The organism is Mesorhizobium sp. M0678 (assembly GCF_040320505.1).
GTDB lineage: Bacteria > Pseudomonadota > Alphaproteobacteria > Rhizobiales > Rhizobiaceae > Mesorhizobium.
Genome location: NZ_JAMYPT010000002.1, coordinates 53422 through 277959, shown reverse-complemented (window position 1 = coordinate 277959; position 224538 = coordinate 53422). Strand labels below are relative to the sequence as shown.

Here is a 224538-nt window from a genome sequence, read left to right as displayed (position 1 = left end):
ACCGCGTGGCTCGGAACACCGAGCGCGTGGCTGACCATGTGCTGGATTTCGCTCGGGTGCTGGGTCGAGGAATAGATGGTGACGTCGTGGTCCTCGCCAGGGATGGCCAAGGCGATATGGCCTTCGAGATAGAAATGCTCCTGGCCGCCTATGCGCATCTTTCCCTTCAGCCGGCGCGGCGCCGCCTTGATCGCAGCCGCTGCATCACCGCGCTTCAGCGTCAGCGGCGGCGTGACCAGCTTATCCATCCGTGGATCGAGCTCACCGACATCGGCGACGAACGGCAATTCCTTGTATTCGACCTTGGCCAGCCTCGTTGCACGGCGCGCCTGCTCGCGGGTTTCGGCAATGACGCAGAAGATCGGCTGGCCAAAGAATTGCACCTTGCCGTCGGCCAGCACCGGCTCGTCGTGACGGCCGGTCGGCGAAATGTCGTTCTCGCCTGGCACGTCGCTCGCCGTCAGCACGTCGATGACGCCGGGTGCGGCGCGCACCGCCGAAAGGTCCATGCTGGTGATGGTGGCATGCGTCGCCGTCGAAAGCCCAAGGCAGCCATGCAGCGTGCCGGCCGGTTCCGGCATGTCGTCGATATAGACGGCCGTGCCACTGACATGCTTGTGCGCGGAATCATGGCGCTGGTCGGTGGCGACGCCGCCGGCGATTTTTTTTGCCTTCAGGTTTGGCGTGGCGTGCTTGTTCATCATGCCGCCTCGTGCCGTGATACCTGGATCGGCGCCCGGGTGCCGGTGGTTTCGGCAAAGAAGCGCAGCAGCAGGTTGCGCGCCGCCAGCGCCCGGTATTCGGCGCTTGCCCGCATGTCGGTCAGCGGCGTGAAATCGCCGGCGTACGCGGCCATCGCCGCCTCGACCGTCGCTTCCGTCCACGGCTTGCCAAGCAATGCCTTTTCCACGCCAAAGGCTCGCTTCGGCGTTGCCGCCATGCCGCCGTAGGCGATGCGCACATCCGCCACCGTGTCATCCGCGGCGAGCTTCAGGGTAAACGCCCCTAGCGCTGCTGTGATGTCTTCGTCGCGGCGCTTGGTGATCTTGTAGACGGCAAATTTCGTCTCGCTACCTGGCACCGGGACATGCACGGCCTCGACGAATTCGCCGGGCTGCCGGTCCTGTCGGCCATAGGCGATGAAAAACTCCTCGAGCGGGATCGTCCGCCGCTTGTCGCCGCGGCGCAGCGTCAGGCGGGCACCGAGTGCGATCAGCGGCGGCGGCGTGTCGCCGATCGGCGAACCGTTGGCGATATTGCCGCCGATGGTGCCCATGTTGCGCACCTGATCGCCGCCGATGCGATCGAACAGCGGGCCGAGCGCCGGGATGCGTTTCGCCAGCATCGAGAAGGCTTCGCTATAGGTGACACCGGCGCCGATCGAGATGACGCCCTTGTTCTCGGAAATCCCGCACAGACCATCGAGATTGCCGATGAAAATCGCCGGCGCAATATCGCGCATGTGCTTGGTCACCCAAAGGCCGACATCGGTCGAACCCGCGACGATAGTGGCTGCCGGCTCCTTGACCAGCACGCTGGCCAGATCGTCGGCATTGGCCGGCACGATCAGCCGCATGCTGCCGGAGCCGATCTCGATGCGCGAACCGTCCTTCATCGCTTCGAGCTTGGCCGTGACTGACTTGCGCTCCGCCGCCAGCGGATCCTTTGCCGCCGGGCCGTAGCTGGAGATGGCACGTGCGGCGCGCATGATCGCCTCGTAGCCGGTGCAGCGGCAGAGATTGCCTTGCAGCGCCTTTTCGATGGCGGCGTCCGACGGCTCCGGCGTCCGCATCCACAGAGCATAAAGCGACATGACGAAACCCGGTGTGCAGAAGCCGCATTGCGAGCCGTGGAAATCGACCATCGCCTGCTGCACGGGATGCAGTTTTCCTGCGTCGCCGCGCAGATGCTCGACGGTCACTACATGCGTGCCGTCTAGCGAGCCAAGGAAGCGGATGCAGGCATTGACGCTTTCATAGACCAGTGTTCCACCGGAGAGCCTGCCGACCAGCACCGTGCAGGCGCCACAGTCGCCCTCGGCGCAACCTTCCTTGGTGCCGCGCAGCGAGCGGTCGAGCCGCAGCCAGTCGAGCAGTGTCTGGTCGGGCGCGACCGTGCCGAGCGCGACGTCCTCGCCATTGAGGATGAAGCGGATTTCGTTGCGTGTCTTGATCCCGGCCATCTCAGCTTCCCCGGTAAGTCGAATAGCCGTAAGGCGACATGAGCAGCGGCACATGATAGTGCATCGGCTCGGCCATACCGAAGCGGATCGGCACATGGTCGAGGAAGGCCGGTTCCGGCAGTTTTGTCCCTTGCCGGCGCAGATAATCGCCAGCCGCAAAGACCAGCTCGTATTCGCCGGTACGGAATTCCGCGCCGGCAAGCAGCGGAGCATCGCAACGGCCGTCATCATTGGTGACGACCGTTTTCAGATGCGTCCGGGCCTGACCGTCAAGATGATAGAGCTCGATCGACAGACCGGCCGCCGGTTTACCGGCCGCAGTGTCGAGGACGTGGGTCGTCAGGCGCCCGCCTTCGGCTTTCGACGTTTCCGCCACTGGCTGCTCCATTCCCTGCACAGTCGAACACTATTCATGAATTGTGCGCCAATTAAAGGCGATGCATAAGTCCCGGTCGAGCGGACCGCGACAAAAACACTTTCAAAAATTTCGGGGGAATGCGCAGGCACTCCTTTCGACTATCCTGATCACAATTTCCGGCAGGAGCGAGAATGCGTTACGAACGAGACATGCGCGGCTACGGAGCCAATCCGCCGGATCCGAAATGGCCCGGCGGGGCGCATGTCGCGGTGCAGTTCGTCGTCAATTACGAAGAGGGCGGCGAGAATTGCGTCCTGCACGGCGACAAGGCTTCGGAGGCTTTCCTGTCGGAGATCGTCGGCGCCGCGCCCTGGCCCGGCCAGCGCCACTGGAACATGGAATCGATCTACGAATACGGCGCCCGAGCGGGCTTCTGGCGATTGCTGCGCCTATTCAGCGCGGCGCAAGTGCCGGTCACCTGCTATGGCGTCGCCACGGCCCTGGCGCGTTCGCCCGACCAGGTTGCGGCGATGCAGGAGGCCGGCTGGGAGATCGCTTCGCACGGGCTGAAATGGATCGACTACCGCGACCATGCGCCAGAAGACGAGCGCCGCGACATGGAGGCGGCGATCCGGCTGCATTATGAGGTGACAGGGGCGCGGCCGACCGGCTGGTACACCGGCCGCACCTCGATCAACACGGTGCGGCTGGCGGCGGAAGAGGGCGGCTTCGATTATGTGTCGGACACCTATGACGACGAACTGCCCTACTGGTTCGAGCATGCGGCACCGGACGGGTCGGCGAAGCCGCAGCTGGTCATCCCCTATACGCTCGACGCCAACGACATGCGCTTTGCCACGCCGCAAGGCTTCAACTCGGGCGACCAATTCTTTGCCTATCTCAAGGATAGTTTCGATACGCTCTATGCCGAGGGCAAGGCAGGACGGCCGCGCATGATGAACATCGGCCTGCACTGCCGCCTCGTCGGCCGGCCGGGCCGGGTCGCGGCACTGAAGCGCTTCATCGACTACGTCAAATCACACGACAAGGTCTGGCTGGCACGGCGCATCGACATCGCAAAACATTGGCAGGAGACGCATCCGTTCCGGTTGCCGGCGCTGCGCCCGTCGAAAATGGAATTCGAGGCCTTCGTCCATACATTTGGCGGCGTGTTCGAGCATTCGCCGTGGATTGCCGAGCGCGCTTATGAGCTGGAGCTCGGCCCGGCGCATGACAGTGCCGGCGGCCTGCACAATGCGCTCTGCCGCGTCTTTCGCGCGGCAAGCGAGGCCGAGCGGCTTTCCGTGCTCAATGCCCACCCCGACCTTGCCGGAAAACTGGCGCAGGCCAAGCGGCTGACGGCGGAATCCTCGAGGGAACAGGCTTCGGCCGGCCTCGACGCGCTGACCGACAAGGAGCGCGAGCTGTTCGCAAAACTCAATGCCGCCTACGTCACCAGTTTCGGTTTCCCCTTCATTATTGCGGTGAAAGGCAAGACCAAGGGGGAGATCCTGGCCGAGTTCGAGGCGCGTATTGGCAACAGCCACGATGTCGAATTCGAAACCGCCTGCAGACAGGTCGAGCGCATCGCGCTGCTTCGTCTCAAGGACATGCTTCCGCAATAGGCTTTGGCTGCCGCGATAGGCCCTGGCTTCCGCAACAGGCTTGAATTTATGGATATGATGAAAATGGCCGAGCGAACCTATTATGCGCCGCAGGGCGGACATCCCGGCCAGAGCGAATTGCTGACCGGCCGCGCTGTGTTCACACAGGCCTATGCCGTCATCCCCAAGGGCGTGATGCAGGACATCGTCACCAGCGCCTTGCCGTTCTGGGATGGGACACGCGTCTGGGTGCTGTCGCGGCCGCTGTCGGGTTTTGCCGAGACGTTTTCGCAATATATCGTCGAGCTCGCGCCTGGCGGCGGCAGCGACCACCCTGAGCTTGACGCCGCCGCCGAAGGTGCGCTGTTCGTGGTCGAAGGCGAGCTAAGCGTTTCGCTTGCCGGCAAGAAACATAGCTTAATGCCGGGCGGCTTTGCCTTCCTGCCGCCGGCGAGTGGGTGGACGGTGCACAATGAAAGCGGCGCCGCCGTCCGCTTCCACTGGATCCGCAAGACTTATGATGCAGTCGACGGCATCGAGCCGCCGCAAGCGTTCTTCGTCAACGAACAGGAAATCGCGCCGACGCCGATGCCGGGTACCGAAGGCCGATGGGCGACCACGCGCTTCGTCGATCCGGCCGACATGCGTCACGACATGCATGTCACCATCGTCACGCTCGAGCCGGGCGCGGTCATTCCTTTCGCCGAGACGCATGTCATGGAGCACGGGCTCTATGTGCTGGAGGGCAAGGCGGTCTATCGTCTCAACCAGGATTGGGTCGAGGTCGAGGCTGGCGACTATATGTGGCTGCGCGCCTTCTGCCCGCAGGCTTGTTATGCCGGCGGGCCAGGCAAATTCCGCTATCTCCTCTACAAGGACGTCAACCGCCACGCCAAGCTTGGCAGCGCCGGCGTCGCGAGACCTACACCATGACCCGCATCGTCGCGCGGCCGCTGACCCGCGAGAATTTCGCCGAATTCGGCGACGTCATCGATATGGGCGGCGACAACCACTATCCGATCAATGGCGGCAAGGCCGAGCGCTACCATGACCTCGCCACCGCGGAAGCACGAGGGCCGAATGCGCGCGTGCTGATCTCGATGGTGCGTGGCACGCCCTATGAGCTGCCGTTGAAGCTTACCATGGTGGAGCGCCATCCGTTTGGCAGCCAGGCCTTCATCCCGCTGTCACCACGGCCGTTCCTGGTCGTCGTCTGCCATGACGGCGAGGAGGGCCCGGGCGAGCCGCATGCCTTCATCACCGCGCCCGGGCAAGGCATCAACTATCCGCGCAATTTGTGGCACGGCGTGCTGACGCCGATCGGCGAGCCGCAGGACTTCCTGGTCGTCGACCGTGGCGGCGACGACTCCAATCTCGAAGAGTGCCATTTCTCGCACGCCTACGAGATACATCTTCCCGATGGGAGCCGGTGATGACCGACATTTCGCTGATCGACCGCCTGCTCGATGTCATAGAGCACGACATCGTGCCGAAGACGGCCGAGGGCGTCGCGCATGGCAACAAGTTGTTCGGCGCGGCGATCCTGCGCAAGGACGACCGCTCGCTGGTGCTTGCCGAAACCAATAACGAGACCGAAAACCCGCTCTGGCACGGCGAGGTGCACTGCCTGAAGCGCTTCTACGAACTGCCGAAAGCCGAGCGCGTCGACACCAGGGAGGCTATCTTCCTCGCCACCCACGAGCCCTGCTCGCTCTGTCTGTCGGCGATCACCTGGACCGGCTTCGACAATTTCTTCTATCTGTTCAGCCACGAGGACTCGCGCGACAGCTTCGACATCCCGCACGATTTGAAGATCCTGAAAGAGGTCTTCACCCTCGATCCCGGCGGCTACAATGCCGAGAATGCCTATTGGAAGAGCTTTTCGATCCGCAAATTGGTGCGCTCGCTGCCGGACCCCGAGCGCGGTCGGCTGGAAGCGCGCATCCACACAATATCAACGCGCTATGACGAATTGTCCGGCGCCTATCAGGCCGGCAAGGACGAAAACGACATTCCGCTGAATTGACGCGGATTGACCAGCCGAATTCGTTGACTGGCCCATGACGCGCTCTCACGGGCTCCATCATCTGGCGCTCCTGGAGTTCGCCCGCATGAAAATCGTCACTGAATTCCCCCGAAAGATCGTCGAATTTCCGGATATGGGGATCATCATGCCGGACGGCTGCCGGCTGTCGGCGCGGGTGTGGATGCCGGCCGATGCTGCCGACGACCCAGTGCCGGCAATCCTCGAACACCTGCCCTATCGCAAGCGCGACGGCACGATCTATCGTGATCAGCTGACGCATCCCTATTTTGCCGGCCACGGCTACGCCTCGATCCGCGTCGACATGCGCGGCAATGGCGATTCCGAAGGGCTGATGGACGACGAATATTCCGAGCAGGAATTGCAGGACGCTTGCGACGTCATCGCCTGGGCGGCGGACCAGCCCTGGTGCAACGGCAATGTCGGCATGATGGGCATTTCGTGGGGCGGCTTCAACTGCCTGCAGGTGGCGTCTAAGCAGCCGCCGGCGCTGAAGGCGGCCATCAGTCTCTGTTCGACGGTCGACCGCTATGCCGACGACATCCACTACAAGGGCGGCTGCCTGCTGATCGAGAATTTCGGCTGGGCCTCGACCATGCTGTCCTATTCGTCAAGGCCGCCGGATCCGTTGCTGGCCGGCGACAACAGATGGCGCGACCTGTGGCTGACCAGGCTGGAGAACCAGCCATTCCTGGCACCGCTGTGGCTGAAGCACCAGCATCGCGACGCCTATTGGAGGCGCGGCTCGATCTGCGAGGACTATTCCGCCATCCATGCCGCGGTGCTGTCGATCGGCGGCTGGCATGATGGCTATCGCAATACGATTTCCCATCTCGCCGTCAATATCGAGGCGCCGGTCAAGGGCATCGTCGGCCCGTGGATCCACAAATACCCGCATTACGCCGCGCCCGAACCGCGCATCGGCTTCCTGCAGGAGGCCTTGCGCTGGTGGGACCGCTGGCTGAAGGACATCGACACCGGCGTCGAGGCCGACCCCGCCTACCGCGCCTATGTCATGGACAGCGTGCGTCCGGCACGCTGGCATCCCGAGCGGCCGGGCCGCTGGGTCGCTGAATCGGAATGGCCGTCACCCAACATCAAGACGCAAGAGGTTGAGCTTATCGCTGAAGGCAACCACGCTATCGTCGCTTCGCCGCAAAGCTGCGGCCTCGCCGGCGGCGAATATTTCCCCTTCACCTTCGGCCCGGAACTGCCGGGTGACCAGCGCCCCGACGATGCGCTGTCGGTGTGCTTCGACCAGCCGGTGCTGACCGAAACGGTCGACATTGTCGGTGCTCCCGAAGTTGTGGTCAGCGTCTCGTCGGACCGGCGCCAGGCGAACATCGCGGTTCGGCTGTGCGACGTCCATCCGGACGGGGCATCGGAGCTGATCTCGTACGGCGTGCTCAACCTGACGCATCGCAACTCGCACGAATTTCCCGAAGCGCTGGTGCCCGGCGAAACCGTCAGCGCCCGGGTGGTGCTCGACCAATGCGCCTATCGCGTGCCGGCCGGCCATCGCTTGCGCGTTGCCGTTTCGAACGCCTACTGGCCGATGATCTGGCCGTCGCCGGAGCCGGTCCGGCTCGAATTGTCGGCCGCGACATTGATGCTGCCGGTACGCCCGCCGGCGACAGGCGACGAGGTCACCTTCCCCGCTCCCGAAGGTGCTGCGCCCTGGGCAACGGAGACGCTTCGGCCCGCCAATTCCGAGCGTCATGTCGATCGCGACGAAAAGACCGGAATGATTACGCTTTCCATCGTCGACGATTTCGGTGAGGTGCGCGACCTGGAGCATGGCCTCGCCAATGGCAGCATCGCCAGAGAGACATGGGCGATCCATCCCGACAATCCGCTGTCAGCCTCGGGCAAGACGCATTGGACCCAGACGCTGTCGCGAAATGGATGGTCGGTGCGCACCGAAACCTTCGCCGAAATGCGGTCCGACGCGCAAAGCTTCGTGGTTAGCGCCAGAATCGAAGCCTACGAAGGCGAAAAACTGGTCTTCGAGCGCAACTTCGAGGAGAAAATCCCGCGCGCACTGCTTTGAGCGCTTATAGCGATTGGTCCAATTGCGACGCACGATTTACGCCACGGCATGTCGCATTCGGTCTTGCTTACCGCTTTCCCTTACGGTCATTATTCTCCCGATAGAAATGAGAAAAACGACCATAAGGTCGGACCAGCAGAGTGAGGAACTCAACATGTCGAACGAACTGGAATATCTGAGCCGGCGCGTTGCGTCCGGCAAGCTGAGCCGTCGCGATTTTCTCGGCCGGGCAGCAGCGCTTGGCGTCACCGCAACCATCGCCAATTCGCTGCTATCCAGCGCTTCCCGCGCGGCGGGTCCGGTCAAGGGCGGCACGCTCAAGGCCGGCCTGGTCGGTGGCGAGTCCACCAACAGCCTCGATCCGGCGCTGTTTATGACGCAGGTGCCGTTCGCCTTCGGCAAGATGTGGGGCGAACTGATCGTCGAACTGTCTCCCGAAGGCAAGCTCGAGAACCGCATCGCCGAGGAGATCGGCTCGTCGGACGACGCCAAGACCTGGACGCTGAAGATCCGCGATGGCGTCGAGTTCCACAACGGCAAGAAGGTGACCGCAGAGGACGTGGCCGCCACCCTCGAACGCCATTCGGACGAGAAGTCAAAGTCCGGTGCGCTCGGTTATATGAAAGGCATCGAGAGCATCAAGGCCAGCGGCAAGGAAGTGGTGCTGACGCTGAAGGAGCCGAATGCCGACCTGCCCTACCTGCTTAGCGACTATCACCTGATCATTCAGCCGAATGGCGGCAAGGACAAGGCCGATGCCGGCATCTCGGCGGGTCCTTACAAGGTCACCACCAACGAGCCCGGCGTGCGCCATGGCGGCGAGCGCTTCGCCAATTATTGGCAGGGCGACAAGATGGGCCATGCCGACCAGATAGAGATCATCGTCATCAACGACGCCACGGCGCGCACGGCCGCCCTGCAGGGCGGCCAGGTCCACATGATCAACCGCGTCGAGCCGAAGATCGTCGATCTGATCAAGCGCGTGCCCGGCGTCACCATCCGCAACCATTCGGGACCCGGCCACTACGTCTTCATCATGCACTGCAACACCGCGCCGTTCGACAACAACGATTTGCGGATGGCGTTGAAGCTGGCGATCGACCGCGAGGAGATGCTGAACAAGGTGCTGCGTGGCTATGGCTCGCTCGGCAACGACTTCCCGATCAATGCATCGTACCCGCTATTCACCGAAATCGAGCAGCGCAAATACGATCCCGACAAGGCCAAGTTCCACTACAAGAAGTCGGGCCATGACGGTGCCGTCCTGCTCCGGACGTCGGACGTCGCCTTCCCCGGTGCCGTCGATGCTGCACAGCTGTTCCAGCAGAGTGCTGCCAAGGCCGGCATCACGCTGGAGATCAAGCGCGAGCCGGGCGACGGCTATTGGTCGGAAGTCTGGAACAAGCAGCCCTTCTGCGCCTCCTACTGGGGCGGCCGGTCGACGCAGGACCAGATGTACTCGACTGCCTATCTGTCGACGGCCGACTGGAACGACACACGGTTCAAGCGTCCGGATTTCGACAAGATGGTGCTGGCGGCTCGCGCCGAGCTCGACGAGGCCAAGCGCAAGGCAATGTACCACGACATGGCTGTGATGGTGCGCGACGAGGGCGGCCTGATCCTGCCGATGTTCAATCAGTTTATCGACGCGACGGGCGCCAAGGTTGCCGGGTGGGTGGATGATCCGCATCAGGAGTTGATGAACGGATATGCTCTGGCGAAGTGCTGGCTCGAAGCCTGAGCCCGGCCTTGCGGATATGTCCTCACCCATCGTGAAACTGGTGGCCCAGCGCATTGCGCTGGGCATTCTGCTGCTGTTGGCCGTTTCGGTCCTGATCTTCGCCGGCACCCAGATCCTGCCCGGCGACGTCGCGCAAGCCATCCTAGGACAGTCGGCGACACCGGAGTCGCTCGCCAATCTGCGCGAGCAGCTCGGCCTCCATGATCCCGCTTACATCCGTTATTTTCGCTGGCTCGGCGGCATTCTGACCGGTGATCTCGGCACGGCGATGTCGAGCGGTCAGGATATCGCAACCTCTATCAAGGGAAGGCTGTGGAACACGCTGTTCCTCGCCTTCTGGGCGGCGGTCGTCGCGGTGCCGCTGGCGATCATCCTCGGGCTGATCGCGGTGCGCTACCGCAATGGCTGGGTCGACAAGCTGATCTCGGGACTGGCGCTGGCCTCGACGTCCTTCCCGGAATTCTTCGTCGGCTATGTGCTCGTCTTTTTCTTCGCGGTGCAACATCAATGGTTTCCCGCCATTTCCACTGTCTATGACGGGATGCCTTTCGGCGAACGCATTCAGGCCATCGCACTGCCGGCGGCGGCGCTGACCCTGGTGGTGCTAGCCCATATGATGCGCATGACGCGCGCCGCGATCCTCAATGTCATGCAGTCGGCCTATGTCGAAACCGCCGAACTCAAGGGGCTTTCGGCCTTCGCGGTCATCCGCAGGCATGCCTTCCCCAATGCCATTGCGCCGATCATCAACGTCGTGATGCTCAATCTCGCTTACCTGATCGTCGGCGTCGTCGTGGTCGAAGTTATCTTTGTCTATCCAGGCATGGGCCAATACCTCGTCGACCACGTCACCAAGCGTGACGTGCCGGTGGTGCAGGCGGTCGGGCTGATCTTCGCCGCCGTCTACATCAGCCTGAACATCATCGCGGACATAGCGGCGATCATCGCCAATCCGCGCCTCAGACATCCGAAATGAGGGGGGCGGGTATGCTCGTCATCAAACGCATCCCCATCCCGGCATTGGTCGGCATCGTGCTGACGGCGCTGTTCGTGCTGGCAGCAATTTTTGCGCCGTGGATCGCGCCGCATGGCAATGCCGAGATCGTCAGCGACGTCCCTTGGGAACCGATGTCGGCGGCGCATTGGCTGGGCACCGACAATCTCGGCCGCGATCTGATGTCGCGCATGATCTACGGCGCCCGAATCACCCTGTTCATCGCGGTGCTGGCGACCGCGCTGTCGTTCTCGCTCGGTGCCATCCTCGGCTTCTCGGCCGCGGTGTTCGGCGGCTGGTTCGACACGCTTCTGTCGCGTCTCGTCGATCTCCTGATGTCGATCCCGACATTGATCATGGCCCTTGTCGTGCTGTCGGTGCTGCCATCCAATCTGGTGACGCTGATCCTGGTCATGGGCGTTCTGGATTCGACCCGCGTCTACCGCCTGTCGAGGGCGGTCGCCGTCGACATCAACGTCATGGATTATGTCGAGGCGGCCAAATTGCGCGGCGAAGGCAGCGGCTGGATCATCTTCCGCGAGATCCTGCCCAATGCGCTGTCGCCGCTGGTTTCGGAACTCGGCCTGCGCTTCATCTATGCCGTACTGTTCCTGTCGACGCTGTCCTTCCTCGGCCTTGGCGTGCAGCCGCCTAGCGCCGATTGGGGCGGCATGGTCAAGGAAAACAAGGACGGCATCGTCTTCGGCATAGGCGCCGCCCTCATTCCGGCGGCGGCGATCGCAGCGCTGGCGATTTCCGTCAATCTCGTCGCCGACTGGGTGCTCAACCGCACGACAAGCCTGAAGGGAGGACGCGGGTAATGGCTGACAAGCAACCGAAGCCCGGGCAACCGAAGCCCGGGCAACCGAAGTCCGGCGTGCTGCTCGACATTCGCAATCTGCGCATCGAGGCCACGGTATACCCGCCGGGTGAGGCGCCGAAGAACATCGTGCTGGTGCACGATGTCTCGCTGACGCTGGAGAAGGGCAAGGTGCTTGGCCTGATCGGCGAGTCCGGCGCCGGCAAATCGACCATCGGCCTGTCGTCGATGGGCTACGGCCGCGGCGGCGTGCGCATCACCGGCGGCGAGGTCATCCTCAATGGCCGCGACATCCTGAAGGGCGGCAACGAAGGATTTCGCAAATTGCGCGGCCGCGAGGTCTGCTATGTCGCGCAATCGGCGGCAGCCGCCTTCAATCCGGCGCACAGGCTGATGGACCAGGTGGTCGAGGCAGCACTCCTGCACGGCACGGCGACGCGGGCCGAAGCCGAAAAGCGCGCCGTGGCGCTGTTCAAGAAGCTCAGCCTGCCGAACCCCGAAAGCATCGGCGAGCGCTTCCCCCACCAGGTCTCGGGCGGTCAGCTGCAGCGCGTGATGACGGCAATGGCGCTGTGCTCGGAACCCGACCTGATCGTCTTCGACGAGCCGACCACGGCGCTCGACGTGACGACGCAGATCGACGTCTTGGCGGCGATCAAGGATGCCATCCGCGACACGCATGTCGCGGCGCTCTACATCACTCACGACCTTGCCGTCGTCGCCCAGGTCTCGGACGAGATCATGGTGCTGCGCCACGGCCGGCTGGTCGAATGGGGCGGCACCCGCCAGATCATCAAGGAGCCGCGCCAGGAATACACCAACGCGCTGGTTTCGGTGCATGAGATCGAACACCAGGAGCAGAAGCCTGGCACGAGCCCGTTCCTGTCGGTCAAGAACATCACCGCCGCCTATGGCCGCAGTCACATCAAGGTGCTGAAGAACGTCTCGATCGATATTTTCCCCGGCCAGACGCTGGCGGTGGTCGGCGAGTCCGGCTCCGGCAAATCGACACTGGCGCGCGCCATCACCGGCCTCTTGCCGCCCGAACAAGGCACCGTCACCTTCGACGGACGGCCGCTCGCCAACCGGCTTGCCGACCGGCCGAAAGAGGATCTTCGCCAACTGCAGATGATCTACCAGATGGCCGACGTGGCGATGAACCCGCGCCAGACGGTCGGCACCATCATCGGCCGGCCGCTGGAATTCTATTTCGGTCTGCGCGGAAGGCAACGTGACGCCCGTGTCGCGGAACTGCTCGACAAGATCGAAATGGGCAAAGGCTATGTCGACCGCTATCCGGCCGAGCTTTCGGGCGGCCAGAAGCAGCGCGTCTGCATCGCCCGCTCGCTCGCCGCAAAGCCGAAGCTGATCATCTGCGACGAGGTGACCTCGGCGCTCGATCCGCTGGTCGCCCACGGCATACTGGAGCTGCTCCTCGGGCTGCAGAAAGAGGAAAACGTCGCCTATCTGTTCATCACCCACGACCTGGCCACGGTCAAGTCGATCGCCGATTCAATCGCCGTGATGTATCGCGGCGAAGTGGTGCGCTACGGCGCCAAGAGCACCGTGCTGACGCCACCCTTCGATGCCTACACCGATCTTTTGCTATCGTCGGTGCCAGAAATGGAGATCGGCTGGCTAGAGAAAGCGATCAAGGGACGGCGCATGGCCAGCGCGGGGAACTAGCGGGCCGCCCTTTGCGCCCGACGATCCTGTCCGGGCGTGGATTGAACGGCAGGCCCGCCCTGACTTTTCCGATTAAGCCGCATGGAGGCGCCCTTGGCGCTCAACACAAAACTATTGCTCATCATCCTCGACGGCGTGCCTTACCGGAACTGGCGACGGCTGATGGGCAATCTCGAAGGCTGGGTGCAATCAGGCGAAGCCCGCGTGTGGAAGATGCGCTCCGTGCTGCCGTCGACCTCGGCATCCTGCTATGCCTCGATCCACACCGGCGTGCCGCCTCAAGTGCACGGCATCCTGTCGAACGAGAACCGGTTTCGCGTCGAACAGCCGGACATCTTTTCCGAAGTCAGCAGGGCCGGCGGCAAGACCGGTGCGGTCACCCACTCCTACTGGTCCGAATTCTTTCGGGCCTATCCGTTCGACCTGGTCGAGGACATGGAGTTCGACCAGCCGGGCAGGCCGATCAGCCATGGCCGGTTCCACACCATGACCGGCTACAATGCCAGGAACCAGATGACGCCGAGCGACGTCGACCTGTTCGCGACGTTGACCATGCTGACCAGGCGCTACGGCATCGACTACGGCATCCTGCACAGCTGCACGCTGGACTCGATGGGCCACCGCTTCGGCCATGACTGCCACGAGATGGATCATGCCGTCTATGCAATGGACGCCATGCTCGCCGGCTTTCTGCCGCGCTGGCGGGAAGCCGGCTACGAGGTGATCGTCACCGCCGATCATGGCCAGACCGATCGCGGCCATCATGGCGGCCACGACGAGGAGATGCAGGATTTCGCACTTTACTACTTCGGATCCGGCGAGGGTCCGGAAGCCAATACGCTGCTCGATCAGCTGCAGCTCGCGCCGACGGTGCTTGTGCGCCTCGGCGTGCCGGTGCCGGCGACGATGAAGGCCGAGCCGTTCCTGAGTTGAGCGCGCCCTCTTCTCCCTCTGGCAACGCTCCCGCTCTTCAGTTAGCCTCCGCAAATATACGGGCGGATGCGGTGAACCTTTTTGGGCCGATCAGCGACAGAGCAGGCAGGAGCCAGGCGGCTCGACCGGCGATGACGGCCGCGGAGACCGATCGCGCGCTTGTCGAGCGGGTCGCGAAAGGTGACCGTGCCGCCGTGCGGCTCCTGTTCATGCGCCACCACGCGCGGGTCTACCGCTTCGTGGCACGCCAGACGGGATCGGAACTGATGGCCGACGATATCGCGAACGAGGTGTTCCTCGAACTCTGGCGGCAGGCACCGGCCTTCGAGGGGCGCTCGGAGGTCTCGACATGGCTGCTCGGCATTGCCCGCTTCAAGGCGCTGTCCCTGCTGCGCAAGAAGAAGGAAGACTGGATCGACGACGATGACGCGGCCCAGGTCGCCGACGGCGCCGACACGCCGGAAGTCGTGACGATGAAGGAAGACAAGGCCGCCGCCTTGCGACGCTTTATCGATGCCATGCCGGAAGAGCACCGCACGGTGATCGACCTTGCCTATTATCACGGGCAATCGGTGAGCGAGATCGGCGAGGTACTCGGCATCCCGGTCGCAACGGTCAAGACCAGGATGTTCTACGCCCGCAAGAAACTCGGCGAAGCCCTCAAGGCCGCCGGTTACGACAGGGGGTGGCCATGAGCGCCGCTGAAAAAATGTCACGCCGCGACGAAATGGAAATGCTGCTGCCGTTTTATCTGAACGGCTCGCTGGAGGGCACCGAGCTCGAAGCCATCGAGGAATGGCTGGCGAGCGATCCGGCGGCCATGGCCGCACTAGGCGAGGCCGAGGCCGAATTCTCCGGCACCGCTGCCGCAAACGAGGCAATCCGCCCGCCGGCCGATGCGCTCAGCCGCTTTGCCAAGGCGCTCGACGCCGAGGCCGGCCCGTCCCGCGCGCCTGCGGCATCGTCCTGGCTGGCGCAAGCCTGGAGCCGCTTCATGGCGGTGCCGGTCGGCGTCGCCTGGGCCGCGGCCGCGGTGCTGCTGGCCCTGGTCGTCGCGCAATCCTTTGTGCAGACCGGCAACAGAGGTGGCGATTTCGAGATTGCCGGATCGGAGGACGATCTGGCCAAAATGCCGTTTGCCCTTGTGAAGTTCAAACCGGATGCGAAGCTGTCCGACATCATCGCTTTTCTCGATCAGAACCAGTTGAAGATCGCCGGCGGGCCGACCGCCGACGGCGTCTTCCGCCTCGGCGTTCCGGCCAAGACCGCCGCCGACTATCAGAAGCTGCTTGGCCTTATTGCCGCCCAGCCTTTCACCGAAGCTGCGCTGGAGGGAAGGAAACCGGCTGATGGCGGCTAAGGCGGTCATTCGATTGACGGCAGCGATGACAATCTTCGCCGCGTCCGCAATGGCGCAGACCAATGACCCGAACCTCACCCAGGCTGAGATCGACTGCCTGAACCGGGGAAATGCTGCCAACGCCGACTGCGCCAAGGATGGCGGCGCCGTGAAGGATGGCGGCAAAGCGCTGGCTCCTGGAATAACGGGCGCGGTGTTTCTTCCGGACTTGATTGTCGACCTGTTCCCCAATCCTGCCGTAGTCACCGAGGCGCCTATACCTCCTGGCAATACTGCAACCCCACCCGCCGTCGCGCCGGCAATACAGGCTGCCGCGCCGGGCGGTCCGGTCGTAGCACCCACCGATCTTGTGGCAACCGAGCCGCCGCGCGCCGTGATCGGCGATTTCGTGCCCGACGAGGTGCTGGTCACGGTCAATGGCGATGCCGGCGCGGTCCAGCAGATCGCGGCCTCGTTCGGCCTCGAGATACGCTCGCAGCGGCAGTCGCGGCTGCTCGGCAACACACTGGTGCGCTTCGGTATTCCCGATGGCCGCCCGGTCGACGTCGTGCTGGCGCAGCTTGCCGCCGACGGCCGTACTTTGCGGCGTGAGGCCAACCATGTCTACTCGCTGCAGCAGGCGGCCAGCATCGTCAATTATGCGTTCGAGCGCATCGCGCTCGATGCCGACAAAGCCAGCGGCGAGAATGTGCGCGTCGGCGTCATCGACACCGGCATCGATGACGGCAATCCGGCGCTCTCCGGCGTCATTGCCGGGCAGTTCGATGCCATGCCCGATGTGCCGATCACGGCGCGCGACCACGGCACCTCGGTCGACGGATTGATCGCCGGTAACGGCGCGTTCAAAGGTATGGCGCCGGGCGCCAGGATCTATCATGCCCGCGCCTTCGAGGGCGGCAAGTCGACCATGGACGTCATCCTTTCGGCGCTCGACTGGGCGGCGGAGCAGGATGTCCGCATCATCAATATGAGCTTCGTCGGCCCGAAGAACGACCTGCTCGGCATCGCCTGCCGCAATGCGCGCGCGCTTGGCATCGTGCTGGTTGCGGCCGCGGGCAATAATGGGCCGAAGGCGCCCTACGGTTATCCGGCCGCCTTCGTCGGCGTGATCGCGGTGACGGCCACCGATGCCAAGGACGGGCTGATGCCGCAGGCCAATCGCGGCGCCTACGTCTTCATCTCCGCTCCCGGCGTCGAGATGGTAGCGCCAAGCGGCGCCGGCTCGGACGTGGTGACGGGGACTTCGTTTGCAGCGGCGATCGTGACCGGCGCCGTCGCCAACCTGTTCCATGCCGCACCCGACCGTTCGGCCGACTGGGTCGAGAAAGCACTTGCCGCCACCGCCAGGGATCTCGGCCCCAAGGGGCGGGACAATGATTTCGGCTTTGGCCTGCTGGACACCAAGGCGGCCGAAGCGGCGAAGGAATAGCCCGCTCAGGTCGCGTTTTGCTGAGGACGTAGGAGAAAATAGAATGCGGCGATGTGCGTTATCATCAGCAGCGGTACGTAGATGATCGGGATCGCGTAGGTGGCGCCCAGTTCGCCTGCGCGTGCAGGAAGGCCGATCTGAATGGCGTGGTAATAGTCGACGATGAGGTCGGCCGTCCCCGCGACATTGAAGGCGACGACCAACGGCCAGAAGAGCGGGCGTATCCTCACCGTGAGCAGCGCCAGCATGGCCAGCACGCCAGTCGCGAAATCGCCGTAGGCGGCGAATACGGCGAAGTCGGTGGGCAGATTGGGGCTTACGACACCTGGAACCAGGAAGACGAGCCCGAAGAAGCGGAAGCTGTGCAGCGTGGCGATGGCGCGTTGCGCCGCGACCCGGTCCATCGACCTGAGCCACGGCAAACCGTACGCGCCGAAGCAAAGCAGCCACGCGACGTAGCCGAGAACAAGGTGGGTTTGGAATACCATTTCCGTGGACATTTGGCTTCCTCAACAGTTGATTCACGCGGCTTTAAGCCCGCTACCGCAATTCGACTATCCGGTGTAATCACAACAACCTATGAAGCAGAACTACACAGTCCGACATGGTGCGCTGGAGGGCGTCGAGGCGTTCCTGGCCGTCGCCAGGCGCCTCAGCTTCCGCCGTGCCGCCGCCGATCTCGGCGTGACGCCATCCGCCGTGAGCCAAGCGGTGCGCGCGCTGGAAGCCCGTCTGGGCACGGCGCTGTTCGTCCGCACGACGCGGAGCGTTGGTTTAACCGAGCCTGGCCAGCGATTCCTCGACCGTGCCGGCCCGGCATTCGAAGAGCTTGTCGCGGCCGGCGAGGCCGCCCGCGATATCGGCCAGCGGCCGACCGGTCTGCTGCGCCTGTCTGTGCCCCGCGCTATCGTGCCGCTGATGCTGGAGCCGCTGATCGCGTCGTTCTGCCAAGCCTATCCTGAGATCGAACTGGAGATCGCCGTGAGCGACCAGATGGTCGATCTCGCGACCGGCGGGTTCGATGCCGGCATCCGCCTCGGCCAGCTCATCGCCGCCGACATGGTCGCGGTGCGGCTGACAGCGCCGTTCTCGTTCGTGGTCGTCGGCAGCCCTGACTATCTTGAGCGCCACGGCCGTCCCGAGCGTGTCGACGACTTGCGCCACCACGCCTGCTTACGCTTGCGCCGCTCGAATGGCAGCATCGCGCCCTGGTCGTTCATCGACGGCAACGGCGCGATCGAAGCGGTCGTCTCAGGCCCGCTGATCGCGCACGACTATTCGACGTTGGTCGGGGCTGCGTTGCGGGGCGTCGGGCTGGCGCAGACACCGCGACCACTCGCCGAAGGTCTGATAGCCGAAGGAAAACTCAAGTCGGTACTGGACAGCATCGCCACGACGACGCCGGGTGTCTTCCTCTATCATCCCGGCAAGCGCCAAGTCCTGCCGAAGCTGCGCGCCTTCATCGATCACCTCAAATCCGCGGCCTGAGACCAGGACGCACCCGCTGGTGCTGGCCAACAGCCGCCAAGAGTCGACCTTGGTCGTTCAGAGTGATTGAGTTATGCCCCTAGGCAGGTGCGCCGGCGACCGATCCCCTGACCACGAGATCGACCGGCCAGACCTCGCCGCGAGCGCCCTCCTCCAGGCCGGAAATCCGCGCCGCCAGCCGTTCGGCGACGCGTGCGCCGGCCAGGCGGATCGACGAACGTGTCGTCGACAGCGGCACCGAAAAATTTTCCGGCTTCAGCCACGGAAAGACGTCGTCATGGGCGATCAGCGACAGGTCGCCCGGAATAGTCAGGCCGAGATCGCGTACCGCGCGCACCACGCCGAGCGCCATGATCAGGCTGGAGCAGGCGATCGCCGTCGGCGCGTCGCTTTGTTCCAGCAAGCGCCTGGCAGCGCGATAGCCGTTCTCCTCGGTCATGGTCAGCGAACAGACATGCTGATCACGAAGCACCAGGCCGCTCGCCGCAAGCGCGCGGCGCACGCCGCGCTCGCGATGAATGGCGAAGGTCTCGCGATCGTCGCCATTGATCAGCGCCAGACGCCTGTGACCGAGCTGAACGAGTAGCCGCGCCGCCTCGTGGAAGGCGCCCTCATTGTCGATGTCGGTGAAGGGATAGTCGAAATCGAAGCCTTCGCTGCGGCCATGGACGATGAAGGGAATGCCGAGCGTATTGACGAGTGCCACCCGCCGGTCGGCCGGCCTCGGCGAGGAGATATAGACCGCGTCGACCTGCCGGTTGGCGACAATGCGGCGGTACGTCGTCTCCTGGTCGTCGACATCGGCCGGTGACAGCACCAGGTCGAGCTCGTGCGAACGCGCATAGTCGCCGAGGCCGGACAGGAACTCGACGAAATGCGGGTCGATGTCGACCGTCGTCCCCGTCGGCAGCACATAGCCGATCATGCCCGTCTTGCCGGTCGCCAGCCGGCGGGCGCTCGGATTGGGGCGATAGCCGTGACGCTTGGCGGCATCGACCACCCGCCGGCGCGTTTCCTCGTTGACTTCCGGGTACCCGTTCAATGCGCGGCTCACCGTAGTCTGCGAAAGCGCCAGCATGTGGGAGAGCTGCTTGAGGTTCACCGGAGGCCTCCAAACCTCAAAGCGCTTTTAATCTGAATCGAGCTGGCCGCTATGAATCGCCTTGCCGAGCGCGATGACCATACGCACGGTTCGGACCGGTTTGAAGCCGAATTTGCTGCTGCACCGCCAGAAAACTGTGCTGCAGCGCACTTTCGCCGGCACTCGACCGCAGAAATTAAGTCGATTAATTTGGCTTTCTCTTGACTCCGGATCAATTCAGTGGCGAGATCGAAATCACCAAAGCGCTTTGGAAGACTCTACGAAAGGTTGCAGTTCCTTTCCGACTGAGTCACAGTCCTGCAGCGCCGGCGGACGGAATGGAGGTTTCGTTCGGTGTTTGTCACCACTGGGAGGGAATACCGATGAAGAAAATGCTTCTGCTGGGCGCTGCGTTTGCCACGCTTGCGCTCGCCATGCCGGCGCAAGCCGAACTGAAGTTCAAGCCGGGCGAAGATCCCCGTTTCAACTGGGCCAACTACGAGGAGCTCAAGAAGGTCGACCTCAAGGGCGAGACGCTGACGATCTTCGGGCCGTGGCGCGGCGAGGACGAAGGGCTTATCCGCACCGTCCTCGATTACTTCTCCGAAGCCACCGGCGCCGAGATCAAGTACTCCTCGTCGGAGAATTACGAACAGCAGATCGTCATCGACACGCAGGCCGGCAGCCCGCCCAACATTGCCGTGCTGCCGCAGCCGGGCCTGATCCAGGATCTGGCATCGAAGGGCCTTTTGACGCCGCTCGGCGACGACACGGCCAACTGGGTCAAGGACAATTACGGCGCCGGCCAATCCTGGGTCGACCTCGGCACGTTCAAGGACAAGGACGGCAAGCCCGGCTTCTTCGCCTTTCCGTATAAGGCCGACGTGAAGTCGCTGGTCTGGTACTCGCCGGACAATTTCGAGGAAGCGGGCTACAAGGTGCCGAAGACGCAGGAAGAGCTTGCCGAGCTCGAAAAGAAGATCATCGCCGACGGCGGCACGCCATGGTGCATCGGGCTTGGTTCGGGCGGCGCCACCGGCTGGCCGGCGACCGACTGGGTCGAAGACATCATGCTGCGCACCCAGACGCCCGAGACCTACGACAAATGGGTGAAGAACGAAATTCCGTTCAACGATCCGGCAGTGGTCAACGCCATCGACATTTTCGGCAAGATCGCGACCGACGACAAGATGGTCGAGGGCGGCGCCAAGGCGGTTGCGGCGACCGATTTCCGTGACAGCCCGAAGGGCCTCTTCTCGGTGCCGCCGAAATGCTATCTGCACCACCAGGCATCGTTCATCCCGACCTTCTTCCCGCAAGGCACCAAGATCGGCGAGGATGCCGACTTCTTCTATTACCCGCCCTACGCCTCCAAGCCCGAGCTCGGCACTCCGGTGCTCGGCGCCGGCACGCTGGCCATGATCACTAAAGATAGCAAGAGTGCCCGCGCGTTCATCGAATTCCTGAAGCTGCCGCTCGCTCATGAGATCTGGATGGCACAGGGCGGCTTCGTGACGCCGTTCAAGTCGGTCAACAAGGACGCCTATGCTAGCGACGCGCTGAAGAAGCAGGGCGAGATCCTGGCCAACGCCTCGACCTTCCGCTTCGACGGGTCCGACCTGATGCCGGGCAAGATCGGCGCCGGTGCGTTCTGGACCGGCATGATCGACCTGGTCGGCGGCAAGTCCGCCCAGGACGTCGCCACTGACATCCAGAAAAGCTGGGACGCGATCAAGTAAGCGGCCGGCTTGAGTTCCCAATGTGATGTGGTCCGGGCCTCAAACGGCCCGGACCTTATCCGGTGCTTGGCGTCGCGTCGATTGTCGTGAGTACAACGCATTCCGGCATGACGCGCGCCCAGTGACCTGCTTTCCGGCTGGTCGCGCTCCAGACAACTGAATCGGCGCATGATCCCGTCGCCAAAGCCATTCTCGACTGGCGGATCCGTGCGCAGGGGGAGGGACCCATGGCGGCTCAGATTTTTTCGGCGATATTCGTCATCATCATCGGCGTGGGCGGCTGCGTCGCCTATTTCTGGGGCGCCAACAAGGCACTCGACACGATCTTTCCGGCACGCGGCGTTTCCGGCAAGGCGGCGATTAACAATCTGCGCCGGCAGGGGGTGATCCGACCCTGGCTCTTCGTCGGCCCGGCGATGATCATCCTCACCATCTACCTGATCTACCCGGTGGTGGAGACGCTGAGGCTGTCGTTCCTCGATCGCGGCGGCGCCCATTTCGTCGGCTTGGCCAACTATCAATGGGCGTTCGGCGACCGCGAGTTCCGCAACTCGATCCTCAACAACATCATCTGGCTGGCGGTGGTGCCGGCCGCCTGCACCTTCCTCGGGCTGATCATCGCCGTGCTCACCGACAAGATCTGGTGGGGCACCATCGCCAAGAGCCTGATCTTCCTGCCGCTCGCCATCTCGTTCGTTGGCGCCAGCGTCATCTGGAAATTCATCTACGAATATCGCGGCGACGGGCAGACGCAGATCGGTCTGCTCAACGCCATCATCCAGTATTTCGGCGGCCAGCCGCAGGTCTGGATCTCGCTGCCGTTCTGGAACAACTTCTTCCTGATGGTCATCCTGATCTGGATCCAGACCGGCTTTGCCATGGTAATCCTGTCGTCGGCCTTGCGCGGCATTCCGGAAGAGACGCTGGAAGCCGCCGTCATCGACGGCGCCAACCCTTTCCAGATCTTCTGGAAGATCATGGTGCCGCAGATCTGGGGCACCATCGCCGTGGTCTGGACCACCATCACCATCCTGGTGCTGAAGGTTTTCGACATCGTGCTGACCATGACCAACGGCCAGTGGAACAGCCAGGTGTTGGCCAATCTGATGTTCGACTGGATGTTCCGCGGCGGCGGCGATTTCGGCCGCGGCGCCACCATCGCCATCATCATCATGATAGCGGTCATTCCGATCATGGTCTGGAACATCCGCCAGGCGAACAAAGAGACGGAAGGACATTGAGATGGCCGCGTCGACCGGAAAGTCCTTTGTCAGCCGTTTCGGCGTCCATATCGCCGTCTTCATCTTCGTTGCGATCTGGACGATTCCGACGCTCGGCATTCTGGTCTCGTCGCTGCGCGACAAGGATCAGATCATCGCTTCGGGCTGGTGGAACTCGTTCACCAGTTCCAGCCAGACGGAAGCCGGACGGCTGCCGCCCGCCTCGGCGCAAGTCGAGAAGGACGGCAAGTTCGTTCTGCAAGGCAATGTCTTCGGCGACGGTCCGGCCCGCAACATCAGCGCCTTCGGCGTCAAGTCGGCAGCGCCGACGCAATATCCCGCCGGCACGACAGCCGATCTCGGCGACGGCGTCACCCTGCAGCTCAATGCCGACGGCAGTTTCGTCATGACCTCGCCGAAGGCTTTCGAAAGCGAACGCGGCCAGCGCGTCTATTACGCCTCGTCGGCGCCGCCGAAATTCACCACCGACAATTACGACACGGTGCTGTTTTCGGAAGGCATCGGCCGCTCCTTCATGAACTCGCTGACCGTCACCATTCCGGCGACCGTCATCCCGATCCTGATCGCCGCGTTCGCCGCCTACGCGCTGGCCTGGATGCGCTTTCCCGGCCGGGCGCTGCTCATCGCCGTCATCATCGGCCTCCTGGTCGTGCCGCTGCAGATGTCGCTGATCCCGCTGTTGAAGCTCTATAACGGCGTCGGCAGCTTCTTCGGCGTGCCGTCGAAGACCTATCTCGGCATCTGGCTGGCGCATACCGGCTTCGGCCTGCCTTTCGCCATCTATCTTCTGAGGAGCTATATTGCCGGCCTGCCACGCGAGATCATGGAGTCGGCGCGTATCGACGGCGCCAGCGATTTCGAGATCTTCGTCAAGATCGTGCTGCCATTGTCGTTCCCGGTGCTGGCCTCGTTCGCCATCTTCCAGTTTCTCTGGGTGTGGAACGATCTGCTGGTGGCGATGGTTTTCCTTGGTACCGAGGGCGACCAGATCGTGCTGACCGCCAAGCTTAATGCGTTGCTCGGCTCGCGCGGCGGCGACTGGGAGATCCTGACGACATCGGCCTTCGTCACCATCATCGTGCCGCTGATCGTGTTCTTCTCGCTGCAGCGCTATTTCGTCCGCGGGCTGCTTGCCGGCTCGGTGAAAGGAGGTTGAGATCATGCAATCCGCTTTGAAGGCCACCCCGAAGCCAGATCTCGCTATAGATCGCGACTGGTGGCGAGGTGCCGTGATCTACCAGATCTACCCGCGCAGCTATCAGGATTCGAACGGCGACGGCATCGGCGACCTCAGGGGCATGATCGGCCGGCTGGCCTACATCGCCTCGCTCGGTGTCGACGCCATCTGGATCTCGCCATTCTTCAAATCGCCGATGAAGGATTTTGGCTACGATGTGTCGGATTATTGCGATGTCGATCCGATGTTCGGCACGCTGGCCGACTTCGACGCGCTGACCGCAGAGGCGCATCGGCTTGGCCTCAAGGTGATGATCGACGAGGTGCTCTCGCACACCGCCGACATCCATCCCTGGTTCAAGGAGAGCCGCTCGAGCCGGAGCAATCCAAAAGCCGACTGGTATGTCTGGGCGGATGCCAAGCCGGACGGCACGCCACCCAATAACTGGCTGTCGATCTTCGGCGGCTCGGCCTGGCAGTGGGACACCAGCCGCCAGCAATATTATCTGCATAATTTCCTGGCCGAGCAGCCCGACCTCAATTTCCACAGCCGCGCGGTCCAGGACGCGCTGCTCGACGTCACCCGCTTCTGGCTGGAGCGTGGCGTCGACGGCTTCCGCCTCGATACCATCAATTTCTATTTCCACAGCCAAGGCCTGGAAGACAATCCGCCGCTGCCGCCCGAGCAGCGCAACGACCAGACGGCGCCGGCCGTCAACCCCTACAACTACCAGGACCATCTCTACGACAAGAGCCGGCCTGAAAACCTCGGCTTCCTCGAACGCTTCCGCGCCTTGCTCGACGAATACCCGGCGACGGCCGCGGTTGGCGAGGTCGGCGATTCGCAGCGTGGGCTGGAAGTGGTGGCGGCCTATACGGCCGGCGGCAAGCGCGTGCATATGTGTTACTCCTTCGACTTCCTGGCGCCGGAGAAGATCAGCGCGGCAAAGGTACGCTCGGTGCTGGAAACCTTCGGCAAGGTGGCCAGCGACGGCTGGTCGTGCTGGGCCTTCTCCAACCATGACGTGATGCGTCCCGCCTCGCGCTGGGCAGCCGGCGAGCCCGACCCGACCGCCTACCTCAAGGTCATCTCGGCGCTGCTGATGTCGTTGCGCGGCTCGGTCTGTATCTATCAGGGCGAGGAGCTCGGGCTCAGCGAGGCCGAGCTCAGCTTCGAGGATCTGCAGGACCCATACGGCATCCGCTTCTGGCCTGAATTCAAGGGACGCGACGGCTGCCGTACGCCGATGGTTTGGGACGGCGCTGCCCGCAATGGCGGCTTCTCGACGGCAAAGCCCTGGCTGCCCGTGCCCAGCAAGCACCTTGCGCAAGCCGTCAATGTGCAGCAAGGCGACGACGGCTCGCTGCTCGAGCACTACCGGCGCTTCCTGGCTTTCCGCCGCGCCCATCCGGCACTGGCCAAGGGTGATATCGAGTTCATCGAAAGCGAGGGCGACACCGTCGCCTTCACCCGCCGTGAAGGCAACGAGCAGATCGTCTGCGCCTTCAATCTCGGAGCAAAGCCGGCCGAAGTCGATCTTGGCGGCCGCTCATTGCAGCCCTTGCCGGGAAACGGGTTTTCGGGACAGACTGGCGCCGGCACTATCCGCTTCGGCGGCTACGGCGCCTGGTTCGGGCGTATCGACTGAATTCAAGGAAGAACTGGAGGGTACCATGGCCGATGTCACGCTACGGCAAGTGAAGAAATCATACGGCAATCTCAACATTCTGCACGGCGTCGACCTCGATATAAAGTCGGGCGAATTCATCGTCTTCGTCGGTCCCTCTGGTTGCGGCAAGTCGACCTTGCTGCGCTGCATCGCCGGGCTGGAGGAGATCACCTCGGGCGAGCTCAAGATCGATGGCGAGATCGTCAACGACGTGCCGCCGTCGAAGCGCGGCATCGCCATGGTGTTCCAGTCCTATGCGCTCTATCCGCACATGACCGTCTACGACAACATGGCCTTCTCGATGAAGATCGGTAAGGAAAGCAAGGCCGAGATCGACAAGCGGGTGCGCCAGGCGGCCGAGATCCTGCAGCTGACCAAATATCTCGACCGCCTGCCCAAGGCGATGTCGGGCGGCCAGCGCCAGCGCGTCGCCATCGGTCGCGCCATCGTGCGCAATCCCAAGGTTTTTCTGTTCGACGAACCGCTATCCAACCTCGACGCGGCGCTGCGCGTCGCCACCCGCATCGAGATCGCCAAGCTCAAGGAGTCGATGCCGGCCACAACGATGATCTACGTCACCCACGACCAGGTCGAGGCGATGACGCTGGCCGACCGCATCGTGGTGCTGAAGGAAGGCCATATCGAACAGGTCGGCACGCCGATGGAGCTCTACAAGCGGCCCGGCAATCTGTTCGTCGCCCAGTTCATCGGCTCGCCGGCGATGAACATCCTGCCGGCGACGATCGACAAGACCGGCAACCCGACGGTCGTCAGCCATGTCGGCGGCCGCAAGGCGACGGTGCCGATCGCAACGCCTGCCTCGGCGAAAGGCGCTGCGGTGAGCTTCGGGGTGCGGCCGGAGGATCTGATGATTGCCACCGGCGCCGACTATTTGTTCGAAGGGACGGTCGATTACGTCGAGCAGCTCGGCGAGGTCCAGCTCGTCTATGTCGACATCGGCCGCGCCGACCTGCCGCTGGTGACCAAGCTGCCGGGCAATGTCGAGGTCAAGCGCGGAGCGACGCTGCGGCTGACGGCGGACGCCGGCGACCTGCATATTTTCGACGCGGACGGGCGCTCTTTCGCGCTCCATGAAGCAGAAGCAAAGGCGGCTTGAAGCAGGCGTTCTTCCGCCATGCAAAAAACAAGAGCGGCGGGCATGGCCCGCCGCTCTTGTCTGGAATTCCAGTTCGGCCGTTAGAGCGGTTCATCGTTTCACGGAACGCCGAACCGCTCTATCTCTTTGTTTTGACGCAATTCCCAAGGGAAAGCGCTACGCGCTTTTCCCGGGAAAACCGTTTCACACTTTTCCTGGAATTGCTCTAGTTGTTGCCGAAGAGGTTGCGGTCGGCGCCCTGAGGCGCGGACTTGGGCACATCGCCAGACGAATTCAGCAGCTTGTAGATCGGCGAATTGCTGTCACGTACCGAATACGTCTGCGTCTTGTCGACGTTGACGGTCGACTGCTTGTTGATGTCGGTCCCGCCAACATTGTCGTTGCGGGCATAAGCGCTGCCGGCGGCAATCAAGAGAGCGGCGGCAGTAAGAACAATCTTTTTCATTTTGGGTACTCCTGGATTTTCGAAATCAAGCGGCGGGCATGCCGCAGCCTTGATGGTGGGATCGGCTGTTAGTTGTTGCCGAAGAGGTTACGGTCGGTGCCTTGGACAACCGGCTGCTTTTCAGCCTGGTCCGACGTCTTGACGGAAGCCGTGTAGGAGCTGTCGACCGAGACAGCGGGCTGGTTGGCTCCGTTGGAACCAAAGTTGTCGCTGCCCGCGAAGGCGCTGCCGGTGATGGCCAAAACGGCGGCGGCAGCAAGAACGATCTTTTTCATCTTAATACTCCTGAATTTTTCAGATCCCCGGACGGCGGATATGCCCGCCGCCCTGATGCTGGGATCGGCTGTTAGTTGTTGCCGAAGAGGTTTCGGTCGGCGCCCTGGACAGGCTGCTGGTCAGCATGAGCCGGCTTCTGAATGGAAGCCGTATACGAGCTGTCGACCGAAGCGGCAGGCTGGTTCGCACCCTTGGAACCAAAGTTGTCGCTGCCAGAGAAGGCGCTGCCGGTGATGGCCAAAACGGCGACGGCGGCAAGAGCGATCTTTTTCATTTTAGTACTCCAGTATCTCAGTTTTTCCGTCCGTCCAGCGGCGTGTCTTGGGAGGAATTCGCGTCGTTCGGACAGCCCCGATGTGGGAAAGGCGATGGCCAGTTTCCAATCACGAAGTTGTTTGGTGTGGACCAAGAATCTACACCTTGAAATTGTGCCAGAGATTCCCTTCGCCACAATTTTATTGCTAAATATCAAGTAGATAGCCCATAGTATCGGTCTGGCTGCAAGGTGACTTGGGGAGGCAGCGTTCACAGCGTCCTGCACGCATTGTCAACAGAAACGAACCGTTCGGTTCGATTTTTTAAACCGATAAAAGTCGCAGCCGAGGCTCTTTGTCGAATCGTTAACCATTTCGGCCAAACGCGGCGTCGGCGTTGCGGCTGCTTTTGGCCTGCTTTATGCCGCCCAACAAAGGCAGCAACCGGGCAAGCAGAACCGGTCAGACCCCGTAGCGTTCGGTGCGGATGAGTGCCGCAGGCACCCCGGCATCGATCAGTGCCTCGGCGGCGGCCGTCACGAATGCGTTCGAGCCGCAGACAAAGGCGAGCTTCGGCGGCGCGGGCAGCCTCGTCATGGCTTGCACCATCATCGCGGCGTCGACCCGCCGCGCATGATCTGCCGGACGGCGGGCCGGCTCGCGCGTCAGCGTCAGCACCAGGTCGAAGCCATCCCGGCGCTCGGCGAGGTCGATCAACTCGTCGCGAAAGATCACCTCGTCCCAGACCCGCGCCGAAAACACCAAGGTGGCGGCGACCAGCGATCCCCGCATCGCCCGGTGACGGACCATCGACATCAGCGGCACCACGCCCGACCCGCCGCCGACGAGCAGGAGCGGTCCGCCATCGCCGTCGGACCAGACGAAATGGCCGCCGAGCGGCCCGCGCAATTCGACCTCGTCGCCCACCGCCGCGATCTCGTGAAAGAACGGCGAGACCTCGCCGTCCTCGAGTTTTTCAATCGCCAGTTCGATGGTCTCGCCGGTCTCCGGCGCCGAGGCGATGGAGTAGGAGCGGCGCGCCTGATAGCCGTCCGGCGCTGTCAACCTGACATCGACATGCTGTCCGGCATGGTAGACGAAGGGCCGCGACGGCTGCAGGAAAAAGCTGGTGACGCGCGGCGTGCGCTTTTGGATGCGGGTGATGGTGACCGTCTGCCAGGGCGACTGCGCCGCCGGTGCGTCGCTCATGGATCGTTCGTGTAGCGCTGCTCGCGCCACGGATCGCCGTAGATATGATAACCTCGCAATTCCCAGAAACCCGGCTCGTCACGCTCGGTGAACTGCAACCCGTTCAGCCATTTGGCCGATTTCCAGAAATAGAGGTGCGGAACGAGCAGCCGGGCCGGGCCGCCATGATCGGGGGTGATCGGCTTGCCCTCGTAAAGCAGTGCCACCATCGCCTTGCCGCCGGTGAGATCCTTCGTTGGCACATTGGTGGAATAGCCGTCGAAACCCAGCGCCAGCGTGAAGGCGGTGGGCGGCTCGATGCCGGCGTCGGCAAGGATGTCGTCGACCAGCACGCCCTGCCACGCGGTGTCGAACTTGGTCCATGCGGTGACGCAATGGATGTCGCGCGTCATCTTGGTCAAGGGCAGCGCGTTGAACTCGGCCCAGTTCCACTTCTTGATCGGCCGCGGCCCGTGCTTAAGCGTAAACGACCAATCCTCGGTGCGGACATGCGGCGTCGGGCCGGCCGACAGGACCGGGAAACCTTGCTCGAGATATTGCCCCGGCGGGATACGTGCATCCGTATCCGTCGGCGGCTTTCGTCCGGAAGAGAAGCCTCGGGTAACCATCGAGAATATCCGTTTGCGCAAGGTCCAATCGACCTTTGTCAGTTTTCTCGAAGACGCGTGCGCGGGCAACCGAAATCTTGGCTCCGGCCTGGCGGCAATGCTCTACATCGATCTTGGCAGCGCGGCGCCCGCTTCAGCCACTGGCGAAGGGGACGGCGACGAACATCTGGGCGTCGCCACGCTCGACAAGCAGCAGCACCGATTTCTTGCCAGATTTGGCAGCCTGCACAATCGCCTGGTTAGCCTGCCTGGCGTTCCTCACCGGATGCTGGTCGACGGCGACGATGATGTCGCCGGGCTGGATGCCGGAAGCCGATGCCGCCTTGTTCGGGTCGACGCGCTCGACCAGCGCGCCGTGCTGGTTGCCTGCCAGGTTCATTGCCTGGCGCACATCCGGGGTGACGTCCATCAGGCCGAGACCGAGCGCCGGTGCGCGAAGGCCCTGCTCCGTCGACGGCTGACGCCGATCGCCGGTCACCGATCCCGTTGCCATGTCGTCTTCGTTGCGCCCGACCTCGACGGAGATCTGCAGGCTTTGCCCCTGGCGCCAGACATTGAGGGTTTCCCTCGTGCCGGGCGCAACGTCGGCGACGGTGCGCGACAGATCCCTTGGATCCTTTATGTCGCGGCCGGCGAAACTGGTAATGACGTCGCCGGTCTCGATGCCGGCCTTGGCGGCCGGCGATCCGTCGCTGACCTGCGCGACCAGCACGCCGGCTGCGTGATCGAGGCCGATGGCGCTCGCCATGTTAGGCGTCACCGGCTGGATCTGGACGCCGAGATAACCGTACTGGATGGAGCCGCCCTTCATCAGCTTGGCGACGACCTTTTGCGCCTGGTCCGAGGGGATGGCGAAGCCGACGCCGACGCTGCCGCCATTCGGCGAAAAGATCGCCGTGTTGATGCCGACGACATTGCCGTTCACATCCGTTAGCGGGCCGCCGGAATTGCCCCGGTTGATCGGTGCGTCGATCTGGATGAAGTCGTCAAACGGCCCGCTATGCAGGTCGCGGCCGCGCGCCGAGACGATGCCGGCCGTGACCGTAGTGCCAAGGCCGAAAGGATTGCCGAACGCGAGCACCTGGTCGCCCGGCATGAGCTTGTCGGAATCGCCCCATTTGATGATCGGCAAGGGCTTGCCGGCTTTGACCATGAGCACGGCAAGATCGTTCTTGGCGTCATGACCGATCAATTTGGCGGGAAGCTCGGTGCCGTCGTCGAGCGTCACCTTGATCGACTGGGCGCCGTCGACGACGTGATTGTTGGTGACGATGGTGCCGTCGGCGCCGACGATGAAGCCTGAGCCGAGGGCCTCGGTGCGCGGCGCCTGTTCCGGCGGTGTCTTGGGGGCGGGCTGTCCCTGGTCATCGAAGAAATGGCGGAAATAGTCGTCGAAAGGCGAGGTTCCGCCAAAGGGAGAGGCGTCGCTCATGGTGTCCGGCTGTTGTACTTTCATGACCGTCGCGATGGTCACCACTGCCGGTTTGTCGGCCGCCACGACCGGAGCGAACGAACCGCTGGGCGCCGTCATTCCGGTGACAGGTGGGGTCACTGTTGCCGCCAGGACATCATTCAGCCTGGGAGCGAGGGGCAGGGCGAAGGGGCTGACGATCAGCGCGGCGCCCAGCAGAGCGGCGACGCGATGTCTGCGAAGGGTCTGGATTGGTGACATGGCCGTTGTCCGGGCGAGAGATTGATCGGGCGCCGCAGCGTTCCGTCACCGGAATGCTCTATCGGCGTGTCGGCCTTGCCTGTCTCGCCTGGCACGGCGGCCGACCGGATCGACAGCCCCGCATCTAGGGCGCCGATCGTGGTTTCCAGATAATATTACGAAGATTTAATTTCCGGCTGGCAGCCGCCTTGCCGGGCTGGCGCCGAAACCCGAAACAAAAACCCGCCTTGCGGCGGGTCATTGGGGCGAATCAGCACCATACCTAGATTACTAGCATAGCTGCCGGCACAAAGCAAGAACAAAATAGCTGCGCAAGACAAATCGCTTCAGATTTGCGCCGCCTCAGCCGAGGCCTCCTATTCGCCTTTCCAGTCGGTCCGGCTGAGATAGGTGGTGGCGATCTCGCGCATCCGCCTGCCGTCGAAGCTCGGTCCATGGCCGCCATGGCCGATGCGGATCGGCAGCTCGAGCAGGCGCTGCATCGTGCGGCGATAGGCGGCACGATCCGAATCCGGCAGGTCGTCGATCAGCATGGCGTCGTAGATGGCGTCGCCGGCGAAGAACAGGCCGTCAGCCTCGTCGAACAGCGCGATCGAATCCGGAGAGTGGCCAGGCAGATGCAGGACGCGGAATTGGCGGTCGCCGAGGTCGATCCTATCGCCCTCGTCCAGGGTCCGGGCCAGAGGCGCGGGCTGAATCCTGTAATCGGCCGCCTTCCAGCCCTTTGCCGGCAGCCTGGAGACGGCGCCTTCCAGATCATGGAACATGTAGGCGTAGGTCACCGCTTCATCCATGCTGTCGAACTGTGCGGCGCTGTGGCGCGGCCCTGCCCGCAACGGAAACTCGTGCAGCGAGCCGACATGATCGAGATGGATATGCGTGGCGACGACGAGCAGCGGCTTGCCGGACGGCGTGTCGATCTGCGGCGCCAGCGGGCAGATCCCCATGCCGGTGTCGACCAGCAGGTCGACATCGCGGCCGCGCAGATGCCAGATGTTGGCGCGCACGAATTCGTGCACGAAGGGCTCGGTCAGCATCGTCGTCTTGGCGTCGACGATGGTTTTGCTGAACCAGCTGTCCATCAGATCAAGGCCGGCATCAGACGAACGGCTTGCCGACCTTGTACTTTTGCGGGACCAGCCGCTTCAGATAGGCCATCCCCGCATCGGACAGCCGGTTGACATCCGGCAGCATGAAATCATCCGGCATATGGCGCGTCTTGCCGGCGACGTTCTTCAGCGGCACCTTCTTCAGCACGGTTTTCTTGCCGTCATATTGCAGCGCCACCGAACCGCCCCCCTCGTCGGCCACCGTGACCGCGAAGGCACCGGCATCGAAGGCCTCCTGCGCGTCCACCGCGCTGATGGCGCCGACATAGCCGCGCGGCATATAGCCGAGCGCATCGACGCGCGCCCGCTTGCCCGGCAATCCTTCGGCGAGCGCGCGCTCCAAGGCTGCCGGCAGGTCGCTGCCCGACAGCTTGACGTTGCCGTGCTGGTCGCGCTCCAGCCTTTCCGGCGGCACCAGGCTTTCGACCAGCGCTTTGCCGTCGGCGGTGCTGACGCCTTCGGAGACGGCAACGATGCAGCGCTTGTGGCGGTCGAGCGTTGCACGAACGTCGTCGATGAAGCCCACCGCGGAGAATGGCCGCTCCGGCACGTAGACGAGATGCGGGCCGCTGTCCTGATCGAGCTGCCAGGCCGCGGACGCGGCCGTCAGGAAACCGGCATGCCGCCCCATGACGATGCCGACATAGATGCCCGGCAGAGCGCGGAAATCGAGATCGACCGAAAGGAATGCTCCAGCGACGAACTCGGCCGCCGACATGAAGCCGGGCGTGTGATCGTTCTCCTCGAGATCGTTGTCGATGGTTTTCGGCGCGTGGACGAAGGCGATCTTGCCGCCGGCGGCGTCGGTGAGGATCTGCTGCGTGCCCGAGGTGTCGTTGCCGCCGATATAGATGAAGGCATCGGCGCCGGCGTTCTTCAAGCCGTTGAGGATGAGGTCGCAATAGGCGGCATCCGGCTTGTCGCGCGTCGAACCAAGCGCGGCGCTCGGTGTCGCCGCGATCAGCCGCAGGCGGTCCTCGGGGATGGCGGAAAGATCGACGTAATTGCCGTCACGAATTCCGCGCACGCCGTGGATGGAACCAAGCACCTTGGCGCCGGGATGCCGCTTGCGGATTTCGAGCGTGGCGCCCACCACGGTCTGGTTGATGACGGCGGTCGGGCCGCCGCCTTGCGCGATGACAAAAGTTCCGGCCATTGTTCACGTCTCCCGGGCGGTGAAAATCGCAGGCACATTCGCCTGTCTTGCGGCATCGCGCAACGGCAGAGGCAGTGGGTCAGTTTGAAATCGGGCCACTCTTCGCCTGCAGCGCGATAGGATCCGTTTCGATGAGCCGAAGTGACCTGACCATACTCGCCGTCCGCGCCTTGTATTTGAGAAAGTGCGGCGTGGTCAGGTGGGCCTCATAGGCCGCCTGATCGGCGTAGCATTCGATCACGCGCACCTTTTCAGGCGTGCCTTTTACTGCCACCGCATGAAGGAAAAGCACGCCCGGCTCGACGCGTACAGAAGCCTCAATCTCTTCAGCAAGCAGGGCCTTGTAGCTGCCGATCTGCTTAGGATCGATTTCCAGTTCGGCTATCCTGACAAGCGGCATCAATTGCTTTCTTGCTTCTTGCAAGGGACCACGCATGGTCGGCTTCTCCGCTTCGCTCGCCTCGATCAGCGCAACGATGTCGCGATCTCCCAAAACTTGTCAGTCACGCGAGCGGACGTGGCTGGGCAAGGCGAAGCGTCGCATGAATTCGCACAAAATTGTAGTACATGGGTGTGCAGCGCTAGCCGGCAGAGTAATCGCTCGAGCCTTGGCCGCCGGTCAGACGACGACGACCGGATTCTTCTTGGAGACGCGGCTGTAGAGATCGATGATGTCCTGGTTGATCAGGCGCACGCAGCCCGACGACATCGCCTGGCCGATGCTCCACCATTCGGGCGAGCCGTGGATGCGATAGCCGGTGTCGCTGCCGTTCTGATAGATGTAGAGGGCACGCGCGCCGAGCGGATTGTCGAGGCCGCCCGGCTGTCCGCTTTGCCATTTCACCAGTTCCGGCCTGCGGGCGATCATCTCGGGCGGTGGGGTCCAGACCGGCCATTCCTTGCCGTACTGGATGTTGGCGCGGCCGGACCAGCGGAACCCGTCCTTGCCGATGCCGACGCCGTAACGGATCGCATCGCCGCCGGACTGCACCAGATAGAGCAGCCGTTCCTGCGAGTGAACGACGATGGTGCCGGGTTGCTCGCCGGTCGGATCGACGACGATCTGGCGGCGGAACTCCGGCTTGACCTTGAGATAGGGCACTTCCGGCACATTGAAGCCACCGTCGGTGAGCGAAGCGTACATCACGTCGGGGCTGGTGATGTTCTTGTCGACGCTGATACTCGGACGCATCGGCCGGATCGAGCCGGTGGTGACGTCGTCGAGCTGCAGCGACGGCAGATCCAGCGTCTGGCTGCAGCCGGCGACGCCGAGCAGCGCCAGCGCACCGGCGCCGGACAGCACCGTGCGGCGGGAAAGCTGTATTTCGGTTTCGATTGCGTCGCCGTTGTGCGGCAGCGACAGACCTTGCGGCAACTCACGCATTTACCCAAACCCTACGCTGTCGGCGGGAAACACGATCCGGCCGGATAGCAGGCATTTTCACCAATCATGGTTGAAAAAGCGTGAAGGCCGGCCGCCTGGCGTTAACGAGGGGCTTTTTCGATTTTTGCCTCTTTACATCTGCGCGGGACCAAGGATTTATCCTCTTCTTTGAGCTCAAGGAGAAGAAAATGTCCTTCGAAAACTGGGCCGCCTTTGCCGCCGCCTCGGCAGTCCTTCTGGTCATTCCAGGTCCGACCATCCTGCTGGTGGTGTCCTATGCGCTCGGCCAGGGCTGGCGCACCGCGCTGCCGATGGCAGTCGGCGTGGCGCTCGGCGACTTCACCGCGATGACATTGTCGATGCTGGGCATCGGCGCGCTGCTGGCGGCGTCCGCCACCGTATTCACCGTGCTGAAGGTGATCGGCGCCGGCTATCTGATCTATCTCGGCATCAAGCTGTTTCGCGCCGGCGGCGCGCTCCGGGCCGAACCGCGCACCGATGCGGTGTCGTCGGCGAAAATGATGGCGCATGCCTGGCTGGTTACCGCGCTCAATCCGAAAAGCATCACCTTTTTTGTCGCCTTCCTGCCGCAGTTCCTCGACCGGCATGCGGATTTCTGGACACAGATGCTGATCTTCGAGACGACCTTCCTGGCGCTCGCCTTCGCCAATGCCTTCGGTTATGCGCTGATCGCCGCAAGGGCGCGCAACGTGGTGCGCAACCCAAAGGCGATCCGCATCTTCAACCGCACCGGCGGCACGCTGCTGGTCGGCGCCGGCATCGCGACAGTGGCGATGCGCTCGGGCAACTGAGGACAGACCATGGCGGTGAGCGATGCATTCGGCCTGACACTGTCTGGCGCGACGGAGGCCGGGCTCTCGTCCTACAGCCGGGCTGTTCGCGAATTGCAGTGCTTCATCGGCGATCCGGTCGGTTCCATTGACCGGGCAATCGCCGAAGATCCCGGCTTCGTCATGGCGCATGTGTTCAAGGGTTATCTCTTTGGCCTTGCCACCGAGCGCGAAGCGACGGCGGTGGCCAAGGCATGTCACGAGGCGGCGCTGCCGCTTGCCGCGACGACGCGCGAGCAGGCGCATGTCGCCGCCCTTGGCTACCTTGCGGATGGACGCTGGCACGAGGCCGCCCGCGTGCTGGAGGATATCGCCATCGAGTTTCCGCTCGATGCGCTGGCGCTGCAGACCGGCCACCAGATCGACTTCTTCACCGGCAATGCGCGCATGCTGCGCGACCGCATCGGCCGCGCGCTGCCGTCCTGGCAGAGCGGCATGCCGGGCTATCACGCCATACTCGGGATGCAGGCCTTCGGGCTGGAAGAAATGGGCGACTACGCGCGCGCCGAAAAACTTGGCCGCACGGCGGTGGATCTCGAGCCGCGCGACGGCTGGGCCCAGCATGCGGTGGCCCATGTCATGGAGATGCAGAGCCGGCAGAAGGACGGCATTCTGTGGATGCGCGCCAATCCCGAAGCGTGGACGCGGGAAAGCTTCCTGCAGGTGCATAATTGGTGGCATCTGGCGCTGTTCCATTATGATCTCGGCGAGACCGACGAGGTGCTGGCGCTCTACGACGGGCCGATCTATGGCGAGCGCTCGAAGCTGGCGCTCAACATGGTCGATGCCTCGGCGATCCTGTGGCGGCTGCATCTCGGCGGCGTCGATGTCGGCGAGCGCTGGACGGCACTCGCCGCCAACTGGTTGCCCAAGGCGAGCGCCGGCCATTATGCCTTCAACGACGCCCACGCGATGATGGCGTTTGTCGGCGCCGGCCTCGAAGCGCCGGCCCGCGGCTTGCTCGAGGCGCAGCGCGAGGCGATCCGCGGCAAGGACGACAACGCTGCTTTCACCAGGGATGTCGGCCAGCCCCTGACGCTCGCCATCAAGGCATTCGGCGAGGGCAATTATGCCGGGACGATACGCCTGATCCGGCCGATCCGGGCAATCGCCCATCGCTTCGGCGGCAGCCACGCCCAACGCGACGTCATCGACCTGACGCTGATCGAGGCGGCATTGCGTTCCGGTGATGGCGCGCTGGCGAGGGCGCTTGCGGCGGAACGCGCGCTGGCACGGCCGGACAGCCCGTTGTCGGCACTGTTTTCACGGCGTGCAACCGCTCTCGCGGCGAATTGACCAAGGCCACATCTTGCCTTAAAAACTGCCCCGGCCAGATTTTTTCGAGCGTCGAAAAAATCTTCGCGTGTTGACCGGGGTGCGTTTCCGGCGGCACGATTGCCGGGATATCTTCGCCGCCCGTGTCACAGGACTGGGCAGGGAAGCAAGAAAGACCGTCGCCGCCAGGCATGACGGACATGGGAGGAAACATGTATCTCGGCCTCGATCTCGGCACGTCGGGCGTCAAGGCGCTGCTGATCGATGCAAGGCAGAGCATCGTCGGTTCCGGCCATGCACCGCTCGACGTGTCGCGCCCGCATCCCGGCTGGTCCGAGCAGAACCCGGCCGACTGGATCCGCGCCTGCGAAGCGGCGGTCGGCGAGCTGCGGTCAATGCATGCGAAGGAACTCGCGGCGGTCAAAGGCATCGGCCTTTCCGGCCATATGCATGGCGCCACTCTGCTCGATGCCGCCGATCAGGTGCTGCGCCCCTGCATCCTATGGAACGATACACGCAGCCACGCCGAGGCGGCCGCGCTCGACGCCGACCCGCGCTTTCGCAAGCTAACCGGCAACATCGTCTTTCCCGGTTTCACCGCGCCAAAGCTGGCCTGGGTCAAGAACAACGAACCGGCTGTTTTCGCCAAGGTGGCAAAGGTCCTGCTGCCGAAGGACTTTTTGCGGCTCTGGCTCGCCGGCGAGCATATTTCGGAAATGTCGGATTCGGCTGGCACGTCGTGGCTCGATGTCGGCAAACGAGCCTGGTCCGCCGAACTGCTCGCCGCCACATCGCTCGACGAAAGCCAGATGCCGTCGCTGGTCGAAGGCACGGCCAAGGCCGGTGCCTTGCGCGCCGAACTGGCCGCGAAATGGGGCATGCAGGCGGGCATCCCGATCGCCGGCGGTGCCGGCGACAATGCGGCTTCGGCCTGCGGCATGGGCACGGTCGGCGCCGGGCAGGCGTTCGTCTCGCTCGGCACGTCCGGCGTGCTTTTCGCCGCCAACGCGTCGTATCTGCCCAACCCGGAAAGCGCCGTGCACACATTCTGCCACGCACTGCCCGGCACCTGGCACCAGATGGGCGTCATCCTGTCGGCAACCGATTCGCTCAACTGGCTGTCGGGGATCGCTGGAAAAAGCGCCGGCGAGTTGACCGCCGAACTCGGCGATGCGCTGCAGGCGCCGGCCGGTGTCTCCTTCCTGCCGTACCTGTCAGGCGAGCGGACGCCTCACAATGATTCCGTCATTCGGGGCGCGTTTACCGGGCTTGCCCACGAATCCGGCCGCGCGGCGCTGACCCAGGCCGTGCTCGAAGGCGTCGCTTTCGCTTTCCGCGACAGCCTCGAAGCTCTGGCCAAAGCCGGCACGACGCTGACCCGGGTGACGGCGATCGGCGGCGGCTCGCGCTCGCGCTATTGGCTGAAGGCCATCGCCACAGCGCTTGGCCTGCCAGTCGATATTCCAGCCGACGGCGATTTCGGCGCTGCCTTTGGCGCGGCCCGACTTGGCCTGATCGCGGCGACCGGTGCCGATCCGCGCGCCGTCTGCGCGGCGCCGGCGACCGACGCCACGGTCGAGCCGGTCGCCGCCCTCGGTGACGCCTATGCGCAAGCCTATCAGCGCTATCGCCAGCTTTATCCGGCGATCAGAGGCGCCACGGCGTGAACGGTTTCCCGCCCACGCCGCGGCCTGCCGAGAAGGCCTCATTGTGCCGGCACTTTGTCGAGAAAGCCGGTGACGCTTTTCAGCCGGCCATTTTCGATGACGCCGATATCCGTGCCTTCGATGACGGATTCGATGCCGTCCGGCCCAAGATTCCACGAAAAGCGGATGGTATCGGCGAAGCCGTCCGGCTTGCCTTTCAGCGAGAACCTAAAGCCGGCAAAGCGCTGCTGCACGCCGTCGATCAGCGCCGCGATGCCGTCATGGCCGTCGCCCCGCATGATCGGATCGCGATAGCCGACGTCCTCGGTGAAGGTTGCCTCGAGCAAGGCTTTTCTGCGCGCGTCGTCGCTCTCGTTCCAGGCGGCGATGTAGTTTTCGGCAATGGTGTTGAGGTCGGTCATGGTCTGTCTCCTTCGTTGGGTGGCTTTGACATGAGCCTTTTCGACCAGCTTCAGCGCGAAACCAATTACGCCTGAGGTAATCAGGCCGAACCATGCGAGAGGAAAAGAACATGAGCAGCGGTTTTTTCGGCGACATCCAACAGATCAAATACGAGGGACCGGATTCGACCAATCCGCTGGCCTACCGGTTCTACAATCCCGACGAGATCGTCGCCGGCAAGCGGCTGGAAGACCATCTGCGCTTTGCCGTCGCTTATTGGCATTCCTTCGCCTGGCCGGGCGGCGATCCGTTCGGCGGCCAGACGTTCGACCGGCCATGGTTCCCCAAGGCCGGCGGCACCGACACCATGGAGCTGGCCAAACTCAAGGCCGACGTCGCCTTCGAGATGTTTTCGCTGCTGGGCGCGCCTTATTTCTGCTTCCACGATGCCGACGTGCGGCCGGAGGGCCGGGACTTTTCCGAAAGTGCGGCGCGGCTCGACGAGATCGCCGATTACTTCTCGGGAAAGATGAAGCAGACCGGCGTCAAGCTGCTGTGGGGCACGGCCAACCTGTTCTCCAACCGCCGCTTCATGTCAGGCGCCGCCACCAATCCCGATCCGGACGTCTTTGCCTATTCGGCGGCGACGGTGAAACACTGCATCGACGTCACCAAGCGGCTGAACGGCGAGAACTACGTGCTGTGGGGCGGCCGCGAGGGCTATGAGACGCTGCTCAACACCGACCTTGCCCGCGAACAGGAACAGGCCGGCCGTTTCCTCAACCTGGTGGTCGATTACAAGCACAGGATCGGCTTCGAAGGCACCATCCTGATCGAGCCGAAGCCGCAGGAGCCGACCAAGCACCAGTATGATTACGACGTCGCCACCGTCTATGGCTTCCTCAAGCGTTTCGGACTGGAGAACGAGGTCAAGCTCAACATCGAGCAGGGCCACGCCATCCTGGCCGGCCATTCGTTCGAGCATGAACTGGCGCTGGCCAACGCGCTCGGCATTTTCGGTTCGATCGACATGAACCGCAACGACTACCAGTCGGGCTGGGACACCGACCAGTTCCCCAATAATGTGCCGGAGATGGCTCTGGCCTACTACCAGGTGCTGCAGGCCGGCGGCTTCAAGACCGGCGGCACCAATTTCGACGCCAAGCTCAGGCGCCAGTCGCTCGATCCGCAGGATCTGCTGATCGGCCATATCGGCGGCATGGATTGTTGCGCCCGCGGCCTCAAGGCGGCAGCGCGCATGGTCGAGGACAAGGCGCTGTCCGCCCCGCTCGCCGAGCGCTATGCCGGCTGGGATTCGGCCGAGGCCAAGGCGATGCTTGCCGGCAAGCGTACGCTGGAGGAGGTCGCTGAGCGCGTCGTCAAGGAGAAGATCGAGCCGCAGCCCAGATCCGGCCGCCAGGAGCTACTCGAGAACATCGTCAACCGGTACGTCTGAGGCGTACCCGGTTCGCGGCCGCATTGTTCGAACGGCCGCGGATAAAGGCGGCTTTCCGCGGGGCTGAAACCAACAAGGTTTGCCCCGTGTGAAACTCGCGTGGCCTGTTCGCTGACTGGGTCTGGCGCGTCTTAGCCGTGATCGAGGCCTCTCAGGTAGGCGCAAAACATGTCGGCCATGGCGTTGGCGTAGACTTCAATCTCCTTGGGCGTTCGAGGCGTCTCCGAGAACTGCTTCCCCACCGTGCTAAGCGTCGTCATGACCAGGTCGCCGGCCAATTCGCGAGTCACTTGCGCGGCGTTTGGCAACGCCTCCTGCATGAAGAGCTGGATGGTGCGGTCTCCGGACGCCCTTGCCGTGTGCGCCTCGGGCGCGTCGCGGTAAAGCGGTGCGGCGTCGTCGAGCGCCACACGCACCGCGGCCTCGTCACACTCCGAGCGGAGGAAGGCGTGGACCAGGTCGCGCAGCCGTTCAAGTGGCGGTTTCCTGACGTCCTCGAGGATGTCGCGCAGCAAATCGGTCGTCTGCCGCCATTCGTCGCTCTGGAGCCGGAACAGGATCGCCGCCTTGTTCGGAAAATACTGATACAGCGATCCGACGCTGACGCCGGCCTTCTCGGCCACCCGTGCCGTGGTGAAGCGCTGCGCGCCTTCCCTCGCCAAAACCTGAACAGCAGCCTGCAAAATCGCAGCGACGAGCTCCGCCGAGCGGGCTTGCTTGGGCTGTTTTCGCGAGGAAATCCGGGAGCTTCGGTGATCGCTCATTGAGGGGCGCGCCAATGCGATTAGTGAACGCGAATGATTGGTCGTATTTTGAATGCCGCACAAGAACGCATTCCATTCCGACTGGAGACCGATATGACCACACTGACGACAACGCCGCTCGCGCCCCTGCTGGACCGCCTGTTCGAGGAAGCCGCTGCCGCAACGAGCCCTGCAGTGGCGGAACTCTCCGCCGAGGAGCGGATGCGCCTCGTTCGAAGCAAGACCGAATACCTCGATTTCTATGGGCGGCTAAGGGATCTCTGGCTTCCCGTTTCGCGAGAGACCGGCACGCTGCTCTACATGCTGGCACGAGGCAGCGGCGCACAGACGATCGTTGAATTTGGAACCTCGTTCGGCATCTCGACCCTGCACCTTGCCGCAGCCTTGCGGGACAATGGCGGCGGCCGCCTGATCACCAGCGAGTTCGAGCCATCCAAGGTCGCGCGCGAGAGGCGTAATCTGACAGCAGGCGGTCTCATCGACATGGTGGAAATCCGACAGGGAGACGCGCTGCAAACATTAAGCGTCGATCTTCCCGAAAGCGTCGACCTGCTTCTGCTCGACGGCGCCAAAGCGCTCTATCCCGAGATCTTGAGTCTGGTTGAAAGCCGCCTCAGGCCGGGCGCCTTCGTCATTGCCGACAACGCCGATCTTTGCCCCGAATACCTCGAGCGGGTGCGCTCGACCGGGAGTGGCTACATGTCCACGCCGTTCGGCGAGGATGTTGAACTGATGCGGCTTGGCTGAAGCACTGCCTGACCTGCCGGAACGATCGTGCCCAAGATGGGCGGCGGCGGACAAAACTTTGCCCGGCATCGCCCATCAATCGCCTCGCTCTTGCCTTCAAACAGCCGTCACGAACCTCCTATAGTGTGGTTCGTGGCGGGATTCAGAAAGAAGGAGGCGAAACGATATGCAGCACGAACGCGAAATCGACGCCCTGCTCTCATCTGGCGAGGCTGGATCGATCATCGACCGGCTGATGGCGCTGCCGCACCCGAAACAAGGTGCGCTGAGTGCAAACGAATGGGATCGCGCGGTCGCCAGCCGCTTCGAGACCCATCTTGCGAGACAGATGCGCTCGCAGATCGACGGCAGCAGCGACCGCCAGGACGCTGCCTGATCTACCTTTGTCTATGCATGTCGTTATCCCAAAACCGCTCCGCACCCTCGGGTCAAGCCCGTGGCCAAGCTTTTGGGCGACATGCATTATCCCCGACGCAGCCTGACCGGCGCTTCGCCGAACGCTCTTGAAAACGCTCTGGAAAATGCCGCGGCGGACGAAAACCCCGTTCGCCCGGCAATGTCCGCCATGGCGATGCGCGTGTCGACCACCAGCCGGCGCGCGGCGCCGAGGCGCAGCCTGAGGTAATAAGCGCCCGGCGTTTCGCCGATCGACTTGCGAAAGATGCTTTCCAGCGTCCGTGCCGTCACCCCGGCGCGCTTTGCCACGGCGGCGATAGTCAGCGGCTGGTCGACATGCGCTTCCATCAGCCGAATGGCTTGCGCCAGCCTGGGATCGTAGCCGTCGAGACGGCCGAGCGAGACCAGCGGTTGCGCGTCCGTCGCGGCGCGCGCCTGGTCGTAGATGAAGACGCTCGCGACATCTAGCGCCACGGCCATGCCGAGCCGCGTGCGGATCAGATGCAGCATCAGGTCGAAGGTCGGCGAGGCGCCGCCGGTGGTGAACACCGGGCCATCGATGACGTAGCGGTCGGGGCGCACGTCGACGCCGGGAAAGGCCGACGAGAAATCCTCCATGTCCTCCCAGTGGGTGGTGGCGCTGCGCCCCTCCAGCAGACCCGCGCGGGCAACCAGCCAGGTGCCGGCCTCGACGCCGCCGCAGGCGCGTGCCGCGCGCGCCGCCCGGCGCAGTCCGGACAGCAGGGCCGATGTGGCGTAGTTCTGCGTGCCGAAGCCGGCGACGACGACCAGCATATCGGTTGTGTCAGCCGCATCGAAGCGGCCGCTGACCACCACCGGCAGGCCGCATGTGGTGACCGGCGCCTCGCCTGTCACCGAGACCAGCCTGAAATCGAACAGCGTCTCACCGGCAATGCGGTTGGCGGCGCGCAACGGATCGACGGCCGACGCGACGCACATGATCGACGAGCCGGAGAATACCAGCAGCGTTACCTTGAGCGGCAAACGCTCGGCCCGAAAGATCGTCGGTTTTTCGTTTTTGGTCACACGATCTTCGTAAAACGCAAAACAGTTTCCGGCAAGTCAGGCATTCTTGCCCTACGTTCTATTGGGAGAGAGTCCGATGCCGTTAGCGATGAACCGTGAGGTTTTCATTACCTGTGCCGTGACCGGGTCCGGCGGTTCGCAGGACCGCAGCCCGCATGTGCCGCGCTCGCCCAGAGAGATCGCCGATTCGGCCATCGAGGCGGCAAAGGCAGGTGCTGCAATCGTGCACTGCCATGTGCGCGATCCCGAGACCGGCAAGCCTAGGCGCGACGTGCATCTCTATCGCGAAGTAACCGAGCGCATCCGCGCGGCAGACGTCGACGTGGTGCTGAACCTGACCGCCGGCATGGGGGGTGACATGGTATTCGGCCCGCCGGAGAAGCCGCTGCCGCTGAACGAAAAAGGCACGGACATGGGCGGCGCGAGCAACCGCATGGAACATGTGCGCCAGTGCCTGCCGGAAATCTGCACGCTCGATTGCGGCACGATGAATTTCGCCGAGGCCGATTATGTCATGACCAATACGCCCGGCATGCTGCGTGCCATGGGCGGCATGATGACGGCGCTCGGCGTCAAGCCGGAGATCGAGGCCTTCGACACCGGGCATCTGTGGTTCGCCAAGCAATTGGTCGAGGAAGAAGTGCTGAAGCCGGACGCGCTGGTGCAATTGTGCATGGGCGTGCCGTGGGGCGCGCCGGACGACCTCAACACCTTCATGGCCATGGTCAACAATGTACCGTCGACCTGGAACTGGTCGGCCTTTGCCATTGGCCGCAACCAGATGGCCTATGTCGCGGCCGCGGTGCTGGCCGGCGGCAATGTCCGCGTCGGACTGGAGGATAATCTCTGGCTCGACAAGGGCGTGCTGGCGACCAATGCGCAGCTGGTCGAGCGGGCGGTCAGCATCGTGTCGAATATGGGCGCCAGGGTCATCGGCCCGGACGAAGTCCGCAAGAAGCTGAACCTGACGAAGCGCGCACCGCTTTGAAAAGCCGGTAGCCGGTTGGGAGGAGCCGCCGATGAAGACCGTGAAATTCACCGCCATGAAGGACGGCGACCGCGAGGACTATGCGTTCCTCACCGAGCACGAGATCGACTATGCGGTAAAGACCGGCGAGCGGCTGCTCGACGCGCTCGTCCAGCTTGATGCGGGCCTCTCGGGCTACAAGATCACCCGGCTCGGCCATTCACTGCAAGCGGCAACACGGGCCTGGCGCGACGGCGCCGACACCGACTGGATTGCCTGCGCCTTGCTGCACGATATCGGCGACATCTACGCGCCCTATAACCACGACGAGTATGCGGCGTCGATCCTGAAGCCTTTTGTGCGCGAGCAATGCACCTGGGTGGTGGAGAAGCACGGCGATTTCCAGCGCCTCTATTACGCCCACCACCTCGGCGGTAATCCACACGCCCGCGACCGTTTCGCCGGGCACATCTACTTCGACGATTGCGATGAGTTTTGCGAACGCTGGGATCAGTCGAGCTTCGATCCCGACTACGAGACATTGCCGATCGATTTCTTCCGGCCCTTCGTGCTCGAAGTGTTCGCGCGCAAGGCCTATGACGCATCCGTGATCCGTGCCGGCGAGCGTGTCGCCCTCACCGACCCCGCAACAGCCCGCACAAGAACCGGAGCTTCCGCATGAGCATCATCAACAAGGCGGCCGCCATCGGCGGCGGCGTCATTGGCGCCGGCTGGGTGGCGCGGCTGCTGCTCAACGGCATCGACGTGTCGATCTTCGATCCCGACCCCGAGGCGTCACGCAAGGTCGGCGAGGTGATGAAGGGAGCGCGACGCGCCTACAAGCAGATGCTGCCCGGCGGCCTGCCGAAGGAGGGCAAGCTTACCTTCGCCAAGACGATCGCCGAGGCGGTGGCCGACGCCGACTTCATCCAGGAAAGCGTGCCGGAGCGGCTCGACCTGAAGCACCGCGTGCTGGCCGAGATCGACCTTTATGCGCCGGCCAACGCCATTGTCGGATCCTCCACCTCCGGCATCAAACCGACCGACATGCAGGTGGCGATGAAGAAGCACCCGGAGCGGCTGGTCGTCGGCCATCCGTTCAACCCCGTCTATCTGCTGCCGCTGGTCGAAATCGTCGGCGGCGAACAGACCTTTCCCGAGGCGATCGAAGTCGCCAAGGAGATGTATGCCTCGATCGGCATGAAGCCGGTGGTGATCCGCAAGGAGATCGAAGCGTTCGTCGGCGACCGGCTGCTCGAAGCGGCCTGGCGCGAGGCGCTGTGGCTGGTCAAGGACGGCATCTGCACGGTCGAGGAGCTCGACGACATCATGCGCTACGGCTTCGGCCTGCGCTGGGCGCAGATGGGCATGTTCCAGGTCTATCGCGTCGCCGGCGGCGAGGCCGGCATGCGCCACTTCATGGCGCAGTTCGGCCCGTGCCTGAAATGGCCGTGGACCAAGCTGATGGACGTGCCGGAGTTCAACGATGAGCTGGTCGAGCTGATCGCCACGCAGTCGGACGACCAGGCGCACGGTCTGTCGATCCGCGAGCTCGAAAAGATCCGCGACGACAATCTGGTCGCCATCATGGAGGCACTGTCGAAGCAGAACAAAGGCAAAGGCTGGGGTGCCGGCGCCCTGCATAAGGACTACACCAGGCAGCTGGCCAAGCTCGCGGCCAAGAAGCCCACCGCCTCCAAGGCGGCCGAAAAGGCAAAGGCTGAAAAGCCGAAGAAAAGGAAGAAAGGCTGAGACCATGGATTTTGGTCTTTCGGAGGAGCAGAAGCTCATCGTCGAGACGACGCGGGCCTTCGTCGAGAACGAGCTTTACCCACATGAGCGCGAAGTGGAGCGTACCGGCGTGCTGCGCCGCGACCTGATCGAGGAGATCAAGGCCAAGGCGATCGAAGCCGGCCTCTATGCCGCCAACATGCCGGCCGATGTCGGCGGCGCCGGGCTCGATACGGTGACCTGGCTGCTCTATGAAAAGGAACTCGGCCGCGCCAATTACGCGCTGCATTGGACCTGCGTGGCGCGGCCTTCGAACATCCTTCTCGCCGGCACGCCGGAGCAGCGCGAAAAATATCTGTTTCCCTGCATTCGCGGCGAGAAATGGGATTGCCTGGCAATGACCGAGCCGGGCGCCGGCTCCGATCTGCGCGGCATGAAGGCAACCGCCGTGCAAGACGGCGACGACTGGGTGCTGAACGGCACCAAGCATTTCATCAGCCATGCGGACCTCGCCGATTTCGCCATCGTCTTCATGGCCTCGGGTGAGGAAGGGTCTTCGCGTGGAAAACGCAAGAAGATCACCGCCTTCTTTGTCGATAAGGGCACCAAGGGTTTTACGGTGCGCGACGGCTACCGCAACGTCTCGCATCGCGGCTACACCAATGCCATCCTCGAATTCGACGATTGCCGGTTGCCGGCGAGTCAGGTTCTGGGCGAGGTCCACAAAGGCTTCGACGTCGCCAATTCGTGGCTTGGCGCAACGCGCCTGCAGGTCGGCGCCACCTGCCTCGGCCGCGCCGAGCGGGCGCTTGGCCACGCCGTCGAATACGCCGCGCAGCGCCAGCAGTTCGGCCAGCCGATCGGCAAGTTCCAGGGCGTGTCGTTCAAGCTCGCCGACATGGCGACCGAGCTGAAGGCCGCCGACCTGATGGTGTTCGAAGCCGGCTGGAAGTACGATCAGGGTACCGTCACCGACCAGGACATGGCCATGGCCAAACTGAAGGCCACCGAGATGCTCGCCTTTGTCGCCGACGAGGCGATCCAGATCCATGGCGGCATGGGGCTGATGGACGATTTGCCGCTCGAGCGCATCTGGCGCGACGCCCGCGTCGAGCGCATCTGGGAAGGCACCTCGGAAATCCAGCGCCACATCATCTCGCGGGCGCTGCTGCGCCCGTTCGGGGGCTGAACAGCGCAATGTTTGCATTCCTTCGCGCCCCCCTCTGTCCTATCGGACATCTCCCCCTCAAGGGGGGAGATCGGCCGCCATTCCTGATTTCGCCAGTTATTGCCGTTGCATGCCTGGGGCCGGCGGCCCAACTGCCAATCTCCCCCCTTGAGGGGGAGATGCCAAGTTTTGGCAAAGAGGGCAGGGCAGAGGAGGGTGTTCATGCACAAACTTGAGCGCCTTTTGCGCCCGCGGACAATCGCGGTCTTCGGTGGCGCGCAGGCTGCCGCCGTCGTCGCGCAATCGATCAAGATGGGCTTTGCCGGCGAGATCTGGCCGGTGCATCCGAGCAAGGCCGAGGTCGCCGGCCGCAAGGCCTATCGCTCGGTGGCCGAATTGCCCGGTGCGCCGGATGCCGCTTTCGTCGGCGTCAACCGGCACTTGACCATCGAAGTGGTCAAGGCACTGGCCGAGCGCGGCGCCGGCGGTGCGGTCTGCTTCGCCGCCGGCTTCCTCGAAACCGAGGCCTATGACGAGGACGGCGAGCGGCTGCAGGCCGAGCTGGTCGCGGCGGCGGGCCAAATGCCAATCATCGGGCCGAACTGCTACGGGCTCATCAACTATGCCGACGGCGCGCTTTTGTGGCCCGACCAGCATGGCGGCATCAGGCTGCCAGAAGGCGGTCGCGGCGTTGCCATCATCACCCAGTCGTCGAACATCGCCATCAATATGACGATGCAGAAGCGCGGCCTGCCGATCGCCTTTCTGATGACCGCCGGCAACCAGGCGCAGACCGGGCTTTCCGAAATGGCGCTCGGCCTGATCGAGGACGACCGTGTCACCGCGCTCGGCTTGCATATCGAGGCTTTCGATTCGGTAGCCGGCTTCGAAAGGCTGGCGGCACGGGCGCGCGAGCTGAAAAAGCCTGTCATCGCCATGAAGGTCGGCCGCTCCGAGCAGGCGCGGCAGGCGACCGTTTCCCATACCGCGTCGCTGGCCGGCTCGGACGCAGCGTCCGGCGCCTTCCTGAAGCGGCTCGGCATCGCCCGCATCGATTCGATCCCGGCCTTCATCGAGGCGCTCAAGCTGCTGCACGTCACCGGCCCCCTGCCCGGCTACCGGCTGTCGTCGATGAGCTGTTCGGGCGGCGAGGCGTCGGTGATGGCCGACAGCGCCGAAGGCCGCTGGGTGACGTTTCCGCCACTCACCCCCGAGCACCGCGCGCATGTCAAATCGACGCTCGGGCCGCTGGTCGCGGTGGCCAACCCGCTCGACTACCACACCTTCATCTGGAACAACGAGCCGGCGATGACCGCCACCTTCACCGCGATGGTGTCGGGCGGCTTCGACCTCAACATGCTGGCGCTCGATTTCCCGCGCCCCGACCGCTGCTCGGACACCGACTGGTGGGCGACGCTGCGCGCCTTCGAAGTGGCGCTGAAGACCAACAGCGCGCAAGGCGCGATCGTCTCCTCGCTGCCGGAGAACCTGCCCGAGGAATACACTGCCGGCCTGATGGCGCGGGGCATGGTGCCGCTGTTCGGCATCTCCGAAGCCATGGACGCCGCCCAGGCGGCGGCCTTCATCGGCTGGGCCTGGCGCGAGCCGCAGGCGCAGCCGATCGACACTTCGGCGTCCGGCGCGCCGGTCGGCGACCATGTCACGCCGGACGAGGCCGAGGCGAAGGCGCGGCTCATCGAGGCCGGGCTCCCCGTGCCGAAGGGCGAGCGCGCCGGCAACGCGGTCGAAGCTGTCATCTCCTCGATGGCGCTCGGCTTCCCGGTGGCGCTGAAGGCCCTTGGTGTCATCCACAAGTCCGAGCTCGACGCGGTCCGGCTCAATTTGAGGGATGCCGAATCCGTCAGCACCGCCGCCCACGATCTCGGCCCGCTCGGCACGGGCCTTTATGTCGAGCGCATGGTGCGCGACGGCGTCGCCGAGCTGCTCGTCGGCTTCACCCGCGACCCGATGTTCGGCGCCGTGATGACGCTCGGCACCGGCGGCGTGCTGGTCGAGCTGTTGCGCGACAGCGTCACGCTGATGCTGCCGGCGACCCGCGACGATATCGAGGCCGCTTTGCGCGGGCTGAAACTGTTCCCGCTGCTCGACGGCTATCGCGGTCGGCCGAAGGCCGATGTCGCAGCGGCAATCGATGCGATATCGGGCATTGCCGCTTTCGTGCAGCAAAACGCCGGCGAGATCGAGGAACTCGACATCAATCCGCTGATCGTCTGCACCGAAGGCAAGGGCGCCTGGATCGCCGATGCGCTGCTGGTGCTTGGAGACAAGAAGAATGTCTGAAATCATTTCGACCCGCCGCGAAGGCGCTGTCCTCGAAGTCACGCTCGACCGGCCCAAGGCCAATGCCATCGACCTGAAGACGTCGCGGCTGATGGGCGAGATTTTCAAGGCGTTTCGCGACGATCCCGACTTGCGCGTCGCCATCGTCAAGACCGCCGGTGACAAGTTCTTCTGCGCCGGCTGGGACCTGAAGGCCGCAGCCAGCGGCGACGCGGTCGACGGCGACTATGGCGTCGGCGGCTTCGGCGGGCTGCAGGAACTGCGCGACCTCAACAAGCCGGTGATCGCCTGCGTCAATGGCATGGCGGTCGGCGGCGGCTTCGAACTGGCGCTATCCTGCGACCTCATCTATGCATCGGATCACTCCTCCTTCGCCCTGCCCGAAATCCGTGCCGGCACGCTGGCCGATGCGGCGACGATCAAGCTGCCTAAGCGCATCCCCTACCATGTCGCCATGGACCTTCTGCTCACCGGCCGCTGGATGGATGTCGCCGAGGCGCATCGATGGGGCCTGGTCAACGAGGTGCTGCCCAAGGAAAGACTGGAGGACCGCGTCTGGGAAATCGCACGGCTGCTTGCCAGCGGCCCGCCGCTGGTCTTCGCCGCGATCAAGGAAACGGCCAGGGTCGCAGAATCGCTGACGTTCCAGGACGCCATGAACCGGGTGACGCGCCGGCAACTGTCGACGGTTGACGCACTCTACGGCTCGGAGGACAATCTCGAGGGCTTTCGCGCCTTTGCCGAAAAGCGCGATCCGGTGTGGAAGGGGAAGTAGTGGTATTGCAGGAATGATGGCGCTCACCCCCCTCTGTCCTGCCGGACATCTCCCCCTCAAGGGGGGAGATTGGATGTCATCATCGCTTTCGCCAATTGTCGACGCCGGAGAAAAGGCGGTTTCGCCGAAGCTGCCGATCTCCCCACTTGAGGGGGAGATGGCCGGCAGGCCAGAGGGGGGTGTTCACGCGGATTCATTGCGATCCATTCAGCGCCCATGACCGACTACAAAACCCTCATCGACGCCGAGACCTGGGCCTTCATCGAGCGGACTAACTCCTATTATCCGCCCGATACGATCGACTACACCGTCGCCGAGCAGCGCCAGATCTATAACCGGATGTGCCGCGAGTTCTTTGCCGGCTATCCCCAAGGCGTCACGGCGGAAACCACCGCCATTGCCACACCTTGGCACATTCCGATCCGCGTCTACCGCGCCCCGGCGCCGGAAGCGGCGGCGATGGTGCTTTATTTCCATGGCGGCGGTTTTATCCTCGGCGGGCTCGACAGCCATGACGACCTCTGCGCCGAGCTTTGCAGCCGCACTGGCTACGAAGTGGTTTCGGTCGACTACCGGCTGGCACCTGAACACCTTCATCCGGCCGCCTTCGACGATGCCATCAGCGCCTTCGAATGGGCGGCGGCGACTTACGAGCGTCCTGTCCTGCTCTGCGGCGACAGTGCCGGCGGCAATCTCGCCGCCGCTGTCAGTCACGCAACGCGCGGCCATGCGCGCAAGCCGATCGGCCAGATTCTGGTCTATCCCGGCCTTGGCGGCGACAGCTCCGCCGGTTCCTACGTCACCCACGCGGAAGCGCCGATGCTTACCGCGCGCGACCTCGTTTTCTACAGGGACATCAGGACCGGTGGCGAGGATCGCACCGGCGATCTCACTCTGTGGCCGCTCGCCGACGCCGAGTTCGCCAATCTGCCGCCCACCGTCGTGATCACCGCCGAATGCGACCCGCTGTCGTCGGACGGCGAAGCCTATCGCGACCGCATCGTTGCCGCGGGCGGGCGCGCCTGGTGGCTCGAGGAGCCGGGGTTGGTGCATGGCTATTTGCGCGCCAGGCACACGGCCGGCCGCGCCCGCTCGAGCTTTACCCGGATTGTCGATGCGGTAGCGGTTTTGGGAAGGGGCGAGTGGATATGGTGAGGGATGTCTTCCCGACCAGAACGGGCCTTTGTCGGCCGGTACAGCTCTATTTGCGGCGGCGTCGCCGGCCGGAAACCTGCTTCAGCCAAGGTCCTAAATGAAAGCCGCTCATCAGCAGGTACATCGGGACCATGCCGCCCAGCGGTGACGCCTCTTGCCCGGTCGAGCACATCATGTCCGGCGCGCCGCCGAGAAGCGTCAGCAGCGCCATGGTTGCGAAGGTCGGCGCGGCCGCAAAGGACAGCCAATCGGCTGCACTATGGCCGGCCGGGGTCGCATCGCCGGTGGATCCGCCTGCATGAATCTCGCTCATGTCCGTAGTCCTACATAGCGAGCGGGATGCGGTCGAACCGTGCATCCCGCTCCATCCATTTGCCCTAGCCGCATTTCCGCGACGCCAAAGACGTTCTATTCGGTGCGGTTCCGGAACGCGGCCTCTCCGGCGTCCGACACCTCGACCCACTTTTTGTCGGGAACGGCTTCGGCGCCGTAATTGTCGTGCCAGTTCCACCACTTGTACGTCGGCGTCTGCGGATAGCCCTCGGGCGAATCCTCCCAAACCTCCTGGCGGCCGAGCGGCGACAGGTCGAGATAGCTCCATACGGTCCCCATCGCCTCGTCGCCGCGGTTGTTGATGAAGTAGGTACGGAACACGCGATCGCCATCGCGGATGAACACGTTATGGCCGTGCCATTCGTCAACGCCGAAGTCGGCATCGAAGCTGTCGGTGATGGTGTACCAGGGCATCTTCCAGTCCATCCGCGCCTTCAGCCGCGCAATGTCGGCCTGCGGTGCGCGCGAGGCGTAGGCAAGCGTGGTGTCGCGGGCGTTCAGATGGGCAAGATTGCCGACCTGGTCCGCCCCCAGCGAGCAGCCGCGGCAAGCGTGGTCGGGCCAGCCGAATACGCCGGGCTCGAAGAAAGCGCGGTAGACGATCAGTTGACGGCGGCCCTCGAACAGGTCGAGCAGGCTCACCTTTCCGTCAGGCCCTTCGAACGTATAGGTCTTCTCCACCGCCATCCACGGCATCCGCCGGCGCTCGGCGGCCAGTGCGTCGCGAGCCCGGGTCACGGTCTTCTCCTTCACGAGCAACTGCTGGCGCGCGGCCTCCCACGCGTCAGGCGAAACGACCGGTGGTGTCTTCATCGCGAGCCGCGTCGTCTGCTCGCCTGTGCCATTCTGATGTGCCGTCATTGTGCATCTCCCTTGCTGGTTTGTCGCCGCAGGCGCGACGGGTTGGGTCGTGAGCCAGGATAGGGGCGATAGCGGATTGGCGAGAGTGACAAGTGTGACGCGATTCCGACGGGTCCGCTGATCACGGCCAATTTCGCCGCCGGCGACGCCCCTGCGCTCATTCGTGCCCGGACTGCTGAATGGGCCGAGCGCCGGCCAGATAGCGGTCATTGTCAAACGGCTCGGCCTGGTTGCTATCCGGACTCCACAGCTGCCGGTGGGTTCGGGTAAGATCGCCGAGGTAGACATGCAGCGCACCCGATCGCGCACCGCTCGTATTCGCAACCGCATGAACGGTATTTGACGCCATGTGCACCACGGCAGGCGCTGCGATGTCCTGCCTTTCGGGAACATCGAGTTCGCTGCCGGCAACGGGATAGATGAAGTTCGTCTCGCTGCCCTTGTAGATGCCGATCAAGGCATCCATCAGGTGGTTGTGAGGCGGGTACTGCAGGCCGGGCGACAGAGTGATGTGATAGATCGTCAGGTTCGGACTCGCATGCAGAAGCACCTCGTCGTCGTCTTCTTCGTGAGCGAGTGTTCCCGATGCGTGAAAGCGGTTGGTGTAGTCGCCCAGGACCGTCCTTACCGCTTCGAGGGGATCTGGCCCTTTCGCTGCATTGACGATATCATCGGCAACGGCGTAGAGGGGCGAGTTGGCGGGTAAAGGCATATCAGTTATCCTCCCTGAGATGCTCAGATTATCAATCTGAGATGCTCACGCTAGCGAATGCTGATGCCAGCGTCAACGGGACAGCCAGACGGACAGAATATGAAAACGACGAAGTTGACCGCCGAACCGGCGAGGCCGGCCACGGTCGAGGCGACAGCACTGTCAGCCGCCGACGTCCTTCGCAGGGAACAGGCATATGAGCAGCTGAGGAACGACATCATTGCCTGCGTGTTGCGCCCCGGCGAAGCGCTGACGGAGAAACAGATCGGTGATCGATACCAGATCAAAAAGGCGACCATCCGCGCGGCCTTGGCCCGCCTGATGCAGGAAGGACTGGTCAGGAGCGAGCCGCGCCGCGGCTACGTCGTTGCAACGCTCAGCCTGCGGGATGTCAACGAGATCTTCGATGTCCGCAGCTTGATCGAGCCGGAAGTGTTCAGGGTGGCGGCATCGAACATGACCGAGCGCGGGCTCGAGGATGTCAGGCTGGCAGCGCAAAAAGTGCTGAAGCCGGAGACGTTGCGCAGTCACGTCGCATTCCTTGCGGCCGACCGTGCCTTTCGTCTGGCCCTTGCGGAGCTCTCGGGAAATTTACGACTGGCGCATCTCCTGGACCAGATACTCGACCAGTCGGCGCGGGTTCTCCACCTCGGCTTCAAGTCCCGCGACTTCACCCAGTTGATCATCGGCCAGCAAAAGGAGCTGGTCCTTGCCTGCGAGGCAGGCGAGGTTTCCGCCATCGTCAAACTTGCCCGTTCGCAGTGCCTGTCTCTCAAGAAGCAGGTGCTCGAGGCTTTGCTTGCCGGTTCCAAGCTTCAAGACGTCAATTTGCAGCCCTTCGCCTAGAGCGGTTCCGGTTCTCCTGGAACCGGCAACCCGCTCTAACCATCTGTCTTGCCGCATTTATGCGGACGCCAAATGATTCCATTTGGCTGCAAAATGCTCTAAGGGAAGTTGGCCATTCGGTGCAATCGCCACCTTGGCGCAACGGCTGTCCCCGGCCTTGTTTTATGCCACAATCCGCGCGGCCGCCCGTCCGGCACTGCGGCCGGAAAAGATGCAGCCGCCAAGAAACGTGCCTTCGAGCGCTGCATAGCCGTGCATGCCGCCGCCGCCGAAACCGGCGGCCTCGCCCGCTGCGTACAGCCCCTCGACTGGTTGGCCGCCGGCGCCCAGCACGCGGCTGTCGAGGTCAGTCTCCAGCCCACCGAGCGTCTTGCGGGTCAGGATGCTGAGCCTGACGGCAATCAGCGGGCCATTGGCGGGATCGAGCAGCTTGTGCGGTCTTGCGGTGCGGATCAGCCGGTCGCCGAGATAGGCTCGCGCGCCGCGCAACGCAGTAATCTGCATGTCCTTGGAGAACGGATTGTCGAGCTGCCGGTCGCGGGCGCGGATTTCGCGCTCAACCTGCGCCAGTTCGAGCAGCGGCTCGCCGCCGGCCACTGCGTTCATGCGGGCGACCAGCGCCGGCAAATCAGGCTCGACGATGAAATCCTCGCCCTTCTCCATGAACGCCTTGACCGGCGCGGGCACGCCGCTGGTGGCGCGGCCGAGCACCTGGCGCCAGCTCTTCCCCGTCAGATCGGGGTTCTGCTCGGAGCCCGACAGCGCGAACTCCTTCTGGATGATCTTTTTGGTCAGGATGAACCAGGAATGATCGAAGCCGGTGCTCATGATGTGGCTGAGCGTGGCCAACGTGTCGAAGCCGGGATAGAGCGGGACCGGCAGGCGCTTGCCGCGCGCATCGAGCCACAGCGATGACGGGCCGGGCAGGATGCGGATCGCATGATCGGTCCAGATCGGTGCCCAGTTCCTGACGCCCTCGACATAGTGCCACATGCGGTCGCGGTTGATCAGCCGGCCGCCGGCGGCTTCGGCGATCGCCAGCATGCGGCCGTCGACATGATCGGGAACGCCAGTGATCATGCGTTTCGGCGGCGCGCCCATCCGCTTCGGCCAATTCTCCCGGACCAGCTGGTGATTGGCACCGATGCCGCCGGAGGCGACGATGACGGCCTGCGCCTTCAGCTCGAAATCGCCGGTGATCTCGCGCGAGCTCTTGCGGCCGCGCTCGGCATCGCTCGCCGCCAATAGGTCGCCGCGCACGCCGTCGACGACGCCGCCCGTCCGCGTCAATTCGTTGACCCGGTGACGGAATTTGAAGCGGATCAGCCCGCGTTTCTCGGCCTCGCGCACGCGCTGCACGAACGGCTCGAGCACGCCAGGGCCGGTGCCCCAGGTGATGTGGAAGCGCGGCACCGAATTGCCGTGGCCGACGGCATTGCCGCCGCCGCGCTCGGCCCAGCCGACCACCGGAAAGAATTTCAAGCCGCGCTGCATGAGCCAGGAGCGCTTCTCGCCGGCGGCGAAGCCGAGATAGGCCTCGGCCCAGCGGCGCGGCCAGAGATCTTCCGTGCGGTCGAAGGCTGCGGTGCCCAGCCAGTCCTCGAGCGCCAGCTCATACGAATCGCGGATGCGCATGCGCCGTTGTTCGGGCGAATCGACGAGGAAGATGCCGCCGAGCGACCAGAATGCCTGGCCGCCAAGCGACTGCTCCGGCTCCTGCTCGACAATGATGGCCTTCTTGCCGGCCGCAGACAGTTCGGCCGCCGCGACAAGGCCGGCAAGGCCGGCGCCGACAATGATCACATCCGCATCGTCGGACATCTATTTGGCCATGATCTCGTCCAAAAACCGGTCCCGTTGTGGGATCATGGCCGGCCTAGACTGTTTCCCAGCCTTCCTTCTCGCCGGCGCGGAAGATGGCATCGATGACCTTCTGGTTGAGCACCGATTCTTCCAGAGTGAAGACGCGGTCCTTGCCGCCCTGCGCAGCCCGCGCGAAGGCCTCGACTTCCAGCCGGTATTGCTGCGTGCCGGGAAAGCGGAACACCTGCGCCTCGCTGTGGTTCTGGTTGTGCAGCTCGACGCGGTGATGGTCGTAGAGCCCGGCGTTGAACGGTGAGAACACCTCGATGAAGCCCTTCTCGCCGTGGAAGACCATCACCTGGCGTGCCGCCATCTGCGTCGACAGGTAAAACGACAGCTCGAAGTCGCCGAAATCGGCGCGGATCGAGGAATAGATGTCGGTGCCGAACGTCTTGTCGCGCTCGATCGTCGCCTGGACGCGCAGCGGCTCCTTGCCGGTCGAAAAGCGTGTCGACACTGTCGGGTAGACACCGATGTCGGGCAGCGCGCCGCCGCCGAGATCGAGCTTGTTGCGCATGTTGTTGGGGTCGACATTGTAATAGGAGAACGCGCCCTGGACATGGCGCAGCCGGCCGATGGCGCCGTTGGCGATCAGCTCGCGCACCTTGATCCATTGCGGATGGTAGACGACCATGAAGGCTTCGCAGACCAGCACCTTCCTGGCATCGCGCAGCTTGATCAGCGGCGGAATGTCCTTGGCATCGAGCGCCAGCGGTTTTTCGACCAGAACATGCTTGCCGGCCTCGATCGCCTTGGCCGTCCATTCGACATGCTGCGAGGTCGGCAGCGGAATGTAGACGCCGTCGATGTCGCTGGAGGCGAGCAGCTCCTCATAGGAGCCGAACGCGTGGCGCGCACCGAAGCGTTCGCCCAGCGCCCGCGCTTTCGACAGATCGCGGCTGGCAATCGCGGACAGCACGCCGTTCTCCGCCTCGACGATTGCCGGCAAAAGCTGCTCGCGGCCGATCTTGGCCGTCGACAAAACACCCCATCGGAACATCAGATTTCTCCTCTCGATTGCAGGCCTGGAGGTTTGCCTGAAATCGGCGGAAAAGCCAATGCGGGAGCATGGCGGCGAACAGGGCGATCATCTGCGGCTTGTCCGGATGCCGGCGCTGCCCTTGCGGAACCCCGGTCCTGCAAAGACTATCCCCGCTTGCCGGTCAGCGTCATGTCGAAGTCGACGACGTTGGAATAAATCGGCGTGCCGACATCCATGCCGTAGCGCGACCGCAGCACCTTGCCGGTGACGTGGAATTTTATCGTGCCCGCCTTGAGGCCGCCGAGATCGGCGGTGAATTTTTCCTGAAAGGTCTTGCCGCGCGCCGTCAGCCTGCCGGTAACCAGGGCTGACGTGTCGCCGGTCCGTTTGACGCTGGTCGAACGGAACTGGATCTCCGGATTGTCGGCCGCGTCGAACACCGCGTCCGAGCGAAGAAAGGCATCGATGCGGCTTTGGCCGGTACCGACGCTTTCGGGGAAGATGGTGAAATTGACCTGGGACCGGCCGACATCGCTGTTGTCGATCAGGATACTGCCCTTGAAGCGGGCGAAGGCGCCGTCGAGCCCGCCGCCGCCGAGCTTGCCGATGGAGAAGTGGATGCTGGAACTCCCCGGGCGGATGATGTAGCTGCCGGCCGCGTCGCCGAGGGCAACGGCGGCGAAAACAGGCATGGCAAAACAAGCGGCGGCGGCCGCAAATCCGAAGATGCGCGCGTACATGGAAATGGTCCTCTTGGCAGGCAACGCTTTCTTGCGTCCTCGCCCCATCAACGAATGAGCCGTCCGCTCTATTCCCTGTCGTGATGTGACGAAGCCGTGATCATGCGCGTCAGCACGGTATCCCTCAGCCAGAAATGATGGCGCAGCGCTGCGGCGAGATGCAAAGCGACAAGTCCGATGCCGGCATAGGCGAGATACCAGTGCGTCGCTGCCCAGAAGCTTTCTGCCGTGTCCGATTCACCGAGCGGCAGATTGGGCATGACGAACAGATTGAACGGCACGCTCGGGATCTCCAGCACCGAGACCGAGACCAGCGCCCAGCCGGACAACGGCAGAGCGAGCTGAAACGCATAAAGCGCGAGATGGACCAGCGGCGCCGCACGGCGCTCGAAAGGCCCGACCGAGCGCGGCAGCGGCGGGGCCGGTCTGCCTAGGCGCCAGGCGATGCGCAGGATGACCAGTCCAAGCAGCAGGAAGCCGAAGGATTTATGCAGCTGGATCAGCTCGAAGGCGGTGCGCTGGCTGGACAGCCGCACCATGACGAAGCCGAGCACGAACTGGCCGATAAAGAGCGCCGCGATCAGCCAGTGAAGGATGATCGCCGTCCAGCCGTAGCCGGCCGTCTGGTTTTTGGGCAGTGCTGACATGGTCGGGGAACGAATGCCAGGTCGGCTTTCTTCCACCTCTCCCTTGTGGGGAGGGTTGGCTTACTCGCCGACCTTGAAAAAATCGACAAAGGCCCTGAGCGCCGGCCGCATCTGGCGGCGGCTGGGGTAATAGACGAAGAAGCCGTCGAAGCGCGGGCACCAGTCCTCCAGCACGCGAACGAGCTTGCCGGCGGCGAGCGCGTCGCGGACATAGTCCTCGAACACGAAGGCGAGCCCGGCGCCGTCGACTGCGGCGTTGGCAATCAGATGGTCCTCGTCGAGGATCAGCGGCCCTTGCACCGGTATCTCGATCTCCTCGCCGTTTTGCTCGAATTCCCAGCGGTAGAGAATGCCGCTGGAGAAGCGGAAGCGGATGCAGCGGTGAGCGGCGAGATCGCGCGGATGCTGCGGCTTGGGCATGGTCTCGAAATAGGCTGGCGCGCCGACCACCGCGCCGCGAAGGTCTGGTCCGATACGCACCGCGATCATGTCGCGCTGCAGGCTCTCGCCCAGTCGCACACCGGCATCGAAGCCGCCCTCGACCACATCGGTGAAGCGGTCCTCGATGACGATCTCCAGCACGATGTCGGGATAGGCAGCAGCAAAGGCGCTGAGCCTTGGCGTCAGCGCCAGATGGGCGGCGGTTCGCGGCACCGTCAGCCTGAGATTGCCCGCCGGCCGGTCGCGCGCCTCAATCGCCGATTCCAGCGCCAGGTCGATTTCCGACAGCGCCGGCCTGAGGCGCTCGAGCAGTTGCGCGCCCTCCTCGGTCGGAGCGACGCTGCGCGTGCTGCGCGCCAGAAGGCGCACGCCGAGGCGCGCTTCGAGGCTGGACACCGCGTGGCTGACCGCCGATGGCGCGATTGCCAGTTCCTTGGCGGCGCCGCGAAAACTGCCGCATTGGGCGACCATTGCCAGTACCGCGAGCTGTGAAAGATGGGTTCGCTTCATTGATCTATTTCTTGGAACAGCCCGTGCAAATGAGAGCCGATTATCGAACTCGGCGCAAGACGCTATCTCTGCGGCATCACAACCATCACAACAAGGAGACACGTGATGCAAACCCGCAAGCTTGGCAATAAACTTGACGTCTACCCGGTCGGCCTCGGCTGCATGGGGATGAGCTTTGCCTATGGTGGCCAGCCGGAGGCGGAGGCGATTGCCACGCTGCGCCATGCCGTCGAGATCGGGGTCAATTTCTTCGACACGGCCGAGGTCTATGGCCCTTACGAGAACGAGATCCTGGTCGGCAAGGCGCTGAAGCCGGTGCGCGACAAGGTGACGATCGCAACCAAATTCGGCTTCAAGATCCTCGAAGAAGGGAGCGGCATGGAGCGCATGGCCGGTGTCGATAGCCGCCCGGAGCATGTCAAGGCCGTGGCCGAAGCGTCATTGAAGCGGTTGGATACGGAGGTGATCGATCTCTATTACCAGCACCGCGTCGACCCCAACGTGCCGATCGAGGATACGGTCGGCGCCATGGCCGAGCTGGTGCGCGAGGGCAAGGTGCGGGCGCTCGGCCTGTCGGAGGCGAGTGCGGCGACCATCCGCCGGGCGCATGCCGTGCACCCGATCGCCGCCGTGCAGAGCGAGTATTCACTGTGGAGCCGCGATCCGGAGGGGGAAGTGTTTGCCGTCTGCCGCGAGCTCGGCATCGGCTTTGTCCCGTATAGCCCGCTCGGCCGCGGCCTGCTCACCGGCACGATCGCCAAGCCCGATGTTCTCGGCGCCGACGACTGGCGCCGCGGGTTGCCGCGCTTCCAGGCCGACGCCATGGCGGCCAATGCGGCGGTCGTCGCCGTGCTGGAAAAGATGGCCGCCGGGAAGGGCGTGACGCCGGCGCAGCTGGCGCTCGCCTGGGTGCTGCATCAGGGCGACTTCATTGTCCCGATCCCCGGTGCGCGAAAAATGCGCCATCTGGAGCAGAATACGGCGGCAGCCGATATCGTGCTGAGCCAGGCCGAGGTGGCATCAATCGGCGACGCCCTGTCGCCGGAAAAGGTGGTCGGCAAGCGCTATACCGAGGAGCTGCTGGCGCTGGTTAACGGGTGAACGGCAATCGACGGCGTAATCGAAACGGGGCGTTTCGGCACCCCTTTTTGACTAATACGGTGCGATGCAAAGCGTTGTGAGACCTCGGCGCGAGGCACCCCCCTCTGTCCTGCCGGACATCTCCCCCTCAAGGGGGGAGATTGGCAGTTCCCGCGCCCTGCCCGCCCTTCCGGCGCCGGTGATTGGCGAAAGCCGAGGCGACATCCGATCTCCCCCCTTGAGGGGGAGATGCCCGGCAGGGCAGAGGGGGGTGCCTCGCGCCGACATTTCCTACCAAGGCACGACACTGATCTCCGGCCAGTTCTCCCTGGCACGCGCGCCCTTCATCTCGTGCGTCTGCCGATTATCCAGTGCACGGTTCGTGGTAACGCGAAACGAGAAGATGTCGTCGAGCCCGAACGGCGCCACGAGCGCGAGTTGCCCATCGGTGCCGAATCTAACGCCGACCGCATGGGTTTTCGAAGCGAAATAGGACAGCGCCTCGGCGGACGACGACAGTCTGGGATAGGAACCGCCAAAGCGCGCCTCAAACCACAGATGCACCCGCGCCTGGTTGCGCACTTCGACCGGCAGCGTCAGTCCTTCGAACTGCTTCGCCGCCCGGCGGATGACCGTGTCCTCGGCTTCATAGGACAGATCGCTCTCATCGAAATAGAACAGGTCGACATCCCGGATGCCGTACCCCGAGGGCTTTCCGGTCAGGTGATTCCAGACGCTGTTGTAAAGCGCGCCGGACACGACCAGCCAGTCCCGCAGGTCAAGCGCCCGCACTCGCGACAGCGTCTCGCCAATCAGCGGATCGGCCGAGACGATATCGAGAAAGGCTGCACGCTGTTCCTCAAAGGGCAGCCCTGAATAGCGCAAATGGTCCATCGCCCTTTGGACGGCGATTCGTCACCTGCCGGCAACCCCTCTAGGTCCTCAGCGCGCCATGCGTTGTGCAATTATCGGAAAGGGCGTCGTGACGCCCATTTCTGCAGGCTAGTTTCCCTCCCGCCCAAGGCTCATTGTTCGGTCGGTCTCGGACCAGAAGACTGGCTCCTCGATTGACGGCCATTCTTCGCCATACACAAAGCCTTCGATCGCATCTAGCTTTCCTTCAATCTCATCGAAGAACAGCACCATGCCGCAAAGAAGCTGGTCAGGTCCAACGCACGCTACCCGAAGCGAACTGAACACTCGACTCTCAAAGCGCAATTCCGGGGGAACCGATGAGGGAGTGACTCTGGTCATGAATCCTACAGGATCGCGGCTGCGTACTTTGACTTTCAGCGCACGCATCATGTCAGGAGAAACGCCGGCGGAACGGCAGAACTCCTTGACGAAAAACACTTCCAGCGGGGTCAGGTGCATTTAGCTCAGCGGCAGAACGGACAGCGTTTCATTGGCGCTTGTACATCACGTCCGTCCGGATGACGTACTTGCGCCCCGACAGCACCTCGTCGCCGCGATGCTCGATCGGATGGTAGAACGCCAGTGCCATTCCTTTCTTCGGCTTCACCAGAAGACTGCTACCGGCATAGCCCGGCATCTCGCCGCGAAACGAGGTTCCTCCCCTTCAAATCCATCTGATAGATAAATCATGAACGTGAACTGACTGCGCTCCAAGGCGTGGCGCTCGAAATAGCCGTCATGGTGCCAATCGAACTTCTGGCCCGGCCCATAGCGATAGAAACGGAAACGCTCATTCAGCCCGGTCAAGCGCCAGTCGCCGAGACCACGATAGAGCAGAGGCCGCGCCCGTGCGAAGAGCAAATCCGCAAGGTCCTCGTCATCGAAGACAACCCGGTCGTTATTGCGAAGCTCCTTCAGGACGGTGGCGCCGCCGGAGCTGTTCACCTTGGCCGCCTCGAAACCGCGCCGTTCACTGTCAGCGATCAGATCGGCGCATTCCTGGTCATCCAAGAAGCCGTCGATCGTCCCGATGTGAGTTGCCAGCCAGGTGATGGAGAGTTTGCTGGTGTGAACCATCATCGCATCCGTTCTAGGTTCTGAGCACGCCGCCGGTCTGCTTGCCGACATTCTCGACGATGCGCTTGGCCAGCGCCTCGAAATCGTCGTCGGTCAGCGTCTTTTCGACCGGCTGGATCGACACTTCAATGGCGATCGATTTTTTCGCCGCGCCGAGCGCTGCACCCTCGAAAACATCGAACACCGAGACGCCGGAAATCAGCTTTCGGTCGGCGGCAAGGGCGGCGCGAACGAGTGTGCCGGCTTCGACCGCCTTGTCGACAACGAAGGCGAAATCGCGCTTGACCGCCTGGAAGGCGGACAGATCAAGCCTCGGCTTCGTCCGCGTCGGCTTGGCCTTCGGCTCGGGCACCGCATCGATGAACACTTCGAAGCCGCAGAGCGGGCCGGAGACGTCCAGCCCCTCCAGTGTCTTCGGGTGGAACTCGCCAAACGTGCCAAGGATTACCTTCGGCCCAAGCTTGATCGTGCCGGAGCGGCCGGGATGATACCAGGCCGGGCCGCCAGCCTCGATCTGCAGCCGCTCGACCGGCGCGCCGCAGGCTTCGAGTGCTGCGATCGCATCGGCCTTGGCATCGAAGACGCCGACGGCGCCGGCGTTGCCGGCCCAATGGCGGCCGGAGCCCTCGAGCTTGGCGGTGCCGCGCCGCACGCCGGCGGCAACGCGCCGCTGCTGGTCGGCGCCGTCGCCCTCGTAAGTGCCCGACACTTCGAAAAGCGCGATATCGCCGATGCCCCTGTCGGCATTGCGCTGTGCTGCCGCAATCAGCCCCGGCAGCAGCGACGGCCGCATGTCCGACATATCGGCGGCGATCGGGTTGGCAAGCTTCAGCGCCTGCTGGCCGCCGCCGAACAATTCGGCGTGTTTTGCCGGAATGAACGACCAGGTGACGGCCTCCATCATGCCGCGCACGGCAAGTGCCCGCTTGGCGGCGCGGGTGCGGATCTGCAGCACAGTCAGGATCCTGGCGTTGACCGCATCGTGCGAACCGAGCGGCTGCGGCGCGATGTTGTCGACGCCGTGGATGCGCATGACCTCCTCGACCAGGTCGGCCTTGCCGTCGACATCCGGCCGCCAGGACGGGACCGCCACATTGACGACATCGCCCGTGCCCTCCGGCCTGAAGCCGAGGCGGGCAAGAATGTCGAGGCTTGTCGAGCGCGGCACTTCGATGCCGGTCAGCCGCTTCACTTCCGACAATGGGAACGAGACGATCTTCGGCTGATGGCCGGCATAGCCGACGACTCGGGTTTGGGCCGGCGTACCACCGCAGAAATCGAGCACCAGCTTCGTTGCCAGCTCCAAGCCGGGAACCATCATTTCCGGGTCGACGCCACGCTCAAACCGATAGCGCGCGTCGGTGATGATGCCGAGTGTGCGGCCGGTGCGGGCGGTGGTGATCGGGTCCCAAAGCGCCGACTCGATCAGCACGTCTGACGTGTTCTCGTCGCAGCCGGAATGCTCGCCGCCCATGATGCCGGCAATCGATTCGATGCCGTCCTGGTCGGCGATGACGCACATCTCCGGCGTCAGCGTGTATTCGCGGCCGTCGAGCGCCAGCACCTTTTCGCCGTCATGCGCCCGGCGCACGGTGAGATTGCCGGTGACCTTCGCAGCGTCAAAAACATGCAGCGGCCGACCGCGGTCGAAGGTGACGTAATTGGTGATATCGACGAGCGCGCTGATCGGCCTCAAGCCGATGGCGAGAAGCCTTTGCTGCAGCCATTTCGGCGACGGTCCGTTCTTGACGCCGCGTACCAGGCGCAGCGCAAAGCCGGGACAGAGCTCCGGCGCTTCGATCGTCACCTTGACCGGCGTCTCGCCCTTGCCGGGGATCGGCTCTATCGGCGCGATCTTCAGCGTGCCGAGCCCGCTCGCCGCCAGATCGCGGGCGATGCCATGGACACTGGTCGCATCCGGCCGGTTCGGCGTCAGATTGATCTCGATCAGCGGGTCGTCGAGATGGGCATAGGCGGCGAAGCTGGTACCGACCGGCGCATCGGCCGGAAGGTCGATGATGCCGTCATGCTCCTCGGACAATTCGAGCTCGCGCTCGGAGCACATCATGCCGTGGCTTTCAACGCCGCGGATCTTGCCGACGGTCAGCGTCACGTCGATGCCGGGAATATAGGTGCCCGGTGCTGCAAAGGCGCCGATCAGGCCCGCGCGGGCGTTCGGCGCTCCACACACGACCTGCACCGGCGGCTTGCCGTCGCCGGTGTCGACGGTCAGCACGCGAAGCCGGTCGGCGTCGGGATGCTGGACCGCCGTCAGCACCTTGGCGATGACGAAGGGGGCCAGGCTCGCCCGGTCGTCGACATGCTCGACCTCGAGGCCGATCGAGGTGAGACGCTCGACGATTTCCGCCAGCGAGGCGTCGGTGTCGAGATGATCCTTGAGCCAGGAGAGGGTGAGTTTCATGACTGTGTTCCGTCTGGTCTGGGCACGCTGCACTTGAAGCTATGCGTCCGCGCGTCGCACATGTGCAGGAAGGCGAGCTGCCCGCGGATTTGCTGCGGCCCGGTCGTCACGCGCTCAAGCCCCCGAACAGCGTCGGCATGTCAAGCGGCCTAAAACCGTAATGCGACAGCCAGCGCACATCGGCGTCGAAGAAGGCGCGCAGATCCGGCATGCCGTATTTCAGCATGGCGATGCGGTCGATGCCCATGCCCCAGGCGAAGCCCTGGTATTCGTCGGGATCGAGCCCGCCGTAACGGAGCACATTGGGGTGGACCATGCCGCAGCCGAGGATCTCCATCCAGTCCGAGCCCTCGCCGAAGCGCACCTCGCCGGGCCGCGAACGGTCGCACTGGATGTCGACCTCGAGGCTGGGCTCGGTGAACGGGAAGAAGGACGGCCGGAAGCGCATCTTGACGCTCGGCACTTCGAAGAAGGCCTTGCAGAACTCCTCCAGCACCCATTTCATGTTGGCGACGTTGGCCGATTTGTCGATCACCAGCCCCTCGACCTGATGGAACATCGGCGAGTGGGTGGCATCGGAATCCTGCCGGTAGGTCTTGCCGGGAATGACGATGCGGATCGGCGGCTTCTGCATCTCCATGGTGCGGATCTGCACCGGCGAGGTGTGGGTGCGCAAAAGCTTGCGCTCCCCCTGCTCGTCCGGCTGGAAGAAGAACGTGTCGTGCATCTCGCGCGCCGGGTGGCCTTCCGGGAAGTTCAGCGAGGTGAAATTGTAATAGTCGGTCTCGATGTCCGGACCTTCGGCGATGGCAAAGCCGAGATCGCCGAAAATCGCCGCGATCTCGTCGATAACCTGGCTGATCGGATGGATGCGGCCGCGCTCGGCCGGCGATTGCCTGACCGGCAAGCTGACGTCGACCTTCTCGGCGGCAAGCCGTGCCGTGATCGCCACATCTTTCAGCTCGGCGCGGCGCGCCGAAAGTGCCTCGGTGACGCGGTTCTTGAGGCCGTTGATTGCCGGGCCTTTGACCTGTCGCTCCTCGGCGCTCATCGAGCCGAGCGTCTTCAGCATCTCGGAAACCGAGCCCTTCTTGCCAAGGGCAGAGACACGCACCGCCTCGATCGCCTGCTCGTCGGCGGCCGAGGCGATCTCGGCCATCAGGGAATTTTCGAGAGTTTCCATGTCACTCATGTTCCAGATCCGATTGGAAGCAAAGAAAAACCCGCGCCAGCCCTGCCAGCGCGGGTTTCCCAAATCAAGTGTCGAATAGCTTGGGAAGCGCTGGTCTTAAGCGACAGCGCTTTCAAAAGCATTCGGCGTGGTGTTCTTCAGGTATTCGAGCGCGACCTTGGCCTTGGCCACGAGTGCGGCGAAGGCCTGCGGCTCGTGGATGGCCATGTCCGACAGGATCTTGCGATCGATCTCGATCCCGGCCTTGTTGAGACCGTCGATGAAACGGCCATAGGTCAGGCCATGCTCATGCGTCGCCGCATTGATGCGCTGGATCCACAGCGCGCGGAACGAGCGCTTGCGGTTCTTGCGGTCGCGATAGGCGTACTGCAGCGACTTTTCCACCGCCTGCTTGGCGATGCGGATGGTGTTCTTGCGACGGCCGTAAAAACCCTTGGCGGCTTTCAGGACCTTCTTGTGCTTGGCGTGCGAGGTGACGCCTCTCTTTACGCGTGCCATGTCATGATCTCCTTAAAAGCAATTCCAGGAAAGTGCCTGGCGGTTTTCCGTTCGGAATTGCGTAAAACAAATGCGTGCCCAGACCGAATGCTCTTATTTTGGCGCATGATGTTTCCAAAAAGTCTGCAACTTTTTGGCATCATGCCCTAGAGGCCGTTCGGCAGAAAATTCTTGATGACCTTCTTGCCATCCGGTTCAGCCAGAACCATCGTGCCGCGGGCATTTCGAATGAACTTGTTGGAACGCTTGATCATGCCGTGACGCTTGCCGGCCGCAGCCGACAGAACTTTACCCGTACCTGTGATCTTGAACCGCTTCTTGGCGGCCGATTTGGTCTTCATCTTGGGCATTTTGCTACTCCGTTTATATGCGCACCAATGCGCTTTTTGTTCGCTTCAGGCCGACCAAAGCCCGAAAAGCAAATGAAACCGCCACGGCATGCCCTGCCGGGCGGTTTTTTGGGAACGGCGGTCCTATACGTCAAAGCGGGCTGGCGCGCAACACCCCGTGCTCAGCAACACTGTATTCAGCAACACTGTACTCAGGGGAAACGGAACAGCACCGGCAATATGCCGGACTGCTGGGCGCCGTCGATCAGTTCGAAAGCCGGCAAGGCAACGAGGAAGACCAGCCCGTCCAGCAGCGTGGTTCGCAGCAGGCGCGGCTTGAAGCTGCCGGTGTCGCCTTCCTGATACAGCGACAGTTTCGGGAAGAAGCGCGGCACTTTCGCCAGGTAGGCCTGGTATTGCGCGCCGAGAGCCTGCTTGAGGAATTTCTCCTCGCGCAGGATAACGATGTAAAAGGCACCCGCGCAGAGCGCTCCAAAGCCGATCGTGGCGGTGATGGAGCCGATCTGTGCGCCGACACCGGCGGCAGCTAAAGTAGAGAAGACATAGAGCGGGTTGCGGGTGATCGAATAGGGTCCGCCGGTCACCACTTCGGAGGATTTGCGACCGCCGATATAGAGCGTCGACCACAAGCGTCCGACGATGCCGAGAAAGATCAGCACGACGCCAACCATTTCGATCGTTTCATGCACAGGCGTATCGGGCGGAAAAACCGACTGCCCGAACAAAAGCATCGCGAACAGGACGACGACGACGACGGCAAGCACCATCCTGCGCGTGTGCTGGTAGCTGCCCAGCCCATATCTGGCTTCCGAATGCTTGACGTCATTGACCATGTCGGGAATCCGATCGTCGAGGGAACCAGAGCGTCTTTGCTCTCGCCGGCGATCGCAGCGTCTGGCCAAGAAAACAGGCGCCCCGCCGATCGCCGGGACGCCTTGCAACATGATTCAGGCGGATTTTATGCACGTCGCCCAAAAGTGCGCAGCGGTTTTGCGACAACGACATGCACAAAACAGAACTAAAGCGCAACGCGCTTTAGCGGGGCGCCAGCACCATCATCATCTGACGGCCTTCGAGCTTCGGTTCGGCTTCGACCTTGGCGATGGGCGCCACTTCCTCGCGAACCTTGTTCAGAAGCTGCATGCCGAGTTCCATATGCGCCATCTCGCGACCGCGGAAGCGCAATGTCAGCTTGACCTTGTCGCCTTCCTCGAAAAAGCGCCGGACGGCCTTCATCTTGGTCTCATAGTCGTGGCTGTCGATGTTCGGGCGCATCTTGATCTCCTTGATCTCGATGACCTTCTGGTTCTTGCGCGCCTCGGCCGCCTTCTTCTGGTTGGCGTATTTCAGCTTGCCGAGATCGAGGATCTTTACGACGGGCGGCACTGCATTGGGCGATATCTCGACCAGATCGAGCCCCGCCTCTTCGGCGAGCAGCAATGCATCGTTGATGGAGACATCGCCGCGGTTCTGGCCTTCGGCGTCGATTAGCTGGACCCGGGGAACCCGGATGTCACGGTTGGAGCGCGGGCCTTCCTTGGTGGGCGCCGCTGCTTTGAAAGGTCTGCGAATGGTCGTGGTCTCCTTGAGCCGTTTCGTTAAGGGGTTCTTCAGTTCAGAATTGCGAACGCGCAATGTGGTGAGCGCGCGGTCGGAGTCAATAGCACAGCATTCTCAGGAAATCACCTGCTCGATGGAATGCTCCTCTGCACCAAGCGAAGAAAGTGGCGGAGCACTTTTCGTTGAATGCCTTGCTGTGTCAAAAGACCGGCGTGAGGGAATACACCATGACCACCACCCCGATCTTTCTGGACGTCGACGGGACGAGCATCGCCGTCAGGCATGCTACAGGTGCGGAGCCCGGCATCGTCTGGCTCGGCGGCTACAAATCGGACATGCTGGGCACCAAGGCCGAAACGTTGTCGGAATGGGCGCGCAAAGAAGGTCGCGCCTTTCTGCGCCACGATTATTCCGGCCACGGCGAATCGGGTGGCGCCTTTGCCGACGGCACCATCTCGAAATGGCTGGGCGAGAGCCTGGCGGTTTTCCGCCGCTTCACCCAGGGCAGGCAGATCCTGGTCGGCTCCTCGATGGGCGCCTGGATCGCGCTGCGCATGGTGCAGGAATTGCGCAAGGCGGGCGAAAACAGCATCGCAGGTCTTGTGCTGCTGGCCCCGGCGCCCGATTTCACATTCGAACTGGTGGAGCCGGTGCTGACCGGGGCGCAGAAGCGCAACCTCAGGAAAAAGGGCTTTTTCGAGGAGCCGTCGGACTATTCCGCCGAACCGTACATCTACACGCGCGCACTGATCGAGGACGGCCGCAACAACCGGGTGATGACCGGGCCGATCGACACGCACTGTCCGGTCCACATCCTGCAAGGCCTTGCCGATCCCGACGTGCCGTCGAGCCATGCGTTGAAGCTGGTCAGCCTGCTGCCGGCCGACGACGTCACGCTGTCGCTCATTCCCGACGGCGACCACCGCCTGTCGCGGCCGCAGGATCTCGACATGCTGGTGCGGGCGGTGGACGCCATGGTGCGGCAGGCGGGATAGATTCAGCCGTTGCGGAACGCATAAGCATATCCGTTGATGGCCGGAGCGCCGCCAAGGTGGGCGTAGAGCACTTTCGATCCCTTGGGAAAATAACCCTTGCTCACGAGATCGATCATGCCCTGCATGGATTTTCCCTCATAGACCGGATCCGTGATCATGCCTTCAAGACGCGCGCAGAGACGGATTGCTTCCTTCGTCTCCTGCGAGGGGACGCCGTAGACCGGATAGGCATAATCTTCGATCAGGACGACATCGTTCTCATCGAGCTCCTTGCCGAGTTCGACCAGCGTCGCGGTGCTCTGCGCGATCTTGAGCACTTGCGCCTTGGTCTGCGCCGGGGTGCAGGATGCGTCGATGCCGATCACCTTGCGCTCGCGGCCGTCCTTGGCGAAGCCGACCAGCATGCCGGCGTGAGTCGAACCGGTGACGGTACAAACGACGATGTAGTCGAAGGCAAAGCCGAGCTCCTTCTCCTGCGCGCGGACCTCCTCGGCAAAGCCGACATAGCCCAGGCCGCCATATTTGTGTACCGAAGCCCCGGCCGGAATCGGATAGGGTTTGCCACCCTTGGCCTTCACATCCGCGATTGCCTGTTCCCAGCTTTCCCTAATCCCGATGTCGAAACCCTCATCGACCATCTGGACATCAGCGCCCATGATCCGGCTCAAAAGGATATTGCCGACGCGATCGTAGACGGCGTCCTCGTGGGGCACCCAGCTTTCCTGCACGAGGCGGCACTTCATGCCGATCTTCGCCGCGACGGCCGCCACCATGCGCGTATGGTTGGATTGGACGCCACCGATCGACACCAGCGTATCGGCGTTTGAGGCGATCGCGTCCGGGACGATGTATTCGAGCTTGCGCAGTTTATTGCCACCGAAGGCAAGGCCGGAATTGCAATCCTCCCGCTTGGCATAGAGATCGACCTTCCCGCCGAGATGACCACCAAGCCGCTCCAGTTTCTCGATATGGGTCGGCCCGAATGTGAGCGGATAACGTTCGAATTTCTCGAGCATGAGAGTGCCCTCGCTTGTTCCATTCATTGCGGTGTGGTGCGATGAACACTATCAGCTCTGCCTTGAAATGTGCTCTCAAAGATCGAGCCCAGAATATCCAAAATATCGCTTCATGGCATTGAAATGTCATATATATTCGAGTCTTAATCCGAATAACGGAAGAATCTTTCATGCGCGCATCGCTCGACCGGATCGACCTGAAAATGTTGCGCCTGCTCCAGGGCAATGGGCGACTGACCAACGCGGAGCTGGCGCAGTCGGTCGCTGTTAGCCCGGCGACGTGCCACCGCCGGACGCAACGCCTGATCGATGAAGGCTACATCAGCCATGTCAGGGCGATGGTGACCCCGCAGAAGGTCGACAGAGGCGCGTTGGTGATGGTTGGCGTCGTACTCGACCGTTCGACCCCGGAGAGTTTCGCGGAATTCGAAAAGGCCGTCGCCAAACTGAAATTCATCCTCGACTGCCATCTGGTGGCAGGCGACTTCGATTATTTTCTGAAGATCAGGGTTGGTGACATGGCGGATTTCAACCGAATCCACGGGGATCAATTGATCGCACTGCCTGGCGTTCGCCAGACGAGAACCTTCTTCGTGATGAAAGAGGTCGTCGACAATGCGCCTCTGGATTTTTGAACGGACGGCTTCGAAGCGTCAAACCATTGCACTAAGCCAGCAGACGCGATCGGCGCTGGATTTTCACTACGAACCGTCGGCGGCATTGCCCCCTTACGGGGCTTGGCTGCTCTTTTCCTCGAAATGCTCAAAAAGCGATAATCATTTCAGCCGCTTGTCCGGTTTTGGCGGTTGCTGTCTTGAATCGCCGTTTTCTTCATCCCATTTCGATTCCACGCAGCCGGAATTGGCTGTCTCCAACTGAAGGATTGGGAGAAATGAACACATCTGCATTGATCCGTCCGGCCTGGACGCCGGCGACCATCGCGTTGATGGTGATCGGGTTCATGGTGTTCTGGCCGCTCGGCTTCGCCATGCTCGCCTACATCATCTGGGGCGACCGGCTCGAGGGCTTCAAGCGCGACGTCAACCGCGCGACCGACGGCATCTTCGCCGGCTGCCGCCGCGGCTCCGACAAGGCCGCGCGCTGGGGCCATGGCTCCGCCCGCACCGGCAACGTCGCTTTCGACGACTGGCGCGAAAAGGAACTCGAGCGGCTTGCCGAGGAACGCCGCAAGCTCGACGAGATGCTGAGCGAGTTCGATGAATATGCCCGCGAATTGCGCCGCGCCAAGGACCAGGAAGAGTTCGACCGCTTCATGGCCAACCGCAACAAGTCGACATCGCCCACGACCGGCGGGTCAACCGGCTCGACGACGAACAACAAACGCGGCGGCAACTCCACGCCAGGCCTGCTCGACGAGTAAGGTCCCGTGCCCAGATAGATAATCCAACGGCGTCGCGTCAGCGGCGCCGTTTCTTTTTTGTTCTAGTCGTTTCCCTCGAATCACGTATCGTCCCGGAATGTCCTTCGGCTTCTTCCGCACCCCGACGAAACCCAAGCCCACGCCCGTCGTGGAGCGCGAGCATTGCGTTGCCGGCCGCACGCTGCCGCTCAAGATCGTCGAGAACGACCGGGCGCGGCGCCTGACGCTGCGCATCGATTCCGGCGGCCGCGGTTTGCGCATCACCGTGCCGCCGGGGCTGCGCCGCGGCGAGGTGGAAAAATTCCTCGACCGCCATCAGGACTGGCTGGAGCAAAGGCTGGCCAAGGTACCCAACCGGCCGCAGGTGCGGCCCGGCATCAAGGTGCCGGTGCGCGGCGTGCCGCATCGCATCGTCCATGAACCGTCGAAACGCGGCACCGTCACGCTGTCGCGCGACGAGCGCGGGCCGCTGATGATCGTGCATGGCGAACGCGTGCATCTGCCGCGCCGCATCGCCGATTTCCTCAAGCGCGAAGCCAAGCGCGAGATCGAAGCGCTGGTGACCAAGCACAGTGCTGCGGTCGGCAAGCGCGCCAAGGCGATCCGCTTCAAGGATACGTCGAGCCGCTGGGGATCGTGCACGTCGGACGGCAATCTGTCGTTTTCCTGGCGCATCATGATGGCGCCGCGGCCGGTGATAAACTACCTCGTCGCGCATGAGGTGGCGCATCTCAAGGAGATGAACCACGGCCCGAAATTCTGGAAACTATGCGAGCAGCTTTGCCCGGATACCGAGCGCTGCAAGGATTGGCTCAAGCGCAATGGCGGCGCGCTGCAGGCGATCGCGTTCGAGTGATTGATGCCTGCGCGGATCGAATACCGGCTGATTGGAGCGGGCTGGGCGATGTGCGATGTCACGGTTGGGGACCTTCAGGCGACCGTGGCGGCGTCTTATCTGGGCGATGCCCTCAACGAGCTGCTTGGCGCTACGCTGAACGCGCTGAAAGGCACCAGGTATTCGGTCGCACGCTTCTGTGATGAACCCGGTGAGTATCGCTTCGTACTGGTGCCGGAAGGCGCTTTTGTCAGAGTGCAGATACTGGAATTTTCAGAAATCTGGTCTGACGAGCCAGACGACTTCGGCGAGGTGAAACTTGAAGCCACATGCGGGTTGCGAGAGTTCGCAGAAGCAGTTCTCAGTGCCGCGCGTGAGGTTTTGAACACACATGGCCTCGAAGGTTACAAGGAAAACTGGCGCAAACATGACTTTCCGTTGGAGGCCATGAACAACCTAAGTCGCGCGTTGAGAGGAGGAACACTCCATTGACAGAGTGCGCTTTTGATCAGGGCTTAATTGCTCAATCGTCATTCGCCGCGTTCAACTCCTCCGGCCGCAGCCCCTCGTCGGCGTGGCGCGGCCAGGGCAGGAAATCCTTCTCGAAGCCATCGTTGCTGAAATAAGCCAGCGCCCGGTGCGCCTCGGCGCCATTGAAGGCTGCCTTGTCCATCAAATGAGCGATGACCTCATGGGCCTGCGCCAGCTTTTGCCTGAGTTCCGCGACGGTCTTTTCCGGCATGATCTTTGTTCTCCCGCCTTTGTGCCTGAGCAAGTAAGCGTTGCGCTCTTATATTAGCAAGGTAGCGCGTTCCGCTCTTACATTAGCAAGGTAGCGCGTTCCGCGCTGGCGGCAAACAGGATGCTTCTTCTCGACTCTTTGGCCGTTTCGTGCCAATCCCGCGCCATGGCGCTCGACATCAAGATATGCGGGTTGAAGACCGACAAGGCACTGGCTGCGGCATTGGCCGGCGGCGCCAGCCATGTCGGCTTCATTTTCTTTGCCAAAAGCCCGCGCTATGTCGAGCCGGCGGAAGCTGGCCGCCTGCGCGAAGCGGCGCGCGGCAGGGCCAAGGCGGTTGCGGTGACGGTCGACGCCGGCGACGCGTTTCTGGATGAGATCGTCGAAAAAATGCAGCCCGACATGCTGCAGCTTCACGGCGCCGAAACCCCCGAGCGGGTGGCCGAGGTGAAGTCGCGCTACGGCTTGCCGGTGATGAAGGCGCTGCCGGTCAGCGAGGCCGCCGATCTCGGGCGGGTCAAAGCCTTCATCGGCATTGCCGACCGCTTCCTGTTCGATGCCAAGCCGCCTAAGGGTTCGGAATTGCCGGGCGGCAACGGCCTTGCCTTCGACTGGCGCATTCTTGCCGGCCTTGACGCCGGCGTCGATTACATGCTTTCCGGTGGGCTCAATGCCGGCAATATCGGCGACGCCCTTCGGCTGGCGAACCCGCCCGGAATAGATGTTTCCTCGGGCGTGGAGAGCGCGCCGGGCATCAAGGAACCGGCGCTGATCGAACAGTTTTTCCGGGCCGTCGGGGCAGCACGCGACAACCGCGCCGCCTGACCGCGCTTCAAACCACAGACCAGGAGATCGGCGATGGACAAGCCGGCGATACCGAATTCCTTCCGCACCGGCCCCGACGAGCAGGGCATGTTCGGCATTTTTGGCGGTCGTTTCGTTGCCGAAACGCTGATGCCGCTGATCCTTGAGCTGGAGCGGCACTGGAACGAGGTCAAGAACGACCCGGATTTCAAGGCCGAGCTGACCGATCTCTCGACGCACTATGCCGGGCGACCGTCGAAGCTCTATTTCGCCGAAGGCCTGACCAGGCATCTTCGCGAGGTTTCCTCGGCGAAGGGCCTCCGGGGCGGCGCAAAAGTCTATTTCAAGCGCGAGGACCTGAACCACACCGGCTCGCACAAGATCAACAACTGCCTCGGCCAGATCCTGCTCGCCAAGCGCATGGGCAAGACGCGGATCATCGCCGAGACCGGCGCCGGCCAGCATGGCGTCGCGTCCGCTACAGTGGCGGCGCGCTTCGGGCTTCCTTGTATCGTCTATATGGGTGCAACCGATGTCGCCCGGCAAAGCCCCAACGTCTTTCGCATGAAGCTTCTGGGCGCCGAGGTGCGGCCGGTGACCGCCGGCCACGGCACGCTGAAGGACGCCATGAACGAGGCGCTGCGCGATTGGGTGACCAATGTCGAGGATACCTATTACCTGATCGGCACCGCCGCCGGCCCGCACCCCTATCCGGAGCTGGTGCGCGACTTCCAGTCGGTGATCGGCACCGAGGCGCGTGCCCAGATCCTCGAGCAGGAAGGCCGGCTGCCGGACACCATCATCGCTTGTGTCGGCGGCGGCTCGAACGCCATCGGCCTGTTCCATCCCTTCCTGGATGACAGGCAGGTGCGCATCATCGGCGTCGAAGCCGGCGGCCGCGGGCTCGACGGCATCGAGCATTGCGCCTCGATGAGTGCCGGCGCGCCCGGCGTGCTGCATGGCAACCGCACCTACCTCCTGCAGAACGCCGACGGCCAGATCATGGACGGCCACTCGATCTCGGCCGGCCTCGACTATCCCGGCGTCGGGCCGGAGCACTCATGGCTGCGCGATTCCGGCCGCGTCGACTATGTGCCGATCCTCGACGACGAGGCGCTGGAGGCGTTCCAGCTGACGACACGCGTCGAGGGCATCATTCCGGCGCTGGAATCGGCCCATGCCATCGCGCAGGCGGTGAAGATCGTGCCTGATATGGACAAGGACCAGATCGTCATCGTCAACCTGTCCGGCCGTGGCGACAAGGACGTGCACACAGTGGCCAATATGCTGGGCATGGAGATCTGATCATGGCCACTCGCATCGACCGCCGCATGGCAAAGCTGAAGGCCGAAGGTCGACCGGCACTCGTCACCTATTTCATGGGCGGCGACCCGGACTACGACACCTCCCTGTCGATCATGAAGGCGCTGCCCGGCGCCGGCAGCGACATCATCGAGCTCGGCATGCCGTTTTCCGATCCAATGGCCGACGGCCCGGCGATCCAGGCGGCCGGCCTGCGGGCGCTGAAGGGCGGCCAGACACTGGTCAAAACGCTGAAGATGGCCTCGGAATTCCGCGCCGGCGACAGTGAAACCCCGATCGTCTTGATGGGCTATTACAATCCGATCTACATCTACGGCGTCGAGCGCTTCCTGAGCGATGCGCTGGCCAGCGGTATAGACGGGCTGATCGTCGTCGACCTGCCGCCTGAGATGGACGAGGAGCTTTGCATCCCGGCACTCAAGGCCGGCATCAATTTCATCCGGCTGGCGACGCCGACCACCGACGACAAGCGCCTGCCCAAGGTGCTGCAGAACACGTCGGGTTTCGTCTACTACGTCTCGATGACCGGCATTACCGGTTCGGCGCTGGCCGACACCGGCAAGGTGGCGGCAGCGGTCAAGCGCATCAAGAGCCATACCGACCTGCCGGTCTGCGTCGGCTTCGGCGTCAAGACCGCCGAGCAGGCGCGCACCATCGGCGCGTCGGCCGACGGCGTCGTTGTCGGCACCGCGATTGTCAATGCCGTCGCCAACGTGCTCGGGCCGAAGGGCGAAAAGACCGCCGATCCGGCCGAGGCCGTCGCCACGCTGGTCAGCGGGCTTTCGCAAGGGGTTCGCGCGGCTCGCCTTGCTGCCGCCGAATAATCTTCCTACGTCTTCTTAAGGGACAGGAGCCGAAGCGATGAACTGGATCACCAATTACGTCCGTCCGAAGATCAATTCGATGCTCGGCCGCCGCACCGACATGCCGGAAAACCTGTGGATCAAGGATCCCGAGACCGGTGAAATGGTGTTCCATAAGGATCTGGAGCAGAACCAGTTCGTCATTCCGTCCTCCGGCCATCATATGAAGATATCGGCAAAGGAACGGCTGAAATTCTTCCTCGACGACGGCAAATACGAGACGCTGGAAAACCCCAAGGTCGTTCAGGATCCACTCAAGTTCCGCGACGAAAAGCGCTACATTGACCGGCTGAAGGATGCCAAGGCCAAGACCGGCATGGAAGATGCCATCATCAATGCGCTGGGCACGGTCGAGGGCCTGCCGGTGGTGGTGACGGTGCAGGATTTTGCCTTCATGGGCGGCTCGCTCGGCATGGCGGCCGGCGACGCCATCGTGCATGGTTTCGAGGTCGCCTTGCAGCGCAAGCGGCCGCTGATCCTGTTTGCGGCCTCCGGCGGCGCCCGCATGCAGGAAGGCATCCTGTCGCTGATGCAGCTGCCACGGACCACGATCGGCGTTGACAGGCTGAAGGAGGCCGGCCTTCCCTACATCGTCGTCCTGACCAACCCGACGACCGGCGGCGTCACCGCCTCCTACGCCATGCTGGGCGACGTGCACATTGCCGAGCCCGGGGCGCTGATCGGCTTTGCCGGACCGCGCGTCATCGAGCAGACCATCCGCGAAAAGCTGCCCGACGGCTTCCAGCGCGCCGAATATCTGATGGAACACGGCATGGTCGACATGGTGGTGTCGCGGCTGGAGATGCGCCAGACGGTTGCGCGGCTGCTGAGAATGCTGCTCAAGCTGCCGGAAGAGCAAAACCCGCGGGAGCCGGAAATTCTGCCGCCGGTGGCGATACCGGCCGAAGCCCGGCCGCAAGCCTGACGCGACATCACGCGGCGCGAGCGGCTGTTGTGTGCCGTTGTGCGCGCGCGTAGGATTCCTTCATGACCACGCTTGCCGCCGACCGCGAAATCGAAAGCCTGATGGCGCTTCACCCGAAGGGCTTCGACCTTTCGCTCGACCGCGTTTCGCGGCTGCTCGAGCGCCTCGGCAATCCGCAAGACCAGTTGCCGCCGGTCATCCACATCGCCGGCACCAACGGCAAGGGCTCCTGTGCTGCTTTTTCACGGGCGCTGCTCGAAGCCGCCGGCTACCGCGTCCACGTCCACACCTCGCCACATCTGGTGAACTGGCACGAGCGCTACCGGCTGGCCGCAGATGGCGGCGGCAGGCTGGTGGACGACAAGGTCTTCGCCGAAGCCATCGCCCGCGTCGCCAAAGCCAATCAAGGCCAGAAGATCACTGTCTTCGAAATCCTCACCGCCGTCACCTTCCTGCTGTTTTCCGAACATCCGGCCGATGCCGTCATCCTCGAGGTTGGCCTTGGCGGCCGCTTCGACGCCACCAATGTCATCGCCGAGCCGGCCGTGTCGGTGATCATGCCGGTGTCGCTCGACCACGAAGCCTATCTCGGCGACCGCGTCGAGCTGATCGCCGCCGAAAAGGCCGGCATCATCAAGCGCGGATGCCCGGTCGTCATCGGCGCGCAGGAAAGCGAGACGGCCCAGCAGGTGCTCATCGAAACCGCCGAGCGGCTCGACTGCCCCGCCTTCGTCTATGGCCAGGATTTCCTTGCCTATGAGGAAAACGGCCGCATGGTCTATCAGGACGAAGACGGATTGATGGACCTGCCGCCGCCGCGCCTGCCGGGGCGCCATCAATTCGCCAATGCGGCGGCGGCGATCGCGGCGGTCAAGGCGGCCGGCTTCGAGATCAGCCACCGCGCTGCCGAGAAGGCGATGGCGAATGTTGCCTGGCCGGGCCGCATGCAAAAGCTGCCACAAGGCCGGCTGAGTGAACTGGCGCCGAAGGGCGCCGACATCTGGCTCGACGGCGGCCACAATCCCGGCGCTGGCGTGGTCGTCGCCGAGGCGCTGGCCGAGCAGGAGGAAAAGAACCCGCGTCCGCTGTTCCTGATCTCGGGCATGATCAACACCAAGGACCAGAGCGGCTATTTCCGCGCCTTCAAAGGGCTGGTCCGGCATGTCTACACCGTGCCGGTGAGCCTGAGCGACGCGGGCGTGCCGAACGACGAGCTGGCGACCCGCGCCATCGAGGCCGGCCTGTCGGCCGAACCGGTCAGTTCCGTCGCCAATGCGCTGATGCTGCTGCGCGACACATGGGACGGACCGCCGCCGCGCATCCTGATTGGCGGGTCACTTTACCTGGCCGGCGCGGTGTTGGCCGAAAATGGTACGCCGCCGGTTTGAGGCGTGCTTCAGCCGGGCCACGGTGACGCCACACTTGTCAGACCACCGCGAGGAGCCAATCATGATCAAGGTAAAGCAGCTCGCACACGTTTGCATTTTCGCGAATGACCTGGAGATGACGCGAAGCTTCTATCGGGACGTCCTCGGCATGGACACCCAGTTCAATTTCCTGCGCGACGGGAAGATTTTCGGCTTCTACCTCAATTGCGGCAGCCGTAGCCATGTCGAGGTGTTCCAGAAAGACGGCGCCAGCTATGGCGACTTGAACCAGATCAACCACTTCTGCCTCGAAGTGGAAAACATCGACGCCGCGATCATCCATCTGAGGTCAAAGGGCGTTGATGTCACTTCCAAGAAACGCGCGTGCGATGACACCTACCAGGCTTGGATCCGCGACCCCAACGGCGTGAAGATAGAACTGTTCGAATATACTGAGAAAAGCGCACAATTCGTCGGCGGCGATCGTATCGCGGATTGGTGATCGCGCCTCGCCGGACAATTGTAGCGGCGCAGCCGATGGTTGGTGGACTACTTCAGCTCGACCTCGATGAAGGCGAATTCGCCATCGTTTGCGCTGATGACGTCATGTTCGACGCCCTCGTTGCGGAAATACGGCGAGCCCTTCTTCATCTCGGCAAAGGATTCGCCATCCTTGGTCAGGAGCTTCACCTTGCCGTCGGTCAACGGCACGATCACATAGTCGTGGCCATGGCGATGCCAGCCGGTGTTGTCTCCCGGGGCGAAGCGGTATTCGGTGACGATGACGCGCTCATTGTCGATGAAGACGGTGGCCTTGGCGGATCCGGTCATATCGCTTCTCCTTTGAATTCAGAAGAGAAGAATACCGGGCGGCAAGCCGCGAGTGCCAGAGCGGCCCACCAATGACGCCAGCAAAAGAAGGCCCGGCGCGAGGCCGGGCTTTTCTGCAAAATTTTGATCGGATCAGGCGAGGCTGCCGTTGATCCAGTGCGACAATGCCGTTTTCGGCGCAGCACCGACCTTCATGTCGGCGACTTCACCGCCCTTGAAAATCATCAGCGTCGGGATCGAGCGTACGCCGAACTGCGCGGCCAGCTCAGGATTCTCGTCGATGTTGAGCTTGGCGATCTTTATCTTACTGCCGAGTTCGATGGCGATGTCCTCGAGCGCCGGGGCGATCATCTTGCACGGGCCGCACCATTCCGCCCAGAAATCGACCACGACCGGCTCCTTGGCGTTGAGCACGTCGGCCTGGAAATTGCTCTTGTCGACCTTGACGGTGGCCATGCTGAGATCCTTTCGATTTGTTCGTCGCACCAAATGTGGTGGTGATCGCGTCCGTCTTCAAGCAAGTGTTGTGTCACGCTCCCGTGAGTCTAGCAAGCGCATCGTCCAAGGCCGCCGCCGGCAGCTCGATCAGCCGCGGCGCCTCGGTGAACAGCAGCGCCGCCGAGACCTCGCGTCCCGGATAGAGCGGCTGAAGCAGCGCGCGATAAAGTGCTAGCTGCAGAACATAGGCTTGCGGCACTTCGGCGAGCGTAGCTGGCGCTGGCCGATTGGTCTTGTAGTCGACGATCGAAACCTTGTCCGGCGTTACTGCCAGCCGGTCGATCTTGCCGGAAATCGAGCGCAGTTTGCCCCTTACCTCCAGGCTGCCCATGATGGCGACTTCGGCGCGCGAGTTTGGCGCAAACAGCGGCGCGAAGCGGCTGTCGGCAAGAATTCTGAAAACGCCAGCCAAGGCCTTGTCGTGCTCGTCGTCGAGCCATTCCGCGCCGGCTCTTGCCAGATAGCGTTCGGCGGCATCCCGGCGTTTTCCCTCGGCGATGCCGGGCAGCATCTGCAGCAATTTGTGCAGCGCCAGCCCGCGCATGACGGCAAAGCCGGGCTCGGCGTCGGCATCCAGTACCGGCGAATGCGTGTCGGCCACCGCTTGCCGCGCCTCGTCGATCAGCACCGAGGCGCCGGACGGCGAGAGCGGCCGCGGCAATTCCTCGAAGGGCGGCAGAGGCCGGAACAGGGTTTCAAGCAGTGGTGCAAAGCGTTCCGCCTGTCGTGCCTCATTCACTGCCGCCAGTGGCATGGGCGGCAGTTTCGTCACCTGGAAACGATGCACGGTCTCGCCAGTGGCGGGATGCCGGCGTTCTTTGCTCTCCGCGGCACCGACCAGTGCGCGGCTGACGATCGAATGCCAGGTGCCGGTATTCGGCGCCCGCTTGCCATGGTAGCCGCAGACGATCAGCCGATCCTCGGCGCGGGTCATGCCGACATAGAGCAGCCGGCGGTATTCGTCGTCGGCGAGCTCGCGGGCGCGGGCCGATGCGGCGCGTGAAAACCCATTGGCGACATCGCTGGCCGAACGCCAGAGATAGCCCTTGCCCTCCCAGCAGTCGCCCGAGCCTTCGAACGGCATCAATCTCGGCAGATGCTGGTCGCTGAACGGCGCGGAACCGCCATCGACAAGGAATACCACCGGCGCTTCCAGGCCTTTGGCGGCATGCACGGTCATGACGCGAACCTCGTCGCGGGTCTGGTCCATTTCGCGCTTGATCTCGGGGCCGGCGTTTTCCAGCGTCGACAGGAAGGATTCCAGCCCTGGCAGGCCGGTTCGCTCCTCGGCCAGGCAGAAATTCAGGAATTCGTCGAGGATATCGCCGGCCTCCGGACCGAGCCGCGCGATCATCTTCTTGCGCAGGCCGTCGCGGGCGAGAGCTGCGGCATAGAATTCGAACACCGGCTTGAATGCGGCCTCGTTCGACCATGTGTCGAGCCGACTGACGACGGCGGCCAACGCCTCGCTTTCGCCGACATGCCGGCGCAGCGAGGCGATCAGCGAGACGCCCGACGGCCTCTGGGCAGCAAGCGCGAAAAGCTGCTCTTCCGAAACATCGAAGATCGGGCTGCGCAGCACGGCGGCCAGCGACAGATCGTCCTCGGGCTGGATGAGAAAATGGCCAAGTGCGATCAGGTCTTTCACCGCGACGTGGCCGGGCAGGCTGAGCCGGTCGGCGCCGGCCACCGGAATGTCGCGGCGCTTCAGCGCCCGCGTCAGCGCATGGACGAAGCGATCGCGCTTGCGCACCAGCACCAGCACGTCGCCGGGGCGGAGTTTCTTGCCGCGGCCTTCGATGACCTCACCGTTGCCGATCCAGCCGGCAATCGTTGCGGCGACGTTTTCAGCGACGCGGACTGCCGGCGCGTGGGCATGGTCGACCGCTTGCGTCCAATCGTCTGGTTCCTCGACGACGTTGGCGCCGATCGACGGCCAGACCTCGACATGACCCGGCGCATCGGTGCGGATCGCCTTGTGGTCGAGCGGATCAGGATCGTGGCTGATGCCGCGCCGCACGTTCGGGTCGGCAAAGACCCGGTCGACGGCGGCAAGAACATCTTCGGTCGAGCGGAACGACCAGGTCAGCTTGAGATCGGCGAAGGCGGCGGCGGCGGATCTAACTTTGCCGGCAAACAAAAGCCGGCTGTCGGCAAAGGAATCCGGGGCGGCTCCCTGGAAGGAATAGATCGACTGCTTTTCGTCGCCGACAGCAAAGATGGTGCGGTGGACCGCGTCGCGTGCGCCGAGCCCGGCAAAGAACTCCTCTGCCAGCCGCTTGACCACCTCCCACTGGTCGGGACTGGTGTCCTGCGCCTCATCGAGCAGGATGTGGTCGATGCCCTGGTCGAGCTTGTACTGCACCCAAGGGCCGGCATCGGGCCGTGCCAAAAGGTTGACCGTACGGGTGATCAGGTCGTTAAAGTCGAGGAAGCCGCGGGCGCGCTTCAATTGCTCGTAACGGGCGATCAGCCAGTCGGCGATGGTCAGCGCCGCACGCGTGCCTTCCAGCATCCTGAACAAGGCCAGCCGGTCGGAGATTTCGAGAATGGCGTCGACCGCCGCCAGATAACGTTCGGCAAGATCGGGTAGCCGGTCAAGCAATGCCCTTTTAAATGTCTTTGCCGGATCGTAAGGCTCGCCGTCGGCCCTCAGGAAAGCCTTGGAGAGCAAATTCAGGCGACGTACCGGATCCTCCTCGGCAAAGGCAAGGCGGGCGTATGGCAGCAGATTGTTCAGCACGATGCGCGCATCGGCGGCCTCGGCCGCCCGTGAAAAGATGACGAGATAATCCGGCAGGAAGCCGGGCAGCGGCCAGACCGAGGCGGCTATACCTTCGGCCGTCTGGCCGGCGCGGAAATGGAACTCGTCGAACAGCGCCTGAAAACCATCGCCGCCGGCCGCGGTGATGAACGCACGCAAACCATCGCGCTTGCGCACGATCTCGGCCAGCAATGCGTCGAGCCCATGCTCGCCGCCGCGCTCCAGCACGGTGGCGAAGGCGTCGGACAATGCCGCATCGCCTGCAACGCCGCCCGAAATCATGTCGCGGCGGGCGGCGGCAAACAGCGATGCCTCCATTTGCGGATCGAGCATTTCGAAATGCGCAGGGATATTGGCTTCCAGCGGGAACTGATGCAGCACCGATTCGCAGAAGGCGTGGATGGTCTGGATCTTCAGCCCGCCCGGTGTTTCCAGAGCCTCGGCAAACAACCGCCGCGCCCGGCGCATGGTTTCGCGGTCGGGCTGGCGGCCGTCCAGCGCCTCTATCCGTGTCGAGAGCTCGGCATCGCCCAGGGCCGTCCATTGCGACAGGGTCGAAAACACCCGGTTCGACATGTTGGCGGCGGCGGCACGCGTATAGGTCAGGCACAGGATCTTGGACGGATCGGTGCCGCGCAGCAACAGCCGGATAACGCGCTGGGCGAGTACATGGGTCTTGCCGGATCCGGCATTGGCCGACACCCATGCGGAATTGCGCGGATCGGAGGCGCTTGCCTGACTGGCGACAGTGTCGCTTGGAATGGGATAGGCCTTTTTCATGCCTCCCCTCCCTCGTCGTCGGCATCGCCGCCGGCCGACCATTCGAGCACGCGGGCGAGATGGTCGTAATCGCCGTCGGTCTCACCCTCGCGGAACGGCAACGCCCGCGACAAATACCCGGTCGTCGGGTCGGCATAGTGGATCAGCAGCTTTTCCAACCTCGCCCAGGCCTCTTCGGCGAGATCGGCGGCGGTTCGCGGCTTGCGGTTGTATTCGAGGATCGATTCTTCGAACACCTCGCCATTCGGCCTCAGCCGCACGAAAGCCAGTTGCGACGGCTCACAGGCGCCAAGCTCCTTGAAGGCGCCGCGACGCAGCAGCGCGCCCTCCAGCGCCAGTTGCGGCGCGAGCAGCGTGTGCGCCTGCGCTTTGGATGGCGAGGAGCCGGTCTTGTAGTCGAGGATGTCGGCCATGCCGCCAGCCAGCAGATCGATTCGATCAGCGTAGCCGGACAGGGTCACGCCGGATCGGCCGACACCGGTCTTTTCGGCGCGTTCCTCGGCGTGCCGCCGTGCCACGGCGGCGGCCCGGCCGCGCTCCCATTCGATGATGCCGGCGGCAAGCTTTTCAAAACGCGGCCACCACACCGCCTCGACATCGGCCGGCAGGGCCGCCTCGGCAAAGCAGGAGCGGCCTGCGGCGATGAGCCCGTCCAGCGCCTCCGGCGCGCGCGGGTCGGCCACCCTCGCCGAGAAGAGGTGCAGAATGGCGTGAAACAGCGTGCCACGCTCGGCGGCGCCCGGATCGCGAATGACCGGATCGAGCGGCATCAGGCCGAGTATCCTTCTGGCATAGACCGCATAGGGATCGCGGCGTAGCGTTTCGATCTCGGTGACCGAGAAGTGGTGCGGCCGCGCGGCGAGCGGCGGTTTCGGCTGCGGCCTCGGCGCAAAGTCCTGCTTTTCGCCGGCATCGAGCGCACGCGCCCAGGCAAGCAGTTCGTCGCCGCGCCGGCGAAGTGCAGCAGCGTGGTCCTCGCCGACGAATGTAAGGATGCGCTGCAGCCAGCGCGAAGGTACCGACGGTCCGTCGCCGGAGCGGCCGGAGCGAGCCAGCACCACTTTTTTGGCGCCCATGGCCATCTGGAAATCATGGGCGGCAAGGCCGATGCGCCGCTCGGGCGGTTCAAGATCGATGCCGGTCTTCATCAGCCGCGACATGAAGCGGTCGCTCTCCGGCTTGCGCGGCCACACGCCTTCGTTGAGCCCGCCGACGACCAGCGTGTCGACATCCTGAAGCCGCGCTTCCAGCACACCCCAGATGGCGATGTTCCTGTCGGTGCCCTGCGCCGGCTTGACCGTCTCGGGCGCGATCAGCGCCTCCATGACGTCAGGCCATTCGTCAGCGGCGAAGGAGAACGACACCGAGGCCGCGACCAGCCCGCGCAAGAGCTCGGCGAGCTTTTCGCCGGCATCGCCCGCATAGAGTTCGCTCAGGCTGCCGTCAGCGGCGCGGCCGAGACTTTCGAGCGCAACGACGCTGGCGCGCACAAGGGTGGCAAGATCGGCATTCTCGTCGCCGCGAAAAGCAACCAGCGGCGCCAGCGCGGCCGTTAGCCGGATCAGCAGGTCGCGCGCCTGTTCGATGCGCCTGACCGAAAGCCGCGGCCACCAGAAGGGTGGGCGGCGATTGCCGCCGCCGTCGAATTCGAGGAGCCGGGTGTCGAAGAGCTGCGGCAGCGACGCCACGTCCGGACGCCCTGTGCCGCCGCGCAGCCCCACGAGTTCGACGATTTCGGCCGCATAGCGCACGCTTGCCCGCTCCAGGCCGAGGCCAAGCAGGGGATGCTTGAGCAGCGACAGCAGGGCGACGGGGTCGCCCGGGCGGAAGGCTGCCTGAAGCGCCAGCCTGAGCAGGCTGGCGGCTGGTGTGTTGATCAGCGGCGTGCCGCCGGAATCGTCGGCGGCAACGCCGAAGCGCAGCAGCTCGACTGAGACGCGCCGCGCCAGAGCGCGGTCGCCGGTGACGAGTGCGGCGCGCTGGCCGGGCCATTCGACGGCCTGTTTGAGCGCGACGGCGATCGCCACGGCTTCGTCGCGTTCGCTGGCGGCTTCGAGAAGCGTCACATCGGCGAAGGCCTCGGCAATATCGCCGGCCCTAAAGCGAGCGCGCGTCTCGGCCCAGAGCTCGGTGGTCTCCGCCGGGCGCAGCGCTTCGCCGACAAGTGCGGCGCGCAGCGCAAGCGGTCGCGGCGCAACAGCAATCTCCTCGACATCGGCGCGCGGCACGCCGATCTTGCCGATCAACTTTGCCAGGCCGTATTGCGGGTGGCCAAGCACGGCTGGGCGCGCGCCCGGTGTGGTGATCGCGACAAAGGACGGCTCGTCCAACGCCCGGTCGAGCCCGGGCAGCACGACGGCGCCATTGGGCAGACCGGCGATCACGGCAAGCAGCTCGGCCGTGGCGGGAATGGAGCCGGTGGAACCGGCGGCGATCACCGGTCCGGCTGGCGGATTACGCTTCAGCCGCGCCGCCTCCAGCCTTATCAGGGCATTACGATGCGCGGCCGGATTGGAACGATGGCGTTCCTCGAGCAGGTTCGGCCAGTTCTCCGTCACGATGGTCAGGAAGTCGAGTGTCACCTGCCACCAGCCTGCAAGATTGCCGGTTACAAGGTCGGCGAGCCTTGCCCAATCCGTGCCTTCGGTGTCGATCTCATCCATCAGGCGTGCAAGGTCGCGCGCCAGCCAGATGGCGTCGGCGGCGGAGGCCGGTATGACAATCTCCTCGTCGAACAATGCCGCGACATATGCCGGCAGGCGGCGTTTCCACGCCCGCACCAGCGGCGCAAGCAGCAGAAGACGCTCGACCGCGGCGATCGGCGGCGCAAGGTCGATGGCGACCGAAGCTCCTGCCTCGAAGGCGGCTTCATCTTCATCGAACTCACCAAGCGGGCGGATGACCGGCAGGATCGCCGAGCGGCTTCCCGAGCGCGAGAGAGCATCGACGAAGACGCCGCGAAGCGCCCGCGCCGCACGGCGCGTCGGCACATAGATGGTGAGATCGGCCAGCGCCAGCGGATCGCCGTCATAGGCGAAGCCGGGAACCAAGCGCCCCGCAAGCAGCGCCTCGGCCAGCGTCGGCAGGAACGGCGCTCCGGGCGGGATCGAGAAAACGCGGCGGGAGCCGCTCATTTCGACTCGGTAAGAGCGCCGGGTGCCTCAGCAACAGCATTGGGCGTGCCGGCAAGCGCGGCGGCGACCGCTGCTTCCGCCCGCGAGATCGCGTCAGGTGTGCCGACAGTAATCCAGTGGCCCTGCATTTTCATGCCGAACAGGCGGCCGGCGGCGATTGCCGCATCGAAATAGGCGTTGAGAGAGTGTGGACCGGCCGGCGCATCCTTGAAGATGCGCGGATGGACGATTGCGGCGCCGGCATAGATCAGGCCGGCGGGATCGTTGTTCGCACGCCGCAAGGCGCCGTCCGGCGCCACCAGGAAATCGGTGCCGCCGCTATGTCCGGTTGCCGACTGGAGATCCGCAAGCATCAGCAGAATGTCCATTGTCGCGCCCTCCCATGCAAGCGCAAGACGCCTGAGATTGGAGACGCCGCTGTCGATCCAGAAGGTGTCGGCGTTGAGCACGTAGAAGGGCACCCCTAAACTGGGCAATGCCTTGACGATACCACCGGCGGAGTCAAGCAAGCCCCTACTCTCATCCGAGATGACGATTCTCGGCGCACTGCGGCGGGCTACATGGTCCACGATCTGTTGCGGGAGGTAATGGACGTTGACGACGGCCTTGGCGACGCCGGCTTCGGCTAGGCAGTCCAGCCCCCAGTCGAGCAATGTCTTGCCGGCGACCTTGACCAGCGGCTTCGGCATGGTGTCGGTGATCGGCCGCATGCGCTTGCCGAGCCCGGCGGCGAGCACCATGGCGGTCGTCGGCATCGGCTGCTCATCCGACGCCTTCGGGCCCAAATCCTTAGCCGTCAAATCGAGCGTTCCTCCAGCAAGCCGTGGGCGATGTAGAAATCCTGCAGCCCGGCCAGCGCCGGATGCGCCAGTGCCCGGCGAAGATAGTCGCGGATGCGCGGCAGATGCTTCAGATAATAAGGCTTGCCGTCGCGTTTTTCGAGCCGCACGAAGATGCCGAGGATCTTGGAATTGCGCTGTGCGGCCATGATTGCATAGGTTTCGCGGAATTCGTTCTCATCGAAGGCACCGGCAGCGCGTCGCGCGGCGATGTAGGCGGCGAGCGTGTGCTTTTCGATTTCGGGTGAGATAGTGACGCGCGCGTCCATGGCGAGCGAGGCGACGTCGTAGGCGGACGGCCCGATCAGCGCGTCCTGGACATCGACGACGCCGAGGCGATCGTGACCGGAACGGTCAGCGCGCCAGATCAGGTTGGGTGAATGGAAATCGCGCAGCATCAGCGTGTATTCGCGCCCCTCCAGCCGATCGAGCACCGCACTCCATTCGCTGCGGTAACCGGCGCGCAGCGCCTCTCTAGGCGGAGCGCCTGATATCGCCGGGACATACCAGTCGACCAACAATTCGGCCTCGATCATCATGGCGTCGCGGTCGAAAGGCGGCACCTCATGGAAGACGCCGGGGCCGGCCTGCATGCGGGCCGGCCATGTTTTGCCGTGCATCATGGCAAGCAGTTCGGCCGCCGCAGCGTAGCGCTCGGCCACCGGCTGGCCGCGCTTGTCGAGAAACCCTTGGGAACCGAGATGCTCCAGCAGGAGAAAACCCTGGTCGAGATCCTGGGCATAGATTTCCGGGACGCTGACGCCGCCGGCCCGCAAGGCCCGGTCGATGGCGACGAACGCCGAAACGGATTGCGCGGTGTGAGCGATCTCGGCATAGGGTTTGCCGTCGCGGACTGGCGGTCCGAGCACCAGCCTTGGCGAGTTCATCAGCACCCGCGGCGGAAATCTGGCGAGCGTGACGATCTCGTAGGAGCGAGCCGAGGCATCACCGATGAAATGTCGTCGCTGCGCTTCGCCCCAACCGGCCTGCCCGAGAAAATCGCGCATTGCCAGCGATCGCGCCGCGCGCTCGAAGGCGGCGCCCTCTCCCGATAGTCTCGCCAGTCGGCCGTCGCCCTGCTGGAGAAGTTCGACCAGCACCGAGGTTTTCGGCAGATATGCCTCTGCCCGCTCCGGCCATTCGACCAGCGCGGCGCCTTGCGTCAGCGCCTCGTCGAAGCCCAGCTCGTCCAGCTCGGATGCCGTGCCCAAGCGGTAGAGATCGAAATGATGAACCGGCACACGCGTGTCGTAGCTCTGGACCAGCGTGAAGGTCGGGCTCGGCACGTCGAGTCCGGCATCGTCGGCCAGTGCCTTGATCAGCGCCCGTGCCAAGGTCGATTTGCCGGCGCCGAGATCGCCCTTGAGGGCGAGCACGTCGCCAATGCGCAGCGACATGGCGAGATCCTCGCCGAACCTTGCCGTCGCAGCCTCGTCGGCGAGAAAACGCTCCAGCACCAATACCGCCATCGAACGCGCTACTCGGCCGCCGCGCGGATGCCGGACGGCGTGTCGGGAAAGGCGCAAACAACCGTGGTGCCCTTATCCCTGCCGGTCTCGATGCGGACGCTGCCGCCATGCAGTTCGACAAAGCTCTTGACGATCGACAGGCCGAGCCCGGCGCCACGGCGGCGGCCGCCATTGGTGCGCGGCTCGAAGCGCCGGAACACTGAGTCAAGCAGGTCCGGCGGCATGCCGGGGCCGTCATCGTGAACGGAAAATTCCACGCCGTCGGCAAGTTGGCGGCAGGCGAGCGTTATGGTGCTCGCCTCCGGCGCGTAATTGGCGGCATTGCTGAGCAGATTGTAGAGGATCTGGCGGACGCGGATCTCGTCGCCGTGGAAGGTTTTCGGCGCGGCCGCCGCGTCGATCCTAAGCTTGATCGCATGTTCCTCCAGCCGGTCGGCGACCAGTTCGGCGGCAGCCGTAATGGTTCGATCGATGTGAACTTCGGAAATGTCGAGTTCCATGATGCCGGCATCCACCGTCGCCAGGTCGAGGATGTCGTTGACGATGGTGAGCAGGACCGAGGAAGACGAGCCGACATGCCCGATATATTCGCGTTGCTTCTGGTTCAGCGGACCAGTCGACGGCAGTGAAAGAAGCTCGGTAAAGCCGATGATGTTGGTGAGTGGCGAGCGCAGCTCATAGGAGACGTGCTGCACGAATTCGTTCTTGATCTGGTCGGACTTTTGCAGCGCCTCATTCTTGTCCTTCAGCGCCCGCTCGACATTGACGCTGTCGGTAACGTCGACGAAGGTCATCATCACCTGGCCGTTGGGCAAAGGGATGACGGCGTAGCGCAAAACGGTGCCGTTGTTCAATTCGGTTTGGCCGTGGCGGTCGCGGCGCTCGTCGTCGAAGCCGGTGATGGCGGCAACGAACCCGCCCCACGGACTGTCGACGGCACGGCGGTCGCAAAGGTTGCGGATCGTCGAGACATGGACGTTGGGTTTTGAGGCATCGGCATCCAGCCCCCACAATGCCGCGAACGCCGGGTTCGACAATCTCAGCTTGCCGTCGGGGCCGAACACAGCGACGCCTTCGGCGAGGTTGTCGAGCGTCTCGCCCTGGACCCGGACGGCGGTCTGGTAGCGGCTTTCAAGGTCCATCTTCTCGGTCAGGTTCTCGAACACCCAGGTGACGCCGCCCTTGGGCTGCGGATTGGCGACGACGCGAATGGTCTTGCCGTCCGGCAGATGCCACCAATGCTCCTGCGATTCAACCGCGCGGTAAGCGCCGAGCAGGCTCTCTTTCCAGCGCCGCCATTCGGGCTGCTCGGCGATCCTGCCTTCGCTGCGCAGGCGGTCAAGCAGCAAGGCGTTGTCCGGCGCGCTGTGCAGGAAGCCGCTGTCGAGGCCCCATAGCTTCTGGAACGCCTGATTGAAAAACCGCAATTTCTCGTCGGTGTCGAAAATCGCCACGGCGGTGTTGAGCTGATCGAGCGTGTCGGCGTGGCTCTGCATGGTCCGCTCATATTCGGCGCGAATGGCCTCGATAGCGCTGATGTCGCAGGCAAGACCAGCCGAACCATCCGCCCCGGCAAAATCGGTCACGGCAAACATACGGCGGTCGCCTTCGATGACCGTGGAGAGCGTCTGTTCAAAGACCGCGCGCGACTTGTGCTGCGCAGCGATCGTGTCGCGCGCCTGGCCGCCGAGGAATTCCTTGCCATCGCGGACCGCCGCTTCGGCATTCTCGGCCTCGACCGCTTCGGCATAGGCGCGGTTGACCCATTTCAGCCGCCCGTCGACAGTACGCAGCCATGACGGCATCTTGAGCGCATCCAGAAGACCGATCAGCGTCTCATGGTCGGCGGCTAAGCGTTGGTTCTCGATCTTCAGCCTGGCCTGGCTTCGCTGTGTCTCCGAAAGCGAGACGAAGCGAACCAGCACATGCGCCGCACTCTTGCGGCCGTGAACCTCGAGCGGCTGGCCGGCCTGCGATTCGATGACCAGATCGAACGGCTTTGCCTTGTCCCGCAGTGCCGCTACGGCATGTTCGAGTGCGGCCGCCGAACGCGGCATCAGCCAGCGGCCGAAAGCCAGGAAGGCCGCCCGGTCCTCCGGCGCGCCGCTCTCGATCGGCAATGTCCCGACAAGTTCGGGCTTCTTGTTCTCGGCCGCCCATACCACCACGCGCTGATCGCGAGAATGGAGCAGCGCCTCCGAGCGCTGCAGCGCGGCATTGACGTCGGCGATGCGGGTCCTGAGCTCGGCATTTTCCGCCGCGGTGCGCGCCCGTTCGCGGATCAGAAAGATGGCCGACAGCAATGCCGCCCCCATGACGCCGACGAACATGGCGAGTTGCATGACCTCGACCGTGCTGACCGACAGCCCGGCCTTTTGCGCCACGCGGGTTTGGGCATGTGCAGTAAAGCCAAGCAGCGGACCAACCAGCGCGGAAGAAGCAAGCAGCACACCGACACGGCTGCCGGCGCGCCATAGAAGGCTGCCGCCTCTGGCAGCGGAGCCCGTGATCGAATCGTTATGGCCGCCGGAAACGGCCTGTCCCGCGCAAGGCGGGTTATCCCCCGGCATGTCTTGGTCCTCTTCGCCGCCTGAATGCAAGACCGCCCTGATGCGTGCGCCCGGGCCTCGTCCCCGGACCGCGAATCAGCACCATAGCGCTTGCGCGAATCGGCGTGAAGAATCAATCAGCGCAAAAATAAAGCCGGGCGAAAAGTCAATTGCCCGGCTTCAATATCTAGTGGCAAGTTTCGCCGTGGTTAATAGCGGTAGTGTTCCGGCTTGAACGGTCCCTGCGGAGTGACGCCGATATAGGCGGCCTGTTCGCCGGACAGTTCGGTCAGGCGGGCACCGAGCTTGTCGAGATGCAGGCGCGCGACCTTTTCGTCGAGATGCTTCGGCAGGACATAGACCTGGTTCTCGTACTGACCGGGCTTGGTGTACAACTCGATCTGGGCCAACACCTGGTTGGTGAAGGACGCCGACATGACGAAGCTCGGATGGCCGGTGGCGTTGCCGAGGTTGAGCAGACGGCCCTCCGACAAAAGGATCATCCGCTTGCCGTCCGGGAAGGTGATCATGTCCACCTGAGGCTTGATGTTGGTCCACTTCAGATTGCGCAGCGAGGCCACCTGGATCTCGTTGTCGAAGTGACCGATGTTGCCGACGATCACCATGTCCTTCATCAGGCGCATGTGGTCGAGGGTAACGACGTCCTTGTTGCCGGTGGTGGTGATGACGATGTCGGCCGTCGGCGCCGCGTCCTCGAGCGTGACCACCTCGAAACCGTCCATCGCCGCCTGCAGCGCGCAGATCGGATCGACCTCGGTGACCTTGACGCGGGCGCCGGCGCCCTTGAGCGAAGCCGACGAGCCTTTGCCGACGTCGCCATAGCCGCAGACAACCGCGACCTTGCCGGCCATCATCGTGTCGGTGCCGCGGCGAATGCCGTCGACAAGCGATTCCTTGCAGCCATATTTGTTGTCGAATTTCGACTTGGTGACGGAATCATTGACGTTGATCGCCGGGAACGGCAGCAAGCCTTTTTTCTGCAGCTGATAGAGCCGGTTGACGCCGGTCGTCGTCTCTTCAGTGACGCCGCGGATCGCTTCCTTCTGCTTGGTGAAGAAGCCGGGCGATGCCTGCATGCGCTTTTTGATCTGGGCAAACAGGATCTCTTCCTCTTCGCTGCCCGGATTGGACAGCACATCCTCGCCGGCCTCCGCGCGGGCGCCGATCAGGATGTACATGGTGGCATCGCCACCGTCGTCGAGGATCATGTTGGAGGTGCCGCCATCGGCCCACTGGAAGATCTTGTCGGTGTAGACCCAATAGTCCTCCAGCGTCTCGCCCTTGACGGCAAACACCGGAATTCCGGCCTCGGCAATGGCCGCGGCGGCGTGGTCCTGGGTCGAGAAGATGTTGCAGGAAGCCCAGCGGATATCGGCGCCGAGCGCCTTAAGCGTTTCGATCAGCACCGCCGTCTGGATGGTCATGTGCAGCGAGCCGGTGATGCGCGCGCCCTTGAGCGGCTTCTTGTCGCCGAATTCCTCGCGGCAGGCCATCAGGCCCGGCATTTCGGTTTCGGCGATCTCGATCTCCTTGCGGCCCCAGCCGGCAAGCGCGATGTCTGCGACCACATAGTCCTTGCTACCCGTCATGGCAGTGCTCCGATGCGAATTGATTGCGGGACGCGCCCGCCCCGAAGGCGTGTCGGAGGGCGCGAGTTGCCGGCCTGACTAGCAGATCGGGAGTCGGACGACAATGGGATATAAAGAAATCTTTATCCGTGCATGTCTTCAGCTACGGCGGCCATGAGAGCGCGCAGAAGGGGTGCTGTCCAAGGTGGCCGTCCCTCAGACCTCAGATCGGCAACACTTTCAAAGCCGGAAACAAAAAACCCGCCTCGGCGGGCGGGTCTTCGGGGCCAATTGGCACCATAGCGAGATTAGTAGCATAGCTGCCGGCACAAAGCAAGAACAAAATACGCGACGGTCGCGCAAAAATGCGATTTCCTTCACCGCCGCAAGGTTGCGCCCGAACATGCCGCAGCAGGTGCCGTCGGCGAAGCCGTCAGCACTCCTCGCCGAAACGGGAAGCAACCAGTTGCTCCAGCGCATCGATGACCTCTTCGGCCTCCGGGCCGGTGGCGGTGACGCGGATCGAATAACCGGGGCTCGCCGCCAGCATCATCAGGCCCATGATCGAGGTGCCGCCGACCTTGACGCCGTCCTTCTCGACCTGGACCGTGGCGTTGAAGCCGCTGGCGATTTGAACGAACTTGGCCGAGGCGCGCGCATGCAGGCCGCGCTGGTTGACGATCGGAAAGTCGCGAACGATCTTGTCCTTTTCCGGCAACAGGGCACTCATTTGCTGCTCAGGAGCTGACTGGCGACATTGATGTATTTACGGCCGGCAGCCTGCGCCTCATCCAGCGCGGCCGTCATGTTGTCGCCTTTGCGAACGCTGGACAGCTTGATCAGCATCGGCAGGTTCATGCCGGCAATGACCTCGATGCGCCCGGATTCCATCACGGAAATGGCGAGGTTGGAGGGCGTGCCGCCGAACATATCGGTCAAAACGATGACGCCTGATCCCGTATCGACGCGGCCGACCGCGTCGATAATGTCGCGGCGGCGCTGTTCCATATCGTCGTCGGCACCGATCGCCACGGTCTCGAAATTGTCTTGTGGCCCAACGACATGTTCCACGGCATTGCGGAACTCGGCGGCCAGTTGACCGTGCGTTACAAGCACGAGTCCGATCATTCTTTGGTGGCTCCCGTCATCGCCGCTTCACAGGCGCATTTTATGCTCGCCGACCGTTCCAGGTGGCGGGAGCGCTATCTTGTCGACGCAAGGCCTGTTGACAAGCCCAAAATTGCGCCGGCCCAAGCCAATTTGACGCATTGCAGCAAAAAATCGAAATCGGATCACAGGAAAGGCGCAATCGACAGGCGCGACATCACTGCCGGCAAGGCCGCCGCTACATTGCGCCCGGCAAGATCAATGCGCGGCACTGGTACGCCGACAACGAGTTCGCTGCAGTCTTCCTGGAAGCGGGCCATTTTGCCGGCTGGCACCAGCCGGATAATGAGGTCGATCACGCAGCTTGGCTCGAACCGTATCGGTTTGGGGCCGAATCCCGGCACCTCGACGAGGCCGGCTATGCTGGCTGGTGCGCGGCAGACCAGCCGCCCGTCGCAATCTGCAGCATAGAGCTGGTCATCGCCGATCAGCCGGGAAAACAGCCCACGCTGGCTGCAATGATCGATCAAGGCGAGCGCCAGCGTCGTCTTGCCCAAGCCGGACGGTCCGGTGATGAGAATGCCGCGATCACCTATCAGGATCGCGGTGCCGTGAATATTTTCAGGCTGCACAATAGGACCAGGCGTGATTGGAATTCATCCGTCAGCCTTCCGCCGGCAGCGTCACCACGAAGCGCGCGCCCTTGATCTCGCCAGGCTTGGTGCCCGGGATGTTCTCGGCGCTCAGCGTGCCGCCATGGGCTTCAACGATCTGCCTGGATATCGACAGGCCAAGGCCCGAGTTCTGACCGAACGCCTCGCCGGCCGGCCGATCGGTATAGAACCGCTCGAAAATGCGGTCGATGTTATCGGCACGGATACCGGGTCCATTGTCGTCGATGGTGACGATGTTGAACTTGCCGGCGCGCGCCAGCGATATGGTGATGTGGCCACGTTCCTCGGGAACGAACGAGCGGGCATTCTCGATCAGGTTGGTGATCACCTGGCCGATCCTCAGGTCATGACCGACGACGAAGTAGCCTTTCACGCCCTGTGGCAGTTTGGCGACCTTGAATTCGATCTCGACCGCCTTCTTGTTGCGCGTGGCCTCGCGCGAGACGGCGACCAGATCGGTGATGAACTTCTTGAGGTCGACGGTTCCCGCATCTTCCCGCGCCAGCTCGGCATCGAGACGGGAGGCATCGGAAATATCGGTGATGAGACGGTCAAGCCGCCTCACATCGTGCTGGATGATATCCATCAGCCGGCTGCGCGAATTGTCGTTCCTGGCCAGCGGCAATGTCTCCACCGCGCTGCGCAGCGAGGTAAGCGGGTTCTTCAACTCGTGCGAGACATCCGCGGCAAAACTTTCGATCGCCTCGATGCGGGCGTAGAGCGCATTGGTCATGTCGCGCACGGCGATCGACAGATTGCCGATCTCGTCCTGGCGGTCGGAGAAGTCGGGGATTTCCTCGCGGTTCTTGACGCCGCGGCGAACCCTGACCGCCGCCGCGGAAAGCCGGCGCAGCGGGTTGGCGATGGTGGAGGCCAGCAGCATCGACAGGATGGCGGTAACCAGGGCGGCAATGCCGAACACGCGCAGGATCGCCTTGCGCTCGGCCGCGACGATCTTGTCGATGTCGCCGCCTTCGGTCGACAGCATCAGCACGCCGAGAACGGCACGGAAGCGCTGGATCGGCACCGCCACAGAAACGATCTGCTCGCCCTGCTCCGAGATCCGCACGATCGTCGACGGGCTGCCGGTAAGCGCCTTGACCACTTCCGGAAACGCGGCGCCGTTGCCACCCGGCTGCTCGCGATAGACGGGCAGCTGCTTGTTGCGGAAGAAATCGAAGACGAATTTCTGGATGCGCTCCAGAAGGTCTGGCTGTTCCTCTTCGACCGGCGGCAGGTCGTAGCGAAGGATCTGGCCGCGCGAATAGAGATGGCGGGAATCGAGCAGCAGGTTGGCGTCGCGGTCGTAAATGCGGGCGCGGGTGCGCGTCGGCGAGATCAACCGCCTGAGCACCGGCGCCACGCGCTCCGGATTGATCGGGAAATCGAGGTTATCGAGCTGATCGGAGCCCGGGCCGAGGCTTTCGCCGGCCTGTAACTCGAGCAGCTTCTCCGGATCGATGCTGATCGAATCGGTCTCGACCGTCGCCGAGGCGGCGATCGCGCCGGCGATGATCTCGCCTTGAGTCATCAGGCTCTCGACACGGGCGTCGATCAGCCCGTCGCGAAAGGTATTGAGATAGAGAATGCCGGTGACCAGGACGGCAAGGCCGGCAAGGTTGAGAAAGAGGATACGCCGCGTCAGGCTGGAAAAGATGTGATGGCCGAGAAACCGGCGCATCGGCACCGTAATTTTCGACACGAAGGCGGGCAGAATCCGCGGCGGGCGCCTGGCGGCGCCCGACCGTCTCACTCGCTCTACTTGCACTGCCATCGAATAGCAGCTCCCGCTCGACTCAAGCTTCGCGGAACCGATATCCGACTCCGTAAAGGGTTTCGATCATTTCGAAGTCATCATCAACGGCCTTGAACTTTTTGCGTAGCCGCTTGATGTGACTGTCGATGGTGCGGTCATCGACATAGACCTGCTCATCATAAGCCGAATCCATCAGCGCATCACGGCTTTTTACAACGCCCGGACGCTGGGCCAGCGAATGCAGGATGAGGAACTCGGTGACGGTCAGCGTCACCGGCTCGCCCTTCCAGGTGCAGGTGTGGCGCTCCTGGTCCATGACAAGCTGGCCGCGCTCAAGCGACCGGGCCTGCTGGTTGGGCGCCTTGGCAGCCGCCTCGCGGGTGCTGGCGCGTCGCAGCACGGCGCGGACGCGTTCGACAAGAAGACGCTGCGAGAAGGGTTTGCGGATGAAGTCGTCGGCGCCCATCTTGAGGCCGAACAGTTCATCGATCTCATCGTCCTTGGAGGTCAGGAAGATCACCGGCAGGTCGGATTTCTGACGCATCCGGCGCAGCAACTCCATGCCGTCCATGCGCGGCATCTTGATGTCGAGGATGGCGAGGTTCGGCGGGCGCGCCGCCAGTCCCTCCAGCGCCGATGCCCCATCCGTGTAGGTTTCGACCCGATAACCCTCGGATTCGAGGGCGATCGAAACCGAAGTCAGAATGTTGCGATCGTCGTCGACAAGCGCGATTGTTGCCATTTCAAGCGGCTCCCTCATGAGCTGTCCCTTCTTTCGTCGAGAAGGGGCTTTTGCAGGACAAATTAGGTACAAAATGTGGCATAGGCTGTATCCGCTGTCACGCGCGGCATGTCGACGGCCACAATTGTACCTCGATATGGATTGGACGAATGAACATCGCCAATCCTTTGGGCAACCATCAGTGTTTTTGCACATATAAACGATTTAAACAACTTTCAAAATATTTAAATCGATTAATGATTTGATATCATTCGCCTTTTCTGGTTTTGACGTTTTTAGCTCCTGCAATGGGAGTTCCGGAATTCGCCGGTAAAGACGCGGTAAATCGAAGAAGGGACACCCATGTCGGAAGCCGGCAAACGCAATCCTGCATGTGCAATCGATCGGATCGGCCTAAGAACCACGGGCGTGGTGCGCTATAATTTCGGCGCGGCCGCGCTCTACGAGGAGGCAATCCGCCGTGGCGAGGCCCGACTCACCGCGCATGGCGCGCTTGCCGCCGAGACCGGGCAGCACACCGGCCGCTCGCCCAGGGACAAATTCGTGGTGCGCGACGAAAGCACCGCGCCGCATGTATGGTGGGACAACAACAAAGCGATTTCGCCGATCCAGTTCGATACGCTGCTTGGCGATTTTCGCGCCCACGCGGCTGGAAAGGACCTTTATGTGCAGGACCTGGTCGGCGGCGCCGACGAGGAGCTGAAGCTGCCGACCAGGGTGATCACGGAGCTTGCCTGGCACTCCTTGTTCATCCGCAATCTGCTCATCCGACCGGCCGCCGCCGAACTCGAGCATTTCATGCCCGATTTGACGATCATCGACCTGCCGTCGTTCCGCGCCGATCCCGCCCGCCACGGCACGCGCGGCGAAACGGTGATTGCCGTCGATCTTTCGCACATGATCGTGTTGATCGGCGGTACCTCGTATGCCGGCGAGATGAAGAAGTCGGTGTTCACCGTGCTCAACTATCTGCTGCCGGCAAAAGGTGTGATGCCGATGCACTGCTCGGCCAATGAAGGGCCCGTCGGCGACGCGGCCGTTTTCTTCGGCCTTTCCGGGACCGGCAAGACGACGTTGTCGGCCGACCCGTCGCGCACGCTGGTCGGCGACGACGAGCATGGCTGGGGACCGCACGGCATCTTCAATTTCGAGGGCGGCTGCTATGCCAAGACGATCAAGCTTTCGGCCGAAGCCGAGCCGGAGATCTTCGCCACCACCCAGCGCTTCGGCACGGTGCTGGAGAATGTGGCGCTCGACGCAGGCCGCGTGCCGGATTTCGACGACGGCGGGCTGACCGAAAACACACGCTGCGCCTACCCGCTCCACTTCATCCCCAACGCCAGCAAGACGGGGCGCGCCAGCCACCCGAAGAACATCATCATGCTGACCGCCGACGCATTCGGTGTGATGCCGCCGATCGCGCGGCTGACCCCGGCGCAGGCCATGTACCATTTCCTCTCCGGCTATACCGCCAAGGTGGCGGGGACCGAGAAGGGCGTTACGGAACCCGAAGCGACATTTTCGACATGCTTCGGCGCACCGTTCATGCCGCGGCATCCGTCGGAATACGGCAATCTGTTGCGCGAGCTCATCGCCCGCCAAGGCGTCGATTGCTGGCTGGTCAACACCGGCTGGACCGGCGGCGCCTACGGCACCGGCAAGCGAATGCCGATCAAAGCAACGCGGGCGCTGCTTGCGGCGGCGCTCGACGGCTCGCTGAAAGCGGCCGACTTCCGCACCGACGCCAATTTCGGTTTCGACGTACCGGTGACGGTTGCCGGCGTCGACCGCGCCATTCTCGACCCTAGATCGACCTGGATCGACAAGCCCGCCTACGACCGGCAGGCGGCAAGGCTGGTCGGCATGTTCGTCGACAATTTCGAAAAGTTCGAAGCCCATGTCGACGCCACCGTGCTCGGCGCCGCACCACGCATGCAGGTAGCGGCTGAATAGCCGTCGCCCCGGGTGATGCTTCAAGGCCCGGCTTCGATCGGGCCTTTTCTTTTTTCGCCTGCCGCGCCATGAGTGCGGCATGAACGCCGACGACAAGATCATCATTACCGACGATGCGGTGATTAATCCGGGCGACCTGCACGAGGACTTCATTCGTTCGTCCGGCCCGGGCGGCCAGAACGTCAACAAGGTGGCGACGGCAGTGCAATTGCGCTTCGATGCCGCCAATGCGGCTGGCCTGTCGGAGCGGGTGCGCGAACGGACCATCAAGCTTGCCGGCCAGCGCGCCACCAAGGACGGCGTCATCGTCATCGAAGCTGGACGCTTCCGCACCCAGGAGCAGAACCGGGCGGACGCCCGGGCGCGGCTGACGGCACTGGTCGCCAAGGCCGCCGAACCACCACCACCGCCGCGCAAGAAGACCAGGCCGTCCAAAGGCGCGGTCGAAAGACGACTCAAGAGCAAGGCCGGGCGCGGCTCGATCAAGAAACTGCGCGGCCGGGTCGGGGATGAGTGACAGCCGAAGCGGCTTCGGATCTCAGATCGCCGGTTAAAGCGCGCAGCCACCGTCGGAGGCGGCTTTCGGGTCGCCGTTTTCATTTGACGGTGGCATTCTGATTTCTCCAGACCAACGGATTAAGCGACGCGATGCTCGTACTGCCCAAAGGCGTCCGCCATATGCCCGGCTACCTGTCGCGCGCCATGCAGGAAGTGCTGGTGGAAGATATCAGGCAGGTCGTGCAGAAGGCGCCGCTGTTCGTGCCGGCGATGCCGCGTACCGGCAAGGAGATGAGCGTGCGCATGACCAATTGCGGTCCGCTGGGCTGGGTCACCGACAAGGAGCACGGCTATCGCTACCAGCCGACCCACCCGGTGACCGGAAGGCTTTGGCCGCCGATCCCGGAGATGCTGCTCGAACTGTGGCGGGATGTATCTGCCTATGCGCACCCGCCGGAAGCCTGCCTGGTCAATTCCTATTCGCAGGATGCCAAGATGGGTCTTCACCAGGACCGCGACGAGAGCGATTTCTCCGCGCCTGTCGTCTCGGTGTCGCTCGGCGACGATTGCCTGTTCCGGGTCGGCCAGACGACGCGCGACGGCGCCACCAAATCGTTCAGGCTGAGGAGCGGCGACGTCGTCGTGCTTGGCGGCGAAGGGCGGCTCTGCTTTCACGGCGTCGACCGTATCTACCCGTCGACCTCGGCATTGCTCAGGAGTGGCGGCCGCATCAATCTGACGCTGCGACGGGTGACGATGCCGAAATAGGCTGTTCGGGTGGCCGGTGGCCCGGGCGGACATAATCGTCGCGCAAATAGATGCGCTCGGTCTCGTCCTCGATAAGAATGCGGTAGTGCGCCAGGATGGCGTCAAAGCCAAAACGCCCCATCAGTTGGCTTGTCCACATTGTGTTGTTTTTCTTGAAGACGACGATATCCGGGCGCAGACGCGCGAACTCTTCGCGTTTGCTTTCGACGTAGCGCGCCATGATGGCCTGGTAACGCGTGGCTTCGGCGGTGTCACCCGAGAGGGCTGCGTGCCGGGACAGGGAAAGTGCGAACGCTCCAAGCCAATCGCTGACGTGGGTCGAAACGAACTGCCCATCGATCATACGGTTCAACGGATGTCCCGAGGAAATATCCGAACTGACCAACGCTACGGTCGGCCGATCGGTGGCGGCGCGAATTGCGGCAACCAGCGCCGGCCCTGGTTTCTGGGTGCTCCAGTACGGCAAGAAAGCGATTGCCACCGCCGCCAATGCCCAAGCTCGCGAAGGAGCCGTCACGAACGTCAACAGCTTCGACGGCTGCTGCACGATCCTGGGCAGTGCCAGCAGGCAGAAAATGGCTGCCACAGCGCAAAAGATCGCGGGATAGGCATGATAAGACCAGCCTTTGGCTTGGTAGAACAGGGGAAACATGCCAGCGATCGATGCCGCCAACGCTACCGCCGCCAGCTCTGGAAACCGCCTGGCAGGCCACAGCCACCAGATCAGGAAGACAAGGAAACACCACGAGAAACCGTAGCCGATCACAATCGGCCAAAAGATGCCGATCTTTGCATAAACGTCCGCCAAGAGGGGATAGATGTCGCGCATGAATTCCGGATGGATCAGCGTGACCGTGCTGAGATAGACAACGCAGATGCCGCCAATGACCCAGTGTTCCAGGGCGAAGATCGATTTCAGACTGCGCCGGCGCACTGCAACGACCAGTGCCGGCGCCAACACCATGATCGCATAGTAGGGCTTGACCAGCAGCAGAATGCTGCCCGACAGGCCGGCGAGTACGGCGAGCCCGGGGTCTGGTTGGGCAGCTGCATCTCTGCGCGCGCGCCAGGCATGAAGCGCAAGCAGCGGCATGAAAAGTGCCATGCCGATATGCTCCCGCTCGCTGAAGGCATTTCCGGGGAAGACCACCAACATTGCGCAAAACGCTGGCCCCAGTGCAAACAATGATGCAGTTTCGGTGAAACCCGCACGCTTGACGATCACGCCCGAGAGCGAAAGTCCGATAAGCACGGCAAGGTATGTCCAGGCCTCAACCAGGATTTCCGGGGCGGTGCCCAGCAATCTGGCCGCAGCCACTGGCGGCAGATAGAGCCAGACGCTGAATGGGGGATTGGTCTCATAGATTTGCGAGTAAAGCCGCTCACCGGACAGCATACGCTCGCAGACCGTGATCAGCCAGCTAGTGTCGGGAACAGTCCCCCAACGTCGCTGCCAGAAGATCGAGAAGACGGTGACTGCGGCAATGGCCAGGACATTGCGGCTAGGAAGCAGCGACGCCGCAATATCCCGGTCGCGCCAGCGGCTCAAGCCGCCAATGTCGTTCGAGACGCTCATGCTGTTGCACCGAGGCTCTCGAGATCGAGCCATATGTCGTCCAGCGGAGCGATTGGATCCAGCCGTGTCATGGGTTTCCGGGGGCTCCTGCTCAATCGGTTTGGAGCGGCGCAGGCGCCGTGTAACGCAGATAGACAGTGATTTCCGGCTCGGCGTGCAGCAGACGATAGTCGGCCAAGGCAACCTGGATCCGCTTGTCCTGCAGCATCAGGGCAGTCCACGCGGGCGAGCCTGACAGCACGATATCGGGCTTCTTCGCTGATATCTCGGCGGCGTTTTCGCCGATCACCCGATCGCGGATGCTTTCAAGTTCCGGTCTCCGTTCGAGATCGCCGGTGACGCGGGCGAGCGTGTCCGCGTTGGAGACCGCCCAGGCGCTCGGATGGCGTGATATGAACCTGCCGCCGACCAGCCTGGCGAGGGGATGGGCAACCTGCATCTGGTCGGCAATAGACATGATGGTCGGGGTTTCGACCGTTGCGCGGATCGCGGCGACAGACCGGGCGATCGGGCCGTTATCCGTCGTCAGCGCCGCGTACTGTGCCCTGACCGCTATTTGCAGCACCAGCACGCAGCCGAAGATCAGGGCGGCCTTGCGAACGAAGCCTGCACTGCCGAATGTGCCGAACCGCACAAGCTGGATGCCAAATGCAAGTGTCGCAACAACGACCATCGGCAGCGCGTGATTGGGCCAACCCTTGCCCATGACGATGAAGGCCGGAATGAACCCCAGGGCGGTCAGGAGCGGAATCCTGACGTCCCAGTTCGTCTTTCTCAGGCCGCCGGCCGCAAGCACGGTGGCGGCGGCCAGAAGCAGCACCACTTTCGGCCAGTTTGCCAGCATATCGGCGGCAGAGGCCCTCAACGGAAGATAGACCTCCCTGACCAAGGGCAGGACGTCGCTGACGTAAGCGCGGTCGAAGAGCGCGATGGACGCGATATAGGCGGCCACGATCGCAGCGCCCACCAGGTTCTCTGCGACGAAGAGCGGTTTCAGCGACCGCCTTTCAAGCGCAAGACAGAGCGACGGCAACATGAAGGCCAGCACAAAATAGGGCGGCTTGACCATGACCACGACCGCCGCGCCGAAGCCCGCGACCATGTGCTCCAGGCGCGAGCCCGCGCTGAAATCCAGGTTCCGCTGACGTGTGCATTGCAACGCCACCCAAGGCAGAATGGCAATCAATGCGAAGTGCTCGCGTTGGCCGAATTGATCCGGCATGAAACACAGGATCAAAAACAGGGCCGCCGCTGCCGCCCACAGCGCATGGGGCTGCCGGTAGACCGGTTGATCGCGCGCGAGAATGCGGACGGAAACGAAAAGACTGGCCAGGCTCAGGCAAACGACGCCAAGCGTCAGCCAGAATTCCGCACGCATGCCAGTGAGCTTTTCCAGGAGCATGAACGGCATGTAGAGCCAGATCGAGAAAGGGGGGTTGGTCTCCACGATGTCGGTGTTGAGCCGCTCTCCGCCAAGCAGGCGGTCGCAGACGACCAGAAGCCACGACACGTCAACATTGGTCGGAATTGCAACGGTCGATAGCCAGACGGCGTATGTGACGACCAGACTGGCCAGCAGCAACGGAGCACCCGCTACGCCCACAAAGGGCGAGAAGCGGTTGGCGCCGGGCAGCAGTTCACTGAGGGATCGCGCGCTAGAGACCACGAAACACCCACCGCCCGAGGACGACATAGTTGATGACCGGCACGGCAATGCAGGTGAGCAGGATCGGGATTGCGGCAGGGACGCCGAGCATCTGGGTCAAAAGCCCCGGCAGGGCGATCGCGACGGCGAGGCCGGAAGCGGTGAGCAGGAGGAAGCGGGGCAATTCCATAGCGTGGCTGCCGCCCGAGGTGAACGTGAAATATTTATGCCCGGTGTAGGAGAACAGCGCGGCGACGGCGTAGGCCGCAAACGATGTGAGCGCCGCCGGCAGGGCCGCCGTTGCCTGTCCACGCGACAGCAGAAAAGCGCAAACTGCGTAGATCAGCGTCGACGCGATGCCAATCAGCGCAAAGCGCGATAGTCGACGATACGAGCCGGTGCCCATGACGCGGTCAAGCTGCCAATTTCTCGTCGAGGCGAGCGGTTTCGACGGCGCTGTCCTTGCGGAATACCGCCAGCAGCGAAACCCCGAAGGGCAAGCTTGCATTTGGTATGATGCTGCCTTCCGCCGAAAACACTGCCTTCATCGCCGCATTCAGTGGTTTTGGCGGCGTGGCATGGCCGGCTGGCAAGGCCGACTTGCGCAACCAGTCCACCAGTCTTGCCAGCGCCGCTACCGGGAAGAGCGCGGCATTTGTGTAGCTCAGCCGGTCGATCGCGAAACCAGCCCTTTCGATTCGTTCACGCAGCAGATTGCGTGAATAGCGCCGCATATGATGCAGCCCCACATCATGCGTGCTCCACAACCATTGGTGTGCGGGCACAGTGAGGACCACGCTGCCGCCCGGTTTCAGCACTTGGCGGATCGCGGCAAGCGACGCCTCGTCTTCGGCGACATGCTCCAGCACGTCGAACAGGCAGACGAGGTCGCAGCTTTGCGGCGCGACAGGAATGTTGTCCGGCAGATGTCCGGCGAGGAAGTCGCGGCCGGTCTTTTCCCAGGCAATCCTGCGCGCGAGATCGCTCATCTCGACTGCCGTCACTGCGCCGAACTGCTCCAGCATCCGGATGTTGCCGCCGGTGCCGGCGCCGATCTCGACGATGCGCGCGTTTTCAGGCAGGCCGATGCTGCGAATGACCGCCTCGGCGATGGCGCGACGCCCGCAGAACCACCAATGCTCGTCTTCGGTGGCGGCCATCTGTCGGTAGGCGTCGATCTCCATCAGCTCATTCCCTCATATTTGCGGCGCACGATGTAGATCGGACGCTGCTTGATCTCGGCGTAGACCCTGCCGAGGTATTGTCCGATGATGCCGATGCCGAGTAACTGGATGCCGCCAAGGAAAAGAACACTGACCAGCAGGGAGGCGTAGCCGGGCACATCAACGCCAAAGATCATTGTCTTGGCGACGATCAGCAGGCCGTAGAGGAACGACAGCGCGGAAATCGTCGCGCCGACATAGGTCCAGATTTCAAGCGGAGCGGTGGAGAAGCTGGTGATGCCTTCGAGCGCGAAGTTCCACAGCTTCCAGCCGGAGAATTTCGACTGGCCGGCGATGCGCTGATCGCGGACATATTCGACGCTTGCGGTGCGGAACCCGACCCAGGCGAACAGGCCCTTCATGAAACGACGGCGTTCGGGCAAAGACCGCAGCGCCTGGATGACCTGGCGGTCGATCAAACGGAAGTCGCCGACATCGTGCGGGATCTTCTGCTGCGCGATCCAGTTGTGAACGCGGTAGAACATCGAGGCGGAGCGCTGCTTGAGAAAGCTGTCGCTCGACCGATTGGCTCGCTTGGCCAGAACAACCTCAAAACCCTCGCGCCACTTTTCCACAAGCAGCGGAATGACATGCGGCGGATCCTGCATATCGACATCCATCGGAATCGCTGCATCGGCATCGCAGCTGTCGAGCCCCGCGGTCATCGCGGCTTCCTTGCCGAAATTGCGTGAAAGGTCGATTACGTGGATGCGTGGATCGGTTTGTTGGGCTTCGATCAGCTTTTCGAGCGTCGTATCGCTGCTGCCGTCGTTGACGAAGATGAACTCGAGGGCAACGCCTTTGTCCTTCAGCGGCGCGGTGCTTTCGCATACCGCCTTCAGGAATGGAGCAATTGCGCCTTCCTCATTGTGGACAGGCACGATCAGGGCAATCGTTGCGCCGCCGCTGCCCGGACGTGCGATGCGGTCAGCTGCCGGCCGATCGATGTTTAGGAATGGCGCATTCATTTGTTTGCCGAGCCCGCAGATCAGGCCCGACAATAGAAAGACTGGGTTAAGATGACTTTAAGGAATGTCCCGGGATTTCACAGTTTCCTGAGCGCCACTTCCTCGACCAGATGGTTGGCGCCCTTGCGCAGGATGAGATCGGCACGGGCGCGGGTCGGCAATATATTCTCGCGCAGATTCTTCAGGTTGATGTTGGTCCACAGGCCCTCGGCGATGGCGCGGGCCGCATCCTCGGAAAGTTGCGAATAGCGGTGGAAGAAGGAGGCCGGGTCGCGGAAGGCGGTTTCGCGCAGCCGCATGAAGCGGGCGATATACCAGTGATGGATCAGCGCCTCCTCGGCATCGATATAGATGGCGAAGTCGAAGAAATCCGACAGGAAAGGCACGATCTTGCCGTCCTTGGGCAGCTTGCCCGGCTGCAGGACATTGATGCCTTCGAAGATCAGGATGTCGGGCCGGTCGATGGTCTGGAACTCGCCCGGGATAACGTCATAGGTCAGGTGCGAATAGACCGGCGCGCGGACGTTGCGCTGCGCCGATTTGATGCCGGACAGGAAGCGCAGAAGGGCGCCGACGTCGTAGCTGTCGGGAAAGCCCTTGCGCTCCATCAGGTTGTTGCGGCGCAGGACTTCGTTCGGCAGCAGGAAACCATCGGTGGTGACCAGGTCGACCTTGGGACTCGACGGCCAGCGCGCCAGCAGCTCCTTTAGCACGCGCGCCGTGGTCGATTTGCCGACCGCGACGGAACCGGCAATGCCGATGATGAACGGTGTCTTGGCCGCGTCCAGCGCGTTGAAGAAGGCCTGGCGCTGCCTGAACAGGAGTTGACTGGCTTCGACATGAGCCGACAACAGCCGCGACATCGAAAGATAGATGCGCTCGACCTCGTGGAGATCGACCGGATCGTTCAGCGACCGCAGACGACGGACCTCGTCCTCGGTGAGCGTCATCGGCGTATCGGCGCGGAACCGCGACCATTGCTCGGCCGAGAAGAAACGATAGGGTGAATACTTCTCGGTAGGAGCGAGCTGGTCCATCGAGTTCCTCCGCAGCGATCAGCCCCGGTCCAGCCGAGACGCCTTTTCGGCGATGCCCGAACGACCGGTGCGGCGTTCAAGCTCGTTGAGCACATCGCTCAGCGGAATGTCCGCTATGCCGAGAACGACAAGCCAATGATAAATGAGATCGGCGCTTTCCGAAACAAGCGCGGCCCTATCGGCGCTGACGGCTGCGATCACCGTTTCGACCGCCTCTTCGCCGAATTTCTGCGCTGCCTTGCTCATGCCGCGCTGAAAGAGCTTGGCCGTCCACGAATCCGGATCGCCGGAACGTGCGCGTTCGCCAATAATCTTCTCCAGATCGGAGAGCGAGAACTCGGTCATGACGGCGTTTACAGCCTCTTCTTAGCCGGAAAGGCTCTAGGACCGATTACCCGGCGAGTCCAGCCGCATCGGCAGTCCGGCCTGAGCCATGTGCAGCTTGGCTTCGGCGATGCTGTAGGTGCCGAAATGGAAGATCGACGCCGCCAGCACCGCGCCGGCATGGCCGTCGCGAATGCCTTCGACAAGGTGGTCGAGCGTGCCGACGCCACCGGAAGCGATGACCGGCACGCGTACGGCATCGGCGACCGCGCGGGTAAGGGCTATGTCGTAGCCGGCTTTGGTGCCGTCGCGGTCCATCGATGTTAGCAGGATCTCGCCGGCGCCGAGATCGACCACTCGCCGAGCGAACTCGACGGCGTCGATGCCGGTCTTCTCGCGGCCGCCATGGGTGAATATCTCCCAGCGATCAGCCTCGCTCGCAGCGGACACTTTCTTGGCATCGATGGCGACGACGATGCACTGGTTGCCGAATTTGTCGGCAGCCTCGGCGACAAAATTTGGGGTCTTCACCGCCGCTGTGTTGATCGATACCTTGTCGGCGCCGGCCAGTAGCAGCTTCCTGATGTCGGCGACCTGACGGACGCCACCGCCAACGGTCAGCGGCATAAAACATTGTTCGGCGGTGCGGGCGATGACATCGAAAATGGTCTCGCGGTTTTCCGACGAGGCGGTGATGTCGAGAAAGCAGAGCTCGTCGGCGCCGGCCGCGTCATAGGCTTTTGCCGCTTCGACGGGATCGCCGGCATCGACCAGGTCGACGAAATTGACGCCCTTGACGACACGGCCGTTCTTGACGTCGAGACAGGGGATGACGCGGGCTTTCAGCATCAGATCCTCTCGATCGCCGCAAGAAAGTCGACAAGCAGCTGGCCGACGACGGGCGGAACTTCGGACTGGGAATCAAAGGCCGGGTCGTAGGCCGAGAGCGTCACGCCGACGATTGGGATTGACCTGGCCAGTCCGCAGGCAAGCTGCCGCAGCTGTTCCGGACTCGGGCCGCCCGGGTGCGCGTAGCGGTTCACCTGCAACACATCCGGATCGAGGACATCCAGGTCGAGATGCAGATGCGCCCGCACAGTCCCTGTCGCCGTGAGCTTTCCGATCATATCGAGTGCACCGGCACATTCGGTGCGCACGATCGGCAAAGTTTCCAGCAGTCGCTTTTCGTCGGGATCGAGGTCGCGGGCATCGACCAGCATGCAGCGCGCCGGGTCTATCGGCCGGAACCCCGGAATTGCTGCCGCCATCGGATGCCAGCAGAGCCCGAGCGTCGCCGCCAGCGCCATGCCGTCGAGAAAGCCGTAGGAGGACGTCTCCGGCGTGTTGAGATCGCCATGCTGGTCGATCCAGATGATCGAATCCGCAACTTCACCGGCGACCGCACCGGCGGCGGTCAGGCAATTTCCAGCAAGGATAATGGGGAAGCGTCCTCCATCGCGGGCGAGGTTAACCTTGGTCGCGATGGCGTTGCAGACGGCGAAGCCGGTTGCAATTTCGCGCCCCTGCTCGTCTCCGACCTTGCCGATATCTTCGACGGCGACGTCATGGCCAGCCACGGTCAGGGCTTCGACCAGCCCACCGCCGATGATGGCGTCCGGCCCCTGGCCGCACCCTTCGTGATAGTGCCCGCTGTCGTAGGGAGCAACGATAATCGAGACCTTCACGTTTCACACCCCTGCCATCGGTTTGCCACGCAGGATCGCCAATGCCTCGGCCGGGTCGATGCGGCCGTCGTAGAGGGCGCGTCCGGAGATCGCGCCTTCGAGCTTGCGGGCATCGGGCATGGTCATGCGCACGATGTCGGCGATCGAGGCGAGCCCGCCCGAGGCGATAACCGGGATCGACACCGCGTCGGCGAGATCGATGGTGGCGTCCCAGTTGATACCGGTCAGCACACCGTCGCGGTCGATATCGGTGTAGATGATGGCGGCGACGCCGGCACCCTCGAATTTCCTCGCCAGTTCAATGACGCCGAGGCTCGAGGCTTCAGCCCAGCCTTCGACCGCGACCTTGCCGCCCTTGGCGTCGATGCCGACGGCGATCTTGCCCGGGAATGCCTTGCAGGCCTGCCTGACCAGATCCGGATCGCGCACCGCCACGGTGCCAAGAATGACGCGGGCCAGCCCACGGTCGAGCCAGTCCTCGATCTGCGCCAGGGTGCGGATGCCGCCGCCGAGCTGCACCGGATTGCTCGTCGCCTTCAGGATGGCGCCGACCGCGGCGCTGTTGACGCTCTGGCCCTTGAAGGCGCCGTTGAGGTCGACGACGTGCAACCATTCGAAGCCCTGCTCTTCGAAGGCGCGCGCCTGAGCGGCGGGATCGTCATTGTAGATGGTTGCGGTCGCCATGTCGCCATGCCTGAGGCGCACGCATTTGCCGTCCTTGAGGTCTATCGCCGGAAACAGAAACACGTTCAGGCGCCTTCGACGATGACAAAGTGGCCGGTCGAGCCGGCGAACCTGTACTTCAAGGCCTCCTGGTATTCAGGCGAGCCGTAGCATTCCAGCGCCTTTTCATAGGATTCGAATTCCACCACCACGTGGCGATCGCCTGCCGGTCCTTCCGGGCTGGTGTACCGCCCGGCGCGCACCGGGAACTTCGCGCCGTATTTCGCGAAAGCCGCAGCATTGGCTTCGATGTACTGCTTGTAGATCTCGGGATCGTGGACATCGACCATTGCCATCCAATAGCCCTTCTTGCTCATGGTTCAGGGCCTCCAGCCTAGGAAATTGGTGATCAGCGCCAGGCCCAGCGCCTGGCTCTTCTCGGGGTGGAATTGCGTTCCGGCTAGGTTGTCGCGGGCGACAGCGGCCGTTACCGGGCCGCCATAGTCGGCAACCGCCAGCACCTCATCCTCCTTCCGTGCATCGAGATGGTAGGAGTGGACGAAATAGGCGTGCAGTCCCTTGCCACCCGTCGCAATGCCGGAAAACAGCGGATGCTTGCGCTTCAGGTCAATCGTGTTCCAGCCGATCTGCGGGATCTTCAGTGTCGGATCGGCCGGCGTGATCTCCTTGACGTCGCCGGCGACCCAGCCAAAGCCCTTTGTGACGGTCTTTTCCAGGCCTCGCTCCGACATCAGCTGCATGCCGACGCAGATGCCGAGGAACGGCCGTGCCTTGGCGATCGCCACCTCCTCGACCGCCTCCCACATGCCGGCGACCGCACGCAGTCCAGCGGCGCAATCGGCATAGGCGCCGACGCCGGGCAGGACGATGCGGTCGGCGGTCCTGACCCGCTCGGCATCGGCGGTGAGTTCGATCGCGGCGGCAATGCCGGCTTCATGCGCGGCACGCTCGAAGGCCTTGGTGGCCGAGCGCAGATTGCCCGACCCGTAATCGATGATCGCCACCCTCATCTCAGGGCTTTCCCGGAATATGGTTCAGCCCCAGCGCCAGGCCCATCTGCGCCGACCGCGCATGTGCTGCGTCTGGGACGATGCGTTGCACCGTCGGTTGTTCAGCCGACTGAGCATCGGCTTCCAATGCATAGCGGACGTCTGCGTCGTCGAGCCTATCGGCCTCGACCACGCCCCATTCATGCCAGCCGCGACGGCGCAGGGCTGCGATCCGCAAGGCCTGCCCTTCCAGTCCGACAAAGAGCATGACAAGCAGGGATAAAAGCGAGCCGGCTGTTTCCAGGTCCAGCCTTTCGCCCAGCATCGAGAGCAGGCCCATGGCGACAAACGCCAATGCCGCCTCGACCCAGAGCCGGTGCCAGGCCAGCCACAGCGGCGGCACCAAGAAGCCGAGCCAGGCAAAGCCGTCACGGATAAAGGTAGTGTCCACGCTTTCGCTGCGGCCTGGCGGCTCCATCACGACATAGATGGCCATGACGCTATCCTTTCAGGGATCCCTTGGTGGAGGGAACCGCGTCCGGCTGGCGCGGGTCGCGCTCAAGCGCCGAACGCAGCGCACGCGCCACGGCCTTGAAGCAGGTCTCGGCGACGTGGTGGTTGTTGGCGCCATAATGATTGGTGACATGCAGCGTGATGCCGGCATTCTGCGCCAGCGCGTGGAAGAATTCGCGCACCAGCTCGGTGTCGAACGTACCGATCTTCGGCGACGAGAATGAAACATTCCAGACCAGAAAAGGCCGGCCGGAGACATCGATTGCCGCCCGCGTCAGTGTCTCGTCCATGGCGAGATCGATCGAGGCGTAGCGCATGATGCCGCGCCGCTCGCCCAATGCCTTGGCCAGCGCCTGGCCGAGCGCAATGCCCGTATCCTCGACCGTGTGGTGGTCGTCTATGTGCAGGTCGCCCTTGGCCTTCACGGTCATGTCGATCAGCGAATGGCGCGACAACTGGTCCAGCATATGGTCGAAGAAGCCGACGCCCGTCGAAATGTCGGATTTGCCCGAGCCGTCGACCTGAACCGACACGGCGATGTCGGTTTCCCTGGTCTTGCGGCTTATCTCGGCGGAACGGGGCGCCATGACCTCATCCTTGTCTCAGATTTTGCACGATTCAGGCGTTCACATGCCTGAAAACGAAAGCCTTCTAGCAGCATGATCCGGCGATTGCCAGTTACCGCTGCGGAGCACAGTCCGGCCCGGCGGATGGCCGGTTTGCAATCGTCCGGCCTATGCATACATATGGCCGATCAAGTCACTCGTAACGCGCCGATCGCCTCGATGGGATCGGTGCTTATCGGAGCAGAAAATGTCGAATGAACTGACCATGCATGCCACGACCATCCTGACCGTGCGCAAGGGCGGCAAGGTGGTGATCGCCGGCGACGGCCAGGTCAGCCTCGGCCAGACGATCATGAAAGGCAACGCCAAGAAGGTGCGCCGCATCGGCAAGGGCGGCAACGTCATCGCCGGTTTCGCCGGCGCCACCGCCGATGCCTTCACGCTGCTCGAGCGGCTCGAAGCCAAGCTCGAACAATATCCCGACCAGCTGACACGCGCCTGCGTCGAGCTTGCCAAGGACTGGCGCACCGACCGCTATTTGCGGCGGCTGGAAGCGATGATGCTGGTGGCCGACAAGTCGGTGTCGCTGGCACTGACCGGCACCGGCGACGTGCTGGAGCCCGAATTTGGCGTCATGGCCATCGGCTCGGGCGGCAATTACGCGCTGGCAGCGGCACGCGCGCTGGTGGACAGCGACAAGGGCGCAGAGGAGATCGCCCGCAAGGCGATGCAGATCGCGTCAGACATTTGCGTCTACACCAACAACAACTTCGTCGTCGAAACCCTCGATGCCGCCTGAGCGGAGCCTCCGCTATGGTTTTCGGCCGGTGACCCAGAGGGACCTGCCGATGATCGCCGGCTGGCTTGCCGAGCCGCATGTCGCCGAATGGTGGAACGACCCAGAGACCGAGATTGCGGAGATCCGCGAGCATATCGACAGCATTTCGGTCGAGCCGCTGATTATCGAGCTCGACGGAAAGCCCATCGGCTATTTGCAGAGCTACGATCCGCATCTGGAGGACGGCCATCCCTATAGCGACCAGCCGTTCGGCACGCTCGGCATCGATCTGTCGATCGGCGTGCCGGAGCTTGTCGGGGTCGGCCACGGCTCGGCGATCGTCCGGCAGTTCGTCGAGCAGCTTTTCGAGGAAGGTACGCCGCGCGTCATCATCGACCCGGACCCCGCCAATGCACGGGCTATCCGTGCCTATGAAAAGGCCGGTTTCACGGCTATCGATCGCAGGAAGTCGGAATATGGCGATGCCGTGCTGATGGCGATTGATGCCCCAGAGGGGTGATGCCGGACAGGGTGACGCAGAAGAGGGGCAATAGCAGCATGAGCGTATCCAGCGACAAAACCGTCTCGGCCTACTACGACAGTTGGCGAATGGGGCTTCTGCTGGTTCTCGGCCTGGTCATCTTCCAGGCCGGGGTCCTTTACGGCATGGGGCGGACGCCGATCTGTACCTGCGGCTATGTCAAGCTGTGGCACGGCATCGTGCAAAGCTCGGAGAATTCCCAGCATATTTCCGACTGGTACAGCTTCTCGCACATCATTCACGGTTTCCTGTTCTATGCGCTGGCGTGGTTCCTTTTCCCGCGCTCGCCGATCGGGCTCAGGCTGGCCTTTGCGGTGGTTATAGAGGGCGGCTGGGAGCTGCTCGAGAACAGCCCTTTCATCATCGATCGCTATCGCGCTGGCACGATCTCGCTCGACTATTATGGCGACAGCATCATCAATTCGGTGTCGGACACACTGGCCATGGTGCTGGGGTTTGTCATGGCGCGAAGGCTTCCTATATGGGTGGTCGTAACCCTCGCCCTCATCTTCGAATTCGGTGTCGGCTATCTCATCCGGGACAATCTGACACTCAACGTGATCATGCTGCTGCATCCGTTCGAGTCCATTCGGCAGTGGCAAAGTGGAATTTAGTGACATGAGCACCTTCTCTCCTCGCGAAATCGTTTCGGAACTCGACCGCTTCATCATCGGCCAGAAAGACGCCAAGCGTGCCGTGGCGATTGCCTTGCGCAACCGCTGGCGCCGCCAGCAGCTCGAGGGCCAGATGCGCGAAGAGGTGATGCCGAAGAATATCCTGATGATCGGCCCGACCGGCGTCGGCAAGACCGAGATTTCGCGCCGCCTGGCACGCCTTGCCGGTGCGCCTTTCGTCAAGGTCGAAGCCACCAAGTTCACCGAGGTCGGTTATGTCGGCCGCGATGTCGAGCAGATCATCCGCGACCTGGTCGAGATCGCCATCGGGCTGGTTCGCGAGAAGATGCGCGAGGACGTCAAGGCGCGTGCCCACATCAACGCCGAGGAACGGGTGCTCGAAGCGCTCGTCGGCAAGACGGCGAGCCCGGCCACCCGTGACAGTTTCCGCAAGAAGCTGCGCGACGGCGAGCTCGACGACAAGGAGATTGAGATCGAAGTGGCCGATACCGGCAATGGCGGCATGCCCGGCTTCGAGATCCCCGGCATGCCGGGCGCCAATATCGGCGTGCTCAACATCAACGATATGCTGTCGAAAGCGATGGGCGGCAAGAAGACCAAGTTGCGCAAGACGACCGTCAAGGAGTCCTACGGGCTGTTGATCAGCGACGAGTCCGACAAGCTGCTCGATCAGGACGAAGTGGTGCGCAGGGCACTCGAATCGACCGAGAATGACGGCATTGTCTTCCTTGACGAGATCGACAAGATCGCCTCGCGCGAAGGCGGCATCGGTGCCGGTGTTTCGCGTGAAGGTGTGCAGCGCGACCTGCTGCCGCTGGTCGAAGGCACCACGGTTGCGACCAAATACGGACCGGTGAAGACCGACCACATCCTGTTCATCGCCTCGGGTGCGTTCCACGTCGCTAAGCCCTCCGATCTGCTGCCGGAATTGCAGGGCCGCCTGCCGATCCGCGTCGAGCTGCGGGCGCTGGAGAAGGGCGATTTCGTCCGCATCCTCACCGAGACCGAAGCCAGCCTGATCAAGCAGTATATCGCGCTGATGAAGACCGAAGGCGTCGATCTGGTCTTCACCGACGACGCCATCGATTCGTTGGCCGGCATCGCCGTGGACCTCAACGCCAGCGTCGAGAATATTGGCGCCAGGCGGCTGCAGACGGTGATGGAACGGGTGCTGGACGATATCTCCTATGACGCGCCGGACCGCAACGGCACCTCGGTGACCATCGATGCCGCCTATGTCGAGAAGCATGTCGGCGACCTCTCCAGAAACACGGACTTGTCGCGTTTCATCCTGTAGGAGACGCTTCATTCTCGAAGAGGGTCGGGGAATTGCTCCCGGCCTCCCCAATTTGGCCCAGCATTCCCGATGTGTGGCCAAATGGAAGCATCCGGCAAGCTTTCGTCCCGTCGGGTGCAGGCGTCTCTCGACTCCCGGTGGAGCATTACCTAGTTTGCCGGCGACTATTTGGGCGGCGGCGCATGAAAAAACTGATCCTCGTCATTTTGGGGCTGACGCTGGCGGCAGCCATGTTCGCCGCGCAAGCGGCAACGATGGTGCCGCCGGGCAACCGCAACACCGAGCAGCCCGACATACCGGGCGCTTCGAGCCGGCGCACCCAGGCGACCAACACCACCTTCCAGGCGAAATACCGCAAAGTCTTTGCGCTGCTCCAGAACGATGCCGAGCTGCGCGGTAAGATCAAGCAGGCAGCCGCGGCCTATGACATCGACCCAATGCATATCGTTGGAGCCATCGTCGGCGAGCATACCTATAATGTCGATGCCTATGACCGGCTGCAGACCTATTACGTCAAGGCGATCTCGTATCTGTCGAGCAAGCTCTCCTTTGCCTATGATGGCGAGGACATCACCGATTTCGTGCAACGGCCGCAATTTGCGAAATGCGCAGGGAAGTCCGACAGCTACGATCTGTGGGAGTGCCGCGAACAGGTGTGGAACCGGTCGTTCCGCGGCAAAACCGTCAACGGCGAGAGCTTTCCCAACGACCGCTTCGGCGCCACTTTCTTCCAGCCTTATTATGCCGGCCAGACTTTTGGCCTTGGCCAGCTCAATCCGCTGACGGCACTGCAGATGAGCGATCTCGTGCACAAGGTTTCCGGCCTGCCGGAACTCGACGTCGGTGACCCCAATGCGGTCTACAAGACGATCATGGACCCTGACCTGACACTGCCTTATGTCGCGGCGACGATAAGGAAGTCGATCGACGCCTATAGAAGCATTGCCGGCTTCGACATCTCAGGCAATCCCGGCATCACGTCGACGCTCTACAATGTCGGCAACCCCGAACAGCGCGCCTATGCGCTGAAGGCCGAGAACGACAAGCGCCGCGCTGCGGGCGAGCCGGAAAAACTGCCCGAGGAAAATTACTATGGCTGGCTGGTCAACGACAAGCTGCCGGAGCTGAAGGCGCTGTTCTAGCCGAACGCGCTCGGCCAATTATCCACGCGGCGGATCAAGCCGCCAGCAGCGACTTTAACTTGATGGTCTGCGAGCCTAGCGCTTCCGGCGCCGGCCTTGCCTGCTTCGCAATCAGCATCTCGGCCAGCCTTATGTCGCGGGCGACCGCGTTGCCGGGGCCGATGCCGCTTGCCGCAACCAGCCTGCCGTCCTCGGCGAGGTGGAACAGGATGAAGGCGCCGTCGCCGAGGTCGCGGCGCACGATGCTGCGGCCTTCGTCCGACAGGCCGGCGATCTGCAAGGTCAGGCCGTACTGATCCGACCAGAACCACGGCACCGCCGCATGGGACTCGCCGGCGCCAAGCATATTCCTGGCGGCAAGCGCGCCCTGCTCCTGTGCATTGCGCCAGGCTTCCAGCCGCACGCGCCGGCCGCCATAGACGGCGAGCGGAAACGAACAGCAATCGCCGGCGGCAAAGATATCCCGGTCGCTGGTGCGAAGCTCGGCGTCGACGGCGATACCATTGTCGACGGTCAGCCCCGCCTCCGCGGCAAGTCCGGTCACCGGCACGGCGCCGATGCCGATCACGGCAAGATCGGCGACAATGTCGTGTCCACCGGCGAGCGCGATGCGCACTTCGGCGCCATCATCGGCAATGGCGGCGATGCCCTCGCCGCACAGGATTTTCACGCCTTCGGCTTCATTCGCCTGATGGATGACCTCAGCGATCTCGGCCGGCACGCCGCGCATCAAGATGCGCGGCTGCGCCTCGATAACTGTGACCGCCGCACCCAGTCTGCGTGCCGCCGCGGCAAGCTCAAGCCCGATGAAGCCGCCGCCAATGATGGCGATGCGATTTCCGGCGCTGAGATGGGCGCGAATGGCCAGCGCGTCGTTGAAGGTCCGGAGGTAGACGCAGCGCCCGCCAAGGCCCGGCATCGGCAGCTTGCGCGGCACCGAACCGGTCGCCAGCAGGAGCTTGTCGTAGGCCAGGACGGAACCGTCCGAGAGGCGCACGACATGCGCCTCTCGGACGATCGCCACCGCCTGGACCGAATGGATATGCCTGATCGATCTTTCGGCCAGGACCGCCTCACTGGCGATCGCCTTGAGCAGGGGCGCGTCGGCGACCATCGCGTCTTTCGACAGCGGCGGCCGCTCATAGGGAAGATGCGGCTCGTCGCCGACCAGCGTCACCGGGCCATCATAGCCGAGCTCGCGCAGCGCAAGGGCGGCGCGCCCGCCGCATTCGCCGGCGCCAATGATGACCATTCCCTTCGTCATCATCAACCAATCCGGACAAGGACTTTGCCGGCGTCGACTTTGACCGGATAAGTTCTTAGATCGACGCAGACCGGCGCGCCCCTGGCAGCCCCTGTCTTGTAGTTGAAGCGGCCATTGTGCTTCGGGCACTCGATGATGTCGTCCATGACCAGCCCGTCGGCCAGATGCACCTTCTCATGCGTGCAAAGCCCGTCGGTGGCGAAATACTCGTCGTCGGGGCTGCGATAGATGGCAAAGGTGCGGCCGCCATGGTCGAAGCGCATCACGTCCTCTTCGTCGATGTCCTCGGCGTCACAGGCCTCGACCCAGTCGCTCATCTACGGCTCCCCCAATACTTGGCACCCTCGGCATGGGCTTGTCATTCGGCAGCCACCGCAGCGGTAGCGTTGTCGTTGTGGAAGTCCTCGCGATAGGGCCTCGCCGTCGGCGGCAGTTCGCGCTTGATGAAATAATCCTCATTGCGCAGCTGGCGCAGGAAAGCCGGTATCATCTCGCGGTAGCCGGCCAGGATGGACGATGTCGGCGTCGGCAGATCGTGCTTGATCAGTTCGTGCAGCCTGGGCAGCGCGTGATAGGGCACCATGGGAAACATGTGATGCTCGACATGGTAGTTCATGTTCCAGTAGATGAAGCGGCTTATCGGGTTCATGTAGACGGTGCGGCTGTTGAGCCGGTGATCGGTGACGTTTTCAGCCAGGCCGCCATGCTGCAGCAGGCCGACCATGACATGGTGCCAGGCACCGTAAAGCCTGGGCAGACCGACCAGCATCAGCGGCAGGAACGAGCCGGTATAGAGCGCCAGCGCAATGGTCGCGGCATAGATTGTCGTCCAGATGCGGGCAATGCGAATTGCCTTCGGCTGCTCCTGGTCGGGAATGAACGTTCTTTCGGCCGGACTGACGATACCGGCTGCATTGCGCAGCATGTCGCTCATCGCATGCCAGGCGTCGAGAATGCCGACGAAGTTGAGCACCACGCGCAGCAGATCGGGCGGACGCATCACCGAGATCTCCGGATCGCGGCCGACGATGATGGTATCGGTATGATGGCGCGTGTGGCTCCAGCGCCAGGTCACCGGGTTGCGCATGATCATGAAGCAGGCGACCTGATAGACCACGTCGTTCATCCACTGCGTCCTGAAAGCGGTGCCGTGGCCGCATTCGTGCCAGCGTGAATCGGTGGAGGAACCGTAGAGGACGCCGTAGACGAAGAAGAACGGCACGCACCACCAGCTGCCCCAGAACCAGGCGGCGCCGGCGCCGCTGAGGATCATGGCGCCGAGCCAGACGATGGTATCGCGGATCGCCGGACCGTCGGAGCGCTGCATCAGCTCCTTCATCTGCTTGCGCGGCACGTCGGTGTGATACCACTCGGCCGCCGCCAGCCCGCTCTCGACGGCAAGCTTCGCGTCGCGGCCGATCAGGCTATAGTCGCGTCGGGACGCCGCTGCGGAGCTCGTATTCCCGGTTCGGAGTCCAATATCCACCATAGCGGAGGCCTCGATCATATTCGGTCAGCGTTCAAAATAACGCCGAGCCCTGATAGGCTCAATATCACAAAGATAGTTTCTATCATTTTCCATCAGAATGGTGTAAAAGGGCCAAACAGTGGAATGAGGCAGCGATGGCGAAACGGCCGACGATCACCGACCTGGCGCGCATTTCGGGGGTCAGCGTTGCCACCGTCGACCGGGTGCTGAACAACCGCTTGCCGGTGCGCGAGGAAACCGCGCGCCGCGTCTATGAGGCCGCGACCAGCATCGGCTATCACGCAGCCGGATTGATCAAGCAGCGGATGCGCCATGAATTGCCCGAATACCGGCTCGGGTTCCTGCTGTTGAGACGGGAGGACGTCTTCTACAGTGAATTTGCCCGCGAGCTTGAACTGGCGGTATCGCAGTCGCCGCGCTTTCGCGGCGTGGCCACCATCGACTTCGCCGCTTCGCTGGCGCCGGACGAGATCGTCGAGCGGATGCGCAAGCTGGCCGCCAAATCCAGGGCCGTCGCCCTGGTCGGGCCTGATCACCCGACGCTGACGGTCGCCGTCGAGGCTCTCAAAGCCAATGGCGTACCGGTGTTCTCCCTGCTTTCCGACTTTGCGTCCGGTATTCGCGAGGGCTATGTTGGCCTGGACAATCGCAAGGTCGGCCGCACCGCTGCCTGGATGATCTCGAAGGCCGCGAAGAGACCTGGCAAGGTTGCCCTCTTCGTCGGCAGCCATCGCTTCCATGGCCATGAGCTTCGCGAGATCGGTTTTCGCTCCTTCTTTCGCGAGCAGGCGCCGGAATTCACTCTCCTCGAGACGTTGGTCAATCTGGAAGCGAACCAGATCACGCATGATGCAATGATCGAGCTTCTGGCCCGCCACCCTGATCTCGCCGGTTGCTATGTCGCCGGTGGCGGCATGGAAGGCGCGATCTCGGCGCTGAGGGAGGCAAAGCCGGCTGAGATGCCGGCGGTCGTCTGCAACGAGATCACGCCCGACTCCCGCGCGGCGCTGGCAGATAATTTCCTGACCATGGTGATCTCGACGCCACTGGCGGCGCTTTGCCGCGAGCTTGTCGGGCTGATGGCGCATGCCATCGAGACCGGCGCTGCGAATGCGCCGGGCCAGACCTTTCTGCCCTTCGACATTTATCTGCCGGAAAACATCTGACGTCGCGGTCATCGGCGGCAGACATGATGTAATCTATCAGAACGCTTTCAGGCCTGGCTTGCGTTAGCGTCCGTCTAAAAGCGCTCGAAATGCCGAAAATCCATTCCTCATGGCGAAATCTCGCTTGACGCCCAAGCGAAATGGAATAAATATTTCACCAACTGAGAATTTTGGTTCTTTCGTTCCGGAAGATCTGTTTCAGGCAAATGCCTCCGGAACTAAAAATGGCAATCGGGAGAGAATTCCCTGCGAGATCGGGGATTCCGGGTAGATCGGTGCAGCCGGACACCAATGTGGAGGAGAAATAAAATGAAAAAACTGCTTTTGGGCGTCGCGTTCGCGGCGCTGATGAGTTCGTCCGCCTTTGCTGCCAAGATCGGCGTGTCGATGGCGTTGTTCGACGACAATTTTCTCACAGTGCTGCGCAACGGCATGATTGAACAGGCCAAGGGCATGGACGGCGTCGAGCTGCAGGTGGAGGATGCGCAGAACGACGTCGCCAAGCAACTCGACCAGATCAAGAACTTCGCCGCCTCAGGCGTCGACGCCATCATCGTCAACCCGGTCGACACCTCGGCGACTCAGGCGATGTCGGACGCAGCCGCCGCTGCCAAGATTCCACTGGTCTATGTCAATCGCGAGCCGGTCAACGTCGACACGCTGCCCGAAAACCAGGCCTTCGTCGCCTCGAACGAAGCCGATTCCGGCACGCTCGAGACCAAGGAGGTCTGCCGCCTGTTCAAGGAGGCCGGCAAGACTGAAGCCAACGTCTATGTGATCATGGGCGAGCTGTCGAATCAGGCAGCGGTGCAGCGCACCAAGGACATTGACGACGTGATCGCCACGCCGGAGTGCAGCTTCATCAAGATCATCGACAAGCAGACGTCGAACTGGAAGCGCGAAGAAGCGCAGAACCTGATGACCAACTGGCTGTCGACCGGCAAGCCGTTCGACGGCGTCATCGCCAATAATGACGAAAGCGCCATCGGCGCCATCCAGGCGATGAAGGCCGCCAACATCGACATGAAGTCGGTTGTCGTCGGCGGGGTCGACGCTACCCAGGATGCGCTTGCCGCGATGCAGGCGGGCGACCTCGATGCGACGGTGTTCCAGGACGCGGCCGGCCAGGGTGCCGGCGCGCTTGACGCAGCGCTCAAGCTGGCGAAGGGCGAGAAGGTCGAGCACAAGGTCTACATCCCGTTCCAGCTGGTCACGCCGGCAAATATCGACAAGTTCCTGAAGAAGAACTGAGGCGGACCTGTCCGATACGGAGCGGCGCGCCAAGGTAAGACAGCGCCGCTCCGCTTTTTCCCTCTCGGCCTGAACAGCGCCGAGTGGAGACCGTGGCTGACGGAGGAAGCACGATTGGCACAGACATCTCACGGCGTCGGCGGGCTCAGCTATGATGCGAAGCGGCGCGCATGGCCGGCCGAATTCAACGTCTTCCTGGCGCTCGTCATCCTGGTCGGCGCTTTCGAGCTGATCGGCCGGGTTTTCCTGGGCGACAGCTTCCTGTTCAACACCCGCGACAATATCGATGCGATCTTCAACGAAGCGCGCCTGCAGATCATCATCCTGCAGGTGTCGATAGTCGGCATCATTGCCATCGGCGTGACGCAGGTGATCATTACCGGCGGCATCGACCTGTCCTCAGGTTCGATCGTCGGCGCCACGGCGATGATAGCCATGAGCTTCGCCCAGGTGGCGACCGTCAATGGCAACCCGAACCCGAAGGCGATGTTCATCGCGCAGGGCTGGACCGACCTGCCGGTGATCGTGCCCGTGCTGGTCGCGATCGGCTGCGGCCTGCTGGCCGGCCTGGTCAACGGCGCTTTGATCGCCTACACGCGCATCCCGCCGTTCATCGCCACGCTCGGCATGATGGTCACCGCGCGCGGCATCGCCAAATGGTGGTCAAAGGGGCAGCCGATCTCGTTTCCGACCGAGAGTTTCGCCGCCATTGGCAAGGGGCTGATGCCGGTCATCATTTTCATATCGCTCGCAGTGCTGTTCCAGCTGATCCTGAGTTACACCAAATATGGCAAGCACTGCTATGCAATCGGCTCCAATGAGGACGCCGCGCGCATGTCCGGCATCAACATCGCCAACCACAAGATCCTCGTCTACGTCATTGCCGGCGTCCTCGCCGCGCTCGCCGCCGTGGTGCTGAGCTCCAAGAATCTCACCGCCCAGGCCGGCATGGGTGTAATGTACGAGCTCGACGCGATCGCCATGGCGGTTATCGGCGGCGTCTCGCTGTCGGGCGGCCGCGGTTCGATTATCGGGACAGTGATCGGCTCGCTGATCTTCGGCGTCATCATCTCCGGCTTCACCTTTCTGCGCCTCGACGCCTATTATCAGGAGATGGTCAAAGGCGTGATCATCGTCGGCGCAGTCGTACTCGACCAGTGGCGCCAACGCCTGCGGGCGATGAGGGCTTGATCATGTCAGACATCGTCCTGAAGACCGAAAACCTGACCAAGTATTATGGCGGCGTCCATGCGCTGGAGGGTGCCAACTTCGAGCTGCGCAAGGGCGAGCATGTCGCCATCATGGGCGACAACGGCGCTGGCAAATCGACCTTCGTACGCCAGATCACCGGCGTCGAGCAGCGCACCAGCGGCAGGATGTGGTTCGACGGCAAGGAAGTGAATTTTGCCGGCCCCATCGAAGCCCGCGAGGCGGGCATCGAGACGGTGTTCCAGAACCTGGCGCTCGCCGACGACCTCGACGTGCCGTCGAACCTGTTCCTCGGCCGCGAGCGGGTGCTTTTCAATCTCGGGCCCTTCTCGATCCTCGATCGCAAGTTCATGCGCAAGGCGACCGAGGCAGCCTTGGTCCGGACAGCGGTCAAGATCCCCAATCTTTCCAATACTATCCGCCACATGTCGGGCGGCCAGCGCCAGTGCGTAGCAATTGCCAGAACCGCGACCTTTGCTTCCAAGCTCATCATCATGGATGAGCCGACGGCGGCACTCGGCGTGCAGGAGACGATGCAGGTCGAAAACATCATCCGCACGCTGAAGGAGAATGGCGAACCGCTGATCCTGATCTCTCACAACATGCGCCAGGTGTTCGACCTGGTCGACCGCATCGTCGTTTTCCGGCGCGGCCGCATCGTCGCCAATTTGCGCAAGCAGGACACCGACGGCAACGATATCGTCTCCTACATCACCGGCGCCAAGACCGGGCAGGCGGAACTTGCGGCGTAACGGCCAACGCCGAGCACAGGCGCTGACACGCCCTCCCTTCCGAACCATCCTCAAAGGAAAACTCTTCATGCCTCTTCGCTTTGCTCTTCTCGGTGCCGGCCGTATCGGCAAGGTCCATGCTCGCGCCGTCGGTTCCAATCCTGAGGCCAGGCTGGTCGCAGTTGCCGACGCCTTCGAGAAGGCGGCGACCGATCTGGCCTCTGCCTATGGCGCCGAAGTGCGCAGCATCGATGCCATCGAGAAGGCCGGCGATATCGATGCGGTCGTCATCTGCACGCCGACCGATACCCATGCCGATCTGATCGAACGCTTCGCCAAAGCGGGTAAAGCGATTTTCTGCGAAAAGCCGATCGACCTCGACGCCGCCAGGGTGGAACGTTGCCTGGCCGTCGTCGACAAGGCCGGCGCCACCCTGATGGTCGGCTTCAACCGCCGCTTCGATCCGCATTTTGCCGCCGTGCGCAAGGCGATCGACGACGGCGCCATCGGCACTGTCGAAATGGTGACAATCACCTCGCGCGATCCCGGCCCGCCGCCGCTCGACTATATCGGCCGCTCGGGCGGCATCTTCCGCGACATGACCATTCATGATTTCGACATGGCGCGCTTCCTGCTCGGCGAGGAGCCGGTGGCGGTCAGCGCGCATGCTTCGGTGCTGGTCGACAAGAAGATCGGCGAGGCCGGCGACTTCGACAGCGTCAGCGTCATCCTCGAAACTGCCTCCGGCAAGCAATGCGTTATCTCCAACTCACGCCGCGCCACCTACGGCTACGACCAGCGCATCGAGGTGCATGGCTCGAAAGGCATGATTGCGGCCGAGAACCAGCGGCCGGTGTCGATCGAACTGGCCAATGAGAAAGGCTATACGCGGCCGCCGCTGCACGATTTCTTCATGACCCGTTATCTCGACGCCTATGCCAACGAGATCGCTGCCTTCATCGCGGCAGCGACGTCAGGCAAGAAGGCGGCGCCGAGCGGCAAGGACGGGCTGGTGGCGCTCAGGCTGGCGGATGCGGCGCTGAAATCGGCCAAGAAAGGCAAGACCGTCCGCCTCGACAAAACAATCTGACTATCAAGCACAGGAGCAAGGCGATGAACGGTTCAGCCGGTCGCAATTCCGAAACACGCGCCATCGTCACCGGCGGCGCACAAGGCATCGGCTTTGCCGTCGCCGAAGCGCTGGCCGATGAGGGCTGCCGGGCGCTGGCGCTGATCGGCCGCTCGCAGGAGAAGGGCGACAAGGCTGTCGCCATCCTCAAGGGGGCAGGCGTCGATGCCATCTTCATCAGCGCCGACGTCTCAAAAGTGGCCGACTGCAAGCGTGCGGTCGAAACGGCGATTGGCCATTTTGGTACCGTCAACGCGCTGGTCAACGCCGCTGCCACCTCGGCTCGCGGCTCGCTGGTCGAGACCTCCGAGGATCTGTTCGACCAGATATTCCAGACCAATGTGCGCGGCCCGTTTTTCCTGATGCAGGGCGTGGTGGCGCATTTGCTGGCGCGCCAGGTACCGGGCTCGATCGTCAACGTGCTGTCGATGTCGGCGCATTGCGGCCAGTCGTTCCTGGCGCCCTATTCGTCGAGCAAGGGAGCGCTGGCGACACTCACCAAGAATGTCGCCAATGCCTATCGCGGCAATCGCATCCGCTGCAATGCGGTGCTGCCCGGCTGGATGGACACCGAGGGCGAGGCGATCGTGCAGAAGAAATGGCACGACGCGCCGGAGGACTGGTTGGAGAAGGCCGAAGCCGCGCAGCCGATGGGCCAATTGGTGAAACCGGCGCAGCTTGCCCGGTTGATCAGCTATATGATCAGCCCGCAGTCCGGCGTCATGACCGGGTCGCTGGTCGACTACGATCAGAGCATCGCCGGGGCGTCACCGGAATAACGCCGGCAAGTCTAGCGGAACGCCGCCCATCACTTCGTCATCCACGGGCAGAGCAAGGAGCGCAGCGACGCGGCGCAGACCCGAGGATCCATGCCGTGACATCTAGGCGTCGCTACAATGCAGAATTTAGTTCCGCAGCACTCCTTGGCCAAGGCAACGGCATGGATCCCAGGGTCTCCGCGACGGAGCTCCGCTCCTGCTTCGCCCTGGGATGACGAAGTTCGGGGGGCTTCAGCCAATCGCGAATGGGCTGGAGTAAACCTCCTCCTCACCAGGCACGTGACAAGCGCATCCGCATCGACTATATCAGCCCTCATGATCAACCTGACCGCCACATATTGGTACTTTATGAGCTCGCTGGCGGCGGGAGGATTGCGCTCGATCTGAAGATTGCAGCAATAACATCCGAACAGCCGCCAGACCTGGCGGCTTTTTTGTTTCAGCCGGCAGGTCTCCCAATCAGGAGCAGAAGCCGTGTTGACGACCACAGACGATCTTCGGGTCAAGGAAATCAGAGAACTGAGCACACCCGACGAGGTGATGCGGGAAATACCGCGCACGCTGACGGCGACGCGCACCGTTGCCGCATCACGCAATGCCATCCACGCCGTGCTGACCGGCGCCGACGATCGGCTGGTGGTCGTCGTCGGCCCCTGTTCGATCCACGACCCGGCCGCCGCCGTAGACTATGCCAGCCGTTTGGCATCGCTGCGTGAAAGCCTGTCGGACCGGCTGGAGATCGTGATGCGGGTTTATTTCGAGAAACCGCGCACGACGGTCGGCTGGAAGGGCCTGATCAACGATCCCGACCTCGACGGCAGCTTCAACATCGACAAGGGGTTGCGGATGGCCCGCAACGTGCTCTCCGCCGTCAACAATCTCGGCCTTCCGGCGGCCACCGAATTCCTCGACATGGCCACCCCGCAATATATTGCCGACCTCGTCGCCTGGGGCGCGATCGGCGCACGCACGACAGAGAGCCAGATCCATCGCGAGCTGGCGTCAGGCCTGTCCTGCCCGGTCGGCTTCAAGAACGGCACCGACGGCAATTTGCGGATTGCCGCCGAAGCGGTGAAGTCCGCCGCCCAGCCGCATCATTTCATGGCGGTGACAAAGGGCGGGCGCAGCGCCATCGCGACGACCACCGGCAACGAGGACTGCCACGTCATCCTGCGCGGCGGTATTGTGCCGAATTATGACGCGGCAAGCATTGCTGCTGCCTGCGCTGAGCTCGGCCGGATCGGCGTGGCGCCGCGGCTGATGATCGATGTCAGCCACGCCAACAGCAGCAAGAAGCCGGAAAACCAGCCGCTGGTGGCGGCTGACATGGCGGGCCAGATCGCGGCGGGCGACGAGCGCATCGTCGGCATCATGATCGAGAGCAACCTCGTCGCCGGCCGGCAGGACGTCGTGCCCGGCAAGCCGCTCGTCTATGGCCAGAGCATCACCGACGGCTGTATCGACTGGGAAACCACCGAAACGGTGCTGCACGGCCTTGCCGACGCCGTCGAGCAGCGCCGGTCGGCGAGACGTGCCATGATCGCCGATCGCCCGGGAGCCGCGTGAGCACTTCTCCTTCTCCCCTTGTGGGAGAAGGTGGATCGGCGCGCAGCGCCGAGCCGGATGAGGGGTGCTGGAAGAAACTCGGCGCAAAAATATTGAGGGATTTTAAGCGGTTATTTCTTCGCTGTAGCGATCCGTCCAACACCCCTCATCCGACCGAGCTTCGCTCGGCCACCTTCTCCCACAAGGGGAGAAGGGGAGACCAGCGCGGGCTTACTACCGCACCGCAATCCAGCGCTGTTCCGCGAACGAGCGCGCCATCGCGTGCACCGTGCGCTCGATCTCCAGGCCTTCGTCGAAATCGATGATCCGCGCCGGCTTGCCGGCAAGTCGCGTCAACAGTTCCCGGCATTCGATAATCTTGAGGTCATTAAAGCCAAGGCCGTGGCCGGGCGCCGGCAGGAAGGCGTCATAAGGGTTATGATGCGGCGCCACCAGGATGGTGCGGTAGCCTTGCTCGGTCGGCCGGTCGGCCGTCAGATAGAGTTGGAACTCATTCATCCGCTCCTGGTCGTACAGGATCGAGCCCTTCGAGCCAAAAATCTGGATGGCGATCCGGCCTTTGCGGCCCCACGCCGAACGGTTGACCAGCAGCGTGCCGGCGATGCCGTTTTCGAGATGCATCAGGATGCTGGCGATGTCGTAGGTCTCGACCGCGCGGCGCCCGCCCGAGGCGACGTGGCGGTCGGCATAGGGCCTGGCCATGTCGCACATGACGCGGGCAACGCGGCCGAACAGTACGGCGATGAGCGACAGCGGGTGCACGGCGAAATCGTCGAGCGCGCCGTAGCCGGACGCCGCCTCGTGCTTCCAGAAGAACAGCGCCTCCGGATCGGCCATGAAGTCCTCGTCCATCTCGATGCGCAGATGGTTGACCTCGCCGATGATCTTCTCGTCGAGCAGTGCGCCGATATGGCGGATTGCGGGGTTCTGGATGTAATTATAGCCGAGCGCGGCCACCTTGCCGGACTTTTGGGCCGCCGCAGCCATTGCTTGCGCCTCGGCGAAGCTCGGCGCCATCGGTTTTTCACACCACAGATGCTTGCCGGCTTCGAGGATGGCGATGGCCATTTCCGGGTGGAACTGGTTCGGCGTGGTCAGCGAAACGACATCGACTTCCGAGTCGTCGACGACGGCGCGCCAATCGCCGGAGGCCTTGGCGAAGCCGAATTCGCTGGCACGGCGTTTGGCAAGGTCCTCGTTGACCTCGCCGAGATGGACCAGCCTTGGCTTGTCCACATCGGGAAAGACGGTGCCGACCGCGTTCCAGGCGATGGCGTGGCACTTGCCCATGAAACCCGTGCCGATAAGACCTACCCCGACCATCTGCCTTGCCTCCGTGTGCGCAAATTGTGTGGATGAATTAGTCCATTTTGTCTGGAGATGGAACGCTTGTCTCATTTTTTATGGTGTTCTTGCACAGGCCCGCTATGATGGGGCACAGAGGGAACCAGACGATGAGCCTGGGCGGAGCGACGATGGACGAACGGGTGCCGCGCGATTTCGAGACGCTGCGGGCGACGATCCTGGAGCGGCGCCACAGCCTGCCGAAACGTATCGCCCAGATCGCCGCCTATGCGCTCGACAACCCAGACGATATCGCCTTCGGCACCGCTGCCAGCATCGCCGCTTCCGCCGGTGTCCAGCCTTCGACCCTGATCCGCTTTGCCCAGCAGCTTGGTTTTGATGGTTTCACCAGCCTGCAGTTGGTGTTTCGCGAGCGCCTGCGCGAGCGCAACTCATCCTATGATGAAAGGCTGGCGGCATTGCGCGCCAAGGCCGAGGAAGGCGCCGGCCACCGCGCGATTTTCGACGGTTTTGTTGCCGCAGCCAGTACCTCGCTCAACGACATTTCGCGCACGCTGAATGAAGACCATTTCGAAGATGCAATCACCGTGTTGGCCAAGGCCGAAACCATTTACGTGCTGGCCAAGCGGCGCTCCTACCCGGTCGCCTCCTATATCGCCTATGCATTGGGCAAGCTCAAGATCCGCAACCAGCTGATCGAATCGGCCGCCGGCCTCAATGCAGAGATGATCGGCTTTGCCTCTCCAAGGGACGCCGTGATCGCCATCAGCTTTTCGCCCTATGCCCCGGCCACCATCGAGGAGGCGCGCGTCATTTCGGAGCAAGGCGTGCCGATCGTGGCGATTACCGACAGCTCCTTTTCGCCACTCGCCCAATTCGCCAGGGTCTGGTTCGAGGTCGCCGAGGCCGATTTCGCCGGCTTCCGCTCGCTGTCGGCGACGATGGCTTTGGCTATGGCGCTGACCGTCGCGGTCGGCGAGAAGCGGCGCGATACTGGCAAGAAGCGCAAGCCTTAGATCACCTCTATTGCGGTTTCGCCTTCTGCCGAAAGCCGCGCTGCGTCGCGGGCAGGCGGCGACCCGAACTGGCGGGCATACTCCCGGCTGAACTGGGAAGCACTCTCATAGCCGACGGCGAAGGCGACACGTGCGACGTTGCCCGGCTGGGCAATCAGCAGATGGCGGGCTTCCAGCAAGCGGATTTGCTTTTGATACTGGATTGGGCTCATGGCCGTCGCCGCCTTGAAGTGACGATAAAACGCAGCACTGCTCATACGGGCAATCTCGGCCAGATCGCCGACCCGGACCGGCTGATGGGGATGCGAACGGATCCAGGCGATCGCCCGGCCAATCCGGGACAGATGGCCATCGGCGCGCGCAAGTTCACGAAGCTTTCCGCCTTGGGGGCCTTGCAGGAGCCGAAACAGCATCTCTCGCTCGATCATGGTCGCGAGCACGGAAATCTCCGCTGGCCGGTCAAGCAGCCGCATCATTCGACGCAACGCGTCGAGCAGATCGTCATCAGCGGGAGAGGTGGAGAAACTGTCGCCACTGAGGGCCGGCGCGTGCTCGACGAGGAGCGCGGCGACGGCCTGCAGGTCAAGGGTCAAGCCAATGGCCAGGTAAGGACGCGCCGCGCTCGCTTCGATTATCTGGCTGATGGTGGGCGTCTCGACAGTATAGATGAAATAGCTGGCCGGATTGTAACGAAGAGCTCGGTCGCCGATCAGAACCGTCTTCGCGCCCTGCAGTACGAATAAGATCCCCGACCCCCACACCCCTGACAATGGCGGCGTGGCGACTTCGCTGCGGCCGATCGAAACGCGGGGAACCGCCGTTCTTGTTCGTCGCCCGCGCGCATGGCGGCCGGCGATCTCGATCAACTCCTGCAGCGCCTTGCTCATTGCGCCAGCATCGCGCATTCGCACCGGCGGCGCAACAGCGTGAGAGGATTAGGCAAGAGCCGGAGAATTTCCGGCGCGCAACGCCCGCTGCCTCGCACCATTTGTGGGTCTTCCACAAGAAAAATGGAGACACCGATTATGAGAACATCGAAAAGCGCGCTGGTGACCGGCGCCAACAAGGGTATAGGCCATGAAATCGCCCGGCGACTGGCGACCATGGGCTTCAAGGTCTGGCTCGGCGCCAGGAGCGCCGAACGCGGCATGGCGGCGGCGCAGGCATTGCGCGCCGAAGGCCTCGACGTGGAGTGGCTTGAGCTGGACGTCACGCGGGATGACAGGGTGAAGGCGGCAGCCGAGGCATTCAGGCAGGCCAGCCCCTGCCTCGACGTGCTGGTGAACAACGCCGGCGTCGCCATCAATTACGACCTGCCGCCGAGCCAGCAGCGGATCGCCGACATCCAGGCCACCTACGACGTCAATGTCTTCGGCCCGATCCGCGTGACCCAGGCATTCCTGCAGCTGCTGCTAGCAGCACCTGCTGCCCGGATCGTGATGGTGAGCAGCTCCACCGGGTCCATCGGCCGGGCGCTCGATCCCGCCACTGCGAACCACGCCGTTAACATGATGGGCTACGGCAGCTCCAAGACAGCCTTGAATGCCATCACGGTGGCGTTCGCCAGGGAGCTCGCGCCCCAGGGCATCAAGGTCAACGCCGCGGCGCCCGGCTACACTGCCACCGATCTCAACGGGTATAAAGGTCACCGCACGGTGCAGCAGGCGGCCGAGATCGTCATTCACCTGGCGACCTTGGACGCCGATGGCCCGACCGCCGGGTACTTCAACGATGATGGCCCGCTTCCTTGGTAAATCAGCTGGTTTCAGTGGTAGACACTTGACGTTCGTCTGACTTCAAAGTTTCTGAACGCGCGAGCCTTGCACAGCACTTTTCAGTCTTGGGAATGCTCGTTCCATATTGACTATGGATTGGAATTATTATTTCATATTGCCGGCGCCACGCTGCCGCTCGCGCGTGTTACCCAAGACAACAAAGCCGATGGGAGGTTCGAATGGGCGAAGCCGTGGAAGCGAAATATTCGCCGCTCGACATCATCACCATCGGCCGCGCTTCCGTCGATCTCTATGGTCAGCAGATCGGCTCGCGCCTCGAGGACATTACTTCCTTTGCCAAATCGGTCGGCGGCTGTCCGGCCAATATCGCGGTCGGTACTGCCAGGCTCGGCCTGCGCTCGGCGCTGCTCACCCGCGTCGGCAATGAGCAGATGGGCCGCTTCATCCGCGAGCAGCTGAACCGCGAGGGCGTTTCGGTCCAAGGCCTCAAGACCGATCCGGAGCGGCTGACCGCCCTGGTGCTGCTGTCGGTCGAGGATGAAGGCGTCTCGCCGATGATCTTCTATCGCAGCGATTGCGCCGACATGGCGCTTTCGGAAGACGATATCGATGAGGCGTTTATCGCTTCGGCACGCGCGGTCGTCGTCACCGGCACGCATTTTTCACGGCCCAACAGCGACGCCGCCCAGCGCAAGGCGATCCGTGTCATGAAAGCCAAGGGCGGCAAGGTGGTGTTCGACATCGACTACCGCCCCAACCTCTGGGGTCTCGCCGGCCACGCCGAAGGCTTCGAGCGCTATGTGAAATCCGACCGCGTCTCGGCGCAGTTGAAGACGGTGCTGCCCGATTGCGATCTCATCGTCGGCACCGAAGAGGAAATCATGATCGCCTCGGGGGCAGACGATTGCCTGAGCGCGCTGAAAACCATCCGCTCGCTGTCGGCGGCAACCATCGTGCTGAAACGCGGCGCCATGGGCTGCATCGTCTATGACGGGCCGATCAGCGACGACCTCGAGGACGGTATCCTCGGCAAGGGATTTCCAATCGAGGTCTACAATGTGCTCGGCGCCGGCGACGCCTTCATGTCGGGCTTCCTGCGCGGTTGGCTCGGCGAGGAAGGCCTGGCGACAGCGGCGACCTGGGCCAATGCCTGCGGCGCCTTTGCAGTGTCGCGGCTGCTCTGCGCACCGGAATACCCGACTTTCGAGGAATTGCAGTTCTTCCTGAAAAACGGCAGCAAGCATCTGGCGCTGCGCAAGGACGAGGCGATCAATCACATTCATTGGGCGACCACGCGCCGGCGCGACATCCCCTCGCTGATGGCGTTCGCCTGCGACCACCGCGTCCAGCTGGAGGATGTCGCGGCAAAAGCCGGCGCCGATCCGTCGCGAATCCCAGCTTTCAAGGTGCTGACGGTCAAGGCTGCGGCCAAGGTCGCGGCTGGCCGCGCCGGCTACGGCATGCTGCTCGACGAAAAATACGGACGCGAGGCGATGTTCGAATTCGCCCACCATTCCTTCGCCTGGCTCGGCCGGCCGGTCGAGTTGCCGGGTTCGCGGCCGCTTCGCTTCGAGTTCTCGCAAGACATAGGTTCGCAACTGACCGAATGGCCGGTCGACCACTGCATCAAGTGCCTGTGCTTCTATCATCCCGACGATCCCGCGGCGCTGAAGAGCGAACAGCAGCAGAAACTGCGCGCTTTGTTCGAGGCCGCGCGGAAAGTGGGCAGAGAACTTCTGGTCGAGATCATCGCCGGCAAGCACGGCAGGCTCGACGACATGACCATCCCGCGCGCGCTCGAGGAACTCTACGCACTCGGCATCAAGCCCGATTGGTGGAAGCTCGAACCGCAGGCATCGGCCGGCGCATGGGCAAAGATCGAGGCGGTGATCCTGAAGAACGATCCGTGGTGCCGCGGGATTGTGCTGCTTGGCCTCGAAGCGCCGCAGGATGAATTGGAAGCGGCCTTTGCTGCCACCGCCAAGGCGTCTATCGTCAAGGGCTTTGCCGTCGGCCGCACCATCTTCATCAACGCGGCCGAACAATGGCTTGCCGGCAAGATGTCAGACGATGAAGCGGTTGCCGACATGGCATCTCGCTTCGAGAGACTGACCGAGGCATGGCTTGCGGCGCGCGGCCGCAAAGCAGCATAAGAAGGCGCGGCATAAGGACTGCGGAGGAACCGACATGACCAAGACAATCCGCCTGACGATGGCGCAGGCGCTGACCCGCTTTCTTGCTCGACAGATGACCGAGATGGACGGGAAGAAAGTGCCGATCTTCGGCGGCGTCTGGGCGATCTTCGGCCACGGCAATGTCGCCGGCGTCGGCGAGGCGCTCTACCAGGTTCGCGACGAACTGCCGACCTTTCGTGCCCATAACGAGCAGGCAATGGCGCATGCGGCGATCGCCTACGCCAAGGCCAATTTCCGCCGTCGCTTCATGGCCGCGACCAGTTCGATCGGCCCCGGCGCGCTCAACATGGTGACCGCTGCGGCACTTGCGCATGTAAACAGGTTGCCTGTCCTGTTTCTGCCAGGCGACGTCTTCGCCAATCGCATTCCCGATCCCGTCCTGCAGCAGGCCGAGGATTTTTCCGACGGCACGGCGACGGTCAATGACTGCCTCCGCCCGGTTTCGCGCTATTTCGACCGCATCACCCGGCCGGAGCAGATCATGCCGGCGCTCAACCGCGCCATGCAGGTGCTGACCGATCCCGCCGAATGCGGCCCGGTGACTCTGGCGCTGTGCCAGGACGTGCAGGCCGAGGCCTATGACTACCCCGAGAGTTTCTTTGCCGAGCGACTCTGGACGCCGCGACGGCAGCGCCCGGACCGCAACGAACTGGCGGCCGCAGTCGCGGTACTCAAAGCGGCGAAAAAGCCGCTGGTGATCGCGGGCGGCGGCGTACTCTATTCGCAGGCGTCCGAGGAGTTGGCAAAACTGGTGCAAGGCGCCGGCATTCCAGTTTGTGAGACGCAAGGCGGCAAATCCTCGCTCCCGGACGATCATCCGTTGAACATGGGCGCGGTCGGCGTTACCGGCACTTCGGCGGCCAACAGGCTGGCCGAAGAGGCCGACGTCGTGCTTACCGTCGGCACCAGACTGCAGGATTTCACCACCGGCTCCTGGGCATTGTTCAAGCATGCCGGCAGGACCATCATCGGGCTCAACGTGCAGCCTTTTGACGCCGGAAAGCACCAGGCGCTGCCGCTGGTCGCCGATGCGGCGGAAGGGCTCGCCGAACTCGCTGCGGCGCTGAAAGGCTGGAAAGCCCCTTCAGACTGGACCGACAATGCGATCACGGGCAAGAAGAACTGGCAAGCGGATGCCGACAAGGTGACGGCGTCGACCAATGCCGCCTATCCGTCCGACGCGCAAGTGATCGGCGCAGTACAGCGCGCCATGGGCTCCGGCGTGATACTGCTTCATGCCGCCGGCGGCCTGCCGGGCGAATTGCACAAGCTCTGGCGGGCGGGCGGGCCCGGCTCCTACCATGCAGAATACGGCTTCTCGACAATGGGCTATGAAATCGCCGGCGGGCTTGGCGTCAAGATGGCCAAGTCGGACGAAGAGGTCGTGGTGATGATCGGCGACGGCTCTTACCTGATGCTCAATTCCGAGATCGCGACCTCGGTGATGATCGGCCTCAAGCTGACCATCGTGTTGCTCGACAACCGCGGCTATGGCTGCATCAACCGGTTGCAGATGGCGACCGGCGGCGCCAACTTCAACAATCTGCTGAAGGACGCCCGTCACGAAACCTTGCCCGAGATCGACTTCGCCGCGCATGCTGCGAGCATGGGTGCGATTGCCGAAAAAGTGCCATCGATCGCCGGGCTGGAAACGGCGCTGGCGCAAGCGAAGAAGAACACGCGAACGACCGTGCTGGTCATCGACACCGACCCGCTGGTTTCGACCGAGGCCGGTGGAAGCTGGTGGGATGTCGCAGTGCCGGAAGTCTCGGCACGGCCGCAAGTGAATGCGGCGCGCAAGAAATATGAGGAAGCGCTGAGCGGGCGGGTTCTTTAGCCATCCGCGAACGCGCCTCGAATGTCTGAAACTGGAGTGACGACTTGAAAGCCAAACTGGGCATGTCCCCCATTGCATGGTGGAACGACGATCTTGCCGAACTCAGCGATGATGTGTCGCTGGAGGAGTGCCTGCGCCAGTCGCGCTCGGCTGGCTTCACCGGCATGGAAATGGGCCGCCGCTTTCCCAACGATCCGGAGATCATGCTGCCGATCCTGAAAGAGGCCGACGTGACGCTTTGCGGCGGTTGGTTCTCCGGGACGCTGGTCAATGAGGATATATCGGGGAATAAGGATCGCATCCAGCCGATGATCGACCTGTTCAAGGCGGTGAATGCGCCCTGCATCGTCTATGGTGAAGTCGGCCGCTCCATCCAGGGCGACCGCTCCAAGCCGCTCGCCACCAAGCCGAGGCTTTCGGACGATGAGATGAAAGCCTACGCCCGGCGGCTCACGCAGTTCGGCGAATGGTGTGCAGAGCAAGGCATGCCGCTCTCCTACCATCATCATATGGCGGCAGTAGTTGAGACCGAGCCGGAGCTCGACGCTTTCATGCGCTATTCGGGCGAAGGCATTCCGCTGCTGCTCGACGCCGGTCACCTGGCCTTTGCCGGCGGCGATGTGCTGCGCGCGATAAACAACCACCACCGGCGCATCAACCACGTGCATGTGAAGGACGTACGCATGGAGGTGATCCAAAAGCTGGATCGCAACAAGCAATCGTTCCTCGACGCGGTGGCACTTGGCGCCTTCACCGTGCCGGGAGATGGCTCGCTGGATTTTGGCGCCATCGTCCAGAGGCTCGCCGACCATGGCTATGAAGGCTGGTTCGTGGTCGAGGCCGAGCAGGATCCGAAGAAGAACCCGCCGCTCAAGATGGCGCAGGTCGGCTACAAGGAATTGATGCGGGCTATGACGGCGGCCGGCTATACGGTGGAGACACAGGGCTTTCCCAATGCTTGAGAGTTCGCGAGGAAAGGTGTTGATCCGATGAAAGACTCCGAGCACCCGTTTTTCCGGCCGCTGTGGCGGCGCGTCGCCGTTGTCGCGGTCTGCCTGGTCTGGTCGGTGATCGAATTCGCCACCGGCACGCCGTTCTGGGGCGTGATCGCGCTCGGCTTCGCCGGCTATGCCGTCTGGCAGTTTTTCTACCTCTACAAGCCGGCTGACGAGGACGAGCCATCGGCAGACGCCAAACCGAAGGAATGACCATGTCGAAACTGCTCGTCAAAGCCAATAAGGGCCACGGCCGCATCGCCCATGTGACGCCGCAAAGCGCCGGCTGGACCTATGTCGGCTTCGATCTGCATCGGCTCAGGCCCGGCGAGAGCGCTTCCGGGCAAACCGCGGATCGTGAGGTCTGCCTGGTGTTCGTCACCGGCAAGGGCAAGGCCAAGGCCGGCGGCAAGGATCTCGGCTTGCTCGGCGAACGCATGTCGCCCTTGGACGGCAAACCTTGGTCGGTCTATGTGCCGCAGGGGTCGGAGTGGTCGGTGAGCGCCGATACCGATCTCGAACTTGCCGTCTGCTCGGCGCCAGGACTGGGCGGCGGTCTGCCGGTCCGTGTCATCGGGCCCGACGATCTCGGCCAGGAGGTTCGCGGCAAAGGCACCAACACGCGCTATGTCACCAACATCCTGCCGGAGGGCAAGCCGGCCGATTCCTTGCTGGTGGTTGAGGTCATCACACCCGGCGGCCACACATCGAGCTATCCGCCGCACAAGCACGACCAGGACAATCTGCCGGCTGAATCTTATCTCGAGGAGACCTATTACCACCGTCTCAACCCGCCACAGGGCTTTGCTTTCCAGCGCGTCTACACCGATGCCGACGAGAACGGTGCTCGTTCGCTCGACGAGGCGATGGCGATCGAGGACGGCGACGTCGTGCTGGTCCCCAAGGGTTATCACCCCTGCGCAGCCTGCCACGGCTATGATCTCTATTATCTCAACGTCATGGCCGGACCGAAGCGGACGTGGAAATTCCACAACGCGCCCGAGCACGAATGGCTGATGAAGGCCTAACCATTTCCCCTTCGCCCCAACCGCTGGTCCAAGCGAAAAATCGTCGGCTAACGACCCGGCTGTGTGGTTTTGTTACCGAAAACGCCGCAAAGCTTCGTCAATTCGTCATGGAAATCACCTATGGCAGCGGGGCTGACGAGGACTTTCGATGCGCTACGCGATCTATTTCACCCCCCGACAAGACGAACCGCTGGCACGGATCGCCGCCAACTGGCTCGGCCGCGACCCATTCGGTGCCGCCACAAAGCCGGTCGAGGCTGCGGGCGAGTTGTCGGCGGCAGAAGTTGCCTTCCACACCGCCTCGGCGCGCCGCTATGGCTTTCATGCGACACTGAAGGCGCCCTTCAGACTGGCCTCCAACGAGACGGAAACGTCGCTTCGTGCAGCACTCGACGATTTTGCCGAGGCGACGCCGGTGGTTACGATCCCGCGCCTCGTCGTCAGCCAGATCGACGGCTTCTTCGCGCTGTTGCCGGAAGTACCGCCGCCGGCGCTCAACCGCTTCGCCGACGACGTGGTGCGCGACTTCGACCGCTTCCGCGCGCCGTTGACGGAAGCCGAGATCGAACGGCGCAGCCCCGATTCGCTGAAGCCCGACGAGTTCCGCAATCTGTGCCAGTGGGGCTATCCCTATGTCTTCGAGACGTTTCGCTTCCATATGACGCTGTCCGGCCGGGTGTCGTCACAGGAAAGCCCTCGTCTTCGCCTAGCAATCGACAGCCTGTTTGCGGACGTGCTGCAACGGCCGGTGGCGGTGGACGCGCTGACGCTGTTTGTGGAAACTGAACCGGGTGCGCCGTTCATGGTGCTGTCGCATCACGCGCTCGGGCGCCGCCCGGCCAGAAGAACTGCCTAAATGACTATTTGCTTTAACCGCATGGTGCGAAGCCAATTCATTTTCAATTGGCTGCAAAATGCTGCAAGGACTGCCTGAAATGACTGCCGAGACCGTTCTTGACAATGCCCGTATTGTGCTGGCCGACCAGATCGTCGAAGGGTCGATCGTGCTGCGCGATGGGGTGATCGCCGCCATCGATCCCGGCGCTGGCCGCAGCGGCGAGGACATGGGCGGCGACTTCATCATCCCTGGCCTGGTCGAGCTCCACACCGACCATCTCGAAGGCCATTACGCGCCGCGGCCGAAAGTGCGCTGGAACCCGATCGCAGCTGTGCTCGCGCATGACGCCCAGGTGGCGACCGCCGGCATCACCACCGTGCTCGACGCCTTGCGTGTCGGCATGGACGAGGATGCCGACCTGACGGCCGCCGACATACGCAAGCTGGCCGACGCGATCGAGGACAGCGTGCAGCAGGACCGGCTCAGGGCCGACCATTTCCTCCATCTGCGTTGCGAGGTTTCGGCGCCGGACTGCCTCACGGCCTTCGCCAATTTCGACGGCGACGAGCGGGTCAGGCTGGCGTCGCTGATGGACCATGCGCCCGGACAGCGCCAGTTCGTCAATTTGGAAACCTACGCCTATTACTACCAGCGCAAGCTGAAGCTGACCGATCACGATTTCCAGAAATTCTGCGAAAAGCGGATGGCGGAATCGGCGAGGAATTCGAGCCCGAACCGCAGCTTCATCGCCGCTGCCTGCCAAGAGCGCGGCATCGTGCTCGCCAGCCATGACGACGCAACCGTCGGCCATGTCGACGAAGCGATCGAGCAAGGTGTGCGCGTCGCCGAGTTCCCGACCACTGAGGAGGCGGCGCGGGCTTCAAAAGAGGCAGGGCTCGGCGTATTGATGGGCGCGCCGAACGTCATGCGCGGCGCGTCGCATTCGGGCAATGTCTCGGCCCGCACGCTGGCCGGCGATGGCCTGCTCGATATCCTGTCGTCGGACTACATTCCCTTCAGTCTGATCCAGTCAGCCTTCTTCCTCGGCGACGTGGTCGAGGGCATTTCCTTGCCACAGGCGGTGGCGATGGTCTCGAAGAACCCGGCCGAGGCGGTCGGCCTCAGCGATCGCGGTGTCATCGAGCCCGGCCGGCGCGCCGATCTGGTTCGCGTGCGCGTCGACGACCATGTCCCGGTCGTCCGCACGGTCTGGCGGCAGGGACGCCGAGTCGCATGATGGTGTCGGCATCGGTCGAGCGTGAATTGTCCGCTACGGGATTTCCGATCCGCGACGGTGTCTTCGTCGCCGTCGTCGGGCCGAGCGGTGCCGGCAAGGACACGGTGATCGGCTATGCGCGCGCCGTGTTTGCCGACGAGAGCCGGCTGGAGTTCGTGCGCCGGGTGATCACCCGGCCGAGCGATGCGGCCACCGAGGATCACGATACGCTAGCCGATGCTGCCTTCGTCGAGGCCGAAGCGGATGGCGCCTTCGCCATTTCCTGGGAGGCGCATGGCCTGCGCTACGGCATCCCGGCCGAAGTCGACTGGTCAGTCTCCAACGGCCGTGTCGCGATCGCCAACGTCTCGCGCGCCATCATCCCGGCGCTGCGGGAGCGCTACGCCAATCTGGCTATCGTCGAGATCACGGCTACACCGGAGATCCTGGCCGAGCGGCTGGCATTGCGCGGTCGCGAGTCGCGCGGCGAAGTGCTGGCACGGCTGGCGCGCAGTGCCAATGTGGCGCTGTCCGGACCGGGTGTCACCTCGATCGACAATAGCGGCCCTCGTGAAGCCGCCGGCGAGCGCTTCGCCGAGGTGCTGCGCAAGGCCATGGCCTTCTCCGACATGTCGGGCCTTATCTAAAGTAGCGCCCATCCGATGCATTCGGTATGGGCGCTACTTGTCTAACCGATATCTTTTTGGAAACCGGTATCCACTTTTCGGGATTATGGCCTCATGCGGCGTGCCGGTCCCGACCAGCGTGACGAGTATCCGTGGCAGTGGTTGTCGAAGGCTTCGCTGGCGCATCCGCTGGTGTATCCAGAACTGCAACGTGGTGCCGATACACCATCTCCCAGCCCTTCCAGCCGGTGAACAGCAGTATGCAGACCACTATGAACGACAAGAGCGCACCCCATGGGCGGACCGCGGCTTCGGCGCCTTGCGCATAGCGAAGGTAGAAATTGATCAGTGCCACAACGACCGCGGTCAAGTTGCCCAGCATGCGGTACCAGGCGTCGGACAAGGCGCGAATGCGCGGCTCGTTGAGGAAGTCGATAAAACCGGCTGTCGCAGCGAGAAGGGCCATTACTATGGCTGCCCCGATCAGCCACATCGATGCTCGTGCCCAGAAGGCATCGGCAGTCCCCCAGAAAACCAGGTCGGTGACAAACGCACCGACAAGAAACGCGACAGGAAAAGGTATCAGCATCGGGTGGAGGGGGTGAGTTCCTACTTTGGCGGTACTAACTGGATTCGTGGGCATGGAACGCCTCCGCGCAGCAAAGCTTAAATAAACGCTCAGATACGGGTTTCGTTCCAAATAGAGACCGACCTGAACTGCTGTCGCGAAGCTCCGGCTGACTCTTTCACGCCACCTGCCATGGCAGTCGGCGTATTTCATCCAGCTATTTTTGCGTCACTCAGCGGCAGCACCCGCCACGCCCTTGCGTGTGGCTCCCAGCATCCGCCGCCGCGCCCTGAACACGCCCCATTGCTGGTCGACCAGCACGCCGATGAGGATCACCCCGCCCATGACGGCGAAGTTGAGCGAGGACGGGATGCCGAGCAGGTTGACGAGGTTCTGCAGCTCCTGCAGCAGCACGGTGCCGAGCAGGACGCCGATCAGCGAGCCTTCGCCGCCACGCAGCGAGAAGCCGCCGAGCACCGCGGCCGCGATGGCATAGAGCTCGTAGAACTGGCCGTGGCTCGCCGGCGAGATCGAGCGTGTGTACATGGCGAAATAGATAGCTGACAGCGCCGTCAGCACGCCGCAGATGACATAGGCGGCCATGACGATGCGGCCGGTGCGGATGCCGGAATATTTTGCCGCTTCCTCGTTCTTGCCGATGGCATAGAGATAGCGCCCGAACACCGACCGGTGCAGCACCACCCACATGACGACGGCGATGACGATCAGTGCGATGAAGCTGTTCGGCACGCCCCAGGACCGCCCCGCCGTCAGGAACTCGAGTTCCGGGAAGTTCTGTCCGAAGGCAAAGCCGGCGGTGCCGTCGGCGGTGTAGAAGCGCGCCACGCCGCGATAGATCAACAGGCCGCACAAAGTCACCACGAAAGGCTGCAATTTGAGCCGGGTGATCAGCCAGCCATGCGCCAGCCCGATGATGCCGCCGAGCACCAGGATCAGCGGCAGGGCGACCGGCCAGGCCATGCCGCGCGTGGCGATGAAGTCGATGAACAGCACGCCGAGCAGCGCAACCACCGAGCCGACCGACAATTCGATGCCACCGGTGATGATGACGAAGGCTTGGCCAATCGACAGGATGCCGAACAACCCGATCAGGTTCGAGGTGTTGGCGAGATTGATCGGCAGCAGGAAGCGTGGGTTGATGATCGCCACCACCGCGCCGACCACCAGGATCAGGATCAGCAGGCCGAGATCTTTCTTGCTCATCGTCTTCTCCCAATGCCTGCGAACTACTTCGGCTGCTTGCCGACCGCCAGCAGCAGCACGTTTTCCTGGCTGAACCGGTCCTTGTCGAGAATGCCGGAGATCTGGCCTTCATGCATGACGGCGATACGGTCGGAAACGCCGATCACCTCCTCCATGTCGCTGGAGATCATCAGCACGGCGACGCCGGCATCGGCCAACGCCCGCATCAGCCCGTAGATCTCGGCCTTGGCGCCGATGTCGATGCCGCGGGTCGGCTCGTCGAGGATCATCACCTTCGGCTTCATCGCCAGCCATTTGGCCAGCACGACCTTTTGCTGGTTGCCGCCCGACAGCGTGCCGGTGCGCGTCTGGACGGAGGGCGCCCTGATGCCGAGATTGGTCTTCTGCTTCTCGGCGGTGGCGGATTCGGCGCCGGCCGAGACCAGCGAGCGCCGCGAATGCGCCGGCAGATTGGGCAGCGAGATGTTCTGGGCAATCGACAGGTCGAGCAGGATGCCGGTCAGCTTGCGATCCTCGGGGACGAGGAAAATACCGTTGGCCACTGCGTCCGCAGCCGAACCTAGAACCAGATCTTTTCCGTCAAGCTGGAACGAGCCGCCAAAGCTCTTGTCGATGCCGAACAGGACGCGCGCCAGCTCCGTCCGGCCGGAGCCGACGAGACCGGCGAGGCCGAGGATCTCGCCATGCCTGACATCGAGGTCGACGGGCCGGTCGGGATAGGCAGCGGTGCGAATGGCCTTGACCGACAGCGCGACAGAGCCCGGCGGGCGCGCCGATTCCGCGGCCTTCTCGCGCTCCTTCAGCATGCGGCCGATCATCAGCTTGACCATCTGGTCGTGATTGATGGCGCTCTTCGGCAAGGTTCCGGCGAGCATGCCGTCCCTGAGCACGACGACGCGGTCGGCGACGCGCTCGACCTCGTGCAGGCGGTGCGAGATGAAAATGACGCTGATGCCGTCTGCCTTCAGCGCCTTGATGACACCGAGCAGCTTGTCGGTTTCGGCGATCGGCAGGCTCGATGTCGGTTCGTCGAGGATGACCAGCCGCGCCTTGATCGACAGCGCCTTGGCGATCTCGACCATTTGCTGCTGGGCCAGCGACAGCGCCGACACCGGCGTATCGGCCGAGAAATTGGCGCCCACGCGTTTGAGCAGCGGCGCCGCCAGCGCTCGCAGCCTGGCGCGGTCGACCAGCCTGAACGGGCCGGCGCGCAGCGGTTCGCGGCCGAAGAAGATATTGGCGGCGACGTCGAGGTTCTCGAACAGGTTGAGTTCCTGGTGGACGAAGGCGATGCCCGAACCGATGCTGGCCTCGACGGTCAGACTGTCATGGGCGACGCCATCGACGGTGATGGTGCCGGTGTCCGGCCGGGTCACGCCGCCGAGGATCTTCATCAGCGTCGATTTGCCGGCGCCGTTTTCGCCGACCAGGCCGATGACCTCGCCGGGCCTGACCTCGATCGAGAACCCGTCCAGCGCGACAACGCCGGGATAGGTCTTGCGCACGCCGTCGAGGCTCAGGAACGGAGCGGCCGTGGATGCAACGATGGATGGATCGGAATAATTCATCACGCCTGACAGCAGCCGGTGAGCCGTTTTGGCCTCAGACTGACGGGCCTTGCGAGGCGCGTCAATAGAATCGCCGGCTCAGGGCGAACCCTTGAGCCGGCGCAACTTATTCGCTCAGTTTCCCGACATCGCCTTGAGGTTGGCGGCGTAGGCGTCGACATCGTCCTTGCCGATGATCTTGGTCGGCACGATGATCAGGCCATCGGCGGGAACGCCCGACTTGTCGCCCTCGAGATAGGCGGCCATCAGCTTCATGCCCTGATAGGCCCATTCGAAAGGCTGCTGTACGACGGTGGCGGCGACGGTGCCTTCCTTGACGCCGCCCAGCGTGATCGGATCGTCGTCGAAGCCGACGACGGTGATCTGGCCGAGCTTGCCGGCATCGCGCAGCGCTTCATAGATGCGCGGCGTGTTGTAGGAGTAGAAGCCGACCATGCAGGTGACGTCGGGGCTGGCGACCAGCGCGTCCTCGACGTTCTTCTTGGCGCGGGCCTGGTCGATGTCGTCGCCACGCACGTCGACCAATTCGATCTTGGTGCCGGCGAGGCCGTCCTTCATGCCCTGGATGCGTTCCTTGGCATTGTCGGCGCCGAGCAGGCCAACGAAGCCGAGGCACTTGCCGCCGTCGGGCATTGCCTTCTTGGCGATCTCTGCCGCCTGCTTGCCGGCATCGACATTGGAAGAGCCGATATAGGCGACACGCTTGGTCTGCGGTGCGTCGCTGTCAGTGGTGAACAACGCCGTTTCCGAGGCGATCTTGTTCAGCCCGTCGGTCGACGTCTTGGGATCGACGGCCGAGACCATGATCGCCTTCACACCGGCCGTCACCAGATCGTCCATCAGGCGCTGCTGGATGGCGACCGAGGACTGCTCCGGATATTTGAGTTCGAGATTGTAATTGGGCAGTTCGCCTTGAGCCTTCTTGACGCCGGCTTCGGCAGCCTTCCAGAAATCGGAAGCGCCGTTGACGACGAAGGCCAGTGTCGGCTTGTCGTCGGCCCGCGCAATTGCGCTGACGGACAGGCCGAGCAGCAGGGCCGCAGCGGCGACGGACGCATTTCGTATCGCAGATTTCATATTCAACCTCCCATTTGACTCAGTAATTTCGCTGATGATGAACGTGCCGGCGCGGCTTGGACGCCCTCCTCCTCAGGGTTTCGGCAGCGAAGAACGACGCCATTCCAGCCGCGATCGTCGACTTTAGAGACTCATTCGTCGTTCGTAAATAGTCCGATTTGTCTGACATTTCCTCGAAACGGCAGGCGAGCTCCGGCTGACGGGAACCGTCCGACACCAGGCTGGCTCGCGTTCCGAACACGCGCGGTCCGATGTCGTCCGGGCATGATGGATTGACGTTATAGGGATGCCAGATATTAGTAAAGAGTATTAGTTGATCGGGATACTCGCCACAAACGAGAGAGGCCTCCCCAGTCACAACCGTTTTGGATTGGCGACTAAAATCACCTGAGAGGGCGCTTATATCTATTAGTAGCGCTTCGCGTTATAAATGCGAGATTTGAGGGACGAATGACATGAACGAACCACTGCGCGATCCCATCCTTGAGGGTACCAGGCGGCGCAAGCCGTCCGGGAAAAACCCCAAGGGCCGCGTCACCATGACCGACATCGCCAGGGCCGCCGGCTGTTCGCAGGCGACGGTCTCGTTCGTCCTCAACAACACGCCAGGCATCAGGCTGTCGCAGCAAACCCGAGAGCGAGTGATTGAGACCGCACGAACGCTGGGCTATTCGCCGCCCGTGTTTTCTGCCTTGCGGGCCCCAGTTGCCGCATTCGACGGGCTGGATGGCGTGATCGGCTTTGCCGTCGACCAGTTGGCGACCAGCCCGGAGGCGGTCGTCGCCATTGAAGGGGCGCGGCAAGCCTCGTGGAACGCCGGCAATGTGCTGCTGGTGGCGCAAACCATGGGCGACGAGGTGATGGAGCCCCGGGCCATCGCGGCACTGACCAAGCGGGGCATTTCGGCGCTGATCTACATGACCATTTTCACCCGCGAGATCGTCGCGCCGGACTATCTCTACGGCCTCGACATTCCGGTCATCCTGCTCAACTGCTACACCGCCGACTATGCCTTCCCCGCCGTGGTGCCGAGCGAGATCGCCGGCGGCCAGAGCTCCACCCGCCACTTGATCGGCCATGGCCACCGGCGCATCGCCACCGTCACCGGCGAGCCCTGGATGCAAGCGGCGCAGGACCGGCTGAAGGGCTACCGCCGGGCGCTGGCGACGGCCGACATTCCGTTCGACCCGGCGCTGGTCGTCGAAGGCGATTGGTCGGCGAGCGCCGGCTATGCCGCGACCGTCAAGCTCTTGGCGCTGAAGGACCGGCCGACCGCGATCTTCTGCCAGAACGACCGCACCGCGATCGGCTGCTACGAGGCGCTAAAGGAGGCCGGCCTGCACATCCCCCGGGATATTTCGGTGATCGGTTATGACGACGAGGAGATCGCGCGGCATCTGTTCCCGCCGCTGACGACGTCGATCCTGCCGCATATGGCGATGGGACAATGGGCGATCGAGCAGCTCGAAGTCCCCGCTGCTCCCGGTCGTGGCCGCTATCCCATCACCAAGCTCGAATGCCCGCTGGTGGAGCGGGAGTCGGTTGGCGCTCTGGCGGGCTGAGGCGAGAGCGCCGGCGATCGACAATGGCACAGGCTTGACATCGGGCCCGGCATATACCCGATTGATTTCATGAGATTGCAAAGCTGCTACAATTTTCAGGACTTCCGCCGGCTGGCAAAACAGCGCCTGCCAGGTCCGATCTTCGATTATATCGATGGCGGCGCGGACGACGAGACGACGCTGCGGCGCAACACGGCGGCGTTCGAGGACTGCGATCTCGTCCCCAACGTCCTTGCCGGCGTCGGACAGGTCGACATGTCGGTCACCGTCATGGGCCAGAAGCTGGCGATGCCGGTCTATTGTTCGCCGACGGCTCTCCAGCGACTGTTTCACCATAGCGGCGAGCGCGCCGTCGCCGCGGCGGCGGAGAAGTTCGGCACGATGTTCGGCGTCTCGTCGCTCGGCACGGTCAGCCTGGAGGAAGTCCGCAAGCACAGGACGCCGCAGGTCTATCAGTTCTATTTCCACAGGGATCGCGGCCTGAACCGCGCCATGATGGAGCGCGCCAAGACGTCCGGCGTCGACGTGATGATGCTGACGGTCGACAGCGTCACCGGCGGAAACCGCGAGCGTGACCTGCGGACCGGCTTTTCCATCCCCTTTCGGCTTACGCTCGGCGGCATGATGCAGTTCGCGATCAAGCCGAGATGGGCTATCGACTATTTGACGCACGAAAAGTTCAGCCTGCCGCAGTTGGACGGCCATATCGATCTCGGCGGCGGAGCGCTTTCCATCAGCCGCTATTTCACCGAGATCCTCGAGCCGTCGCTGGATTGGAAGGACGTCGAAGACATGGTCCGCTTCTGGAACGGCCAGTTTTGCCTGAAGGGGATCATGAGCGTCGCCGATGCCAGAAAAGCCGTCGACATCGGCTGCACCGGTATCGTTCTGTCAAATCATGGCGGCAGGCAGCTGGACGGCTCGCGCAGCCCCTTCGACCAGTTGTCGGAGATCGTCGACGCAGTGGGCAACAAGATAGACGTGATCATCGACAGCGGCGTCCAGCGCGGCACGCATGTGCTGAAGGCCCTGTCGTTGGGCGCCAAGGCCGTCGGCGTCGGGCGCTACTATCTCTTCCCGCTGGCAGCCGCCGGACAGGCCGGCGTCGAACGGGCGCTCGGCCTGATGCGAACCGAGATCGAACGCGACATGCGGCTGATGGGATGCAGGTCGGTGGCAGAGCTTTCCAGGGGGAATGTGCGGTTTAGGTAATAGAGCCGGGAAGTGGCGCAGAGCATAAGCTTTTCGAAGTGCGAAACTATACCGACCTGCCGCTGCTCCTGCCGTCCGTTTCGAAGACAGCCTCGCCGGAAACAGCATCCGTATATCCGCCCTCAAGCTGCTGCAACGTATGCCGGAACCGATCAAGATTGCCCAGCATTTTGGGCCTGGCAGCGACCATGTGCTGAAAAGTGTCCCACTCTCCAATCGAGAAGAAGGCGCCATCTCCCGATTTGATGAGAGCCATTTTTCGCAATCCCTCGAAATTGCGCGCAGCGCTGCTGAACAGTTCGATGAATTCATCTTCACTACCCGGCTTGACCCGGAAGCGGACGCTGTTGAATGCCGTCATGTACGTTCCCCCGTGAAAGAACTCGAATATGCGAGGCCCTAACGCACCTCGAACCCTTCGAACAGGTGTACAGGAAAATCGGAAGGTTGGCTTCAGTCACCTCTGGCCGAAAGCCCCGTTTCTGGCGCTATTTTGCCAGGAAGAGGACGACGCTCGATCGCAATCGGTACGCCCTTCCGACCGGCAATGAAACGCGCTGTTAACGCCGTTCGCGGGTGACAGGATGTTGGCCGCAGTTCGAAGGTATAATCTGCGTCTCGCTGTCAGTTGCGGAGGCGAAAATGAATTTGCTTCGGATTGCGCTCTTGTGCACGGCCATGATCGAACTTGGAATGCCGGCCGTTCGCGCTGAGGATCGGCCTGTGCCGCAGAACAATAAAGCCGCAACAACGCAGCCGCCCGTTCATTGTGAAGGCCAAAATTGTCTCCCGCCGGCGAAAGATCCCGTGCAGGAATGCACTGGCCAGGATTGCACGCCAGGCCCGCCGACTGAACCGGGCCTGGAGATTAAGCAGGCCGACTGAGCAGCATTAGCTGACGATCTCCTTTTTGGCATGGATGGCGCTCAGCCCTCGCGACTTTCAGGCCACCGGTGGTAGATTCTGTTACCTATGTTCCCGGGGTAGGCATGAGTTTAATGGCGCGCCCGAAGAGATTCGAACTCCTGACCCCCAGATTCGTAGTCTGGTGCTCTATCCAGCTGAGCTACGGGCGCGCAACAGGCCATGCTTTGCATAGCCCCGCGATCCGATCCTGGCGACCGGCCGCGAATGTGAGCTGTTCCCTAGCGACTGAATTTGCGAAAAGCAAGCCGATCCTGGCCAAAAGTTTTGCCGTCATGTTTTGCCGTCATGCGCCGGCCGGCGAAGGCAAGATCGCGTCACGCGGCGGCCGAGCCGATAGGTCGTCGTCTTGGATCAGTCATTTGCCAATCGGAACGGCCCGTAACGAAACACGCCGTTGCACGGCGGCCGAGCCGATGGCTCGTAGTCTCGGACCAACCATTTGCGAATTGAAACGGTCCGTAAACAAACGGTTCGTTACGCCGGGCGGCGCAGACCGTTGCGGGCTTGGTCGAGCCGGACCGGCTGGTCGGGAATGGTGACCGCGAATGTGGTGCGGCCGCCGATGCTTTCGACCAGCTCCACCGTGCCGCCATGGGCGCGGATCAATTCATGGGCGATCGCCAGGCCAAGGCCGGTGCCGCCGCTGCGGGCCGAGCCGCGAAATGCCGCGAACAGGTTTTCTCTCGCCTTTGGCGGCAGGCCGGGGCCGGTGTCGGTGACGACGATGCGGCTGACGCTGCCGATGCGCTCGGCCGATATGGTCAAGCGGCGCACCACGGCGCTCTCGGTGTCGGCCGCCATCGCCTGCACGGCGTTGCGGCTAAGATTGGTGAGCACGCGGAACAGCTGGTCGGAATCGGCGTCGACCTCAAGCACCCGATCGACGGCGTTGACGAATTCGATGCCGCATTCGATGTCGAGCAGGCCCTGGACGTCCTCGACCAGCTGGCGCAGCCGCAGCCTGCGGCGCGACGGCGGCGGCTCCTGGGTGCGGCCATAGGCCAGCACGCCCTCCGAGTAGGACACCGCACGGTCGAGCGCGCGCAGCAGTTTTGGTGCGAAGGCCTGCACGGTCGGGTCCTTGACCTGGCGCAGGCGGTCCGACATCAGTTGCGCCGAGGCGAGGATGTTGCGCATGTCGTGGTTGATCTTCGACACGGCCAGGCCGAGATCGGCCAGGTGCTTCTGCTCGGTCAGCATCTTCTGCAGCCGCTCCTGCATCTGCGACAGCTCGCGTTCGGCGACGCCGATCTCGTCGGCCCGGGCGGCGGGGTGAATGATGCGACCGGGATCGTCGGGCGCCTCGGAAAAGGACAGCATCGAGCGTGTCATCGTCCTGATCGGGCCGATCATGATCAGGTCTATCGCGGCGTAGACCAGCATGGCGGTGAACAGCGAGATCAGCAGCGAGACGAAGGCGACGTTGCGCGAATAGATCAGCATGGCATTGCGCAGGCGGTGGTCGGGCATGATCAGCTCGAATTCTTTGTCGCTGTCGCCGACCGGCCCGAAAACGCGCAGCATCCGCTTGCCGCCGAAAAACAGCGTGTCCAGCGCGCCGGTCATACCCTTGATCATGCCGACATTGGCGATATCGATATGCTCGTCGACCTGCGGCGGCATTTCGGCCACGACCAGAAGCCGCGAGACGCCGCCGTCGCGCACGGCGATCGCCTTGGCGCCGATCGCCATCAGTACGTCGTTCTGGGCGGCACGCGACAGCGAGGCAGGTTCGCCCTGCACCAGGACGATGGAAACCGCGGCGGCGGTGCTCAGCCTCTCCTTCAGCCAACTCAGCCTGTAGCTGGCGATCCAGGGCACGAAGATGAGGATTTCGGCCAAGAGCACGAAGACGATGGTGAGCAGCAGCAACTTGGTCGACAGGCCGCGCGCCAGCGGCACCCTGCGGGTGGCCGCCTTCGCCTGGGCGATGCTTTCGTCGGTTGCTGGGACTTCACTCATGCTCGTCGTCACGGCTGCCTGTCATCACGGCTGCTTGTCTTAGGGACTGCTCGTCTTCACGATCGCTTGATCGGGTGAGATTAGGCGATTGCGGCTTTTTTGCCAAATTCATCCTTGGTCGAAGCCGGACAAAGGGCCGCAAGACTTCGATGCCGGTCCGACAATGCCGGCCCGACACGCTGGATTGACTTCCAAAACCCTTCTTTCTATAAGCCCGCTCACGCTCGGGCCATTCGTCCCGGCGCGGTTTCGATCGCGCCAAAACCGGCCCGGCAAAGCTCCTGTTACAAAGTGACAGAATCAAGAAGGGCCGCACCCCGCGGTATTTAAACAAATGAAGCGTACTTACCAGCCGTCCAAACTCGTTCGCAAACGCAGGCACGGTTTCCGCGCCCGCATGGCCACCAAAGGTGGCCGCGGCGTCGTCGCAGCCCGCCGCAACCGCGGCCGCAAGCGTCTCAGCGCCTGAGCACCAAGCGAGAGACAAGATCGTTGCCCGCAACCGGCAAGCCAACGGGTCCCCATCCCAAGCGGCTTCTGAAGCGCGCGGAATTCCTGGCCGTCCGCCGTGGCGAAAAGCGCCGCGGGCGGCTTTTCCTCGTCGAGGTCCTGGGCCGCGGCGACAGCGAGGCGCCGCGCGTCGGCTATACGGTCACCAGGAAGGTCGGCAACGCCGTCGTTCGCAACCGCATCCGGCGGCGGCTGAGAGAGGCCGTGCGCACGCATGCCGCGGATGACATGGTGCCCGGCAATGATTATGTCATCGTCGGGCGCGAAGACGTGCTTACGACTCCGTTCGGCCAGTTGAAGGCCGAACTCTCCCGCAGATTGCGTGGAACACGATAGGCCAAGGGCTTCGATGGAAAACAACCGCAACTTCTTCATCACCATCGCACTGTCGGTGCTGATCCTGGCGCTTTGGCAATATTTCTATGTGATGCCGCGCAGCGAGATGCAGCGCGAAGCCGCCCGCATCGAAGAGCAGCGCGTGGCGGAGCAGAAGAAGGCCGCCCAAGGCACCAGCCCGGGCGCCACCGAAACACCGGTGCAGCCCGGCGCCATTCCGAGCGCGCCTGGCGGCGACGCTGTGACGCCCGCCGGCCGCGACCAGGCGATTGCCTCGACCAGCCGCGTCAAGATCGACACGCCGAGCCTCGAAGGCTCGATCAACCTCACCGGTGCGCGCCTCGACGACCTCCGGCTCAAGCATTACAGGGAGACGGTCGACAAGACTTCGCCCGAGATCGCGTTGCTCAACCCGGCGTCCCTGCCGAACGGCTATTTCGCCGAGATCGGCTTTTCCGGCACGCCGGATGTGGGCAGGCTGCCCGGCCCCGACACGGTCTGGCAGACCGACGGCAATGCGACGCTGACGCCGGCGACGCCAGTGACGCTCACCTTCACCAACGACAAGGGCCTGACCTTCAAGCGCACCTTCTCTGTCGACAGCCAATATATGTTCACCGTGTCCGACACGGTCCAGAATGGGGGCTCGGCACCCGCGACGTTGTCGAACTATGGCCGCGTTACCCGTTTCGACAAGCCGGCTATCGCCAGCACTTATGTGCTGCACGAAGGCCTGATCGGTGTTACCGGCAGCGAAGGCCTGCAAGAGTACAAATACTCCAAGGTCGAATCGGACAAGGAATACAAGCCAGGCAAGTCGACCGACGGCTGGCTAGGCATCACCGATAAATATTGGGCGGTGACCCTGGTGCCGCCTGCCGGCCGCGAATTTCAGCCCAAATTCTCTTATTTCGAGTTCAAGAGCGGGCCCCACCCGCACAGCTACCAGTCCGATTTCCTGTCCGATCCGGTCACGATCGCTCCCGGGCAATCGACGACCGTGGAATCGGAGATATTCGCCGGCGCCAAGGAAGTTTCGACGATCAACGCCTATGAAAAGGACCGTCATATCCGCCAGTTCGACCTTCTGATCGACTGGGGCTGGTTCTATTTCATCACCAAGCCGATGTTCTGGCTGATCGACACGCTTTACAAATTCTTCGGCAATTTCGGTCTGGCGATCCTCGCCACCACCGTCATCATCAAGGCGCTGTTCTTCCCGCTCGCCAACAAGTCCTATGCGTCGATGGCTAACATGAAGAAGGTGCAGCCCAAGATGCTCGAGATCCGCGAGAAATACGCGGACGACAAGATGAAGCAGCAGCAGGCGATGATGGAGCTCTACAAGACCGAGAAGATCAATCCGCTCGCCGGCTGCTGGCCGGTGGCATTGCAGATCCCGGTGTTCTTCTCGCTCTACAAGGTGCTCTACATCACCATCGAGATGCGGCACGCGCCGTTCTTCGGCTGGATCCAGGATCTGGCGGCGCCGGACCCGACATCGATTTTCAACCTGTTCGGGCTGATCCCCGTTACCTTGCCGCACATGCTGATGATCGGCGTCTGGCCGCTGATCATGGGCGTGACGATGTTCCTGCAGATGCGCATGAACCCGACGCCGCCGGACCCGACGCAGGCGGCGATCTTCACGTGGATGCCCGTGATCTTCACCTTCATGATGGCGGGTTTTCCGGCCGGCCTCGTCATCTACTGGGCCTGGAACAACACGCTGTCGATCCTGCAGCAGGGCGTGATCATGAAGCGGCAAGGCGCCAAGATCGAATTGTGGGACAATCTGGTCGCGCTGTTCCGCAAGAAACCGTCGCCGGCGGAATAGCCGGCGCTCCGATAGTGCGAAACCAGAAAGCCCCGGCTCGTCCGGGGCTTTTTGCACAAGCTGCCCGCCTGGATTAAGCGATTGGTACTGCCGGACGGATCGCGCTATTTTGACCTGGCTGGCAGTTGCCGACGGAGCTCGATATGACCGGACCCAATCCATCGATCAAGCATCCGATCCCGTTGCACACGCGCGTCGGCTTTCTGAAGCCGCTGGTGACGGCGCCGAATATCGAGATCGGCGACTTCACCTATTATGACGACCCTGACGGACCCGACAAATTCGCCGAAAAATGCGTGCTGCATCATTATCCGTTCATCGGCGACAGGCTGATCATCGGCAAGTTCTGCGCCATTGCCGAAGGCGCGCGCTTCATCATGAACGGCGCCAATCACGCCATGTCCGGCTTTTCGACCTATCCGTTCAACATCTTTGGTCACGGCTGGGAGGAAGGCTTCGACCCGGCGACATGGTCGAAGGAGGTGCGTGGCGACACAATCGTCGGCAACGACGTCTGGATCGGCATGGAAGCGGTGATGCTGCCGGGCGTGAAAATCGGCGACGGCGCTATCGTCGCGGCAAAGTCGGTGGTGACGCACGATGTGCCAGCCTATGCGATTGTCGCCGGTAATCCGGCCAAGGTGGTGAAGATGCGCTTCGACGACAGGACCATCCGGCGGCTGCTGGCGCTAGCGTGGTGGCACTGGCCGGTGGAAAAGATCAGCCGCAATCTCGATGCCATTCGTGGCAGCAACATTTTTCTTCTGGAGGCAGCGGTTTGAACGCGTTGAACAAGACCACGATCGGCATCGAATTGTTCACGCGAGCCTGGATCTTCATCCGCGGCGTGCCGGCGATGAAATTCCTGCCGCCGGAGGGTCCACCCGAGATCGCCTTTGCCGGCCGCTCCAATGTCGGCAAATCGTCGCTGATCAACGCGCTGGTCAACCAAAAGGGGCTGGCGCGCACCTCCAACACGCCGGGCCGCACGCAAGAGCTCAATTATTTCGTGCCTGGCGGATTTTCGGGAGAAGGCGCCGATCTGCCGCCGATGGCGCTGGTCGACATGCCAGGCTATGGCTACGCCACGGCACCGAAGGAAAAGGTCGACGAGTGGACGAAGCTCGTGTTCGACTATCTCAAGGGCCGGGTGACGCTGAAGCGCGTCTACGTGCTGATCGATGCCCGCCATGGCATCAAGGCCAAGGACGACGAGGTGCTGTCGCTGCTCGACAAGGCGGCGGTGTCGTATCAGATCGTGCTGACCAAGACCGACAAGATCAAGGCGGCGGGGGTACCGCGGCTGATCGAGGAAACGCTCCAGAAGATCAAGAAACGCCCGGCGGCATTTCCCTTCGTGCTCGCCACGTCGTCGGAAAAGAGCGAGGGCCTCGAGGGATTGCGTGCGGCGATCGTGCTCGCCGCCAATGGCGGATAGGCCACCGACCCTGGCAGCCTGTCAGGCGGGGCTGGAGACCCGTTCCTGCTCTGCAAGCTGTTCGGTGCCGTAGGCCTTCAGGAACACATCGACGCCCGACCTGACGATGTGTTCGATCTCGGCCGCACTTGGCGCCTTGGTGCGATAGGCGAAAATGCACTGGCGGAAAAGACCGGCCAGGCACAGCTCGGTGAACTGATAGGCGGCAAGCTCGACGTCGTCGATCTTCAGCAGGCCGCGTTCGATAGCCATGTTGAGGAAAACGACGACCCTGTCATGGCCACGCTTCGGGCCGCGTTCGTAGAACCGGGCACCAAGCTCCGGGATGCGTTCCGACGCGCCGATCACCGTCCGCTGCGCTAGGATGACCCTCGCCGAAGTGATCTTCATGGACAGCACGATGCCGAACTTCACCAGCGTCTGGCGAAGGTCGCCAATCTGGTCGAGCACTTCGTACATGTTCTTGAAAATCGTGCCGCGCTCTTCCTCGATCAGCGCTTCGAACAGCTCTTCCTTGTTGGCGAAGTAGACATAGATGGTGCCCTTGGACACGCCGGCCTCGCGCGTAATGTCGTTCATCGACGCGGCTTCGAAGCCCTTATCGATGAAGACACGGCGCGCACCCTCGATGATCTGGCTGCGCTTGACCGGGTCTTGCCCCGCGGCCGGGCGGCCGCGCGGCAGACTGTCCAGCAGATCGCACTGGTCCTTGCCGGCGCTGGGCAATGGGCCTGAATCAGGCAAAGGAGCGGCCTTGGGGGCTTCGGCCATAATGTCACACCTCGTAAAATAATTCGAACCATCCGGTTCGATTGCTCTTGATATGGGCCTCTTTAAGCGCTAAGTCAATATCGAGATCGAACCGAACGGTTCAGTCTGACGAAATTCAGCGCCAGTTAATTTAGAGAGATATCATGTCCTCGAACGCGCCCACCAGTGCCGAAGTCCGCCCCTTCCCCAGTGCCAAGGTCCAGCCTGCGATCGAAGCGCCGGAAACCCCTCTCAAGCCCGCCGACGTCACCCCGCTGGCTCCCGCCAAGAAGAAGCGGTCGATGCGCTCGATGTTGCTGCCCATCATCGGCCTGGCCCTGCTGGGCGCCGGCGCCTGGTATGGCTATGATTACTGGACCGACGGGCGCTTCATGATCACGACCGACGATGCCTATGTCCAGGCCGACACGGCGTTCATCTCGCCAAAAATCTCGGGTTATGTCGATCAGGTCAAAGTGACCGAGAACCAGCAGGTGAAGGCCGGCGACCCGCTGCTGATCGTCGATGACGGCGACTACAAGATAGCCGTTGCCCAGGCCGAGGCGCAGATCGCCACGTTGAGCAAGACGCTCGACCGCATCGATGCCCAGACCGAGGCGGCGCGCGCCTCGCTCAAGCAGGCGCAGGCGCAGAAGACCGCCGACCAGGCCGCGGCCGATAATGCGAAGCGAGCTCAGGTTCGTGCCGCCCAGTTGCTCAAGACCCGCGTCGGTACCCAGGCCCAGTTGGACGATGCCCAGACGGCGGTCGAGCAAGCCAATGCCGCACTAGCCGGCGCCGACGCGCAGATCGCGGCGGCTCAGGCCAATATCGGCGTGCTTCAGGCGCAGCGGGCGGAATCGGCAAGCACGCTGGCCTCGCTGCAGCTTGCCCACGACAAGGCGGTGCGGGATCTGTCCTTCACCGTGCTGCGCGCACCCTATGACGGCGTGGTCGGCAACCGCTCGGTCGAGCAGGGCGACCTGATCAGCCCCGGACAGAAGCTCGCCGTCATCGTGCCAATGGACAAGCTCTACATCGTCGCCAACTTCAAGGAGACCCAGCTTGCCCGGCTGGTGCCTGGTGAAAAGGTCAGAGTGTCGGTCGACGCGATCGACGGTCAGGACATCGAGGGTACCGTGTCGTCGCTGGCCCCGGCTTCGGGAGCAGTGTTCTCGCTGCTGCCGCCGGAGAACGCCACAGGCAATTTCACCAAGGTGGTGCAGCGCGTTCCGGTTCGCATCGACGTGCCCGCGGATGTGCTGAAGACGGGCAAGCTGCGCGCCGGCCTGAGCGTCGTCGTCGCCGTCGACAGCCGCACGGCGCCTTCGGCATCGAAGTAAAGCGGAACCGGGAGCAAAGGGTCATGGCGACCGCAACCCTAACTGCAGGATCGGCGCCGACGCCAGCCATGCCGGTGCCGGTTGACCACATCTCGACACGCCGCGTCATCGCCTTCCTGGCAATGGTGTTCGGCATGTTCATGGCCATCCTGGACATCCAGATCGTCTCGGCCTCGCTGGCCGAGATCCAGGCGGGCCTGAGCGCCAGTTCGGACGAGATTCCTTGGGTGCAGACGGCGTATCTGATTGCCGAGGTGGTGATGATCCCGCTGTCGGGCTTCCTCAGCCGGATGCTGTCGACGCGGGTGCTGTTCACAATCTCGGCGGCAGGTTTCACCGCGGCCAGCGCGCTGGCGGCGACCGCAACCAATATCGACCAGATGATCGTCTACCGCGCCGTGCAGGGCTTCATCGGGGGCGGCATGATCCCGAGCGTCTTTGCAGCCGCCTTCACCATCTTCCCGCCGTCGCGTCGCGCCATCGTCTCGCCGATGATCGGCCTGGTAGCGACGCTGGCGCCAACCATCGGCCCGACCGTCGGCGGCTATATCAGCCATGCCATGTCCTGGCACTGGCTGTTCCTGGTCAACGTCGTGCCCGGCATTCTGGTGACGACGGCCGCCTGGTCGCTGATCGACTTCGACAAACCCAATCTCAAGCTGTTCAGCAAGTTCGACTGGTGGGGGCTTGCCGGCATGGCCGCCTTCCTCGGCTGCATGGAATATGTGCTGGAGGAAGGTCCCAACAACGACTGGCTGCAGGATCAGGCGGTGTTCATCTGCGCCGTCATCATGACCTTCGGCGCGGTGCTGTTCTTCTGGCGCGTGTTCACCGCCGAGGAGCCGATTGTCGATCTGAGGGCTTTCAGCAATATCAATTTTGCCTTCGGCTCGCTGTTCTCCTTCGTCGTCGGCATCGGCCTCTACGGTCTGACCTATCTTTATCCGGTGTTCCTGGGGCGGATCCGCGGCTACGATTCGATGATGATCGGCGAGGCGCTGTTCGTCAGCGGCCTGGCCATGTTCTTCACTGCGCCGATCTCCGGCATCCTGTCGAACAAGATGGACCCGCGCATCATGATGATGATCGGCTTCTTCGGCTTCGCCACGGGGACCTGGTGGATGACGCATCTCACCGCCGACTGGGATTTCTATGAACTGCTGATCCCGCAGATCCTGCGCGGCTGCTCTATGATGCTTTGCATGGTGCCGATCAACAACATTGCGCTCGGAACCTTGCCGCCGGAGCGGCTGAAGAATGCGTCTGGCCTGTTCAACCTGACCCGCAATCTCGGCGGCGCCGTCGGCCTGGCAGTCATCAACACCGTGCTGATCGACCGCAATGCCTTCCACTACGCCAGGCTCTCCGAGCACGTGCAATGGGGAAGTGCCGCTGCGCAGCAGAAGCTGCAGAACATGACGCTCAACTTCGAGCAGACCGCCGGGCTCGACGCCTCCAAGGCGGCCATCTCCAAACTGTCAGGCATGGTCCAGCAGCAGGCGTCGCTGCTGTCGTTCATGGACGTATTCTTCATGCTGACGGTTTTGTTCGCGACGCTTGGGCTCTTCACCCTGGTGATCCGCAAGCCAGCCGCTCAGGGCGGCGGTGGCGGAGGCCATTGAGGCGCGCTGGATCCCCCGCCTGGCGCCCTCGCGCATGACCCCGAAAAGCGATTTTCGGGGTCATGCGCAAAATCAACCATTACGAAGTCCTCTCGCGCTCCGACAAAGTCAGGGTCGCAGCCGTCCTCACGCCGTCGCCGGCTTGAAGGTCAAGGCAACGCCATTGATGCAGTGTCGCAACCCGGTCGGCGGCGGACCGTCGTCGAATACGTGGCCGAGATGGCCGCCGCAGCGGCGACAATGGACCTCCGTGCGGGTCATGCCCAAAGACCTGTCCACGGTCTTGCCGACGGAATTCGGGATTTCCTGCCAGAAGCTCGGCCAGCCTGTGCCGGAATCGAACTTGGTCTCTGACGAATAGACCGGCAGGCCGCAGCCGGCGCAAGCGAAGATGCCTTTGCGGTGCTCGTTGAGCAGCGGACTGGTGCCCGGGTATTCCGTGCCCTCCTTGCGCAGCACATTGAAGGCCGCGTCGGACAGGATGGCGCGCCACTCGGCTTCGGTCTTGGTAACCTCGAAAGTCTCAGCCGCGCGTGCATCCTGGGCTCCGCCCATGCGCAGCGCGGTGGCGCCTGCGACAACGCCAATGGCTGCCGCACCACTCAAAAGAAGCTCGCGACGGTTCATGGCCATTCCTCCTGTCATTGCTTGTGCCAAATTCGACCGCCACACGGAAATCAAAAGCCGGTGACGATCGCTGTCCTCAAAGCGGGACTCCGCGCCTATCCACATCTTGCGTGAACGGCGCGGAGTGTGCGCAGGGAGGCCCTTAGTGATATCTTCGCCGGCAGCGTGCGTTTGTTACATCTTCGGCAGGAGAACCTTGTCGACGACGTGGATGACGCCGTTGGACTGCTCGACATCGGCGATGGTCACATTGGCGACGTTGCCGTTCTCGTCGGTCACGGTGACCTTGCCGCCGTCGGCCTTGAGCGACAGTTCGCAACCACCGACCGTCTTGACCTTGTGGGTGCCGCCGTCGTTCTTGACCATCTTGGCGACGTCGGCGGCCATCGCTTTGGCGCCGATGACATGGCAAGTCAGGATCTTGACGAGCTTGTCCTTGTTTTCAGGCCTGAGCAGCGTCTCCACCGTGCCGGCTGGAAGTGCCGCAAAGGCCTCGTTGGTCGGCGCGAACACAGTGAAGGGGCCAGCGCTTTGCAGCGTATCGACCAGGCCGCCTGCCTTGACGGCAGCGACCAGCGTCGTGTGGTCCTTCGAGTTGACAGCATTTTCGACGATGTTTTTCTGGGCATACATGGCGGCGCCGCCGACCATCGGATTTTGAGCATAGGCAATGGTGGCGAGCGCGGATATGGCGACCGTGCCGGCAAGCAAAAGGGTGGCGAATTTACGCATGATTTCAATCTCCTCGGGTTATCGTTCCCCTCATTTGGGAACGCAAGGAGATACGCGATAGAAATGCTGGAGTTTCGTCCTCTCCGCAAAAAAATATTTGTCGCTGCAATTTGCCCGGCGCGGATCGACAGCCGCCAACAAGCTTTGCAGGCGTTTCAATCGCGGGAGATAGATTTCAGGTCTGCTTCCGGAGATGAGAAGCGGTCAGATGCTCTTCAGATCGCCCGCTGCGACCACCGGTCCAGTCGGCTGGCCGGTCGGTGAACCGCCGGCAGGCTCAACGCTGACCGCAAGCACGGCGCCTTTCGCCAATTTCTCCTGGACGGCGGGCGGGATGGCCAAATGCGCGGTCGCACCGGCCGGGATGACGCCCATCGACACCGGCGCCTTCTTGCCTTCGATCATCCACAGCTCGAAGTCCTTGCCGGCGGCCCGCTCGCCGGAAACGTGGGAAAGACCGACCTCGTGACGGGCGGCATCGTAGACGACGAGATATTTGACGTCGCTGCCTTCGGCCGCCAGCGAGGCGACAAGCCGCGCCTGCGGCGGTTCGGTGGACGGGCGGAAGTAAGGCACGGCGATGTAGATCGCCAGCGCCGCAATGGCGGCGGCGGCAAGACCGCGCCAGAAGCCAAGGCTCGACCACCGGCCGGCGCGCGGCTCTGCAGCGAACAGCCGGCGGTCCAATGCTTCCTTGACCCTGATCGGAGGCTCTGTCTCCGGATAGGCGGCGGCCATCGGCGAAAGATGCGCCTCCCAGGCATCGACAAGGCGCGCGAAGGCGGCGTCCGCATCGATGCGGCGCGACGCGATCTCGCGTTCATCGGCGGCCAGAACGCCAAGAACGTATTCGGCGGCGAACAGGTCGTCGCCCCCACGTTCCGGTCCATTGTCGTCAGCCAGCGTCATCTTTCCAGGCATTCTCTCAGTTTCAACAGGCTGCGGCGCAGCCAGGTCCGCATCGTGTTCAGCGGTACGCCATAGCGCTCCGCCAGTTCGGCATAGCTTTTGCCATCCAGATAGGCGCCCCGGACGGCCGCCGCCCGGTCCTTCTCCAATTCCTTGAGACAATGGTAGATGCGTTCGGACTCACCGCCCGCCACGGCCATGGCCTCCGGCCCCGGCGCCGGATCGGCCACGTCGAGCGCGGCATCGATATAGGCGGCAGGCTCTCGCCGCGCCCTGATCCGATCGATCGCATGATTGCGCGCAATGGCCACCAGCCAAGAGATCGGGCTCAGATCCGAAACGGCGAAACGGTCCGCCTTCGTCCATATCTTGACGAAGACCTCTTGAAGCGCCTCTTCTGCATCTCCCCGATCCTTCAATACACGAAGGCAGACGCCGAAAAGTTTCGCGCTGGTCTGCCGGTAGAGCAGATCGAACGCAGCCCGGTCCTTCATCGAAGTCCGGACAATCAGGTTGCTGATGTCCTGCGGCGTCATCCGCCGCCAAATTAGGCGATTGCAATGTATTTGCAACGACTGAAATGGTCTTGCGCACCGGCAGCGCCAGCGTCGATTGCCAATGAAATCGCCGCCCGCTAGCTTGCAATGAGCGGGAGGGCGACCATGTCGATCGAGCGGGTTCTGTGGGAGCATGACGCAACCGGCCAGGTCGCACTCGTGCACAAGGGAGAGATTACACCGCAAGATCTCGTCGATGCGGCGATCGCCCGGGCCGAGGCCACCCACCCGGAGATCAACGCCATCGCCGAACCGCTCTATGAGGCGGCGCGGGCGCGGGCGAAAACCGTCGATCGCAAGCTGCCGTTTGCCGGAGTGCCCTTTGCGCTGAAGGATCTTGGCATCGCTATGAAGGGCGTGCCGACGCATGGCGGCAGCCGCATCCCGGCCTTCACCCCCGATTTCAGCTCGGTGATGACGGAGCGCTATCTGGCCGCCGGCCTGATTCCGATCGCCACCAGCACCGCACCCGAACACGGGCTGAGGCTGGTGACCGAATCGGCGGCTTTCGGCATCACCCGCAACCCATGGGACACCGCGCATACGACCGGCGGTTCCTCAGGCGGTGCGGCTGCGCTGGTCGCGGCCGGCGTCGTGCCGGTGGCACATGCCTCGGATGGCGGCGGCTCGATCAGGGTGCCTGCGGCTTGTACCGGGCTGATCGGGCTGAAAACCTCGCGCGGCCGCGTACCCTTGACGCCGCTCGTCACCGAAAGCTGGTACGGCTTCGTCGTCGACCATGCGCTGGCCCGCTCGGTGCGCGATACGGCCCTGCTGCTCGACCTGACCCACGGGCCCGACCCGCTGTCGCCCTACGCGGCACCCTCGCCGAACGGCAGTTTCACTGCGGCCGCCGGGCGCGATCCGGGCAAGCTCAAGCTCGCCTTCTATCGAAAATCGCCGCTCGGCCTGCCGATATCGGAAGAGACGTTGAAAGCTCTGGATGCGGCGATCGGGCTGGCGCGCGAAGGCGGACACAGCGTCGAGGAGATCGACCTGCCCTATATCGATCGCGATTTCATCGCCGATTTCGCCAGAACCGTCGCTGCGGCGGTGGCCGGCACGATGCGTGGCGAGGCCTTGCGCGTCGGCCGCTCCATCTCAGGCGACATCGAACGCGCCACGCGCGTGATGAGCCGGTTCGGTGAAATTCTCTCGGCCGGCGAAATCTATGCCGGCCTGCAGCGGCTGCACGCAACCTCGCGCCGGCTTATCACCGAAACCGCGCACTATGATGCAGTGCTGATGCCTGTCATCGCGCACCCGCCGCTCGCCTGCGGCACCATGGACCCGAAAGGCGCCGACGAATTCATCGAGAATGTTCTGGACAGACTGCGCCTCGCCGGCCTGCTGAAGTTCAAGCCGCTATTCGGCCAGCTGATGGACAAGAGCCTGTGGTTCACCCACTGGCCGGCGATCCAGAACGTCAGCGGGCAACCGTCGATCACGCTTCCGGTTTACGTCACCGATGCCGGCCTGCCGCTCGGCGTCCAGGCCGCCGGCCGCCCCGGCGACGAGGAAACGCTTTTGTCGTTCGCCGCGCAGATGGAAAGGATCTCGGGCTGGCTGGGCCGACGGGCGCCGCTGCAGCGGCCGGCATAGGCGGTGATTTGATCGATCGTGACAGCAAAGCCGTTTGCCCCCTCGTCCAATTCTCGCTAAGACGCCGCCGTTCATGCCAAGCTGGGAACCACGCCGATGACGGATGTCGCCGCCACCGCCGAAATGCAGGCCGCGCTGCTTTCAAGGGCGCTGCCCTATATGCAGCGCTACGAGAACAAGACGGTCGTGGTGAAATATGGCGGCCACGCGATGGGCGACATCGCGCTCGGCAAGGCTTTCGCCCGCGACATCGCACTTTTGAAACAATCCGGCGTCAACCCGATCGTCGTGCATGGCGGCGGGCCGCAGATCGGCGCCATGCTCAGCAAGATGGGCATCGAATCCAAATTCGAGGGCGGCTTGCGCGTCACCGACCAGAAGACCGTCGAGATTGTCGAGATGGTGCTGGCCGGGTCGATCAACAAGGAGATCGTCGCGCTGATCAATGCCGAGGGCGAGTGGGCGATCGGGCTGTGCGGCAAGGACGGCAACATGGTGTTTGCCGAAAAGGCGCGCAAGACCATGATCGATCCGGATTCCAACATCGAGCGGGTGCTCGACCTGGGCTTCGTTGGTGAGCCTGTCGAGGTCGACCGCACATTGCTCGACCTCCTGGCGCGGTCCGAAATGATCCCGGTGCTGGCGCCGGTGGCGCCCGGCCGCGACGGCCATACCTACAACATCAACGCCGACACTTTTGCCGGCGCCATCGCCGGCGCCTGCCAGGCGACGCGCCTGCTGTTCCTTACCGACGTGCCCGGCGTGCTCGACAAGGACAAGAAGCTGATCGACGAGTTGACCGTGGCCGAGGCCAAGGCCCTGATCAAGGACGGCACTGTCTCGGGCGGCATGATCCCCAAAGTCGAGACCTGCATCGAGGCAATCGAGCGCGGCGTCGCAGGCGTCGTCATCCTCAACGGCAAGACGCCGCATGCGGTGCTGCTCGAGCTGTTCACCGAACACGGCGCCGGCACGCTGATCGTGCCGTGAGGCCGGGTGTCTGAGGGGCTCAGGCGTTTGGCGAAATAGCGGTCACGGACTGACGCGACAGGCGTTCGACAACCATCGATTCCTCTTCCTCGTCTTGCGGCGCGCCCCAGAATTCGGCGAGCGTCGGGCCATTTTTCAGGCGGCGGTCGCGGACCAGAAAGCCCCAGACTTCGCGGAACCAGACGCGGCGGCCCATTTTGGTGTACCAGCGCATCGAATGCCGTTGCTCCGGATCCTTGTGGAACAGGATGCGCGCCAGCGCCTTGGGCCGCGACTGCACGGCCAGTTCGATCAGCTTGATGGCGAAGAACAACATCCACGGCTTGAGGCGCGTCATCCGCAGCACCTGGTGCTTGTAGTCCCACAGGCGGGCGTCCAGTTGGATCACCTTGCGGTCCCTGGCAATCCTGAAGAACGGCGTCCAGCGGTGCGGCGTTACATAGAGCGCCTGGATCTGGTCGGGGTCATAAGCGATCAGCTGGCGGAAGCCGCGCCAGAGGTCGCGCAAACTTTCGTCCTCGAAACCGGCCACCCAGGTCGCCATCGACAAGATGCCATTGAGGCGCAGCAGCCGTATCGCCTCGCGGTCGGATGAGGTGCTGCCGCCCTTGCGGATCAATGCAAGCGTCTGCTCGTCGGTATTTTCCATGCCAAGCAGCCAGCGGATGACGCCGGCCTGGCGATAGAGATGCAGGCTGTCGGCGTCGCGGACGATGTCGTCGGCGCGGGTGGAGCCGACGATCAGCACCGGCACATTCTCGGCGATCATCGCATCGAGAAAGGCGCGCCAGGCTTTTTTGGACGACGTCGGGTTCTCGTCGGCAAGGTTGATCAGCTCGACGCCATGCTCGCGGTGTAGCCAGGCAATCTCCCGCGCGAACTTCCCGGGGTCGCGGTGCCGCCAGCGCGTCCAGAAGCCGCGCTGGCCGCAATAGTTGCACAGATGCGGACAGCCTCGCGAGAACTGCATGACCACCGCACGCTTGTCTCCCCAATAGCTATAGCGGCTGAAGTCGATCAGTTCCCAGCCGATGCGGTAATCGTCGAAATTGGCGTCGTCCTTGCCGGCCGGGTGGCAAAAGGACGGCGCGAATCGTCAGGAAAAGCGATCCCCGCCACGTCCGACAGCGGCTTGCGTTTCTCAAGCGCTTCGACCAGCGCGACGATTGTCGCCTCGCCCTCGCCGCGCACGATGAAGTCGAAGGCATGCGTTTCGGCCAGTATGTCGCGCCAGTGATAGGTCGGAAACACGCCGCCATAAATCAGGATTGTCGCTGGCTCGATGTCCTTGACCATGCCGGCGATCAGCAGGGCTGTCGGATGTGCAGAGGTCGAGCCGGAATGGCCGATCAGAATGCAGTCGGGATGGTCGCTCAAGGCGTCCCGGACCAGCGTGGCAAGCGCCATCGGCCCGAATTCGGCGTCCACAAGCCGTAGTTGATGTCCCGCGTCGATCAGCGGACCGCCCAGTGCCAGCAAGCCGAGCGGCGGCAGATGGTCGTCCGGCACACGGCTGCCGATGGCGGTATGCGGCGGGTTGATCAAGACGATTTTCATGGCGGGCCTTATGCAATGGCGGTCCGCATGTCGTAGTCGGCGATCTAGCTCTGGAGATTGGCTCGCTTCAGCAGTTTGTGTGCAGCTTTTCCGCAGAAATGCCTATCGTCTGAGATGTGCAAGCGGGACATGGCCGGGTCCCTTGATGTTCTGCAGCACAAGCTGCGTGTGTACGTCGCGCACGCCTTCGAGCCGCATCAGCCGGTGCATGACGAAGGCATTGAGCTCGTCGACCGACGGCACCATGACATGCAGCAGGAAATCGTAGTCTCCAGTCATCGTCCAGCACGACGACACCTCGTCCATGCGTTGCACGGCGGCGATAAAGGTTTCGGGCGAGCCGTCGCTGTGGGTTACGAGGCGCACCTGGATGAACACTTCGACCATCAGCCCGACGGCGCGGCGGCTGAGCACCGCAGCAAAGCCCTTTATGATGCCCGCTTGCTGAAGGGCCTCGAAGCGCCGCGCGCAAGGTGTCGTCGACAGCCCAATCTCCTGCGCCAATTCGGAGACCGGCTTGCGCCCGTCGCGTTGCAGGATGTCGAGCATCTTGATCTCGAATTCATCAAACTGAGGCATTTTCACTCTCCCAAAGCTCGACCGTGGAGTCTTTTACCTCCAACCCCGCATTTGAGCCACCATCAAAGCTGATTTGCCTCGCGCCATCCCGCTAGAATTTCCGGCAATCCGCTGATCATGATTTCCAGGGAGAGCAAGCCATGACAATGAACGTTGCCGACTATGCCCGCGAATGCGCTGCGCGAGGCCTTCGCGGCGATTATTCGGTCTGCCGTGCCGATTTCACCGTGGCGCAGGGCTACAATTATAGCGACCAAGAACAGGCGGTGTGGCGCACGCTGTGCGACCGCCAGACGAAGCTGACCAGGAAGCTCGCCCACCATTCCTATCTCGATGGCGTTGCGGCGCTCGGCCTTCTCGACAAGATCCCGGATTTCGGTGCGGTCAGCGAGAAGCTGCGCAAGCTCACCGGCTGGGAGATCGTCGCCGTGCCGGGGCTCATCCCCGCCCAGCCGTTCTTCGACCACCTCGCCAACCGCCGCTTCCCGGTCACCAACTGGCTGCGAACCCAAAAGGAGCTCGACTACATCGTCGAGCCCGACATGTTCCACGATTTCTTCGGTCACGTGCCGATCCTGACGCAGCCGGTCTTTGCCGACTTCATGCAGATGTATGGCAAAAAGGCCGACAGCGTGATTGCGCTCGGCGGCGACGAGATGATCACCAGGCTTTACTGGTACACCGTCGAATACGGGCTGATACGCGAGCCGGGCCAGCCGCTGAAGGCTTTCGGTGCCGGGCTGATGTCATCCTTCACCGAGCTTCAGTTCGCGGTCGAAGGCGGCGAGGCGCACCATGTCCCCTTCGACCTGGAAACCGTAATGCGCACCGGCTACGAGATCGATAAGTTCCAGCGCGCCTATTTCGTGCTGCCGTCGTTCGACGCCCTGCGTGATGCTTTCGAGACCGCCGATCTTGCGGCGATCGTGGCGCGCCGCAAAGGCGAGCCAGCGCTCGACCCGGCGAGCCTATAGGCTGTCGGCTGTTTCCAACGCCTCGGCCTTCAGCCGGGCCAGTTGGTCGCGCTGAAGGTCGAGGGACGCCGTGACGAAGCGCAGGATCGTGGCGAGCTCAGTGTCGCTGAATGTGGCGATCACCTTTTCCCCCTCCTGCGCGATCGCGCCATAATAGCGCGTCGATAGTTCTCGCGTGAGTTCCGTCGCCTCTATGACCACCTTGCGCCTGTCCTCAAGGCTGCGCGTTCGTGTCAGCAGGCCGCGCGCCTCCAGCCGGTCGATCAGCGCGGTGACCGCGGCCGGCGTCAATCCTGTTGCGGCCGCGACCTCGCCAGCCGATCGCGGGCCGCCATAGAGCAGCGCCAGGCAATGGCGTTCCGCCATACTCAGCCCAAGCCTATCGCCCACTGCCTCGTCATAAGCCTGCGTCGCGTCCTGCCAGCCCATAATGGCAAGGCTGATGGCGGTCTTCATGTCGGCCCGATTCATGCTTGACGAATTTATTTCGACCATCTAACTATCAATCTGCCTAACATTACGTCCATTATAGTAATATGCTGCATCAGGCGCAAGGCAAGGCCTGTCGCAGCCTGCAAGGAGTGAAACATGAATCAGACCCCGACGCGCGGCCCACTCACACCGGCCGAGGAGTTCAAATATGCCAAGCTGGCGATGGAGTGGTATGGCTGGGGCTCTCCCATTGGCCTTGGCATCGCTCTGGTGGCGGTGGCGGCGGCCGCCCTGCTGTTCCGCATCGCCATCTTCGGATTTTGACAGTCTGGCAGCGGCGCGGTTGAATGCAGCAGAAGGCTTAGGGCCGAGCTCAGGCGGCTTCGGAAATATCGCGGTCGATGATCGACAGATTGCGGCCGCGATGCTTGGCCTCGTAGAGCCGCTGGTCGGCGGCGCGCATTAGCTCCGACACTGCGGCGTCTCTGCCGCAGGTGATGCCGCCAATACTGACTGTCAGCGGAACCGTTCGTTCGTCGACGGGCCGGAAACGGATACGCTCGACTTCACGCCGGATGCGCTCGGCGACGCGCCTGGCCTCGTGTTCGGTGGCACCAATCAGAAGGGCGCAGAATTCCTCGCCGCCGATGCGGCCAAGCACGTCGCCGCTGCGCACGCCACGCTCTATCGCGTTTGCGATCAGGAGCAGCGCATCGTCGCCGATCAGATGGCCGTAGCTGTCGTTGATGGTCTTGAAATGGTCGGCATCGACGATCAGCAATGCCCCGCGATCGGATTTGCGCCGGGAGCCGTCGAGAGCGGCAAAGAAACTTTCGCGGTTGAGCATGCCGGTCATGTCGTCGCGGCTCGCCTTTTCCGCCAAACGCCTGTGCGCGGCGGCGAGTTGGGCATGGGCGCGGGCGAGCTCGCGATGCGCGGTCTGCAACCTTTCGCCCTGCCAGAACGTATAGGCGCCGACGCTCCAGGCAAGCGCGAGCGGGCACACGGTGGATGTCAGCCAGATGGTGCGATTGATCGGAAACCCCATTGCCGGCACGACGATCAGCGTCAGCAAAAGCGAGACCGCGACGGAGGCGAAAGCGATGGCGGCAGACTTTAGAAATATGCGATTCATCGCTTGCTCCCACTGGTCCGTCTTGGTTCCAACAAAGCGCTGAATGTCACCTTTCGGCGATGCTTAAGATTTTAATCATGGCACCATTTTTACCATCCAGGGCGCGCATAGGTTGTGGATAAACCTCCTGTTAGAAAGATCGTTTCGTGCCATAAGGACGTATGACCACACTTCCCGACCCCGCCCGCTTTGCCCATGTCACCGACTGGGTGTTCGATCTCGACAACACGCTTTATCCGCATCATTCGAATCTGTTCTCGCAGATCGATGTGAAGATGACCGCCTACGTCGGAGAATTGCTGACGCTGCCGCGCGAGGAAGCACGCAAGCTGCAAAAGGAGCTCTACCGCGAATATGGCACGACGCTGAACGGATTGATGACGCGCCACGGCATCGACCCCGACGATTTTCTCGAGAAGGTCCACGACATCGATTATTCCTGGCTGGTTCCAGATCCCGTCCTAGGCACCGCCATTCGCCAGCTTCCCGGCCGTAAATTCATCTTCACCAATGGCGATCGCCGGCATGCCGAACGCACCGCGCGGCAGTTGGGCATTCTCGAGCATTTCGATGATATTTTCGATATCGTCGCAGCCGGACTGAACCCCAAGCCGGCGCGGCAATCCTATGAGAAATTTGCCGAACTCCACGCCGTTACCGGGCAAAATGCGGTGATGTTCGAAGATCTTGCCCGCAACCTGTCGGTGCCGAAATCGCTGGGCATGACCACAGTGTTGGTGGTGCCGCGCAATTTCGAGCCGACCTTCTCGGAAATCTGGGAACGCGACCCGGCCAACGAGGACGATGTGGACTTCGTCACCGACGACCTCGCCGGCTTTCTCACGGCGATCGTGGAAGTCCCTGCTTGAGGCAGCCGGCGCGCTTCAAGTCCTTGCTTGCATGTCAAAGTTTATAGAAGCGGCTGACGATCCCCCAGGCCTCGTCGGCAGTGTCGACGAAATCGATGATATCCTGGTCGCCGGGCGTGATCGTGCCTTGCTCGGCGAGGAAATCGAGGTCGATCGCCCTTGCCCAGAAAGCCTTGCCGAACAGGATGACCGGCACGCGTTCCATGCGGCCGGTCTGGATCAGGGTCAGCGTTTCGAAGAACTCGTCCATCGTGCCGAAGCCGCCTGGAAATACCGCAACGGCCTTGGCACGCATGACGAAATGCATCTTGCGGACCGCGAAATAGTGGAAGTTGAAGCAGAGTTCCGGCGTCACGTAGGCGTTTGGCGCCTGCTCGTGCGGCAGCACGATGTTGAGACCGATCGACGGCGCGCCAACATCGTCGGCGCCACGATTGCCGGCCTCCATGACGCCCGGCCCGCCGCCGGTCACCACGACGAATTCGCGAAAGTACGAGGTGGCCGATTGCTGCGAGCAGAGGCGGGCGAATTTGCGCGCCTCCTCGTAATATTTGCTGTTTTGCTCGAGGTTCTTCTTCTGCGTCTCGTTCTTGGCCGCCCAGGCTTCGCCGCCGGGCTCGGGAATGCGGGCGCCGCCGAACAGGATGACGGTCGATTGGATGCCGCGCTCGGCCAGGATCATCTCCGGTTTCAGCAGTTCGAGCTGCAGCCTGACCGCGCGCAACTCGCGCCGCGTCATGAAATCGGGATCGTTCCAGGCCAGCCGGTATGTCTCCGCGCGCGTTTGCGGCGTGTCCGGCACGCTTCTCGACCGCTCCAGATCCTCGTCCGAATGCGGCAGCGGCGTCCATCCCGTCTTTTCCATGGGAGTCATATTTGCTTTACCCGTCCAATCATTCACCTGCGCCGTCCCGTGACGCTGCCGCGATTGACCCTCCCCAAGCCTTCACATAGGGTCCGCGCGACTTTCAAACAGGTTAAGGCGCCGGCCCTTAACAGCTTGGTAATGGAGCGAATTCATGTCGAAGCCCGATCTCGCGAGCCTCGAGGAGATTATCGAGAACGCCTTCGAGGAACGCGACACGATTTCGACCGCAACCCGCGGCGAGACGCGCGAGGCCATCCAATCGGCGCTCGACCTGCTCGACCGGGGCGTCGCCCGCGTCGCCGAGCGGCAGGCCGACGGCAAATGGCACGTCAACCAGTGGCTGAAGAAAGCGGTGCTGCTGTCGTTCCGGCTCACCCCGATGGAGATCATAAAGGGCGGTCCCGGTCAGGCGGTATGGTGGGACAAGGTGCCTTCGAAGTTCGACGGCTGGAGCGCCGTCGATTTTGAGAAGGCGGGCTTCCGCGCCGTGCCGTCGTCGATCGTGCGCCGCTCCGCCTATGTCGCGCCCGGCGCCGTGCTGATGCCGTCCTTCGTCAATATCGGCGCCTATGTCGACAGCGGCACCATGGTCGACACCTGGGCTTCGGTCGGCTCCTGTGCCCAGATCGGCAAGAATGTGCATCTGTCGGGCGGCGTCGGCATCGGCGGTGTGCTGGAGCCGATGCAGGCCGGCCCAACCATCATCGAGGACAATTGCTTCATCGGCGCCCGTTCCGAAGTGGTCGAAGGCTGCATCGTGCGCGAAGGCTCGGTGCTCGGCATGGGCGTCTTCATCGGCCAGTCGACCAAGATCGTCGACCGCGCCACCGGCGAGATCTTCTACGGCGAGGTGCCGCCTAATTCCGTCGTCGTCGCCGGCTCGCTGCCGGGCAAGCCTTTTCCAAACAACGAGCCCGGCCCCAGCCTCTACTGCGCCGTCATCGTCAAGCGGGTCGACGCCAGAACCCGTTCCAAGACATCGATCAACGAATTGCTGCGCGATTGATCTTTCTCAACGAATACGGACGGAATTCGCTTGCCTGACAGATCAGACCTCATCTGGCTTTTCTTCAGAACTTCGGGCCGCGTCAGCCGCGCGGCCTATTTTCTGGGAGGACTGCTGGTGGCCATCATACAGGCCCTCCCACTCTACCGTTTCACGCTGGTTCCGGAAGGCACTACCGAGAGCAACATGTGGTCGTTCATTTTCTTCATCGCCTTCATTGCCTCGCTTTGGTCGAACGTGGTGCTGGCGGTGAAGCGGTTGCACGACCTCGACAAGCCGGGCGTTGCGGCGCTGGTGCTGTTCGTGCCGGTTGTCTCGATTATCGCTTTCCTCGTGCTTTGCCTATTTCCCGGGCAGCCGGGACCCAACCGCTACGGCAAGCGCACCAACGCACCGGCCGAACCCTGAGCGCCGATCGGATATTTCGTCATGCGCTACCGCTCGCTTGATTCGAAACTGATCCTCGAAACCGCCGAACGGCTGGAAGAGCGCGTCGCCGAGCGTTTTCCCGATGCCGGCTTGCGCGGCGTCGCCGCCGAGCTCGTGTCGCTGTCGCGCGATCTGGCAAAGGCAGCCAAGGCGCTGGAGGCGCCGATCTGGTGGCTGCGCGGCCTCATCATCGCCGCCTTCGTCGTCGGAGCGCTGATGTTCCTGTTCGTCGGCACAATCCTGCCGCTCGGCCGCATCTCGGGAAACCACGATGCCTTCCAGTCGATGCAAGGCATCGAAGCCTCCCTCAACATGATCATCCTCGCGGTGCTGGGCTTTCTGGCCCTGATTCGCTCCGAGGAGCGGATCAAGCGCAAGCGGGTGTTTCGCCAGCTCCACGGGCTGCGTTCGCTGATCCACGTCATCGACATGCACCAGCTGACCAAGGATCCGGCAACGCTTTCAGCCAGTTTCAAGCCGACTGCGCATTCGCCAGCCCGCATCACCAACGCCGCCGACCTTGCCCGCTATCTCGACTACTGCTCCGAGATGCTGTCGATCACCGGCAAGATCGCCGCGCTGTTTGCGCAGTCGGTCAATGACGCCGTGGTCATCGACGGCGTCAACGACATCGAGAACCTGGCTTCGAGCCTCTCGCGAAAGATCTGGCAGAAGATCACGCTGATCGAAACCCCTCATGGGCAGCCGGCACGTGCGGCGAAGACCTATCCCGAGCCGGGTCCGCCGCGTCGGCCTGCAGTCCGCAGACAACCGGGGCCGGCAAGCTAAAACCGGCCATCCGGCGGCAGATCCGCTAGAACGGTTCATCGTTTCGCAGAAACGCCGAACCGCTCTATCTTTTTGTTTTGACGCAATTCCGGACGGAAAACCGCTTCACACTTTTCCTGGAATTGCTCCAGAGCGGCGGAACGGGGAGTTCCGAAAGCCCGGTTTTGCGCCGGATGCTCTAAGCGAATGTTAATCACCCTGGCCCAGCATGCCGGCGAAGACTGTGTCGACCGGCACGGAGCGCTCGACTGGCAAGCGACCTATCCCTGACCACCAACGAGCCGCGCAAAACGTGGAGCGCCGCCGCTCGCCTGTTTGCCTGGTTCTCTTCGCCGATGAAATTGGAACCGGAAGCTGTCCGCGCCCGGCTTCTCGACACCACCTTCGAGCGCAAATTCGCGGTCCTGTTCGGCACCATCAGCGTTCTGTTGGTTGCGGTCAGCGCCGCTCTTGCCACCGGGGATTGGTGGCCCTACGCCTGGATTGCCGCCGACCTGATGCTTTTCACCGTCCGCGTTCTGCTGATGCGGGAATGCGAGCAGGCCCGCAGGCGCGGCTCGAAAGGGCCGCTGGCGGGCCTGATGGCAGCCAGCGGCGTCTGGTCGGTCGTTTTCGGCCTCGGCTGCTATGGCTGTGTTGCCAGCGGGAATATGGCGCTTTCCGTACTTGCCGCCTTGAATGTCGCAGGCGTCGTCGGCGTGGTGTCGTCACGCAATGCGGCGACCCCGCGCTTCGCCATATTCGTCATGTTGGCCGTAAGCCTGCCTTACGTGGTCGGTGCATTGTTTTCTGCGGCGCCCGGAATGCCGATCGTCGGAATTCAAACGCCGTTCTATGTGGCCGGCGTCATCATCGTGCTGCTTCAGAACCACGCAATCAATGCCCGCATGATCCGCGCCGAACTGGACAATCGCGACCTGGCCATCAAGGACGCGCTGACCGGCCTGCCAAACCGCATCTTCCTGCAGGAGAAATTGCGCGACATGTGCCGCGACCTTGCGGCGCCGGCCGCCAATGGCGGCAAGCCGTTTGCAGTGCTCAGCATGGATCTCGACGGTTTCAAACAGGTCAACGACCGTTTTGGCCACGCCGTCGGCGACGTGCTGCTGCGCAAGGTGGCCGAACGATTGAAGCGCGGCTTCCGTCCGGGGGACGTGGTCTTCCGTATCGGCGGAGACGAATTCGTCATTCTTTTGCCCGCAACCTCGGAGATCGAGGCCACCTACCTGGCAAAGCGGGCCATCGAAAAGGTCTCGGTCCCCTTCGACCTCGGGGTCGGCTCCGCCATCCATGTCGGCTTGAGCGTCGGCAGCGCATGCGCACCCGCCGACGGAGGCGATCCGGAAATCCTGCTCACCTGTTCCGACCATGCGCTCTACGAGGCCAAGCGCACCGGCAAGGGCCGTTACTGGGCGCCTGTGCGGGCTACGATCTGACGGTCGCGACAACGGCTTCCGGCGTCTGGCAGGGCGATCCGCGCCTCTTCTGCTCGGCCGCGCGCACCAGTGCCGTAACATGCTTCAGCAACGGCGCCGGCGTGCCGGCCTTTTCGGCCAAACGCAGGACCGCGCCTTGCAGTTCGCCGATCTCCGTCGGCCGGCGGCGCTGAAGGTCATCCCACATCGACGAACGCGCGGCAGGGTCGATGGCAAGCATCCGCCGCGCCAAGAACTTGAACAGCCAGTCGGGCAGGCGAAGCACTTTCGGCAGCAGCGCGGGACGCAGGCCGGCGATGCGAGCGGGTTCGATGCCCGTCGCCATCATTGCCGCCAATGCTTCGTCGATCTGGCCGGCCAGGATCAGCCGCCAGCGGCGATCGGCAAGCTCTGCCGCCAGCGGCAGGCCGGAAAGCGCCACCAGCGCGTTGTTGAGGTTGAGCAGCAGCTTGCCCCATAGCACCGCTTCGATGTCACCATGCGTGGCAACGGCAAAGCCCTCAACGTCAAGCAGTTCGTCAAGGCCTGTCGGACCCTGTTCGATCATCACCTTGCCGCCGCTGGCGCGGTGCAGACGAAGCGGCAATTCGCCCTCCGCCGATTGGACCACGTTGAACGGCACCATGCCCGCGAGCACCCGCCGGGCGGCGAGATGGGCTCGCAACTTATCGGCATTGTCGACGCCGTTCTGCAGACTGAGTACCACCGCATCCGGTCGGGCATGGGCCGCAATAAGCCCGGCCATGTCCTGCGTCGCGCCGCTCTTGACCGTTAGCAGGATGACATCGGCACCGGGGAATGCCGCGGCCGGATCGGCGGTGACCGACAATGCCTCCGGCTTGACGGATCGGTCGCGGCCATCACGGTCGGTGATGCGCAATCCACCTTTTTGCAGCGCCTTCTCGATGCGAGGCCGCGCCAGCAGAACCACCTTTCGTCCGGCAAGTATCAGGCAGCCGCCGGCGTAGCATCCGATACTGCCGGCACCGGCGATTACGATCGTCCTGCCATGCGTGATCATGCGATGGCCCTGTCCTGGTCGAGAGGCCTGGCCGCAACTATACGGCATGAAAACCATAATGTCGGCGGCATGGCTGGCCCTTATGTCTGGCCGTGACAGGCCTTGCGCTTTCGACTATCGCTTTTGCCCATGACGCTGCCTACCGATCCGACCAGAAATCTGGCTGCTCTCATCCGCTGCGCTTCCGTGACGCCCGCCGAAGGCGGTGCGCTGAGCGCGCTGGAAGAAATGTTGAAGCCGCTCGGCTTTGCCGTCGAGCGCCCGGTGTTTTCCGAATCCGGCACACCTGACATAGAGAACCTTTACGCGCGGCGTTCCGGCAACGGCCCGCATCTGATGTTTGCCGGCCATACCGATGTCGTGCCGGTGGGCGATGAAACAGCCTGGACGCACCCGCCCTTTGCCGCCGACATCGCCAATGGCGAGATGTTCGGCCGCGGCGCCGTCGACATGAAGGGCGGCATTGCTTGTTTCGTCGCGGCGGTAGGGCGACATATTGCGCAGAAGGGCGGCCCGAAGGGTTCGGTCTCGCTGCTGATAACCGGCGACGAGGAAGGGCCGGCGATCAACGGCACGACGAAACTGCTCGAATGGGCGGCTGTCAAGGGTGAGAAATGGCATGCTGCGATCGTCGGCGAGCCGACCAATCCCGACGCGCTCGGCGATATGATCAAGATCGGCCGGCGCGGCTCGCTCTCCGGCACGGTCGTCGTCAACGGCCGCCAGGGACACGCCGCCTATCCGCAGCTAGCCGACAATCCCGTGCGCGGCCTGGTGACGCTGGTCGACGCCTTGCTTGACCCCGTCTTCGACAACGGAACAAGGGATTTCCAGCCGACCAATCTTGAGGTCACCTCCATCGATGTTGGCAACCCTGCCACCAACGTCATCCCAGCGAAGGCGGCGGCTACCTTCAATATTCGCTTCAACGACACATGGACCGTCGAGACGATCCAAGCCGAGATCCACAACCGCCTCGACCGGGCGGCGAAACGCAAGAAATACCGCGCCGGCAAGAAGACGCCGGTCGACTACGAGATCGTCTGGCGCGACGGGCCGAGCCATGTTTTCCTGACACGCGACGACAGGTTGATCGAGACGCTTGGCGGCTCGATCATGGCGGTGACCGGCAGAGAGCCGGCGCTCTCCACCTCCGGCGGCACCTCCGATGCCCGCTTCATCAAGGATTATTGTCCGGTGGTCGAATTCGGCCTTGTCGGCAAGACCATGCACATGGTCGACGAACGCGTGGCGATTGCCGACCTCGAGACGCTGACGCAGATTTATCTGCGCTTCGTTGAAGACTGGTTTGCGCAGGACATATCCTAGTGATGCTTTCAGCGGATGAAACCTACGCTTCGCTTGCCGGTGCCTGGCGGCTGATGCTCGGCAAGGCCGACGGATTTCGCCTGCTCGACCTTTCGGCGGACGGTTTCTGGAACTCCTTTTTTGCCATCGTCGTCGCGGCGCCGGCACTGATCGTCGGCTGGGTCGGTATTGCCAACGAGATCGGCGATCCCAACGCATTCGTCGGCCGTTTCAGCATGTTGATCCGCCTGGCCACCGTCGATATCGGCGCCTGGGTGCTGCCGCTCATAGGCCTCGCCCTGGTGGCGCCGCGGGTCGGCGTCGGCGGCCGTTTCGTCCATTATGTCGTGGCCAGCAATTGGGCCTCGGCGATCATCGCCTGGATGATGCTGCCATCGGCGTTGATCCGGCTTTTCCTGACGTCGGCCAACGAAGTCTCCGGACTCGTGTCGCTGCTGTTGTTCGCGCTGTCGATGGTCTTGACCTGGCGGATGACCAACGTTGCGATCGGCAGGGGTGCGGCCGCCGGCAGCGCCGTTTTTGCCGGCATGTTCGTGGCGTCGCTGATCGTCCTGTTCGGCCTGCAGGCGCTGCTCGGGATCAGCGTTCCGGATCAGCCAGGCGTCGGATAATCGACGCCGACGAGAAACAGCCCGTCGGGCGGCGCCACCTGACCGCAGGCGGCACGGTCGCGCGCCTCAAGCGCCGCCTTGAGGTCGGCAACAGTCCAGCCGCCTTCGCCGACACGTTTGAGCGAGCCGACCATCGAGCGCACCTGGTTGTGCAGGAATGACCGCGCCGAAGCGCGGACCTCAATGAAATCGCCCGCCCGGCTGACATCCAGCCGGTCGAGCGTGCGGACGGGGCTGGTGGCTTGGCACTGGGTCGAGCGGAAGGTGGTGAAATCATGCCGGCCAAGCAGCACCTTTGCCGCCTCGTGCATGGCACCGGCATCGAGCTGCTTCGGTACCCACCAGATCTTGCCCTTGTCGAGCGCCGCCGGCGCGCGGCGATTGACGATGCGGTAGAGGTAATGGCGGCCGATCGCCGAGAAACGCGCATCGAAGCCATCCGGCACGACGGCGGCCTTCAGGATGGCGATGCGCACCTTGGCCGCTTGCAGATGCGCGTTGACTGCGTCGCGCACCTTGTCGCCGGGCCATGCCTTGATCAGATCGACATGCGCCACCTGAGCGGTCGCATGGACGCCGGCATCGGTGCGGCCGGCGGCGCGCAGCGAAACCTGCTGACCACAGAACTTCTCGATCGCCTGCTCGATCGCCTGCTGCACCGATGGCTGGTTGGCCTGGCGCTGCCAGCCGGCGAAGAGACTGCCGTCATATTCGATGTCGAGGCGAAAACGCGGCATTCCCGGATCGAGGCGAAATCAGGCGGCAAGGGCTGAGCCGAAGGCCGAGGCGTAGACCAGCCTGCCGGTCTCCGGCGCCTCGCCCCAGGCAAGCGCCTGCAGGGCTTCGCCCTGATAGTCGCTGTCGAATTTCGCGGCACGGGCACGGCTGTAGCCGAAACGCCCATAATAGGCCGGATCGCCGAGCACCACGGCGAGCGTCTCGCCGGCAGCTTTCAGGCGGATATGAGCCTCGCGTACCAGGGCACCGCCGATGCCGGTGCCGTGGAACGACGGCTCGACCGCTAGAGGCGCCAGCGCCACCGCCGGGAAACTCTTGCCGCCATTCTGCACGAAGAGCCGTGAAAACAGGATATGGCCGACCACTTGCCCGTCTTCGTCCGCCACCAGTTCGACGACGGCATCACCGCCGGTGACCAGCGCGTCGACCAATCCGGCCTCCGTCTGCTGGCCGAACGCGTGTTCTTCGACAAGGCGGATCGCCTCGCGGTCCCGCGGCGTCGCCGCGCGTATGGACATCATGCTCATGACAATTTCATTCCTTTTTCGAGCTTGGCCCCGCGCAGAAACTCCTGCGCGGCAATGGGCCTTGCGCCCGCACGTTGAACTTCGACCAGCCTGATCGCGCCTGACCCGCAGGCGACCGTCAGACGGTCATCGAGAATTCCTCCCGGTTCGCCGGCGCCTTGCGAGAGCGTCGAGCGAAGCAGTTTCAGCCGTTCCACGCGGCCGCCGATTTCGGCCTCGCACCATGCACCGGGAAAGGGCGACAGGCCGCGAATCTGGTTGTGCACGTCGCCGGCAGGTCGCAGCCAGTCTATGCGAGTCTCCGATTTATCGATTTTCTTGGCGTAGGTCACCCCCACCTCCGCCTGTGTGGTAAATGTCAGCGTATTCCGCTCCAGCCGTTCGAGCGCTTGCACGATCAGCGCAGCACCGAGGACCATCAGCCGGTCGTGCAGATCGCCGGCCGTCATGTCGGGTCCAATGGGACATTTTTCAACCATTGCCACCGGCCCGGTGTCGAGGCCTTCCTCCATCCGCATCACCATAATGCCCGTTTCGGTATCGCCGGCCATGATGGCGCGCTGGATAGGGGCAGCGCCGCGCCAGCGCGGCAACAGCGATGCGTGACCGTTGAGGCAACCGAGCCGCGGCGCCTCGAGAATGGGTTTGGGTAGAAGCAATCCGTAGGCGACGACCACGGCGACGTCGGCGCGCAAGGCGCGGAACGCCTCCTGCTCCGCCTCGCTCTTCAGCGACACCGGCGACCGCACCTCGATGCCAAGCCGCTCCGCCTCGCGCTGCACCGGCGACGGCGTCAGTTCGAGCCCGCGCCGGCCGCCGGCGCGCGGCGGCTGCGTGTAGACGGCCGTCAACCCGTGCCCGGCCCCGGCAATCGCCCGCAGCGTCGGCACGGAGAATTCAGGCGTACCCATGAAGATGACACGCAGGGGCATTTCGTCGACGCCTACCCCACCATCTTGCCCGGCGCCTTGTCCCTGGCGAGCTTCTTGAATTTCTTGACCACCATGTCGCGCTTCAGCTTGGAGATGTGATCGATGAACAGCACGCCGTTGAGGTGGTCGATTTCATGCTGCAGGCAGGTCGCCATCAGCCCCTCGGCCTCGATCTCCTGCAGCTTGCCGTCGCGGTCGAGAAACTTCACCCGCACCGCCGCCGGACGCTCGACCTCGGCATAGTAATCCGGGATCGACAGGCAGCCTTCCTCGTAGACCGAACGCTGGTCGGAGCTTTCGAGGATTTCGGGATTGATGAAGACGTGCGGTGCCGGCGTCTCGTCCTCCTTGGCCAGGTCGATCACCAGCATGCGCAAGGGTTCGCCAACCTGGATCGCCGCGAGGCCGATACCGGGCGCGTCATACATGGTGTCCAGCATGTCGCCGGCCAGTTTGCGCAGATCGCCGTCGACACGCTCGACCGGTTTTGAAACCTGGCGCAGGACGGGATCGGGGAGGATGATAAGCGGCTTGATCGACATGGCGTCTCACCTAAGACCTCGCCGGAAAAGCGTCAACCGGGGCGCCTTCGGGTCGTTCACGTTTTGATCTGTGCCGGCAGACCGAATCATCTATGCTGTCGACATGAACGATCTGGCCACCATCCTGTCCGAACCTGTCGCCCGCCTCGGCGCCACCACGATCACGCTCGGCCAAGCCCTGGGTTTCGGCGCAATGCTGTTCCTCGGCCTGTTCGTGGCGCTCGTCGTTGCGCTCTGGCGATCGGCCAAGGCGCGTGCAGTGGCGGCCGCCGAAGCCGCCGACCACGCCCGCGACGCCGAGGTGCGGATGGCTGGTATCTTGGCAAGCCAGGCGGAAATGCAGGGCCGCATGGGCGCCATCGCCGAAGTGTTCGGGGCGCGCCAGGCGGAACTGACACAGTCGATCGGCCAGCGTCTCGATGCCATGACCGGCCGCCTGGGCCAGACCATGACCGAGCAGACGAGATCGACGCATGAGAGCCTCGCCAAGCTGCAGGAACGGCTGGCGGTCATCGATATCGCGCAAGGCAACATCCAGTCGCTGGCCGGCCAGGTCGTGCAATTGCAGGCGATCCTTTCCAACAAGCAGACGCGCGGCGCCTTCGGCCAGTCGCGCATGGAAGCCATCGTCGCCGACGGATTGCCGCACGGCGCCTATGAATTCCAGGCGACCTTGTCGAATGGCAGCCGGCCCGACTGCCTGGTGAAGATGCCGAACGGCGCACCGTCGCTTGCCATCGACGCAAAGTTTCCGCTCGAGGCGTGGAATGCCATCCGTGCCGCCGAAGGCGCCGACCTGCAGAAGTCCGCTGCACAGGCTTTCCGCCGCGACATCGAGGTGCATGTCCGGGATATTTCCGAAAAATACCTGATCCAGGGCGAGACGCAGGACACCGCCTTCATGTTCGTGCCCTCAGAATCGGTGTTCGCCGAAATCCATGAGAATTTCGAGGCCGTTGTCCAAAAGGCGCATCGATCGCGGATCGTCATCGTCTCGCCATCGCTTTTGATGCTGTCGATCCAGGTCATCCAGGCAATCCTCAAGGATGCCCGCATGCGCGAGCAGGCACACCTGATCCAGGGCGAGGTTATCCGGCTGATGGAAGACGTCTCCCGGCTCGACGAGCGGGTGCGCAAATTGCAGACGCATTTCGGCCAATCGGCCAAGGATATCGACGACATTCTGGTCTCGACATCGAAGGTGACCAGGCGCGGACAAAAGATCGAGGCGCTGGAGTTTGGCGTGCAGCCGGCGGAGGACACCGCTGGTTCGAATGGCAGCGGAGCAAAAGCGGAAAGCAGCCCGCGCGTCGCCGATTCGAAAACCGGGCAGTTGAGGCTAAGGGTCGTCGAAGGCGACGATTGAGAGCTACGCCGGAACCGGAGGCTTCGCCCGGGTCTGGCGCTACTGCTCCTCGATGATGGTTGTGCCTTCGAATTCCGGCAGCCAATGCAGCGCCGAGCGGTGCCAGATCTGCTTTCTCGGCACCAGTTGCTCGCGCTGCCGTGCCGTGCCGACCCTGATACCGTAAACCTTCGGTCCCTCGCCCGCCGACGTGGCGTAGAGATGCGAGCCGCACTCACCGCAAAATGCCTGGGCGCGCTTGGCGCCGCTCGAACCGGTCTTGATGTAGATCTTCGGCGTGCCCTTGGTGATCCTGTAATTGTCCTCGGACGCCGGCACGGTGACGCGAAAGGCCGTTCCGGTTAGCTTCTGACAATCGATGCAGTGACAAATGGTGGTCTTTTCCGGATCGACTTCGGCCTCGTAAGTGATAGCGCCACAATGACACGCGCCGTCGATTTTCATCTTCGTTCCTCCTGGAGCTTTTGCCCGCAATCATAACCGGGACTGCCCGATGGCGCAGCCATTTTCCTCAGGCCGGTTCCCCTCCGGACGCCGCCAAGGCCTTGCTCCGGCGTTCCCAGGTGCCGGTGGTCTGCGGCTTGACGAACAGCCGCGTCACCTCCGGCATCTCCGCTTTCAGCCGCGTCTCGAGGCGCTCGACACAGGTCTCTATCTCCGGCGCCGACAAATGATCCTCGAACTCGATGCTCAAAGCGGCGACGATCTCCTGCGGACCCATATGCAGCGTCAGCACGCCATTTGCCCGTTGCACCGCCGGGTCCTGCTGGACGATGGCCAGCACCTCTGTTTGCACCTCGGGCGAGGCCGGCTCGCCGAGCAGCAGGCTCTTGCTTTCGCGCGCCAGGAAGATCGCGGTCCCGCCCAGGATGAGCGCGATGCCGATCGACGCGGCGCCGTCGAGCTTCGGCATGTCCAGCAGTTCCGCCGCCGATATCCCGGCGAAGGCGACAACGAGGCCGAGAAGTGCCGCGCTGTCCTCGAAGAGTACGGTGTAGACACTCGGATCCTTGCTGAGCTGCACCGCCTCAAGCCAGCCGTGGCTGCCTTTTTGGTGGCGGAATTCCTTCAGCGCCACCAGCCAAGAGGTGCCTTCGAAGAGAAAGGAAAGGCCAAGGACAGCGTAGTTCACCTTGGCGTTGGCGATCGGCTCCGGCGCCATGATGTGCGTCACGCCTTCGTAGAACGATATGCCGGCACCCAGTGCAAAGACGAGGAGCGCGACGATGAAGCTCCAGAAGTACAGCTCGCGGCCATGGCCGAGCGGATGCGTGCGGTCGGCCGGCCGGGAGGCACGGTGCATGCCGTAAAGCAGCAGGCTGCCATTGCCGGTATCGACGAGCGAGTGGACGCCTTCCGAGAGCATTGCCGAGCTGCCCGTGAACAAGGCAGCGGCAAATTTGGTCAGTGCGATCGCAAGATTTCCGGCGAGCGCCGCATAGATCACTTTTTTCGACCCGCCATGCGCCGCCATGGTGTGCTGCCTTGGTTGATGCACCGAGATTGGCGGAGCGCCCGCCCACGCTCCACAGCTCTCACAACGCCCGAAGTGCCCAGTTGTTCACAAGGTCAGTTGTTAAAAAGGGCGGCGCGGGGCTATTCGACGACCTCGTCCGTCCAGACCTTGAAGCCAGCCAGCGCGCCCGGCCCAAAAATGTGGGTCAGCGGCACATCGGCGGCATCGCGTCCGGAGGCAATCAGGATGCGGCCGATGCGCGGCGCGTTATTGCGCGGGTCGAACGCGTGCCAGCGGCCGCCGAGATAGACCTCCATCCAAGCGGCGAAATCCATGTCCGACCACGGCTTTGGCAGGCCGATATCACTGATATAGCCGGTGCAGTAGCGGGTCGGAATGTTCAGGGCGCGGCAGAAGGCAACAGCGAGGTGAGCAAAGTCGCGGCATACACCACTCTGCTCGCGATAGGCCTCGGCGGCGGTGCGCGTCGGCCGTGCATTGAAATAGTTGAAGACGATGTGGTTATGGACGAAGTCGCAGACCGCCTGGACGCGCGGAATGCCGAGCGGGGTGCTGCCGAACAGCCGCCACGCTTCATTCGACAGCACGTCGCTCTCGCAATAACGGCTGGGCAGCAGGAACAGCAGCGTCTCCGATGGCAGATCGCGCACCTCGTGCTGCCACGCCGTCAGCTCGCGCGTCTCGAAGGAGCCGGCGTCGCGGATCACCGCGTCCGTGCCGAACGCAAAGCGCCCGGCCGGCGCAACGAAACGGTTGCACCAATTGCCGAAACTGTCGCGGTAGCTTTCGATCGGCACCGGCGGGTTCGACGTCAGGAAGTCCGGCCGCTCAAGATCGGATGCGCGCGAATAATGGACGTTTAGCATCGCGATCAGCGGTGTTTCCTGCGGGAAGTCGAAGCTCATCTGGCAACCGATGTGGATCCGCATTGTCGTCCTGACCGGCCTGCCTGATCATCAGCCGGCGAAACGCAAGGGCTGATGCTGCAGTGCGAAGAAGACCATGGCACGGACCGCTGCGGTTTACGAGGGAATTAGAAACCGGTTGACAGCCATCGGCCAGGGCGACTGCACGGCAGCGGCCTCTTGCAGTCGAGCGTTTTCTCTTGTTTCACTTCGCCAGACGTCAACTGGAGGAACGAATCATGGCTAAGGGTGCGATGAAGGCAGGCAAGGAAGCCCGCAAGCCGAAGAAGGACGCGAAGAAACCCGCTCCGGCGCCGGCCCTGAAGGCACCGCCGGTGAAGGCGATGAAGCTGAAGGACAAGTAGGGCCGCAGCTACCGTTTCGGCTTATTTCGACCGGCCGCAAACGCGGCCGGTATGATTGTTCACTAAGCTCACGCGCATCCCCTATGGATGCGGCGAAGGCAATTTTTGCGCTTTTCAAGAAATCGCCCGGAAGCCATCGAAACGGAGCGTTCCGATGTCGTGGATTTCCTGTTCCTCGCCGGCCTGTTCGAGATCGGCTGGGCGATCGGCCTCAAATACACCGACGGATTCTCGAAGCCGCTGCCGACCGTCCTGACGGTAGCCTCGATGATCGTCAGCCTGACCTTGCTCGGCCTGGCGCTGAAGGCATTACCGGTCGGCACCGCTTACGCGGTGTGGACCGGCATCGGCACCGTCGGCACGGCGCTGTTGGGATATGGCTGCTCGGCGAGCCAGCGACGGCGATCAGGCTGGCCTGCATCGCGCTAATCGTCTGCGGCATCATGGGACTGAAGCTCGCGGCTTAGCCGATTCTGACGGACGAGCGCGTTCGGGGCCGCTGCAAGGCGGCCCTGATTCTTGAATTCGGCTGATCAGTGCCGGAAGGCGCTATCGCGCGGAGAAGCCGGGCGGCGTCCTGCCGGTGCGCTGCTTGCGCGCCGCATAGCGTGCGTCACGCTTGGCCTTGCGTTCGGCCTCGTCGGCAAGAAAACGGGCGATCCGCTCGTTCTCTTCAGCTTCCCGGATCTTCGCTTCGGCCTGTGCGGCTTCTTCCGCGGCGATGCGTGCCGCTTCGGCAGCTGCCTCGCGCTCGGCCTTTTCGGCCGCTTCGCGCGCCAGCTTTTCCTGCTTCAGCCTGGCCTTTTCGGCCTCGCGTATCGCGCGGGCCTCGAGGATCGCCTTGCGCTCGGCCTGTCGTGCCAGCACCGCTGGATCATCTGGCGCCGGCTTTGCCTTGAAGCGCTCCAGAAGCGCCTTCTTTGCCTCGTTTGCGGCATTGCGCCGCTCGAAAACGTCTTTTTCCCTATAGATAGCCAAGTCCACTTCCCTGAAGTCAATTTGCGAGGCTTACATACGCGCGAAAACCGAGAGTTCAAGCGCCAAAACGGTATGCCAGCCATGAAATTCTGATCTGTTGCAGCCGGGAGACGCCATTTCGATTGAATTCGGCTGAAAGCACCCGCACTGTTCACCATCCAGGCATCTGGCGGGGCGGCGGACTGATCGCTACGTGTAGCGCCAAGACAAAACGCTGAGATGACACACTATGCAACTCGGTCTCTACACCTTCGCCGACGTCAGCCCGGAACCAGGTCCCGGTGCGATCGGTGCGCATGAGCGGTTGCGCAACCTGATCGAGGAGATCGAGCTCGCCGACCAGGTCGGGCTGGACGTCTTTGGTCTCGGCGAGCACCACCGTCCCGACTATGCTGCCTCGGCTCCGGTGGTGGCGCTGGCGGCGGCGGCCGAACGGACCAAGCGCATAAGGCTGACCAGCGCTGTCACCGTGCTGTCGTCCGACGATCCGGTGCGCGTCTTCCAGCAGTTTGCCACCCTCGATCTTCTGTCCGGCGGCCGTGCCGAGATCATGGCCGGGCGCGGCTCGTTCATCGAGTCCTTTCCGCTGTTCGGCTACAATCTCGAAGATTATGACGAGCTCTTCGCCGAGAAGCTCGACCTGCTGCTCGCCATCCGCGATCATGTCAAGGTGACCTGGTCGGGCAGTCTGCGCGCGCCGATCAACGACCGCGGCGTCTATCCGCGGCCCTTGCAGGACAAATTGCCGATCTGGATCGCCGTCGGTGGAACACCGCAATCCGTCGCCCGCGCGGGCGTGCTCGGGTTGCCGCTGGCACTGGCGATCATCGGTGGCGAGCCGGCGCGGTTCGCACCGCTGTTCGACATCTACAGGGATGCAGCCAGGCGCGCCGGCAACGATCCGGCAAGCCTTGCCACCAGTCTCAACGTGCACGGCTTCATTGCCGACACCACGGACCAGGCAGCCGACGATTTTTACGGGCCGCAGGCCGAGGTGATGAACCGCATCGGCCGCGAGCGCGGCTGGGGGCCGACATCGCGGGCGCATTTCAACCAATCGCGCGGCCCAAACGGCGCGCTGTTCGTCGGCAATCCAGAACAGGTGGCCGAGAAGATCATTGCCCAGCACAGGATATTCGGCAACGACCGCTTCCTGCTGCAAATGGCGATCGGCACCATGCCGCACGCCAAGGTGATGAAGGCCATCGAACTCTACGGCACCAAAGTGGCGCCGATCGTGCGCCGGGAAACTGCTAAGGCCGTTCCCGCCGTGGCGGCGCCGGTTGCCTGATTCCCAGTCACCTGATTCATTGCCAAGGCCGCGAGGCGGCCTTGCCGGTGACGCCGGCTAACGGAACCTTGAAGCGACAGAGGCGTTTTCGCCAACGGTCTGCACCAATCGCGGTGTGCCGCCGAGGGTCAGAATGAAAGCCGAACCCGACGCTTCGGGCGCAAGCGCTGCCGAAAGCCCGGATCCGCGCGTCGAGGCGCGGGCGGATGCGCATCTGATGCGTTCGCTGCTCGTCGGCATCTTCATTCTCATGGCGATCTACGCGCTTTACTTCGCCCGCGCCTTCTTCATGCCGGTCATTCTGGCTTTCCTGCTGGCGCTGACGCTGACGCCGATCGTTCGCTTCCTGCGCAAGCATGGCATGCCCGATGTCATTTCAGCGACACTGTTGGTGCTGCTTTCGTTCTGCCTCGTCGCCGTCGCGGGATTTCTGCTCAGCGGCCCGGTCATCGACCTCATCAACAACACCTCGACGATCGGCCAGCAGCTTACCGAACGTCTGGCACAACTGCGCCGTCCGTTCGAACGGATCGTGGAGATTTCGCGCCAGATCGAGGGCCTGACACAGACATCCCAGGAGCCGGGCGTTCAGAGGGTGGCGACGGCGCCATCCGGTATTCTCTCGCAGGCCGCCGGCAATGTGCTGTCGGCCGGCGCCAGCGTTACCATCGTCTTCGTCCTGTCGCTGTTCCTGCTCGCCTCGGGCACGATGTTCTATGAAAAGATCGTCCAGTCCTTCCCCAGTCTCAGCGAAAAGAAGCGGGCGCTGCGCGTCGTCTACGACGTAGAACGTGAAATCTCGCATTATCTGCTTACTGTCACGGTCATCAATACATGTCTCGGCGTGGTCATCGGGCTCGGCCTGTGGGCGCTCGGCGTGCCCAACGCGCAGGTCTGGGGCGCGGCAGCGGCTCTGCTCAATTTCCTGCCCTATATCGGGGCGCTGACCACCATCACGCTGGTTACGATCATCGCGCTGATAAGCTTCGACACGATTTCCTATGCGCTGCTGGCGCCGGCCTTCGTCCTTATGTGCGATGTCGTCGAAGGCCAGTTCGTGACGCCGACGGTGGTCGGCCGCCGTCTCGAAATCAACGCAGTGGCGATCCTCATCGCCATCGCCTTCTGGTCGTGGCTGTGGGGTTTTGTCGGCGCGCTGCTGGCGGTGCCGCTGCTGGTCGTCATCAAGGTGTTCTGCGATCATTTCGACGGCCTCAGTCATGTCGGCAATTTCCTGGCGGCGCAGCATACGGCAGCGATCGAGGACGAAGAGATTCCCGAGGTGAAAAAGTAGCGGCTTAAAGGGTCAAAAGCGTCCCCCCGATGGGGCAGATCACGACCTTGCATCGGTCGCACGTCCGTTGTGCCCTCAGCGCTCCATCAACATTTTGAATTTGCCGCCTCGGCAACGGCTTCCTACATCCCTTCGGCCCACAGGAAACCCGCGCCGATGACCGTTCTTTCCGTTCTCGACCTGTCGCCGATCGTCGAAGGCAGCAACGCTTCACAGTCACTCGCCAATTCGCTCGATCTCGCCCGTCATGCCGAGCGGCTGGGTTACCGGCGCTATTGGCTGGCAGAGCACCACAATATGCCGGGCATCGCCAGCGCCGCCACCTCGGTGGTCATTGCCCATGTGGCCGGCGGCACCAATACGATACGCGTCGGCGCCGGCGGCATCATGCTGCCCAATCATTCGCCGCTGGTCATCGCCGAGCAGTTCGGTACGCTTAACGCTCTGCATCCTGGCCGCATCGATCTCGGCCTCGGCCGGGCGCCCGGCACCGACATGGCCACGGCACGGGCGCTGCGCCGTAACCTCGACGCTGGCGCCGACAATTTCCCGCAGGACGTCGTCGAGCTGATGGGTTACTTGCAGCCGGCCGAAGACGGCCAACGCATCCGCGCGGTGCCCGGCGAAGGCGAAAAGGTGCCGATCTGGATTCTCGGTTCCAGCCTCTACGGCGCGCAGCTTGCCGCCATGCTCGGCCTGCCCTACGCCTTCGCTTCGCATTTTGCGCCGGCCGAGCTCGACCATGCTCTGGAGATCTACCGCTCGCGTTTCCAGCCTTCGGAGCAGCTCGACAAGCCTTATGTGATGCTCGGCCTCAACGTCTTCGCCGCTCCTTCCGATGCCGAGGCGCGGCTGTTGTTCACCTCGCTGCAGCAGGCCTTCGTCAATCTGCGCACCGGCCGGCCCGGCCGATTGCCGCCGCCGGTCGAAGGATATGAGCGCGACCTCGATCCAATGGCCAAGACCATGCTCGGCCAGGCGCTTTCCTGCGCCGCCGTCGGCTCCCCGGAAACGGTCAGGCAAGGCATCGAGGCGTTTGTGCGCCGCACAGGGGCCGACGAGCTGATGGTCACAGCGCAGATTTTCGACCATGCGGCGCGGGTGCGCTCGTTCGAGATCCTGGCCGACGCTCACAAATCGCTGTCGGAAGCTGCCTGAGAGTTGGTTCGCCACTTGCCACTGTTGCGGGCAAGGCCGGCCTTAGGCAGGGAACATCGCGAACAGGTGTGCGAAGACATAGCGAACATTTCGCGCGTTTTAGGCGGAGGTTTTCGATCCGTCATGCTCGTCCGTTAGCGGGAAACGCGGCGTCCACTAAATAACGATCACCTTGGTGCCGATTGTGGAGCGGTCATAGAGATCGATGATGTCCTGGTTCATGAGGCGAATGCAGCCCGCAGACACGGCTTTGCCGATGGACCACCATTCGGGGCTACCGTGCAGGCGATATCCAGTGTCACCCTTCTCGTTGAAAAGATAAAGCGCCCGCGCACCGAGCGGGTTCACGAGTCCGCCCTCCATATGGGCCGGTATGATGCGGCCTCGCTTCTGCTCGCGCACGATCATCGCGGACGGCGCGCTCCAATCCGGCCATTCGCGCTTCCTCGCAACGTGAGCAGTGCCATGCCACTCGAAGCCCGCCTTGCCGACGCCGATGCCGTAGCGCAGTGCCTGACCGTCTCCCAGCACGTAGTAGAGAAACTTCGCTCCTGTATCGACAATGATGGTGCCAGGCTCCTCGTCAGTTGCATAAGGCACTGTCTGCCGACGGAACTTTGGGTCGACCTTGTAGATCGGAACCGGCGGAATGCGGAAACCGGCGTCGGTGAGGCCGCCATAGGCCTGGGGAAAGGTCTGTAATGCTCCGCCGGTGGTGCAGCCGGAGAATGCGACCATCCCAGCAAGTCCCAGCCCAATTAGGATCGATTTCACGCGCATGACTCAAGCCGGCGCCCGTGTGAACGATCAGCCGCATCTCGTCATATTCCTAATCCGACATGCTTCGATTGCCAAGATTTTCCTGACTGTCGGCTGGCTGATTGTTGGCCACTTGGCTCGATCGGCGCCGCGTCCTTCAATTGCTCGGTTTTCGAACGACGAACGCCCGTAGTGGCTGCGAAGGCCCGGGGTCGGCAGGACAGAGGGAGCGCTGTCCGTCCGGCATTGCAAAGTTTCTGAACAGAGCCCAAGCGCTACGCGCTGACGCTCTGCGCAGTCGCACCTAGCGGACGGCATGAATTGCGGATCATCAGGCGTCCCTTGAGCGTCAGCTTGCGCGGCGGCGCATCCCTGTTTCCGGCGAGCCGGTCGAGCAGCAGATTGGCCGCCTGTTCGCCAATCGCCTGCACCGGCTGTGCGACCGTGGTCAATTGCGGCCGGAACACATCCGACCACGGAAAGTCGTCGAAGCAGGCGACCGAAATATCCTCCGGACAGGACAGGCCGATATCGCGAATGGCCTTCATGGTGCCGATCACCATCGGGTTGTTGGCCGAAAAGATGGCGCTCGGCCGGTCGTGCAGCGAAAGCAGCTGCATGGTGGCATTGTAGCCGTCGACTTCATGGAAGTTGCCGAAGCGGACGAGTTCGGCCTCGGCCGGCAGGCCGGCGGCCTGGAGGGCCTCGCGGTATCCCGCCATGCGGTCATGCATCGGCGAGATATCGAACGAGCCGGAGATGTAGCCGATGCGCCGATGGCCGAGATCGATCAGGTAAGTGATGGCGTCGAACACCGCGCGCTGATTGTCGAGAACGACGGCATCGGTGTCGACACCCTGGCAAACACGGTCGAGCAGCACGACCGGCACATTGGCGTCGTCGACAATCCGTTTGAGGATCGCGCCGTCACCGACACGCGCGACGATCAGTCCGTCGACCATGCGGTCGAGCAGCAGCCTGATCTGGTCGTCCTGCGTGTTCAGGTGCTCGTCGGTGCAGCACAGCATGACGGCGTAGCCGGCCCTGTCGAAAGCCTGCTGGATGACCGAAACCACGTCGGTAAAGAACGGATTGGTGATGTGTGGGACGGTGAGCCCGATGGTGCGTGTGGTGCCCATCTTCAGGCTGCGGGCAATGGCGTTGCGCTTGTAGCCGATGTCGCGGATCGCCTGTTCGATGCGCTGACTGAGCTCGGGGCTGACGGTCGCGGTGCCGTTGATCAGCGCCGATACGGTGGCCACGGAAACACGCGCGGCCTCGGCCACATGAAGCATGGTCGGAGCCGTGAATTTGCGCTGCTTTTTTCGTCCTGACGCTGTCATTTTCGAAACGTTTCACCACTCCACGGTAGCAATACGTACGGAATCTTATGATTTTGCGCAAGAATTGAAATGGAACAATCTCAGGCTCCAGATATTGCCTTGACATGATCGAAACGTTTAGATTAGCGTTTGAGGTGTTCGGTGACGACGGAGGGAGGCCGTCCTTGTCATGCAGCACGGCAATTCCATCCCTGCGCAAGGCGCTACGGCGGACGGCTCGGCTATCGTAGTGAGCGCCGAGCACATCTCCAAGTCCTTCGGCGGTATCGCCGCGCTCGTCGATGTCGGCTTCGAACTGCGGCGCGGCGAGGTCCATGCGCTGATGGGCGAGAACGGCGCCGGCAAGTCAACGCTGATGAAGATCCTGTCCGGCGTCTATACGGACTATAACGGAACGGTCAGTATCGATGGCTATCCGGTGCGCTTTGCCGGCGTCCGCGAAGCCGAGCGCGCCGGCATCGCCATCATCCACCAGGAGCTGAACCTCGTTCCCGAACTTAGCGTCGCCGACAATATCTTTCTCGGCCGCGAGAAGCTGATCGCCGGGCTGATCGTCGACCGCAAGGCGAGCAGCCGCGCTGCCGGCGCGCTCTTGCAAAGGCTCGGCATCGAGCTCGACCCGGATGCGCGCGTCGGTGCCTTGCGCGTCGGCGAACAGCAGCTGGTCGAGATCGCCAAGGCGCTGTCGATGTCGGCGCGCATTCTGATCATGGACGAGCCGACCTCGGCGCTTTCGCCGGCCGAATGCCAGCGGCTGTTCCGCATCATCCGCCAGCTCGCCGACAGCGGCGTGGCGATCGTCTACATTTCGCACCGCATCGACGAGGTCATGCATCTGGCCAGCCGCGTCACCGTGTTTCGCGATGGACGCCACGTCCTGACGCGGGCGATGGACAAGCTCGACGAAGACGCCATAATTTCGGCGATGGTCGGGCGAAACCTGCTTGCTTCCTCCCAGGAGCACCGCATCCCCGGTGGCAACACGGTCCTGTCCGTAAGCGAGCTGTCGCTGTCGAAGCCCAATCGCCATGGTTGGCGCACCGTGCTCGATGGCGTCAGCTTCGATCTTGCCGCAGGAGAAATCCTCGGTATCGGCGGGCTGCTGGGCTCGGGCCGTACTGAAATCCTGGAAACCATCTTCGGGTCCAGCGGCGGACGTGCCGGCGGTGAGATCAGGCTCGATGGCGAGGCAGTAGAAATCCGTTCGCCGCGCGATGCGCGCCGGCTCGGCATCGCTCTGGTCACGGAAGACCGCAAGACGCAAGGCCTGCATCTCGAGGCCTCGATCACCGACAATGTCGCGCTGCCGCTGGTCGGCGCGCTGGCGCGGTTCGGCGTGCGCTCGCTGGCCGGTGAGCAAGGGCTGGCACGGGACGCCGTCAAGGCGCTCGGCATTCGCTGCGAGACCGTCGAGCAGCCGGCGGGCACGCTGTCCGGCGGCAACCAGCAGAAGGTCGTCATCGGCAAATGGCTAGCGACGAGGCCGCGGGTGCTGCTGCTCGACGAGCCGACACGCGGCATCGATGTCGGTGCCAAGCGGGAAATCTACGATCTCATCTTCAAGCTGGCGCGAGACGGGCTGGCGATCGCCGTGATCAGCTCGGAATTGCCGGAGCTGCTGCATCTTTCCGACCGTATCCTGGTCATGGCCGACGGCCGCCAGACGGGAATCCTGTCCCGCGCGCAAGCCAGCGAGGAGGCCATCATGCGGCTTGCGGCGCCGCGACGGACGATGACGAGGCCTGCCGCATGAGCATTTTGCATATCCTGTCCCGGACGAAGCTCTATTGGGGCCTGATCGCCATCTTCCTGATCGGCGTGCTCGGCTCGCCGATCAGCTCCAAGGGCAACAACATCTTCCTGTCCTACGGCAACCTGCTCGATGTGCTGCGCCAGGTGTCGACCACCGGGCTGATTGCCACCGGCATGACTGCGGTGATCATCACCGGCGGTATCGACCTTTCCGTCGGCTCGCTGATGGCTATCTGCACGGTCGTCTGTGCCATGCTGCTGACGGTCCCCGGCGTGACGCCGGCGGTGGTGCTGGGGGTGCCGACAGTTGCCCTGGCAGCCCTTTGCCTCGGCATTCTCGTCACTCGTTTCATCCTGCTGAACATCGAAAAATCCCGCGCCGGCGCGCAGGCCACGCACGACATCAGGTTGGACAGCGTTCGCGGGCTGGTGACGCCCGGCATTGTCGGGGTGATCCTGTGCAGTCTGGTGCTGTGGTTCCTGCTGCCGCAGGTGGGCTCAAAATTCGGCGTGCTCGGCGTGCTGCTGGTGGCGCCTTGCGTCGGCCTGCTGTTCGGCGCGCTCAACGGCTTCATCATCGTCGCCGGGCGGCTGCAGCCCTTCATCGTGACGCTGGCGATGATGGTCACTGCGCTCGGCATCGCCCGGCTGACAGCCGGCCAGAACAATGCGGTGCTGCCGGTCTACACCGGCTCGAATGCCACCGCCGATTTCGAAATGCTGCGCACTCTGGTATTCGGCGTGATCCCGATGCCGGGCCTGTTCTTCCTCGGCGCCATCCTGATCTACGGCGCCGTGCTGCGCTTCACCCCGTTCGGCCGCTATGTCTATGCGATCGGCGGCAATGAGGAGGCGGCGCGGCTGTCGGGCATCGCCGCCGGCCGCGTGAAGATCGCCACCTATGCCGTGTCAGGGCTGCTGGCCGGCATCGCGGCGGTGCTCTATGTCGCGCAGTACCGGCAAGGCAAGCCGGACGCCGGCGCCGGGCTGGAGCTCGACGCGATTGCCGCCGTGGTCATCGGTGGCACCAGCCTGATGGGCGGACGCGGCAGCCTGACCGGGACGTTCTGCGGCGTGCTGATCTTCGGGCTGCTCTCGAACATCCTGCAGCTGCACAACATCAATTCGAACCTTCAGCTGGTGCTGAAGGGGATGATCATCATCGGTACCGTGCTCGTACAGGAGCGCAGTGCCGGTGATCTTCTCTTCTATCTGCGACTGCCCGGTGGGCAAGCGCACAAGGAAACGGCCGCGGCAAAGCGGCCGTCGCAAGAGACCGCGTCTCTGAATATTGGAGGAAACAAGAAATGAAACGACGTGAATTGTTGAAGCTCGCCGGGCTGACAGCGGCACTCCTGACCACGACCGCCATGCTTGCCGGCGGCGCCCATGCGCAGGACAAGAAGTGGAAGATCGGCTTCTCGCAGGTGACGACCATCGAACCCTGGCGGGCTCAGTTCAACAAGGACATCCTGGCCGAAGCGGCCAAGCATCCGGAAGTCGAGCTGATCATCACCGACGGCGAGGACAAGACCGAGAAGCAGGTCGCCGATGTCGAAAACCTTATCCGTCAGGAGGTCGATGCGCTCTTGGTATCACCGAAAGAATCCGCCGGCCTGACCGGTGTCGTGCAGCAGGCGATCGATGCCAAGATCCCCGTCTTCGTGCTCGACCGCAACGTCGAAACCAACGACTACACGCAGTTCGTCGGCGGCGACAACAAGCTGATCGGCCGGGCTGCCGGTGAATATGCCGTCGAGCTGCTTGGCGGCAAGGGCAAGGCCGCCGGCAACGTCGTCGAGATCTGGGGCGGCATGGGCACCCAGCCGGCACACGACCGCCATGACGGCTTCCATGAATTCACCGACAAGGAGCCGGGCATAAAATACCTGCTCGACCAGCAGTCGGGCGATTGGAAGCAGGACCAGGCCTACAACATCATGGCGACGGCGTTGCGCAACAACGAGAAAATCGATCTCGTCTACGGCCACAATGATCCGATGGCCTATGGCGCCTATCTTGCCGCCAAGGACGTCGGACGTGAGAAGGACATCAAGTTCATCGGCATCGACGGCCTGCCCAATGAAGGCGTGCAGCTGGTCGCCAATGGCGAGCTGACGGCGACGTTCACTTATGTGACGCCGGGCGCCGAAGGGCTGCGGCAGGCGATCAAGTTCCTGAACGGGGAGAAGGTGGAAAAGACCATCACCCTGCCGACGCAGAAGATCACCAAGGAAAATGCCGCCCAGATCCTGAAGGACAACGGCCTCTGAGACGAGGCTTTCCTGCCGGGCGTTCAGCGCCCGGCAGGAACAACAACCAAATGCCGGCAGGCAGCAGCTCAAGCCAGCTTGGCCAGTAGCTTCATGAAAATGGCCGCTTCCTTGGCGGAAAGCGGCGCCAGCGTTTCCTGCGTAATCTCACGGGCAAGCGGAATCAGCCGCTCGATCGCGTCGCGCCCCTCGGCGGTCAGATTGACCAGCAGGCGCCGTTTGTCGACTTCGTGTTTGCTAAGTTCGACAAAGCCACGCGCTTTCAGCCGGTCGATGACGCCCTTCACGGTCGCCGCATCCATGGCGATCAGGCTGCCAAGCTGGTTCTGCGAGGTCTCGCCGACGTCGTGCAATTTGGCCAAAGCGGCAAATTGCGGCGGCGTCAGATCGGCGATGTGTGCGGCGAAGATCGAGACATGGCGCTGATGCGCCTTGCGCAGGATGAAGCCGACCTGCTCCTGCAAGCGATAGTCGTTTTCGTCAGGCTCCTCGGCCTCGACCAGCTTGAGCAGATTGTCCTCGGCGCTCACCGCAGCCCATCCCATGCCTTAATGTCCTTGGCCGCCAGCCCACCCATGCGGTCGTGCACGCGCGGGCCGCAGGTCATGGCGAGGCAAAACAGGATCTCGTCGGGACGGGGGCCATCGCTGATGCCGATTTCCATGGCATCGAAATGGCTGCGCACATAGGCGGCGTTGATGTGGCCGAGCGGCACATCGAGCCGCGCGCCGAAGCCGCCGACCTTCTTCGCCGAGGGCACGATCGCCTTGGCGTCGCCGAGCCGTTCGCGCATGGCATAGCCGCCCGGCACATGCCACAGCGCGCCATGCTCCAGCTCGCCCGCCATGCCGACGATGGCGCCCTTGCCGTAACCGTCGATCTGTTTGACGTCGCCGCCCAATGCGGCAACAAGCCTGTCGGAGAGCAGCAGCCCGAGCGGCTTCAAATCCTCCATGGCGCTCTGCAGTTCCTCGACGTAACGGCCGGCGAACGGGTTCTTGACCACGGCCATGGCCGCCGCGCGGCGTCGCGGCACCTTCGCCACCGGCCCGCCTTCGTGAAAAATCTCTTCGGTCAGCACGGCGATCTTGCGGATCGGAAACTCAGGCATGAGCAATTTCCCTCTCTAAAACCTTATTGGCGAGTGCCATCGGACCTGCGATGCGTGCCTGACCGCCGAGGAAAAGCGCCGCGGCGGCAATCAGGCCGCGCCGCCGAAACTCCTCGGCACCGGCAAATCCACCTTCCAGTGCAATATCGATTTCAAGGGCGGAAAGCGGCCCCACGCCCTGCGTCACCAAACGGTCGCCGAGATCGCTGTCAGGTGCGAGATCGCGCGCCCGAACGCGCCTAACGGCCGGATGACCGGGCAGGTCGACGGCGTTGGCGATCAAGGTCGCGGCGGCATCGGCTTCAGCACCCGTTCGCGCCAGCACCGTGACCGCGTCGGCGATGCCCAGCGAAAAGGAGCGGCCGCGCCAGCCGCTTGTCGCGACACCGCGGATCCCGTCTTCGGGGCGGATCGTGAGACGATCTGCCAACCCATGACCTGTCCCGGCAATGGCAAGCGTCATCGACTGCCCGTGGCCGAGATAGATCGCGCTGTCGCCGCCATTGTTGACATAGGCGCGCTCGAGCCGGCGGCCGGCAAGCAGCGCGCCAAGCACTTCGTCGGCTACCGAGCCGGCGACGGCCGCCATCGGTGTGATGAATTGTTTCGCTAGCGGAACGACTGCCGCTTCCATGCGGCGCGCCGTCGGGCCAGCGAAAGCACGTGGCCGCGAGGCGGCCGGGCGCCGCAGTTCCGGCAACTCTTCGACCAGTTCGGGCAGGATTGTCTGGAAGCGCGCCACTGCCTGGCGATATGCGGCGCTGCATTCACTCGCCTCGCCGAATGCCTCGACGATCAGGTCGATCGGCCCATGATTGAGGTGAAGCCTCCGGCCGTCCTCGAGCCAATGCGCCTGCGGGCCGTTCATCGCCCGGCCCCGTTTGCGGCCGCGCGACGCAACTGCGCCAGCGGCGGCCAGGGATTGTCACGGGGTGCGGCCGTGCCGCGGCGCGGATTGAGATATTCGCCGCCCTTGGCCAGGATATCGTCGACGCTGCGGATTTCGCCTTCGTAGCCGCCAAGCCTGACATAATCGTCGCGGCGCATGGTGAACTCGATCGGCGCCACCAGCGCCGGGGTCGGCACATAGCCGAAGGCGCCTTCCGGGACGCGGGTGACGTCGACCATCAGCGTGATGCCGCCGCCCGGCCAGACATAGACCGGCGCGCCGCCGACCGTCACATAGGTCGTCAAGCCCTGCACCGAGCGGGTCAGATTGACCGGGTTCTCGGTGACGCCGGCGCGCAGCGAGCCGCCGGCGCCGCCGACGAAAAGCACGGTGCAGAGCGCCGGCTCGCAATTGTCCTCGATCAGTTCGACCGACTTCCGCAGCCGCTCCGGGAACGGTTTCTGGACCGGCTTCAGTTCGTCGTCGAGCTCGTAATAGGCGAATTGCTCGCCGGTGGTCGAGACCATCAGCAGCGACATGCCGGGGCGCGCACCCTTTTTGGCGTTCCATTCACCAAGGATCGACAGCGGGTCGGAAATGCTGGTGCCGCCCCAGCCGAGGCCGGGCTCCGACACCTTGAAATAACGGCCCGGCGTCGAACGGCGGCCGATGATCTTGATGCCGGTATCCTGCCAGCCAAGCACCTTGCCGGCCTGATGCTCGGAGACGACGCCGGTGATGTGGTCATCGACCACCACCACCTCGTCGACAAGGCCGCGCCATTGGGTCGCGAACATGCCTATGGTAGCCGAACCGCAGCCGACGCGCATGCGCTGCTCGAGCTTGCCGTCGATGACCGGCGGCTTGCCGGCTTCGACGATGACGGTGGCGCCGCCGTCGATGACGAGTTCAACCGGTTTGCGGTTGCACAGGGCGAGCATGGCGTCGCAGGTGGCGCGCCCTTCAGCCTTCGAGCCGCCGGTCAAATGATGTACGCCGCCCAGCGACAGCATCTGCGAGCCGTATTCGCCGGTCGTGACATGGCCGATCGCCTCGCCTTGGGCACGGACCGTCGCCGTTTCGGGGCCGATATGACGGTCGGTGTCGATCTTCACCTTGACGCCGCAATAGGAGAAGATGCCCTCGGTGACGACGGTGACCAGATCGACGCCCTCGACCTCCTGGCTGACGATGAAGGGCGCCGGCTTGTAATCGGGATAGGTGGTGCCGGCGCCGATGGCGGTGACGAAGCGGCGGCCGGTGTTGACCAGTTCGCCGTCCCATGTCTCGCCTTCTTCGGCAAAGGGTACGATTGCGGCGCCGGTCTCGGCCGCGTGGTCGAGGATGGTCAGTGGATCCATCCGCACGATCCTGCCGCCAACATTGCCGTAGCGGTCGCAGGCGCCGGTGCGGCTTTCGGCGATGTAGCACATGACCGGACAGGCATCGCAGCGGATCTTCTCGGCCACCAGCTTCTCGCCGGGATCGTGTGTCTCGAAGCGTTCGGCAAGCTCGCTCATCGGCGCGCCTCCTTGTCGAGGATGGCGGCGCGAATGCGGGTCGGCGTCGCCGGAATTTTGGTGACCAGCACACCGGTGGCGTGGCGGATGGCGTTGAGGATCGCCGGCGCCGTCGGGATCAGCACATGCTCGCCCAAACCCTTGGCGCCGAAGGGTCCTTCCGGATCCGGAACTTCTATCAGGATGGTCTCGATCGGTGGCACGTCGCCGATCGTCGGGATCAGATAGTCGTGCAGGTTTTCGGTGCGGCCGGGGATATATTCTTCCATCAGCGCCATGCCGATGCCCTGGGCGATGCCACCCTCGATCTGGCCCTCTGCCAGTAAAGGGTTGATGGCCTTGCCGATATCGTGCGCGGCGGTGATTTTTATAAGCTTCACGGTGCCGAGCCTGAGGTCGACCTCCAGTTCGGCGATCTGGGCGCCATAGCCATAGACGGCATAAGGCTTGCCTTGGCCCTTGGCATCGAGCGGCAGCGTCGGCGGGTCATAGCTTTCCTCGGCACGGAAGACAAAGCCTTCGGCGTCTGCCTTCAGCGAGGAAAGATCGATGCGGCGCGTCGCTTCGCCTTCCCCGATGCTCAGACTTGTGCCGTCCAGCGCAATCGCCGCCTTTTCCGAGACATTGGCGAAACGCAAGATCTCATCGCGCAAGGCGCGGCCGGCCTTTTCGGCGGCCTTGCCGGTGACGAAGGTCTGGCGCGAGGCCGACGTCTTGCCGGCGTCGGGGGTGATCGCCGTGTCGGCGCCTTTCAGCCGCAGCTTTTCAAGCGGAAGACCCAACGCGTCGGCGCAGATCTGCGCGATGACAGTGTTCGAACCTTGCCCGATATCGACCGCCCCCTGATGCAGGACGACTTCGCCCGATGCCGAGATGCCGACCTTGATGGTCGACGGATTGGGCAGCGAGGTGTTGCCGCAACCGTACCAGCAAGAGGCGACGCCGACGCCGCGTTTTTTTTCGCCGCTGCTACGGGCGTTGAACGCGTCGGCGTCAGTTAGGGCACGCCGCCAATGTGAGCGCAGGGCCTCGAGGCAGTCGGCGATGCCGACGCCCGACTCGAGCCGCTGGCCGGTGACTGTTTCGGATCCGTTCCGAAGGCAGTTCTTCAGGCGAAAGTCGAGCCGATCCATGCCGAGCTTGTCGGCCAGGTCGTCATAGAGGGTCTCCTGCATGATCGTCGCCTGCGGCACGCCGAAACCGCGAAAGGCGCCGGCAATCGGGCCATTGGTGTGGATGGCGCGGCCTTCGGCCCGATAGTTCGGCGTCGCATAGGGGCCGGAGGCGTGCACCGGCACGCGGTTGGCGACCGTCGGCCCCCAACTGGCATAGGCGCCGGTGTTGAAATCGCCGGCGAAGACCATGCCGGTGATGCGGCCGTCGGCATCGGCGCCGATGCTCGCTCTCATCTGAGCGGGATGGCGCTTGGTGGTCGAGATCATCGATTCGGTGCGGCTGTAGGCGAGCGCCGCCGGCCGGCCGGTTTTCATGGCGACGAGGCCGATGAGCGGTTGCAGCGAGACGTCGAGCTTGGAGCCGAAGCCGCCGCCGGTGGCGGTCGGCACGATGCGCACCTGTTCCGGGGCAAGGCCGAGCACTTTTGCCGTGTCGTCACGGTCCATATAGGGCGCCTGCGTGCAGGCGACGACGACCAGCGTGTCGCCGTCCATGAAGGCATAGCCGGCTTCCGGTTCGATATAGGCGTGCTCGACATAGGAAGTGTGGATGGCGCCGGAAACGGCGAAAGCCGCACCGGCGAGCGCGGCTTCGGGGTCGCCACGCTCCACGAAGCCGGAGGTGAGCAGGTTCGAGGGCCGGTTTTCATGGACTAGTTGCGCACCGCCGGCCTGCGCTTCGCCAGTTTCCAGAAAATGCGGCAACTCGGTCCAACTGACAGGGAAATCGGCTAGGTCGAGATCGAGGATAGCCTCGCGTTCGCCGGCGACCAGCGCCACCGCCTCACCGCGAAAGCGCGAAACCCCTTCGGCCAGCGCCGGCTGGTCGGCGAAGGGCGCGATGACGCCGAAACAATTCTTTCCCGGAATGTCGGCGGCGGTGAAGACGCCGGCAATGCCAGGACGGGATTTCACCCAGCTGCCGAGATCGCCAAAAGTGAAAGCGGCATGATAATGCGGCGAGCGGACCACCAACACCGACAATGCGTCGGCCGGGAATGAATCACCGCCGAATTTTTCGCCGCCAGTGACTTTCGGAAGGCCATCGAGGCGGATCGGGGAGGAGCCGACGGCATGGCCAGAGGATGGCATGCGCTGATCGAGACCGTCGGCGTGGCGCCAAGCATCCATCACCGCGGCGACGATCTTGCGGTAGCCGGTACAGCGGCAGAGCACGCCGCCCAGTGCATCCTGCGTTTCGGCCTCGCTCGGGCAAGGCGTCCTGTCCAGGAGTGCCGTTGCCGCGACCAGCAGGCCGGGCGTGCAGGCGCCGCATTGCGCTGCGCCATGGCTGAGGAACGAAGCCTGCAGCGCCGACAACCGGCCATTGGCGAGGCCTTCGACGGTCGTCACCACGGTGCCGGAGGCGGAAGCCGCGGGCATCAGGCAGGCGCAGACCGGCTCGCCGTCGACCAGCACCGTGCAGGCGCCGCAATCGCCGGCATCGCAGCCGATCTTGGTGCCGGTCAGCCGCAGTTCGTCGCGCAACACCGCGGACAGCCGCCGCACCGGCGGCACGCAAACGCTGACGGCGGCGCCGTTGACTTCGAAGGCGATGTCGGCGCGCTCCATGTCCATCAGGCCGCCGCCCTTTCGTCGGGAACAGCGCCCATCGCACCAAGCACGGCGCGGGCGACGATCTCGCGCGCAGCGTCCAGCCGATATTCGGCGCTGCCGCGCACGTCGCCGATCGGCGACAGCTCGTCCATCGGTGCGGATTGGATCGCAGTGGCCAGCGCGTGGCCGACGGGCCGGCCGCGTAGCGCCGCCTCGACACCCGCCAGGCGCCTGGCGACAACCGAGCAGGAACCGACGGCGACGGCCGCGTTCCTGACCCTACCATCTTCGACGGCCAGGCGTGCGGCGGCCATGGCGATGGAGATGACGAGATAACGCCGCGCGCCGAGTTTCACGAAGGCGGAGCTGCCGGCGGTCGCGGGTTTGGGAATGCGGATTGCCATGACCATTTCGCCGGGCTGCAGTGCGGTGCGACGGTTGCCGAGGATGAATTCTGCAAGGGGCAGATGCCGGGTCGCCACAGCGGAACGCAGTTCGACTTCGGCATCGAGCACCAGCAGCGGCGGCACGCCGTCGGCGGCCGGCGAGGCGTTGCAGAGATTGCCGGCAATCGAGGCAACGTTCTGGATCTGCACCGAGCCGACTTCCCGCGCCGCCTGCTTCAGCGCGTCGAAAGCCGCCGGCAGAGGATGGCGGACGAGATCGGTCCAGGTGGTGCGCGCGCCGACGAGCCAATGGTTTTCGGCTTCGGCAATGCCGCGCAATGCCACCAGGCCATTGATATCGAGGACATTGTCGCGGAAAGGCTTGCTGCCCTGTGCCGGATAGAAGTCGGTGCCGCCGGCGAGGATGCGCCATTGCCCTTCGCCCAGCAAAGCGAGGGCGTCGTCGACCGTGGTGGGTTTTGCGTAACGGATCACGCTTTGCCTTCCCAGAATGGGCTTCCCGAGAGGGGATCCTGCCGAAAGATTTTCCCGAGCATTCAAGGCAGGAAATTCATTCGTATGCAAATGATATCAAGCCGGCAGGAATTGTCAAAGCCAGAGTTTGCACGGCTGTTGGCACCGGTGCACCCGGAACGCATTTGTTATGCCATGAGAGGTTGACGCAGCCGGCCATCTGGTCAAGTTTCTGCGTCCGGTCGCGTTTTCATTGGAGCCTAAGCTCAAGACCAAGAAAATAAGGAGGCTCCATGGCCGACGAAGCGCTTGTCGTTATCGACCTGCAGAACGATTTCTGCCCGGGTGGCGCCCTTGAAGTGGCCGGTGGCGACGAAATCGTGCCGTTGGTCAATGACCTGATCCGGCGGACCGAGCACGTCCTGCTGACGCAGGACTGGCACCCTGCCGGCCATTCGAGCTTTGCCTCCAGCCACCCCGGCAAGCACCCGTTCGAAACGATCGACGTGCCTTATGGCCACCAGACGCTGTGGCCGGATCACTGCATCCAGGGCAGCCTGGGATCGGATTTCCATTCGGGCCTCGCCTGGAGCAAGGCCGAGCTGGTGATCCGCAAGGGGTTCCGTCCTGCGATCGACAGCTATTCCGCATTCTTCGAGAACGACCGGACGACGCCGACCGGCCTTGCCGGCTATCTCCGGGATCGGAACATCGAGACGCTGACCCTGGTCGGCCTGGCGACGGATTTCTGCGTCGCCTTTTCGGCGCTCGACGCAGTCAAGCTCGGTTTTGAGACGTCCGTGCGGCTCGACGCCTGCCGCGGCATCGATCTCAACGGCTCCGTGGAGAGGATGCTGGGCCGGATGCGCGATGCCGGCGTGACACTGATTTGAACGTCATCCACCCGAACCTGACAGACTTTTGAGGGGCTTCATGCGGTTTGCGGCGTTGACGGCAAGTGCTGCACTTATTGCAGCAATCTTTTCTCCGAGAGCGGTTCTCGCGGCCGAAGCGCACGAATTGCCGGGCGCCGCCATGTCGCTTTGGTGGGTGCTGCCGTTTGCCGGGCTATTGCTTTGCATCGCGACCGGCCCGCTGCTGTTCCATCATGCTTGGGAGCACCATTACGGCAAGATCGCTGCCTTCTGGGCAGCGTTGGTGATCGGGCCGCTGGCCATCGCCTTCGGCATCCCGTCCGCCACGCAGGCGGTGCTGCATGCGCTGCTCACCGAATACATGTCGTTCATCATCCTGCTGTTTGCGCTGTTCACCATTTCGGGCGGTATCTTCGTTGCCGGCAACATACACGGCACGCCGCTGGTCAATGCCGGGCTGTTGCTGGGAGGGGCGCTGCTTGCCTCGATCATTGGCACAACCGGCGCCTCGATGATCCTGATCCGGCCGCTCATCCGCGCCAACGACAACCGGCGCTTCAACGCCCATGTCGTCATCTTTTTCATCTTCCTGGTTTCCAACATCGGCGGGTCGCTAACGCCGCTGGGCGATCCGCCGCTGTTCGTCGGCTTTCTGCGCGGCGTCGATTTCTTCTGGACGACAGTTCACCTGCTGCCCGAGACGCTGTTCGTCGCCGGCGTGGTGCTGGCTGTTTTCCTGGCGATCGACATCATCATGCATCGCCGGGAGGAAGGCGCGCCGAAGATCAAGGATCCGACGCCCGACAGCAAGGTGCGCATTCGCGGCCTGGCCAACATCCCGCTGCTGGCCGGCGTAATCGCCGCGATCCTGATTTCCGCTGCCTGGAAGCCGGGAGTGAGTTTCTCTTTTCAGGGCGTCAGCCTCGAGCTGCAGAATCTGGTGCGCGACGCCGCCATCCTGATACTGGCCTTCACTTCGCTTGTCGTCTCGCCGAAGGAGTTTCGCGGCGCAAACGCCTTCAACTGGGGGCCGATTGCCGAGGTGGCGAAGCTGTTCGCCAGCATCTTCATCTGCATCGTGCCGGTCGTCGCCATATTGCGGGCCGGGCTCGACGGCGCGCTGGCGCCGTTGGTGCTGCTGGTCAGTTCGCCGACCGGCGCGCCGGACAACCTTGCCTATTTCTGGCTGACCGGAGCGCTGTCGTCCTTCCTCGACAATGCGCCGACCTATCTGGTGTTCTTCGAGCTGGCTGGCGGCGATGCGCAGCATCTGATGACCGAGTTCGCCTCGACGCTGGCGGCGATCTCGGCAGGCGCGGTGTTCATGGGCGCCAACACCTATGTCGGCAATGCGCCGAATTTCATGGTCTATGCCATTGCCAGGCATCGCGGCATCAAGATGCCGAGCTTCTTTGGCTATATGGCATGGTCGGGCGCGGTGCTGATCCCGACATTCCTGCTTGCCGGCTTGCTGTTCTTTGCCTGATCATCCGACGCCGACATAGCGACGGACCGCCGAGGGATCGGCACGCAGCTCCTCAACGTCGACCGTCTCGCGGTTGCGGCCGTTTTCGATGAAACAAACGCGGTCTGCGACCGAGAGCACGGCATCGACGCGCTGCTCGACAAGAATTGTCGACACGCCAAGCGCACGCAGCTTCGACACCGTTTCGCGGATCTTGGCGATCATCGACGGCATCAGCCCTTCGGTCGGCTCGTCGAGCAGAAGCACCTGTGGTTCCAGGCACAGGGCGCGGGCCATGGCCAGCATCTGCTGCTCACCGCCGGACAGCGTGCCGGAACGCTGCCTGAGGCGCTGGCGCAGCAGCGGAAAAAGATCGAGCACGTTTTCGCGCGTCGCCTTGCCCTTGTTGCGGGCCATCAGGCCGATCTCGATGTTTTCAGCCACCGTCATCTCGGCGAACAGCCGCCGGCCCTGCGGCACGTAGGCGAGGCCGGCCTTGGGCACCTCGTGCGCCGGCAAGCCGGTCAATTCCCGCCCTTCGAGCCGGATCGAGCCTGAGCTTACCGGCACCAGGCCCATGATTGCCTTCAGCGTCGTCGTCTTGCCGGCGCCGTTGCGGCCGAACAGGCAGAGCACTTCGCCCTCGTTCAAGACAAGATCGAGGCCATAGAGCACCTGGACCTCGCCATAGAAGCAGTCGACCCCGGAGATCGTCAGTGCCTTGGACTGGGCCTCAGCCATGGGTCGTCCCCAGATAGGCGTCCTGCACCGCGGCATTGGCGCGGATCTGCTCGGGCGTGCCTTCAGCCAAAATCCTGCCGGCGTTGAAGACGGTGATGCGGTCGGCGAGCCGCATGACCACCGGCATGTTGTGCTCGATCAAAAGCACGGTGGCGCTATCGGCGATCTCGCGCACCAGCTCGATGAAATTATCGATCTCGCTGTCGGCCAGCCCTTGCGTCGGTTCGTCGAGGATCAGCAGCCGCGGCTTCAGTGCCAGTCCCATCGCCACTTCCAGCAACCGCTGGTGACCGTAGGACAGCTGCCCGGCCGGCATGTCGGCGCGGTCGGCAAGGCCGGTACGCTCGAGCGCGGCCATGACGCCGGTGTGAACCGCGCCCTTCGAGCGGCCGTCGGTCAGCGTGCGCTGCACCGGCAGGGCAACATTGTCGTAGGCGCTGAGATTGGCAAAGACGCTGGTGATCTGGAAAGTGTAGGCGACGCCAAGGCGAACCCTGGCGTAGGCCGGCAGATTGGTGATGTCCGCGCCGTCGAAGACGATCATGCCCGACGAGGGCTGGATACGGCCGCTGACCAGGCTGACGAAGGTGGTCTTGCCGGCACCGTTGGGGCCGATGACAGCGCGGATCTCGCCCGGCATCAGCGCGAAGTCGACGCCGTCGACGGCGCGCAAGCCGCCGAAACTGCGCGACAGGCCTTTGGTGGTGAGCAGCGGCATCATGGCAACCACCCGAGCCAGCGCTGGCGGATGCTGCCGAGAATGCCTCTCGGGAAGAACAGCACCAGCAGGATGAGCGCTATGCCGACGATCAGCAGATAGGCCGAGGTGTAGCCGCTGGCGACATCGATGACATAATACATGAACAGCGTGCCGATCAGCGGACCGAGCGTGGTAGCGGCACCGCCCAGCAGCACCCAGAGCAGCGGCAGGATGGAATATTGCACCGAAGCGAAGCTCGAGCCGACATAGCCGAACAGCAGCGCATAGGCCGCGCCGGAAGCCGCGCAGATGCTGCCTGAGATGACGACGGCGGCGAGCTTGTTGGAAAATGTATCATAGCCAAGCATTTTGGTCCGCTCTTCGTTCTCGCGGATGGCGACCAGCACGCGACCGTAGCCGGAGCGGACTATCGCCAGGCTTATGAGCAGCACGATCGAGAACAGTGCCAGCGCGCTCATATAGCGCACGGTCGGGTTGGTGAGGTCGAGCGACGTGCTGCCCAGGACAAGGACACGCATCGGCTGCGGCACGACCATGCCCTGGTCGCCACCGGTCCAGGCAGCGAAATAGAGGATGACGAGATAGAATACCTGCGCGAACATCATAGTGACGATCATGAAGGCGACGCCGGAGGTGCGCAGCGCCAGCAGCCCGATCACCAGCGCGAGAAGCGCGCCGCAGGCAAGCCCGGCTGCGAAGGCGGCCGGCACGCTCCAGCCGAGATGGATGACGGCAAGGCCGGCGCCATAGAGCCCGGCTGAAAAGAACATGGCATGGCCGAGGCTAAGCAGCCCGACATAGCCGAACAGCAGATTGTAGCCCATGGCGAAGACCGCCAGCACCATGATGCGGGCGAGCAGGCCGTGATGGTATTCCGGCAGGACGAAGCTAAGCCCGAAAAGCAGGGCGATGACGCCGAGGTGCAGCGCATATGGCTTTGCCGGCGAAGCATCCTTCATCGCGATGTCGTCCCGAACAGGCCCTGCGGCCGGAACACCAGCACCATGGCGACGAGCAAGGTGGCGATGATCTTGGCCAGCGTCGGTGAGAAGAACACCGAGATGATGCCGTCGGAAAGGCCGATCAGCACCGCGGCGACGACCGTGCCTCGCAGCGAGCCGAGGCCGCCGATGATGACGACGATGAACGACAGCAACAGCGGGTCCTGTCCCATCAGATAGTGGGCCTGGCTGATCGGCACGATCAGCACCGCGGCGACAGCAGCCAGCATGGCGCCGAGCGCGAAAACACCGGCATAGACTCTCGTCACCGGGATGCCGAAGGCCTGCGCCGTCTCGCTGTCATATTGCGTGGCGCGCATGACGAGGCCGATTTTCGTGCGCGTCAGCACCAGCCAGGTCGCGACCAGCAGCAGCGCCGACGCGGCGATGATCGACAGCTTGTAGCCGGAATAGCCGAACCACGGCAGGAGGATGCGGTAGCTGAACGGCGGCTCCACCGGCCGCGCCTCCGGGCCGTAGAAGGTCAGCGCCAATTGCTGGATGATGTAGAGCATGCCGATGGTGGCGACGATGGTGGCTTCCGGATTGTAGTTGAGCCGGCGCAGCACCAGCCGTTCGGCGACCAGCGCGATCAGGCCGACGATCAGCGGCGCCAGCACCAGGGCGGCCAGGAAGCCGAGCGCCGGATGGCCGGATATCGCCGTAGAGATCGCCCAGGCAAGCACCGCGCCGAGCATGAAAAACTCGCCATGCGCGACATTGACGACGCGCATGACGCCGAACACCAGCGACAGGCCAAGCGCCGTCAGCGCCAGCACGGCGGAGGTGACGAGGCCTTCGAGGGCGGCGAGGAGCAGGTGGGGTCCGAAGTGCATCGGTTACACACCCATCGCAGGTGCGAGGCGCACCCCCCTCTGTCCTGCCGGACATCTCCCCCTCAAGGGGGGAGATTGGCAGTTCCCGCGAAGGCGGCCACCTACCGGCCTTTGCGATTGGCGAAAGCGCTGGTGACAGCCAATCTCCCCCCTTGAGGGGGAGATGTCCGGCAGGACAGAGGGGGGTGGGCCGAAGCGCACTGTGCTTAATGAAACCAAGCTCACAGCGTCTGCGTCGTGTAATCCCCCTCAGGCTCATAGAGGCCGTCCTCGATCTTGGTCTTGTGGACGACATTCAGCCGGCCGCCTTCGACCTTGGAGATGTTCTGGATACCAAAGCACTGGTGGATCTTGCCGTTGAAGGTTTTCGGTCCCTGCGGATGCTCGGGCCCCTCGGCGAACTCGGTCAACGCCTCGGTCGCCTCGACCAGCTTGGCGCGGTCTTCCGGGCCCTTGTAGCCGGCATCCTCCATCGCCTTCTTGACGACGTAGAGCGTTTCCCAGCAGCCGAACATGTGCGCGGCGGTGGAGACGTCCTTGGGGTCGCCGACGGCGGCACCATTGTCATCGATGCCGACGGCGGCGCGGTAGGCCTTCTGTGCGGGGGAATCATCGGGCTGCGCGTAGCGCGGCGAGCCTTCCCAGAAATGGCTACCGTCGAGGAATTCGAGGCCGGGGCTGTTGATGTCGGTGGCTTCGAGCGAATCGATGAAGCCGAACAATTGCGGCCGATTGGAGCCGTAGAACTCGCCGAGCTCCTTGACGAAGGTGAGCACCGCCGGGCCGACCATGACGTGGTAGATCACCTCGGTCTCCGCGGGGATCTGCGGGAAATATTTGGTGAAGGAGGATTCCGTCGGCGGAATCGCGATCTGCGCAATGACCTCGGCGCCTTGCGCCTTCAGCGCCGGCGGCAGGTAGTCGCGATGGTCATAGCCGAAAGCGAAATCGGGGAAGATCTGCGTCACCTTCTTGCCGGCATTGGCGGCAATCCACGGTGCCATCGACTGGATCTGGCTCTTCACATCGGTGATGCCGGGCTGGAAGATGTAGCGGTTCAATTTGGTCGAGGCGACGTGGTGGCCTTCGCTGACAACGAAATAGGGCATCTTGGCCTCGCCGGCGGCCGGCGCCGAGCCGATGACGACATGCGAAAACAGCGTGCCGTAGACGATGTCGGTCTTGTGCTGGGAGGCGAACTTGCCGACGACTTCGGCGCCCCGGCCGGGATCGGTGCCGTCATCCTCGATGATCACGTCGACCGGCCGGCCGTTGATGCCGCCGGAATCGTTGATCGCCTTGACGGCAGCCGCTGTGGTCTTCTCGTACCAGCGGCCATAGGCGGCGCCGATGCCGGTGCGGTGCGACTGGAAGCCGATCTTGATCGGCGCCGAGCTCTGCGCCTGGCTGTAACGCACGAAACCCGGCGCGACGGCAAGACCGGCGCCGGCGGCAAGGCCCTTCAGCGCCGTGCGGCGGGTGAGAGCGGATCTGGAGAGATCGAAAAACCCATTCTTGTCAGTCACGGCAGTTCCCCTTGTTTTTGAGCTTTGACCAATGGCTGTAGCAGGCAGGCCACTCTTGTTAAGAGGGGCGAAAATTGCATGTGTACAAACTAAATCACCAAAGCTCTGACGTGGCAAGCGAGCTTTCCCCAAGGTTCGATTGACGGGCATCGCACACCTCGTTCATCCGGCGCTCGGCGTCGCAAGCAGCCATAGGCCGAGGACGGTGTAGGCGATCATCAGCACGGTGAGCGGGAACTGGCTGAGCGCGGCGCGAGCCGGAATGGCGTGCAGCCGCCAGGCCAAGCCATGGGCGACAAGCACAGCAAGCATGTGGCCGGCTATGATGACGCCGGCCTGGAGGTTCCACAGCCACCACGCCGAACCGGCACCGGCGACGACGCCGGCTTCAATTGACATGTCGGCGGTACCGAACAGGTTCCAGCCCAGCGCAAACGGGTCGGAGAGAGCGGCAATCGCATATTGGCCGTCGACCAGCAGCGCCGTCAGATAATGCGCGAAGTGGTAGGCGAGCGCGATCGGTACGATCGACCAGACCAAAAGCCCGGCGGCGTGACCGAGCGAATGCTTGCTGCCGGCAAGGTTCTGGCCAAGAAAGACGGCGAGCTCGAACACGGCCGCAAGCACGGCAAAGGTCATCACAAGGCCGAAGCTGCCGATGCCGATCAAAGCGGTGCGTCCCGGAAATTCCACCGGATTGATGCCGAACCAGCCTAGCCAGAAGAAGGTTTTCGACAGGCCGTCGAAGGACACCGACGACAGCGCAAGCAGCAGGAAAGCGACGCCGCTGAGCGGTAGCGGCGCGGCAGCGAGCAGCTTGGCGCCCGGCCAGCAGAGTTTTAGCCGGCCGTCTGCAATACGTTCGACGATGGCGAAGCGCGCCACCATGGAAAAGAACACGGTCAGGAACTCACCGCGCAGGGTCCAGTCGCGGTAGCCGAAGACCTGCATGGCGGCGAAGCTCAGCAGCCAGTAGAGGCCGGCGGCCCAGGCCAGCCGCGCCGGATCGTCGGGCGCAGGGTCGATCAGCTCGAACCAGGCGAAGGCGAAGAACAGCAGGAAAGCCGGCCAATAGCCGAGCCGTTGGGGGAGCAGATACGGCTGCGTTCTGCCGGACAGGCGCGAGGCGACGCGGCATGGCCCGTACCAGGGGTTGAGCCACGACCAGAGATCGCCGGCGAGCCCCTGCAACAGAGCCAGGCCAACCCAGAGAAGCGTCCATACGGTCAGCGGCATCGGATTGGAAAGCGGATCGCGGCTGCCGAACAGGCCGGCGGCAATCAGAATTGCAAAGCCGGCAAAGGATACCAGGCTGACGGCAGTCCGCGCGGTGTCACCGAAGGTGAACAGCGGCAGGCGTTTGCGCCAGAAGCGGTCGAGGGAGTCCGGCGGCAGTAGCGCCAGGACAAGGAAACTGGCGGCAACCGCGAGCGCGCCGCCGGCAAGGTAGTAGCGGGTGGGAAGGAGCAGGACGTGGCCGCGGTCGGAGGCGTGGGCGAAGGCGGGCGTGGGCAAGAATGCAAAGGCAACAATGACGAGAGCTAAACTGTAACGACGGCGCTCTACGGCGCCCCCCTCTGTCCTGCCGGACATCTCCCCCACTTGGGGGGAGATCGGCGGTTCCGCCGTCGGCTCTCCTTCTGCAACTTTAGCGATTGGCGAAAGCAGCAATGAGGGCGCAATCTCCCCCCTCGTGGGGGAGATGTCCGGCAGGACAGAGGGGGGCGCGAAGGAACTCATACTACGCAAGAGTTCCCCTACCTCACACCTTCACCAACTGCTCCACGCGGTCCTTCTGGCCGAAGATGCGCAAATAGCGCTCGATCTCTTTCTCGTCGCCTGTCGACTTGGCCGGATTGTCGGAAAGTTTGACCGCCGGCCTGCCGTTGGCTTCGGTGACCTTGCAGACCAGCGAGATGGCGTCTAGCCGGTTGGTCTCGGTCGGCGCGCAGCCCTCGAAATCGTTGGTCAGGTTGGTGCCCCAGCCGAAGGACATGCGCACCTTGCCGCGGAAGTGGCGGTAGGTTTCCTCGATGGTCTCGACCTCCAGCCCATCCGAGAAGATGAGCAGCTTCTGCTTGGGGTCCTTGCCCTTTTCGCGCCACCAGGAAATGATTTTCTCACCGCCTTCGATCGGCGGCGCGCTATCGGGGCGGAAGCCGGTCCAGTCGGCGACCCAGTCCGGTGCATCGCGCAGGAACGCCGCGGTGCCGAAGGTGTCCGGCAGTACGATCAGCAGGTTGCCGCCGTAGTAGCGCTGCCAGTCCTGCAGCACGTTGTAGGGCGACTGTTTCAATTCCTTTTCCGAATTGGTGAGCGCGGCGAACACCATCGGCAGTTCATGCGCATTGGTGCCGAGCGCCTCGAGATCGTTGTCCATGGCGAGCAGCACGTTGGAGGTGCCAGTGAAGGCCTCGCCGATGCCCTCCTTCAACGCTTCGACGCACCAGCGCTGCCACAGGAAAGAATGACGGCGGCGGGTGCCGAAATCCGAGATGCGGATGCCGGGCAGCGCCTTCAGCCGCTCGGTCTTGGCCCACATCTTGGCCTTGGCGCGGGCATAGAGCACGTCGAGCGCGAACGGCCCGAACGCCCGCATGGCCGCGCGAGATCGAAGTTCATTGATAATTGCCAGCGCCGGGATCTCCCACAGCGTCGTGTACATCCACGGGCCGCTGAAGACGAGTTCGTATTGGCCGTCGCGCTTGGAAAGCTCGTATTCGGGCAGCCGGAAATTTTCCAGCCAGGCGAGGAATTCCGGTTCGAATATCTGCTTGCGGCCATAGAAGGTGTTGCCGCCGAGCCAGATCATCTCTTTCTTAGAGAAGCGCAAGGTGCGGGCATGGTCGAGCTGCTCGCGCAGCTCCGTCTCATCGATCTCCTCGGCAAGGCGGACCGAGGTGGTGCGGTTGATCAGCGAGAAGGTGGCGTCGACCTTGGGATACATGCCCCAGATCATCTGCAGCATCAGAAGCTTGTAGAAATCGGTGTCGAGCAAGCTGCGGACGATCGGGTCGAGCTTCCAGGTGTGATTGTAGACGCGCCGCGCTATATCGGTCTTTGCCATCGCTCAATGCGCCTTCGCTGCTCGCTCTAGCTTTTGTCTAGCGCAATTCCGGACGGAAAACCGCTGCGCACTTTTCCTGGAATTGCTCCAAATGCCTCTTAGCATCGAATTTTTGAACGCGCCTCCCGCTTTGCGGGCTGGCCCGACAAAAAGAAGCCGCTGCGGCAAGCGGCGCCTACGGCAGTTTCGGCCTCAGGATGCGGTCTTGGCGCCGACCACCTTGAGCGCTGGACGCTTGCGGCGAATGCCGATGCGGCCTGCCACCGGCGCGTCGGCGCGGCGGTCGGCCTGCTCTTTCTCGGCAAACAGCCAGTCGATGAACAATTGCACGATCGGCGCCGACCGCATCTCGTTGCGGCAGACGACGTAGAAATCGTCGACGGCCGGCACGGAAAGACTGAACGGGGCGACAAGCAGGCCCCTGGCGAGCAGTCCGCTTGCCGTCACCGTATCGCCGAGCGCCACGCCATGGCCGTGGACAGCCGCCTCGGTCGCCATGCGCGCATCGCCGAGATGATGGCGGCGGCCGCGCTCCAGGTCCAGCGCGTCGGCGGCGGCCAGCCAGGTATGCCATTCGCGGCCGTCGTCGCCATGCAGGAAGACGTGATCGGCGAGGTCGCGGACGGTGCGGATCGGGCGGTTGTTGATCAGCGTCGGGCTGACCACCGGGAACAGTTCGAGGCCCGACCATTTGCGCATCCAGCAGTCGGTCCAGCTGCCGTCACCATAGTGCACGCAGACATCGATATGCGGTGCGCGGACGTCCTTGGCATCATTGGATGGGATCAGCGTCAGCCTGATATCCGGATATTGCGAGGTGAAGCTGCCCAGCCGCGGGATCATCCACAGCAACAGTAGCGCCGGCACGCAGGATACAGAGAGAACGCCGGTGCTGGCCGGCCTCGTCATGCGCTGCGTGGCGGCGGCAATGCCGTCGAAGGCGGTCGACACCGCCGGAAGCAACTCGGCGCCGTGTGGCGTCAGCTTCACCCGCTGACCGGCACGCTCGAACAGCTTGACACCCAACGATTGCTCGAGCGCCTTGATCTGATGGCTGATGGCGCCGTGGGTGACGTTGAGCTCAGCCGCCGCCTTGCTCAGCGAGGCGTGGCGCGCCGTCGCCTCGAAGGCGCGCAGCGGGTTGAGCGGTGGCAAACGCTTGGCCATTTGGACCCTAGGCTCTGTGAGATTTTCTCACAGATAACACACTAACAATATCAATTGATTTTTCAATGCAGCTACGGGACACTTTGCCTAGGCATTGCATCACGACGTGAAATCTGCAGGCAGCCGACGGCTGCGGCTATCGGGGCCGCTGTCCGCGCGCCGCACCAGCCATGGAGGACCGACATGGGTTGCGACCGCGGCAAGCTCGAAGCGTTGCGCCGCAAATACGGCGAGAGCCATGGCGGCGAAATGTTCGACCCGAAATTCCAGCGTGTCGCCGACAAGATCTTCTCCAAGACCGGCACGCGACTGGCGCCCTATTCCGGCATCCCGACCTTCCTCGCGGCGCCCTATCGTGAAATCGCCGCCGACAATCCGGATTTCGGCGATCTGCAGGTGGCGATGATCGGTGTGCCGATGGATCTGGGCGTCACCAACCGGCCGGGCGCCCGTTTCGGGCCAAGGGCGCTGCGCGCCATCGAGCGCATCGGCCCCTACAACCATGTGCTGGAATGCGCGCCGACGCATGAGCTGAAGGTCGCCGACATCGGCGACGTGCCGTTCCAGAGCCGCTACCGGCTGGAGACCAGCCATGACGACATCGAACGCCGCACCAACCAGATCGTCGACGCCGGCGTCCTGCCCTTGTCTGTCGGCGGCGACCATTCGATCAGCCACCCGATCCTGAAGGCTGTCGGCAAGAGGGCGCCGGTGGGCATGATCCATATCGACGCGCACTGCGATACCAGCGGCCTGTTCGACATGACCAAGTTCCACCATGGCGGGCCGTTCCGCAACGCGGTGCTGGACGGCGTGCTCGACCCGAGCCGCACTATCCAGATCGGCATTCGCGGCTCGGCCGAGTATCTGTGGGAGTTCACTTATGAGTCCGGCATGACCGTCGTGCATGCCGAAGAGGTGACCGGCCTCGGCATTCCCGCCATTATCGAGAAGGCGCGCAGGATAGTCGGCGACGGCCCGACCTATGTCTCCTTCGACATCGACAGCATCGATCCGGCCTTCGCACCGGGCACCGGCACGCCGGAGGTCGGCGGGCTGACGACGCGCGAAGTGCTCGAGCTGCTGCGCGGCCTGAAGGGACTCAACATCGTCGGCGGCGACGTGGTCGAGGTGGCACCGCAGTACGACGCGACCACCAACACGGCGCACGCCGGCGCGCAGGTGCTGTTCGAGATCCTCAGCCTGATGGTCTTCAGCCCGGCAATCACCGGCAAGGCGGGCTGACACGCTCGACCATGATCCCGAAAGTGGGAACCGGTTTTCGGAGAAGATCATGGTCCACTAGAGAATCCAAAGGCGACCGCCGCGCTGGAGCCGGCGGTTGCACTCAAACAAACAAGCTTCCAGCAGGGGAATGACAATGACACTTCACATGAAACTCAAATCGTCCATCGCCGCCGTGCTGATGCTCGGCGCGACCGGTTTTGCTTTCACGACGCAGGCCGTCAATGCCGACGCGATCGACGACATAGCCAAGGCCGGCGCCATCAATGTCGGCATCTTTTCCGACTTCCCGCCCTTCTCCTCGGCCAGCGCCGACATGAGCATCAAGGGCTACGACATCGACGTGGCGCAATCCATCGCCGACCAGCTCAAGGTCAAGCTCAATCTGGTCAGCGTGACCGGCCAGAACCGCATCCCGTACCTTACCGACAAGCGCGTCGACCTGCTGATGAGCGTCGGCTATTCCAAGGAGCGTGAGCAGGTGATCGATTTCGCCGCCGCCTACGCGCCCTATTACATCGCCGTCATCGGCCCGGCAGCTCTTGCGGTCAAAGGCAAGGAAGACCTCGCCGACAAGTCGATCGCCGTCAATCGCGGCACGCTGGAGGATACCTCGCTGACCGAGGCGGCACCGGCCTCGGCCGACATCCGCCGTTTCGACAACTACAATTCCGTCATCCAGGCCTTCATTTCGGGTCAGACCCAACTGATGGTGGTCGGCAACGATGTCGGCGCCCAGGTGCTCGCCCGGCAGGAGGAACTGAAGCCGGAGCAGAAATTCCAGCTTCTCACCTCGCCCTCGCATATCGGCCTCAACAAGAAGGAAGACCGCCTCAAACAAGCGGTCAACGATGCGGTTGCCAAGATGCTGGCCGACGGCAGACTGGACGAAAGCTCGAAAGCCTGGCTGAAGACGCCGCTCGATCCCGCCAATCTCAAGGATTGATGGCCGGTGAGCTATAGCCTCGACTTCGGCTGGCTTGCCGGGGCGACAGGGGCGATCGCGCGCGGCGCGGCCACGACGATCCTGTTGATCGCTGTCACCACGCTGGCGGGAACGTTGCTCAGCATCCTCGGCGCCGCAGGGCGGCGGAACGGTCCGCTCCTGCTCAAGCGGGCGATCGGCGTCTATGTCGAGGTGATCCGCAACACGCCGTTCCTGGTGCAGCTATTCTTCATCTTCTTCGGGCTGCCCAGCATCGGCGTCAAGCTCGATCCGGTGCTGGCAGCCATGCTGGCGATGACGCTCAACATGGCCGCCTATACGATCGAGATCGTTGGCGCCGGGCTCGACGCGGTGCCGCCCGGGCAGACGGAAGCGGCACTGGCGCTTGGGCTCAGGCCGCGCCAGGTCTTCATCAAGATCGTGCTGCCGCAGGCGCTCAAGGTAATCTATCCGGCGCTGACCAGCCAGATCGTCATCATGATGCTGGAATCCGCCGTGGTATCGCAGATCGCCGTTCGCGAGCTGACCTATGAAGCCGACATGCTGCAGGCGCGCACGTTCCGGGCTTTCGAGACCTATTTCATCGTGACGATGGTCTATCTCATCCTGTCGATTGGGCTGCGCCGGCTGCTGGTCGGCGGCGGGCGCCGGCTTCTCGGAGCCGGCGTGTCATGATCGAATTCACCTTCTGGGACATTCTGCGCAACCTGCTGCTGGCGGCGCGCTGGACGGTGCTCTTGTCGCTGGCCGCCTTTGTCGGCGGGGCCGTGGTCGGCATGATCGTGCTGTTCTTCCGGATCGCCAAGAATAAATGGGCGCGCCGGTTTGCCTCCGGCTATATCGCGCTTTTCCAGGGCACGCCGCTGCTGATGCAGCTCTTCCTGATGTTCTTCGGCTTGCCGATGCTGGGCCTGCGCATCGAGCCGTGGACCGCGGCGGTGCTTGGCCTGACCTTCTTTGCCAGCGCCTATCTCGCCGAGATCTGGCGCGGCGGCGTCGATGCACTGCCGCGCGGCCAGTGGGACGCCGGCGCCAGCCTCGGCCTGCACTATCTGCAGGAACTCCGGCTGATCATCTTGCCTCAGGCGTTTTCGATCACCCGCGCACCGACCGTCGGCTTTCTGGTGCAGCTGATCAAGTCGACCGCGCTGACGTCGATCATCGGTTTCGAGGAGCTGGTGAGGACATCCAACGCGATCAACAATGCGACCTTCGAACCGTTCAAAGTCTATGGGCTGGTAGCGCTGATCTTCTTCGTCATGTGCTTTCCGCTGACGCAATACGCACGTTCGCTCGAGCAGCGGGCGGCGGCCCGCTGAGCGGGCGACCAGCAATTCAACGCCCGAATACCAGCGGCGGCGCGATCCTGTCACGCCGCAGCCAGCGCCCTAGCAAGAGCGCCGCAACCACCGCCAGTCCCGACGACAGGCCGATCCAGATGCCGACGCCGTTGAAGCCGAAACGGAAGGCCAGCAGCACGCCGAGCGGCAGCCCGACGCCCCAATATCCGATCGCGGCATAGATCATCGGCACCTTGGTGTCGTGCAGGCCGCGCAGCATGCCGCTGGCGACCGCCTGCGCACCGTCAAAAACCTGGAACAGCGCGGCAAAGGCGAGGAACGACACGGCAAGCGCCACCACCTCGGCATTAGCCGGATTGCCCAGATCGATGAAGGCGCCGATCAAGAGATGCGGCCACAGGATCATCACTAGCCCCATCAGCGCCATGAAGGAGACACCGACGACATAGGCGGTCCAGCCAGCCCGGCAGACACCTTCCGGATTGCCGGCGCCGTGGGCAAGTCCGACGCGCACCGTCACCGCCTGGTTGAGGCCGAGCGGCACCATGAAGGTGATCGAGGCGATCTGGATGGCGATCGCATGGGCGGCAAGCGAAGCCGCATCGATCAGGCCCATGAGAAAGGCCGCCGCGTTGAAGATCGTCACCTCGAACGCCAGCAGGCCGGCGATCGGCAGGCCGAGCCGCAGCAGGCCCTTGAAGCGCGGCCAATCGGCGCGCCAGAAGCGTCCGAACAGACGATAGCGCCGGAATTTCTTCTCAAGCATCACCACCGCCGCCATGCCGGCGAACATCAACGTGCTGGACAGAGTGGTGGCGAGGCCGGAGCCGGTGATGCCCATCGATTGGATGCCGAGATTGCCGAACATGAACAGCCAGTTGAAGAAGGCGTTGCAGGCGACGGCAACGAAGACGATGATCAGCGCCCAGCCCGGCCGCTCCAGCGCCGAAATGAACGAGCGCAGGACGATGTAGCCGAAAAAGGGCAGCACCGCCCATTCGAGCCAGCGCAGATAGATGCCGGCCTGGTGCGCCAGCGCCGGTTCCTGACCCATGGCCAGCAACACGCTCTCGCCGTGCCAGAGAAGGGCCCATATCGGAATGCAAATGAGGATCGCCAGCCACAGACCCTGGCGCACGGTGCGGCGCAGGTCGCGCACCGAGTGCCGGCGACGGCCGAGCTCGGTCGCCATCATCGGCGAGGTCGCCAGCATCAGGCCGAGCCCGAAGATGAGCGGCATGAAGTAGAGATTGGCACCAAGCGCACCGCTGGCCAGCGTGTCCGGCCCCAGCCGCCCCATCATCATGACGTCGGTAGCGGTCATCGCGGTCTGGCCGAGATTGGTCAGCACCATCGGCCAGGCGAGCGCCAGCATCGCCCTGATTTCCCGACGCCAAAGGTTTTCCGGCGCGCGAGCGTCGGCTTCGATCGCAGACATTCTAGTTTTCCGCCTATCCGATTGCGGCACGTCGGCAAGAGCCGGAAGCCGCGTCTCAGCGCGGAAAATGGCCAAGATCGGCCGGATTCCGCATTACGACGGGTTTGTCTATCAAATGGGCACCGGTGGCAAGAGGCTGACTTGCGGAAGGGTTAAGCCAGTCGGTTCAATGCAGGCTATTGGAGAGGCTATGGAAGCCGCTATGGTCGCGGCAGAATCCATTTGAAAGGCAGCCTGATGAGCGCGTTTCCCGAAATCTATCTGGTTCGGCATGGCGAGACGGAATGGAGTGCGTCCGGAAAACATACCGGCCGAACCGACATACCGCTGACGCCGGCCGGCGAGGAAGCGGCAAGGCGGATCGCTGAGCGGCTCAAGGGCCTGTCCTTCTCGGCGGTGTGGTCGAGCCCGTCGCAGCGCGCCTTCAACACCTGTGCGCTGGCCGGCTTCGGCTCGTCAGGCGTGAAGAAGGACGATCTGGCGGAGTGGGATTATGGTGCCTATGAGGGATTGACCACCAAGCAAATCCTCGCCGAGCGCCCCGGCTGGCGTCTCTTTCGCGACGGCTGCCCGAGCGGCGAGTCCGCCACGGATGTCGGCTCGAGGGCGGACCGGATCGTCAGCCAGTTGCGCGAGGTCGGCAGCAATGTCCTGGTCTTCTCAAGCTCGCATTTCCTTAGGGTGCTGGCCGCACGCTGGCTCGGCCTGCCGCCGCAAGCCGGCGCGTTTTTCGTGCTGGATACCGCCAGCATAAGCGTGCTCGGTTATGAGCACGACCTTGACGAGCCGGTCATCCGGCGCTGGAACCAGAGATAGCAACCGATCCCGATTTATCGGATCGCGTCCAGCGCCTGCCTTTGCCTGTGCATTTCGAGAAACACGCGGTAGTCGCGATCGAACCGGCCGGCGGCAGCCGGATTGGGCTCTCGCGTCCTGCCGCCCTGTTGCATGGCGACGCAGGCAGCGTTCAAATCGGGAAAAAGCCTGGCCGCGGTGGCGGCAATCATGCCGGTGCCGAGCAGCACCGCCTCGTCCGCCAGCGGCTCGACCACCGTGCAGCCGGTTGCATCGGCATAGAGCTCCATCAACAGCGGGTTCTTGGTGTGGCCGCCGGTGACGTGCAGCGTGTCGATCAGATAGCCGTTCTCGTTCAGCGCTTCCAGCACATGACGGACGCCAAGCGCGATGCTGACGGCGGTGCGCCAGTAGAGCTTGCACAGACTGTCGAAGGAGGCATCCAGCGTCAGCCCGCTGATGACGCCGACGGCATGCGGGTCGGCGAGCGGCGAGCGGTTGCCGTGAAAATCGGGCAGTACGTGCAGCCTTGCGGCGAGGTTTTCGCCCTCGGCGGCACGCAACTCGGCGACGCGGTGGGCAATCCTGGCATGCATGGCGGCATCCGGCTCGCCGCCGGCGCCATGCCAGCGGATGATGTGGTCGAGCAGCGCGCCGGTGGCCGACTGGCCACCTTCCGACAGCCACAGGCCGGGAAGGGCTGCGCCATAATATGGGCCCCAGACACCGGCGAAAGGCTGCGGATCGGGCGACATCGCCATGACGCAACTCGACGTACCGGCAATCAGGGCCAGATGGCGGCCGATGTTCGTCGCGTCACCGGCGAAACCGCCGAGCACGCCAAGCGCGCCGGCATAGGCATCGATGACGCCGGCGCCGACCCGGCATTTTTCGGTGAGGCCAAGCTCCGTCGCGGCTTGCGCGCCGAGCGGGCCGATATCGGCACCGACCGGGCTTGCCTTTTCCGGCAGGTTGCCGTGCTCAAAGATATCGCCGAGCCCGACGGCTTCGAAGAAGTCGCGCCGCCAGCCGGTCGCTTCATGGGCTAGATAGGTCCATTTGGCGGTCAGCGTGCATTGTGAACGGGAGAGCGAGCCGCTTGCCTTCCAGGTGAGGAAGTCGGTGAGGTCGAATAGATAGCCGGCTTCGTTCCATGTTCCGGGCAGGTTGCGCTTCAGCCACATCAGCTTCGGCGTCTCCATTTCCGGCGACATGACGCCGCCGATATAGTCGAGCACAGCGTGGCCGCTTTCAGTGCATTCGTCGGCCTCGGCAATTGCGCGATGGTCGAGCCAGACAATGGTGTCCCAGCGCCTTTCACCAGTGACGGACACGCTGAGCTGGCCGCCATGCCGGTCTCGCACCACCAGCGAGCAGGTGGCATCAAAGGAGATGCCGACGATATCCTCGGCCCGCACGCCCGCCTTTTCGCGGGCAGCGCGGACGGCCATGCACACCGCCGACCATATATCCTGCGAATCGTGCTCGGCATGGTCGGCCTTCGGCTGTTGCATGGCGATCGGGTGCTCGGCGCGGCCGAGCAAGGCGCCACCGGTGTCGAGAATGCCGGCACGAGCGCTTCCGGTGCCGACATCGACCGCGCAAACGAAACTGTTGGTCAAGGTGTTCTTGCTCTCGCTCCCAGGCCTGCAATCAGATCGGGCAATTGCAGCATGTCAGCGAATATAAAGTCCGGCTCACTCGACGCAAGCCGCGCTTTCAATGCCGGGTTGCCGGTGTGCGAGCCGCCGGTGAAGGCAAGGACGCGCATGCCGGCCGCCCGCGCCGCTTCGATGCCGGCCGGGCTGTCCTCGACGACGAGGCAGTTTCGCGGGGCCGCTCTCATTTTATCTGCTGCATGGAGAAAGAGATCGGGCGCCGGTTTGCCCCGCGCCACCATGGCGGCGCTGAACAAATGCGGCTCCAGCAGCCCAAGCAACCCGGTGACGTCGAGCGCATAGCGGATGCGTTCCAGGGTGCCGGAGGAGGCGACGCAGCACGGTACGCCGAGCCTCGGCAGGACCTGTGCGATACCTGGCATCGGTTTCAGCTCCTCGCGGAATCTGCGCATCAGTTCGGAGCGCATCTCGGTCAGATGCTGGTCGGTGAGATCGAGCCCGAAGTCGCTTGCGAGGATTTCGCGGACGCTCTTCATGCTCTTGCCGAGGAAGTGCTCGTAGGCAATGTCCTCGCTGACGTTGCCGCCGGCAAGCGCGATCATCTCCAGCAATGCCGAGACGGACAGCATCTCACTGTCCACCAGCACGCCGTCACAGTCGAAAATGACCAGTTCAGGCGTCATCGCGCTGGATCGGCTTCAGAGGTCGCCGGCGAGATAGCGCGTCAGTGTCGCGCGCGCGCCGTCCGCCCACAGCAGTCTCAGCGCTTGGCCGAAGGCTTCAGCGAACGGCGGCGAGCGGCCGACATCGCCATAGATGTCCTCCATGGCAAGCCAGGCGGCAGGCATGTCCCTGGCCGCCTTGGCCGTCGCCTGCAACCGGCCCCAGTTCGGGTCGTTGGGCTCGGTGACGGCACCGGAATCCGTCGTGCCGAAGCAGTAGCGACACCAGAGCGCCGATTCCAGTGCAAGGCCGGTGACACTTTTGCCAGCCTTCAGCCGGTCGGCGATGGTCGGAATGATGAATTTCGGCTGGCGGTTGGAGCCGTCGAGGCAAAGCCGGCGTATGGTGTCGCCGATCTTCGGATTGGAGAAGCGGTGCTCGATGAGCTGGTAGTAATCTTCGAGGTCGGTGTCCGGAACCGGCGGCACGGTCGGGATGATTTCGTCATGCTCGAGCTTGTCGAGGAAGCCGCGTACCAGCGGCTCCTGCATCGCCTCATCGACGAAATGGATGTCCATCAGCCCGGCCGGATAGGCGATGGTCGCATGGCCGCCATTGAGGATGCGGATCTTCATCAGCTCATAGGGCGCGACGTCGCTGACGAACTGCACGCCGACCTTTTCCAGCGGCGGGCGGCCGTCGGTGAAACGGTCCTCCAGCACCCATTGCTTGAACGGTTCGCAAAACACCGGCCAATTGTCGTCGAGGCCGAACTCGCTGGAGAGAATGCCGCGCTCGCGGTCGGTGGTGGCCGGCGTGATGCGGTCGACCATGCCATTGGGAAAGGCAACGTTCTCGCTCACCCAGTTTGCCAAACCTTCGTCGATCAGCCGCGCAAGGCCGATGACGCCATCTGAGGTGACGTGGCCGTTATGGGGGATGTTGTCGCAGGACATGATTGTGAAGGGCACGATACCGTCGGCGCGGCGGCGCAGCAGCCCGGCGAGGACGAGGCCGAAGACGGTCTTCGGCGTCGCCCCCGGCTCAGCGTCGGCAACGATGTCGGGATGTGTCGGATTGAAGACGCCGGATGCCGGATCGATGAAATAGCCGCCCTCGGTAATGGTCAGGGAGACGATCTTGATCGCCGGATCGGCAAGCCGCTCGACGATTGCGGCCGCATCGCCCGGCACCAGGAAGTCGATCATGACGCCGGTGACGCGCGCGCTCATATGGCCGCTGTCCTGCTCGACCACGGTGGTCAGCCAGTCCTGCTCCTGCAACTTGCCGCGGCCGACCTTCTCGCCCTCGAAGACGCCGGCGCCAACAATGGCCCAGTCGTGGCCGACACCCGAATTGAACAGGTCGTCGAGATAGACGGCCTGGTGCGAGCGATGGAAATTGCCGACGCCGAAATGCACGATGCCGGCCTTGAGCGCGGCGCGATCATATTTCGGGCCGGCGACCTTGGGCGGCAGCTTGGCGAGGATGGAAGAAGAGAGTTTCACGGTCATCTGCTTTTACCCTTTAGCGGGACGGCTCTTCCCCCCGTGGAGGAGACGGGGGGAAGAGCGCCTTCGCCCACTCAACTCATCCACTGGCCGCCATCGACATTGTAGGTCTGGGCGACGATGTACTCGGCCTCATCGCTGGCCAGGAACACCGCCATGCCGGTGAGGTCTTGCGCCGTGCCCATGCGGCCATAAGGCACGGCTTCGCCGACCAGCCTCTTCTTCTCGCCCCTCGGCCGGTTCTCGAACTTGGCGAACAAGGCATCGACATGGTCCCAATGCTCGCCGTCGACGACACCCGGGGCGATGGCATTGACGTTGATGCGGTGTTTGATCAGGTCGAGCCCTGCCGACTGGGTGAGCGAGATGACCGCCGCCTTGGTGGCGCAGTAGACGGTGACCAGCGCCTCGCCGCGGCGCCCGGCCTGGCTTGCCATGTTGATGATCTTGCCGCCCTTGCCCCGGGCAATCATCGAACGGGCGGCGGCCTGCAACGTAAACAGCGTGCCGGCGACGTTGACCGAAAACAATTTGTCGTAGCTTGTCTTGGTGATCTCGACGATCGGCGCCAGGTCGAACAAAGCAGCGTTGTTGATCAAGATATCCAGGCCGCCGGCCCTGGCTTCGACTGCCTTGACGGCCTCATCGATAGACGCGAGATCGGTGACGTCGAGCTTTACCGCGTAGGCGTTGCGGCCGATTTCCGAAGCCGTCTTCTCGGCGGCTTCGAGATTGATGTCGCCAATCGCGACCGTCGCCCCTTCGCGCATGTAGGCTTCGGCAAACGCCCTGCCGATGCCGCGCGCCGATCCGGTAATCAGCGCCGATTTACCCCGGAGCCTCATTGCAGCATCGCCTTCCCGTCGGCGCCGAAACGATGCAGCTTGGCCTTTTCCGGCGTCAGGTAGATCGTGTCGCCGTGATGGGCGGCCAACTCGCCGTCGGCACGCACCGTCAGCTGCCCGACACCATCCGCCTGGACGTGCAAAAACGTGTCGGAGCCGAGATGCTCGGCAACCCCGACCGTCGCCTTCCAGTCGCCTGACGTCTTCGAAATGTTCATATGCTCCGGGCGGATGCCGACCGTCTTGGCGCCATATTTGGCGGCCGGCGCGCCTTCGATCAGGTTCATCTTCGGCGAACCTATGAAGCCGGCGACGAACAGGTTCTTCGGCGTCTTATAGAGCTCCATCGGCGAGCCGACCTGCTCGATATTGCCGGCATTGAGCACGACGATCTTGTCGGCCATGGTCATCGCCTCGATCTGGTCGTGGGTGACGTAGACCATGGTTGTCTTGAGCTGGTGATGCAGCTCGCTGATCTCCAGCCGCATGGTGCCGCGCAGCGCCGCGTCGAGATTGGACAAAGGCTCGTCGAACAGGAAGGCCGACGGCTGGCGCACGATGGCGCGGCCGATGGCGACGCGCTGCCGTTGGCCGCCGGAGAGCTGGCCGGGGCGGCGGTCGAGGTAGTTGGTGAGGTTCAGGATCCGCGCGGCGTCCTTCACCTTCTTGTCGATGGTCGCCTGGTCCTCGCCCGCCATCTTCAGCGGGAAGGCGATGTTCTTGGCCACCGTCATGTGCGGGTAGAGCGCATAGGACTGGAACACCATAGCCAGCTTGCGCTTGGCCGGCGCCTCGCCGGTGACGTCGCGACCATCGATGATGATGGTGCCGCCGCTGGTATCCTCGAGACCGGCGATCAGACGCAACAGGGTGGATTTGCCGCAGCCCGACGGGCCGACGAAGACGACGAACTCTCCGTCCTCGATGACGAGATCGAGGCCGGGGATGATGGACGTCGCCCCGAAGGATTTGGAGACGTTCTTGAGCGTGATGTTTCCCATGGTTTCCTCCCCCGAAGGGCTATCTTTTCGTTTTGCGTCAGGCGATGCCCGCTACTTTACCGCACCGAATGTCAGGCCTCGGACCAGCTGCTTCTGGCTGAACCAGCCCATGATCAGTATCGGTGCGATCGCCAGCGTCGAGGCGGCCGAAAGCTTGGCCCAGAACAGCCCCTGCGGGCTGGAGAAGGAGCTGATGAAAGCGGTGAGCGGCGCGGCCTCGGTGGTGGTCAGCCGGATCGTCCAGAACGCCTCGTTCCAGGCGAGAATGATGTTGAGCAGCATGGTCGAGGCGATGCCGGGGACCGCCATCGGCGTCAGCACATAGATGATCTCGTTCCAGAGCGATGCGCCGTCCATGCGCGCCGCTTCCAGGATCTCGCCCGGGATCTCGCGAAAATAGGTGTAAAGCATCCAGACCACGATCGGCAGGTTGATCAGCATCAGCATGACCATCAGGCCGATGCGGCTGTCGAGCAGACCGGTATCGCGGAAGATCAGATAGATCGGAAACAGCACGGCGACGGCCGGCATCATCTTGGTGGAAAGCATCCACATCAGGATGTCCTTGGTGCGTTTGCCCGGCGAAAACGCCATCGACCATGCCGCCGGTATGGCGACGAGCAGAGCCAGGATGGTCGAGCCGACCGACAGGAACACCGAGTTCAGGAAGAATTTGAAATAGCCGTTCTGCGCCTGGACCTCGGAATAGCTCTCCGTGGTTCCCGACGGGAACAGGTTGAAGCCCTGGATAGCCTCCTGCTCCGACTTGAACGAAGTGATGATCGTATAGAGGATCGGGAAGAAGATCAGCAGCGCGACGATCCAGGCGGCCGCGGTAGCAATCGTCTTGTGCTGGGT

General features: G+C 63.2%; 223 protein-coding genes, 1 tRNA gene and 2 pseudogenes (2 of these 226 cut by a window edge). 108 read left to right on the top strand and 118 right to left on the bottom strand.

Going from position 1 to position 224538, the window contains the following annotated elements; all coding sequences use genetic code 11:
* The 3 genes in view from xdhB to uraH are tightly spaced (at most 1 nt apart) and all read right to left on the bottom strand, a layout consistent with a single transcriptional unit that may run on beyond the window.
* Positions 1–701, bottom strand: partial view of a xanthine dehydrogenase molybdopterin binding subunit gene (gene xdhB, locus NKI29_RS04815; protein ID WP_352795708.1) — the start only. Its footprint begins 1651 nt before the window's first position; 701 of the gene's 2352 nt are visible here — the first part of the coding sequence; it begins with the start codon at positions 699–701; its stop codon lies beyond the left edge, outside the window.
* Positions 701–2182 carry a xanthine dehydrogenase small subunit gene (xdhA, locus tag NKI29_RS04810; RefSeq protein ID WP_352795609.1) on the bottom strand — a complete coding sequence of 494 codons (1482 nt, stop codon included), beginning with the start codon at positions 2180–2182 and terminating at the stop codon, positions 701–703. The genes xdhB and xdhA overlap by 1 nt, the downstream gene beginning before the upstream one ends.
* A 1-nt stretch (position 2183) precedes the next feature.
* Positions 2184–2558, bottom strand: coding sequence for a hydroxyisourate hydrolase (uraH, locus tag NKI29_RS04805; RefSeq protein ID WP_352795608.1), 375 nt, complete (start codon positions 2556–2558; stop codon positions 2184–2186).
* Between the two features lie 173 nt (positions 2559–2731).
* Between uraH and puuE the strand changes: the two genes are divergently transcribed.
* The 13 genes from puuE (at position 2732) to NKI29_RS04740 (ending at position 17201) form a co-directional block, all read left to right on the top strand.
* On the top strand, positions 2732–4165 hold the full coding sequence (gene puuE / locus NKI29_RS04800; RefSeq protein ID WP_023676222.1) for an allantoinase PuuE: 1434 nt from the start codon (positions 2732–2734) through the stop codon (positions 4163–4165).
* Positions 4166–4228: 63 nt separating this feature from the next.
* Positions 4229–5077 carry a bifunctional allantoicase/(S)-ureidoglycine aminohydrolase gene (locus NKI29_RS04795; RefSeq protein ID WP_502896636.1) on the top strand — a complete coding sequence of 283 codons (849 nt, stop codon included), beginning with the start codon at positions 4229–4231 and terminating at the stop codon, positions 5075–5077.
* On the top strand, positions 5074–5577 hold the full coding sequence (locus NKI29_RS04790) for an ureidoglycolate lyase (protein ID WP_352568400.1): 504 nt from the start codon (positions 5074–5076) through the stop codon (positions 5575–5577). The genes NKI29_RS04795 and NKI29_RS04790 overlap by 4 nt, the downstream gene beginning before the upstream one ends.
* A complete protein-coding gene (locus NKI29_RS04785; protein WP_031211650.1) occupies positions 5577–6170 on the top strand; it encodes a nucleoside deaminase in 594 nt (197 codons plus the stop codon). Before NKI29_RS04790 ends, NKI29_RS04785 begins: the two co-directional genes overlap by 1 nt.
* 85 nt (positions 6171–6255) lie before the next feature.
* Positions 6256–8238 (top strand): CocE/NonD family hydrolase, encoded by a 1983-nt coding sequence (locus NKI29_RS04780; protein ID WP_352568401.1) that lies wholly within the window; start codon positions 6256–6258, stop codon positions 8236–8238.
* Between the two features lie 154 nt (positions 8239–8392).
* Positions 8393–9979: an ABC transporter substrate-binding protein gene (locus NKI29_RS04775; protein ID WP_023676219.1), complete on the top strand. Its 1587-nt coding sequence runs from the start codon at positions 8393–8395 to the stop codon at positions 9977–9979.
* A gap of 16 nt (positions 9980–9995) precedes the next feature.
* Positions 9996–10955, top strand: coding sequence for an ABC transporter permease (locus NKI29_RS04770; RefSeq protein WP_352795607.1), 960 nt, complete (start codon positions 9996–9998; stop codon positions 10953–10955).
* A gap of 11 nt (positions 10956–10966) precedes the next feature.
* Positions 10967–11794, top strand: coding sequence for an ABC transporter permease (locus NKI29_RS04765; protein WP_352568402.1), 828 nt, complete (start codon positions 10967–10969; stop codon positions 11792–11794).
* Positions 11794–13479 (top strand): ABC transporter ATP-binding protein, encoded by a 1686-nt coding sequence (locus tag NKI29_RS04760; protein WP_023676216.1) that lies wholly within the window; start codon positions 11794–11796, stop codon positions 13477–13479. Before NKI29_RS04765 ends, NKI29_RS04760 begins: the two co-directional genes overlap by 1 nt.
* A gap of 93 nt (positions 13480–13572) precedes the next feature.
* A complete protein-coding gene (locus NKI29_RS04755; protein ID WP_084641081.1) occupies positions 13573–14412 on the top strand; it encodes an alkaline phosphatase family protein in 840 nt (279 codons plus the stop codon).
* A gap of 131 nt (positions 14413–14543) precedes the next feature.
* Complete coding sequence (locus NKI29_RS04750; protein ID WP_352452243.1) at positions 14544–15107, top strand: sigma-70 family RNA polymerase sigma factor; 564 nt, start codon at positions 14544–14546, stop codon at positions 15105–15107.
* On the top strand, positions 15104–15772 hold the full coding sequence (locus tag NKI29_RS04745) for an anti-sigma factor (protein WP_352568403.1): 669 nt from the start codon (positions 15104–15106) through the stop codon (positions 15770–15772). The genes NKI29_RS04750 and NKI29_RS04745 overlap by 4 nt, the downstream gene beginning before the upstream one ends.
* Complete coding sequence (locus tag NKI29_RS04740) at positions 15762–17201, top strand: S8 family serine peptidase (RefSeq protein WP_352795605.1); 1440 nt, start codon at positions 15762–15764, stop codon at positions 17199–17201. Before NKI29_RS04745 ends, NKI29_RS04740 begins: the two co-directional genes overlap by 11 nt.
* 5 nt (positions 17202–17206) lie before the next feature.
* Here NKI29_RS04740 and NKI29_RS04735 read toward each other — a convergent pair whose 3' ends face one another.
* Positions 17207–17701: a DUF8737 domain-containing protein gene (locus tag NKI29_RS04735; RefSeq protein WP_352568407.1), complete on the bottom strand. Its 495-nt coding sequence runs from the start codon at positions 17699–17701 to the stop codon at positions 17207–17209.
* Between the two features lie 79 nt (positions 17702–17780).
* Here NKI29_RS04735 and NKI29_RS04730 point away from each other — a divergent pair, with 79 nt between their 5' ends.
* Entirely contained in the window at positions 17781–18689 is a 909-nt protein-coding gene (locus NKI29_RS04730) for a LysR family transcriptional regulator (RefSeq protein WP_352568409.1), read from the top strand.
* Between the two features lie 79 nt (positions 18690–18768).
* Here NKI29_RS04730 and NKI29_RS04725 read toward each other — a convergent pair whose 3' ends face one another.
* Positions 18769–19791, bottom strand: coding sequence for a substrate-binding domain-containing protein (locus NKI29_RS04725; RefSeq protein ID WP_352568411.1), 1023 nt, complete (start codon positions 19789–19791; stop codon positions 18769–18771).
* 362 nt (positions 19792–20153) lie between these two features.
* On the opposite strand from NKI29_RS04725, the gene NKI29_RS04720 reads away from it, so the two are divergent.
* The 6 genes from NKI29_RS04720 (at position 20154) to NKI29_RS04695 (ending at position 26922) form a co-directional block, all read left to right on the top strand.
* Positions 20154–21509, top strand: a complete 1356-nt coding sequence (locus tag NKI29_RS04720; RefSeq protein WP_352452249.1) for an ABC transporter substrate-binding protein — start codon at positions 20154–20156, stop codon at positions 21507–21509.
* 227 nt (positions 21510–21736) lie between these two features.
* On the top strand, positions 21737–22750 hold the full coding sequence (locus NKI29_RS04715) for a carbohydrate ABC transporter permease (RefSeq protein WP_023680221.1): 1014 nt from the start codon (positions 21737–21739) through the stop codon (positions 22748–22750).
* A 1-nt stretch (position 22751) separates the two neighbouring features.
* Entirely contained in the window at positions 22752–23906 is a 1155-nt protein-coding gene (locus NKI29_RS04710) for a carbohydrate ABC transporter permease (RefSeq protein WP_352568413.1), read from the top strand.
* A gap of 4 nt (positions 23907–23910) precedes the next feature.
* Entirely contained in the window at positions 23911–25575 is a 1665-nt protein-coding gene (gene bglA, locus NKI29_RS04705) for a beta-galactosidase BglA (RefSeq protein WP_352795604.1), read from the top strand.
* 25 nt (positions 25576–25600) lie between these two features.
* Positions 25601–26713: an ABC transporter ATP-binding protein gene (locus NKI29_RS04700; RefSeq protein ID WP_352568417.1), complete on the top strand. Its 1113-nt coding sequence runs from the start codon at positions 25601–25603 to the stop codon at positions 26711–26713.
* Complete coding sequence (locus NKI29_RS04695) at positions 26710–26922, top strand: hypothetical protein (RefSeq protein ID WP_352568419.1); 213 nt, start codon at positions 26710–26712, stop codon at positions 26920–26922. The genes NKI29_RS04700 and NKI29_RS04695 overlap by 4 nt, the downstream gene beginning before the upstream one ends.
* Here the strand turns inward: NKI29_RS04695 and NKI29_RS04690 are convergent.
* From NKI29_RS04690 to NKI29_RS04645, 10 genes are all read right to left on the bottom strand, one after another.
* Positions 26919–27158 (bottom strand): DUF680 domain-containing protein, encoded by a 240-nt coding sequence (locus NKI29_RS04690; RefSeq protein WP_352454766.1) that lies wholly within the window; start codon positions 27156–27158, stop codon positions 26919–26921. The genes NKI29_RS04695 and NKI29_RS04690 overlap by 4 nt on opposite strands.
* Before the next feature lie 68 nt (positions 27159–27226).
* Complete coding sequence (locus NKI29_RS04685; RefSeq protein WP_352568421.1) at positions 27227–27433, bottom strand: DUF680 domain-containing protein; 207 nt, start codon at positions 27431–27433, stop codon at positions 27227–27229.
* A gap of 71 nt (positions 27434–27504) precedes the next feature.
* Complete coding sequence (locus tag NKI29_RS04680; protein WP_023680227.1) at positions 27505–27708, bottom strand: DUF680 domain-containing protein; 204 nt, start codon at positions 27706–27708, stop codon at positions 27505–27507.
* Between the two features lie 442 nt (positions 27709–28150).
* A complete protein-coding gene (locus tag NKI29_RS04675; RefSeq protein ID WP_023680228.1) occupies positions 28151–28897 on the bottom strand; it encodes an FAD-binding oxidoreductase in 747 nt (248 codons plus the stop codon).
* Positions 28894–29505, bottom strand: a complete 612-nt coding sequence (locus NKI29_RS04670; RefSeq protein WP_023680229.1) for a molybdopterin-dependent oxidoreductase — start codon at positions 29503–29505, stop codon at positions 28894–28896. The genes NKI29_RS04675 and NKI29_RS04670 overlap by 4 nt, the downstream gene beginning before the upstream one ends.
* Positions 29506–29638: 133 nt before the next feature.
* The gene (locus NKI29_RS04665) at positions 29639–31177 is read right to left on the bottom strand and encodes a DegQ family serine endoprotease (RefSeq protein ID WP_352568423.1); all 1539 of its coding nucleotides are present in this window, start codon (positions 31175–31177) and stop codon (positions 29639–29641) included.
* A gap of 356 nt (positions 31178–31533) precedes the next feature.
* Entirely contained in the window at positions 31534–32259 is a 726-nt protein-coding gene (locus tag NKI29_RS04660) for an MBL fold metallo-hydrolase (protein ID WP_352568425.1), read from the bottom strand.
* Between the two features lie 16 nt (positions 32260–32275).
* Entirely contained in the window at positions 32276–33442 is a 1167-nt protein-coding gene (locus NKI29_RS04655; protein ID WP_352568427.1) for a diphosphate--fructose-6-phosphate 1-phosphotransferase, read from the bottom strand.
* Positions 33443–33521: 79 nt separating this feature from the next.
* The gene (locus NKI29_RS04650; RefSeq protein WP_352568568.1) at positions 33522–33842 is read right to left on the bottom strand and encodes a putative quinol monooxygenase; all 321 of its coding nucleotides are present in this window, start codon (positions 33840–33842) and stop codon (positions 33522–33524) included.
* Between the two features lie 219 nt (positions 33843–34061).
* Positions 34062–34826 carry a L,D-transpeptidase gene (locus tag NKI29_RS04645; protein ID WP_352795603.1) on the bottom strand — a complete coding sequence of 255 codons (765 nt, stop codon included), beginning with the start codon at positions 34824–34826 and terminating at the stop codon, positions 34062–34064.
* Between the two features lie 188 nt (positions 34827–35014).
* Between NKI29_RS04645 and NKI29_RS04640 the strand changes: the two genes are divergently transcribed.
* The 3 genes from NKI29_RS04640 (at position 35015) to xylB (ending at position 38619) form a co-directional block, all read left to right on the top strand.
* Entirely contained in the window at positions 35015–35638 is a 624-nt protein-coding gene (locus tag NKI29_RS04640) for a LysE family translocator (protein WP_352568431.1), read from the top strand.
* Between the two features lie 9 nt (positions 35639–35647).
* The gene (locus NKI29_RS04635; protein WP_352568433.1) at positions 35648–36973 is read left to right on the top strand and encodes a tetratricopeptide repeat protein; all 1326 of its coding nucleotides are present in this window, start codon (positions 35648–35650) and stop codon (positions 36971–36973) included.
* Between the two features lie 191 nt (positions 36974–37164).
* Positions 37165–38619, top strand: a complete 1455-nt coding sequence (xylB, locus tag NKI29_RS04630; RefSeq protein ID WP_352568569.1) for a xylulokinase — start codon at positions 37165–37167, stop codon at positions 38617–38619.
* 38 nt (positions 38620–38657) lie between these two features.
* Here the strand turns inward: xylB and NKI29_RS04625 are convergent, their stop codons facing one another.
* Complete coding sequence (locus NKI29_RS04625) at positions 38658–39020, bottom strand: nuclear transport factor 2 family protein (RefSeq protein WP_352568435.1); 363 nt, start codon at positions 39018–39020, stop codon at positions 38658–38660.
* 110 nt (positions 39021–39130) lie between these two features.
* Between NKI29_RS04625 and xylA the strand changes: the two genes are divergently transcribed.
* Positions 39131–40456 carry a xylose isomerase gene (gene xylA / locus NKI29_RS04620; protein ID WP_352795602.1) on the top strand — a complete coding sequence of 442 codons (1326 nt, stop codon included), beginning with the start codon at positions 39131–39133 and terminating at the stop codon, positions 40454–40456.
* 131 nt (positions 40457–40587) lie between these two features.
* Here xylA and NKI29_RS04615 read toward each other — a convergent pair whose 3' ends face one another.
* Positions 40588–41220, bottom strand: coding sequence for a TetR/AcrR family transcriptional regulator (locus tag NKI29_RS04615; protein ID WP_352795601.1), 633 nt, complete (start codon positions 41218–41220; stop codon positions 40588–40590).
* 93 nt (positions 41221–41313) lie between these two features.
* Between NKI29_RS04615 and NKI29_RS04610 the strand changes: the two genes are divergently transcribed.
* Both NKI29_RS04610 and NKI29_RS04605 read left to right on the top strand, forming a co-directional pair.
* Positions 41314–41967, top strand: coding sequence for an O-methyltransferase (locus NKI29_RS04610; RefSeq protein ID WP_352795600.1), 654 nt, complete (start codon positions 41314–41316; stop codon positions 41965–41967).
* Positions 41968–42133: 166 nt separating this feature from the next.
* Positions 42134–42343, top strand: a complete 210-nt coding sequence (locus NKI29_RS04605) for a hypothetical protein (RefSeq protein WP_023680243.1) — start codon at positions 42134–42136, stop codon at positions 42341–42343.
* A gap of 86 nt (positions 42344–42429) precedes the next feature.
* Here the strand turns inward: NKI29_RS04605 and NKI29_RS04600 are convergent, their stop codons facing one another.
* Positions 42430–43410, bottom strand: a complete 981-nt coding sequence (locus NKI29_RS04600; protein ID WP_352724635.1) for a GlxA family transcriptional regulator — start codon at positions 43408–43410, stop codon at positions 42430–42432.
* A gap of 76 nt (positions 43411–43486) precedes the next feature.
* Here NKI29_RS04600 and bcoG point away from each other — a divergent pair, with 76 nt between their 5' ends.
* From bcoG to NKI29_RS04565, 7 genes are all read left to right on the top strand, one after another.
* Entirely contained in the window at positions 43487–44398 is a 912-nt protein-coding gene (gene bcoG, locus NKI29_RS04595) for a 3-dehydrocarnitine:acetyl-CoA trimethylamine transferase BcoG (protein ID WP_352451615.1), read from the top strand.
* Between the two features lie 31 nt (positions 44399–44429).
* Entirely contained in the window at positions 44430–45059 is a 630-nt protein-coding gene (locus tag NKI29_RS04590) for an HD domain-containing protein (RefSeq protein WP_352620667.1), read from the top strand.
* Positions 45056–46129: a carnitine 3-dehydrogenase gene (locus NKI29_RS04585; protein WP_352620665.1), complete on the top strand. Its 1074-nt coding sequence runs from the start codon at positions 45056–45058 to the stop codon at positions 46127–46129. Before NKI29_RS04590 ends, NKI29_RS04585 begins: the two co-directional genes overlap by 4 nt.
* A gap of 4 nt (positions 46130–46133) precedes the next feature.
* Complete coding sequence (locus NKI29_RS04580; protein ID WP_352640926.1) at positions 46134–47297, top strand: acyl-CoA dehydrogenase family protein; 1164 nt, start codon at positions 46134–46136, stop codon at positions 47295–47297.
* Positions 47298–47498: 201 nt separating this feature from the next.
* Positions 47499–49577, top strand: coding sequence for an acetate--CoA ligase family protein (locus tag NKI29_RS04575; RefSeq protein ID WP_352795599.1), 2079 nt, complete (start codon positions 47499–47501; stop codon positions 49575–49577).
* Positions 49570–50352, top strand: coding sequence for a carnitinyl-CoA dehydratase (locus NKI29_RS04570; protein WP_023677592.1), 783 nt, complete (start codon positions 49570–49572; stop codon positions 50350–50352). The genes NKI29_RS04575 and NKI29_RS04570 overlap by 8 nt, the downstream gene beginning before the upstream one ends.
* Before the next feature lie 216 nt (positions 50353–50568).
* Positions 50569–51507 (top strand): alpha/beta hydrolase, encoded by a 939-nt coding sequence (locus NKI29_RS04565; protein WP_352620659.1) that lies wholly within the window; start codon positions 50569–50571, stop codon positions 51505–51507.
* 46 nt (positions 51508–51553) lie between these two features.
* Here the strand turns inward: NKI29_RS04565 and NKI29_RS04560 are convergent, their stop codons facing one another.
* From NKI29_RS04560 to NKI29_RS04550, 3 genes are all read right to left on the bottom strand, one after another.
* Entirely contained in the window at positions 51554–51820 is a 267-nt protein-coding gene (locus NKI29_RS04560; RefSeq protein ID WP_352464611.1) for a hypothetical protein, read from the bottom strand.
* Positions 51821–51915: 95 nt separating this feature from the next.
* A complete protein-coding gene (locus tag NKI29_RS04555; RefSeq protein WP_023677589.1) occupies positions 51916–52701 on the bottom strand; it encodes a DUF899 domain-containing protein in 786 nt (261 codons plus the stop codon).
* Positions 52702–52858: 157 nt separating this feature from the next.
* Positions 52859–53413: an autotransporter gene (locus NKI29_RS04550; RefSeq protein ID WP_352568452.1), complete on the bottom strand. Its 555-nt coding sequence runs from the start codon at positions 53411–53413 to the stop codon at positions 52859–52861.
* A gap of 99 nt (positions 53414–53512) precedes the next feature.
* Here NKI29_RS04550 and NKI29_RS04545 point away from each other — a divergent pair, with 99 nt between their 5' ends.
* A complete protein-coding gene (locus NKI29_RS04545) occupies positions 53513–54259 on the top strand; it encodes a GntR family transcriptional regulator (RefSeq protein WP_352568454.1) in 747 nt (248 codons plus the stop codon).
* Positions 54260–54421: 162 nt separating this feature from the next.
* Here NKI29_RS04545 and NKI29_RS04540 read toward each other — a convergent pair whose 3' ends face one another.
* The 5 genes from NKI29_RS04540 to NKI29_RS04520 all read right to left on the bottom strand — a co-directional run bounded on the left by NKI29_RS04540 (position 54422) and on the right by NKI29_RS04520 (position 59442).
* Positions 54422–56080: an FAD-binding dehydrogenase gene (locus tag NKI29_RS04540; protein WP_352568456.1), complete on the bottom strand. Its 1659-nt coding sequence runs from the start codon at positions 56078–56080 to the stop codon at positions 54422–54424.
* A 55-nt stretch (positions 56081–56135) separates the two neighbouring features.
* A complete protein-coding gene (locus tag NKI29_RS04535; protein WP_352484691.1) occupies positions 56136–57122 on the bottom strand; it encodes a Gfo/Idh/MocA family protein in 987 nt (328 codons plus the stop codon).
* Between the two features lie 146 nt (positions 57123–57268).
* Positions 57269–57844, bottom strand: a complete 576-nt coding sequence (locus tag NKI29_RS04530; RefSeq protein ID WP_352568458.1) for a YceI family protein — start codon at positions 57842–57844, stop codon at positions 57269–57271.
* Between the two features lie 68 nt (positions 57845–57912).
* Entirely contained in the window at positions 57913–58491 is a 579-nt protein-coding gene (locus NKI29_RS04525; RefSeq protein WP_352568460.1) for a cytochrome b, read from the bottom strand.
* 60 nt (positions 58492–58551) lie between these two features.
* Complete coding sequence (locus tag NKI29_RS04520) at positions 58552–59442, bottom strand: LysR family transcriptional regulator (RefSeq protein ID WP_352568462.1); 891 nt, start codon at positions 59440–59442, stop codon at positions 58552–58554.
* Between the two features lie 105 nt (positions 59443–59547).
* Between NKI29_RS04520 and NKI29_RS04515 the strand changes: the two genes are divergently transcribed.
* Complete coding sequence (locus NKI29_RS04515) at positions 59548–60543, top strand: aldo/keto reductase (RefSeq protein ID WP_352568464.1); 996 nt, start codon at positions 59548–59550, stop codon at positions 60541–60543.
* A 270-nt stretch (positions 60544–60813) separates the two neighbouring features.
* On the opposite strand, the gene NKI29_RS04510 is transcribed toward NKI29_RS04515, so the two are convergent.
* The 9 genes from NKI29_RS04510 to infC form a co-directional block, all read right to left on the bottom strand.
* Positions 60814–61416 carry a nucleotidyltransferase family protein gene (locus tag NKI29_RS04510; protein ID WP_352795597.1) on the bottom strand — a complete coding sequence of 201 codons (603 nt, stop codon included), beginning with the start codon at positions 61414–61416 and terminating at the stop codon, positions 60814–60816.
* 108 nt (positions 61417–61524) lie between these two features.
* Positions 61525–61896, bottom strand: a complete 372-nt coding sequence (locus NKI29_RS04505; RefSeq protein ID WP_352568468.1) for a hypothetical protein — start codon at positions 61894–61896, stop codon at positions 61525–61527.
* A 144-nt stretch (positions 61897–62040) separates the two neighbouring features.
* A complete protein-coding gene (locus NKI29_RS04500; protein ID WP_352795596.1) occupies positions 62041–62517 on the bottom strand; it encodes a 2OG-Fe(II) oxygenase family protein in 477 nt (158 codons plus the stop codon).
* A gap of 10 nt (positions 62518–62527) precedes the next feature.
* A complete protein-coding gene (gene pheT, locus NKI29_RS04495; RefSeq protein WP_352576304.1) occupies positions 62528–64936 on the bottom strand; it encodes a phenylalanine--tRNA ligase subunit beta in 2409 nt (802 codons plus the stop codon).
* A 106-nt stretch (positions 64937–65042) separates the two neighbouring features.
* Positions 65043–66128 carry a phenylalanine--tRNA ligase subunit alpha gene (pheS, locus tag NKI29_RS04490; RefSeq protein ID WP_352451635.1) on the bottom strand — a complete coding sequence of 362 codons (1086 nt, stop codon included), beginning with the start codon at positions 66126–66128 and terminating at the stop codon, positions 65043–65045.
* A gap of 96 nt (positions 66129–66224) precedes the next feature.
* The gene (gene rplT, locus NKI29_RS04485; protein ID WP_006201247.1) at positions 66225–66626 is read right to left on the bottom strand and encodes a 50S ribosomal protein L20; all 402 of its coding nucleotides are present in this window, start codon (positions 66624–66626) and stop codon (positions 66225–66227) included.
* 146 nt (positions 66627–66772) lie between these two features.
* Positions 66773–66976: a 50S ribosomal protein L35 gene (rpmI, locus tag NKI29_RS04480; protein ID WP_006201248.1), complete on the bottom strand. Its 204-nt coding sequence runs from the start codon at positions 66974–66976 to the stop codon at positions 66773–66775.
* Positions 66977–67167: 191 nt separating this feature from the next.
* Positions 67168–67809, bottom strand: a complete 642-nt coding sequence (locus NKI29_RS04475) for a methyltransferase family protein (protein WP_352795594.1) — start codon at positions 67807–67809, stop codon at positions 67168–67170.
* Between the two features lie 202 nt (positions 67810–68011).
* Positions 68012–68548: a translation initiation factor IF-3 gene (infC, locus tag NKI29_RS04470; RefSeq protein ID WP_023677573.1), complete on the bottom strand. Its 537-nt coding sequence runs from the start codon at positions 68546–68548 to the stop codon at positions 68012–68014.
* 215 nt (positions 68549–68763) lie between these two features.
* Here infC and NKI29_RS04465 point away from each other — a divergent pair, with 215 nt between their 5' ends.
* Positions 68764–69531, top strand: a complete 768-nt coding sequence (locus tag NKI29_RS04465; RefSeq protein ID WP_352472561.1) for an alpha/beta hydrolase — start codon at positions 68764–68766, stop codon at positions 69529–69531.
* A 2-nt stretch (positions 69532–69533) separates the two neighbouring features.
* On the opposite strand, the gene NKI29_RS04460 is transcribed toward NKI29_RS04465, so the two are convergent.
* Entirely contained in the window at positions 69534–70547 is a 1014-nt protein-coding gene (locus NKI29_RS04460; RefSeq protein WP_023677571.1) for a 1-aminocyclopropane-1-carboxylate deaminase, read from the bottom strand.
* Between the two features lie 170 nt (positions 70548–70717).
* Between NKI29_RS04460 and NKI29_RS04455 the strand changes: the two genes are divergently transcribed.
* The 5 genes from NKI29_RS04455 to NKI29_RS04435 all read left to right on the top strand — a co-directional run bounded on the left by NKI29_RS04455 (position 70718) and on the right by NKI29_RS04435 (position 73255).
* A complete protein-coding gene (locus NKI29_RS04455) occupies positions 70718–71182 on the top strand; it encodes an Lrp/AsnC ligand binding domain-containing protein (RefSeq protein WP_352795593.1) in 465 nt (154 codons plus the stop codon).
* Positions 71163–71426, top strand: a complete 264-nt coding sequence (locus tag NKI29_RS04450; RefSeq protein ID WP_352568475.1) for a hypothetical protein — start codon at positions 71163–71165, stop codon at positions 71424–71426. The genes NKI29_RS04455 and NKI29_RS04450 overlap by 20 nt, the downstream gene beginning before the upstream one ends.
* A 13-nt stretch (positions 71427–71439) precedes the next feature.
* Positions 71440–71928, top strand: coding sequence for a DUF2852 domain-containing protein (locus NKI29_RS04445; RefSeq protein ID WP_023677569.1), 489 nt, complete (start codon positions 71440–71442; stop codon positions 71926–71928).
* Positions 71929–72025: 97 nt separating this feature from the next.
* Entirely contained in the window at positions 72026–72784 is a 759-nt protein-coding gene (locus NKI29_RS04440; protein ID WP_352451640.1) for a M48 family metallopeptidase, read from the top strand.
* Positions 72785–72787: 3 nt separating this feature from the next.
* Entirely contained in the window at positions 72788–73255 is a 468-nt protein-coding gene (locus tag NKI29_RS04435) for a hypothetical protein (protein WP_352568476.1), read from the top strand.
* 31 nt (positions 73256–73286) lie between these two features.
* Here NKI29_RS04435 and NKI29_RS04430 read toward each other — a convergent pair whose 3' ends face one another.
* Complete coding sequence (locus tag NKI29_RS04430) at positions 73287–73505, bottom strand: hypothetical protein (RefSeq protein WP_023677566.1); 219 nt, start codon at positions 73503–73505, stop codon at positions 73287–73289.
* A gap of 165 nt (positions 73506–73670) precedes the next feature.
* Between NKI29_RS04430 and NKI29_RS04425 the strand changes: the two genes are divergently transcribed.
* The 6 genes from NKI29_RS04425 (at position 73671) to NKI29_RS04400 (ending at position 79289) form a co-directional block, all read left to right on the top strand.
* Positions 73671–74330: a phosphoribosylanthranilate isomerase gene (locus tag NKI29_RS04425; protein ID WP_352568571.1), complete on the top strand. Its 660-nt coding sequence runs from the start codon at positions 73671–73673 to the stop codon at positions 74328–74330.
* Between the two features lie 33 nt (positions 74331–74363).
* Positions 74364–75614, top strand: coding sequence for a tryptophan synthase subunit beta (gene trpB / locus NKI29_RS04420; protein WP_352568477.1), 1251 nt, complete (start codon positions 74364–74366; stop codon positions 75612–75614).
* A 2-nt stretch (positions 75615–75616) separates the two neighbouring features.
* Positions 75617–76456: a tryptophan synthase subunit alpha gene (gene trpA, locus NKI29_RS04415; RefSeq protein ID WP_023677563.1), complete on the top strand. Its 840-nt coding sequence runs from the start codon at positions 75617–75619 to the stop codon at positions 76454–76456.
* Positions 76457–76493: 37 nt separating this feature from the next.
* The gene (gene accD / locus NKI29_RS04410; protein WP_023677562.1) at positions 76494–77420 is read left to right on the top strand and encodes an acetyl-CoA carboxylase, carboxyltransferase subunit beta; all 927 of its coding nucleotides are present in this window, start codon (positions 76494–76496) and stop codon (positions 77418–77420) included.
* A 62-nt stretch (positions 77421–77482) separates the two neighbouring features.
* On the top strand, positions 77483–78808 hold the full coding sequence (locus tag NKI29_RS04405) for a bifunctional folylpolyglutamate synthase/dihydrofolate synthase (RefSeq protein ID WP_352568478.1): 1326 nt from the start codon (positions 77483–77485) through the stop codon (positions 78806–78808).
* A gap of 61 nt (positions 78809–78869) precedes the next feature.
* Positions 78870–79289, top strand: a complete 420-nt coding sequence (locus NKI29_RS04400) for a VOC family protein (RefSeq protein WP_352568479.1) — start codon at positions 78870–78872, stop codon at positions 79287–79289.
* Between the two features lie 47 nt (positions 79290–79336).
* On the opposite strand, the gene NKI29_RS04395 is transcribed toward NKI29_RS04400, so the two are convergent.
* From NKI29_RS04395 to NKI29_RS04335, 13 genes are all read right to left on the bottom strand, one after another.
* Positions 79337–79618, bottom strand: a complete 282-nt coding sequence (locus NKI29_RS04395; protein ID WP_254815949.1) for a cupin domain-containing protein — start codon at positions 79616–79618, stop codon at positions 79337–79339.
* 132 nt (positions 79619–79750) lie between these two features.
* A complete protein-coding gene (trxA, locus tag NKI29_RS04390) occupies positions 79751–80074 on the bottom strand; it encodes a thioredoxin (RefSeq protein WP_023677558.1) in 324 nt (107 codons plus the stop codon).
* Between the two features lie 73 nt (positions 80075–80147).
* Positions 80148–83660 carry a double-strand break repair helicase AddA gene (gene addA, locus NKI29_RS04385; RefSeq protein WP_352568480.1) on the bottom strand — a complete coding sequence of 1171 codons (3513 nt, stop codon included), beginning with the start codon at positions 83658–83660 and terminating at the stop codon, positions 80148–80150.
* On the bottom strand, positions 83657–86794 hold the full coding sequence (gene addB, locus NKI29_RS04380) for a double-strand break repair protein AddB (protein ID WP_352795591.1): 3138 nt from the start codon (positions 86792–86794) through the stop codon (positions 83657–83659). The genes addA and addB overlap by 4 nt, the downstream gene beginning before the upstream one ends.
* Positions 86791–87549: a nucleotidyltransferase family protein gene (locus NKI29_RS04375; protein WP_352568482.1), complete on the bottom strand. Its 759-nt coding sequence runs from the start codon at positions 87547–87549 to the stop codon at positions 86791–86793. Before NKI29_RS04375 ends, addB begins: the two co-directional genes overlap by 4 nt.
* A gap of 41 nt (positions 87550–87590) precedes the next feature.
* Positions 87591–89102: a tRNA (adenosine(37)-N6)-threonylcarbamoyltransferase complex ATPase subunit type 1 TsaE gene (tsaE, locus tag NKI29_RS04370; RefSeq protein WP_023677554.1), complete on the bottom strand. Its 1512-nt coding sequence runs from the start codon at positions 89100–89102 to the stop codon at positions 87591–87593.
* Positions 89103–89110: 8 nt separating this feature from the next.
* On the bottom strand, positions 89111–91672 hold the full coding sequence (locus NKI29_RS04365; protein WP_023677553.1) for a sensor histidine kinase: 2562 nt from the start codon (positions 91670–91672) through the stop codon (positions 89111–89113).
* Positions 91673–91860: 188 nt separating this feature from the next.
* Positions 91861–93261 carry an adenosylhomocysteinase gene (ahcY, locus tag NKI29_RS04360; RefSeq protein ID WP_023677552.1) on the bottom strand — a complete coding sequence of 467 codons (1401 nt, stop codon included), beginning with the start codon at positions 93259–93261 and terminating at the stop codon, positions 91861–91863.
* 412 nt (positions 93262–93673) lie between these two features.
* A complete protein-coding gene (locus NKI29_RS04355; RefSeq protein WP_023677551.1) occupies positions 93674–93970 on the bottom strand; it encodes an HPr family phosphocarrier protein in 297 nt (98 codons plus the stop codon).
* Positions 93967–94368, bottom strand: coding sequence for a PTS sugar transporter subunit IIA (locus NKI29_RS04350; RefSeq protein WP_254815942.1), 402 nt, complete (start codon positions 94366–94368; stop codon positions 93967–93969). The genes NKI29_RS04355 and NKI29_RS04350 overlap by 4 nt, the downstream gene beginning before the upstream one ends.
* 164 nt (positions 94369–94532) lie before the next feature.
* On the bottom strand, positions 94533–94979 hold the full coding sequence (locus NKI29_RS04345) for an HPr kinase/phosphorylase (protein WP_352568484.1): 447 nt from the start codon (positions 94977–94979) through the stop codon (positions 94533–94535).
* Between the two features lie 31 nt (positions 94980–95010).
* On the bottom strand, positions 95011–96795 hold the full coding sequence (locus NKI29_RS04340) for a sensor histidine kinase (RefSeq protein ID WP_023677548.1): 1785 nt from the start codon (positions 96793–96795) through the stop codon (positions 95011–95013).
* Between the two features lie 22 nt (positions 96796–96817).
* Positions 96818–97519 carry a response regulator transcription factor gene (locus tag NKI29_RS04335; RefSeq protein WP_023677547.1) on the bottom strand — a complete coding sequence of 234 codons (702 nt, stop codon included), beginning with the start codon at positions 97517–97519 and terminating at the stop codon, positions 96818–96820.
* Between the two features lie 342 nt (positions 97520–97861).
* Here NKI29_RS04335 and NKI29_RS04330 point away from each other — a divergent pair, with 342 nt between their 5' ends.
* From NKI29_RS04330 to NKI29_RS04320, 3 genes are all read left to right on the top strand, one after another.
* Entirely contained in the window at positions 97862–99472 is a 1611-nt protein-coding gene (locus NKI29_RS04330) for a phosphoenolpyruvate carboxykinase (RefSeq protein ID WP_352568486.1), read from the top strand.
* A gap of 79 nt (positions 99473–99551) precedes the next feature.
* Positions 99552–99989 carry an alternative ribosome rescue aminoacyl-tRNA hydrolase ArfB gene (arfB, locus tag NKI29_RS04325; protein WP_023677545.1) on the top strand — a complete coding sequence of 146 codons (438 nt, stop codon included), beginning with the start codon at positions 99552–99554 and terminating at the stop codon, positions 99987–99989.
* Between the two features lie 131 nt (positions 99990–100120).
* Positions 100121–100738 (top strand): alpha-ketoglutarate-dependent dioxygenase AlkB family protein, encoded by a 618-nt coding sequence (locus tag NKI29_RS04320; RefSeq protein WP_352691471.1) that lies wholly within the window; start codon positions 100121–100123, stop codon positions 100736–100738.
* Here the strand turns inward: NKI29_RS04320 and NKI29_RS04315 are convergent.
* The 14 genes from NKI29_RS04315 to hisB form a co-directional block, all read right to left on the bottom strand.
* Positions 100701–102314: a hypothetical protein gene (locus tag NKI29_RS04315; RefSeq protein ID WP_352576332.1), complete on the bottom strand. Its 1614-nt coding sequence runs from the start codon at positions 102312–102314 to the stop codon at positions 100701–100703. The two genes, NKI29_RS04320 and NKI29_RS04315, sit on opposite strands and share 38 nt — an antisense overlap.
* 91 nt (positions 102315–102405) lie before the next feature.
* Positions 102406–103896, bottom strand: a complete 1491-nt coding sequence (locus tag NKI29_RS04310; RefSeq protein ID WP_352795589.1) for a hypothetical protein — start codon at positions 103894–103896, stop codon at positions 102406–102408.
* Between the two features lie 73 nt (positions 103897–103969).
* Complete coding sequence (locus NKI29_RS04305; RefSeq protein WP_023677541.1) at positions 103970–104365, bottom strand: GtrA family protein; 396 nt, start codon at positions 104363–104365, stop codon at positions 103970–103972.
* Between the two features lie 7 nt (positions 104366–104372).
* Positions 104373–105143, bottom strand: coding sequence for a class I SAM-dependent methyltransferase (locus NKI29_RS04300; RefSeq protein ID WP_352795587.1), 771 nt, complete (start codon positions 105141–105143; stop codon positions 104373–104375).
* Positions 105143–106150 (bottom strand): glycosyltransferase family 2 protein, encoded by a 1008-nt coding sequence (locus NKI29_RS04295; protein WP_352454814.1) that lies wholly within the window; start codon positions 106148–106150, stop codon positions 105143–105145. The genes NKI29_RS04300 and NKI29_RS04295 overlap by 1 nt, the downstream gene beginning before the upstream one ends.
* A gap of 77 nt (positions 106151–106227) precedes the next feature.
* A complete protein-coding gene (gene coaA, locus NKI29_RS04290; protein WP_352451662.1) occupies positions 106228–107187 on the bottom strand; it encodes a type I pantothenate kinase in 960 nt (319 codons plus the stop codon).
* Between the two features lie 18 nt (positions 107188–107205).
* Positions 107206–107532 carry a phosphoribosyl-ATP diphosphatase gene (locus NKI29_RS04285; RefSeq protein ID WP_352697227.1) on the bottom strand — a complete coding sequence of 109 codons (327 nt, stop codon included), beginning with the start codon at positions 107530–107532 and terminating at the stop codon, positions 107206–107208.
* 36 nt (positions 107533–107568) lie between these two features.
* Positions 107569–108363, bottom strand: coding sequence for an imidazole glycerol phosphate synthase subunit HisF (hisF, locus tag NKI29_RS04280; RefSeq protein ID WP_023677537.1), 795 nt, complete (start codon positions 108361–108363; stop codon positions 107569–107571).
* Positions 108360–109196 carry an arginase family protein gene (locus NKI29_RS04275; RefSeq protein WP_352697229.1) on the bottom strand — a complete coding sequence of 279 codons (837 nt, stop codon included), beginning with the start codon at positions 109194–109196 and terminating at the stop codon, positions 108360–108362. The genes hisF and NKI29_RS04275 overlap by 4 nt, the downstream gene beginning before the upstream one ends.
* Before the next feature lie 3 nt (positions 109197–109199).
* Positions 109200–109943 (bottom strand): 1-(5-phosphoribosyl)-5-[(5-phosphoribosylamino)methylideneamino]imidazole-4-carboxamide isomerase, encoded by a 744-nt coding sequence (hisA, locus tag NKI29_RS04270; protein WP_352454816.1) that lies wholly within the window; start codon positions 109941–109943, stop codon positions 109200–109202.
* Between the two features lie 2 nt (positions 109944–109945).
* Positions 109946–110236, bottom strand: a complete 291-nt coding sequence (locus NKI29_RS04265) for a DUF1330 domain-containing protein (protein ID WP_352697231.1) — start codon at positions 110234–110236, stop codon at positions 109946–109948.
* A gap of 3 nt (positions 110237–110239) precedes the next feature.
* Positions 110240–110890, bottom strand: coding sequence for an imidazole glycerol phosphate synthase subunit HisH (gene hisH, locus NKI29_RS04260; protein ID WP_023677533.1), 651 nt, complete (start codon positions 110888–110890; stop codon positions 110240–110242).
* A 1-nt stretch (position 110891) separates the two neighbouring features.
* Positions 110892–111365, bottom strand: coding sequence for a DUF2628 domain-containing protein (locus NKI29_RS04255; protein ID WP_352697233.1), 474 nt, complete (start codon positions 111363–111365; stop codon positions 110892–110894).
* Between the two features lie 4 nt (positions 111366–111369).
* Positions 111370–111969, bottom strand: a complete 600-nt coding sequence (hisB, locus tag NKI29_RS04250; RefSeq protein WP_352590768.1) for an imidazoleglycerol-phosphate dehydratase HisB — start codon at positions 111967–111969, stop codon at positions 111370–111372.
* A 226-nt stretch (positions 111970–112195) separates the two neighbouring features.
* Here hisB and hslV point away from each other — a divergent pair, with 226 nt between their 5' ends.
* From hslV to NKI29_RS04225, 5 genes are all read left to right on the top strand, one after another.
* Complete coding sequence (gene hslV / locus NKI29_RS04245) at positions 112196–112747, top strand: ATP-dependent protease subunit HslV (protein ID WP_023677530.1); 552 nt, start codon at positions 112196–112198, stop codon at positions 112745–112747.
* Positions 112737–113246: a GNAT family N-acetyltransferase gene (locus tag NKI29_RS04240; RefSeq protein ID WP_352576348.1), complete on the top strand. Its 510-nt coding sequence runs from the start codon at positions 112737–112739 to the stop codon at positions 113244–113246. The genes hslV and NKI29_RS04240 overlap by 11 nt, the downstream gene beginning before the upstream one ends.
* Positions 113247–113284: 38 nt before the next feature.
* Entirely contained in the window at positions 113285–113881 is a 597-nt protein-coding gene (locus NKI29_RS04235; RefSeq protein WP_023677528.1) for a DUF2585 domain-containing protein, read from the top strand.
* Between the two features lie 4 nt (positions 113882–113885).
* Complete coding sequence (gene hslU, locus NKI29_RS04230) at positions 113886–115199, top strand: ATP-dependent protease ATPase subunit HslU (protein ID WP_352454824.1); 1314 nt, start codon at positions 113886–113888, stop codon at positions 115197–115199.
* A 182-nt stretch (positions 115200–115381) separates the two neighbouring features.
* Complete coding sequence (locus tag NKI29_RS04225) at positions 115382–116341, top strand: DUF1402 family protein (protein WP_352568496.1); 960 nt, start codon at positions 115382–115384, stop codon at positions 116339–116341.
* A gap of 34 nt (positions 116342–116375) precedes the next feature.
* On the opposite strand, the gene NKI29_RS04220 is transcribed toward NKI29_RS04225, so the two are convergent.
* Genes NKI29_RS04220 through NKI29_RS04210 form a run of 3 tightly spaced genes read right to left on the bottom strand, consistent with a single transcriptional unit; the run spans position 116376 to position 119112 of the window.
* On the bottom strand, positions 116376–117605 hold the full coding sequence (locus NKI29_RS04220) for an NAD(P)/FAD-dependent oxidoreductase (protein ID WP_352795706.1): 1230 nt from the start codon (positions 117603–117605) through the stop codon (positions 116376–116378).
* 2 nt (positions 117606–117607) lie between these two features.
* A complete protein-coding gene (locus NKI29_RS04215; RefSeq protein ID WP_023677524.1) occupies positions 117608–117922 on the bottom strand; it encodes a MocE family 2Fe-2S type ferredoxin in 315 nt (104 codons plus the stop codon).
* Between the two features lie 41 nt (positions 117923–117963).
* Positions 117964–119112 carry a fatty acid desaturase family protein gene (locus tag NKI29_RS04210; protein ID WP_502894432.1) on the bottom strand — a complete coding sequence of 383 codons (1149 nt, stop codon included), beginning with the start codon at positions 119110–119112 and terminating at the stop codon, positions 117964–117966.
* A 116-nt stretch (positions 119113–119228) separates the two neighbouring features.
* Between NKI29_RS04210 and NKI29_RS04205 the strand changes: the two genes are divergently transcribed.
* The 7 genes from NKI29_RS04205 (at position 119229) to NKI29_RS04175 (ending at position 126925) form a co-directional block, all read left to right on the top strand.
* Positions 119229–120260: a LacI family DNA-binding transcriptional regulator gene (locus NKI29_RS04205; protein ID WP_023677522.1), complete on the top strand. Its 1032-nt coding sequence runs from the start codon at positions 119229–119231 to the stop codon at positions 120258–120260.
* 309 nt (positions 120261–120569) lie between these two features.
* Positions 120570–121511 carry a sugar ABC transporter substrate-binding protein gene (locus NKI29_RS04200; RefSeq protein WP_352451673.1) on the top strand — a complete coding sequence of 314 codons (942 nt, stop codon included), beginning with the start codon at positions 120570–120572 and terminating at the stop codon, positions 121509–121511.
* A 114-nt stretch (positions 121512–121625) separates the two neighbouring features.
* Positions 121626–122702 carry an ABC transporter permease gene (locus tag NKI29_RS04195; protein ID WP_292655972.1) on the top strand — a complete coding sequence of 359 codons (1077 nt, stop codon included), beginning with the start codon at positions 121626–121628 and terminating at the stop codon, positions 122700–122702.
* Positions 122703–122704: 2 nt separating this feature from the next.
* On the top strand, positions 122705–123472 hold the full coding sequence (locus NKI29_RS04190) for an ATP-binding cassette domain-containing protein (RefSeq protein WP_254815918.1): 768 nt from the start codon (positions 122705–122707) through the stop codon (positions 123470–123472).
* 67 nt (positions 123473–123539) lie between these two features.
* Positions 123540–124541, top strand: a complete 1002-nt coding sequence (gene iolG, locus NKI29_RS04185) for an inositol 2-dehydrogenase (protein ID WP_352568500.1) — start codon at positions 123540–123542, stop codon at positions 124539–124541.
* A 23-nt stretch (positions 124542–124564) separates the two neighbouring features.
* Positions 124565–125359, top strand: coding sequence for an SDR family oxidoreductase (locus tag NKI29_RS04180; protein WP_023677517.1), 795 nt, complete (start codon positions 124565–124567; stop codon positions 125357–125359).
* Positions 125360–125833: 474 nt separating this feature from the next.
* On the top strand, positions 125834–126925 hold the full coding sequence (locus tag NKI29_RS04175; RefSeq protein WP_023677516.1) for a 3-deoxy-7-phosphoheptulonate synthase: 1092 nt from the start codon (positions 125834–125836) through the stop codon (positions 126923–126925).
* Between the two features lie 213 nt (positions 126926–127138).
* Here NKI29_RS04175 and NKI29_RS04170 read toward each other — a convergent pair whose 3' ends face one another.
* Positions 127139–128248 (bottom strand): Gfo/Idh/MocA family protein, encoded by a 1110-nt coding sequence (locus NKI29_RS04170; RefSeq protein ID WP_352795585.1) that lies wholly within the window; start codon positions 128246–128248, stop codon positions 127139–127141.
* Between the two features lie 152 nt (positions 128249–128400).
* Here NKI29_RS04170 and NKI29_RS04165 point away from each other — a divergent pair, with 152 nt between their 5' ends.
* On the top strand, positions 128401–129246 hold the full coding sequence (locus NKI29_RS04165; RefSeq protein ID WP_023677514.1) for a MurR/RpiR family transcriptional regulator: 846 nt from the start codon (positions 128401–128403) through the stop codon (positions 129244–129246).
* Here the strand turns inward: NKI29_RS04165 and NKI29_RS04160 are convergent.
* Positions 129243–130133, bottom strand: coding sequence for an AraC family transcriptional regulator (locus NKI29_RS04160; RefSeq protein WP_023677513.1), 891 nt, complete (start codon positions 130131–130133; stop codon positions 129243–129245). The genes NKI29_RS04165 and NKI29_RS04160 overlap by 4 nt on opposite strands.
* 138 nt (positions 130134–130271) lie before the next feature.
* Here NKI29_RS04160 and NKI29_RS04155 point away from each other — a divergent pair, with 138 nt between their 5' ends.
* From NKI29_RS04155 to phnN, 9 genes are all read left to right on the top strand, one after another.
* A complete protein-coding gene (locus NKI29_RS04155) occupies positions 130272–131000 on the top strand; it encodes an SDR family NAD(P)-dependent oxidoreductase (protein WP_352620620.1) in 729 nt (242 codons plus the stop codon).
* A gap of 200 nt (positions 131001–131200) precedes the next feature.
* A complete protein-coding gene (locus NKI29_RS04150; RefSeq protein WP_352724645.1) occupies positions 131201–133135 on the top strand; it encodes a bifunctional 5-dehydro-2-deoxygluconokinase/5-dehydro-2-deoxyphosphogluconate aldolase in 1935 nt (644 codons plus the stop codon).
* A 34-nt stretch (positions 133136–133169) separates the two neighbouring features.
* Positions 133170–135014 (top strand): 3D-(3,5/4)-trihydroxycyclohexane-1,2-dione acylhydrolase (decyclizing), encoded by a 1845-nt coding sequence (gene iolD / locus NKI29_RS04145; RefSeq protein WP_352724647.1) that lies wholly within the window; start codon positions 133170–133172, stop codon positions 135012–135014.
* A 44-nt stretch (positions 135015–135058) separates the two neighbouring features.
* Positions 135059–135976, top strand: a complete 918-nt coding sequence (gene iolE / locus NKI29_RS04140; RefSeq protein WP_352697239.1) for a myo-inosose-2 dehydratase — start codon at positions 135059–135061, stop codon at positions 135974–135976.
* Between the two features lie 27 nt (positions 135977–136003).
* Positions 136004–136222, top strand: a complete 219-nt coding sequence (locus NKI29_RS04135; RefSeq protein ID WP_023677508.1) for a hypothetical protein — start codon at positions 136004–136006, stop codon at positions 136220–136222.
* A 2-nt stretch (positions 136223–136224) separates the two neighbouring features.
* Positions 136225–137037: a 5-deoxy-glucuronate isomerase gene (iolB, locus tag NKI29_RS04130; RefSeq protein WP_352568506.1), complete on the top strand. Its 813-nt coding sequence runs from the start codon at positions 136225–136227 to the stop codon at positions 137035–137037.
* A 148-nt stretch (positions 137038–137185) separates the two neighbouring features.
* Entirely contained in the window at positions 137186–137893 is a 708-nt protein-coding gene (locus NKI29_RS04125; RefSeq protein ID WP_352568507.1) for a DUF1045 domain-containing protein, read from the top strand.
* Positions 137894–137972: 79 nt separating this feature from the next.
* Positions 137973–139112 (top strand): alpha-D-ribose 1-methylphosphonate 5-triphosphate diphosphatase, encoded by a 1140-nt coding sequence (locus NKI29_RS04120; RefSeq protein ID WP_352464729.1) that lies wholly within the window; start codon positions 137973–137975, stop codon positions 139110–139112.
* A complete protein-coding gene (phnN, locus tag NKI29_RS04115; protein ID WP_352455997.1) occupies positions 139109–139738 on the top strand; it encodes a phosphonate metabolism protein/1,5-bisphosphokinase (PRPP-forming) PhnN in 630 nt (209 codons plus the stop codon). Before NKI29_RS04120 ends, phnN begins: the two co-directional genes overlap by 4 nt.
* A gap of 91 nt (positions 139739–139829) precedes the next feature.
* Here phnN and NKI29_RS04110 read toward each other — a convergent pair whose 3' ends face one another.
* From NKI29_RS04110 to NKI29_RS04095, 4 genes are all read right to left on the bottom strand, one after another.
* Positions 139830–140360, bottom strand: a complete 531-nt coding sequence (locus tag NKI29_RS04110) for a DUF2231 domain-containing protein (RefSeq protein ID WP_352795584.1) — start codon at positions 140358–140360, stop codon at positions 139830–139832.
* A 153-nt stretch (positions 140361–140513) separates the two neighbouring features.
* Positions 140514–141509: an ABC transporter permease gene (locus NKI29_RS04105; protein ID WP_352724648.1), complete on the bottom strand. Its 996-nt coding sequence runs from the start codon at positions 141507–141509 to the stop codon at positions 140514–140516.
* Between the two features lie 23 nt (positions 141510–141532).
* Positions 141533–143077 (bottom strand): sugar ABC transporter ATP-binding protein, encoded by a 1545-nt coding sequence (locus tag NKI29_RS04100; RefSeq protein ID WP_352568572.1) that lies wholly within the window; start codon positions 143075–143077, stop codon positions 141533–141535.
* 114 nt (positions 143078–143191) lie between these two features.
* Positions 143192–144154, bottom strand: coding sequence for a sugar-binding protein (locus NKI29_RS04095; protein ID WP_023677500.1), 963 nt, complete (start codon positions 144152–144154; stop codon positions 143192–143194).
* Between the two features lie 539 nt (positions 144155–144693).
* Between NKI29_RS04095 and NKI29_RS04090 the strand changes: the two genes are divergently transcribed.
* On the top strand, positions 144694–145716 hold the full coding sequence (locus tag NKI29_RS04090; RefSeq protein WP_023677499.1) for a LacI family DNA-binding transcriptional regulator: 1023 nt from the start codon (positions 144694–144696) through the stop codon (positions 145714–145716).
* 69 nt (positions 145717–145785) lie between these two features.
* Entirely contained in the window at positions 145786–146928 is a 1143-nt protein-coding gene (locus tag NKI29_RS04085) for an alpha-hydroxy acid oxidase (protein ID WP_023677498.1), read from the top strand.
* A gap of 46 nt (positions 146929–146974) precedes the next feature.
* Here the strand turns inward: NKI29_RS04085 and NKI29_RS04080 are convergent, their stop codons facing one another.
* From NKI29_RS04080 to NKI29_RS04070, 3 genes are all read right to left on the bottom strand, one after another.
* Positions 146975–147289: an antibiotic biosynthesis monooxygenase gene (locus tag NKI29_RS04080; RefSeq protein WP_023677497.1), complete on the bottom strand. Its 315-nt coding sequence runs from the start codon at positions 147287–147289 to the stop codon at positions 146975–146977.
* Between the two features lie 638 nt (positions 147290–147927).
* Positions 147928–148004, bottom strand: a tRNA-Arg gene (locus NKI29_RS04075).
* 325 nt (positions 148005–148329) lie between these two features.
* Positions 148330–149817: an ATP-binding protein gene (locus tag NKI29_RS04070; protein WP_352795583.1), complete on the bottom strand. Its 1488-nt coding sequence runs from the start codon at positions 149815–149817 to the stop codon at positions 148330–148332.
* Positions 149818–150151: 334 nt separating this feature from the next.
* On the opposite strand from NKI29_RS04070, the gene rpmH reads away from it, so the two are divergent.
* The 5 genes from rpmH (at position 150152) to yihA (ending at position 153938) form a co-directional block, all read left to right on the top strand.
* Positions 150152–150286 carry a 50S ribosomal protein L34 gene (gene rpmH, locus NKI29_RS04065; protein ID WP_008833937.1) on the top strand — a complete coding sequence of 45 codons (135 nt, stop codon included), beginning with the start codon at positions 150152–150154 and terminating at the stop codon, positions 150284–150286.
* Between the two features lie 23 nt (positions 150287–150309).
* Entirely contained in the window at positions 150310–150663 is a 354-nt protein-coding gene (gene rnpA / locus NKI29_RS04060; RefSeq protein WP_023677494.1) for a ribonuclease P protein component, read from the top strand.
* 13 nt (positions 150664–150676) lie between these two features.
* Entirely contained in the window at positions 150677–152500 is a 1824-nt protein-coding gene (gene yidC, locus NKI29_RS04055) for a membrane protein insertase YidC (protein WP_023677493.1), read from the top strand.
* A 143-nt stretch (positions 152501–152643) separates the two neighbouring features.
* Positions 152644–153282 carry a CatB-related O-acetyltransferase gene (locus NKI29_RS04050; RefSeq protein ID WP_023677492.1) on the top strand — a complete coding sequence of 213 codons (639 nt, stop codon included), beginning with the start codon at positions 152644–152646 and terminating at the stop codon, positions 153280–153282.
* A complete protein-coding gene (gene yihA / locus NKI29_RS04045) occupies positions 153279–153938 on the top strand; it encodes a ribosome biogenesis GTP-binding protein YihA/YsxC (protein WP_031211985.1) in 660 nt (219 codons plus the stop codon). Before NKI29_RS04050 ends, yihA begins: the two co-directional genes overlap by 4 nt.
* Before the next feature lie 21 nt (positions 153939–153959).
* Here the strand turns inward: yihA and NKI29_RS04040 are convergent, their stop codons facing one another.
* Entirely contained in the window at positions 153960–154709 is a 750-nt protein-coding gene (locus NKI29_RS04040; RefSeq protein WP_023677490.1) for a TetR/AcrR family transcriptional regulator, read from the bottom strand.
* A 143-nt stretch (positions 154710–154852) separates the two neighbouring features.
* Between NKI29_RS04040 and NKI29_RS04035 the strand changes: the two genes are divergently transcribed.
* Positions 154853–156031 (top strand): HlyD family secretion protein, encoded by a 1179-nt coding sequence (locus NKI29_RS04035; RefSeq protein WP_023677489.1) that lies wholly within the window; start codon positions 154853–154855, stop codon positions 156029–156031.
* A gap of 68 nt (positions 156032–156099) precedes the next feature.
* Positions 156100–157653, top strand: coding sequence for a DHA2 family efflux MFS transporter permease subunit (locus NKI29_RS04030; protein WP_245274730.1), 1554 nt, complete (start codon positions 156100–156102; stop codon positions 157651–157653).
* A gap of 126 nt (positions 157654–157779) precedes the next feature.
* Here NKI29_RS04030 and msrB read toward each other — a convergent pair whose 3' ends face one another.
* The 4 genes from msrB to NKI29_RS04010 all read right to left on the bottom strand — a co-directional run bounded on the left by msrB (position 157780) and on the right by NKI29_RS04010 (position 160457).
* The gene (gene msrB, locus NKI29_RS04025; protein ID WP_023677487.1) at positions 157780–158280 is read right to left on the bottom strand and encodes a peptide-methionine (R)-S-oxide reductase MsrB; all 501 of its coding nucleotides are present in this window, start codon (positions 158278–158280) and stop codon (positions 157780–157782) included.
* A 174-nt stretch (positions 158281–158454) separates the two neighbouring features.
* Positions 158455–159012 carry a fasciclin domain-containing protein gene (locus NKI29_RS04020; RefSeq protein WP_023677486.1) on the bottom strand — a complete coding sequence of 186 codons (558 nt, stop codon included), beginning with the start codon at positions 159010–159012 and terminating at the stop codon, positions 158455–158457.
* A 204-nt stretch (positions 159013–159216) separates the two neighbouring features.
* A complete protein-coding gene (locus NKI29_RS04015; RefSeq protein WP_352795702.1) occupies positions 159217–159921 on the bottom strand; it encodes an anti-sigma factor in 705 nt (234 codons plus the stop codon).
* Entirely contained in the window at positions 159918–160457 is a 540-nt protein-coding gene (locus NKI29_RS04010) for a sigma-70 family RNA polymerase sigma factor (RefSeq protein ID WP_023677484.1), read from the bottom strand. The genes NKI29_RS04015 and NKI29_RS04010 overlap by 4 nt, the downstream gene beginning before the upstream one ends.
* A gap of 126 nt (positions 160458–160583) precedes the next feature.
* Here NKI29_RS04010 and NKI29_RS04005 point away from each other — a divergent pair, with 126 nt between their 5' ends.
* Together NKI29_RS04005 and argB are read left to right on the top strand one after the other, a co-directional pair.
* Positions 160584–162080 (top strand): amidase, encoded by a 1497-nt coding sequence (locus NKI29_RS04005; protein ID WP_352724653.1) that lies wholly within the window; start codon positions 160584–160586, stop codon positions 162078–162080.
* Positions 162081–162176: 96 nt separating this feature from the next.
* Positions 162177–163070 (top strand): acetylglutamate kinase, encoded by an 894-nt coding sequence (argB, locus tag NKI29_RS04000; RefSeq protein ID WP_023677482.1) that lies wholly within the window; start codon positions 162177–162179, stop codon positions 163068–163070.
* Between the two features lie 19 nt (positions 163071–163089).
* Here the strand turns inward: argB and bchE are convergent.
* Both bchE and NKI29_RS03990 read right to left on the bottom strand, forming a co-directional pair.
* Positions 163090–164627, bottom strand: a pseudogene (gene bchE, locus NKI29_RS03995) (magnesium-protoporphyrin IX monomethyl ester anaerobic oxidative cyclase).
* Positions 164628–164729: 102 nt separating this feature from the next.
* The gene (locus NKI29_RS03990; protein WP_023677481.1) at positions 164730–165206 is read right to left on the bottom strand and encodes an Lrp/AsnC family transcriptional regulator; all 477 of its coding nucleotides are present in this window, start codon (positions 165204–165206) and stop codon (positions 164730–164732) included.
* A 140-nt stretch (positions 165207–165346) separates the two neighbouring features.
* Between NKI29_RS03990 and phhA the strand changes: the two genes are divergently transcribed.
* Positions 165347–166180, top strand: a complete 834-nt coding sequence (gene phhA, locus NKI29_RS03985) for a phenylalanine 4-monooxygenase (RefSeq protein WP_023677480.1) — start codon at positions 165347–165349, stop codon at positions 166178–166180.
* Here phhA and NKI29_RS03980 read toward each other — a convergent pair.
* Positions 166175–166675, bottom strand: a complete 501-nt coding sequence (locus NKI29_RS03980; RefSeq protein WP_023677479.1) for a MarR family winged helix-turn-helix transcriptional regulator — start codon at positions 166673–166675, stop codon at positions 166175–166177. The two genes, phhA and NKI29_RS03980, sit on opposite strands and share 6 nt — an antisense overlap.
* Before the next feature lie 93 nt (positions 166676–166768).
* Here NKI29_RS03980 and NKI29_RS03975 point away from each other — a divergent pair, with 93 nt between their 5' ends.
* Positions 166769–166936: a hypothetical protein gene (locus tag NKI29_RS03975; RefSeq protein ID WP_352455979.1), complete on the top strand. Its 168-nt coding sequence runs from the start codon at positions 166769–166771 to the stop codon at positions 166934–166936.
* A gap of 49 nt (positions 166937–166985) precedes the next feature.
* Here the strand turns inward: NKI29_RS03975 and NKI29_RS03970 are convergent, their stop codons facing one another.
* The gene (locus NKI29_RS03970; RefSeq protein WP_352568520.1) at positions 166986–167747 is read right to left on the bottom strand and encodes a GGDEF domain-containing protein; all 762 of its coding nucleotides are present in this window, start codon (positions 167745–167747) and stop codon (positions 166986–166988) included.
* A 161-nt stretch (positions 167748–167908) separates the two neighbouring features.
* On the opposite strand from NKI29_RS03970, the gene NKI29_RS03965 reads away from it, so the two are divergent.
* Positions 167909–168616 (top strand): pyrimidine 5'-nucleotidase, encoded by a 708-nt coding sequence (locus NKI29_RS03965; RefSeq protein ID WP_023677476.1) that lies wholly within the window; start codon positions 167909–167911, stop codon positions 168614–168616.
* Positions 168617–168650: 34 nt separating this feature from the next.
* Here the strand turns inward: NKI29_RS03965 and NKI29_RS03960 are convergent, their stop codons facing one another.
* Complete coding sequence (locus NKI29_RS03960) at positions 168651–169490, bottom strand: LOG family protein (RefSeq protein WP_352568521.1); 840 nt, start codon at positions 169488–169490, stop codon at positions 168651–168653.
* A 145-nt stretch (positions 169491–169635) separates the two neighbouring features.
* On the opposite strand from NKI29_RS03960, the gene dapD reads away from it, so the two are divergent.
* The 4 genes from dapD to NKI29_RS03940 all read left to right on the top strand — a co-directional run bounded on the left by dapD (position 169636) and on the right by NKI29_RS03940 (position 173144).
* Positions 169636–170490: a 2,3,4,5-tetrahydropyridine-2,6-dicarboxylate N-succinyltransferase gene (gene dapD / locus NKI29_RS03955; protein ID WP_352620596.1), complete on the top strand. Its 855-nt coding sequence runs from the start codon at positions 169636–169638 to the stop codon at positions 170488–170490.
* A gap of 30 nt (positions 170491–170520) precedes the next feature.
* Entirely contained in the window at positions 170521–170898 is a 378-nt protein-coding gene (locus NKI29_RS03950) for a DUF805 domain-containing protein (protein WP_023677473.1), read from the top strand.
* Positions 170899–170919: 21 nt separating this feature from the next.
* Positions 170920–171708, top strand: a complete 789-nt coding sequence (locus tag NKI29_RS03945; RefSeq protein ID WP_352568523.1) for a hypothetical protein — start codon at positions 170920–170922, stop codon at positions 171706–171708.
* Between the two features lie 335 nt (positions 171709–172043).
* A complete protein-coding gene (locus NKI29_RS03940; protein ID WP_023677471.1) occupies positions 172044–173144 on the top strand; it encodes a GGDEF domain-containing protein in 1101 nt (366 codons plus the stop codon).
* Here the strand turns inward: NKI29_RS03940 and NKI29_RS03935 are convergent.
* Positions 173134–174165: a 2-dehydropantoate 2-reductase gene (locus NKI29_RS03935; RefSeq protein ID WP_352568524.1), complete on the bottom strand. Its 1032-nt coding sequence runs from the start codon at positions 174163–174165 to the stop codon at positions 173134–173136. The two genes, NKI29_RS03940 and NKI29_RS03935, sit on opposite strands and share 11 nt — an antisense overlap.
* 129 nt (positions 174166–174294) lie before the next feature.
* On the opposite strand from NKI29_RS03935, the gene dapE reads away from it, so the two are divergent.
* Positions 174295–175494 carry a succinyl-diaminopimelate desuccinylase gene (gene dapE / locus NKI29_RS03930; protein ID WP_352568525.1) on the top strand — a complete coding sequence of 400 codons (1200 nt, stop codon included), beginning with the start codon at positions 174295–174297 and terminating at the stop codon, positions 175492–175494.
* A gap of 2 nt (positions 175495–175496) precedes the next feature.
* A complete protein-coding gene (locus tag NKI29_RS03925; protein WP_023677470.1) occupies positions 175497–176105 on the top strand; it encodes a hypothetical protein in 609 nt (202 codons plus the stop codon).
* Here the strand turns inward: NKI29_RS03925 and truA are convergent.
* The 4 genes from truA to def are packed head-to-tail and all read right to left on the bottom strand — an operon-like array spanning position 176087 to position 178844.
* Positions 176087–176842, bottom strand: coding sequence for a tRNA pseudouridine(38-40) synthase TruA (gene truA / locus NKI29_RS03920; protein ID WP_352568526.1), 756 nt, complete (start codon positions 176840–176842; stop codon positions 176087–176089). The two genes, NKI29_RS03925 and truA, sit on opposite strands and share 19 nt — an antisense overlap.
* Before the next feature lie 18 nt (positions 176843–176860).
* Positions 176861–177370 (bottom strand): GNAT family N-acetyltransferase, encoded by a 510-nt coding sequence (locus tag NKI29_RS03915; protein ID WP_352568527.1) that lies wholly within the window; start codon positions 177368–177370, stop codon positions 176861–176863.
* Entirely contained in the window at positions 177367–178296 is a 930-nt protein-coding gene (gene fmt / locus NKI29_RS03910; protein WP_352568573.1) for a methionyl-tRNA formyltransferase, read from the bottom strand. Before fmt ends, NKI29_RS03915 begins: the two co-directional genes overlap by 4 nt.
* A 17-nt stretch (positions 178297–178313) precedes the next feature.
* Positions 178314–178844 carry a peptide deformylase gene (def, locus tag NKI29_RS03905; protein WP_023676950.1) on the bottom strand — a complete coding sequence of 177 codons (531 nt, stop codon included), beginning with the start codon at positions 178842–178844 and terminating at the stop codon, positions 178314–178316.
* 103 nt (positions 178845–178947) lie between these two features.
* On the opposite strand from def, the gene NKI29_RS03900 reads away from it, so the two are divergent.
* Complete coding sequence (locus tag NKI29_RS03900; protein ID WP_352568528.1) at positions 178948–180210, top strand: DNA recombination protein RmuC; 1263 nt, start codon at positions 178948–178950, stop codon at positions 180208–180210.
* A gap of 39 nt (positions 180211–180249) precedes the next feature.
* Here the strand turns inward: NKI29_RS03900 and NKI29_RS03895 are convergent, their stop codons facing one another.
* The 3 genes from NKI29_RS03895 to NKI29_RS03885 form a co-directional block, all read right to left on the bottom strand.
* Positions 180250–180654 (bottom strand): GFA family protein, encoded by a 405-nt coding sequence (locus NKI29_RS03895; protein ID WP_023676952.1) that lies wholly within the window; start codon positions 180652–180654, stop codon positions 180250–180252.
* Between the two features lie 67 nt (positions 180655–180721).
* The gene (locus tag NKI29_RS03890) at positions 180722–181684 is read right to left on the bottom strand and encodes a cation diffusion facilitator family transporter (RefSeq protein ID WP_352568529.1); all 963 of its coding nucleotides are present in this window, start codon (positions 181682–181684) and stop codon (positions 180722–180724) included.
* A gap of 122 nt (positions 181685–181806) precedes the next feature.
* Positions 181807–182616, bottom strand: coding sequence for a transglutaminase-like domain-containing protein (locus NKI29_RS03885; protein WP_352568530.1), 810 nt, complete (start codon positions 182614–182616; stop codon positions 181807–181809).
* Between the two features lie 215 nt (positions 182617–182831).
* Here NKI29_RS03885 and NKI29_RS03880 point away from each other — a divergent pair, with 215 nt between their 5' ends.
* The gene (locus NKI29_RS03880) at positions 182832–182957 is read left to right on the top strand and encodes a hypothetical protein (RefSeq protein ID WP_013528464.1); all 126 of its coding nucleotides are present in this window, start codon (positions 182832–182834) and stop codon (positions 182955–182957) included.
* A 154-nt stretch (positions 182958–183111) separates the two neighbouring features.
* A pseudogene (sugE, locus tag NKI29_RS03875) lies at positions 183112–183424 on the top strand (quaternary ammonium compound efflux SMR transporter SugE).
* Between the two features lie 82 nt (positions 183425–183506).
* On the opposite strand, the gene NKI29_RS03870 reads toward sugE, so the two are convergent.
* On the bottom strand, positions 183507–183935 hold the full coding sequence (locus tag NKI29_RS03870) for a DUF6481 family protein (RefSeq protein WP_023676956.1): 429 nt from the start codon (positions 183933–183935) through the stop codon (positions 183507–183509).
* 229 nt (positions 183936–184164) lie between these two features.
* On the opposite strand from NKI29_RS03870, the gene NKI29_RS03865 reads away from it, so the two are divergent.
* From NKI29_RS03865 to NKI29_RS03855, 3 genes are all read left to right on the top strand, one after another.
* Positions 184165–185226: an LLM class flavin-dependent oxidoreductase gene (locus NKI29_RS03865; protein ID WP_352568531.1), complete on the top strand. Its 1062-nt coding sequence runs from the start codon at positions 184165–184167 to the stop codon at positions 185224–185226.
* 133 nt (positions 185227–185359) lie between these two features.
* Positions 185360–186520, top strand: a complete 1161-nt coding sequence (locus tag NKI29_RS03860) for an AI-2E family transporter (RefSeq protein ID WP_352568532.1) — start codon at positions 185360–185362, stop codon at positions 186518–186520.
* Between the two features lie 156 nt (positions 186521–186676).
* Complete coding sequence (locus tag NKI29_RS03855) at positions 186677–187678, top strand: LLM class flavin-dependent oxidoreductase (protein ID WP_352568533.1); 1002 nt, start codon at positions 186677–186679, stop codon at positions 187676–187678.
* Positions 187679–187834: 156 nt separating this feature from the next.
* Here NKI29_RS03855 and NKI29_RS03850 read toward each other — a convergent pair whose 3' ends face one another.
* Complete coding sequence (locus tag NKI29_RS03850; protein ID WP_352568534.1) at positions 187835–188458, bottom strand: L,D-transpeptidase; 624 nt, start codon at positions 188456–188458, stop codon at positions 187835–187837.
* Between the two features lie 254 nt (positions 188459–188712).
* Positions 188713–189732, bottom strand: coding sequence for a LacI family DNA-binding transcriptional regulator (locus tag NKI29_RS03845; RefSeq protein ID WP_352449454.1), 1020 nt, complete (start codon positions 189730–189732; stop codon positions 188713–188715).
* A gap of 217 nt (positions 189733–189949) precedes the next feature.
* Here NKI29_RS03845 and NKI29_RS03840 point away from each other — a divergent pair, with 217 nt between their 5' ends.
* The 3 genes from NKI29_RS03840 to NKI29_RS03830 are packed head-to-tail and all read left to right on the top strand — an operon-like array spanning position 189950 to position 193805.
* Positions 189950–191533, top strand: coding sequence for a sugar ABC transporter ATP-binding protein (locus NKI29_RS03840; protein WP_352568535.1), 1584 nt, complete (start codon positions 189950–189952; stop codon positions 191531–191533).
* Positions 191530–192843, top strand: a complete 1314-nt coding sequence (locus tag NKI29_RS03835; protein WP_352568536.1) for an ABC transporter permease — start codon at positions 191530–191532, stop codon at positions 192841–192843. Before NKI29_RS03840 ends, NKI29_RS03835 begins: the two co-directional genes overlap by 4 nt.
* The gene (locus NKI29_RS03830; RefSeq protein WP_254815861.1) at positions 192840–193805 is read left to right on the top strand and encodes a substrate-binding domain-containing protein; all 966 of its coding nucleotides are present in this window, start codon (positions 192840–192842) and stop codon (positions 193803–193805) included. The genes NKI29_RS03835 and NKI29_RS03830 overlap by 4 nt, the downstream gene beginning before the upstream one ends.
* A gap of 68 nt (positions 193806–193873) precedes the next feature.
* On the opposite strand, the gene NKI29_RS03825 is transcribed toward NKI29_RS03830, so the two are convergent.
* The 6 genes from NKI29_RS03825 to NKI29_RS03800 are packed head-to-tail and all read right to left on the bottom strand — an operon-like array spanning position 193874 to position 200938.
* Positions 193874–194335: a MarR family winged helix-turn-helix transcriptional regulator gene (locus NKI29_RS03825; protein WP_352568575.1), complete on the bottom strand. Its 462-nt coding sequence runs from the start codon at positions 194333–194335 to the stop codon at positions 193874–193876.
* Positions 194332–194916, bottom strand: a complete 585-nt coding sequence (locus NKI29_RS03820) for an amino acid synthesis family protein (protein WP_352568537.1) — start codon at positions 194914–194916, stop codon at positions 194332–194334. The genes NKI29_RS03825 and NKI29_RS03820 overlap by 4 nt, the downstream gene beginning before the upstream one ends.
* Positions 194909–195784: a UPF0280 family protein gene (locus tag NKI29_RS03815; protein WP_352568538.1), complete on the bottom strand. Its 876-nt coding sequence runs from the start codon at positions 195782–195784 to the stop codon at positions 194909–194911. The genes NKI29_RS03820 and NKI29_RS03815 overlap by 8 nt, the downstream gene beginning before the upstream one ends.
* Positions 195781–197325: a hypothetical protein gene (locus tag NKI29_RS03810; RefSeq protein WP_023676968.1), complete on the bottom strand. Its 1545-nt coding sequence runs from the start codon at positions 197323–197325 to the stop codon at positions 195781–195783. The genes NKI29_RS03815 and NKI29_RS03810 overlap by 4 nt, the downstream gene beginning before the upstream one ends.
* Positions 197322–200078 (bottom strand): molybdopterin cofactor-binding domain-containing protein, encoded by a 2757-nt coding sequence (locus NKI29_RS03805; protein WP_031211829.1) that lies wholly within the window; start codon positions 200076–200078, stop codon positions 197322–197324. The genes NKI29_RS03810 and NKI29_RS03805 overlap by 4 nt, the downstream gene beginning before the upstream one ends.
* Positions 200078–200938 carry an FAD binding domain-containing protein gene (locus NKI29_RS03800; RefSeq protein ID WP_023676970.1) on the bottom strand — a complete coding sequence of 287 codons (861 nt, stop codon included), beginning with the start codon at positions 200936–200938 and terminating at the stop codon, positions 200078–200080. The genes NKI29_RS03805 and NKI29_RS03800 overlap by 1 nt, the downstream gene beginning before the upstream one ends.
* Positions 200939–201210: 272 nt before the next feature.
* Between NKI29_RS03800 and pncA the strand changes: the two genes are divergently transcribed.
* Entirely contained in the window at positions 201211–201810 is a 600-nt protein-coding gene (pncA, locus tag NKI29_RS03795; RefSeq protein ID WP_023676971.1) for a bifunctional nicotinamidase/pyrazinamidase, read from the top strand.
* A gap of 40 nt (positions 201811–201850) precedes the next feature.
* Complete coding sequence (locus tag NKI29_RS03790; protein ID WP_023676972.1) at positions 201851–203278, top strand: sodium:proton antiporter; 1428 nt, start codon at positions 201851–201853, stop codon at positions 203276–203278.
* On the opposite strand, the gene NKI29_RS03785 is transcribed toward NKI29_RS03790, so the two are convergent.
* The 8 genes from NKI29_RS03785 to gcvA all read right to left on the bottom strand — a co-directional run bounded on the left by NKI29_RS03785 (position 203279) and on the right by gcvA (position 212316).
* The gene (locus NKI29_RS03785) at positions 203279–203998 is read right to left on the bottom strand and encodes an ABC transporter ATP-binding protein (RefSeq protein WP_023676973.1); all 720 of its coding nucleotides are present in this window, start codon (positions 203996–203998) and stop codon (positions 203279–203281) included.
* Positions 203991–204719, bottom strand: a complete 729-nt coding sequence (locus tag NKI29_RS03780; protein ID WP_023676974.1) for an ABC transporter ATP-binding protein — start codon at positions 204717–204719, stop codon at positions 203991–203993. Before NKI29_RS03780 ends, NKI29_RS03785 begins: the two co-directional genes overlap by 8 nt.
* Complete coding sequence (locus NKI29_RS03775; protein ID WP_023676975.1) at positions 204716–205678, bottom strand: branched-chain amino acid ABC transporter permease; 963 nt, start codon at positions 205676–205678, stop codon at positions 204716–204718. Before NKI29_RS03775 ends, NKI29_RS03780 begins: the two co-directional genes overlap by 4 nt.
* The gene (locus NKI29_RS03770) at positions 205675–206556 is read right to left on the bottom strand and encodes a branched-chain amino acid ABC transporter permease (RefSeq protein ID WP_352568540.1); all 882 of its coding nucleotides are present in this window, start codon (positions 206554–206556) and stop codon (positions 205675–205677) included. The genes NKI29_RS03775 and NKI29_RS03770 overlap by 4 nt, the downstream gene beginning before the upstream one ends.
* 221 nt (positions 206557–206777) lie before the next feature.
* Positions 206778–208082, bottom strand: coding sequence for an ABC transporter substrate-binding protein (locus tag NKI29_RS03765; RefSeq protein WP_023676977.1), 1305 nt, complete (start codon positions 208080–208082; stop codon positions 206778–206780).
* 162 nt (positions 208083–208244) lie between these two features.
* Positions 208245–209675, bottom strand: a complete 1431-nt coding sequence (locus NKI29_RS03760; RefSeq protein ID WP_023676978.1) for a hypothetical protein — start codon at positions 209673–209675, stop codon at positions 208245–208247.
* A gap of 169 nt (positions 209676–209844) precedes the next feature.
* The gene (gene pncB, locus NKI29_RS03755; RefSeq protein WP_023676979.1) at positions 209845–211149 is read right to left on the bottom strand and encodes a nicotinate phosphoribosyltransferase; all 1305 of its coding nucleotides are present in this window, start codon (positions 211147–211149) and stop codon (positions 209845–209847) included.
* Between the two features lie 192 nt (positions 211150–211341).
* Positions 211342–212316 (bottom strand): transcriptional regulator GcvA, encoded by a 975-nt coding sequence (gene gcvA, locus NKI29_RS03750; protein WP_023676980.1) that lies wholly within the window; start codon positions 212314–212316, stop codon positions 211342–211344.
* Between the two features lie 183 nt (positions 212317–212499).
* Here gcvA and speB point away from each other — a divergent pair, with 183 nt between their 5' ends.
* From speB to NKI29_RS03730, 4 genes are all read left to right on the top strand, one after another.
* Positions 212500–213561 (top strand): agmatinase, encoded by a 1062-nt coding sequence (gene speB / locus NKI29_RS03745; RefSeq protein WP_352795582.1) that lies wholly within the window; start codon positions 212500–212502, stop codon positions 213559–213561.
* Positions 213562–213697: 136 nt separating this feature from the next.
* Positions 213698–214507: a transporter substrate-binding domain-containing protein gene (locus tag NKI29_RS03740; protein WP_352568544.1), complete on the top strand. Its 810-nt coding sequence runs from the start codon at positions 213698–213700 to the stop codon at positions 214505–214507.
* Between the two features lie 6 nt (positions 214508–214513).
* Positions 214514–215182 (top strand): amino acid ABC transporter permease, encoded by a 669-nt coding sequence (locus NKI29_RS03735; RefSeq protein ID WP_352568545.1) that lies wholly within the window; start codon positions 214514–214516, stop codon positions 215180–215182.
* Positions 215179–215826 (top strand): amino acid ABC transporter permease, encoded by a 648-nt coding sequence (locus tag NKI29_RS03730; RefSeq protein WP_023722520.1) that lies wholly within the window; start codon positions 215179–215181, stop codon positions 215824–215826. Before NKI29_RS03735 ends, NKI29_RS03730 begins: the two co-directional genes overlap by 4 nt.
* Before the next feature lie 16 nt (positions 215827–215842).
* Here NKI29_RS03730 and NKI29_RS03725 read toward each other — a convergent pair whose 3' ends face one another.
* Entirely contained in the window at positions 215843–217246 is a 1404-nt protein-coding gene (locus tag NKI29_RS03725) for an MATE family efflux transporter (RefSeq protein WP_352795581.1), read from the bottom strand.
* Between the two features lie 234 nt (positions 217247–217480).
* On the opposite strand from NKI29_RS03725, the gene NKI29_RS03720 reads away from it, so the two are divergent.
* Positions 217481–218062: a histidine phosphatase family protein gene (locus tag NKI29_RS03720; protein WP_352456011.1), complete on the top strand. Its 582-nt coding sequence runs from the start codon at positions 217481–217483 to the stop codon at positions 218060–218062.
* Between the two features lie 14 nt (positions 218063–218076).
* Here NKI29_RS03720 and NKI29_RS03715 read toward each other — a convergent pair whose 3' ends face one another.
* The 6 genes from NKI29_RS03715 to NKI29_RS03690 all read right to left on the bottom strand — a co-directional run.
* Positions 218077–219663 carry an FGGY-family carbohydrate kinase gene (locus tag NKI29_RS03715; protein ID WP_352568547.1) on the bottom strand — a complete coding sequence of 529 codons (1587 nt, stop codon included), beginning with the start codon at positions 219661–219663 and terminating at the stop codon, positions 218077–218079.
* On the bottom strand, positions 219660–220343 hold the full coding sequence (locus NKI29_RS03710) for an HAD family hydrolase (protein WP_352455927.1): 684 nt from the start codon (positions 220341–220343) through the stop codon (positions 219660–219662). The genes NKI29_RS03715 and NKI29_RS03710 overlap by 4 nt, the downstream gene beginning before the upstream one ends.
* 15 nt (positions 220344–220358) lie before the next feature.
* Complete coding sequence (locus NKI29_RS03705) at positions 220359–221837, bottom strand: mannitol dehydrogenase family protein (protein ID WP_352795580.1); 1479 nt, start codon at positions 221835–221837, stop codon at positions 220359–220361.
* Between the two features lie 71 nt (positions 221838–221908).
* On the bottom strand, positions 221909–222679 hold the full coding sequence (locus NKI29_RS03700) for an L-iditol 2-dehydrogenase (protein WP_023676990.1): 771 nt from the start codon (positions 222677–222679) through the stop codon (positions 221909–221911).
* Positions 222676–223680: an ABC transporter ATP-binding protein gene (locus tag NKI29_RS03695; protein ID WP_023676991.1), complete on the bottom strand. Its 1005-nt coding sequence runs from the start codon at positions 223678–223680 to the stop codon at positions 222676–222678. The genes NKI29_RS03700 and NKI29_RS03695 overlap by 4 nt, the downstream gene beginning before the upstream one ends.
* A 51-nt stretch (positions 223681–223731) precedes the next feature.
* Positions 223732–224538: the 3' portion of a carbohydrate ABC transporter permease gene (locus NKI29_RS03690; protein ID WP_023676992.1), read on the bottom strand. Its footprint extends 18 nt past the window's final position; 807 of the gene's 825 nt are visible here — the last part of the coding sequence; its start codon lies beyond the right edge, outside the window — the gene reads right to left on this strand; the stop codon is at positions 223732–223734.

Excerpts from the sequence above, each read along its gene's own strand:
- bcoG (WP_352451615.1), top strand. The coding sequence starts at position 43,487 with ATGCCGTTAGCGATGAACCGTGAGGTTTTCATTACCTGTGCCGTGACC.
- NKI29_RS04795 (WP_502896636.1), top strand. The coding sequence starts at position 4,229 with ATGGCCGAGCGAACCTATTATGCGCCGCAGGGCGGACATCCCGGCCAG.
- NKI29_RS03945 (WP_352568523.1), top strand. The coding sequence starts at position 170,920 with ATGCGCTACCGCTCGCTTGATTCGAAACTGATCCTCGAAACCGCCGAA.
- rpmH (WP_008833937.1), top strand. The coding sequence starts at position 150,152 with ATGAAGCGTACTTACCAGCCGTCCAAACTCGTTCGCAAACGCAGGCAC.
- NKI29_RS04405 (WP_352568478.1), top strand. The coding sequence starts at position 77,483 with ATGACCACGCTTGCCGCCGACCGCGAAATCGAAAGCCTGATGGCGCTT.
- NKI29_RS04750 (WP_352452243.1), top strand. The coding sequence starts at position 14,544 with ATGACGGCCGCGGAGACCGATCGCGCGCTTGTCGAGCGGGTCGCGAAA.
- NKI29_RS04400 (WP_352568479.1), top strand. The coding sequence starts at position 78,870 with ATGATCAAGGTAAAGCAGCTCGCACACGTTTGCATTTTCGCGAATGAC.
- NKI29_RS03810 (WP_023676968.1), bottom strand. The coding sequence starts at position 197,325 with ATGAGCGAGCTTGCCGAACGCTTCGAGACACACGATCCCGGCGAGAAG.
- NKI29_RS04625 (WP_352568435.1), bottom strand. The coding sequence starts at position 39,020 with ATGACCGACCTCAACACCATTGCCGAAAACTACATCGCCGCCTGGAAC.
- NKI29_RS04650 (WP_352568568.1), bottom strand. The coding sequence starts at position 33,842 with ATGCCGCTTGTCAGGATAGCCGAACTGGAAATCGATCCTAAGCAGATC.
- NKI29_RS04120 (WP_352464729.1), top strand. The coding sequence starts at position 137,973 with ATGACTGCCGAGACCGTTCTTGACAATGCCCGTATTGTGCTGGCCGAC.
- NKI29_RS04675 (WP_023680228.1), bottom strand. The coding sequence starts at position 28,897 with ATGAGCGACGCACCGGCGGCGCAGTCGCCCTGGCAGACGGTCACCATC.
- NKI29_RS04585 (WP_352620665.1), top strand. The coding sequence starts at position 45,056 with ATGAGCATCATCAACAAGGCGGCCGCCATCGGCGGCGGCGTCATTGGC.
- bglA (WP_352795604.1), top strand. The coding sequence starts at position 23,911 with ATGCAATCCGCTTTGAAGGCCACCCCGAAGCCAGATCTCGCTATAGAT.
- NKI29_RS04110 (WP_352795584.1), bottom strand. The coding sequence starts at position 140,360 with ATGCCCACGAATCCAGTTAGTACCGCCAAAGTAGGAACTCACCCCCTC.
- NKI29_RS03855 (WP_352568533.1), top strand. The coding sequence starts at position 186,677 with ATGACCGTTCTTTCCGTTCTCGACCTGTCGCCGATCGTCGAAGGCAGC.
- trpA (WP_023677563.1), top strand. The coding sequence starts at position 75,617 with ATGGCCACTCGCATCGACCGCCGCATGGCAAAGCTGAAGGCCGAAGGT.
- NKI29_RS03860 (WP_352568532.1), top strand. The coding sequence starts at position 185,360 with ATGAAAGCCGAACCCGACGCTTCGGGCGCAAGCGCTGCCGAAAGCCCG.
- speB (WP_352795582.1), top strand. The coding sequence starts at position 212,500 with ATGGGTTGCGACCGCGGCAAGCTCGAAGCGTTGCGCCGCAAATACGGC.
- NKI29_RS04635 (WP_352568433.1), top strand. The coding sequence starts at position 35,648 with ATGGCGGTGAGCGATGCATTCGGCCTGACACTGTCTGGCGCGACGGAG.
- NKI29_RS04710 (WP_352568413.1), top strand. The coding sequence starts at position 22,752 with ATGGCCGCGTCGACCGGAAAGTCCTTTGTCAGCCGTTTCGGCGTCCAT.
- NKI29_RS04375 (WP_352568482.1), bottom strand. The coding sequence starts at position 87,549 with ATGCCGACGACCGCCATGGTGCTCGCCGCCGGGCTCGGCAAGCGCATG.
- NKI29_RS04735 (WP_352568407.1), bottom strand. The coding sequence starts at position 17,701 with ATGTCCACGGAAATGGTATTCCAAACCCACCTTGTTCTCGGCTACGTC.
- NKI29_RS04545 (WP_352568454.1), top strand. The coding sequence starts at position 53,513 with ATGAAAACGACGAAGTTGACCGCCGAACCGGCGAGGCCGGCCACGGTC.
- pheS (WP_352451635.1), bottom strand. The coding sequence starts at position 66,128 with ATGAGTGACATGGAAACTCTCGAAAATTCCCTGATGGCCGAGATCGCC.
- NKI29_RS04160 (WP_023677513.1), bottom strand. The coding sequence starts at position 130,133 with ATGAGCAAGGCGCTGCAGGAGTTGATCGAGATCGCCGGCCGCCATGCG.
- NKI29_RS04565 (WP_352620659.1), top strand. The coding sequence starts at position 50,569 with ATGACCGACTACAAAACCCTCATCGACGCCGAGACCTGGGCCTTCATC.
- NKI29_RS04645 (WP_352795603.1), bottom strand. The coding sequence starts at position 34,826 with ATGCGTGAGTTGCCGCAAGGTCTGTCGCTGCCGCACAACGGCGACGCA.
- def (WP_023676950.1), bottom strand. The coding sequence starts at position 178,844 with ATGTCGATCAAGCCGCTTATCATCCTCCCCGATCCCGTCCTGCGCCAG.
- NKI29_RS04315 (WP_352576332.1), bottom strand. The coding sequence starts at position 102,314 with ATGAGCGTCTCGAACGACATTGGCGGCTTGAGCCGCTGGCGCGACCGG.
- NKI29_RS04005 (WP_352724653.1), top strand. The coding sequence starts at position 160,584 with ATGTCGATCGAGCGGGTTCTGTGGGAGCATGACGCAACCGGCCAGGTC.
- NKI29_RS04035 (WP_023677489.1), top strand. The coding sequence starts at position 154,853 with ATGTCCTCGAACGCGCCCACCAGTGCCGAAGTCCGCCCCTTCCCCAGT.
- NKI29_RS03970 (WP_352568520.1), bottom strand. The coding sequence starts at position 167,747 with ATGAATCGCATATTTCTAAAGTCTGCCGCCATCGCTTTCGCCTCCGTC.
- NKI29_RS04350 (WP_254815942.1), bottom strand. The coding sequence starts at position 94,368 with ATGATCGGACTCGTGCTTGTAACGCACGGTCAACTGGCCGCCGAGTTC.
- NKI29_RS04690 (WP_352454766.1), bottom strand. The coding sequence starts at position 27,158 with ATGAAAAAGATTGTTCTTACTGCCGCCGCTCTCTTGATTGCCGCCGGC.
- NKI29_RS03700 (WP_023676990.1), bottom strand. The coding sequence starts at position 222,679 with ATGAGGCTCCGGGGTAAATCGGCGCTGATTACCGGATCGGCGCGCGGC.
- NKI29_RS04520 (WP_352568462.1), bottom strand. The coding sequence starts at position 59,442 with ATGAAGCGAACCCATCTTTCACAGCTCGCGGTACTGGCAATGGTCGCC.
- NKI29_RS04015 (WP_352795702.1), bottom strand. The coding sequence starts at position 159,921 with ATGACGCTGGCTGACGACAATGGACCGGAACGTGGGGGCGACGACCTG.
- NKI29_RS03835 (WP_352568536.1), top strand. The coding sequence starts at position 191,530 with ATGAGCATTTTGCATATCCTGTCCCGGACGAAGCTCTATTGGGGCCTG.
- NKI29_RS04450 (WP_352568475.1), top strand. The coding sequence starts at position 71,163 with ATGCGCCTCTGGATTTTTGAACGGACGGCTTCGAAGCGTCAAACCATT.
- iolB (WP_352568506.1), top strand. The coding sequence starts at position 136,225 with ATGTCGAAACTGCTCGTCAAAGCCAATAAGGGCCACGGCCGCATCGCC.
- NKI29_RS04165 (WP_023677514.1), top strand. The coding sequence starts at position 128,401 with ATGGACGAACGGGTGCCGCGCGATTTCGAGACGCTGCGGGCGACGATC.
- NKI29_RS04095 (WP_023677500.1), bottom strand. The coding sequence starts at position 144,154 with ATGAAATCTGCGATACGAAATGCGTCCGTCGCCGCTGCGGCCCTGCTG.
- gcvA (WP_023676980.1), bottom strand. The coding sequence starts at position 212,316 with ATGGCCAAGCGTTTGCCACCGCTCAACCCGCTGCGCGCCTTCGAGGCG.
- NKI29_RS04540 (WP_352568456.1), bottom strand. The coding sequence starts at position 56,080 with ATGTCCGACGATGCGGATGTGATCATTGTCGGCGCCGGCCTTGCCGGC.
- arfB (WP_023677545.1), top strand. The coding sequence starts at position 99,552 with ATGAACGCCGACGACAAGATCATCATTACCGACGATGCGGTGATTAAT.
- NKI29_RS03925 (WP_023677470.1), top strand. The coding sequence starts at position 175,497 with ATGCTTTCAGCGGATGAAACCTACGCTTCGCTTGCCGGTGCCTGGCGG.
- NKI29_RS04240 (WP_352576348.1), top strand. The coding sequence starts at position 112,737 with ATGCCGCCTGAGCGGAGCCTCCGCTATGGTTTTCGGCCGGTGACCCAG.
- NKI29_RS04605 (WP_023680243.1), top strand. The coding sequence starts at position 42,134 with ATGCAGCACGAACGCGAAATCGACGCCCTGCTCTCATCTGGCGAGGCT.
- NKI29_RS03830 (WP_254815861.1), top strand. The coding sequence starts at position 192,840 with ATGAAACGACGTGAATTGTTGAAGCTCGCCGGGCTGACAGCGGCACTC.
- NKI29_RS04615 (WP_352795601.1), bottom strand. The coding sequence starts at position 41,220 with ATGAGCGATCACCGAAGCTCCCGGATTTCCTCGCGAAAACAGCCCAAG.
- NKI29_RS03725 (WP_352795581.1), bottom strand. The coding sequence starts at position 217,246 with ATGTCTGCGATCGAAGCCGACGCTCGCGCGCCGGAAAACCTTTGGCGT.
- yidC (WP_023677493.1), top strand. The coding sequence starts at position 150,677 with ATGGAAAACAACCGCAACTTCTTCATCACCATCGCACTGTCGGTGCTG.
- NKI29_RS04730 (WP_352568409.1), top strand. The coding sequence starts at position 17,781 with ATGAAGCAGAACTACACAGTCCGACATGGTGCGCTGGAGGGCGTCGAG.
- NKI29_RS04235 (WP_023677528.1), top strand. The coding sequence starts at position 113,285 with ATGAGCGTATCCAGCGACAAAACCGTCTCGGCCTACTACGACAGTTGG.
- NKI29_RS03935 (WP_352568524.1), bottom strand. The coding sequence starts at position 174,165 with ATGATCACGCATGGCAGGACGATCGTAATCGCCGGTGCCGGCAGTATC.
- NKI29_RS04760 (WP_023676216.1), top strand. The coding sequence starts at position 11,794 with ATGGCTGACAAGCAACCGAAGCCCGGGCAACCGAAGCCCGGGCAACCG.
- addA (WP_352568480.1), bottom strand. The coding sequence starts at position 83,660 with ATGAAAAAGGCCTATCCCATTCCAAGCGACACTGTCGCCAGTCAGGCA.
- NKI29_RS04225 (WP_352568496.1), top strand. The coding sequence starts at position 115,382 with ATGAAAAAACTGATCCTCGTCATTTTGGGGCTGACGCTGGCGGCAGCC.
- NKI29_RS04715 (WP_023680221.1), top strand. The coding sequence starts at position 21,737 with ATGGCGGCTCAGATTTTTTCGGCGATATTCGTCATCATCATCGGCGTG.
- NKI29_RS04570 (WP_023677592.1), top strand. The coding sequence starts at position 49,570 with ATGTCTGAAATCATTTCGACCCGCCGCGAAGGCGCTGTCCTCGAAGTC.
- NKI29_RS04610 (WP_352795600.1), top strand. The coding sequence starts at position 41,314 with ATGACCACACTGACGACAACGCCGCTCGCGCCCCTGCTGGACCGCCTG.
- coaA (WP_352451662.1), bottom strand. The coding sequence starts at position 107,187 with ATGGACCAGCTCGCTCCTACCGAGAAGTATTCACCCTATCGTTTCTTC.
- NKI29_RS04335 (WP_023677547.1), bottom strand. The coding sequence starts at position 97,519 with ATGGCAACAATCGCGCTTGTCGACGACGATCGCAACATTCTGACTTCG.
- NKI29_RS04790 (WP_352568400.1), top strand. The coding sequence starts at position 5,074 with ATGACCCGCATCGTCGCGCGGCCGCTGACCCGCGAGAATTTCGCCGAA.
- NKI29_RS04775 (WP_023676219.1), top strand. The coding sequence starts at position 8,393 with ATGTCGAACGAACTGGAATATCTGAGCCGGCGCGTTGCGTCCGGCAAG.
- NKI29_RS03740 (WP_352568544.1), top strand. The coding sequence starts at position 213,698 with ATGACACTTCACATGAAACTCAAATCGTCCATCGCCGCCGTGCTGATG.
- NKI29_RS03760 (WP_023676978.1), bottom strand. The coding sequence starts at position 209,675 with ATGTCCGGCAGGACAGAGGGGGGCGCCGTAGAGCGCCGTCGTTACAGT.
- NKI29_RS04355 (WP_023677551.1), bottom strand. The coding sequence starts at position 93,970 with ATGAGTGCCCTGTTGCCGGAAAAGGACAAGATCGTTCGCGACTTTCCG.
- NKI29_RS04455 (WP_352795593.1), top strand. The coding sequence starts at position 70,718 with ATGCGCGCATCGCTCGACCGGATCGACCTGAAAATGTTGCGCCTGCTC.
- NKI29_RS04265 (WP_352697231.1), bottom strand. The coding sequence starts at position 110,236 with ATGAGCAAGAAGGGCTATTGGATGGCAATGGTCGATGTCCACGATCCC.
- NKI29_RS04105 (WP_352724648.1), bottom strand. The coding sequence starts at position 141,509 with ATGAGCAAGAAAGATCTCGGCCTGCTGATCCTGATCCTGGTGGTCGGC.
- trpB (WP_352568477.1), top strand. The coding sequence starts at position 74,364 with ATGGACAAGCCGGCGATACCGAATTCCTTCCGCACCGGCCCCGACGAG.
- NKI29_RS03965 (WP_023677476.1), top strand. The coding sequence starts at position 167,909 with ATGACCACACTTCCCGACCCCGCCCGCTTTGCCCATGTCACCGACTGG.
- addB (WP_352795591.1), bottom strand. The coding sequence starts at position 86,794 with ATGAGCGGCTCCCGCCGCGTTTTCTCGATCCCGCCCGGAGCGCCGTTC.
- NKI29_RS03940 (WP_023677471.1), top strand. The coding sequence starts at position 172,044 with ATGAAATTGGAACCGGAAGCTGTCCGCGCCCGGCTTCTCGACACCACC.
- NKI29_RS03840 (WP_352568535.1), top strand. The coding sequence starts at position 189,950 with ATGCAGCACGGCAATTCCATCCCTGCGCAAGGCGCTACGGCGGACGGC.
- NKI29_RS04535 (WP_352484691.1), bottom strand. The coding sequence starts at position 57,122 with ATGTTCCGATGGGGTGTTTTGTCGACGGCCAAGATCGGCCGCGAGCAG.
- NKI29_RS04330 (WP_352568486.1), top strand. The coding sequence starts at position 97,862 with ATGTCGGAAGCCGGCAAACGCAATCCTGCATGTGCAATCGATCGGATC.
- NKI29_RS04090 (WP_023677499.1), top strand. The coding sequence starts at position 144,694 with ATGACCGACATCGCCAGGGCCGCCGGCTGTTCGCAGGCGACGGTCTCG.
- puuE (WP_023676222.1), top strand. The coding sequence starts at position 2,732 with ATGCGTTACGAACGAGACATGCGCGGCTACGGAGCCAATCCGCCGGAT.
- NKI29_RS04070 (WP_352795583.1), bottom strand. The coding sequence starts at position 149,817 with ATGAGTGAAGTCCCAGCAACCGACGAAAGCATCGCCCAGGCGAAGGCG.
- NKI29_RS04085 (WP_023677498.1), top strand. The coding sequence starts at position 145,786 with ATGAGATTGCAAAGCTGCTACAATTTTCAGGACTTCCGCCGGCTGGCA.
- hisH (WP_023677533.1), bottom strand. The coding sequence starts at position 110,890 with ATGAGGGTGGCGATCATCGATTACGGGTCGGGCAATCTGCGCTCGGCC.
- NKI29_RS04525 (WP_352568460.1), bottom strand. The coding sequence starts at position 58,491 with ATGTCAGCACTGCCCAAAAACCAGACGGCCGGCTACGGCTGGACGGCG.
- NKI29_RS04100 (WP_352568572.1), bottom strand. The coding sequence starts at position 143,077 with ATGAATTATTCCGATCCATCCATCGTTGCATCCACGGCCGCTCCGTTC.
- NKI29_RS04770 (WP_352795607.1), top strand. The coding sequence starts at position 9,996 with ATGTCCTCACCCATCGTGAAACTGGTGGCCCAGCGCATTGCGCTGGGC.
- NKI29_RS03885 (WP_352568530.1), bottom strand. The coding sequence starts at position 182,616 with ATGCGGATCCACATCGGTTGCCAGATGAGCTTCGACTTCCCGCAGGAA.
- iolG (WP_352568500.1), top strand. The coding sequence starts at position 123,540 with ATGCCTCTTCGCTTTGCTCTTCTCGGTGCCGGCCGTATCGGCAAGGTC.
- NKI29_RS03730 (WP_023722520.1), top strand. The coding sequence starts at position 215,179 with ATGATCGAATTCACCTTCTGGGACATTCTGCGCAACCTGCTGCTGGCG.
- NKI29_RS04440 (WP_352451640.1), top strand. The coding sequence starts at position 72,026 with ATGTCCTTCGGCTTCTTCCGCACCCCGACGAAACCCAAGCCCACGCCC.
- NKI29_RS04365 (WP_023677553.1), bottom strand. The coding sequence starts at position 91,672 with ATGCCGGGGGATAACCCGCCTTGCGCGGGACAGGCCGTTTCCGGCGGC.
- NKI29_RS04320 (WP_352691471.1), top strand. The coding sequence starts at position 100,121 with ATGCTCGTACTGCCCAAAGGCGTCCGCCATATGCCCGGCTACCTGTCG.
- NKI29_RS03850 (WP_352568534.1), bottom strand. The coding sequence starts at position 188,458 with ATGCGCGTGAAATCGATCCTAATTGGGCTGGGACTTGCTGGGATGGTC.
- NKI29_RS04040 (WP_023677490.1), bottom strand. The coding sequence starts at position 154,709 with ATGGCCGAAGCCCCCAAGGCCGCTCCTTTGCCTGATTCAGGCCCATTG.
- NKI29_RS04475 (WP_352795594.1), bottom strand. The coding sequence starts at position 67,809 with ATGGTCAATGACGTCAAGCATTCGGAAGCCAGATATGGGCTGGGCAGC.
- NKI29_RS04425 (WP_352568571.1), top strand. The coding sequence starts at position 73,671 with ATGGCGCTCGACATCAAGATATGCGGGTTGAAGACCGACAAGGCACTG.
- NKI29_RS04170 (WP_352795585.1), bottom strand. The coding sequence starts at position 128,248 with ATGGTCGGGGTAGGTCTTATCGGCACGGGTTTCATGGGCAAGTGCCAC.
- NKI29_RS04465 (WP_352472561.1), top strand. The coding sequence starts at position 68,764 with ATGACCACCACCCCGATCTTTCTGGACGTCGACGGGACGAGCATCGCC.
- NKI29_RS04205 (WP_023677522.1), top strand. The coding sequence starts at position 119,229 with ATGGCGAAACGGCCGACGATCACCGACCTGGCGCGCATTTCGGGGGTC.
- ahcY (WP_023677552.1), bottom strand. The coding sequence starts at position 93,261 with ATGACGGGTAGCAAGGACTATGTGGTCGCAGACATCGCGCTTGCCGGC.
- NKI29_RS04680 (WP_023680227.1), bottom strand. The coding sequence starts at position 27,708 with ATGAAAAAGATCGCTCTTGCCGCCGTCGCCGTTTTGGCCATCACCGGC.
- NKI29_RS04010 (WP_023677484.1), bottom strand. The coding sequence starts at position 160,457 with ATGACGCCGCAGGACATCAGCAACCTGATTGTCCGGACTTCGATGAAG.
- iolD (WP_352724647.1), top strand. The coding sequence starts at position 133,170 with ATGACCAAGACAATCCGCCTGACGATGGCGCAGGCGCTGACCCGCTTT.
- NKI29_RS04665 (WP_352568423.1), bottom strand. The coding sequence starts at position 31,177 with ATGTCACCAATCCAGACCCTTCGCAGACATCGCGTCGCCGCTCTGCTG.
- truA (WP_352568526.1), bottom strand. The coding sequence starts at position 176,842 with ATGCCGCGTTTTCGCCTCGACATCGAATATGACGGCAGTCTCTTCGCC.
- NKI29_RS04505 (WP_352568468.1), bottom strand. The coding sequence starts at position 61,896 with ATGCACCTGACCCCGCTGGAAGTGTTTTTCGTCAAGGAGTTCTGCCGT.
- NKI29_RS04200 (WP_352451673.1), top strand. The coding sequence starts at position 120,570 with ATGAAAAAACTGCTTTTGGGCGTCGCGTTCGCGGCGCTGATGAGTTCG.
- xdhA (WP_352795609.1), bottom strand. The coding sequence starts at position 2,182 with ATGGCCGGGATCAAGACACGCAACGAAATCCGCTTCATCCTCAATGGC.
- trxA (WP_023677558.1), bottom strand. The coding sequence starts at position 80,074 with ATGGCCACCGTCAAGGTCGACAAGAGCAATTTCCAGGCCGACGTGCTC.
- NKI29_RS04030 (WP_245274730.1), top strand. The coding sequence starts at position 156,100 with ATGCCGGTGCCGGTTGACCACATCTCGACACGCCGCGTCATCGCCTTC.
- NKI29_RS04180 (WP_023677517.1), top strand. The coding sequence starts at position 124,565 with ATGAACGGTTCAGCCGGTCGCAATTCCGAAACACGCGCCATCGTCACC.
- dapD (WP_352620596.1), top strand. The coding sequence starts at position 169,636 with ATGTCGAAGCCCGATCTCGCGAGCCTCGAGGAGATTATCGAGAACGCC.
- NKI29_RS03710 (WP_352455927.1), bottom strand. The coding sequence starts at position 220,343 with ATGACGCCTGAACTGGTCATTTTCGACTGTGACGGCGTGCTGGTGGAC.
- NKI29_RS03785 (WP_023676973.1), bottom strand. The coding sequence starts at position 203,998 with ATGGCTGAGGCCCAGTCCAAGGCACTGACGATCTCCGGGGTCGACTGC.
- pheT (WP_352576304.1), bottom strand. The coding sequence starts at position 64,936 with ATGAAACTCACCCTCTCCTGGCTCAAGGATCATCTCGACACCGACGCC.
- NKI29_RS04430 (WP_023677566.1), bottom strand. The coding sequence starts at position 73,505 with ATGCCGGAAAAGACCGTCGCGGAACTCAGGCAAAAGCTGGCGCAGGCC.
- xylA (WP_352795602.1), top strand. The coding sequence starts at position 39,131 with ATGAGCAGCGGTTTTTTCGGCGACATCCAACAGATCAAATACGAGGGA.
- NKI29_RS04295 (WP_352454814.1), bottom strand. The coding sequence starts at position 106,150 with ATGAATGCGCCATTCCTAAACATCGATCGGCCGGCAGCTGACCGCATC.
- NKI29_RS04300 (WP_352795587.1), bottom strand. The coding sequence starts at position 105,143 with ATGGAGATCGACGCCTACCGACAGATGGCCGCCACCGAAGACGAGCAT.
- NKI29_RS04640 (WP_352568431.1), top strand. The coding sequence starts at position 35,015 with ATGTCCTTCGAAAACTGGGCCGCCTTTGCCGCCGCCTCGGCAGTCCTT.
- accD (WP_023677562.1), top strand. The coding sequence starts at position 76,494 with ATGAACTGGATCACCAATTACGTCCGTCCGAAGATCAATTCGATGCTC.
- NKI29_RS04515 (WP_352568464.1), top strand. The coding sequence starts at position 59,548 with ATGCAAACCCGCAAGCTTGGCAATAAACTTGACGTCTACCCGGTCGGC.
- NKI29_RS03890 (WP_352568529.1), bottom strand. The coding sequence starts at position 181,684 with ATGGCGGCGCATGGCGGGTCGAAAAAAGTGATCTATGCGGCGCTCGCC.
- NKI29_RS03865 (WP_352568531.1), top strand. The coding sequence starts at position 184,165 with ATGCAACTCGGTCTCTACACCTTCGCCGACGTCAGCCCGGAACCAGGT.
- NKI29_RS04700 (WP_352568417.1), top strand. The coding sequence starts at position 25,601 with ATGGCCGATGTCACGCTACGGCAAGTGAAGAAATCATACGGCAATCTC.
- NKI29_RS04530 (WP_352568458.1), bottom strand. The coding sequence starts at position 57,844 with ATGTACGCGCGCATCTTCGGATTTGCGGCCGCCGCCGCTTGTTTTGCC.
- NKI29_RS03780 (WP_023676974.1), bottom strand. The coding sequence starts at position 204,719 with ATGATGCCGCTGCTCACCACCAAAGGCCTGTCGCGCAGTTTCGGCGGC.
- hslU (WP_352454824.1), top strand. The coding sequence starts at position 113,886 with ATGAGCACCTTCTCTCCTCGCGAAATCGTTTCGGAACTCGACCGCTTC.
- NKI29_RS03770 (WP_352568540.1), bottom strand. The coding sequence starts at position 206,556 with ATGCACTTCGGACCCCACCTGCTCCTCGCCGCCCTCGAAGGCCTCGTC.
- NKI29_RS04500 (WP_352795596.1), bottom strand. The coding sequence starts at position 62,517 with ATGATGGTTCACACCAGCAAACTCTCCATCACCTGGCTGGCAACTCAC.
- NKI29_RS04395 (WP_254815949.1), bottom strand. The coding sequence starts at position 79,618 with ATGACCGGATCCGCCAAGGCCACCGTCTTCATCGACAATGAGCGCGTC.
- NKI29_RS04740 (WP_352795605.1), top strand. The coding sequence starts at position 15,762 with ATGGCGGCTAAGGCGGTCATTCGATTGACGGCAGCGATGACAATCTTC.
- NKI29_RS04050 (WP_023677492.1), top strand. The coding sequence starts at position 152,644 with ATGACCGGACCCAATCCATCGATCAAGCATCCGATCCCGTTGCACACG.
- NKI29_RS04580 (WP_352640926.1), top strand. The coding sequence starts at position 46,134 with ATGGATTTTGGTCTTTCGGAGGAGCAGAAGCTCATCGTCGAGACGACG.
- NKI29_RS03960 (WP_352568521.1), bottom strand. The coding sequence starts at position 169,490 with ATGACTCCCATGGAAAAGACGGGATGGACGCCGCTGCCGCATTCGGAC.
- NKI29_RS04720 (WP_352452249.1), top strand. The coding sequence starts at position 20,154 with ATGAAGAAAATGCTTCTGCTGGGCGCTGCGTTTGCCACGCTTGCGCTC.
- NKI29_RS03845 (WP_352449454.1), bottom strand. The coding sequence starts at position 189,732 with ATGCTTCATGTGGCCGAGGCCGCGCGTGTTTCCGTGGCCACCGTATCG.
- NKI29_RS04670 (WP_023680229.1), bottom strand. The coding sequence starts at position 29,505 with ATGGTTACCCGAGGCTTCTCTTCCGGACGAAAGCCGCCGACGGATACG.
- NKI29_RS04785 (WP_031211650.1), top strand. The coding sequence starts at position 5,577 with ATGACCGACATTTCGCTGATCGACCGCCTGCTCGATGTCATAGAGCAC.
- NKI29_RS03695 (WP_023676991.1), bottom strand. The coding sequence starts at position 223,680 with ATGGGAAACATCACGCTCAAGAACGTCTCCAAATCCTTCGGGGCGACG.
- NKI29_RS04685 (WP_352568421.1), bottom strand. The coding sequence starts at position 27,433 with ATGAAAAAGATCGTTCTTGCTGCCGCCGCCGTTTTGGCCATCACCGGC.
- tsaE (WP_023677554.1), bottom strand. The coding sequence starts at position 89,102 with ATGGCGGTATTGGTGCTGGAGCGTTTTCTCGCCGACGAGGCTGCGACG.
- NKI29_RS04745 (WP_352568403.1), top strand. The coding sequence starts at position 15,104 with ATGAGCGCCGCTGAAAAAATGTCACGCCGCGACGAAATGGAAATGCTG.
- NKI29_RS04550 (WP_352568452.1), bottom strand. The coding sequence starts at position 53,413 with ATGCCTTTACCCGCCAACTCGCCCCTCTACGCCGTTGCCGATGATATC.
- NKI29_RS03990 (WP_023677481.1), bottom strand. The coding sequence starts at position 165,206 with ATGCCTCAGTTTGATGAATTCGAGATCAAGATGCTCGACATCCTGCAA.
- NKI29_RS04560 (WP_352464611.1), bottom strand. The coding sequence starts at position 51,820 with ATGAGCGAGATTCATGCAGGCGGATCCACCGGCGATGCGACCCCGGCC.
- NKI29_RS04190 (WP_254815918.1), top strand. The coding sequence starts at position 122,705 with ATGTCAGACATCGTCCTGAAGACCGAAAACCTGACCAAGTATTATGGC.
- NKI29_RS04210 (WP_502894432.1), bottom strand. The coding sequence starts at position 119,112 with ATGATCGAGGCCTCCGCTATGGTGGATATTGGACTCCGAACCGGGAAT.
- NKI29_RS04590 (WP_352620667.1), top strand. The coding sequence starts at position 44,430 with ATGAAGACCGTGAAATTCACCGCCATGAAGGACGGCGACCGCGAGGAC.
- NKI29_RS04155 (WP_352620620.1), top strand. The coding sequence starts at position 130,272 with ATGAGAACATCGAAAAGCGCGCTGGTGACCGGCGCCAACAAGGGTATA.
- NKI29_RS04135 (WP_023677508.1), top strand. The coding sequence starts at position 136,004 with ATGAAAGACTCCGAGCACCCGTTTTTCCGGCCGCTGTGGCGGCGCGTC.
- rpmI (WP_006201248.1), bottom strand. The coding sequence starts at position 66,976 with ATGCCCAAGATGAAGACCAAATCGGCCGCCAAGAAGCGGTTCAAGATC.
- NKI29_RS03975 (WP_352455979.1), top strand. The coding sequence starts at position 166,769 with ATGAATCAGACCCCGACGCGCGGCCCACTCACACCGGCCGAGGAGTTC.
- pncB (WP_023676979.1), bottom strand. The coding sequence starts at position 211,149 with ATGGCAAAGACCGATATAGCGCGGCGCGTCTACAATCACACCTGGAAG.
- NKI29_RS04020 (WP_023677486.1), bottom strand. The coding sequence starts at position 159,012 with ATGCGTAAATTCGCCACCCTTTTGCTTGCCGGCACGGTCGCCATATCC.
- NKI29_RS04215 (WP_023677524.1), bottom strand. The coding sequence starts at position 117,922 with ATGAGCGACTGGGTCGAGGCCTGTGACGCCGAGGACATCGACGAAGAG.
- NKI29_RS04655 (WP_352568427.1), bottom strand. The coding sequence starts at position 33,442 with ATGGCCGGAACTTTTGTCATCGCGCAAGGCGGCGGCCCGACCGCCGTC.
- pncA (WP_023676971.1), top strand. The coding sequence starts at position 201,211 with ATGGCCGACGAAGCGCTTGTCGTTATCGACCTGCAGAACGATTTCTGC.
- msrB (WP_023677487.1), bottom strand. The coding sequence starts at position 158,280 with ATGAACCGTCGCGAGCTTCTTTTGAGTGGTGCGGCAGCCATTGGCGTT.
- NKI29_RS04555 (WP_023677589.1), bottom strand. The coding sequence starts at position 52,701 with ATGACGGCACATCAGAATGGCACAGGCGAGCAGACGACGCGGCTCGCG.
- rplT (WP_006201247.1), bottom strand. The coding sequence starts at position 66,626 with ATGGCACGCGTAAAGAGAGGCGTCACCTCGCACGCCAAGCACAAGAAG.
- NKI29_RS03805 (WP_031211829.1), bottom strand. The coding sequence starts at position 200,078 with ATGGACATGGAGCGCGCCGACATCGCCTTCGAAGTCAACGGCGCCGCC.
- NKI29_RS04460 (WP_023677571.1), bottom strand. The coding sequence starts at position 70,547 with ATGCTCGAGAAATTCGAACGTTATCCGCTCACATTCGGGCCGACCCAT.
- NKI29_RS03895 (WP_023676952.1), bottom strand. The coding sequence starts at position 180,654 with ATGAAAATCGACGGCGCGTGTCATTGTGGCGCTATCACTTACGAGGCC.
- NKI29_RS04305 (WP_023677541.1), bottom strand. The coding sequence starts at position 104,365 with ATGGGCACCGGCTCGTATCGTCGACTATCGCGCTTTGCGCTGATTGGC.
- NKI29_RS04780 (WP_352568401.1), top strand. The coding sequence starts at position 6,256 with ATGAAAATCGTCACTGAATTCCCCCGAAAGATCGTCGAATTTCCGGAT.
- NKI29_RS03915 (WP_352568527.1), bottom strand. The coding sequence starts at position 177,370 with ATGAGCATGATGTCCATACGCGCGGCGACGCCGCGGGACCGCGAGGCG.
- dapE (WP_352568525.1), top strand. The coding sequence starts at position 174,295 with ATGACGCTGCCTACCGATCCGACCAGAAATCTGGCTGCTCTCATCCGC.
- NKI29_RS04220 (WP_352795706.1), bottom strand. The coding sequence starts at position 117,605 with ATGACGAAGGGAATGGTCATCATTGGCGCCGGCGAATGCGGCGGGCGC.
- NKI29_RS03790 (WP_023676972.1), top strand. The coding sequence starts at position 201,851 with ATGCGGTTTGCGGCGTTGACGGCAAGTGCTGCACTTATTGCAGCAATC.
- NKI29_RS04150 (WP_352724645.1), top strand. The coding sequence starts at position 131,201 with ATGGGCGAAGCCGTGGAAGCGAAATATTCGCCGCTCGACATCATCACC.
- NKI29_RS04575 (WP_352795599.1), top strand. The coding sequence starts at position 47,499 with ATGCACAAACTTGAGCGCCTTTTGCGCCCGCGGACAATCGCGGTCTTC.
- xylB (WP_352568569.1), top strand. The coding sequence starts at position 37,165 with ATGTATCTCGGCCTCGATCTCGGCACGTCGGGCGTCAAGGCGCTGCTG.
- argB (WP_023677482.1), top strand. The coding sequence starts at position 162,177 with ATGACGGATGTCGCCGCCACCGCCGAAATGCAGGCCGCGCTGCTTTCA.
- NKI29_RS04765 (WP_352568402.1), top strand. The coding sequence starts at position 10,967 with ATGCTCGTCATCAAACGCATCCCCATCCCGGCATTGGTCGGCATCGTG.
- hslV (WP_023677530.1), top strand. The coding sequence starts at position 112,196 with ATGTCGAATGAACTGACCATGCATGCCACGACCATCCTGACCGTGCGC.
- NKI29_RS03775 (WP_023676975.1), bottom strand. The coding sequence starts at position 205,678 with ATGAAGGATGCTTCGCCGGCAAAGCCATATGCGCTGCACCTCGGCGTC.
- NKI29_RS03980 (WP_023677479.1), bottom strand. The coding sequence starts at position 166,675 with ATGGTCGAAATAAATTCGTCAAGCATGAATCGGGCCGACATGAAGACC.
- NKI29_RS04435 (WP_352568476.1), top strand. The coding sequence starts at position 72,788 with ATGCCTGCGCGGATCGAATACCGGCTGATTGGAGCGGGCTGGGCGATG.
- NKI29_RS04660 (WP_352568425.1), bottom strand. The coding sequence starts at position 32,259 with ATGGACAGCTGGTTCAGCAAAACCATCGTCGACGCCAAGACGACGATG.
- NKI29_RS03815 (WP_352568538.1), bottom strand. The coding sequence starts at position 195,784 with ATGAACGGCCCGCAGGCGCATTGGCTCGAGGACGGCCGGAGGCTTCAC.
- NKI29_RS04340 (WP_023677548.1), bottom strand. The coding sequence starts at position 96,795 with ATGGCAGTGCAAGTAGAGCGAGTGAGACGGTCGGGCGCCGCCAGGCGC.
- NKI29_RS04080 (WP_023677497.1), bottom strand. The coding sequence starts at position 147,289 with ATGACGGCATTCAACAGCGTCCGCTTCCGGGTCAAGCCGGGTAGTGAA.
- hisB (WP_352590768.1), bottom strand. The coding sequence starts at position 111,969 with ATGGCGCCCCGTTCCGCCGAGATAAGCCGCAAGACCAGGGAAACCGAC.
- NKI29_RS04125 (WP_352568507.1), top strand. The coding sequence starts at position 137,186 with ATGCGCTACGCGATCTATTTCACCCCCCGACAAGACGAACCGCTGGCA.
- NKI29_RS04255 (WP_352697233.1), bottom strand. The coding sequence starts at position 111,365 with ATGGCCATCTATGTCGTGATGGAGCCGCCAGGCCGCAGCGAAAGCGTG.
- phnN (WP_352455997.1), top strand. The coding sequence starts at position 139,109 with ATGATGGTGTCGGCATCGGTCGAGCGTGAATTGTCCGCTACGGGATTT.
- NKI29_RS04285 (WP_352697227.1), bottom strand. The coding sequence starts at position 107,532 with ATGACCGAGTTCTCGCTCTCCGATCTGGAGAAGATTATTGGCGAACGC.
- NKI29_RS03705 (WP_352795580.1), bottom strand. The coding sequence starts at position 221,837 with ATGACCGTGAAACTCTCTTCTTCCATCCTCGCCAAGCTGCCGCCCAAG.
- NKI29_RS03880 (WP_013528464.1), top strand. The coding sequence starts at position 182,832 with ATGGCTAAGGGTGCGATGAAGGCAGGCAAGGAAGCCCGCAAGCCGAAG.
- NKI29_RS03820 (WP_352568537.1), bottom strand. The coding sequence starts at position 194,916 with ATGCCTGAGTTTCCGATCCGCAAGATCGCCGTGCTGACCGAAGAGATT.
- NKI29_RS04510 (WP_352795597.1), bottom strand. The coding sequence starts at position 61,416 with ATGGACCATTTGCGCTATTCAGGGCTGCCCTTTGAGGAACAGCGTGCA.
- NKI29_RS04445 (WP_023677569.1), top strand. The coding sequence starts at position 71,440 with ATGAACACATCTGCATTGATCCGTCCGGCCTGGACGCCGGCGACCATC.
- phhA (WP_023677480.1), top strand. The coding sequence starts at position 165,347 with ATGACAATGAACGTTGCCGACTATGCCCGCGAATGCGCTGCGCGAGGC.
- NKI29_RS03900 (WP_352568528.1), top strand. The coding sequence starts at position 178,948 with ATGAACGATCTGGCCACCATCCTGTCCGAACCTGTCGCCCGCCTCGGC.